The sequence below is a fragment of the Flavobacterium sp. ASV13 genome, from assembly GCF_000745775.1.
Classification (GTDB): Bacteria; Bacteroidota; Bacteroidia; order Flavobacteriales; family Flavobacteriaceae; genus Flavobacterium.
Genome location: NZ_JQJY01000004.1, coordinates 1 through 230,686, shown reverse-complemented (window position 1 = coordinate 230,686; position 230,686 = coordinate 1). Strand labels below are relative to the sequence as shown.

215 protein-coding genes and 3 pseudogenes (1 of these 218 cut by a window edge) are annotated in these 230,686 nt (G+C 32.9%); 91 read left to right on the top strand and 127 right to left on the bottom strand.

Going from position 1 to position 230,686, the window contains the following annotated elements; genetic code table 11:
- From GQ47_RS11685 to GQ47_RS11650, 8 genes are all read left to right on the top strand, one after another.
- On the top strand, positions 1–321 hold the 3' portion of the coding sequence (locus GQ47_RS11685) for a TIGR02117 family protein (protein WP_035648666.1). Its footprint begins 357 nt before the window's first position; only the last 321 of its 678 coding nucleotides appear in the window; the start codon falls outside the window, past its left edge; it ends in the stop codon at positions 319–321.
- Between the two features lie 253 nt (positions 322–574).
- Positions 575–1,534: a YihY/virulence factor BrkB family protein gene (locus GQ47_RS11680; protein WP_035648665.1), complete on the top strand. Its 960-nt coding sequence runs from the start codon at positions 575–577 to the stop codon at positions 1,532–1,534.
- Positions 1,531–2,055 (top strand): NADPH-dependent FMN reductase, encoded by a 525-nt coding sequence (locus GQ47_RS11675; protein ID WP_035648663.1) that lies wholly within the window; start codon positions 1,531–1,533, stop codon positions 2,053–2,055. The genes GQ47_RS11680 and GQ47_RS11675 overlap by 4 nt, the downstream gene beginning before the upstream one ends.
- Positions 2,056–3,030 (top strand): transglutaminase domain-containing protein, encoded by a 975-nt coding sequence (locus tag GQ47_RS11670; protein WP_035648660.1) that lies wholly within the window; start codon positions 2,056–2,058, stop codon positions 3,028–3,030.
- A gap of 92 nt (positions 3,031–3,122) precedes the next feature.
- The gene (gene pncB, locus GQ47_RS11665) at positions 3,123–4,298 is read left to right on the top strand and encodes a nicotinate phosphoribosyltransferase (protein WP_035648658.1); all 1,176 of its coding nucleotides are present in this window, start codon (positions 3,123–3,125) and stop codon (positions 4,296–4,298) included.
- A 163-nt stretch (positions 4,299–4,461) separates the two neighbouring features.
- Positions 4,462–6,330, top strand: coding sequence for a DNA topoisomerase IV subunit B (locus GQ47_RS11660; RefSeq protein WP_035649373.1), 1,869 nt, complete (start codon positions 4,462–4,464; stop codon positions 6,328–6,330).
- 22 nt (positions 6,331–6,352) lie between these two features.
- Complete coding sequence (locus GQ47_RS11655) at positions 6,353–6,961, top strand: hypothetical protein (RefSeq protein WP_035648656.1); 609 nt, start codon at positions 6,353–6,355, stop codon at positions 6,959–6,961.
- A gap of 25 nt (positions 6,962–6,986) precedes the next feature.
- Positions 6,987–9,710 (top strand): DNA gyrase/topoisomerase IV subunit A, encoded by a 2,724-nt coding sequence (locus GQ47_RS11650; RefSeq protein WP_035648654.1) that lies wholly within the window; start codon positions 6,987–6,989, stop codon positions 9,708–9,710.
- Between the two features lie 57 nt (positions 9,711–9,767).
- On the opposite strand, the pseudogene GQ47_RS11645 reads toward GQ47_RS11650, so the two are convergent.
- From GQ47_RS11645 to murQ, 10 genes and pseudogenes are all read right to left on the bottom strand, one after another.
- A pseudogene (locus GQ47_RS11645) lies at positions 9,768–10,430 on the bottom strand (AAA family ATPase); the annotation flags it as partial.
- Positions 10,431–10,556: 126 nt separating this feature from the next.
- On the bottom strand, positions 10,557–11,183 hold the full coding sequence (locus GQ47_RS11640) for a 3'-5' exonuclease (RefSeq protein ID WP_035648649.1): 627 nt from the start codon (positions 11,181–11,183) through the stop codon (positions 10,557–10,559).
- Positions 11,184–11,185: 2 nt separating this feature from the next.
- The gene (locus GQ47_RS11635; protein WP_035648645.1) at positions 11,186–13,108 is read right to left on the bottom strand and encodes a DUF294 nucleotidyltransferase-like domain-containing protein; all 1,923 of its coding nucleotides are present in this window, start codon (positions 13,106–13,108) and stop codon (positions 11,186–11,188) included.
- 178 nt (positions 13,109–13,286) lie between these two features.
- Positions 13,287–13,658, bottom strand: coding sequence for a hypothetical protein (locus GQ47_RS11630; RefSeq protein WP_035648642.1), 372 nt, complete (start codon positions 13,656–13,658; stop codon positions 13,287–13,289).
- A gap of 285 nt (positions 13,659–13,943) precedes the next feature.
- Positions 13,944–14,519: a DUF1572 family protein gene (locus GQ47_RS11625; RefSeq protein ID WP_035648640.1), complete on the bottom strand. Its 576-nt coding sequence runs from the start codon at positions 14,517–14,519 to the stop codon at positions 13,944–13,946.
- Between the two features lie 2 nt (positions 14,520–14,521).
- On the bottom strand, positions 14,522–15,094 hold the full coding sequence (locus tag GQ47_RS11620; RefSeq protein WP_035648638.1) for a pentapeptide repeat-containing protein: 573 nt from the start codon (positions 15,092–15,094) through the stop codon (positions 14,522–14,524).
- Positions 15,082–15,396 (bottom strand): type II toxin-antitoxin system RelE/ParE family toxin, encoded by a 315-nt coding sequence (locus tag GQ47_RS11615; protein ID WP_035648637.1) that lies wholly within the window; start codon positions 15,394–15,396, stop codon positions 15,082–15,084. Before GQ47_RS11615 ends, GQ47_RS11620 begins: the two co-directional genes overlap by 13 nt.
- Positions 15,381–15,611, bottom strand: a complete 231-nt coding sequence (locus GQ47_RS11610) for a hypothetical protein (RefSeq protein WP_035648636.1) — start codon at positions 15,609–15,611, stop codon at positions 15,381–15,383. Before GQ47_RS11610 ends, GQ47_RS11615 begins: the two co-directional genes overlap by 16 nt.
- Before the next feature lie 27 nt (positions 15,612–15,638).
- Positions 15,639–15,860, bottom strand: a complete 222-nt coding sequence (locus tag GQ47_RS11605; RefSeq protein ID WP_035648635.1) for a DUF6095 family protein — start codon at positions 15,858–15,860, stop codon at positions 15,639–15,641.
- Positions 15,861–15,918: 58 nt separating this feature from the next.
- Positions 15,919–16,731 (bottom strand): N-acetylmuramic acid 6-phosphate etherase, encoded by an 813-nt coding sequence (gene murQ, locus GQ47_RS11600; protein WP_035648631.1) that lies wholly within the window; start codon positions 16,729–16,731, stop codon positions 15,919–15,921.
- Positions 16,732–17,062: 331 nt separating this feature from the next.
- Here murQ and GQ47_RS11595 point away from each other — a divergent pair, with 331 nt between their 5' ends.
- The 3 genes from GQ47_RS11595 (at position 17,063) to GQ47_RS11585 (ending at position 21,780) form a co-directional block, all read left to right on the top strand.
- Positions 17,063–18,037: a helix-turn-helix domain-containing protein gene (locus GQ47_RS11595; protein WP_238567979.1), complete on the top strand. Its 975-nt coding sequence runs from the start codon at positions 17,063–17,065 to the stop codon at positions 18,035–18,037.
- Positions 18,038–18,095: 58 nt separating this feature from the next.
- Positions 18,096–19,244, top strand: a complete 1,149-nt coding sequence (locus GQ47_RS11590) for a helix-turn-helix domain-containing protein (RefSeq protein WP_035648626.1) — start codon at positions 18,096–18,098, stop codon at positions 19,242–19,244.
- 154 nt (positions 19,245–19,398) lie between these two features.
- Positions 19,399–21,780: an outer membrane beta-barrel family protein gene (locus GQ47_RS11585; RefSeq protein ID WP_035649370.1), complete on the top strand. Its 2,382-nt coding sequence runs from the start codon at positions 19,399–19,401 to the stop codon at positions 21,778–21,780.
- A 77-nt stretch (positions 21,781–21,857) separates the two neighbouring features.
- On the opposite strand, the gene GQ47_RS11580 is transcribed toward GQ47_RS11585, so the two are convergent.
- Positions 21,858–22,526 (bottom strand): ZIP family metal transporter, encoded by a 669-nt coding sequence (locus tag GQ47_RS11580; RefSeq protein WP_035648623.1) that lies wholly within the window; start codon positions 22,524–22,526, stop codon positions 21,858–21,860.
- Positions 22,527–22,620: 94 nt separating this feature from the next.
- Positions 22,621–23,385, bottom strand: coding sequence for a class I SAM-dependent methyltransferase (locus tag GQ47_RS11575; RefSeq protein WP_035648621.1), 765 nt, complete (start codon positions 23,383–23,385; stop codon positions 22,621–22,623).
- Between the two features lie 135 nt (positions 23,386–23,520).
- Between GQ47_RS11575 and GQ47_RS11570 the strand changes: the two genes are divergently transcribed.
- From GQ47_RS11570 to GQ47_RS11560, 3 genes are all read left to right on the top strand, one after another.
- Positions 23,521–24,678, top strand: coding sequence for a THUMP domain-containing class I SAM-dependent RNA methyltransferase (locus GQ47_RS11570; protein WP_035648619.1), 1,158 nt, complete (start codon positions 23,521–23,523; stop codon positions 24,676–24,678).
- Positions 24,679–24,819: 141 nt separating this feature from the next.
- Complete coding sequence (locus tag GQ47_RS11565; protein WP_035648618.1) at positions 24,820–25,056, top strand: hypothetical protein; 237 nt, start codon at positions 24,820–24,822, stop codon at positions 25,054–25,056.
- A 16-nt stretch (positions 25,057–25,072) separates the two neighbouring features.
- Positions 25,073–25,765, top strand: coding sequence for an aspartate/glutamate racemase family protein (locus GQ47_RS11560; protein ID WP_035648616.1), 693 nt, complete (start codon positions 25,073–25,075; stop codon positions 25,763–25,765).
- Positions 25,766–25,837: 72 nt separating this feature from the next.
- On the opposite strand, the gene GQ47_RS11555 is transcribed toward GQ47_RS11560, so the two are convergent.
- From GQ47_RS11555 to rlmD, 3 genes are read right to left on the bottom strand one after another with little or no spacing between them, the layout of a single operon-like run.
- Complete coding sequence (locus GQ47_RS11555; RefSeq protein WP_035649368.1) at positions 25,838–26,653, bottom strand: DUF6048 family protein; 816 nt, start codon at positions 26,651–26,653, stop codon at positions 25,838–25,840.
- On the bottom strand, positions 26,625–27,182 hold the full coding sequence (locus GQ47_RS11550; protein ID WP_035648613.1) for a DUF6452 family protein: 558 nt from the start codon (positions 27,180–27,182) through the stop codon (positions 26,625–26,627). The genes GQ47_RS11555 and GQ47_RS11550 overlap by 29 nt, the downstream gene beginning before the upstream one ends.
- Positions 27,183–27,193: 11 nt before the next feature.
- Positions 27,194–28,606 carry a 23S rRNA (uracil(1939)-C(5))-methyltransferase RlmD gene (gene rlmD, locus GQ47_RS11545; protein ID WP_035648611.1) on the bottom strand — a complete coding sequence of 471 codons (1,413 nt, stop codon included), beginning with the start codon at positions 28,604–28,606 and terminating at the stop codon, positions 27,194–27,196.
- A gap of 159 nt (positions 28,607–28,765) precedes the next feature.
- Between rlmD and GQ47_RS11540 the strand changes: the two genes are divergently transcribed.
- Complete coding sequence (locus GQ47_RS11540) at positions 28,766–29,815, top strand: sensor histidine kinase (RefSeq protein ID WP_035648609.1); 1,050 nt, start codon at positions 28,766–28,768, stop codon at positions 29,813–29,815.
- Positions 29,816–29,826: 11 nt separating this feature from the next.
- Here the strand turns inward: GQ47_RS11540 and GQ47_RS11535 are convergent, their stop codons facing one another.
- The 4 genes from GQ47_RS11535 to GQ47_RS11520 all read right to left on the bottom strand — a co-directional run bounded on the left by GQ47_RS11535 (position 29,827) and on the right by GQ47_RS11520 (position 33,183).
- A complete protein-coding gene (locus GQ47_RS11535) occupies positions 29,827–30,234 on the bottom strand; it encodes a hypothetical protein (RefSeq protein WP_035649365.1) in 408 nt (135 codons plus the stop codon).
- 156 nt (positions 30,235–30,390) lie between these two features.
- Complete coding sequence (locus GQ47_RS11530; RefSeq protein ID WP_035648607.1) at positions 30,391–31,377, bottom strand: aldo/keto reductase; 987 nt, start codon at positions 31,375–31,377, stop codon at positions 30,391–30,393.
- A 124-nt stretch (positions 31,378–31,501) separates the two neighbouring features.
- Complete coding sequence (gene cysM, locus GQ47_RS11525) at positions 31,502–32,389, bottom strand: cysteine synthase CysM (RefSeq protein ID WP_035648606.1); 888 nt, start codon at positions 32,387–32,389, stop codon at positions 31,502–31,504.
- A 2-nt stretch (positions 32,390–32,391) separates the two neighbouring features.
- A complete protein-coding gene (locus GQ47_RS11520; protein WP_035648603.1) occupies positions 32,392–33,183 on the bottom strand; it encodes a serine O-acetyltransferase in 792 nt (263 codons plus the stop codon).
- A 182-nt stretch (positions 33,184–33,365) separates the two neighbouring features.
- Here GQ47_RS11520 and GQ47_RS11515 point away from each other — a divergent pair, with 182 nt between their 5' ends.
- Complete coding sequence (locus GQ47_RS11515; RefSeq protein ID WP_035648602.1) at positions 33,366–34,067, top strand: DUF1003 domain-containing protein; 702 nt, start codon at positions 33,366–33,368, stop codon at positions 34,065–34,067.
- A gap of 11 nt (positions 34,068–34,078) precedes the next feature.
- Here the strand turns inward: GQ47_RS11515 and GQ47_RS11510 are convergent, their stop codons facing one another.
- Positions 34,079–34,345 (bottom strand): DUF2752 domain-containing protein, encoded by a 267-nt coding sequence (locus GQ47_RS11510; RefSeq protein ID WP_238567985.1) that lies wholly within the window; start codon positions 34,343–34,345, stop codon positions 34,079–34,081.
- Positions 34,346–34,469: 124 nt separating this feature from the next.
- Between GQ47_RS11510 and GQ47_RS11505 the strand changes: the two genes are divergently transcribed.
- A complete protein-coding gene (locus GQ47_RS11505) occupies positions 34,470–34,655 on the top strand; it encodes a hypothetical protein (RefSeq protein WP_035648599.1) in 186 nt (61 codons plus the stop codon).
- On the top strand, positions 34,645–35,196 hold the full coding sequence (locus tag GQ47_RS11500) for a Smr/MutS family protein (RefSeq protein WP_035648597.1): 552 nt from the start codon (positions 34,645–34,647) through the stop codon (positions 35,194–35,196). The genes GQ47_RS11505 and GQ47_RS11500 overlap by 11 nt, the downstream gene beginning before the upstream one ends.
- Before the next feature lie 148 nt (positions 35,197–35,344).
- Here GQ47_RS11500 and GQ47_RS22885 read toward each other — a convergent pair whose 3' ends face one another.
- On the bottom strand, positions 35,345–36,340 hold the full coding sequence (locus tag GQ47_RS22885) for a hypothetical protein (protein WP_051951498.1): 996 nt from the start codon (positions 36,338–36,340) through the stop codon (positions 35,345–35,347).
- Between the two features lie 86 nt (positions 36,341–36,426).
- On the opposite strand from GQ47_RS22885, the gene GQ47_RS11490 reads away from it, so the two are divergent.
- Positions 36,427–37,551 carry a cysteine desulfurase family protein gene (locus GQ47_RS11490; RefSeq protein WP_035648594.1) on the top strand — a complete coding sequence of 375 codons (1,125 nt, stop codon included), beginning with the start codon at positions 36,427–36,429 and terminating at the stop codon, positions 37,549–37,551.
- Positions 37,552–37,614: 63 nt separating this feature from the next.
- On the opposite strand, the gene GQ47_RS11485 is transcribed toward GQ47_RS11490, so the two are convergent.
- Entirely contained in the window at positions 37,615–38,175 is a 561-nt protein-coding gene (locus tag GQ47_RS11485; protein ID WP_035648591.1) for an L-threonylcarbamoyladenylate synthase, read from the bottom strand.
- 189 nt (positions 38,176–38,364) lie between these two features.
- On the opposite strand from GQ47_RS11485, the gene GQ47_RS11480 reads away from it, so the two are divergent.
- Together GQ47_RS11480 and GQ47_RS11475 are read left to right on the top strand one after the other, a co-directional pair.
- Entirely contained in the window at positions 38,365–39,138 is a 774-nt protein-coding gene (locus GQ47_RS11480; protein ID WP_035649359.1) for a DUF5672 family protein, read from the top strand.
- 15 nt (positions 39,139–39,153) lie between these two features.
- Positions 39,154–39,921: a protein kinase family protein gene (locus GQ47_RS11475; protein WP_035648588.1), complete on the top strand. Its 768-nt coding sequence runs from the start codon at positions 39,154–39,156 to the stop codon at positions 39,919–39,921.
- Here the strand turns inward: GQ47_RS11475 and GQ47_RS11470 are convergent.
- Positions 39,902–40,669 (bottom strand): glycosyltransferase family 2 protein, encoded by a 768-nt coding sequence (locus GQ47_RS11470; RefSeq protein WP_035649356.1) that lies wholly within the window; start codon positions 40,667–40,669, stop codon positions 39,902–39,904. The two genes, GQ47_RS11475 and GQ47_RS11470, sit on opposite strands and share 20 nt — an antisense overlap.
- Positions 40,670–40,680: 11 nt before the next feature.
- Positions 40,681–41,745 carry a glycosyltransferase family 9 protein gene (locus tag GQ47_RS11465; protein ID WP_035648586.1) on the bottom strand — a complete coding sequence of 355 codons (1,065 nt, stop codon included), beginning with the start codon at positions 41,743–41,745 and terminating at the stop codon, positions 40,681–40,683.
- Positions 41,746–41,872: 127 nt separating this feature from the next.
- Here GQ47_RS11465 and GQ47_RS11460 point away from each other — a divergent pair, with 127 nt between their 5' ends.
- From GQ47_RS11460 to GQ47_RS11450, 3 genes are all read left to right on the top strand, one after another.
- Positions 41,873–42,622, top strand: a complete 750-nt coding sequence (locus GQ47_RS11460) for a glycosyltransferase family 2 protein (protein ID WP_035648584.1) — start codon at positions 41,873–41,875, stop codon at positions 42,620–42,622.
- A gap of 295 nt (positions 42,623–42,917) precedes the next feature.
- Entirely contained in the window at positions 42,918–43,631 is a 714-nt protein-coding gene (locus tag GQ47_RS11455) for a polysaccharide deacetylase family protein (protein WP_035648581.1), read from the top strand.
- 8 nt (positions 43,632–43,639) lie between these two features.
- Positions 43,640–44,389, top strand: coding sequence for a glycosyltransferase family 2 protein (locus GQ47_RS11450; protein ID WP_035648578.1), 750 nt, complete (start codon positions 43,640–43,642; stop codon positions 44,387–44,389).
- Between the two features lie 54 nt (positions 44,390–44,443).
- Here the strand turns inward: GQ47_RS11450 and GQ47_RS11445 are convergent, their stop codons facing one another.
- Positions 44,444–45,259, bottom strand: a complete 816-nt coding sequence (locus tag GQ47_RS11445) for a 2,3,4,5-tetrahydropyridine-2,6-dicarboxylate N-succinyltransferase (protein ID WP_035648576.1) — start codon at positions 45,257–45,259, stop codon at positions 44,444–44,446.
- A 281-nt stretch (positions 45,260–45,540) separates the two neighbouring features.
- Here GQ47_RS11445 and GQ47_RS11440 point away from each other — a divergent pair, with 281 nt between their 5' ends.
- The 3 genes from GQ47_RS11440 (at position 45,541) to GQ47_RS11430 (ending at position 48,368) form a co-directional block, all read left to right on the top strand.
- On the top strand, positions 45,541–46,173 hold the full coding sequence (locus GQ47_RS11440; protein ID WP_035648575.1) for a PAS domain-containing protein: 633 nt from the start codon (positions 45,541–45,543) through the stop codon (positions 46,171–46,173).
- A gap of 155 nt (positions 46,174–46,328) precedes the next feature.
- Positions 46,329–46,745 carry a Holliday junction resolvase RuvX gene (ruvX, locus tag GQ47_RS11435; protein WP_035648572.1) on the top strand — a complete coding sequence of 139 codons (417 nt, stop codon included), beginning with the start codon at positions 46,329–46,331 and terminating at the stop codon, positions 46,743–46,745.
- A 126-nt stretch (positions 46,746–46,871) separates the two neighbouring features.
- Positions 46,872–48,368, top strand: coding sequence for a malate:quinone oxidoreductase (locus GQ47_RS11430; protein ID WP_035648569.1), 1,497 nt, complete (start codon positions 46,872–46,874; stop codon positions 48,366–48,368).
- A gap of 39 nt (positions 48,369–48,407) precedes the next feature.
- Here the strand turns inward: GQ47_RS11430 and GQ47_RS11425 are convergent, their stop codons facing one another.
- A complete protein-coding gene (locus GQ47_RS11425) occupies positions 48,408–50,630 on the bottom strand; it encodes an FUSC family protein (protein ID WP_035648565.1) in 2,223 nt (740 codons plus the stop codon).
- A gap of 203 nt (positions 50,631–50,833) precedes the next feature.
- On the opposite strand from GQ47_RS11425, the gene def reads away from it, so the two are divergent.
- The 3 genes from def (at position 50,834) to mazG (ending at position 52,838) form a co-directional block, all read left to right on the top strand.
- The gene (def, locus tag GQ47_RS11420) at positions 50,834–51,424 is read left to right on the top strand and encodes a peptide deformylase (RefSeq protein WP_035648563.1); all 591 of its coding nucleotides are present in this window, start codon (positions 50,834–50,836) and stop codon (positions 51,422–51,424) included.
- 61 nt (positions 51,425–51,485) lie between these two features.
- Positions 51,486–51,968 carry a DUF5606 family protein gene (locus GQ47_RS11415; protein ID WP_035648560.1) on the top strand — a complete coding sequence of 161 codons (483 nt, stop codon included), beginning with the start codon at positions 51,486–51,488 and terminating at the stop codon, positions 51,966–51,968.
- Between the two features lie 99 nt (positions 51,969–52,067).
- Positions 52,068–52,838, top strand: a complete 771-nt coding sequence (gene mazG / locus GQ47_RS11410; protein ID WP_035648557.1) for a nucleoside triphosphate pyrophosphohydrolase — start codon at positions 52,068–52,070, stop codon at positions 52,836–52,838.
- Here the strand turns inward: mazG and GQ47_RS11405 are convergent, their stop codons facing one another.
- Positions 52,839–53,519 (bottom strand): Crp/Fnr family transcriptional regulator, encoded by a 681-nt coding sequence (locus GQ47_RS11405; RefSeq protein WP_035648555.1) that lies wholly within the window; start codon positions 53,517–53,519, stop codon positions 52,839–52,841.
- A gap of 205 nt (positions 53,520–53,724) precedes the next feature.
- Here GQ47_RS11405 and GQ47_RS11400 point away from each other — a divergent pair, with 205 nt between their 5' ends.
- The 8 genes from GQ47_RS11400 to GQ47_RS11365 all read left to right on the top strand — a co-directional run bounded on the left by GQ47_RS11400 (position 53,725) and on the right by GQ47_RS11365 (position 62,361).
- Complete coding sequence (locus GQ47_RS11400; protein ID WP_035648552.1) at positions 53,725–56,112, top strand: heavy metal translocating P-type ATPase; 2,388 nt, start codon at positions 53,725–53,727, stop codon at positions 56,110–56,112.
- Positions 56,113–56,229: 117 nt separating this feature from the next.
- Positions 56,230–56,421, top strand: a complete 192-nt coding sequence (gene ccoS / locus GQ47_RS11395; RefSeq protein WP_035648550.1) for a cbb3-type cytochrome oxidase assembly protein CcoS — start codon at positions 56,230–56,232, stop codon at positions 56,419–56,421.
- Between the two features lie 2 nt (positions 56,422–56,423).
- On the top strand, positions 56,424–58,613 hold the full coding sequence (ccoN, locus tag GQ47_RS11390; RefSeq protein ID WP_035648549.1) for a cytochrome-c oxidase, cbb3-type subunit I: 2,190 nt from the start codon (positions 56,424–56,426) through the stop codon (positions 58,611–58,613).
- Between the two features lie 4 nt (positions 58,614–58,617).
- Positions 58,618–58,794, top strand: a complete 177-nt coding sequence (locus tag GQ47_RS11385; RefSeq protein WP_035648546.1) for a CcoQ/FixQ family Cbb3-type cytochrome c oxidase assembly chaperone — start codon at positions 58,618–58,620, stop codon at positions 58,792–58,794.
- A gap of 18 nt (positions 58,795–58,812) precedes the next feature.
- Positions 58,813–59,766, top strand: a complete 954-nt coding sequence (locus GQ47_RS11380) for a cbb3-type cytochrome c oxidase N-terminal domain-containing protein (RefSeq protein ID WP_035648543.1) — start codon at positions 58,813–58,815, stop codon at positions 59,764–59,766.
- 5 nt (positions 59,767–59,771) lie between these two features.
- Positions 59,772–61,190, top strand: a complete 1,419-nt coding sequence (ccoG, locus tag GQ47_RS11375) for a cytochrome c oxidase accessory protein CcoG (protein ID WP_035648540.1) — start codon at positions 59,772–59,774, stop codon at positions 61,188–61,190.
- Positions 61,191–61,202: 12 nt separating this feature from the next.
- Positions 61,203–61,652 (top strand): FixH family protein, encoded by a 450-nt coding sequence (locus GQ47_RS11370; RefSeq protein ID WP_035648538.1) that lies wholly within the window; start codon positions 61,203–61,205, stop codon positions 61,650–61,652.
- Positions 61,653–61,659: 7 nt separating this feature from the next.
- A complete protein-coding gene (locus tag GQ47_RS11365) occupies positions 61,660–62,361 on the top strand; it encodes a sulfite exporter TauE/SafE family protein (RefSeq protein WP_035648537.1) in 702 nt (233 codons plus the stop codon).
- Between the two features lie 18 nt (positions 62,362–62,379).
- Here the strand turns inward: GQ47_RS11365 and hemN are convergent, their stop codons facing one another.
- The 5 genes from hemN to GQ47_RS11340 all read right to left on the bottom strand — a co-directional run bounded on the left by hemN (position 62,380) and on the right by GQ47_RS11340 (position 67,100).
- A complete protein-coding gene (hemN, locus tag GQ47_RS11360) occupies positions 62,380–63,744 on the bottom strand; it encodes an oxygen-independent coproporphyrinogen III oxidase (RefSeq protein WP_035648535.1) in 1,365 nt (454 codons plus the stop codon).
- Between the two features lie 122 nt (positions 63,745–63,866).
- A complete protein-coding gene (locus GQ47_RS11355) occupies positions 63,867–64,343 on the bottom strand; it encodes a hypothetical protein (RefSeq protein WP_035648527.1) in 477 nt (158 codons plus the stop codon).
- A gap of 116 nt (positions 64,344–64,459) precedes the next feature.
- On the bottom strand, positions 64,460–64,807 hold the full coding sequence (locus GQ47_RS11350) for a hypothetical protein (protein WP_035648525.1): 348 nt from the start codon (positions 64,805–64,807) through the stop codon (positions 64,460–64,462).
- 118 nt (positions 64,808–64,925) lie between these two features.
- Positions 64,926–65,348 (bottom strand): DoxX family protein, encoded by a 423-nt coding sequence (locus tag GQ47_RS11345; RefSeq protein WP_035648523.1) that lies wholly within the window; start codon positions 65,346–65,348, stop codon positions 64,926–64,928.
- 123 nt (positions 65,349–65,471) lie between these two features.
- Complete coding sequence (locus GQ47_RS11340; protein WP_035648522.1) at positions 65,472–67,100, bottom strand: acyl-CoA carboxylase subunit beta; 1,629 nt, start codon at positions 67,098–67,100, stop codon at positions 65,472–65,474.
- A 184-nt stretch (positions 67,101–67,284) separates the two neighbouring features.
- Between GQ47_RS11340 and GQ47_RS11335 the strand changes: the two genes are divergently transcribed.
- From GQ47_RS11335 to GQ47_RS11320, 4 genes are all read left to right on the top strand, one after another.
- Positions 67,285–67,875, top strand: a complete 591-nt coding sequence (locus tag GQ47_RS11335) for a TetR/AcrR family transcriptional regulator (protein WP_035648521.1) — start codon at positions 67,285–67,287, stop codon at positions 67,873–67,875.
- A gap of 69 nt (positions 67,876–67,944) precedes the next feature.
- Complete coding sequence (locus GQ47_RS11330) at positions 67,945–68,403, top strand: hypothetical protein (protein ID WP_035648519.1); 459 nt, start codon at positions 67,945–67,947, stop codon at positions 68,401–68,403.
- A gap of 2 nt (positions 68,404–68,405) precedes the next feature.
- Positions 68,406–68,717 carry a DUF3817 domain-containing protein gene (locus tag GQ47_RS11325; protein ID WP_035648516.1) on the top strand — a complete coding sequence of 104 codons (312 nt, stop codon included), beginning with the start codon at positions 68,406–68,408 and terminating at the stop codon, positions 68,715–68,717.
- Between the two features lie 5 nt (positions 68,718–68,722).
- Complete coding sequence (locus tag GQ47_RS11320; protein WP_035648515.1) at positions 68,723–68,929, top strand: hypothetical protein; 207 nt, start codon at positions 68,723–68,725, stop codon at positions 68,927–68,929.
- Between the two features lie 53 nt (positions 68,930–68,982).
- On the opposite strand, the gene lpxD is transcribed toward GQ47_RS11320, so the two are convergent.
- The 3 genes from lpxD to prfB form a co-directional block, all read right to left on the bottom strand.
- Positions 68,983–69,981 carry a UDP-3-O-(3-hydroxymyristoyl)glucosamine N-acyltransferase gene (lpxD, locus tag GQ47_RS11315; protein WP_035648513.1) on the bottom strand — a complete coding sequence of 333 codons (999 nt, stop codon included), beginning with the start codon at positions 69,979–69,981 and terminating at the stop codon, positions 68,983–68,985.
- Between the two features lie 345 nt (positions 69,982–70,326).
- Positions 70,327–70,770 (bottom strand): peptide-methionine (R)-S-oxide reductase MsrB, encoded by a 444-nt coding sequence (msrB, locus tag GQ47_RS11310; RefSeq protein WP_035648510.1) that lies wholly within the window; start codon positions 70,768–70,770, stop codon positions 70,327–70,329.
- Between the two features lie 73 nt (positions 70,771–70,843).
- Positions 70,844–71,942, bottom strand: a protein-coding gene (prfB, locus tag GQ47_RS11305; protein ID WP_142449453.1) for a peptide chain release factor 2 whose coding sequence is annotated in 2 segments (ribosomal slippage) — positions 70,844–71,878 and positions 71,880–71,942 — 1,098 coding nt in all. Because the reading frame shifts where the segments join, the coding sequence is not laid out codon by codon here.
- Positions 71,943–72,320: 378 nt separating this feature from the next.
- Here prfB and GQ47_RS11300 point away from each other — a divergent pair.
- Positions 72,321–73,340 carry a threonine aldolase family protein gene (locus GQ47_RS11300; protein ID WP_035648506.1) on the top strand — a complete coding sequence of 340 codons (1,020 nt, stop codon included), beginning with the start codon at positions 72,321–72,323 and terminating at the stop codon, positions 73,338–73,340.
- Between the two features lie 139 nt (positions 73,341–73,479).
- Here the strand turns inward: GQ47_RS11300 and GQ47_RS11295 are convergent, their stop codons facing one another.
- Positions 73,480–73,800: a YbaB/EbfC family nucleoid-associated protein gene (locus GQ47_RS11295; protein WP_035648504.1), complete on the bottom strand. Its 321-nt coding sequence runs from the start codon at positions 73,798–73,800 to the stop codon at positions 73,480–73,482.
- 144 nt (positions 73,801–73,944) lie between these two features.
- On the opposite strand from GQ47_RS11295, the gene GQ47_RS11290 reads away from it, so the two are divergent.
- From GQ47_RS11290 to GQ47_RS11275, 4 genes are all read left to right on the top strand, one after another.
- A complete protein-coding gene (locus GQ47_RS11290) occupies positions 73,945–76,005 on the top strand; it encodes a S9 family peptidase (RefSeq protein ID WP_035648503.1) in 2,061 nt (686 codons plus the stop codon).
- Positions 76,006–76,075: 70 nt separating this feature from the next.
- Positions 76,076–77,116 carry a PLP-dependent cysteine synthase family protein gene (locus GQ47_RS11285; RefSeq protein WP_035648501.1) on the top strand — a complete coding sequence of 347 codons (1,041 nt, stop codon included), beginning with the start codon at positions 76,076–76,078 and terminating at the stop codon, positions 77,114–77,116.
- 389 nt (positions 77,117–77,505) lie between these two features.
- Positions 77,506–78,426 (top strand): LamG domain-containing protein, encoded by a 921-nt coding sequence (locus tag GQ47_RS11280; RefSeq protein ID WP_035648499.1) that lies wholly within the window; start codon positions 77,506–77,508, stop codon positions 78,424–78,426.
- 327 nt (positions 78,427–78,753) lie between these two features.
- Positions 78,754–79,659 carry a LamG domain-containing protein gene (locus tag GQ47_RS11275; protein WP_035648496.1) on the top strand — a complete coding sequence of 302 codons (906 nt, stop codon included), beginning with the start codon at positions 78,754–78,756 and terminating at the stop codon, positions 79,657–79,659.
- Positions 79,660–79,721: 62 nt separating this feature from the next.
- Here the strand turns inward: GQ47_RS11275 and GQ47_RS11270 are convergent, their stop codons facing one another.
- The 4 genes from GQ47_RS11270 to gcvT form a co-directional block, all read right to left on the bottom strand.
- Positions 79,722–79,928, bottom strand: coding sequence for a hypothetical protein (locus GQ47_RS11270; protein WP_035648493.1), 207 nt, complete (start codon positions 79,926–79,928; stop codon positions 79,722–79,724).
- Between the two features lie 141 nt (positions 79,929–80,069).
- The gene (locus GQ47_RS11265) at positions 80,070–80,783 is read right to left on the bottom strand and encodes a YebC/PmpR family DNA-binding transcriptional regulator (RefSeq protein WP_026729302.1); all 714 of its coding nucleotides are present in this window, start codon (positions 80,781–80,783) and stop codon (positions 80,070–80,072) included.
- A gap of 162 nt (positions 80,784–80,945) precedes the next feature.
- A complete protein-coding gene (locus GQ47_RS11260) occupies positions 80,946–82,976 on the bottom strand; it encodes a carboxy terminal-processing peptidase (RefSeq protein WP_035648490.1) in 2,031 nt (676 codons plus the stop codon).
- A gap of 184 nt (positions 82,977–83,160) precedes the next feature.
- Complete coding sequence (gcvT, locus tag GQ47_RS11255) at positions 83,161–84,243, bottom strand: glycine cleavage system aminomethyltransferase GcvT (RefSeq protein WP_035648488.1); 1,083 nt, start codon at positions 84,241–84,243, stop codon at positions 83,161–83,163.
- Between the two features lie 301 nt (positions 84,244–84,544).
- Between gcvT and GQ47_RS11250 the strand changes: the two genes are divergently transcribed.
- The 3 genes from GQ47_RS11250 to GQ47_RS11240 all read left to right on the top strand — a co-directional run bounded on the left by GQ47_RS11250 (position 84,545) and on the right by GQ47_RS11240 (position 86,728).
- Entirely contained in the window at positions 84,545–85,390 is an 846-nt protein-coding gene (locus GQ47_RS11250; protein ID WP_035648486.1) for an NAD(P)H-hydrate dehydratase, read from the top strand.
- Positions 85,391–85,572: 182 nt separating this feature from the next.
- Positions 85,573–86,355 carry a HipA family kinase gene (locus GQ47_RS11245; protein ID WP_035648484.1) on the top strand — a complete coding sequence of 261 codons (783 nt, stop codon included), beginning with the start codon at positions 85,573–85,575 and terminating at the stop codon, positions 86,353–86,355.
- Entirely contained in the window at positions 86,345–86,728 is a 384-nt protein-coding gene (locus tag GQ47_RS11240) for a DUF3037 domain-containing protein (protein ID WP_035648481.1), read from the top strand. Before GQ47_RS11245 ends, GQ47_RS11240 begins: the two co-directional genes overlap by 11 nt.
- Positions 86,729–86,850: 122 nt before the next feature.
- Here the strand turns inward: GQ47_RS11240 and GQ47_RS11235 are convergent, their stop codons facing one another.
- The 13 genes from GQ47_RS11235 to thrA all read right to left on the bottom strand — a co-directional run bounded on the left by GQ47_RS11235 (position 86,851) and on the right by thrA (position 102,683).
- The gene (locus GQ47_RS11235; protein ID WP_051951490.1) at positions 86,851–87,399 is read right to left on the bottom strand and encodes a HutD family protein; all 549 of its coding nucleotides are present in this window, start codon (positions 87,397–87,399) and stop codon (positions 86,851–86,853) included.
- Between the two features lie 15 nt (positions 87,400–87,414).
- Positions 87,415–87,921, bottom strand: coding sequence for a GNAT family N-acetyltransferase (locus tag GQ47_RS11230; RefSeq protein ID WP_035648478.1), 507 nt, complete (start codon positions 87,919–87,921; stop codon positions 87,415–87,417).
- 190 nt (positions 87,922–88,111) lie between these two features.
- Positions 88,112–89,644 carry a S10 family peptidase gene (locus GQ47_RS11225; protein WP_035648475.1) on the bottom strand — a complete coding sequence of 511 codons (1,533 nt, stop codon included), beginning with the start codon at positions 89,642–89,644 and terminating at the stop codon, positions 88,112–88,114.
- Between the two features lie 50 nt (positions 89,645–89,694).
- Positions 89,695–90,222 carry a hypothetical protein gene (locus GQ47_RS11220; RefSeq protein WP_035648472.1) on the bottom strand — a complete coding sequence of 176 codons (528 nt, stop codon included), beginning with the start codon at positions 90,220–90,222 and terminating at the stop codon, positions 89,695–89,697.
- Between the two features lie 76 nt (positions 90,223–90,298).
- Positions 90,299–92,815: an FAD-binding protein gene (locus tag GQ47_RS23180; protein ID WP_081909345.1), complete on the bottom strand. Its 2,517-nt coding sequence runs from the start codon at positions 92,813–92,815 to the stop codon at positions 90,299–90,301.
- A 17-nt stretch (positions 92,816–92,832) separates the two neighbouring features.
- Complete coding sequence (locus GQ47_RS11210; RefSeq protein WP_035648469.1) at positions 92,833–93,774, bottom strand: class I SAM-dependent methyltransferase; 942 nt, start codon at positions 93,772–93,774, stop codon at positions 92,833–92,835.
- Between the two features lie 73 nt (positions 93,775–93,847).
- Complete coding sequence (locus GQ47_RS11205) at positions 93,848–94,219, bottom strand: hypothetical protein (protein ID WP_035648467.1); 372 nt, start codon at positions 94,217–94,219, stop codon at positions 93,848–93,850.
- Between the two features lie 194 nt (positions 94,220–94,413).
- Positions 94,414–95,235: a hypothetical protein gene (locus GQ47_RS11200; RefSeq protein ID WP_035648465.1), complete on the bottom strand. Its 822-nt coding sequence runs from the start codon at positions 95,233–95,235 to the stop codon at positions 94,414–94,416.
- 263 nt (positions 95,236–95,498) lie between these two features.
- Positions 95,499–96,959 (bottom strand): FRG domain-containing protein, encoded by a 1,461-nt coding sequence (locus GQ47_RS11195; RefSeq protein ID WP_035648463.1) that lies wholly within the window; start codon positions 96,957–96,959, stop codon positions 95,499–95,501.
- Between the two features lie 168 nt (positions 96,960–97,127).
- Positions 97,128–97,514, bottom strand: coding sequence for a hypothetical protein (locus GQ47_RS11190; RefSeq protein ID WP_035648461.1), 387 nt, complete (start codon positions 97,512–97,514; stop codon positions 97,128–97,130).
- Between the two features lie 275 nt (positions 97,515–97,789).
- A complete protein-coding gene (gene thrC / locus GQ47_RS11185; protein ID WP_035648459.1) occupies positions 97,790–99,079 on the bottom strand; it encodes a threonine synthase in 1,290 nt (429 codons plus the stop codon).
- An 85-nt stretch (positions 99,080–99,164) separates the two neighbouring features.
- Positions 99,165–100,085, bottom strand: a complete 921-nt coding sequence (locus GQ47_RS11180) for a homoserine kinase (protein WP_035648457.1) — start codon at positions 100,083–100,085, stop codon at positions 99,165–99,167.
- Between the two features lie 150 nt (positions 100,086–100,235).
- Complete coding sequence (gene thrA, locus GQ47_RS11175) at positions 100,236–102,683, bottom strand: bifunctional aspartate kinase/homoserine dehydrogenase I (protein WP_035648456.1); 2,448 nt, start codon at positions 102,681–102,683, stop codon at positions 100,236–100,238.
- A gap of 639 nt (positions 102,684–103,322) precedes the next feature.
- On the opposite strand from thrA, the gene GQ47_RS11170 reads away from it, so the two are divergent.
- The 4 genes from GQ47_RS11170 to GQ47_RS11155 all read left to right on the top strand — a co-directional run bounded on the left by GQ47_RS11170 (position 103,323) and on the right by GQ47_RS11155 (position 108,151).
- Positions 103,323–104,384, top strand: a complete 1,062-nt coding sequence (locus GQ47_RS11170; protein ID WP_035648454.1) for a hypothetical protein — start codon at positions 103,323–103,325, stop codon at positions 104,382–104,384.
- 182 nt (positions 104,385–104,566) lie between these two features.
- Complete coding sequence (gene hutH / locus GQ47_RS11165; RefSeq protein ID WP_035648451.1) at positions 104,567–106,081, top strand: histidine ammonia-lyase; 1,515 nt, start codon at positions 104,567–104,569, stop codon at positions 106,079–106,081.
- Between the two features lie 48 nt (positions 106,082–106,129).
- Entirely contained in the window at positions 106,130–106,774 is a 645-nt protein-coding gene (locus GQ47_RS11160; RefSeq protein WP_035648449.1) for a DUF47 domain-containing protein, read from the top strand.
- Between the two features lie 30 nt (positions 106,775–106,804).
- Positions 106,805–108,151, top strand: a complete 1,347-nt coding sequence (locus GQ47_RS11155) for an inorganic phosphate transporter (protein ID WP_035648446.1) — start codon at positions 106,805–106,807, stop codon at positions 108,149–108,151.
- 96 nt (positions 108,152–108,247) lie between these two features.
- Here GQ47_RS11155 and GQ47_RS11150 read toward each other — a convergent pair whose 3' ends face one another.
- From GQ47_RS11150 to GQ47_RS11140, 3 genes are all read right to left on the bottom strand, one after another.
- The gene (locus tag GQ47_RS11150) at positions 108,248–108,766 is read right to left on the bottom strand and encodes a DUF421 domain-containing protein (RefSeq protein ID WP_035648444.1); all 519 of its coding nucleotides are present in this window, start codon (positions 108,764–108,766) and stop codon (positions 108,248–108,250) included.
- A 99-nt stretch (positions 108,767–108,865) separates the two neighbouring features.
- Positions 108,866–110,233, bottom strand: coding sequence for a 30S ribosomal protein S6--L-glutamate ligase (gene rimK / locus GQ47_RS11145; RefSeq protein WP_035648442.1), 1,368 nt, complete (start codon positions 110,231–110,233; stop codon positions 108,866–108,868).
- A gap of 140 nt (positions 110,234–110,373) precedes the next feature.
- The gene (locus tag GQ47_RS11140; RefSeq protein ID WP_035648440.1) at positions 110,374–112,920 is read right to left on the bottom strand and encodes an ATP-dependent Clp protease ATP-binding subunit; all 2,547 of its coding nucleotides are present in this window, start codon (positions 112,918–112,920) and stop codon (positions 110,374–110,376) included.
- A 258-nt stretch (positions 112,921–113,178) separates the two neighbouring features.
- On the opposite strand from GQ47_RS11140, the gene gyrA reads away from it, so the two are divergent.
- Entirely contained in the window at positions 113,179–115,821 is a 2,643-nt protein-coding gene (gyrA, locus tag GQ47_RS11135) for a DNA gyrase subunit A (protein ID WP_035648439.1), read from the top strand.
- Between the two features lie 41 nt (positions 115,822–115,862).
- Positions 115,863–117,131, top strand: a complete 1,269-nt coding sequence (locus tag GQ47_RS11130; RefSeq protein WP_035648436.1) for a tetratricopeptide repeat protein — start codon at positions 115,863–115,865, stop codon at positions 117,129–117,131.
- Positions 117,132–117,201: 70 nt separating this feature from the next.
- Here the strand turns inward: GQ47_RS11130 and GQ47_RS11125 are convergent, their stop codons facing one another.
- From GQ47_RS11125 to GQ47_RS11095, 7 genes are all read right to left on the bottom strand, one after another.
- Positions 117,202–117,621 carry an OsmC family protein gene (locus GQ47_RS11125; protein WP_035648433.1) on the bottom strand — a complete coding sequence of 140 codons (420 nt, stop codon included), beginning with the start codon at positions 117,619–117,621 and terminating at the stop codon, positions 117,202–117,204.
- A 182-nt stretch (positions 117,622–117,803) separates the two neighbouring features.
- Positions 117,804–119,798, bottom strand: coding sequence for a DUF349 domain-containing protein (locus tag GQ47_RS11120; protein WP_035648430.1), 1,995 nt, complete (start codon positions 119,796–119,798; stop codon positions 117,804–117,806).
- Positions 119,799–120,044: 246 nt separating this feature from the next.
- Complete coding sequence (locus GQ47_RS11115; protein ID WP_035648427.1) at positions 120,045–120,797, bottom strand: hypothetical protein; 753 nt, start codon at positions 120,795–120,797, stop codon at positions 120,045–120,047.
- A gap of 66 nt (positions 120,798–120,863) precedes the next feature.
- Complete coding sequence (locus GQ47_RS11110; RefSeq protein ID WP_035648425.1) at positions 120,864–121,613, bottom strand: shikimate dehydrogenase family protein; 750 nt, start codon at positions 121,611–121,613, stop codon at positions 120,864–120,866.
- Between the two features lie 2 nt (positions 121,614–121,615).
- On the bottom strand, positions 121,616–123,010 hold the full coding sequence (locus GQ47_RS11105) for a tetratricopeptide repeat protein (RefSeq protein WP_035648422.1): 1,395 nt from the start codon (positions 123,008–123,010) through the stop codon (positions 121,616–121,618).
- 261 nt (positions 123,011–123,271) lie between these two features.
- Positions 123,272–124,465: an aspartate aminotransferase family protein gene (locus GQ47_RS11100; protein ID WP_035648420.1), complete on the bottom strand. Its 1,194-nt coding sequence runs from the start codon at positions 124,463–124,465 to the stop codon at positions 123,272–123,274.
- Positions 124,466–124,560: 95 nt separating this feature from the next.
- The gene (locus tag GQ47_RS11095; RefSeq protein ID WP_051951486.1) at positions 124,561–126,204 is read right to left on the bottom strand and encodes an OstA-like protein; all 1,644 of its coding nucleotides are present in this window, start codon (positions 126,202–126,204) and stop codon (positions 124,561–124,563) included.
- Positions 126,205–126,579: 375 nt separating this feature from the next.
- Between GQ47_RS11095 and GQ47_RS11090 the strand changes: the two genes are divergently transcribed.
- Positions 126,580–128,448 carry an alpha-amylase family glycosyl hydrolase gene (locus GQ47_RS11090; RefSeq protein WP_035649346.1) on the top strand — a complete coding sequence of 623 codons (1,869 nt, stop codon included), beginning with the start codon at positions 126,580–126,582 and terminating at the stop codon, positions 128,446–128,448.
- A 56-nt stretch (positions 128,449–128,504) separates the two neighbouring features.
- Here GQ47_RS11090 and GQ47_RS11085 read toward each other — a convergent pair whose 3' ends face one another.
- The 8 genes from GQ47_RS11085 to rsfS all read right to left on the bottom strand — a co-directional run bounded on the left by GQ47_RS11085 (position 128,505) and on the right by rsfS (position 135,255).
- On the bottom strand, positions 128,505–129,563 hold the full coding sequence (locus tag GQ47_RS11085) for a glycoside hydrolase family 130 protein (protein WP_035648418.1): 1,059 nt from the start codon (positions 129,561–129,563) through the stop codon (positions 128,505–128,507).
- Between the two features lie 65 nt (positions 129,564–129,628).
- Positions 129,629–130,411, bottom strand: a complete 783-nt coding sequence (locus GQ47_RS11080; RefSeq protein WP_035648416.1) for a superoxide dismutase — start codon at positions 130,409–130,411, stop codon at positions 129,629–129,631.
- A gap of 7 nt (positions 130,412–130,418) precedes the next feature.
- A complete protein-coding gene (locus GQ47_RS11075) occupies positions 130,419–130,688 on the bottom strand; it encodes an acyl-CoA-binding protein (RefSeq protein WP_035648415.1) in 270 nt (89 codons plus the stop codon).
- On the bottom strand, positions 130,688–131,341 hold the full coding sequence (locus tag GQ47_RS11070; RefSeq protein WP_035648413.1) for a phosphatidylserine decarboxylase family protein: 654 nt from the start codon (positions 131,339–131,341) through the stop codon (positions 130,688–130,690). Before GQ47_RS11070 ends, GQ47_RS11075 begins: the two co-directional genes overlap by 1 nt.
- On the bottom strand, positions 131,331–132,221 hold the full coding sequence (locus GQ47_RS11065; RefSeq protein ID WP_035648411.1) for a phosphatidate cytidylyltransferase: 891 nt from the start codon (positions 132,219–132,221) through the stop codon (positions 131,331–131,333). The genes GQ47_RS11070 and GQ47_RS11065 overlap by 11 nt, the downstream gene beginning before the upstream one ends.
- Before the next feature lies 1 nt (position 132,222).
- The gene (locus tag GQ47_RS11060) at positions 132,223–132,828 is read right to left on the bottom strand and encodes a lactate utilization protein B/C (protein ID WP_035648408.1); all 606 of its coding nucleotides are present in this window, start codon (positions 132,826–132,828) and stop codon (positions 132,223–132,225) included.
- Positions 132,829–132,942: 114 nt separating this feature from the next.
- Positions 132,943–134,868 (bottom strand): ATP-dependent zinc metalloprotease FtsH, encoded by a 1,926-nt coding sequence (ftsH, locus tag GQ47_RS11055; protein ID WP_035648406.1) that lies wholly within the window; start codon positions 134,866–134,868, stop codon positions 132,943–132,945.
- Between the two features lie 15 nt (positions 134,869–134,883).
- Positions 134,884–135,255, bottom strand: coding sequence for a ribosome silencing factor (gene rsfS, locus GQ47_RS11050; RefSeq protein ID WP_007809313.1), 372 nt, complete (start codon positions 135,253–135,255; stop codon positions 134,884–134,886).
- Positions 135,256–135,348: 93 nt separating this feature from the next.
- Between rsfS and GQ47_RS11045 the strand changes: the two genes are divergently transcribed.
- A complete protein-coding gene (locus GQ47_RS11045) occupies positions 135,349–136,089 on the top strand; it encodes a biotin--[acetyl-CoA-carboxylase] ligase (RefSeq protein ID WP_035648404.1) in 741 nt (246 codons plus the stop codon).
- Between the two features lie 55 nt (positions 136,090–136,144).
- On the opposite strand, the gene GQ47_RS11040 is transcribed toward GQ47_RS11045, so the two are convergent.
- The 3 genes from GQ47_RS11040 to pyrE all read right to left on the bottom strand — a co-directional run bounded on the left by GQ47_RS11040 (position 136,145) and on the right by pyrE (position 138,209).
- Positions 136,145–136,804 (bottom strand): hypothetical protein, encoded by a 660-nt coding sequence (locus tag GQ47_RS11040; RefSeq protein ID WP_035648402.1) that lies wholly within the window; start codon positions 136,802–136,804, stop codon positions 136,145–136,147.
- A 261-nt stretch (positions 136,805–137,065) separates the two neighbouring features.
- Entirely contained in the window at positions 137,066–137,458 is a 393-nt protein-coding gene (locus tag GQ47_RS11035; RefSeq protein WP_035648399.1) for a hypothetical protein, read from the bottom strand.
- Positions 137,459–137,564: 106 nt separating this feature from the next.
- Positions 137,565–138,209, bottom strand: a complete 645-nt coding sequence (pyrE, locus tag GQ47_RS11030) for an orotate phosphoribosyltransferase (RefSeq protein WP_035648398.1) — start codon at positions 138,207–138,209, stop codon at positions 137,565–137,567.
- Between the two features lie 7 nt (positions 138,210–138,216).
- Between pyrE and GQ47_RS11025 the strand changes: the two genes are divergently transcribed.
- Complete coding sequence (locus tag GQ47_RS11025; RefSeq protein WP_035648397.1) at positions 138,217–138,819, top strand: NUDIX hydrolase; 603 nt, start codon at positions 138,217–138,219, stop codon at positions 138,817–138,819.
- A 50-nt stretch (positions 138,820–138,869) separates the two neighbouring features.
- On the opposite strand, the gene GQ47_RS11020 is transcribed toward GQ47_RS11025, so the two are convergent.
- From GQ47_RS11020 to GQ47_RS10980, 8 genes are all read right to left on the bottom strand, one after another.
- A complete protein-coding gene (locus tag GQ47_RS11020; RefSeq protein WP_035648396.1) occupies positions 138,870–139,772 on the bottom strand; it encodes a hypothetical protein in 903 nt (300 codons plus the stop codon).
- A gap of 231 nt (positions 139,773–140,003) precedes the next feature.
- Positions 140,004–140,507 carry a hypothetical protein gene (locus tag GQ47_RS11015; protein ID WP_035648395.1) on the bottom strand — a complete coding sequence of 168 codons (504 nt, stop codon included), beginning with the start codon at positions 140,505–140,507 and terminating at the stop codon, positions 140,004–140,006.
- A gap of 43 nt (positions 140,508–140,550) precedes the next feature.
- Complete coding sequence (locus GQ47_RS22875) at positions 140,551–141,546, bottom strand: energy transducer TonB (RefSeq protein WP_051951485.1); 996 nt, start codon at positions 141,544–141,546, stop codon at positions 140,551–140,553.
- Positions 141,543–141,944 (bottom strand): hypothetical protein, encoded by a 402-nt coding sequence (locus GQ47_RS11005; RefSeq protein WP_035648392.1) that lies wholly within the window; start codon positions 141,942–141,944, stop codon positions 141,543–141,545. The genes GQ47_RS22875 and GQ47_RS11005 overlap by 4 nt, the downstream gene beginning before the upstream one ends.
- Before the next feature lie 375 nt (positions 141,945–142,319).
- Entirely contained in the window at positions 142,320–142,793 is a 474-nt protein-coding gene (locus GQ47_RS10995; RefSeq protein ID WP_035648387.1) for a hypothetical protein, read from the bottom strand.
- A 3-nt stretch (positions 142,794–142,796) separates the two neighbouring features.
- Positions 142,797–143,036, bottom strand: coding sequence for a hypothetical protein (locus GQ47_RS10990; RefSeq protein WP_035648384.1), 240 nt, complete (start codon positions 143,034–143,036; stop codon positions 142,797–142,799).
- Between the two features lie 235 nt (positions 143,037–143,271).
- On the bottom strand, positions 143,272–143,766 hold the full coding sequence (locus tag GQ47_RS10985; RefSeq protein ID WP_035648381.1) for a hypothetical protein: 495 nt from the start codon (positions 143,764–143,766) through the stop codon (positions 143,272–143,274).
- Positions 143,767–143,894: 128 nt separating this feature from the next.
- Positions 143,895–145,622 carry a M14 family metallopeptidase gene (locus GQ47_RS10980; RefSeq protein ID WP_035649340.1) on the bottom strand — a complete coding sequence of 576 codons (1,728 nt, stop codon included), beginning with the start codon at positions 145,620–145,622 and terminating at the stop codon, positions 143,895–143,897.
- Between the two features lie 259 nt (positions 145,623–145,881).
- On the opposite strand from GQ47_RS10980, the gene GQ47_RS10970 reads away from it, so the two are divergent.
- Together GQ47_RS10970 and GQ47_RS10965 are read left to right on the top strand one after the other, a co-directional pair.
- Positions 145,882–147,243: a DEAD/DEAH box helicase gene (locus tag GQ47_RS10970; RefSeq protein ID WP_035648375.1), complete on the top strand. Its 1,362-nt coding sequence runs from the start codon at positions 145,882–145,884 to the stop codon at positions 147,241–147,243.
- 177 nt (positions 147,244–147,420) lie between these two features.
- Entirely contained in the window at positions 147,421–147,867 is a 447-nt protein-coding gene (locus GQ47_RS10965) for a hypothetical protein (RefSeq protein ID WP_035648373.1), read from the top strand.
- A 128-nt stretch (positions 147,868–147,995) separates the two neighbouring features.
- On the opposite strand, the gene GQ47_RS10960 is transcribed toward GQ47_RS10965, so the two are convergent.
- From GQ47_RS10960 to GQ47_RS10945, 4 genes are all read right to left on the bottom strand, one after another.
- Entirely contained in the window at positions 147,996–148,574 is a 579-nt protein-coding gene (locus GQ47_RS10960; protein ID WP_035648371.1) for a PhnA domain-containing protein, read from the bottom strand.
- Between the two features lie 72 nt (positions 148,575–148,646).
- Positions 148,647–149,249, bottom strand: a complete 603-nt coding sequence (locus tag GQ47_RS10955) for a zinc ribbon domain-containing protein (RefSeq protein WP_035648370.1) — start codon at positions 149,247–149,249, stop codon at positions 148,647–148,649.
- Between the two features lie 74 nt (positions 149,250–149,323).
- Positions 149,324–149,782 (bottom strand): pantetheine-phosphate adenylyltransferase, encoded by a 459-nt coding sequence (gene coaD / locus GQ47_RS10950; protein WP_035648368.1) that lies wholly within the window; start codon positions 149,780–149,782, stop codon positions 149,324–149,326.
- Positions 149,783–149,924: 142 nt separating this feature from the next.
- On the bottom strand, positions 149,925–150,896 hold the full coding sequence (locus GQ47_RS10945) for a D-alanine--D-alanine ligase (protein WP_035648366.1): 972 nt from the start codon (positions 150,894–150,896) through the stop codon (positions 149,925–149,927).
- Between the two features lie 301 nt (positions 150,897–151,197).
- Here GQ47_RS10945 and GQ47_RS10940 point away from each other — a divergent pair, with 301 nt between their 5' ends.
- Complete coding sequence (locus GQ47_RS10940; protein WP_035648362.1) at positions 151,198–151,815, top strand: PASTA domain-containing protein; 618 nt, start codon at positions 151,198–151,200, stop codon at positions 151,813–151,815.
- Entirely contained in the window at positions 151,805–152,848 is a 1,044-nt protein-coding gene (locus GQ47_RS10935; RefSeq protein WP_035648359.1) for an RluA family pseudouridine synthase, read from the top strand. The genes GQ47_RS10940 and GQ47_RS10935 overlap by 11 nt, the downstream gene beginning before the upstream one ends.
- 119 nt (positions 152,849–152,967) lie before the next feature.
- On the opposite strand, the gene GQ47_RS10930 is transcribed toward GQ47_RS10935, so the two are convergent.
- From GQ47_RS10930 to GQ47_RS10905, 6 genes are all read right to left on the bottom strand, one after another.
- Entirely contained in the window at positions 152,968–154,209 is a 1,242-nt protein-coding gene (locus GQ47_RS10930; protein ID WP_035648356.1) for an ATP-binding cassette domain-containing protein, read from the bottom strand.
- A 22-nt stretch (positions 154,210–154,231) separates the two neighbouring features.
- A complete protein-coding gene (locus GQ47_RS10925) occupies positions 154,232–155,080 on the bottom strand; it encodes a sulfurtransferase (RefSeq protein WP_035648353.1) in 849 nt (282 codons plus the stop codon).
- Between the two features lie 37 nt (positions 155,081–155,117).
- Complete coding sequence (locus GQ47_RS10920; protein WP_035648350.1) at positions 155,118–155,924, bottom strand: hypothetical protein; 807 nt, start codon at positions 155,922–155,924, stop codon at positions 155,118–155,120.
- 74 nt (positions 155,925–155,998) lie between these two features.
- Positions 155,999–156,841: a ThuA domain-containing protein gene (locus tag GQ47_RS10915; RefSeq protein ID WP_035648348.1), complete on the bottom strand. Its 843-nt coding sequence runs from the start codon at positions 156,839–156,841 to the stop codon at positions 155,999–156,001.
- Positions 156,842–156,852: 11 nt separating this feature from the next.
- Positions 156,853–157,242, bottom strand: coding sequence for a DUF1398 domain-containing protein (locus GQ47_RS10910; RefSeq protein ID WP_035648346.1), 390 nt, complete (start codon positions 157,240–157,242; stop codon positions 156,853–156,855).
- 20 nt (positions 157,243–157,262) lie between these two features.
- Entirely contained in the window at positions 157,263–158,255 is a 993-nt protein-coding gene (locus GQ47_RS10905) for an alpha/beta fold hydrolase (protein WP_035648344.1), read from the bottom strand.
- A gap of 282 nt (positions 158,256–158,537) precedes the next feature.
- Here GQ47_RS10905 and GQ47_RS10900 point away from each other — a divergent pair, with 282 nt between their 5' ends.
- Positions 158,538–159,230: a hypothetical protein gene (locus GQ47_RS10900; protein ID WP_035648342.1), complete on the top strand. Its 693-nt coding sequence runs from the start codon at positions 158,538–158,540 to the stop codon at positions 159,228–159,230.
- Between the two features lie 74 nt (positions 159,231–159,304).
- Here GQ47_RS10900 and GQ47_RS10895 read toward each other — a convergent pair whose 3' ends face one another.
- The 12 genes from GQ47_RS10895 to GQ47_RS10840 all read right to left on the bottom strand — a co-directional run bounded on the left by GQ47_RS10895 (position 159,305) and on the right by GQ47_RS10840 (position 169,139).
- Positions 159,305–160,153 carry a mechanosensitive ion channel family protein gene (locus GQ47_RS10895; RefSeq protein ID WP_035648340.1) on the bottom strand — a complete coding sequence of 283 codons (849 nt, stop codon included), beginning with the start codon at positions 160,151–160,153 and terminating at the stop codon, positions 159,305–159,307.
- 88 nt (positions 160,154–160,241) lie between these two features.
- Entirely contained in the window at positions 160,242–160,679 is a 438-nt protein-coding gene (locus tag GQ47_RS10890; protein ID WP_026982233.1) for an acyl-CoA thioesterase, read from the bottom strand.
- Between the two features lie 140 nt (positions 160,680–160,819).
- Complete coding sequence (locus tag GQ47_RS10885) at positions 160,820–161,239, bottom strand: hypothetical protein (RefSeq protein ID WP_035649337.1); 420 nt, start codon at positions 161,237–161,239, stop codon at positions 160,820–160,822.
- Positions 161,240–161,243: 4 nt separating this feature from the next.
- Positions 161,244–162,026: a peroxiredoxin family protein gene (locus tag GQ47_RS22870; protein WP_051951483.1), complete on the bottom strand. Its 783-nt coding sequence runs from the start codon at positions 162,024–162,026 to the stop codon at positions 161,244–161,246.
- 91 nt (positions 162,027–162,117) lie between these two features.
- Positions 162,118–163,221: a nuclease-related domain-containing protein gene (locus tag GQ47_RS10875; protein WP_035648338.1), complete on the bottom strand. Its 1,104-nt coding sequence runs from the start codon at positions 163,219–163,221 to the stop codon at positions 162,118–162,120.
- Positions 163,222–163,264: 43 nt separating this feature from the next.
- Positions 163,265–163,726 (bottom strand): SRPBCC family protein, encoded by a 462-nt coding sequence (locus GQ47_RS10870; protein ID WP_035648335.1) that lies wholly within the window; start codon positions 163,724–163,726, stop codon positions 163,265–163,267.
- 34 nt (positions 163,727–163,760) lie between these two features.
- Positions 163,761–164,228, bottom strand: coding sequence for a hypothetical protein (locus GQ47_RS10865; RefSeq protein ID WP_035648332.1), 468 nt, complete (start codon positions 164,226–164,228; stop codon positions 163,761–163,763).
- A gap of 82 nt (positions 164,229–164,310) precedes the next feature.
- Positions 164,311–165,591, bottom strand: coding sequence for a Na+/H+ antiporter (locus tag GQ47_RS10860; RefSeq protein ID WP_035648331.1), 1,281 nt, complete (start codon positions 165,589–165,591; stop codon positions 164,311–164,313).
- 40 nt (positions 165,592–165,631) lie between these two features.
- Positions 165,632–166,387 (bottom strand): hypothetical protein, encoded by a 756-nt coding sequence (locus GQ47_RS10855; RefSeq protein ID WP_035648330.1) that lies wholly within the window; start codon positions 166,385–166,387, stop codon positions 165,632–165,634.
- Between the two features lie 46 nt (positions 166,388–166,433).
- Entirely contained in the window at positions 166,434–167,057 is a 624-nt protein-coding gene (locus GQ47_RS10850; RefSeq protein WP_035648328.1) for a hypothetical protein, read from the bottom strand.
- Positions 167,058–167,168: 111 nt separating this feature from the next.
- Positions 167,169–167,528, bottom strand: coding sequence for a hypothetical protein (locus GQ47_RS10845; RefSeq protein ID WP_035648326.1), 360 nt, complete (start codon positions 167,526–167,528; stop codon positions 167,169–167,171).
- 120 nt (positions 167,529–167,648) lie between these two features.
- Positions 167,649–169,139 carry a TlpA family protein disulfide reductase gene (locus tag GQ47_RS10840; RefSeq protein WP_035648324.1) on the bottom strand — a complete coding sequence of 497 codons (1,491 nt, stop codon included), beginning with the start codon at positions 169,137–169,139 and terminating at the stop codon, positions 167,649–167,651.
- Between the two features lie 301 nt (positions 169,140–169,440).
- Between GQ47_RS10840 and dnaK the strand changes: the two genes are divergently transcribed.
- The 14 genes and pseudogenes from dnaK to GQ47_RS10770 all read left to right on the top strand — a co-directional run bounded on the left by dnaK (position 169,441) and on the right by GQ47_RS10770 (position 193,344).
- On the top strand, positions 169,441–171,324 hold the full coding sequence (dnaK, locus tag GQ47_RS10835) for a molecular chaperone DnaK (RefSeq protein ID WP_035648321.1): 1,884 nt from the start codon (positions 169,441–169,443) through the stop codon (positions 171,322–171,324).
- A gap of 180 nt (positions 171,325–171,504) precedes the next feature.
- Positions 171,505–172,578 carry a magnesium/cobalt transporter CorA gene (gene corA, locus GQ47_RS10830; RefSeq protein WP_035648318.1) on the top strand — a complete coding sequence of 358 codons (1,074 nt, stop codon included), beginning with the start codon at positions 171,505–171,507 and terminating at the stop codon, positions 172,576–172,578.
- Between the two features lie 53 nt (positions 172,579–172,631).
- A complete protein-coding gene (gene pta / locus GQ47_RS10825) occupies positions 172,632–174,725 on the top strand; it encodes a phosphate acetyltransferase (RefSeq protein WP_035648315.1) in 2,094 nt (697 codons plus the stop codon).
- Positions 174,726–174,801: 76 nt separating this feature from the next.
- Complete coding sequence (locus GQ47_RS10820; RefSeq protein WP_035648313.1) at positions 174,802–175,986, top strand: acetate/propionate family kinase; 1,185 nt, start codon at positions 174,802–174,804, stop codon at positions 175,984–175,986.
- 102 nt (positions 175,987–176,088) lie between these two features.
- Positions 176,089–178,833, top strand: a complete 2,745-nt coding sequence (locus GQ47_RS10815; protein ID WP_035648311.1) for a helix-turn-helix and ligand-binding sensor domain-containing protein — start codon at positions 176,089–176,091, stop codon at positions 178,831–178,833.
- 244 nt (positions 178,834–179,077) lie between these two features.
- Positions 179,078–182,110, top strand: coding sequence for a SusC/RagA family TonB-linked outer membrane protein (locus GQ47_RS10810; RefSeq protein ID WP_035648310.1), 3,033 nt, complete (start codon positions 179,078–179,080; stop codon positions 182,108–182,110).
- A 4-nt stretch (positions 182,111–182,114) separates the two neighbouring features.
- Positions 182,115–183,569 (top strand): RagB/SusD family nutrient uptake outer membrane protein, encoded by a 1,455-nt coding sequence (locus tag GQ47_RS10805; RefSeq protein WP_051951481.1) that lies wholly within the window; start codon positions 182,115–182,117, stop codon positions 183,567–183,569.
- A gap of 19 nt (positions 183,570–183,588) precedes the next feature.
- A complete protein-coding gene (locus GQ47_RS10800) occupies positions 183,589–184,488 on the top strand; it encodes a LamG-like jellyroll fold domain-containing protein (RefSeq protein WP_035648308.1) in 900 nt (299 codons plus the stop codon).
- A 68-nt stretch (positions 184,489–184,556) separates the two neighbouring features.
- Positions 184,557–185,942, top strand: coding sequence for a glucoamylase family protein (locus GQ47_RS10795; RefSeq protein WP_035648306.1), 1,386 nt, complete (start codon positions 184,557–184,559; stop codon positions 185,940–185,942).
- A gap of 9 nt (positions 185,943–185,951) precedes the next feature.
- The gene (locus GQ47_RS10790) at positions 185,952–186,665 is read left to right on the top strand and encodes a carboxylesterase family protein (protein WP_035648305.1); all 714 of its coding nucleotides are present in this window, start codon (positions 185,952–185,954) and stop codon (positions 186,663–186,665) included.
- A gap of 10 nt (positions 186,666–186,675) precedes the next feature.
- Positions 186,676–188,976, top strand: coding sequence for a beta-glucosidase BglX (gene bglX / locus GQ47_RS10785; RefSeq protein ID WP_035648303.1), 2,301 nt, complete (start codon positions 186,676–186,678; stop codon positions 188,974–188,976).
- A gap of 81 nt (positions 188,977–189,057) precedes the next feature.
- Positions 189,058–189,843, top strand: a pseudogene (locus tag GQ47_RS10780) (glycerophosphodiester phosphodiesterase family protein).
- A 32-nt stretch (positions 189,844–189,875) separates the two neighbouring features.
- Positions 189,876–191,801, top strand: coding sequence for a discoidin domain-containing protein (locus GQ47_RS10775; protein WP_035648300.1), 1,926 nt, complete (start codon positions 189,876–189,878; stop codon positions 191,799–191,801).
- Positions 191,802–191,952: 151 nt separating this feature from the next.
- Positions 191,953–193,344 carry a M20/M25/M40 family metallo-hydrolase gene (locus tag GQ47_RS10770; RefSeq protein WP_035648297.1) on the top strand — a complete coding sequence of 464 codons (1,392 nt, stop codon included), beginning with the start codon at positions 191,953–191,955 and terminating at the stop codon, positions 193,342–193,344.
- A gap of 74 nt (positions 193,345–193,418) precedes the next feature.
- On the opposite strand, the gene GQ47_RS10765 is transcribed toward GQ47_RS10770, so the two are convergent.
- The 15 genes from GQ47_RS10765 to GQ47_RS10695 all read right to left on the bottom strand — a co-directional run bounded on the left by GQ47_RS10765 (position 193,419) and on the right by GQ47_RS10695 (position 206,310).
- Positions 193,419–194,096, bottom strand: coding sequence for a YiiX family permuted papain-like enzyme (locus tag GQ47_RS10765; protein ID WP_035648294.1), 678 nt, complete (start codon positions 194,094–194,096; stop codon positions 193,419–193,421).
- A gap of 125 nt (positions 194,097–194,221) precedes the next feature.
- Complete coding sequence (locus tag GQ47_RS10760; protein ID WP_035648293.1) at positions 194,222–195,127, bottom strand: hypothetical protein; 906 nt, start codon at positions 195,125–195,127, stop codon at positions 194,222–194,224.
- 20 nt (positions 195,128–195,147) lie between these two features.
- Positions 195,148–195,966: a 3-deoxy-8-phosphooctulonate synthase gene (gene kdsA, locus GQ47_RS10755; RefSeq protein ID WP_035648291.1), complete on the bottom strand. Its 819-nt coding sequence runs from the start codon at positions 195,964–195,966 to the stop codon at positions 195,148–195,150.
- Between the two features lie 338 nt (positions 195,967–196,304).
- Positions 196,305–196,673: a hypothetical protein gene (locus GQ47_RS10750; protein ID WP_035648290.1), complete on the bottom strand. Its 369-nt coding sequence runs from the start codon at positions 196,671–196,673 to the stop codon at positions 196,305–196,307.
- An 18-nt stretch (positions 196,674–196,691) separates the two neighbouring features.
- Positions 196,692–197,144, bottom strand: a complete 453-nt coding sequence (locus tag GQ47_RS10745) for a hypothetical protein (protein WP_035648289.1) — start codon at positions 197,142–197,144, stop codon at positions 196,692–196,694.
- Positions 197,145–197,248: 104 nt separating this feature from the next.
- Positions 197,249–197,926, bottom strand: coding sequence for a lysoplasmalogenase (locus GQ47_RS10740; RefSeq protein ID WP_035648287.1), 678 nt, complete (start codon positions 197,924–197,926; stop codon positions 197,249–197,251).
- Complete coding sequence (locus tag GQ47_RS10735) at positions 197,923–199,206, bottom strand: sterol desaturase family protein (protein WP_035648285.1); 1,284 nt, start codon at positions 199,204–199,206, stop codon at positions 197,923–197,925. Before GQ47_RS10735 ends, GQ47_RS10740 begins: the two co-directional genes overlap by 4 nt.
- A 64-nt stretch (positions 199,207–199,270) precedes the next feature.
- A complete protein-coding gene (locus GQ47_RS10730; protein ID WP_035649330.1) occupies positions 199,271–199,546 on the bottom strand; it encodes an ATP-dependent Clp protease adaptor ClpS in 276 nt (91 codons plus the stop codon).
- Positions 199,547–199,578: 32 nt separating this feature from the next.
- Entirely contained in the window at positions 199,579–200,412 is an 834-nt protein-coding gene (gene prmA, locus GQ47_RS10725) for a 50S ribosomal protein L11 methyltransferase (RefSeq protein WP_035648282.1), read from the bottom strand.
- Between the two features lie 220 nt (positions 200,413–200,632).
- The gene (gene tpiA / locus GQ47_RS10720) at positions 200,633–201,385 is read right to left on the bottom strand and encodes a triose-phosphate isomerase (protein ID WP_035648280.1); all 753 of its coding nucleotides are present in this window, start codon (positions 201,383–201,385) and stop codon (positions 200,633–200,635) included.
- 49 nt (positions 201,386–201,434) lie between these two features.
- Positions 201,435–201,935 (bottom strand): TlpA family protein disulfide reductase, encoded by a 501-nt coding sequence (locus GQ47_RS10715; RefSeq protein ID WP_035648277.1) that lies wholly within the window; start codon positions 201,933–201,935, stop codon positions 201,435–201,437.
- Positions 201,936–202,242: 307 nt separating this feature from the next.
- Positions 202,243–202,911, bottom strand: a complete 669-nt coding sequence (locus tag GQ47_RS10710; protein ID WP_035648275.1) for a hypothetical protein — start codon at positions 202,909–202,911, stop codon at positions 202,243–202,245.
- 68 nt (positions 202,912–202,979) lie between these two features.
- Positions 202,980–204,464, bottom strand: a complete 1,485-nt coding sequence (locus GQ47_RS10705; protein ID WP_035648273.1) for a hypothetical protein — start codon at positions 204,462–204,464, stop codon at positions 202,980–202,982.
- 108 nt (positions 204,465–204,572) lie between these two features.
- Positions 204,573–205,694, bottom strand: coding sequence for a BT_3928 family protein (locus tag GQ47_RS10700; protein ID WP_035648270.1), 1,122 nt, complete (start codon positions 205,692–205,694; stop codon positions 204,573–204,575).
- A 76-nt stretch (positions 205,695–205,770) separates the two neighbouring features.
- On the bottom strand, positions 205,771–206,310 hold the full coding sequence (locus GQ47_RS10695) for a DUF1599 domain-containing protein (RefSeq protein ID WP_035648267.1): 540 nt from the start codon (positions 206,308–206,310) through the stop codon (positions 205,771–205,773).
- A 225-nt stretch (positions 206,311–206,535) separates the two neighbouring features.
- On the opposite strand from GQ47_RS10695, the gene folP reads away from it, so the two are divergent.
- From folP to GQ47_RS10680, 3 genes are read left to right on the top strand one after another with little or no spacing between them, the layout of a single operon-like run.
- The gene (gene folP, locus GQ47_RS10690; RefSeq protein ID WP_035648264.1) at positions 206,536–207,360 is read left to right on the top strand and encodes a dihydropteroate synthase; all 825 of its coding nucleotides are present in this window, start codon (positions 206,536–206,538) and stop codon (positions 207,358–207,360) included.
- 25 nt (positions 207,361–207,385) lie between these two features.
- Positions 207,386–208,327: a hypothetical protein gene (locus GQ47_RS10685; RefSeq protein WP_035648261.1), complete on the top strand. Its 942-nt coding sequence runs from the start codon at positions 207,386–207,388 to the stop codon at positions 208,325–208,327.
- A 16-nt stretch (positions 208,328–208,343) separates the two neighbouring features.
- Positions 208,344–208,991, top strand: a complete 648-nt coding sequence (locus tag GQ47_RS10680) for a hypothetical protein (protein ID WP_035649328.1) — start codon at positions 208,344–208,346, stop codon at positions 208,989–208,991.
- Between the two features lie 40 nt (positions 208,992–209,031).
- On the opposite strand, the gene rlmH is transcribed toward GQ47_RS10680, so the two are convergent.
- From rlmH to GQ47_RS10645, 7 genes are all read right to left on the bottom strand, one after another.
- A complete protein-coding gene (gene rlmH, locus GQ47_RS10675) occupies positions 209,032–209,505 on the bottom strand; it encodes a 23S rRNA (pseudouridine(1915)-N(3))-methyltransferase RlmH (RefSeq protein WP_035648259.1) in 474 nt (157 codons plus the stop codon).
- 2 nt (positions 209,506–209,507) lie between these two features.
- Positions 209,508–209,810 (bottom strand): antibiotic biosynthesis monooxygenase family protein, encoded by a 303-nt coding sequence (locus GQ47_RS10670; protein ID WP_035648257.1) that lies wholly within the window; start codon positions 209,808–209,810, stop codon positions 209,508–209,510.
- Between the two features lie 126 nt (positions 209,811–209,936).
- Positions 209,937–211,352 carry an amidohydrolase family protein gene (locus tag GQ47_RS10665; RefSeq protein ID WP_035648255.1) on the bottom strand — a complete coding sequence of 472 codons (1,416 nt, stop codon included), beginning with the start codon at positions 211,350–211,352 and terminating at the stop codon, positions 209,937–209,939.
- Positions 211,353–211,579: 227 nt separating this feature from the next.
- Complete coding sequence (locus tag GQ47_RS10660) at positions 211,580–211,864, bottom strand: GNAT family N-acetyltransferase (RefSeq protein WP_035648252.1); 285 nt, start codon at positions 211,862–211,864, stop codon at positions 211,580–211,582.
- Between the two features lie 4 nt (positions 211,865–211,868).
- Positions 211,869–212,264, bottom strand: a complete 396-nt coding sequence (locus GQ47_RS10655) for an OsmC family protein (RefSeq protein WP_035648250.1) — start codon at positions 212,262–212,264, stop codon at positions 211,869–211,871.
- 2 nt (positions 212,265–212,266) lie between these two features.
- Entirely contained in the window at positions 212,267–213,148 is an 882-nt protein-coding gene (locus GQ47_RS10650) for a pirin family protein (protein WP_035648248.1), read from the bottom strand.
- Positions 213,149–213,349: 201 nt separating this feature from the next.
- Positions 213,350–214,450 (bottom strand): DNA alkylation repair protein, encoded by a 1,101-nt coding sequence (locus GQ47_RS10645; RefSeq protein WP_035648246.1) that lies wholly within the window; start codon positions 214,448–214,450, stop codon positions 213,350–213,352.
- Positions 214,451–214,652: 202 nt separating this feature from the next.
- On the opposite strand from GQ47_RS10645, the gene nadC reads away from it, so the two are divergent.
- The 5 genes from nadC to priA all read left to right on the top strand — a co-directional run bounded on the left by nadC (position 214,653) and on the right by priA (position 220,185).
- Positions 214,653–215,510 (top strand): carboxylating nicotinate-nucleotide diphosphorylase, encoded by an 858-nt coding sequence (nadC, locus tag GQ47_RS10640; protein WP_035648245.1) that lies wholly within the window; start codon positions 214,653–214,655, stop codon positions 215,508–215,510.
- An 84-nt stretch (positions 215,511–215,594) separates the two neighbouring features.
- Positions 215,595–216,518 (top strand): YihY/virulence factor BrkB family protein, encoded by a 924-nt coding sequence (locus GQ47_RS10635; protein ID WP_035648244.1) that lies wholly within the window; start codon positions 215,595–215,597, stop codon positions 216,516–216,518.
- Between the two features lies 1 nt (position 216,519).
- Entirely contained in the window at positions 216,520–216,945 is a 426-nt protein-coding gene (locus GQ47_RS10630) for a DUF2147 domain-containing protein (RefSeq protein ID WP_035648243.1), read from the top strand.
- Positions 216,946–216,961: 16 nt separating this feature from the next.
- The gene (gene bla-B1-FLAV, locus GQ47_RS10625) at positions 216,962–217,708 is read left to right on the top strand and encodes a subclass B1 metallo-beta-lactamase (RefSeq protein ID WP_035648240.1); all 747 of its coding nucleotides are present in this window, start codon (positions 216,962–216,964) and stop codon (positions 217,706–217,708) included.
- 26 nt (positions 217,709–217,734) lie between these two features.
- Complete coding sequence (priA, locus tag GQ47_RS10620) at positions 217,735–220,185, top strand: replication restart helicase PriA (RefSeq protein WP_035648238.1); 2,451 nt, start codon at positions 217,735–217,737, stop codon at positions 220,183–220,185.
- Here priA and GQ47_RS10615 read toward each other — a convergent pair.
- Positions 220,182–220,880: a LytR/AlgR family response regulator transcription factor gene (locus tag GQ47_RS10615; protein ID WP_035648235.1), complete on the bottom strand. Its 699-nt coding sequence runs from the start codon at positions 220,878–220,880 to the stop codon at positions 220,182–220,184. The two genes, priA and GQ47_RS10615, sit on opposite strands and share 4 nt — an antisense overlap.
- 178 nt (positions 220,881–221,058) lie before the next feature.
- Between GQ47_RS10615 and rpsF the strand changes: the two genes are divergently transcribed.
- From rpsF to GQ47_RS10585, 5 genes and pseudogenes are all read left to right on the top strand, one after another.
- Positions 221,059–221,400 carry a 30S ribosomal protein S6 gene (gene rpsF, locus GQ47_RS10610; RefSeq protein ID WP_026729424.1) on the top strand — a complete coding sequence of 114 codons (342 nt, stop codon included), beginning with the start codon at positions 221,059–221,061 and terminating at the stop codon, positions 221,398–221,400.
- Positions 221,401–221,405: 5 nt separating this feature from the next.
- Positions 221,406–221,702, top strand: a complete 297-nt coding sequence (gene rpsR, locus GQ47_RS10605) for a 30S ribosomal protein S18 (protein WP_002987043.1) — start codon at positions 221,406–221,408, stop codon at positions 221,700–221,702.
- Between the two features lie 68 nt (positions 221,703–221,770).
- Entirely contained in the window at positions 221,771–222,211 is a 441-nt protein-coding gene (gene rplI / locus GQ47_RS10600; protein ID WP_035648232.1) for a 50S ribosomal protein L9, read from the top strand.
- Between the two features lie 139 nt (positions 222,212–222,350).
- Positions 222,351–222,824 (top strand): DUF6495 family protein, encoded by a 474-nt coding sequence (locus GQ47_RS10595; protein ID WP_035648229.1) that lies wholly within the window; start codon positions 222,351–222,353, stop codon positions 222,822–222,824.
- A 1,206-nt stretch (positions 222,825–224,030) separates the two neighbouring features.
- Positions 224,031–230,686: pseudogene (locus GQ47_RS10585) on the top strand (hypothetical protein); the annotation flags it as partial.

The window sequence follows — 230,686 nt, the reverse complement described above, 5'->3', positions numbered from 1 at the left end:
TTTGGAGTGAGCTCATCAGCTATGCATACCACATTTTTTAAACAATTGAGAGAAGGAGACGACTGCAAACGCATTTTAGTTTCAAAAGAAAATTATCAAAATTTAGTCAATTACATTTCTAACAGTTTCACAGATCCAATTCATCCACAATGGATTGAAGGTCATAGCTACGGAAAAAAAGATGCTTTTTATGAAGCAAAAGGAAGTTACAGTCTTTTTAATACTTGCAATACTTGGGCAAATAGTGCTTTAAAAGCCGCTAATCAAAAGGCGAGTTTGTGGACGGTTTATGATAAAGGGATTTTTTGTCATTATAAATAAATTTATAGTGTAGTCCCTACGGGACAATTATTACAAACAGATTTTTCGGGTTACCAATATTTAATCTCTACGAGATTATTCCGCTAGGAATTCAATATTGGTAGCTTTAAAATTATGTGCTACCTCGAAAGATTATTCCGTTAGGAATTTCATATTGATAGACATGGAAAAAATATAAAATTAGCCTAAAAATCAAGAATTCAAAATTTTTCAAGTTTGCGTAAATTTGAGAGATTGTCAAAAAAATCAGCTAATGAAAATCAAAAATATATTCTTCAAAACCTGGTTTCTTTTAAAGAATACCTTCTTAGAATTTAACGATGATAATGCTATTAAGCTTAGTGCTGCACTCGCATATTATACCATATTTGCATTACCACCTTTATTAATTATTATCATTACAATTTGCGGTTTCTTTTTTGGAGAAGAAGCGGTGACAGGAGAATTGTACGGACAGATTAATGGTTTGGTTGGTAACGGCGCAGCAAGTCAAATTCAGGAAGCTATTAAGAATGTACAATTGTCTGGCGATAATGTTTTTGCAACCGTATTCGGAATTGTTATGCTTTTAATTGGTGCCTCTGGAGTTTTTGCCGAAATACAAAGTTCTATTAATTTTATTTGGGGACTACGAGCAAAACCGGATAAAGGGATTAAGAAATTTATTCAAAACCGCTTGATGTCATTCTCAATGATTGCGTCGGTTGGTTTTTTAATGTTGGTCAGTCTTTTTATAAGTACAACTTTAGATTTACTGAGTACACGTTTAAAAGTATCTTTTCCGGAAAGTACAGTTTATTTGTTTTATGTAATCAATATCTTTATTGTGTTGGCGAGTATAAGCACTCTTTTTGCTATTATTTTCAGAACATTACCAGACGGGAAAATAAGATGGAAAGATGCTTTTATAGGATCAGGCGTTACCGCTGTACTTTTTATGATTGGTAAATTTGCTATTGGTTTTTATTTAGGAAGCTCAACCGTTGCCTCAGTTTATGGCGCAGCCGGTTCTGTGATAATAATTCTGGTTTGGGTTTATTATTCGGCAATTATTCTGTATTTTGGAGCAGAATTTACTAAAGTCTATGCTAAATCATATGGAGGAAAAATTTATCCTAACGAATATTCAGTAGAAATAGCAAAAGAGATTTATGAAATCGACGGACCAAAAAAAGAACCAATAGAAGAAACATTACAAAAAGAGAAACCATGAAAATAATAGCCTTTGGAGGAAGCAACAGTACACAGTCAATCAATAAACGTCTGGCAACTTATGCAGCAAGTTTATTTGAGAATGCCGATGTTGAAGTTTTAGATTTGAATGATTTTGCAATGCCGGTTTTTAGTGTTGATCTTGAAAAAGAACTAGGACAACACAAAGTCGCGCAAGCATTTTTAAATAAACTTAAAGAAGCTGATATTCTGGTCGTTTCAATGGCAGAAAATAACGGGAATTATTCAGTTGCTTTCAAAAATGTTTTTGATTGGAGTTCCCGAATCGAAAAAGATGTTTTTCAGCACAAACCAATGTTGTTATTAGCGACTTCTCCAGGAGGAAGAGGAGGTGCATCGGTTTTAGGAATTGCCCAAAATCTTTTTCCACGTTATGGCGCAGAAATTAAAGGAAGTTTCTCATTACCAGCATTTGGCTCGAATTTTGATTTACAGGAAAATAAAATATCTAATGTTGAGTTAGATAATGAACTGAAAAACATTATTAAATCAAATTTCTAAATGCCACCAAAAAAGATTGCTTTTATTTTCCTTTTTCTCAATGTTATTTTATTGAATTCCACTTTTGCACAAAAAATTACTGAAGTGGATAAAATTGTTGCAAAGTATCCAAAAAGCTTTGCCAGTACCGAGAAGTTAGCAGATAAAATCGAAGGAGATTTTTCGTCTGATTACGATCGCGCACGAGCAATTTACAGCTGGATAGCTTTCAATATAAAATACGATTTCAATGCTTTTTTGAATCCACCTAGAACACAAGGTTTCAGTTATTCTTCTGAAGCAGAAAAACAAAGAAAAATAAAACAGATTAATGATAATCTGATTCAAAAAACTTTTACTTCAAAAAAAGCCGTTTGCGAAGGATTTACAGCATTGTATCAGCATTTGGCTTCATTAATGGGGATAAAATGTGAAATCATTCGCGGAGATTCTAAAATTTCCGTAAGAGATATTGGTCGAAAAACAACTTCATCAAATCATGCATGGAATATGGTTTTAATTGATAAAAAATGGCGTTTGGTTGATGTTACTTGGGGACAAGGTTATTACGACAGCAGCAAAGGCCGAATGGTAAATGATTTTTCTCCAATTTATTTCGACACAGATCCTGATTATTTCTTTGCAAAACATTTCCCTGATTCAGGAACTTTTTTAGGAAACAGACTAAGTAAAGATGATTTCCTTAACGGACCTTTGATTTATAATAAAACAATTCAAAATGATTATAAAATTAAATTGCCTGATTCTGGAATAATCGAAGCTAGAAATGGTGATAAGATTACTGTTGAAATTAAAAATGTTTCAAAATCCAATCAGGTTTTTTATTTGAATAAATTCAATAGGCCAGTTAAAGTTCAAAATCCAAAAGAAAAAAGAGGCAGTTTAGAATTTCAAATTCTTATTGATAAAAATGTAGGCGAGTACATAACTATTTTTATCGATACCAACAGCATCGTGTCTTTTAAAATTATTTAGGAGCAAAAAGTTGCATATATCTTAGTTGCTGACATTTTCTTCTTTTATTGAATTGGCGTATCTTAGCAATTCAGGATTTGAATTACTATGCTATGGAAACAACTTTTTTGAAATCAATCTTAGATAATGATTTCTATAAATTCACAATGCAGCATGCTGTTATCAAACTTTTTCCAAAAGCAAAAGTTCGTTATGGATTTATAAATCGTGGAAAGCATGTTTTTCCTGATGGCTTCGCAGATTTGCTTAGAAAGTCTGTAGATGCCATGGCAGACCTTCGTTTAACAAAAGAAGAAAAAAATTATCTATCGCATTATTGTCCTTATCTTGATCCAACTTATTTGGATTTTTTGCAAGGTTACAGTTATGATCCATCTGAAGTACAGATTAGTCAGGAAGGTTCAGAAATAAAAGTTACCGTTGAAGGTTTTTGGTACAGAACTATTTTATGGGAAGTACCGTTAATGGCTTTAATTTCGGAACTTTTTTATAAATCAAATCATTTAATTCGATTAAATGATGAAGCGATAAAGAATCTTACTAAAGAGAAAATTGACAATTATAACAAACTAGGAGTTTCGATTTTAGAATTTGGAACCAGACGCCGTCATTCTTATGATGTACATGTTTTAGTTAATGAAACTTTGCAGGAAAATGGCGGTCAGAGTTTTATAGGAACCAGTAATGTGCATTTTGCAATGGTCAATAATAGAAGACCTTTAGGTACGCACGCACACGAATGGTTTATGTTTCATGCGGCGCAATATGGTTTTAAAATGGCAAATTTGATAAGTCTCGAACATTGGACACAAGTTTACGGTGGCGACCTCGGAATTGCACTTACGGATACTTACACAACAGAAGTTTTCTTCAATCAATTTGATAAAAAATATTCCAAACTTTTTGACGGGGTTCGACATGACAGTGGCGACCCGATAGAATTTGCTCAAAAAGTGATTTCGCATTATACTAAAATGGGAATTGATCCAAAATCGAAAGCGATTGTTTTTTCAGATTCTCTTAATTACGATAAAGTAAAAACGATTGTAGATTTCTGTCATGATAAAATCAAAATGTCTTTCGGAATTGGAACAAATTTCACCAATGATGTTGGGCTTCCTGCCATGAATATGGTGATAAAATTAACCGATACAAAACCTGATAATACACATTGGCAAGGTGTTGTAAAACTTTCTGATGAAAAAAATAAAAACACGGGAACGCCCGAAATGATTGCGCTCGCAAAAGAAGTACTCGGAATCAAATAGTATTTTTTTGTTTCATAGCTGTTTTTTTATATTTTTAACGGTCGTATTTTTTTAAAATCAATTTAAATAGATTGAAAAACTGTTATTATTCGTAACAAAAGAAAAAATACGCTTTCATTTTTTGCCGATAAATGGTACATTAGCCAAAAATCCAATTCACCTTATGCTAGAGCAAAATCAATATACCGAAGATAATATCCGATCACTCGACTGGAAAGAACATATCCGTATGCGTCCGGGAATGTACATCGGAAAACTTGGAGACGGTTCTTCTCCAGATGATGGTATTTATATTCTATTAAAAGAGGTTTTAGATAACTGTATCGATGAGTTCGTAATGGGCTCGGGAAAAACTATTGAAGTGACTATCAAGGATAAAACGGTTTCAGTTCGTGATTACGGACGTGGAATTCCTTTAGGAAAAGTTGTCGACGTAGTTTCAAAAATGAATACGGGTGGAAAGTACGATTCTAAAGCTTTTCAAAAATCGGTTGGTTTGAATGGTGTCGGAACAAAAGCAGTAAATGCGCTTTCCAATTATTTCAGAGTAGAATCGGTTCGTGATGATAAACAAAAAGGAGCAGAGTTTTCTGCTGGAAATCTTGTTTTAGAAGAAGATATTGTTGATACGACAAAACGTAAAGGAACAAAAGTAACTTTTACGCCAGATGAAACGATTTTCAAAAACTATAAATTCCGTTTAGAATATGTAATTAAAATGGTTAAAAACTATTGTTATTTGAACAATGGTTTGACTATTATTTTCAACGGAGAAAAATATTATTCAGAAAACGGACTTCGTGATTTATTAGAAGAAACAATCAGTGAAGATGATTTAGAATATCCAATTATTCACTTAAAAGATCATGATATCGAGGTTGCGTTAACGCACAGTAAAACGCAATATAGTGAAGAATATCACTCTTTTGTGAATGGTCAGAATACAACGCAGGGAGGAACACACTTGGCAGCGTATCGTGAAGCCGTTGTAAAAACAATCCGTGAGTTTTACAATAAGAATTTCGAAGCATCAGACGTTCGAAAATCGATTGTAAGTGCGATTAGTATTAAAGTGATGGAACCGGTTTTTGAGTCTCAAACCAAAACAAAATTAGGTTCTACAGACATGGGTTCTGATGACGGAACACCAGCGGTTTCTGTTCGTACTTTCGTAAACGATTTTATCAAAACCAAGTTAGATAATTACCTGCATAAAAATCCAACAACTGCTGAGGCTTTACTGCGTAAAATTCTTCAGGCAGAACGCGAGCGTAAGGAATTATCCGGAATTAGAAAACTGGCGACAGATCGAGCTAAGAAAGCCAATCTTCACAATAAAAAATTAAGAGATTGCAGAGCGCATCTTCCTGATACCAAAAACCCAAGAAACTTAGAAAGTACGCTTTTTATTACCGAGGGAGATTCGGCTTCCGGATCGATTACAAAGTCGCGAGACGTAAATACACAAGCGGTTTTCAGTTTGCGTGGTAAGCCTTTGAATTCATATGGAATGACGAAGAAAATCGTGTATGAAAACGAAGAATTCAATTTATTGCAGGCTGCGCTTGATATCGAAGATGGTTTAGAAAAACTGCGTTACAACAACATCGTAATCGCAACCGATGCCGATGTCGATGGAATGCACATTCGTTTACTTTTAATTACTTTCTTTTTGCAGTTTTTCCCTGAATTAATTAAAGAAGGACATTTGTACATTTTACAAACGCCACTTTTCAGGGTTAGAAACAAAAAAGAAACGATTTACTGTTATTCTGAAGATGAAAGAAAAGATGCGATTGAAAAACTAAAACCAAAACCAGAAATCACCCGATTTAAAGGTTTAGGAGAGATTTCGCCAGACGAGTTTAAAAACTTTATTGGAGATACGATCCGTCTTGATCCGGTTATGATGGATAAACATACTTCAATCGAACAATTATTATCTTTCTATATGGGGAAAAATACGCCAGATAGACAAGAGTTTATTATCAAGAATTTGAAGGTGGAGATTGATGAGCTTGAGGAAGCTTAAGATTTTTCAAAACTTTAATTTGATGAAGAAACTTTTAGTCCTAATAATTATTTCAAGCATAGTTTCATGTAATAGAAGTAAAGGTTTTGAAGATGAAACTAATGGCAAAAAAGAATTAGATTATTCGGATGCTTTTGAATTTAAATTAGAAGCAATTAAAAGAGTTGAAATATTTTCTTATCCAGATCGATTAGCTTGGGACACATTAAGGCATAAAGGAATTATTAGAAATAATAAGATTGATTTTGATGCTTCAATGATTAATGAAAAAGTTACATTATTGAAGGAGAATCAAATAAGAGAATTATTTAATTTGATTAAAATTCATTGTAAGGTTGAAGGTGATGTTGCTCCTTATTCAAGCTGTTATATGCCAAGAAATTTAATTCTTTTTTACAATGATAAAAATAAAATTATAGGACATATTGAGCTTTGTTTTGAATGTGGAACTTCTGAATCGTCTAATAATCTTAAGGAAAATTGGGATTATTGTAAAGATGATGTAAAAGACTTTTTCAAAAAAGCAGGAATCAAATATTTTGTTGATTCAGAAGAAAAGGAAGAAAAAGAAAGATTGTTTTTGGATAGTTTGAAAACAACAAAAATAGTTAACAATAAAGTTTTAAAATAAAATACTGAAATAATTCAGCATAAAAATGAAAGACGAAGAAGACGATAACATAATTCCAAACGACGACGAGAATAATCAAGATGAAAACCTGATGGATGACAATCAGGATGGAGATGACGATGAGATTATCGACGTAGATGCTAAACATTTTGAAGGACAGCATTTTTACGAAAATCAGGAAGAAGAAGGAGAGGACGTTATTACCAAAGTAACGGGCATGTACAAAGACTGGTTTCTGGATTATGCATCTTACGTAATTCTGGAGCGTGCAGTTCCTGCTATCGAGGACGGATTTAAACCTGTTCAGCGTCGTATTATGCACTCTTTAAAAGAGTTGGATGATGGTCGTTATAACAAAGTTGCCAATGTTGTTGGTCACACCATGCAGTATCACCCACACGGAGATGCGAGTATTGGTGATGCAATGGTGCAAATTGGTCAAAAAGATTTATTGATTGACTGTCAAGGAAACTGGGGAAATATTTTAACAGGTGATGGAGCAGCAGCTTCGCGTTATATTGAGGCACGTTTATCTAAGTTTGCTTTGGAGGTTCTATATTCTCCAAAAATTACAGATTGGGGTGTTTCGTATGACGGACGTCGTGCAGAACCAAACAATCTTCCTGTAAAATTTCCATTGCTTTTAGCACAAGGAGCAGAAGGTATTGCGGTTGGACTTTCTACAAAAGTATTGCCTCATAACTTTAATGAATTAATTGATGCTTCGATTAAAATTTTAAAAGGAAAAGCTTTTACATTATATCCTGATTTCATGACACAAGGTATTGCCGATGTGTCAAATTATAATGATGGACTTCGTGGTGGACGTGTGCGTGTGCGTGCTAAAATTTCGCAATTAGACAAAAATACATTGGTGATTACGCAGATTCCGTTTTCGACCAATACTTCGAGTTTAATTGATAGTATTTTGAAAGCAAATGATAAAGGTAAAATCAAAATCAAGAAAATTGAAGACAATACCGCTGCCGATGTTGAGATTTTAATTCATCTTTTCCCTGGCGTTTCACCAGATAAAACAATTGATGCATTATTTGCTTTTACAGCCTGCGAAACATCTGTAGCACCTTTAGGATGTGTTATTGAAGATAATAAACCTTTGTTTATTGGAGTTTCTGAAATGTTGAAAATCTCAACACACAGAACGGTTGATTTGCTTCGCCAGGAATTAGAAATTCAATTAGAAGAATTAAAAAATAAGTGGCATTTCTCTACTTTAGAAAAAATCTTCATTCGTGAAGAAATGTATATTGATTTCAAATTATACGGAGACAGAGAATCACTTTATAAATATTTATACGATCGTTTTGAGCCTTTCAAGAAATCATTCGTCAGAGATATAACTGATGATGATTTACAACGTTTGACTCAAATCCCGATGATTCGTATTACCCGTTTCGATTCTGATAAAGCCGATGAATTGATTTCAAGGTTAGAAGAGGAAATGAAAGAAGTAGAGCATAATCTGGAACATTTAACAGATTTTGCAATCGCTTATTTTACGAAATTAAAAGAGAAATATGGAAAAGGCCGCGAACGTCAGACTGAACTTCGTGTTTTTGATAATGTTGAGGCTACAAAAGTAGTTTTACGTAATACAAAATTATATGTAAACCGTGAAGAAGGTTTCGTAGGAACAAGTTTAAAGAAAGACGAATATGTAGGTGATTGTTCTGATATTGATGATGTTATCGTGTTTTTACGAGACGGAACATTGATGATAACAAAAGTCGATGCCAAAACTTTTATTGGAAAAGACATTATTCACGCCGCAGTTTTTGATAAAAATGACAAACGTACTATTTATAACATGATGTACCGTGATGGTAAATCTGGGCCGTCTTATATAAAACGTTTTAATGTTACAGGTGTGACACGTGATAAAGCTTACGATTTAACAAATGGTACAAATGGTTCTCAGGTGGTTTATTTTTCACATAATCCAAATGGAGAAGCTGAGGTTGTAACTATTTTACTGCGCCAGGTTGGAACGATTAAGAAACTGAAATTCGATATTGATTTTGCTAAATTAGCGATCAAAGGACGTGCTTCAAAAGGGAATTTGGTTACCAAATATCCAATCAAAAAAATCGAATTAAAAGAAAAGGGAATTTCAACTTTATTGCCAAGAAAAGTTTGGTTTGATGATACCGTAAAACGTCTAAATGTTGATGCGAGAGGTGAGTTGTTAGGTGAATTTAAACCAAGCGATAAAATCTTAGTAATTAGCCAAAGTGGAAAACTAAAAGTCATTATTCCAGAATTATCAACTCACTTTGAGGAAGATATGATTGTTTTGGAAAAATGGAAACCGAAGAAACCAATTTCTGCCATTTATTATGATGGTGAAAAAGAGCGTTATTTCCTAAAACGTTTCTTAGTTGAAAATGAAGGAAAAGAAGAAAGCTTTATTACGGATCATCCAAATTCGCAATTAGAAATAGTATCTACAGATTATCGTCCTGTTGCGCAATTGGTTTTTGCCAAAGTAAAAGGTGTTCAAAAAGAAGATCTTCATATTGATGTAGAAGACTTTATAGCCGTAAAAGGTTTTAAAGCTTTAGGGAATCAATTAACATCTGATAAATTAAAACAAGTGAATTTATTAGACCCGCTTCCTTACGAAGAACCAGTCGAAGAAATTCCTGAAAAGCCAGAAGTATTAGAAGATGATGATTCAGTAGAAACTGAATTAGATGATGATGGCCAAATAGGTTTGGTTTTAGAATAAAAAGAAAACGCTAAGATTAATTTCTTAGCGTTTTTTTTGTATAAGTGATTTAGAGAATTAATTTTCAATGATTGAAATGATTTCTTTCTTAATCCATTTAACTTCATTGTTTTCAATACTAACAGAAATGATATCTCCGTCTTTTACTTCTCCAGAAATTATTTTTTTAGCTAAAGGTCTTCTCAAATGCGTTCTAATAATACTTTTAATGGGTCTTGCTCCATATTTGGCATTGTAACCATTTTCGGCAAGATAAAGTTTCACTTTCATTGGAATTTCAACTTGGATATTAATGTTTTTCAATAAATCAGTGAACTCTTTTTTAAGATGGATCTCGAAGATCTTCAATGCATTCTCTTTACTGATAGGGGCAAAAGGCACTATTTCAGTCAAACGTCCCAAAAATTCAGGTCGGAAATAATTTCCCATAATCTCCATTAAAGAATTTGAAGTCGGAATTTTGCCTTTATTGAAAGTATTAACAATATGATCTGCACCAATATTCGAGGTAAAAAGTATGATTGCGTTTGAGAAATCGCCTTCTTTTCCTAAGCGGTCGTGTAGTTTTCCTTCATCCATGATTTGAAGAAATATATCAAAAACAGAAGGGTGAGCTTTTTCTATTTCATCGAATAAAACAATCGAGTAAGGTTTTTCGCGAATTTTATTAATTAATAGGCCACCAGCGTCACTTTGAACATATCCCGGAGGTGAACCAAAGAATGGGAATATTTGTGTGATAGCTTCATGAGAAATTTGAAAAATAGATCGTCAAACGTATTTCCGTATAGATTATTTATAGACAATTAAAATTGAGGGAAACCTGACTTTTTAAAGTCAGGTTTCCTATTTAAAAAGGGAATTCAAATTGATCTCTTTTTTCTCTTTCAGCTTTTTTACAATTTTCAGAAAAGCTATTGCTGTAATATATGCATCGCCCAATGCCGTGTGACGATCTTTTTTAGAAATATCAAATTTATCTGCAAGATCATCTAAAGTATAATGGTCTTTTCTTTCGAATAAATGAGACTTGATTAATGTCTTTTTGTATAAAATTGCGGTATCTAATCTTTTGTTTGTTAGTTCTGGTAAACCATTTCTTTCTAGCGCTTTATTAATCATTGTAACATCAAAAATAGTGTGATGCGCTATAATAACGGAATCGCCTAAAAAAGATAAAAACTGCTGTAAAGCTTCTAATTCAGTTGGGCGCTGAATAACAAATGCTTTTAAAATTCCATGAATTTGAGCCGTCGATTTATCATAATGGTCTTGTTCGATATAAATTTCAAAACTATCTTGAACAGAAATGATTCCGTTTTGTAAAACTAGAGCTCCAATGCATAAAATTCGGTCATTTTCATAGTCAAAACCAGTCGTTTCAGTATCTAAAACTATAAATCTTGTTTCTTCAATCGTAATATTTTCATCAAATATATTTTCTTCTTTTTTCCAAAAATTAAATAAACTCATAATTATACCAGATTTGAGATATTAAAACGAACCGAAATAAGCTCTTGAAGTTCTTTAATAGTTTTGAAAGTACGTTTCAGCTTAATTTTTTCCATTTTAGTTAAAGACTCCAATTCGATAAATTGTCCAGAATCATGATGTAGAAGTCCTTGTTTCGTTCTAAATTTTAATAACGCTTTAAATGAATAAGAACATGATAAATACAATTCTCGGTTATTAGGTTCAAGTTCAGCCAGTTTTTCAAAACGTTCCGCTGTATTACTGATCGATTTTACTGAATGTGATAAAATCAAAACTCTTGCAGCATCTGTCAAAGGCATTAAAGCTCTTCTCTTAATATCAAAATTATCTTTATTGGCACCATCTTGTTCAACCAAAAATTGTCTGAAGAATCCTGTAGGAGAAGGACTTTGTAAGGCTCCACTCACCAAATGCATATAAAAAATCGGATTGGCTTTTACATTTTCAAAAATGGAATCTGATAACTGATTTACAATTTCAGAATCACCATAAGTTTTACTATAATCAAAGAAAATGAATGAAAGTAAAACTTCATTTTTGCCCGGATTAGTTATCCAGTGATGTACTTGGTTTTTCCATTCATCAAGACTCATGCACCATTTTGGACTTGAAGCCATCATATCGGCCGGACAATAATCATAACCGATATCAAAAAGCCCTTTGTTAACGAGAGAAGCAAATTTCAAAAAATAAATTTTTGTTTCATCTTTAAAAACTTCTGAAACATTTTCATAAACAATAGCATTATCCTGATCGGTATGAAGCATTTGTTCTCCACGACCTTGACTTCCCAACGCAAGCCAGGCAAATTTTACCGGCGGCGGACTGCTCATTTTTTCTAAGCAAATTTCAATTACACGAGTGGTACAGGCTTCATTCAATTCAGTTATGATTTTAGAAATCAAAGTCATCGGAATATTTTGGTCCAGATATCCCTGAAGCAGTTGCATGATTCGGTTTCTAATTGGTTTTATTTCCTTCGTTTTTTTAGCTCTTTTTAATGCTTTTATTAAAACGGCTGGATTATTTCCTAACGCTACCATTACATCATGTTTGGATAAAATCCCAACAGCTTTTGTGTTAACCGTACCATCTTTAGTCAGACATAAATGACTGATATTACTTTTCATCATCGCCATTTGAGCCTCTGTAACCGTCATTTTTTTTGGATATGTAATAACGGGTTTTGTCATTATGGTTTCGGCGGTTGTCATAATAGAATATTCGCCAGTAACTATTTTGTTTCGAAGATCTTTATCAGTTAAAATACCAATTGGAAGCATTTCATCAACAATTAAAATGGCTCCGACTTTCTTTTTATTCATAATCTTAGCAACTTCCTTAACCGTTGTTGACGGACTGCAGGTAACAATTTTTTTTGAATACTTTATTGGAGTTAAATCAAATGAATCGTTATTAGAATGTCTGTTTTCATTCAATAAATCATCATCGCCATACAATTTATCTTTGTGAATATCGGAATACGGATTTCTCGTATTCGAAGCATAACTTTCGATTAAGAAATTTCCAACATTTCTGTTTTCAAGTGCATAAGGCTTAAAAACCGCAATCGGAATGGCATATAAAATGGTTTCTTCATGCGCTACAGCTTCCATGATATAATTTTCCTGCGCCAAAAGCGGACGAAGTCCAAAAATATCGCCTTCATCACACATGTCCAGAACAGTATTTTTAGTGCTTTTTTTCAAAGCAATAGCTCCTTTGTGAACCACGTAAAATGAATCGTGAGTTTTATCATTTTCCGCAAAAATCACCGCATCTTTCTCTTTATAAATAATAGAAATCTGTTCCGATAATTTTTCTAAATCCATTTGATGAAGGAAATTAAACGGCGGATAATTCTTTAAAAAGTCGGCAACTCTTTGCGAAATGGTATTTTTCATTGTACTAGATTTAGGTTCTAATGTACTATTTAAAATAGAAATGTAAAAGAAACATTTTTTATTTTTTGAGGAACAAAGAAACAAAGTGACAAAGGGTCAAAGGTTTTTAGTTCCTTCGATCACTAAGTGACAAAAAAAAAGCTCCTTGAAGGAGCTTTTGTATATTTTAAATATAGTTTTAATCCACTTTAAAAACTTTTCCGCGCTGTTTTTCTTCAGAACCAACCAATCCAAACTCAAAAGTATACGAATCTTTCGAAGTCGTTAAAATTTTCATGCTGATTGCTTTTTCTTCAGCCATATTTTTTGGGTGTTTTTTTTGTAGAATATATTCGCAGTCGCTAACCCAGCGTACGGTTGCTGTATCTGTTTTTCCTTCAAAAGTTTCGATTTCAATGCTGTCTTTTCGTTCAAAAAAAGTTGTTTTTTTTACGCCATTTACTTCAGTCTCAAACTTGAATTTTCCGTTTTTAAAATCTTTGCAATTATGTTCAGCATTATAACAAGATGCTAATGCAATTAACGGAAGAAGAAATAGTATTTTTTTCATTTTAAATAAGTTGTTTTTTTAGGAGCTTATTCCTGCTTTCCATTACAATCTTTTTGTTTTTAAAGAAAAAACAAAAAGGATTTCCATTTCAATCAGGGCTAGGGCTTTAGTTTTCAAGAGTTCTTTTTTAATTAAAGAATAAAAAGAAAATTACAAGAGTTATAAAAGTTAGAAAAAGTAAATTCCTTTTTTTGTTTTTAGAACTCTGCTCTTCGGTTAAATTTGTTTTGCAGAATTTAATTAAGATCCACCAACATGTACCACCAAAATTTGCATAATATTCTATCATTTCAATCTTTTTAATTCATCATCTGTAAAGTTCTTGATTTCTTTTTCTTTGGCAAACTTTTCAGCATTATAATTTCCCGATTTATTCTTCGGAATCGATAAACTTTCCCAAGAACTATTTTTTAGTTGTTTAGCATAAAAAACAATTTGACCAACATGATAAGGATAATGTGCTAATTGACGATTTATGGCTTCGATAACCGTGTGACCTTCATTTCTGATATAAATAATATCCGAAAGTTGTTCTGGTTTTAAACTTTTCAAAGCATTCTCTAAGCAATCCCAACCTTTTTTCCAGATTTCTAAAACTTCTTTTTTCGATTGCAAATCATTTTCAAATTCTGCATCGCGGTTTCGCCATTCTTTTTCGCCATCAGAGGTCAGAAAATCAGTCCAACGCGAAAGCATATTTCCTGAAATATGCTTTATAATTGTAGCAATGCTATTTGTATCTTCGTTTAAAGTAATAAAAAGCTGTTGAGGTTCTAATTGATCGATCGCTTTTTCACCCAGCATTTTATAGTATAAAAACTGTTTTTTTGCACTTTCTAAATAGAAGGAATCGGCACTCATAATTATACAATTTTAATGTCATATTTATCTAAAAGTCCTTCAATTCCCTGAGTCGAAAATTGTGCTTTTTTCATCGGGTTGAATTCGGGATCGATTTTGTAATTGTAAGCCGTTTTAAAATTTACTCCGGCTAATTGTGTTTCGTTAAAAATCGCACCGTCAAGATCACAATTGTCAAAAAGTGAGCTTGTTAAATTAGTTCCAATGAAAGTTACTTCGCGAACTGAAGAATTGATAAACTTGGTTTTAGGCATTTTTTTGTTCGAAAACAAAGCATAATCCAAAACGCATTCTTCAAAGTGAACCTGAAATAAAAAATCGTCACATTCATTAAAAGCAATTCCAAGAAGTTTACAGTTTCTAAAAGTGACGTTTTTTAAACTCGTTCCTGCTAAACCTGTCATTGATAAATTGCAGTCAATGAATTCGCAGTCAAGAAAAGTGTTAGAATTAAAATTACTATTCGAAAAATCGCAGTTTTTAAAAACACAATCTTCAAATTCACGATTGTTGATTTTTTTGTTGATGTAAACAACCTTTTCGAATGTTTTTTGAATATGGATTATATCTTCCATGAATGTTTTTTTGGTTTTCGTGCACTATGTCGCACTCGAAGTATATGAATAAAATCTTCTGTTATTTGATACGAAATTGTATAATCATAAACTGAATAAACTCTAAAACTGCCATCATTGTTGGTTTTTTGTTTGTCAGTTTTATAGACTTCGGGTTGTGTTTTCAATATAGCTGTGCTTTCAAAAATAGTATTAACTACTTTATCAGCAATTGTAATTGATTTACTTTCAAAGAAAATATAAAAATGAATGTCTTCTAATTGACTCAAAGCATCGCTTGACCAAATTATTTTCTTCCCCATTTTTTTGCAATTTCTTTGGCTTCATCTTCAGTATAAAAATTACCTTTTTTAATATTTTCTAAGGCATTTTCAATATCTAAATTGTAAGCAGCATCTGAATCAATTGCGGTATTATTAATCGACTGTAAAAGATGTTTTAGTTTTTCTACAAAAGAAGGATCTTTTACTTTATCAATTTCTTGATGAATCCAGTTTATTTCAGCTTGTATATCCATAATGAAGAATTTTAGTAAAGATACAAATTAGTCATTAAATAAACCTTTCATGATGGTTTTCAATCCGTAAAAAATCAAAAACATCGAACTTAAACAAGCTACAATTCCAATTCCCAACACTAAATAATGCCAATTTGTATGCTGATTCTGAAAAGCATTATAAATCAGTGTTGGGCCAATAAACATTAAAGGCAATGCGCCTGTTAAATATTTAATTCCTTTTCCTAGTAATTGTTTATTTGTTGCCATCTTTTTTGTTTCAAGTTTAAGGTTTCAAGTTTTTAAATTATCTGAAACAAAACTTTTTTTATTTATTATAATTGTCAACAGCATTTCTCACGCTGCCATATTTTTTTAATAATTCTGAAGCTTCGTCATACGAAACAGGAATTTCTTCCATAATCATTTTTACGCCGCGATCAACCAGTTTTACATTGCTCAATTGCATGTCGACCATTTTATTTCCTCTAACTTTTCCAAGTTGAATCATTGCTGCTGTCGAAATCATGTTTAAAACTAGTTTCTGAGCAGTTCCGGCTTTCATTCTGGAGCTTCCTGTAATAAATTCTGGGCCCACTACTACTTCAATAGGGAATTGAGCGGTCAATGCCAGCGGACTTCCTGCATTACACGTAATGCAACCTGTCACAATATTATTTTGATTGCACATTTCTAAACCACTGATGACATATGGAGTTGTTCCAGATGCTGCAATACCAATTACAACGTCATTAGAGTCAATTTTATATTTTTGAAGATCAATCCATGCATTTGTTGTACTATCTTCAGCATTTTCTACTGCACGTCTTATGGCTGTATCACCTCCAGCAATAATTCCGTTTACTAAATCAAAAGGAACACCAAATGTTGGTGGACATTCTGAAGCATCAACAACGCCAAGTCGGCCTGAAGTTCCTGCTCCAATATAAAACAATCTGCCGCCTAATTTTAATTTAGCAACTATTTGCGGAATCAAAGCTTCTATTTGGGGAAGCGCTTTTTCAACTGCATAGGGCACAGTTTTGTCTTCTTGATTAATATTGGATAACAATTCATGAACAGACATTTTTTCTAAATGTTCATACTTTGATGCTTGTTCAGTAGTTTTTGTAAATGTCATTTTATCGTTATTTAGACTCGTCAAAATTAATCTTTTTTCTCTCAATCGCGAAATTTGCAACACAAACTCACAAAGATTTGAAGTTTTGTTTATGATGTTGTGAAACCTTTCGTACTTCTTTATTAAAAGAACTAAAATATTATATTTGTTTAAATTTTTAGCTAAATAAATGGACAAATTGGATTTATTACAGGGAATTGCTCGAATATCAGTTTTTGTGTCTCTATTACTTGCCTTTTTCTTGTTAACTGTTAAAACCGAAAATAAGCTGGCAAATCGCATTTTTGCTTTCTTTTTTATTTTCTCAGCAATCGATCTCAGTGGTTTTTTTATGTATTTATATACAGAAGATTACAGGAACCTGGAGATTTTTAGAGCGACAGTTTGTTTGTTAGGAATGCCCTTGTTTTATCTTTATGTACAGGCTGTTTGTTATTCTGATTTTAGGTTAAAGTGGAAACATTTAGTGCATGCGCTTCCTTTTATAATTGTCAATCTTATTTTTATTCCGAGAATTTACATGCGTATTAGCGATGGAAGTTTTATCGGCGTTCTCAATGATATGTCGGAGATTTATTTTATTCAGATTGTAATCGAATTTCAGTACGCATTTTACATTATCAGTGTGTTTTTAATTTTGAAAAAATACAAAGAAATTTATTTGGAAAATTACACGAATACGGGTGTTTCGACTTATAAATGGCTTTTTCAGATGACTTGTGTTTTTCTTGCAACGCATTCTGTTGTGGCATTAAAAAATATAATTCGCTATAGTGGTTTTAGGGAAATATTTCTTTGGTCCAATGTACTTGTCGGAAGTATTGCTTTACTTATAACGTGTTGGTTTATTATGAAAGCGCTTAATCATCCGGAACTTTTTAGAGGAATTAATTCTAAATTGAAGCTGACAAAAGATATTCTCCCGGAAGTCGAAGAAAAATTAGAATTAGTAAACGTGCAAAATGATTTGATTAACAATCAGATTACAACTTTAAAACAATATATGGTCGAAAAAGAACCTTTTTTAGACCCGTCACTTACCATACAGGAATTAGGAAATCAAATCAATATGCCAGTTCGTGATTTATCGATTTTGATTAATCACCATATGAAGCAGCATTTTTTTGATTTTGTAAATGAATATCGCATTCAAAAAGCCATGCATATTTTAAAAGATGAATCTAAAAGTCAGCTTACGGTTTTGGAAATTTTATACGAAGTGGGTTTTAATTCTAAATCCTCGTTTAATTCTTCTTTTAAAAAATACACCAATTTAACGCCAACAGCCTATCGAAATGCTTCGTAATAAATGAAACGTGCTAAAAAACTAAAATAGTATATTTGTTTAATAACCGAAAAAAATAATGAATATAGCCAGTCTTTTAAGTGTTTTGAGCGGAATGTCAGTTTTTGTTTCCTTTTTGCTGGCATTTTTTCTATTCACAGTAAAAACCGAAAATAAATTAGCAAATCGTCTGTTTGCGTGCTATTTGATATTTTTTGCAATTGATAATATCGGAATTTTTATTAATGAAGATTTTATCAGACGTCATTTTAATTTTGAATTTTTCAGATGGAGCACATGTGCTTTGATTATTCCTACTTTCTACCTGTATATTTTATCTGTTTGTTTTACCGATTTTCGATTGAAGCCTAAACATTTGCTTCATGCTATTCCATTTTTAATTACAAATGCAGTTTATCTGCTCAGATTATACTTTTTAAATGATGCAGAAAAAATACAATTCTATGAGCACCGCAGTCAACTGCCTGAATTGTACGGTTTCCAGCTCATGTTGGGTGTTCAAATTGTAGTTTATAGTATAGCTGTGTTTTCGATTTTAAAAAAATATAAAGCACTTTATCAGGAAAATTATGCCAATCCTAAAACTTCTATTTTTAAATGGTTATTTCAAATAGCAACTGTACTTTTTGTTTTGTATTATTTGTCAATAGCCAAGAATGCTTTACGATTTATTGATCTTGAAGTATTGTGGATTTGGGCCAATGTAATAATGCAGGTTTTCGTTTTAACAATAACCTGTTGGTTTGTTTTAAAAGCGCTGAATCATCCTGAACTTTTTAGAGGAATTGATTCAAAATTGCAATTAGCAAGAGATATTATTCACACGCATAATGAAAACAGTGCCGAAGAAAAAGAGGGGAAAAACGATGTGATTACGGCTCAAATTGCTTCATTGAAACAGTATATGACAGAGAAAGAACCTTTTCTGGACCCGTCGCTTACGATTCAGGAGCTTTCTAACCAGATCGATATTCCAGTTCGCGATTTGTCAATTTTGATTAATCATCATATCGATCAGCATTTTTTTGATTTTGTGAATGAATATCGGATTCAAAAAGCCATGAGTATTTTAAAAAATCCATTAAAAAGTGATTTGACCGTTTTAGAAATTTTATACGAAGTAGGTTTTAATTCAAAATCATCTTTTAATACTTATTTTAAAAAGTACACTAATTTGACACCAACAGCGTACCGAAATGCTTCATAATTAAAGCTTTGTAAAAAGTCGTACTTTGTAGTGAATAAAGTCGAACCAATTTCTTTAGGAGAAAATGGTTCGACTTTTTTTGTCGGTCGCACAGGAAGATTTTCTAAGGCAACTTTGCTTCAAATTAATCGAAACAAGTTTAAAATTAGAAATCATGAAAAAAGCAAACCTCCTTATCTTTTTAGTATTGCCATTATTTTGTTTAGCACAATCATTTCAATTAAAAGGAAAAATTTCAAGCGAAAAATCACCATTAGAATGGGCAGACATTTCAATCTCAAATGCAGAAGGAAAAATAATTGATGGGACAACGAGCAAACAAGACGGTAGTTTTGAAATCAATGTTAAGAAAGGAAATTATAAAATTGGAATAAGTCTTTTGGGATTTACGGATTTCGAAAAAGAAATCTCAGTAGAAAAAGATACCGATTTGGGAATTATTATTATGAAAGAAAGTGAAACACAATTGGTAGAAGTTGTTGTTCAATCAAAAAAGAAAACAATCGAACAGAAACCAGATCGTTTGGTTTATAATCTAGAAAATAATGTTACAAATGTTGGTGGCGATGCTTTGAGTGCCATAAATACCGCTCCTGGCGTTGTAGTGCAGAATAATGCGATCAATATATTAGGAAAAGGAACTTCTCGCGTTATGATTGACGGAAGAATGATTGAATTAACAGGTGAAGAACTGAATAATTTCTTGAAATCTATTTCGGCAAGCGATATTAAAAACATTGAAATTATAAGTAATCCATCTTCAAAATATGAAGCCGAAGGAACTGGCGGATTGATTAATGTTGTGATGAAAAAAGGAGCTCGTGATTCTTGGAAAAATACAACCACAGCTTCTTATGATCAAAATAAATATGGAATTTTTGCTTTAAGAAATAATTTCTTTTACAATAAAAATAAGTTTAGGTTTTCGGCTAGTATTAATGGAAAAACGGGTTATAGAAATATTGAGGAAAATCTGGATATGTATTTCGTTGAAGGCCCATCAAAAATGAAGGCAGTAACAAAATTAGATGAAGATAATGTGTCGGGAAAAATAGCCTTAGATTATGATTTTTCGGAGAAAACGACAATCGGGTTTCAAATTTTAAAAGATAAAAGCAATCCTAATTTTAATACCGATATTAGAATTGACAACTACAATGCGGAAAATGAATTAAATAACTATATACTTAATGAAAGTTTCTTAGATAGGGAATCGGGCAATGAAACCTATAATTTGCATTTGATTACTAAACTTGATCCATTAAACCGTAAATTATCTTTTGATGTGGATTACTTTAATTACAATTCAAAATTCGATAGAGAATTTATAGCGAACAATTATTCATCTGATGGAACTTTTGTTGATGTCAATCAATCAGGAAGAAATATTTCGAATCAGGATATTGATAATTTGAGTTTCAAGGCTGATATGGAACATCCTCTTAAATCATTAAATTTATCGTACGGAGCAAAGGTAAGTTTTACAAACAGTAAAAGTGATGCACTTTTTTATAATACCATTACTGGAACTCCAGTATTAGACACAAATCAGTCCAACCAATTTGAATACACAGAAAATAATCAGGCGATTTATATTAGTGGAGATAAAAAAATCAATGAGAAATGGAATTTTCAATTAGGATTGCGATTAGAAAATACCCAGACAAACGGTTTTTCGAAAACTTTAAATCAGGAAACCATAAATAATTATTTTAAATTGTTTCCAACTGTTTTTGCTTCTTATCAGAAAAATGAAAACAATAGTTTTAGTTTAAATTATGGAAAGAGAATCCGAAGACCAAGTTTTTCGTTGCTAAATCCGTTTCGAGTTTACATCAGTAGTAATAGTTATTCAGAAGGAAATCCGTTTTTGAAACCTTCTTTTAGTGACAATTTTGAATTTGCATATTCGTATAAAAAGATATTGAGAACCAGTGTTTTTGCAAATTATATTACAGATGGTTATGGCGTAATATTTACTTCGAATCCAGAAACTTTGACGCAAATTGTAACGAGAGAAAATTATTTTAAAGGTCTTAATTATGGAATTGGAGAAACGTATTCTGCGACTTTTACAGAGTGGTGGGAGAGTGAAAATTCATTGTATTTTTCAGGTTCAGATATTAAATTCATAAAAGATATAAATGCAACACCGGTAAATGGTCTTCAAGTTGATTTTTCGACAAACAATACATTTTCATTGGGAAAATCAAGTAAATTACAAGTTGATTTTAATTACACGGCACCTTATAAAAGCGGTTTGTATGAAACGGGTTATACGTCTAGTTTGAATATTGGTTTTAAACAAGATTTGTTAAACAAAGCAATGCAGGTTTCCTTTTTGATAAATGACATTTTTAATACATCTTATTTAAAAAATGATGTTTCGGTTGTAAATGGCGTAAAACAAGTTTATAGTCAAAACGAAAGCAACAGATTTGCTCGTTTGACGGTTGTTTATAATTTCGGAAATAAAAAAATCAATGTGAAGGAACGCGCTTTCGGAAATCAGGAGGAGAAAAAGAGAGCGAACTAGGTAAATTAGATAATATGTCAATGAGTCAATTAGAAAATTATTTTATTATCTAATTGACTCATTTTCTAATTAATTCATTATAAAAAGAATGCCAATAGAATTCCGAGAACGATCATCGAAACTTTGGCAACATTAAATTTATGTCCTTCGCTGCTTTCAAAGATAATTGTGGATGAAATATGGAATAGAATTCCGATAACAATGGCAGTTATTTCGGTGTAATAATTATTTAGTACTGCTAAATATTCTGATGTGATTGTTCCAAGTGGCGTCATGATTGCGAAAGTAAGCATGAAAGCAAAAATGGCTTTTTTGTTTAAATCGGCATTGATGAAAAAAGTGGTTAGAATCACGGCAATTGGCAAATGATGAATCGCAATTCCGACTGCTAAACCATGATGATGACTCACCGGAAAACCTTCTAAAAAGGCGTGAATACACAAACTGATAAATAATAACCATGGAATTTGTGACATTTTTGCGTGGCCGTGTACGTGGCCATGTTCAGCACCTTTCGAGAAAAATTCCAATACAATCTGGAATAAAATCCCGATCATTATGAAAATTCCAATATTGTGATTATGCGATTCGTAAACTTCAGGAAGCAAATGCATTACGGTTAACGATAGTAAAAATGAACCGCTAAAAGCAAGCAATAACTTTAAATTGGTTTTGTTATTGGGTTTAATAAACAAAGCCATGCTATATCCTAAAAGTACAGAAAATAAAGGTAATAGATAATTCATCTTTTGTTTAATCGTTAATTTGTTTAATTGTTTAATCGGTCTTTTGTCAATTTGCTTAAGCGATTAAACAAATTAACGGTTAAACGATTAAACGCTATTTAAAAATCATGATTAATCGTTCGCTTTCGGTTTTATGGAATTTTTTGAGTTTGTAATCTCCAAAAATATCTAAAAGATAAATTCCTGCTTCATCCATTAAATCCTGAAAATCTTTTAAAGTTAAAGCTTTTACTTTTTCAGTAAAATGAAATTTTCTGCCTTGATCTTCAAAATCAATTTCCTTAAAAATATGCCCATCTTCTACATATCTTTTGATATGAAAATCGATTCCTTCAACTGTTTTTACTTCTTGCGGAACCAAAGTTTCAATAACCTGAGCCACGTTCATAAAATCAATTACGGCAAAACCGTATTCAGATAAACTTTCTTTAATTGCTTTTAAAGTCGTTAAATTGTCGTCATCGCTTTCAAAATAGCCAAAACTGGTAAACAAATTAAAGATCGCATCGAACTTTTCTTCAAAAGGTTCGCGCATGTCATGTACTTTAAAATGCAGGGTTTCGTTGCTATTTTTGCTGGCTTCGGCAATGCTGTTTTCAGACAAATCAGCGCCTAAAACATCAAAACCAAGTTGGTTTAGATAAATAGAATGACGTCCTTTTCCGCAAGCTAAATCTAAAACTTTTGCTTTTTCAGGAAGATTTAGATAATGAGTAAGATTATCCATAAAAATCTGAGCTTCTCTGTAATTTCTGTCTTTATAAAGAATGTGATAATACGGAGTGTCAAACCATGAAGAGAACCAGTTTTCGGTGTTACGCTCCTGATTTGGTGTTGATGAGTTTGGTGCTTCAGACATTTATTCTATTTCAATTAATTCAAAGTACCGCAAATTTAGTGTATTTTTGCCGAAAAATAACTATTTCGCGATGATACCTAAATAAACGTTTGGATACAGCTGTGATTGGGGTTGTTTTTTAATACAAAAATAAAGATGGAAGAAAATTTTAGAATGATAGCCAAATGTTTTTTTGGCTTCGAAGAAATATTGGAGAAGGAATTGCGTGCTCTAGGCGCTCAGGATGTTGAAAAGGGAGTGAGAATGGTAAGCTTTAAAGGCGATAAAGGTTTTATGTATAAAGCCAATTTATCGCTTAGAACGGCGCTTAAAGTTTTAAAACCTATTTATTCTTTCAGAGCCAATAATGAGCAGGCATTATATAAAGGAATTTCGGGTGTAAACTGGTCTAAATTGCTAAATGCGAATCAAACTTTTGTGATTGATGCGACTGTGCATTCGACTTATTTTAATCATTCTGAGTTTGTTTCTCAAAAATGTAAAGATGCTATTGTTGACCAATTTAGAGAAAGAACGGGTCAACGTCCAAGCATCGATAAGCAATATCCAGATTTGAGAATCAATGTTCACATTGATAAAGATCAGGTTTCGGTTGCTTTGGATACTTCTGGAAATTCACTTCATCAGCGTGGTTACAGAACAGCAACTAATATTGCGCCTATAAACGAGGTTTTGGCGGCAGGAATTCTGTTATTATCAGGTTGGGACGGACAAAGCCATTTTCTTGATCCAATGTGTGGTTCAGGAACTTTTCTGGCCGAAGCTGCAATGATTGCCTGCAATATTCCGGCAAATATCAACAGAAAAGAATTTGCTTTCGAGAAATGGAAAGATTGGGACAATGATTTGTTTGATACCATTATCGAAAGTCTGATGAAAAAAACAAGAGAATTTCATTATACCATCAAAGGTTTTGATAAGGCGCCAAGTGCAGTCAGTAAAGCCAAAGATAATATCAGAAATGCCAATTTAGAAGATTATGTAACGGTTTCTGAAGATAATTTTTTTGACACTGAAAAAGAAGTAGAAGGAAAACTTCATATTGTTTTCAACCCGCCGTATGATGAGCGTTTAGATATTCATATGGAGAAATTCTACGCTAATATTGGCGATACTTTAAAGAAAAATTATCCAGGAACAAACGCTTGGTTTATAACCGCAAACCTTGAAGCTTTGAAGTTTGTTGGACTAAAACCTTCAAGAAAAATCAAACTTTTCAACGGAAGTTTAGAAGCACGTTTGGTTAAATACGAAATGTACGAAGGAAGCAAGAGAACGAAATTTCAGCAATAAGATTCTAAGGGACTAAGTTTCTAAGATACTAAGAAATTTAGTTTTTAAGTATAAATGATAATTCAGGTTTTAAGAAAATAAGTTCAAAGAAGAGAAACCTTAGAACCTTAGTGTCTCAGAACCTCAGCAACTTAAAAAAAAATGACAAAACTACAAGTAAGAGCTTTTTTATATCAATTAGGAACATTTGCAATTCTGTTTATTGCAGGGAGATTCATTATTGCGCAATATACTGGTTTAACAGGATTTTGGATTCCAATGACTTCATTTGTTATTGCAACGCTAATCGGACCTAAATTTCAGGCTGTAAAAACAAAAGATGGCGAGAAGCTTTTTATGAAATGGATTTTTATAAAAGGAATTAGAGAAATCGGATAATTTTTAAATTGGCAATATGAGGAAAATTGGTCTTATTGGCGGAATCAGTTGGGTTTCAACAGCAGATTATTATAAACTTATTAACGAAGGAATAAATGAAAAATTAGGAGGACTGAACTTCTCCGAATGTTTGATTTATTCGTTCAATTATGCCGATATTAAAAAAAATAACGAAAACAACGATTGGGAATCTACTTTTAATATGCTCTTTAAAGGATGTGAATCCTTAAAATCGGGCGGGGCAGAAGCAATTGTTTTATGTGCCAATACCATGCATTTTATTGCTGACCGATTAGAGAAAGCAATTGATCTTCCAATTATTCATATTGCTAGCGAAACTGCAGTTGAAATTCAAAAACAAAAAATTAAAAAAGTTGGTTTATTAGGAACGAAGTTTACAATGGAATTGGATTTCTTTAAAGATAAATTGACACAAAAAGGAATAGAAGCTATAATTCCTGAAAAACAAGAGGATAAAGATTTTATTCACTACACTATTTTTGAAGAATTAGGCCGCGGACTTGTAACTGATGAAACAAAAAAACGTTATTTAGAAATTGCAGAAGAATTAATAAAAAAAGGCGCTGAAGGAATCATTTTAGGTTGTACCGAAATTCCATTAGTGATAAAACCTGAAGATCTTTCGGTTCCGGTTTTTGATACTGCTCTAATTCATTCAAAAGCGGCTGTCGATTTTCAGCTTTCATAATTTTCATAATAAAATAAAAAAGCGACGAATTCTAATTGAGAATTCGTCGCTTTTTTATTTTTATGAATGATTTTATTTTTTAGGTGCCGTTTTAGCAGGTACAGGAATTACTGTTTTTTTCTTGTAAATTGGTATGAAATAAGAAACAGTATAGTTAAAACCAATTCCGAAACTACCATCATAAGTTCGGTTAAAACCAGGAATATATAAATTGTCAAAACCAGCAGGTTTTGAATTGGCAACCAACATTTTCAGCTGAACACCAAAACCTACAAATATGTTATTGAATACTTTTGCTTTGATGCCTGTTGCAACTTCAATCCAGCCAGCTGTAAGTCCGTTGTATTTTTGATGATCAACAATTGCAGGTTGTTCCCCCCAATAAGGATTCGGATTGTAAATTTTATAACTGTTTAATTCCTGACTAAAAGTACTAAAACCTCCACGTAAACCTATTGTAATTAAGTTTTCCATATCAAGCCAGTTTTGATACAAGTTGTAATCAAAACCACCTTTAATATAAGTTCCTGTTGCTGTTGAATTTAGTCGGTCGTCATCAGTGGTTTTGTCTTCAAAACCAAGTTCTGCCGCTAGATAGTATTTTTTTGTTAAACGCCAGTCAGCAACAAATTCAATTCCTTTGTAATCCTTGTCGTAAAAACCACGAGTCAATTTATACAAATCAACTCCAACACGAAGTCCATAGCGATCAGTTTTGATACTATCTGCTTTTACTTCTTGTACTGCAGGTTTTGCTACAACAGTTGTTTTAGGTTTTTCGGGAACAATTTCTTTGGTTACTGTAGTTGTTGGTGTTTCCTGAGCTTGCGCCAAGAACATTGAAAACAATAAGCAAAAACTAGAAATATACTTCAATGTGTGTTTCATTTTCTGTTTCAATGTTATATTCATTTACATAAATTTGTTTCATCCAAAAGCCTTTAGAATCAGTGTCGACCTTAATAAATGGGGATGAAATTGGCGGTCCATCTGAAAGCGGATCAAGTGCGAAAATAGTTTTAAAACCGCACGCTCTTGAAACATAAAGATCTTGATGCGTATAGTTGAACCTTACTTCATCTGAATTTATAGCTGCTGCATTTTCATTACCAGAATCTAGAGTAAAAGTAAATGTCGAAAAATTTTCATTTATTCTTAATGGAATAGAAATAGAGCTACCATTTGTCAAATATTTTGCTTCACCAGTTGCAGTTTCATTAAAAATAATCGCTTCAGGCATATCCTTTCCGGTTATTTTTAAATTAGTAACGTTTTTAGGTGTTGACGGACTATCAGCATTAAAAAATTTAATGACTAATCGAGGTGTTGTCGGAGTAGCTGGATCACAAATGTCATCTTTTTCACAACTTGATAAGCCAAAAGTAAAAAGCAATAAAATTGAAATTATTTTTCTCATTTATATTTTTATTATCGAAGTTCTAAAAGTACAACATTTTCAACATGATGCGTTTGCGGAAACATATCGACCGGACGTACTCGGGTAACCTTATATTTTTCGTCCATTAAAGCTAAATCACGCGCTTGCGTAGCCGAATTACAGCTTACATAAACTACTTTTTTTGGAGCGATTTTCAAAATTTGGTCGATTACTAATGCATGCATTCCGTCTCTTGGCGGATCTGTAATAATAACATCTGGTTTTCCGTGCTGCGCAATAAAACTTTCATTGAATACCACTTTCATGTCTCCAACAAAAAACTCGCAATTTGTAATATTATTGCGTTCTGCATTTGCTTTAGCATCTAAAATAGCTTCAGGAACACTTTCTACACCAATTACTTTTTTTGCTTTTTTAGAAACAAACTGAGCAATTGTTCCCGTTCCGGTATATAAATCGTAAACGGTTTCGTTTCCGGTTAATCCTGCAAAATCACGTGTAATTTTGTATAATTCGTAAGCCTGATCTGAGTTTGTCTGGTAAAATGATTTAGCATTAATGCTGAATTTCAAACCTTCCATTTCTTCCAAGATATAATCTCTTCCTTTGTAAAGTTTAATATCCTGATCGTAAATCGTATCGTTTTGCTTGGCATTCACAACATACTGCAATGAAGTAATTTGAGGAAACTTCTCGTATAAATTATCTAAAACCAACTCGCGATTTGCTTTGTCATCTTCAAAAAACTGAATCAAAACCATGATTTCACCAGTTGAAGCAGTACGAATCATCAAAGTTCTCAATAATCCAGAATGTTCTCTCGGATTAAAGAAAGCCAGATTATGTTCATTGGCAAAAGCCCTAATTTCATTTCTGATGGCATTTGAAGGATCTTCCTGTAAATGACATTTTTGGATGTCCAGAATTTTATCCCACATTTTTGGAATATGGAATCCTAAAGCATTTCTATTTCCTAAGTCTTCTGTGCTTCCAATTTCTTTTTCAGTTAACCAACGGCTGTTAGAAAACGAAAATTCCATTTTATTTCTATAGAAAAATTGTTTTTCTGAACCTAGAATATCTTCAAATTCAGGAAGTTCAACTTTTCCTATTCGTTGTAAATGATTTTTTACTTCATTTTGTTTGTAATACAGCTGTTGGCTGTATTTCATATTTTGCCATTTACATCCGCCGCAAACGCCAAAATGATCACAGATTGGTTCGATACGGTGTTTTGATAATTCATGAAACTTTACGGCTTTTCCTTCGTAATATGCTTTTCTTTTTTTGAATGTTTGTACATCCACTACGTCTCCAGGAACAACATTTGGAATAAAGATAACTTTTCCATCTGGTGCTTTTGCTACTGATACACCTTTTGCTCCTGCGTCTAAAACTTCAATTTGATGAAAGACAACTTTGTCTGTATTTTTTCTTCCCATAGCGCAAAAATAAGGGTTTGTAAACTTTTATAAATTTAATTTTCAAAATATTTTATCAAATTGTGTAATTTAACACATAAATCAAGTTTAAAAGTTACCTTTGTTTTTTGGTAAATACCCCAGTTACCAGATTTTTAACCTATAGATTGTTATTTTTTTATGAAATTATATCATAATCTGTCACAAATAAGCTTTCTTAAAAAAAGCTATTCTTTTAAATTCTTATTTGTTGCATTTATTGGAATCCACATCCCTTTAATAGGTATTTTATTTTTTGTACTTTTTTCATCTCACGATATTTCTTCTGTTTCTATTTTGATTTTTGCATTAATAATGACATTATTGGCAACTCTGGTTACGTTGTTGGTTTTGAAGCAATTAATAAAACCGATTTCTCTCGCTTCAAAATCTTTGGATGATTATAGAAACAACCGAAAACTTTCTGTTTTACCTACTGAATATACTGACGAAGCTGGTTTATTGATGTGCAATATTCAGGAGTCAATTTATGAATCTGAGAGTTTTATTAACGAAAAGCAAGATTTGATTTATATGCTTTCGCATGATTTGAAAAATTTTGCCGGAAATCCACAAGGGTTGGCAAGATTAATTTTAAGCGAAAACCCGTCAGAATCGGTTAAACATTTAGCCGAATTAATTTGTGAATCGACTAATTTGCAGTTTCGCTATATTGAAAATTTTATAAAACTTCTGAAGGAACAAGATCAGGTAGTGAAAATAAATCCCGAAGCAAAAACTATAAATTTCCCGAGTATTGTGCCGTTTATCAATGAACAGGTTGAACAGCGTTTGTTGGACAAAAATATTACGTTAGATTTAAATTTAGAGACTTCTGAAGCCGACCTTAGAATTGATGAAGGTTTACTGGTTCAGGTTTTGGTGAATTTAATCAGTAATGCAATAAAATTCTCTTATTTCGACAGCGAGGTTAAAGTTCGTATTTATAAAGATGATGCTAAATTAGCAATCGTCGTAGCGGATAAAGGTGTTGGTTTTGATAAAAATCAAATCGAAGAATTATTCAAAAAATTCACTAAAATGAGCCGATTAGGAACAGCCAATGAGCTGTCAACCGGAATAGGTCTTTATTTATGTAAAAAAATTATTGAACGTCATAAAGGTACCTTGAGCGCTGCCAGCGAAGGAAAAAATAAAGGAGCTGAGTTCAAAATTGAATTTGAGCTTTAGCTTTATTGCGCTTAAAAAGCGGTATTTTTTAAGATTACTGGTTTCCCATCAACGCAACCAATTCCATCTGGTGGAATGGGAACATCACAGGTTGAAGAAATATTCCATTTTACATTAAATGCTGCTTTTGCGTCAGTATAGGTTTTTACTTTAGCCAGAAATTCGGCTGTATTTATTTTTTTAGAATAAATAATAAATTGTTCTGGTCCTCCACAAGCTTTTGCACCAATAGCAGTAAAATCCCAATCTTTAGAATCTGTACAGGTTTGTGTATTCACTTGAGAGAGCGTTACAATTTCCTGATACATTTTTTCTAATTTTTGATGGTCTTCTTCTTGATGATTGTCGTTATTTTCATCATTATTACACGACACAAACAGTACACAAAGAGTAGCTAGTATAAAACTTAATTTTTTCATGGTTAGTGATTGAATGTTAGTTATATACATAGATGTGCGGATTCAAAAAAGGTTGCGTGGATTTAAAAAAAGGGGCTAAGTTGCTAAGATTCTAAGGTACTAAGATTAAAAAAAACTTAGAACCTTAGCACCTTAGAACCTCAGTGCCTCAAAAAATTACCATAAATGGTGAACCGATGGTTTTATATACTTTTCATAAATCGCATTCATTGCAATGATTTTTTCCGGGCTTATTTTAGGAAGATCATAAACAGATAAATTCGATAGTACATGATCTGCTTTTGAAGCGCCAGGAATAATGCAGCTGATTTCTTCAAAATTCAAAATCCATTGCAATGCAATTGGTGCAAGGTTTGGATTTTCTGGAAATAAAGCTTTTAATTCTTCAACGGCTTTTAATCCTAATTCATAATCAATTCCTGAAAATGTTTCGCCTTTATCAAAAGCATCTCCGTTACGATTAAAATTACGATGATCCTGAGGTTCAAAAGTGGTTTTTGAATCAAATTTGCCCGTTAAAAGACCACTTGCTAATGGAACACGTGCAATGATTCCGATATCTTTTTTCTTTGCTTCAGACAAAAATAATTGAGATGGACGTTGACGAAACAAATTGAAAATAATCTGAACCGTAGTTACATTTGAATATTCGATTGCTTTTAAAGCTTCCTCAACTTTTTCAACACTTACACCAAGATTTAAAATTTTCCCCTGATCTTTTAATCGGTCAAAAAGTTCAAAAATTTCCGGACGATAATAAACTTCGGTAGGAGGACAGTGCAGTTGAATCAAATCGAGAGTTTCTAATCCCGTTCTTTTTAAACTGTCTTCAACAAATTTTTGAAGCACTTTTGGCTGATAACCGTCATTTATATGCGGATTAATTTGGCGTCCGCATTTTGTAGCAACATAAATGCGTTCTGATCTTGAGCGTACAACACGCCCAACAGCAGTTTCACTTAATCCATTTTCATAAACATCAGCAGTGTCAATAAAATTAACGCCATTGTCAATTGCAGTATTTATAAGCGCATCGGCTATTTTATCATCAAATCCTGATCCCCATTTTCCTCCAACTTGCCAAGTTCCAAGTGAGATTTCTGAGATATTAAAGTTCGTTTTTCCTAGTTTTCTGTAGTTCATTTTTTTAAGTTGCTAAGGTTCTGAGTTGCTAAGATTTTTTATTTTAAATTGCTGAGATGCTTAAATTGTAGATAAAGTAAGGAAACCTTAGAATCTTAGCAACTTAGAACCTTAGCGTCTTTTTTTAATCAAATAAATCCGAAGACAAATAGCGATCGCCGCGATCGCAGATAACAGCAACCACAACACCAGATTCTAATTGTTCGGCGAGTTTAAGGGCAACAGCAACAGAACCACCACTGCTCATTCCGGCAAAAACACCTTCTTCAAGTGCTAGTCTTTTTGTCATTATTCTGGCTTCTTCTTCGCTTACATCTATAACACTGTCTACTTTTGAAGCGTCAAAAATTTTCGGCAAATATTCCTGAGGCCATTTGCGGATTCCTGGAATTTGAGATCCATCGCTTGGTTGTGCACCAATAATCTGAATTGCTGGATTTTTTTCTTTTAAATAAGTTGAAGTTCCAATAATCGTTCCTGTAGTTCCCATTGCTGAAACAAAATGCGTTACTGTTCCTTCAGTATCATTCCAAATTTCAGGTCCGGTTGTTTTGTAATGTGCTTTCCAGTTGTCATCATTTGCAAACTGATTCAGCATCAAATAACCGCCTTCAGCAACTTTTTTGTCGGCATAATCTCTTGATCCAATAATTCCTTCATCGGCAGGTGTTAAAATTACTGTAGCGCCATAAGCACGCATGGTTTGAGTTCTTTCTTTTGTAGAATCTTCAGGCAAGACTAATTCGATTTCTATACCAAATAATTGTGCAATCATTGCTAAAGCAATTCCGGTATTGCCGCTGGTTGCTTCGATTAGTTTGTCACCTTTTTTAATTTCGCCTCTTTCTAAGGCAGATGCAATCATATTGTATGCAGCTCTGTCTTTTACACTTCCGCCAGGATTATTTCCTTCGAGTTTAAGCAAAAGCTTTACGTTTTTATTTTTAACCAAATTGACAGTTTCCATCAATGGAGTATTTCCAATTAGGTTAAGCAATTTCTGTGGACTCATTGTTATTTTTTTTCTTTTATTTTTACTTCAGTTGTAGTGGTATTTAAAACGATGGAATCTGCCGGAATTGATTTTGTAATCCAGGCATTTCCGCCTACAATACTATTTTTTCCAATAATAGTTTCTCCGCCCAAAATTGTGGCATTGGCATAAATGCAAACATTTTTTTCTACAGTTGGATGACGTTTTGCATTTTTCATGTCTTTGCTAACACTCAAAGCACCAAGAGTTACACCTTGATATATTTTTACATGTTTTTCGATAACAGTTGTCTCGCCAATAACGATTCCTGTAGCGTGATCGATAAAAAATGGCGATGCGATCTGAGCTCCGGCATGAATGTCAGTTCCGGTAATTCGGTGCGCGTATTCGCTCATTAATCTGGAGAATAATAACAAATCGAGCAAGTATAATTCGTGGCTTAATCTGTAAATTGCAATGGCATAAAAACCGGGATAACCCAAATAAACTTCGTCAATACTGTTTGATGCTGGGTCATTTTCTAAAATATAGGCTGCATCCTGATTTAGTTTTTCTAAAACTGTAGGAAGCTTTTCCAGAAACTTGTCCCAAATGGATTCGCATAAATTTTCAGGTTTTTGACAAGCCAAAACGGCGATCTCTTTAAAACGAATTTCAAGATCATTGATGCTTTCGTCTAAAGCGGCATTCGAATCAAAAAGGGTATAAAAAAGCTTCTCGGTAAAGTCTTCTGTTTTAGTTTTGATTCCGTAATTTATGTTTGAATGGCTTTTTAAAGCTTTGATATTTTGTATGATAGTGTCTTTTGTCACAATTGATTAAATTGATTGGATATTTTGAAACGTTAAAAGTAAGGCGTTTTTTGTAAATAAAGACAGGTTTTAACTAAAGAAATTTTGTGTTGATTGTCGTATTTGTGATAAATCAGCGAAAGATTATTTATTATAAAACTTAAATGCTTAAATGCTTAAATTAGCATGTAAAATTTATAAAAATGAAAAATAATTCAAGTTTTAAAAGCGCAATTTCTGGTATTGAATTTTCGGAAAACGAGAAAATCTGCGGAAAATCAATTCATGATCCGATTTTAGGCCTAATTATAAAAGATCATCCCACTTTTTGTGATGATGATTGTATATCGGTTCAGGAATTGAGTGAATATCGTCAAATGTATATTTCTAACTATTTATCCAGAGAAATCGGTGTGCTTTCAGATCTTGAGAAAAGTGTTATTTCATCTTTAAAAGAAGATAGATCAATTGTGAGTATTGTTGAAGATGAAGACGAATCTCGTAGTTTTGGGCAAAAAGTGGCTGATCAAGTGGCTGATTTTGGCGGAAGCTGGACCTTTATTATTTCGTTTGTTGTTTTTATCGCAATCTGGATTGGTGCAAATGTTTTTGTTTTGATGAACAAAGGTTTTGACCCGTACCCATTTATTTTGCTGAATTTGATTTTATCCTGTATCGCAGCATTGCAGGCACCGGTCATAATGATGAGTCAAAATCGCCAGGAAGAAAAAGACAGAAGCAGGGCGAAAAAAGATTTTATGATTAACCTAAAATCAGAATTAGAAATCAGAATGATTCATGATAAAATCGATCATTTGATAATGCATCAGCAACAGGAATTGATCGAAATTCAAAAAGTACAAATCGAAATGATGAACGATATTTTAAGCCAGATCAAAAAATAATTCTTACAAAATTACAGATAAAAGTGCTTGAGAAAATAGCCGGCAATTACAAAAACAAGATTTAGTAAAGCGAAATTCCAAACCAGTTTTTTATTCTTTTTTGATTTGTTGAAAAAATAAAAAACAACAAAACCCAAAAATAAAAGAGTAGAATAAAGTGCAGGATACATTTTGAAAGCGGCTAAAAACTCACCCTGAAAAAGTAAGAATAAAGCACGCTGAAAACCACAGCCGAGACAGTCAAATCCGAAGTAGGTTTTGAACAGGCAGGGGATCATATAATTTTCTAAATTCAAGGGGATGTTTTTTGCAATTTTACAAAAAAATATTGGATAACATTTTGGAAGAACCAAACTGCTATTTTAAAGTTTTATACTTTTGAATTCTTATAAGCTAAAAAAAATGAAAGGTTTAAAAATTTTAATAATGATTCTTGCGATTGGAGTAGCGTTGTATGAGCAAGTTTCAGAAGAAAAAAATATCTATATCATGATTATTGCAATTGTAGTTTTCATGTATGGAATGATGCAGTTGAGTGCGAAAACTCCAAGTAAAAATCAAGATAAAGAAGAAGACGATGTTGAGTAAAGGAGATAAGGTTTCGGTTTTAGACGAAGCTATAAACGGAACGGTTGTTTCTGTGAAAAATAAGGAAGTTTTGATTGAAACTGAGGATGGTTTTATGATGACATTTTTTGTCAACGAATTGCTTAAAATTCAAGATTCCAGTAATTTAATGAATTCTATTAAAAGAATTGATTTAGATTCGATTTCAAAAGAGAAAGCAGAGCCGAAACCAAGAAGTTTTGTGAAAGAAAAGAAAGATAAACGCGAAATTTCGGCTCCGGAATTTGATTTGCACATCGAAAAACTGGTTCCAAATAAACGCGGAATGTCAAATTATGATATTCTGACTTTACAAACAGAAACAGCAAGAAGGCACATTGAATTTGCGATCAAAAACAGAATTCCAAAAATCGTTTTTATTCACGGTGTTGGCGAAGGAATTTTAAAAGCCGAACTTGATTTTTTATTAGGCCGTTACGACGGAATAGATTTTCAGGATGCCAATTATCAAAAATATGGACTTGGTGCAACCGAAGTTTATTTTAGGCAAAACAATAAATAATTTATTTTTTATGCTTTAAAGTTGTTGTTTTAAAGGCATAAAAAAAACCCGTTTTTCATTCTGATTCGATTAGCGAAATCAGCTTGAAAAACGGATTTTTTTTGTAGGAATTTAAAAGTAATTTTTATTCTTCTTTTTAAATTCCTTTTTAAGGTTTAATGGTTGTCACTGTTCCTAGAACAAATTCGGTTGCCAGTTTAAAAGTACTGTTTCCTTGTTTCATACTTGCATTTCGTAATACAACTTTATGCTTATAAACTTGATTTGTATGTGTTGTAGTGACTTCAATAATACCACTTACATTTTCTTTACCTGTAACACCTATCCAAGTTTCTTTTACAGTTGGGCTTGTTGGCGTAGTATTGGTACAATAATAATCTCTTACAGGTTCAGGTAAATTGTTGTTGTATGTTCTGTAATAAACATTATTTGAAATAACTGCCGGGCTGCCACTACTAATATTGATCAAGCTTTTTCTTGGTTGTCCAATAGGTGTATCTTCATCTTTAATTAAGTCTTTATCTAAATTTTCAATTACTAATGAATTTGATAAATTGTTATTGTAAACTTTTTTCTGAACATCACAATACTTTGCTACTTCATCTGTAAAAGCAACTACAACTGGAGTAACGGTTGTTTTAAAGTCTCCAAAAACAAAATTATCTTCAACTTGAGTTGGTCCCGGTTTAGAAAAAGTTATTCCGTTGAAAGTAATATTATGATTATAACCTTCAATTTCTGTATGTCCGTCTGAAGGAGGAGGAGTTTTATAAATTGCTGAAGTAACAATTTCTATTTCTCCGCCAATTGCGTACCATTCCTGATTAATATTTGGAGTTGCAGGTGGTATTGCATCACAAATATTTGATTTTGTTATCGCGCCATCATAAGTTCTGTAAAAAAAGCGATAAGTACTATTGTTAAGATTGTAAGTTAAAGTATCAGGCTGCGTTGCAAGTGTACCTGTTGGTATTTGCAAAATGATAGCTTCCTGAGGCTTAAGTTTGTAGATCAAAGTATTGGTTGTAGGATCACAACTTGTTGCGGTCACATCTTTAAAATCAATCGTTTCTACAGTTAAATCACCATCATCACAACCGTTTAATAAAAACGCAAAGAATAGAAGGCTTACATATTTTTTCATCGTAATTTTATTTGGGTCAAAAATAGTGAAAATTTTGGCAAATGATATTGAAGATTGGACAATTGATATTTCATAACTTTGCAGTAATGAAAAAAGTATATCTCGACAACGCCTCTACAAGTGCTATGCGCCCTGAAGTAATTCAGGAAATGACAAAAGTTATGACGGAAGATTTTGGAAATCCATCTTCTACGCATAGTTTTGGGCGAAATGGAAAAACCATTTTGGAACTTTCAAGAAAAAGCATTGCAAAACATTTAAATTGTTCGGCTCAGGAAATTATTTTTACTTCTGGCGGAACTGAAGCTGATAACTGGATTTTGCGTTCAGCAGTTGAAGATTTGAAAGTGGAGCGAATTATTACTTCAAAAATTGAACATCACGCTGTTTTATATGCAGTTTTAGCGCTGGAATCAGATTACGGAATTCAGGTTGATTATGTGAATGTAAATCCGGATGGAAGCATCGATTTAACGCATTTATCTAATTTATTGTCTGAAAATAAAAAGACGATTGTTAGTTTGATGCATGTTAATAATGAAACCGGAACAATTTTAGATTTGGAAAGAGTTGGAGTAATCTGCAAACAATATAATGCTTTGTTTCATTCAGATACGGTACAATCTGTTGGAAAAACGGAGATTGATCTTCAAAAAATACCGGTTGATTTTATAGTGGCAAGTGCTCATAAATTTCATGGTCCAAAAGGAATTGGATTTGCTTTTGTTCGTAAAAATTCAGGTTTACAGCCTCTTATTTTTGGAGGTGAACAAGAAAAAGGACTTCGTGCCGGAACCGAAGCCGTTCATCAAATTGCCGGAATGGCAAAAGCATTAGCTATTTCTTATGAAAATTTAAATCAGGAAAGAGCTTATATTTCAGATTTAAAAACATACCTGATCGAGCAGTTAGAAATTCATTTTCCTGGTTTTAGAATTAATGGAAAAAAAGAAGATTTCTACAATATCATCAATATTATTTTACCTTTTTCTTCAGATAAAACTTCGATGTTGTTGTTTAGTCTCGATATGAAAGGAATTGCAGTTTCAAGAGGAAGTGCCTGTCAGTCAGGAAGTATCAAGCCATCGCATGTTTTAAAAGAAATGTTATCGGAGACGGATTTAAAATTACCAAATCTCCGAATTTCATTTAGTCATTATAACACTAAAGAAGATATCGATTGGCTTATTGAGAGTCTTAAAACTGTTTAAAAGTTTCAGGTTTCAAGTTTCAGGTTTTAAGCGAACTTGAAACTTGAAACCTGAAACAAAAGATTATTTACGAATCACTTTTACTTGTGAATCGTTTGTCAACTTGATAATTGTAGAAGATTTTCCGTTGATTTTATCTTGGTTTAGTTTTACAACATAATCAACACCATTAATAATTTCGGGACTAATATCTTTAAAACTTAGAGGTGTTGGTTGTCCTGAAATATTGGCTGAAGTTGAAACTAAAGGTTTTTTCATTCTTTCCATCAATTTGAAGCAGAAAGGTTCTTTTACCAAACGTACTCCCAAAGATTTGTCGGCAGCAATAATATTTGGAGCAACATTTCTGGCATCGTCAAGAATTAAAGTGGTTGGTTTTTCAGATAAATCCCAGATCTGCCAAGCAACTTCGGGAATATTTTTGAAAACATTGTATATCATTTTTTCTCCGTTCATCAAAACAATCATACTTTGAGTTTCGGCACGTTGTTTTAATTTATAGATTTTTGCAACAGCTTCAGCATTAGTTGCGTCACATCCAATTCCCCACACTGTATCAGTCGGATAAAGAATGATACCGCCTTCTTTGATAACTTCGTAAGCTTTGATTATTTCTTCGTTCATTGTAAAAAAAGAGTATTATTATAATGCAAAAATAATCTTTCTAGTTGGTAAAAAGTTGAAATTTAATTCAGAATAATGAAGTTTTTGTAATTTATAAGGTTATTTTTGTTGCTCGAGTTAGAATTCGCAAATAAGACGCTTGATGAAGCGACATTTGAGGTTCAATTTAATATCAATTTTAAACAAAATATGTCTAAAAATCTAGTAAAAGTTGTTATTCCTGTGTATAAGGAATATTTTGGTGAACTTGAAGAGAAATCATTTTTGCAATGTTGTAAGGTCTTAAAAGATTATGAAATTGTAATTGTGCATCCTGAAGGATTAAATCATTCTTATCTTTCGGAGAAACATCAAAATTTGACTTTTAAAAGCTTTTCTAAAGACTATTTTGCGACTATAGATGGTTATAATGAATTATTATTGCGACCACTATTTTATGAAAGCTTTTTGGATTCAGAATATATTTTAATTTATCAGCTAGATGCTTTTGTTTTTAAAAATGAATTGGCGGAATGGTGTAATAAAGGTTATGATTACATTGGCGCGCCCTGGATTGCAACTTCAGAAAATTCTTTATCAAATAAAATAGCAAGTTTGTTTTGGTCAAAAAAGAAAAAAGAGCGTCAGCAGATTTTCTTTAAAGTTGGTAATGGAGGTCTTTCTTTACGTAAAGTTGCTTCACATTTTGCTATTGCAAAAGAACAAGAACAATTTATTTCTGATTTTTTAACAGAAAAAGAGAAGAAATTACATGCAACCGAAGATGTTTTTTGGTCTTTGAAAGCAAAAGAATTTGATTCTGATTTCAGAATTCCAGATTATAAAGAAGCCGTTTATTTTGCAATAGACAGAAAGCCTGATTTAGCAATGAAATTAACAAACAATGAACTTCCGTTTGGTTGTCATGCTATAAATAAGCCAAAAGTGATTGATTTTTGGAAACCAATACTAAATCAATATTAATTTTTTTAATTAAGTATGATTACAAAATTTAAATTTTCTGATTCAATAGTAAGTTCAAAAGATGTTCTTTCGGCTATCAAAAATTTTGATTCTGCGGGTGAACTTTTTGGTTATGGCGTTCGAAATAAAATTAAATTGATTCCTGTAAATGGGAAAACAATTAATATCAAATCGTTCAAAATTCCGAATATCATCAATAAAATTGCTTACAAGTATTTCCGAAAATCAAAAGCAAGACGTTCGTTCGAATACGCTACAATTTTGCTGGAAAAAGGAATTGGAACACCTATGCCAATTGCTTTTCTTGAAAACTTCAATTTTATTGGTTTAAAAGACAGTTATTATGTAAGCGAGCATTTGGTTACAGAATTAACGTATAGAGAATTGGTCGAAATTCCTGATTATCCGGATCGTGAAAATATTTTAAGACAGTTTACAAAATTTAGTTTTGATTTGCACGAAAAGGGAATTGAATTTCTGGATCATTCGCCTGGAAATACGTTAATTAAAAAAAGAGATGAAGGTAAATATGATTTCTTTTTAGTGGATTTAAACCGAATGAATTTTCATGAATCCATGCCTTTTGAAATGCGCATGAAAAATCTTTGTCGCTTAACTCCTTTAAAGGAAATGGTTGCTGTTATGAGTAATGAATATGCCAAATATTATCCTGAATCTGAACAAAAGATTTTTGATACTTTATGGAAAATGACAGCCGATTTTCAGGAACAGTTTTATAGAAAAAAACGTCTAAAAAAGAAACTTAAATTCTGGAAGAAGTAATTCTGTCAAGTTCTTTATAACGCACAAAAATACTATAAGCATTTAGATAGCAAATCGTAATTCCTTTTGCGCCATCTAAAATGCCAAGCCGAATTAAATATTGATATAAAAAAGTATAAACAGGATGGAAAACCATTAAAAAAAGAGATGGTTTCTGTCCTTTTTTTAATTTTTCATTAGCCTTGAAAACCCCATATTTATACATTTTTTCTTTATAATCCTGAAAAGAAATATAGGAGAAATGAATAATTTTATTTTTTAAGACAGCAATTTTACCATTTACAATAAGCTTTTCGTGCACCATTCTTTCTTCATTGTATCTGCACTTTGATTTATTGAAAAGCCTAAAAATTTTATCAGTTTGCCAGCCGCTGAAATTCAGTTTTCTATTTTTGAACATAAAAGTTCTGTATATCAAATACGCACTTGCAGCATTTTGATTATTAATTGTAGAAAGAATTTCCGATTTCAATTCAGGCGTTAATTTTTCATCTGCATCAAGAAATAAAACCCATTCGTTTTTTGCCTGATCTAAGGCAAAATTACGTTGAGAAGTATAGTTGATAAATTGATTCTGAATCAGTCTGACATTTGAAAAAGACTCCACAATAGCGACAGTTTGATCAGTGCTGAAGGAATCTACAACAATTATTTCATCGGCAAAATCAATATCTTCTAAAAGAGATTTTATGCGATGTTCTTCATTTAGCGTAATAATCAGAACTGATAATTTTTGCTTTTCATTCATTTGAATGCTTTTCAATTTTTATATTCCTGAAAATAAGCTTCCAATTTTTTTAGCATAAGTTCTAAAGGATACTCTGCATAATATTCAAAAGTATGCTCTTTAATGTATTGTTCTGTGTGCTGCGCGTAGATTTCTGGTTTCAAATCCTTTAAATGGATTGATACATTTTTTGCTTCATTTTCAAATGTTTGCCAGGTTTCTTTCCGCACCGATGGTGTAAAAATGGAGAAAGTCGGGATTTCTAATGCTTTTGCCATATTTACGGCTCCCCCTTCGTTTCCTATTAACATTTCACATTGAGAAAGCAACGCTAAAAATGGACGAAGTTCAGTGCAATACAAATCAAAAATAATGTGCTTTTTAGTTTCTTCAGAACAATAATTATAAACTTCTAAAGCTTGTTCTTTTTGATCCGGAATATAATTGAAAATAATAGTAGCATTCGTTTTAGCAACAGTAAAGTCGATAATTTTAGCCATTCCGTCCAAAGGATAAGTTTTGTAGAACTCGCTTCCTAAAATACCAAACATAATTAATGGTTTTTCAGTATCGACATTATAGTTTTTCAGTAGATTTTTAGCTTCAGTAATTTCAGATTCTTTTAAAAAGATTTTTGGTTTTACATCTGTAATTTTTTCTGAAATGAATGGTTTTAGAAGCATTAATCTGTTTTCAATTGCCAATCCAAATTCTGATTTTACGGCATCTAATCTTTCGTAGCTATAATTATAAAATACATTAGAATACCATTTCGAATACGAAACTTTATACTTCGCACCAGAAAATAAGGTAATCAAATTCGTTTCTAATTTACTGTACACATCAATTACAGCATCGTATTTTTTTCTTCTAATTTGAAAAATAAATTTAAATAAAGAGGGAATTGCTTTTCGTACCGTATTTGTCAACGGAATAATGGTGTCAATATTCGGATTTTCCTTTAGTACATCCACAGAATTTGGATAACACATATAGTCTATCTTTGATTCTGGAAACTTGGCTTTTAAGTTGTTACAAATTATTGTACTTGTTAATACGTCTCCAATTCTTTTCTGCTGAATAACTAATATCCTCATTTATTTCTATGTTCAATTTGTAGGCTAAAGTACAAACAATTTTATCAAGTGTACAAATCGAATACTGAATAAGGATAGACAAGTTTAAAAAAAGACGTATTTTTGCTTTCACCAAATCAGATTTAGAATGAAAATTAGCGGCCTTGTCATTACATTTAATGAAGAAAAGAATATAGGAAAATGTATTGATGCTTTGTTTAAAGTATGCGATGAAGTTATTATTGTAGATTCTTTCAGTAAGGATCGTACCGTTGAAATTGCCAAAGAAAAAGGCGCAACAGTAATTGAGCAGGCTTTTTTGGGTGATGGACCACAACGTACTCATGGTTTGCCTTATTGCAAAAATGACTGGATTTTAAATCTCGATGCCGATGAGTTTCTGGATAAAGATGCCGAAGAATTTATTCTCAATGAAAAATATTTAGAAGGAAATTATGATGCTTTCAGTTTTAGGGTAAAAAACTTTTTAGCAGACAAATTAATTGATTTTTCGGGTTGGTATCCGGATAACAAAGTTCGTTTTTTCAACAAGCAAACGGCTCATCCTTCTGAATCTAAAGTGCATCAAAAAATCATCACTCAAAATGAAAAGAAAGTAGCCGTACATATTTTGCATTATGGCTGGGATTCTTTGGATCAGATTATTGCTAAGAAAAATCAATATTCGGGCTGGCACGCACAACAATTATTTGATCAGGGAAAAAGAATTAATGCTTTTAAACCTATAATTAATGGAGTAGTATCTTTTGTACGATGTTATTTTTTTAAGAGGGGAATTTTTAATGGCATAGACGGGTTATCCATCGCAATGATTCAGAGTTTTTTCTCTTATATGAAATATGCTAAGCTTTTAAAACTTCAAAAAAAGCTAAAATAAAAATACAGACAACGAATATTTTATTTTTTGCTTAAAATGTTTCTTTATTAGAGCAAAAAAAATTTAAGTGTATCTAAAACATTATTTAATTTCTCCTAAAATAAAGCTATTTAGTTTTATAATTGGGTATTTTTTATTGAGCATATATTTTTTAATTTACTGATTATTAGTGTTTTGGTAAAATAAAAAGGAGCTAACAAACGCGTATTTTACATCAATATTATTTTTTAACATAATTTTTTAATTTTTGTTATAAATAATGCTATTAATATATAGATTTGCAAAAAAAAAATACATGTCAAAGTTACCAATCTTAATGTACCACAACGTAGTTGAAGATGAAGCTAAATCTTTTGACTTAAGTATTTCTGTGTCAAAATTAGAATCGCAATTAAAATTTCTTCGCGATAATAATTATACAACATTTCATTTTAAAGATTTAGAGAATTTAAAAACACTGCCTTCAAAAAGCATTATAATCACTTTTGATGATGTTACAGAGTGTCAACTTTTGTACGCAGTGCCTTTACTTGAAAAATACCAAATAAAAGCATCTTTTTTTATACCATTTTCTTTCGTTGGAAATTTTGATTACTGGATTGAAGGAAAAGAGAAAATAATGAGTGTTGAGCAGTTGAAAGGTTTGGACGGTAATCTAATCGAATTAGGATATCATTCTTTTGAGCATAAAAGATATAGTTCATTATCAAAAGAGGAATTAGAAGCTGATTTTATAAAGTCAAATAATTTTATTAGAGAACATCAATTAGATATAAAACCTGTTTTGGCGTATCCATTTGGTAATTATGCAAAGAAAGAGGTTCAATTTGCTGTTTTTGAAAAAATTATGCGTGAAAATGGCATGAATTATGGTTTAAGAATTGGAAACAGAGTAAATAAATTTCCTTTTAAAAATAATTATTTGGTTAAAAGAATAGACATAAAAGGAGAAGACAGTCTGTTTAGATTTAGGTTAAAATTGAGGATTGGGAAACTTAAATTATTTTAAAGAAAAACATGGAAATCAGCGGATTGGTAATAACCTATAATGAAGAAAAAAATATTGGGAAATGTATAGACGCTCTGTTTAGAATTTGTGACGAAGTAATTGTTATAGATTCATTAAGTGCTGATAATACAGTAAAAATTGCAGAAGAAAAAGGAGCTAAAGTTATCTCTCAAATGTTTTTAGGAGATGGACCGCAAAGAATTCATGGACTTCAATATTGTAAAAATGACTGGATTTTAAATCTGGATGCTGATGAGATTTTGGCCCAAGACGCCGAAAACTTCATAATGTCGAGAAAATACGAAAATCAAGATTTTGATGTTTTTACTTTTAGATTGTATAATTATTTAGGAGGAAAGAAAATAGACTTTGCAGGCTGGTATCCTGACAAAACAGCACGTTTTTTTAATAAAAAAACTGCTTCTCCGTCAAAAGACAGAGTGCATCAAAAGGTTTCAGGAAATAATAAAGCACATTTAAAAGTGCATATCAATCACTATGCTTGGGAAAGTTTTGACCAATTTATAAATAAGAAAAATTTATATTCAACCTGGCATGCACAACAGCTTTACGAGCAAGGAAAAAGAGTAAATAGTTTTAAACCAATATTAAACGGAACGGTAGCTTTTGTAAGATGTTATTTTTTTAAAAAAGGTTTTGTAAACGGATTAGATGGACTAACATTTTCAATGATTCAAGCTTTTTTCTCCTATATGAAATATGCTAAGCTTTTAAAACTTCAGCGAAAAAATAAATGATAAAAAAAACGGAATGATTAATCATTCCGTTTTTTATTTATTTAAGACTGTAAATTAAACAGCAACATCGTATTCACGAAGTGCATTATTTAATGAAGTTTTCAAATCTGTAGATGGTTTACGAGTACCAATAATTAATGCGCATGGAACTTGGAATTCTCCAGCAGCAAATTTCTTAGTATAACTTCCCGGAATCACAACTGAACGAGCAGGAACAAAACCTTTCATTTCAACCGGCTCATCACCAGTAACATCAATAATTTTTGTTGAAGCAGTCAAACAAACGTTAGCGCCAAGAACAGCTTCTTTTCCAACGTGAACACCTTCTACAACAATACAACGTGAACCAATAAAAGCACCATCTTCAATAATTACTGGAGCAGCTTGCAATGGCTCTAAAACACCACCAATTCCAACACCACCACTCAAGTGAACGTTTTTACCAATTTGTGCACAGCTTCCAACAGTTGCCCAAGTGTCAACCATAGTTCCTTCGTCAACATAAGCACCAATATTTACATAACTTGGCATTAAGATCACACCACTTGAAATATAAGCTCCGTAACGTGCAACTGCGTTTGGTACTACACGAATTCCTTTTTCAGCATAATTTCTTTTTAGCAACATTTTGTCATGGTATTCAAAAATACCAGATTCCCATGTTTCCATTTTTTGAATTGGGAAATACATTACAACAGCTTTCTTCACCCATTCGTTTACCTGCCATCCGTCACCAACTGGTTCAGCAACACGTAATTTTCCCGCATCTACTAATTCGATAACTTCTCTGATAGCATCAGTTGTAGCAGTTTCTTGCAATAAAGCTCTGTTTTCCCAAGCTTGTTCAATTATAGTCTGTAAAGAATTCATATAGTTTTAATTTTTGGCAAAGATAGCGTATTTGTAGAAAAGCGGAAAAGTAAAACCTTTTTGAAAATGTTATATATGTAACATTTTGTTTTTAATTTGATAAATTAAAGAATTTGATCCGTGTTTTTATTTTCATATGAGCCACTAAAAGTTTTTTTTATATCAAAATATGACAAAAATCAGATTTTACCTTTTTTCTTCGGACTACTTTCGCGGCGTTAATTCTGAAAAAACAGAATTAATAAAAACCATTCCAAAACAAATTATATAAGCAGTAGATCATGAATCAGGAAAATCAGCTCCAGAATAAAGTTACAGTAATTGACAAAGAAGTTACTTGGGATAAAACGCAAGTTATAATGAGTAAAACAAATGCGTTTGGTATTATTGAATATGCCAATGAAGTATTTGTTGATGTTTCAGGTTATGAAGATTATGAATTGATGGGGCAGCCACATAATATTATTCGGCATCCTGATATGCCAAAAGTTATTTTTAAAGTGCTTTGGGAAAATCTTAAACAAGGAAAAAATTTTCATGCAATTGTGAAAAACTTAGCAAAATCAGGCAGATACTATTGGGTTATTACTGATTTTGAAATTGCAAAAGATGAAAATGGGGTAATTGTCAATTATTTTGGAAGAAGACAATCTGTTCCGCACGAAGTGGTTTCTTTACATATTGAACCTTTATATAAAAAGCTTTTACAGATTGAAGCAGCAAGCGGTGTTGAATTCAGTGAAAAGTATTTAATTGGATTTCTGGAAGAGAAAAAGAGAACGTATGTTGAATATATTAAGGAGTTAATTCTTGAACATGAAAAATCCCAATCTAAATTTTTACAGTACGAACAACAAACGGAGGAGGAAGAAGAGGAGGAAAGAGGTTTTTTTAGAAGACTATTTAATAGATAAATTGAATTTTTAGGGTTTTGAATATTTTGGAAAAGATCCGCTTTGAAGTTTTTAAAGCGGATTTTTTTATTTTCTTTTTGAAATAAATAGAAAGCTAGCTTTTGATATTCTTGAAAAGAAAATACTAAAATGATTACCTTTGAAAAAAATATAAAATGCCAAGAATCCTTTCCATAGATTACGGACAAAAACGTACCGGAATTGCTGTTACTGATGAAATGCAGATTATTGCATCGGGCCTAACTACAATCCCGACCAATACTGTAATTGACTTTTTAAAAGATTATTTTGCCAAAGAAAAAGTCGAAGTCGTTTTAATTGGCGAACCAAAACAAATGAATGGTCAGCCATCTGAAAGTGCTTCAATAATAAAAGGTTTTGTAACTCATTTTTCGAATATTTTTCCTGATATGAAAGTGGTTCGTGTCGATGAGCGTTTTACTTCAAAAATGGCTTTTCAGACCATGATCGACAGCGGACTGAGCAAAAAACAGCGTCAGAACAAAGGACTGATCGATGAAATTTCTGCAACGATTATGCTTCAAGACTATCTTTCTTCTAACCGATTTTAAGTTTACGGCTTAAAAATTTCACTTTATTTAGAAAAAAATATGATTTCCTAACTTTTATCATGCAAATTTTAGTTTTTTTTTGCGATTGAAAAAAGTACCTTTGCATTTTTAAAAACAATTACTGTTATGCCTGACAATACAATACGTTCTAATAGTGAAGTAGTGCTTATTGGAGCTGGAATTATGAGTGCAACTCTTGGATTAATTTTGAAAGAGCTGCAACCCGATATTAAAATTGAAATTTACGAAAGACTTGATGTTGCTGCAGCAGAAAGTTCTGATGCATGGAACAATGCGGGAACCGGGCACTCGGCTTTTTGTGAATTAAACTATACACCAGAAAAGGCGGATGGAAGTATCGATCCTAAAAAGGCAATCAGCATAGCAGAATCATTTGAAGTTTCACGCCAGTTTTGGTCTTATTTGGTGCAAGAAAAGAAAGTACCGTCTCCTGAAAATTTTATAAAAAGTGTTCCTCATATGAGTTTTGTATGGGGAGATAAAAATGTCGAATATCTAAAAACAAGATTTGAGGCATTGCAAAGCAATCCAATTTTTTCTGAAATGGAATTCAGTACTGATTTTGAGCAGTTGAAAAAATGGATGCCATTAGTGATGGAAGGCAGAGAAAATAACGAAGCATTAGCTGCAACTCATATGGAAATTGGTACCGATGTTAATTTCGGAGCTTTAACCAGAAGTATGTTTAATTATTTGGAGAAACTTGATGGTGTAAGTTTGTATTTTAATCATGAGGTTAAGAAATTAAAACAACGTGAGGATAAATCATGGAGAATTAAAATTACAGATCTTTCTACAGGACAAAAACGAAAAGCGTATACTAATTTTGTATTTATTGGAGCTGGTGGAGGTTCATTACCATTATTAGAGAAAGCTAACGTTCCTGAAGGAAAAGGTTACGGAGGGTTTCCAGTAAGTGGTCAATGGCTAAAATGTACAAATCCGGAAGTCATTGCGAAACATCAGGCAAAAGTTTACGGAAAAGCTAGCGTTGGAGCTCCTCCAATGTCTGTTCCGCATATTGATACTCGTGTAATTGACGGTGAAAAAGCATTGCTTTTTGGTCCATTTGCAGGTTTTTCAACTCGTTTCTTGAAAAATGGTTCTTATTTGGATTTGCCATTATCGATAAAATCAAATAATTTAATTCCGATGCTTGCTGCCGGATATCACAATATTCCGTTGACAAAATACTTAATCGAGCAAGTTCGTCAGTCGCCAAAAGACAGAATGAAAGCGCTTAGAGAATATTTGCCTTCTGCACGTTCAAAAGACTGGAAACTTGAAAAAGCGGGTCAACGTGTTCAGGTGATCAAGAAAGATGAAAAAGAAGGTGGTGTACTAGAATTTGGAACTGAAGTAATTAACACACATGACGGCTCTCTTGCTGTTTTATTAGGAGCTTCTCCAGGAGCATCAACTGCAGTGGCAATTATGGTAGATTTAGTAAGCAGATGTTTTACAAACCAGATTAAGACACCAGAATGGGAAGCGAAACTGAAAAAAATGATTCCTTCTTATGGTCAGACATTAAATGACAAACCAGAGCTTTTGGCTAAACTTAGAAAAGAAACTTCTGAAGTTTTGAAACTAAATAATTAAGCTTTAAAATTTATATAAAAAACAACAAATCCAGATGAATTAATCTGGATTTGCTGCTTTTAGTTCTTTCGTGATTTTCAAAATCTTTTCGGCCAGATTGCTCATCCAGATTAATTGTTCAATAACCAATTGAGCCTCTTGCATTTTCGCCTGACGCGTTTCTTTATCAAGTTCGTCATCTTCGGCTAGACGAGTAAAGTTTTTTCGTTTAAGCTCTTCAAATTGAAGTGTTACATCTTCTTTATCGAAAAAAGTATCTTTTAAAATTATTTCATTTTTCAAAATAGAAATCGACTGATCTAAATTAGATAAGATTGTTTTAATGATATAATTAAAAGAGTCTGAAGCTCGCGTTGTCTGATGTGACTGGATATAAGTTGATAAAGAGGCCAAAGCTGATAAAATAGAATGATTCAGCACAACTAATTTATTAACTAAAGGCAATGTTTTTTGCTTGGATTTTGGCTCCTGCATCATTCGCTGAAAAGAAGTCATTAAATTACCAATTTCTACAAAAGCATGTTTTCTGGCTAAACGGTATGAAGTTGGTATTTCTCCTTTTTTATTATAAAAATCTGCAATTTCTCTCAAATAATTTCGATTAGCACGAATCGAATTTTCAATGTGAATTGGCGTGTTGATAAATTCCCAGGCCGGCCATAAAAATTGATTGGCTAAAAATGCCAAAATTGCTCCTGCCAGTGAATCCAGAATCCTGAACTGAATTACCTCAACAACATCAGGTGTCAAAATTCCATAAATAAAAACGACATACATCGTTACAAAAGTCGCACTGATTTTGTAATTAATTTGCGTAAACGAAATCCCTAAAAGCATACAGACAATTGAAAATATACTCAGGGCAACATGATTTTGAACGACAGACACTATTCCGAAAGCGATTAATCCTCCTAAAATAGTTCCGAAGATTCTATTATAAGAACGTTCTTTTGTCAATCCATAACCCGGACGCATAATCACAACGATCGTCAATAAAATCCAATACACATTTTGGAACGGAAGAATTTTCCCGATCAGAAAACCAATTAAAATGGTAATTGTCAATCTAATTGAATGCCTGAAAATGGATGATGAAAAAGTTAAATTTTCAGTCAGAGTTCGCAACGGATAATATTGTGGTGTAAGGAATTTTTCCAGTTCTTTGTCCTTGTCTTTTAGTTTGTAAGACTGCATTGCCAATGAAAAAGCACGCTGAATAATTTTGATTTTTCCAACTTGGTTTTTAGCATAGTTCAGCATATTGGTCAGCATCAAAACACCTTCTGAAGCTTCTTCTTTTCCTAACGTTTTTTCATAATCAAAAATGGCAAATTCGAGTGCGTCTAACTCATTTTTCAAATCATTTTTGTCGACATAAACCGCAATGTGATGCACATTTTTAGAAAGTTTTTTCAAAGTTGAAGCCAGTTTGTAAGCTACATTTTGATACGTTCGAAGTACTTCTGGATGTTTGGCAAATTTTTCATGAAGTTTGCTGTGGTCAAAAGAAGTATATAAAGCAAGTTCCTGGATTTCGACTAAAGTGATGAAAACCAAAAGCATTTTACGATTTTGAGCCGTTGCTGCCGAAGTGTTTTGATTGCCAATAAGCATTTTTCGCAAATCTTCGTGAATCAAATTCAACTCAACCTGAACAGCCAATTGTTTTTCTATAATGGCATCTCTATTGGCTTCGGGATTCCATAAATCACCTCTCAATTTCAGGTATTTAGCGGTAAGTTTTATTCCTTCGGCAATTTCCAGTTCCACATATTTATAAGGCTGTATAAAGTGAAAAACAAGTGATACAATTAAGTATAAAATTCCTCCAATAAAAATGAATCCAGCATATTCAAATGCTTCCAAGCCTTGATGTAAATGCCCGAATGATAATGAAATCGAAAGTAAAGCAGAAAAAGATACTAATGTTGCACGCTGTCCGTAAACCGAAATCATCGAGCATAAAAACAATAAAAATCCTAAGAAAGGATAAAACAAAACCGGATATGGATATGTAAAGTTTACCAGCAAATTAACTCCCGAAACAATAAACGATGCAACAACAAGTCCTTTTATTTTATGACTTAATGAACTCGGAATATCGCTGGGATAGGTATAAAAAGCCCCGAGCGCAATGGTAAACCCTATTTCAAAATGCCCTAAGAAGTTTAAAATCAGCACAGGAACTACAGAAGCAATAGTCACTTTAGACGCGTTTAAGAAAGAAGTACTGTTCGTGAATTTCGTGATGCGGTCAAACATATATAGAGGTTTACTAACAAAGGTAAGAATTGTACGAATCAATTTGGCATAATTATAGATGAGATTTTAACATACTGTCAAAAAATAAGATATAATATGCGGTTTAGAATTATTCGTAGACTATTTTTTATTATTTTTGCCAGCTGAATTATAGGAAACTAAAATTCAGTTTTTACAATAGATAATGCAATAAAAAAATACAAATGATTTTACCAATTGTAGGATATGGTGATCCTGTTTTAAGAAAAGTGGGAGTGGATGTTACACCAGAATATCCAAACCTAAAAGAAACAATAGCAAACATGTATGAAACCATGTATAATGCATACGGTGTTGGGCTTGCTGCGCCACAGGTAGGTTTAGCAATTCGTTTGTTTGTTATTGATACAACTCCTTTTAGTGAAGATGATGATTTAGAATCTGATGAGGCGAAAGAATTAAAAGGATTCAAAAAAACTTTTATCAATGCTAAAATTGTTAAGGAAGAAGGAGAAGAGTGGAGCTTTAATGAAGGTTGTTTAAGTATTCCTGATGTTCGTGAAGATGTTTACAGAAAGCCAACCGTTACGATTGAATATTGCGAAGAAGATTTTGTAATGAAAACAGAGGTTTTTGACGGATTGATTGCAAGAGTTATTCAACATGAATATGATCACATAGAAGGTGTTTTGTTTACTGATAAAATATCTTCTTTGAAAAAGCGTTTAATTCAAAAGAAATTAAAAAATATTACAGAAGGCAAGACTTTTCAGGAGTACAGAATGAAATTTGCTGCCGCTAAAAAAGGGAGATAATTGTTCAGAAAAAGAACAAAAAAAGACAATAAAAAATTCTTAATACTAATATTAATACAACATGAATTTAGACAAAATTTTAGCCATTTCAGGGAAACCAGGTTTATATGTACTAAAAGTGCAAACTCGTACAGGTTTTGTGGCAGAATCATTAACAGACGGAAAAAAAATTACAGTAAACTTAAAAAGCAATGTAAGTTTATTGTCGGAAATCTCAATTTATACATACGAAGGAGAAAAGCCATTAACTGAAGTAATGCAAAAAATTGCGACTAAAGAAAATAAAGGTCAAGCTATTTCACATAAAGAAGATAATGCAACTTTAGCAGCTTATTTTAAAGAAATTTTGCCTGATTATGATGAAGAAAGAGTTTACCCTTCTGATATCAAAAAAGTATTAAACTGGTACAACACACTTCAAACAAAAGGATTAGTGACTGATTTAGCTCCTGCAGCAGTAGAAGCAACTGAAGAAGCTCCAGTAGCGGAAGAAAAACCAAAGAAAGCGGCAGCTAAAAAAGCAAAAGCTAAAAAAGAAGAATAGTAGTTCGTACTTTCAAATATATTAATCCTGTTGAGATGTTTTCTTGACAGGATTTTTTACTTTTACACTATATCGGTTACAATTCAAAATAAAATCAAAATGAGCAAAGAACTTCAGCTTAAAGCTTTCGAAAGATTATTAATAATTATGGATGAACTTCGCGAGCAATGTCCTTGGGATAAAAAACAGACGTTGCAGACTTTGCGTCATTTGACAATTGAAGAGACATATGAGCTTGGAGATGCTATTTTGGATAATGATTTAAATGAAGTTAAAAAAGAATTGGGTGATTTGTTGCTTCACATTGTTTTCTATGCCAAAATTGGCTCAGAAACCAATGATTTTGACATAGCTGATGTCTGCAATGAAATCTGCGATAAATTGATTCACCGTCATCCTCATATTTATAGCGATACTGTTGTAAAAGATGAAGAAGAAGTAAAACAAAACTGGGAAAAACTTAAACTTAAAGAAGGTAAAAAATCAGTTTTAGAAGGTGTTCCAAGAAGTTTGCCAGCATTAGTAAAAGCGAGCCGAATTCAGGACAAAGTAAAAGGCGTTGGTTTTGATTGGGAAGAACCGCATCAGGTTTGGGATAAAGTTCAGGAAGAACTAGAAGAACTTCAAGTTGAAGTAAAAACAGGAGATCAGGATAAAATTGAAGCCGAATTTGGAGATGTTTTATTCTCGATGATCAATTATGCTAGATTTTTAAATGTAAATCCCGAAGATGCATTGGAACGCACTAATAAAAAATTCATTAAGCGTTTTCAGTACTTAGAAAGCAAAGCAGGTGAATTAGGAAAACCTTTGGCAGAAATGACTTTGGCAGAAATGGATGTTTTTTGGAACGAAGCAAAAAAACTTTAATTATTCTGCTATTTTTTTTAATGCTTTTACGTTTTTCAACATAATTTTTTTTCCAACAAGTTCAATCAGCTCGAGCTTGTTAAAATCAGATAAAAGTCTAATACAGCTTTCAGTTGCAGTTCCAATTATTCCTGCAAGTTCTTCTCTTGTAAGTTGAACTTTTAAGGTTTTATCTGCATTTTCGCCAAATTCATCATGCAAATGCAGTAAGGTTTCTGCCAAACGTTGTTTTACTGTTTTTTGAACTAAAGCAATTTTATCGTTTTCTGATTCTTTCAAATCTTCACAAATTGATTGCATCAAGTTCAATGAAAATTGATTGTTGTTATTAAAAAAATGGATGATCTCAGATTTCGGAATAAAGCAAACTTCCATATCGGCGATTGCCTTTGCAGATAAATTGGCAGGTTCATTACTGATCATAGAACGCTGCCCTAAAAGTTCACCAGATTTCACCAATTTTACAATTTGGTCTTTTCCGTTTGCACTTAATTTTGATAATTTGCCTACACCATCTTTTATGCAAAAGACGCCATTCGTAACTTCTCCTTCTTCAAAAATAGCTTCTCCTTTTTTAATTGAATAACTCGTTTTGCTATTGGCTAACTTTACAACTTCTTCTTTATTAAGGGCTTTTAAAGACGACAACTGGCGTACAATACATTGATCACATTTATTCATCGCAATATAATTTAGGTGCAAAATTAACCAATATTCGTATTGAAAGGCATTGTTTTTTCTTAAAATATGCAGAAAAATTTTACGGATGTAATTCGCCCATTTTATTTTATTAAATTAGAATTTGATTTCATTTTCATATGATAAATGTCATATTTATAGTTAAATCTTATTTGGAATATTTGTTAGATTAAAAAAGAAACAAATTATGACTGAGCAGAGCTGTTTTCATTGCGGGATTGACATTCCTAAAAATGAAGAAATCAATTTTGATGAAAAAAAGTTTTGTTGTGCCGGCTGTAAAACGGTTTACGAGATTTTTAGCCTGCATGATTTAACCTGCTATTATGATTTCGAAAAATCGCCAGGCGCTACACCTCAGGACATTCAGGGGAAATATGATTTCTTAGACAATGAAGCTATTACGTCAAAAATAATCGATTTTCAGGAAGGAAATACTTCTATTGTTTCTTTAAATATTCCGCACATACATTGCAGTTCTTGTATTTGGATTCTGGAAAACTTAAACAGAATTCAGCCGGGAATTTCAATTTCACAAGTTAATTTTCCACAAAAAAGAGTCCGCATTACTTTTAACTCTGAGCTTGTATCTCTTAAATCAATTGCTTATTTATTGAGCTCAATTGGTTATGAACCCTATATAAGTCTTGAAAACTATGAAACCGGAAAAAACAATGTTGACCGAAGTCTTACTTATAAACTTGGTGTAGCTTTCTTTTGTTTTGGAAATATCATGTTGCTTTCATTTCCGGAATATTTTGAAATCAAAGAATTTTGGTTGGATAACTATAAACCGTTTTTCAGAATTTTGATTTTTCTTTTGGCTTTGCCGAGTTTTTTATATTCAGCAAGCGGTTATTATGTTTCGGCTTATAAAAGCATCAAATCAAAAATGCTGAATATTGATATTCCAATCGCATTGGGAATTATTGTTATGTTTATCAGAAGTACTTTTGATATTGTCATGAATTACGGAGGCGGTTTTTTTGACAGTTTAACTGGTTTGGTTTTCTTCATGCTTCTTGGAAAAATGTTTCAAACTAAAACCTATAGTTTTTTAAGTTTTGAAAGAGATTTTAAATCGTATTTCCCAATTGCAGTTACCAGAATTAATTCAGATACTTCCGAAGAAAGTGTGCCGATTTATGATGTTTTAAAAGGAAATAGATTATTGATCAGGAATCAGGAATTGATTCCGGTTGATGGAATTTTGATCAGTGAAAAAGCGGATGTTGATTACAGTTTTGTGACTGGTGAAGCAGTTCCGATTACGAAAAAATCAGGAGATAAAGTATTTGCCGGCGGAAAACAGATTGGAAAAGTTATTGAAATGGAAGTATTGCATTCGGTTTCCCAAAGTTATCTTACCCAACTGTGGAGCAATGAAATTTTCCAGAAAAAAGTAGATCAAAAACACAAAACAATTACCGATAAAATAAGCCGTTATTTTACTCCTATACTATTATTAATCGCTTTTGCAGGATTTGGCTATTGGATATTTATTGATGCTAATACTGCTTTTAATGTTTTTACAGCAGTTTTAATTGTCGCCTGTCCATGTGCGTTGGCACTTACTGCACCATTTACTTTTGGAAATATTCTAAGAATTATGGGCAAGCAAAAAATGTATCTTAAAAATGCTTTAGTAATCGAACAATTAGCTAAAGTTGATACAATAGTTTTTGATAAAACGGGGACAATTACGACAAACAAAAAATCGAATATTGTTTACGAAGGAATGACGATTTCTGATGAAAATATGATTTTATTGAAAAATGTTTTGCGAGCTTCAAATCATCCTTTGAGCAGAATGCTTTATGATTTCCTGCCAGAAACAAAACGAATCAAAATTGAAGAATTTGAGGAAATTACTGGAAAGGGATTATTAGCTAAAACAGAAAATAAAATAATAAAAATCGGTTCAGCCGTATTTGTTGAAAGCCCGGATTTGGATTCTTCTGAAATTGAAAAAACGGCGCTGCATATTAGAATTGGAGATGCTTATTTTGGCCGATTTAATTTCCAAAATCAATATAGAGATGGTCTTGCAACGTTATTTTTAACTTTAAGTAAAAAATATAAATTAAAAGTTCTGTCAGGAGACAATGACGGAGAAAGAGCTAATCTCGAAAAAATTCTGCCAGAAGGTACAGAACTTATCTTTAATCAAAAACCGGAACAAAAATTAGAATTCATTAAAAATCTGCAAGATAAAGGTCAGAATGTAATGATGGTTGGAGATGGTTTAAATGATGCCGGGGCATTAGCGCAAAGCAATGTTGGCGTATCAATATCAGAGAATGTAAATGTCTTTTCACCTGCCTGTGATGCAATTTTAGATGCAAATGAATTTTCACGCTTAAATTACTTTTTAAAGCTTTCTCATAAATCAATTTTGATCATCAAAATGAGTTTTGTTTTATCCTTGCTTTATAACGTGGTCGGGCTTGCTTTTGCAATAACTGGAAATCTTCTTCCATTAGTCGCCGCCATTATTATGCCATTGAGTACAATTACTATCGTAAGTTTTGTGACTTTAATGTCTAACTGCTTCAGTTCTAGTAATTTAAAATGATTTTAAATAATTCCGAAGTATTTTTTTACTAAATTTAACATAAGTCTTTTGACTATGATAATTATCATATTTTATGCCATGGTAACCTGTTAATTTTGTTAACATAATTTTAAAGGTATGAGTGTAATTTATCTATTAATTTCGGTTAGTATTTGCGTAGCAATTGGCTTCTTCATTGCTTTCATCATCGCTGTCAAATCTGGACAATACGATGATGATTATACACCATCTGTCCGAATGCTTTTTGATGACGAGACAAAAAACATCCCTCAAAAAAATAATCCACCAACCGAAGAAAAACAAGTTTAATTATGGAAATGGAACAGTTTTATTACGACAACAAAATTGTAAAAAAATTCATTTACGCCACTATTCTTTTTGGGGTAGTAGGTATGTTAGTAGGGCTGACCTTAGCGGTTATGTACCTTTTTCCCAACATGACAGATGGGATTTCGTGGCTAAGCTACGGCCGATTAAGACCTTTGCATACTAATGCAGTTATTTTTGCCTTTGTCGGAAATGCCTTTTTTGCGGGTTTGTATTACTCGCTCCAGCGTTTGCTGAAAGCCAGAATGTTCAGTGATTTTTTAAGTAATCTGCATTTCTGGGGTTGGCAGTTAATTATTGTTGCTGCGGCTATTACCTTGCCATTAGGCTATACCTCATCAAAAGAGTATGCCGAGTTAGAATGGCCTATTGATATCGCAATTGCCTTGATTTGGGTAGTGATGGGAATCAATATGATAGGTACAATGCTTCGCAGAAGAGAAAGGCATTTATATGTTGCTATTTGGTTTTATTTAGCCACTTTCGTAACTGTTGCTGTTTTACATATCTTTAATAATATTGAGTTGCCAGTTTCTGCTTTAAAAAGTTACTCCGTTTACGCAGGTGTTCAGGATGCGCTTGTACAATGGTGGTATGGGCACAATGCGGTTGCGTTTTTCTTGACAACTCCATTTTTAGGATTGATGTATTATTTTATTCCTAAAGTAGCAAATCGTCCTATTTATTCTTATAGATTATCTATTATTCACTTTTGGTCATTAATCTTTATCTATATCTGGGCTGGGCCTCACCACTTATTATATTCTGCTTTGCCAAACTGGGCTCAGAATTTAGGTGTAGTATTTTCAGTAATGCTTATTGCTCCGTCATGGGGAGGTATGATCAACGGACTTTTAACTTTAAGAGGTGCGTGGGATAAAGTTCGTGAAGAACCTGTTTTGAAATTCTTCGTTGTAGCTATTACAGGATACGGAATGGCAACTTTTGAAGGTCCAATGCTTTCTTTCAAAAATGTTAATGCTATTGCACACTATACAGACTGGATTATTGCACACGTACACGTTGGAGCTTTAGCATGGAACGGATTTATGTCATTTGGTATTATCTATTGGCTGATTCCACGAATGACAAAAAGCACTTTATTTTCTAAAAAACTAGCTAATTTCCATTTCTGGATTGGAACTTTAGGAATTATATTGTACGCATTGCCAATGTATGTGGCAGGTTTCCAACAAGCTTCTATGTGGAAACAATTTAATCCAGACGGAACTTTGACATACGGGAATTTCCTTGAAACAGTTACCGCGATTATGCCTTTATACTGGATGAGAGCAATTGGTGGAACTTTGTACTTAATCGGGATGCTGACTTTGGTTTATAATATCATAATGACAGTAAAAGCGGGAAATACAATTGAAGATGAATTAGCACAGGCTCCAGCATTAGAAAGAATCAGTAGCAACAGATTAAGTGGAGAAAAATTTCACACTTGGTTAGAAAGAAAACCTATTCAATTGACCATATTGGCTACGATTGCAATTTTAATTGGAGGTATCATTCAAATTGTACCAACAATTATGGTTAAATCAAATATCCCGACAATTTCAAGCGTAAAACCTTATACGCCTTTAGAACTTGAAGGACGTGATTTGTATATCAGAGAAGGTTGCGTAGGTTGTCATTCACAATCAGTTCGACCATTTAGAAGTGAAGTTGAAAGATATGGACCGCAATCAAAAGCAGGAGAATTTGTATATGATCATCCATTTTTATGGGGATCAAAACGTACAGGTCCGGATTTATTAAGAGTAGGAGGCAAGTATAATGATAATTGGCACTTCAATCACATGTGGAATCCGCAAAGTACTTCTGCCGGTTCAATTATGCCAGGTTACAAATGGTTGTTTGATAATAAAGCTTTAGATATTTCATTGACTCAAAAGAAAATGCAGGCAATGGTTTCACTTGGTGTTCCATATTCAGAAGCTGAAATTGCAAACGCTCAGAAAACATTGAGAGATCAAGCTGTTAAGATTGAGAAGAGCTTAGAAAATGATCCTGATTTTGTAAAAAGTTATGAGGATAGTAAAAAGAAAGCTGCTGCAAAAGGTGAGCAATTTGTTCCAATGAACGAAAGAGAAATTGTTGCTTTGATTGCATATATTCAAAGACTTGGTACTGATATAAAAGTAAAAGATACTGCTAAAAAATAAGGCTATGTTTGAACAGATAAAACACAATATGGAGACAATATCGGGTATAGAAATTTACCCGATTCTTTCTCTCTTGATCTTCTTTTTATTTTTTGTTGGATTAGCCTTTTGGGTGTTTTCATATAAAAAAGACAAGATTAAAGAAATGAGTGAAATTCCTTTAAATGAGGACTTGGTATAATTTCTAAAGATAAATAAAATGAAAAAATTTTTCCCAGTATATGTAAGAGTACCACTTATTTTCTTCATCGGTTTTGCTTTGATGGAGTATTTTATTGATTCAGGTGATAAGCCAGCTTTTATAAAATTTCCAATGGTTTCTGTCTTTTTGATTGTATTTCTATTTGTCTTGGTTGCGATTGAAATTACATTAAGTGCAGTTAATCGAGTGATGTACCATTTGATGTCGCCTGAAGAAAAAGCAAAATTGGATTACGAAAATAGTCTAAGTTTAAGCGAAAGCACTTGGTTCAAAGAGTTGATGCACAAGCTGACAAAAACTCCGCCAATGGAGAAAGAAGGCGAGTTGCTTATGGATCATGATTATGACGGAATCAAAGAGCTTGATAATAATTTACCGCCTTGGTGGGTGTATTTATTCTATATCTGTATCATTTTTGGTGCTGTTTATCTTGTTCATTATGAAATTTTAGGAGGAGATGATCAGGAAACAGAGCTTAAAAAAGAAATGGCTCAGGCTAAAATTGATGTTGATGAATACCTAAAAACAGCACCAGATTTAATGGATGAAAAAACAGTTGTTTTACTTACAGATGAACCAAGTTTAGCAGCTGGTAAAGAAATTTTCATGACAAATTGTGCAGCTTGCCATAGAGCAGATGCCGGAGGACAAATTGGTCCAAACTTGACTGATGATCACTGGATTTTAGGTGGTGGTATCAAAAATGTTTTCCACACCATTACAAATGGAGGACGTGACGGAAAAGGAATGGTTTCATGGAAAACAAACGGTATGAAACCAAAAGATATTCAAAAAGTAGCTAGTTATATTTTGTCTTTACAAGGAAGCAACCCTAAAGATCCAAAAGAAGCTGAAGGAGAGGTTTGGGTAGATGAAAGTGCTCCAAAAAAAGATGCCGCAGCTACAACAGCAACAACTAGCCCAAAAGATAGTACAGAAGTTAAAAAATAAAAATCATGTCAAATTTACCAGACGAAGCTTTTAGAGATACCATTGGAACAATCGATGACAGTGGTAATAGGAAATTTATTTTCCCTAAAAAACCGTCTGGTAGATTCTATGATTATAGAAAGATTGTCAGCTATGTTTTATTGGCTATTTTAGTTGCAAATCCATTTATAAAAATCAACGGTAACCAATTTATGATGTTCAATGTTATTGAACGTCGTTTTAATATTTTTGGTTTCCCATTTTGGCCTCAGGATTTCTATCTTTTTGTAATATCAATGCTTGTTGGGGTTGTTTTCGTAATTCTGTTTACAGTCGTTTTTGGAAGGATTTTTTGCGGATGGATTTGTCCGCAGACAATTTTTTTAGAAATGGTTTTTCGCCGAATTGAATATTGGATTGATGGCGATCGAGGTTCTCAATCACGCTTAGCCCGACAAGAATGGAATGCAGAAAAAATTAAAAAAAGGCTCTTAAAATGGACTGTTTTCTTTTTGATTTCTTTCGGTATTGCAAATGTATTTTTAGCCTATTTGGTTGGCAGCGATCAATTGTTTTTAATGATTGAGCAAGGTCCTTTAAAGCAGGCAAGCAATTTTATAGCATTGCTGATTTTTACAAGTGTTTTTTACTTTGTTTTTGTCTGGTTTCGTGAACAGGTTTGTATAATTGCCTGTCCGTACGGACGACTTCAAGGGGTTCTTCTCGATAATAAATCTATAAATGTTGCTTACGATTTTGTTCGTGGTGAAAAGGAAGAAGGACGCGCAAAATTCAATAAAAAAGAAGATCGAGCATTAACAGGAAAAGGAGATTGTATTGATTGTTTCCAATGTGTGCACGTTTGTCCAATGGGAATTGATATCAGAAACGGAACACAATTAGAATGTACAAACTGTACGGCTTGTATTGACGAATGTGATAATATAATGGAAAGCGTAGGTTTGCCAAAAGGCCTTATTCGTTACGCTTCAGAAGATGAAATAGTTAAAAAAGAACCTTTTAAATTCACAAATAGAATGAAAGGTTATACAGCCGTTTTATTCATTTTATTAAGTGTTTTTGTTGGAATGCTATTTTTAAGAACTAATGTAGAAGCGATTATTTTACGTTTACCAGGACAATTATTTCAGCATAAAGGCGATAAAATAAGTAATGTTTACACTTACAAAATCGTTAATAAAACAATGAATGATTACAACGATATTCATTTTGAGTTAATTGACCAGAAAGGTGAGATAAAAAATGTGGGAAATAAAAACTTCAAAATTAAAAGGGAAGAAACTGCACAGGGAACTCTTTTCATAGAAATCAATGAAGCAATCTTGGAAAGCGATAAAACCACAGTAAAAATTGGTGTTTACAACGGAAAAGAATTGCTTGAAACCACAAAAACAAACTTTTTAAGTCCGAGAAGTTTTAATTAAAATAGTACTGTCATGAAAATAAATTGGGGAACTGGAATTGTTATAGCTTTTGCTCTTTTTATGAGTTTTATATTGTATTTCGTTTTTGAAGTACAGTCTAATGCTAAATACGACAATGATTTGGTTGTAGAGGAATATTATAAACATGATTCCCATTTTCAGGAAGAAATGGCGCGTGTTCAAAACGCGCATGATTTACAGCAAAAACCTTCAATTACTTTTGGAGAAGAAGGTGTAAAAGTGGTGTTCCCATCAACTTTTGAGAGCGATAAAATCTCGGGAAATGTTTTATTATATCGCCCTTCAAATAAGAAATTTGATTTTAATACTAAAATTGCCTTGACAAACTCAGCTTTATTTATTCCGAAAGATAAATTGATTAAAGGACGTTGGGATGTTAACATGGAATGGCAGTATAACGGAACAAAATACTTGACCAAAGAAGTGATTTACGTAAATTAATTTACAAATGTTGTATTCTGCATTCATATTAGGTCTTATAAGTAGTCTGCATTGTGTGGGAATGTGTGGGCCAATTGCTGTAATGCTTCCGGTTGATCATCAGAATGAAGCCAAAAAAGTAACGCAAATTATCACTTATCATTTAGGGCGTTTGACCGCTTATGCTTCAATAGGTTTGATCTTTGGTTTATTAGGTCGTGGCTTTTTTATGGCAGGAATTCAGCAGAAAATATCAATTTTGATTGGTTTAGCAATGATCGCTGTGGTTTTGATTCCTGAAAAAACATTTGTCAAATACAACTTCTCAAAACCGGTTTATAAAGTAATCTCAAAAATTAAATCAAGTTTAGGAAGTCAATTTAAAAAGAAAAGCTACAAATCACTTTTTGTAATTGGCTTATTAAATGGTTTTCTTCCTTGCGGAATGGTATATGTAGCTTTATTTGGTGCAATTGCGATGCAAAGTGCCAGTTTAGGCATTCTCTACATGTTGCTTTACGGATTAGGGACTATTCCTTTAATGACTATTGTGGTTTATATTCATTCTCTATTAAAATTGCCGTTTCGAAATAAAATTCAGAAGGCAATTCCCTATGTTGCCGTTTTTATTGGTGTATTGTTTATTTTGAGAGGTTTGGGATTAGGAATTCCGTATTTGTCACCTTCAAATATGAGTTTGTTTGTTCAACAGACACCAAATTGTCATTAAACTTTTATCAAATGATGATTAAACTGTCATCGAAAACAAGTTCGTTTCAGGTGATTTCCTTTTTAAATGTAAATCAAAAGCCATACAAATATTGCGGACGAAAGGTCTTCCGGTTTCTGTAATTTTAATTTTGTTTTCTTCGATTATAATCAATCCATCATTTTCAATTTCTTTTAAAGCCAATAACACTTCTGGTAATTCTTTGAAGTATAAAGAATCTTTGCTCCAGGAAGTTTCAAGTTCGCAGGTTAGATTTAAAATGTGTTTTCGAATAATCAGATCTTCATCATTTAAAATATGACCTTTCACAACAGGTAATTGATTGCTTTCTAAAATTTGATAATATTCTTCCAGGGTTTTAGTGTTTTGGGCAAAACTATACCAGCTGTCGCTGATTGAAGAGACGCCCAAACCAATCATAAGTTGTGTTTTTGAAGCGCTATAACCCATGAAATTTCTATGCATTTTTTTGCTGTGTGCAGATTGAAACAAGCTGTCTGAAGGCAGAGCAAAATGATCCATTCCAACTTCATGATAACCATTTGCAGAAAGTAATGTTTTTCCGATCTCATAAAGCATTCTTTTTTCGGCATCTTTTGGCAAGTTTTCTTCGTTAAAACCGCGTTGTCCGTTTCCTTTGATCCATGGCACGTGTGCGTAACTGTAAAATGCTAATCGGTCTGGTTTTAACGAATTTGTTTTTTCAATTGTATCGACAATATTTTCTAAAGTTTGAAACGGAAGTCCGAAAATAATATCATGGCCAATTGATGTATAACCAATTTCTTTAGCCCAAAAAGTTACTTTCGCAACATTGTGAAATGGTTGAATACGATGAATGGCTTTTTGAACTTTTTCGGCATAATCCTGCACGCCAAAACTTACTCGGCGAAAGCCTAAATCATATAATTTTTTAAGTTGTTCGTAAGTAGTATTATTAGGATGTCCTTCAAAACTAAATTCATAGTTTTCAGCTTTATCAGCTAGTTTAAGAATACCATTTATAAGATTTTCTAAATTTGAAATTGAAAAGAAAGTTGGAGTTCCTCCGCCTAAATGAATCTCTTTTATAAGTGGTCTTTGAGGAAGAAGCTTGCAATACAAGCTCCATTCTTTTAAAACCGCATCGATATAAATTTCTTCAACAGAATGATTTTTTGTAATTCGTTTGTTGCATCCGCAAAAAGTGCACATGCTTTCACAAAATGGTAAATGGATATATAAACTGATTCCGTTTTGCGTATTACTTTCTAAAAATGATTTTTGAAAAGATGCTGTCCATTTTTCCAAAGTAAAATCGGTTTCTTTCCAATATGGAACGGTTGGATAACTTGTATATCTTGGACCTGGAACGTTGTATTTCTGAGTCAGTGAAATTTTCATAAATAAAACATTTAGAGAGATATCAAAATTACTTTACTGTCTCAAAAATTAAAATGATAAATATCATATTACTGACAAAAAAAAGAGACTCAAAAATTGAGCCTCTTTACTGAATTAAATAACTAACGTGAAATAGAATCTTGGATGATTTTAAGCCATTTTTTTGCAAAAACATGATCTTGATAAGCGCTAATTTGCTTGATGCGGTCATCATCAAAATCATAGAATGGTATGGTGATTTTTTGAGAAGTTTCGTTTTGCTGAAATTCAAAATCTATTTTTAGAATAGTATCAGAATTTCCGTCTGTTGTTAAAACTAATTTGCAGGAAGAAACACTTTTTAAGTCGACAAAAGTTGATTCTTGCTGATTTGGATTAAAATTCATTAAAATGAATCTTTTGTTTTTTTGATCCAGAGTAAGCGTTTTATTGCTTTGAGATTCAGTCAAATCAAAATCTTCAGGATGAGTTGAGTTGAATTTCTTTTTGATATTTAGGATTTTAGATTTATTTGCAGCGCTCGTTCGTGCTGAAAAATAGATTGGAATTGCGACTATAATTGCAATCACAGCACCAATTATGGTTACACTTGTTTCCATTTTTGATTTTTTAATTTGATAAATAATATGAAATTATAAACAGTTTTCAGATAGAAAACGGCCTTAAGACTTGTGAAAGAAAAGATTTCTTTCGAATAAAAATTTCAGAGATTTATTTACCAGAAAAAATGGAAAGCGTAGAGCATTAAAGAGATTTTCTTGCTCTGAGTCGAAAATTGACGAGTAAAATTAAATGCTGATTTAACAGCTTTATGTTGTGGAACGACTGACAGTAAAGAATCAAACCATTTTATTACTGCAGGATATTCTGTTTTAATGCTTGCTGCAAATTGGTAACTTGCCTGAGGCTGAATAAATGCAGAAGAATCAGGAGTATCTTTGGAGAAGTTAGTATCTGTTTTTTGACTCTCAATTTGTTGCATAGGAACATCACTTGCCTGTGTGGCAAAGAATGCTATAATCAAAAGTGATATAAACAAGACGGTCTTACGAATCCAATTCATGGTGGCGAATTTAGTTCATAAAACACAATAAATAAAATTTTGAAGTGCTAATTAAGTCTTAAAAATGCTTTTTTGTTTTATCCTCAACCTAAATAGATAAGTTGAGGATAAAAGTATATTATTGTTGCATTTTAAAATAATAATCGGCGGAATGCTTTCCCCCGCCATAAAATAGAAAGAAAATGCAAAGCAGTAAAACTGCAATTGCAAGAATTAGGCTTTCAGAATGCATTCGTCCCATGAAGTTTACTAAAACTGCTCCAAAAAGGATAGGCAGTTGTGCGGCAATAGCCCAACGGGTGAGCAGACCGAAAACGATCATTATTCCTCCAATCATATGTGCGGGCGCAATATAATGCAGAAGGAACATTCCGCCTCCAAACTGATCGATTGGAGAAATTAAATCATGCAGATATTGAACGTTAGTTACAAATGAAACTCCTTTCATAAATAAAAAAACACCCAATACGATACGTACTAAATCTACTGGTAAATAAGTGTGCGCATTTGCCCATTTATTCAAGCTTTTTACATTTTCCATGACATTGCGTGATTAAAAATTGTTTATTAAAATTACTAAATTTTAATAACATATTTAATAATAAGTCGTTGAAAATGAGTTTTTTGGTGTTTATTTAACTTAAAATGAGAATTTCGGAATGCTTTAAACCTGAATAACGCCTAAATTAAATGGTTTTTGAATAGGAGCGTGGTTTGCAGCCTCGATTCCCATTGAAATCCATTTGCGTGTATCAAGCGGATCAATGATTGCATCTGTCCATAATCTTGATGCGGCATAATAAGGCGAAGTCTGTTCGTCGTAACGTGCTTTTATTTTGTTGAATAGCTCTGTTTCTTTGGCTTCATCTACAACTTCTCCTTTTGCTTTGAGCGAAGAAGCTTCAATTTGTGCCAAAACCTTAGCAGCTTGCGTTCCACCCATCACGGCAAGTTCCGCGCTTGGCCAAGCAAATATTAATCGAGGATCATAAGCTTTTCCGCACATTGCGTAATTTCCTGCACCATAAGAATTTCCAACAATCACTGTAAATTTCGGTACAACAGAATTACTCACGGCATTTACCATTTTTGCACCATCTTTGATTATTCCTCCATGTTCAGATTTTGAGCCTACCATAAAACCAGTAACGTCCTGTAAAAAAACTAATGGAATTTTCTTTTGATTGCAATTGGCAATAAAACGGGTTGCTTTGTCGGCACTATCAGAGTAAATTACGCCTCCAAATTGCATTTCGCCTTTTTTAGTCTTAACCACTTTTCGCTGATTCGCAATAATTCCAACTGCCCAACCGTCAATTCTGGCGTAACCTGTAATGAGAGATTGTCCATAACCTTCTTTATAAGCTTCAAATTCTGAATTATCAACCAAACGATTGATGATTTCCATCATATCATATTGTTCTGTACGGGCTTTTGGTAGAATTCCGTAAATATCTTTTGGATCCAAAGCAGGTTTTTCAGCTTTGATTCGGCTATAGCCAGCTTTGTCGAAATCACCAATTTTATCTACAATATTTTTGATTTTGTCCAAAGCATCCTTGTCATCTTTAGCTTTATAATCAGTAACTCCGGAGATTTCGCAATGTGTTGTGGCACCTCCTAAAGTTTCATTGTCGATAGTTTCACCAATTGCGGCTTTTACCAAATAACTTCCCGCAAGGAAAATACTTCCGGTTTTGTCTACAATCAAGGCTTCATCGCTCATAATTGGCAAATAAGCGCCACCGGCAACACAGCTTCCCATAACGGCAGCGATTTGCGTAATTCCCATACTGCTCATTTGGGCATTATTTCTAAAGATGCGTCCAAAATGTTCTTTATCTGGAAAAATTTCATCCTGCATTGGCAGATAAACGCCTGCGCTGTCAACAAGATAAATTATTGGAAGTCTGTTTTCTATAGCGATTTCCTGCGCACGTAGGTTTTTCTTTCCTGTAATTGGAAACCATGCACCCGCTTTTACAGTAGCGTCATTAGCAACAACAATGCATTGTTTACCTTTGATGTAGCCAATTTTTACCACGACGCCACCAGAAGGGCAACCGCCATGTTCTTTGTACATTCCCTCGCCTGCGAAACCACCAATTTCAATATTTTCTGAATTTTCATCCAATAAATAAGCGATGCGTTCACGAGCTGTCATTTTTCCCTCGGAATGAAGTTTTGCAATTCGTTTTTCGCCTCCGCCCAGTTTTACTTTAGCAAATTTTTGTTTTAATTCTGAAAGTAGTAATTTATTGTGATCTTCGTTTTTATTGAAGTTTAAATCCATGATATAATATTGATTTTACAAAATAGTGTTGGCTAATTTACAAAATCAATTGAAATAAATGAGTTGCTTTACGAATTAAGAAAAAGTTTGTAAATGTTTTTTCAGATTTTTTCAAAACGACTTCAAGAATTATAAACCGATTATTTTTCTTTAATTTGTTTTTTCATACTAATTAGTATTTTTTATGTCTAAAGCTGCAAACACCCGATTAAACATTCTTCATAAAGCATTTGAATTGATCTATACAAAAGGCTATCAAACCACAAGTATAGATGAAATTATTGCGACAACTCAAGTTACAAAAGGTGCTTTTTATTACCATTTTAAAACCAAAGATGAAATGGGAGTTGCCATTATTGAAGAAATTCTAAAACCTACAATGCAGGAACATTTTATAAAGCCTACAGAAGCTTCTCAAAATCCTACAGAAGATTTTTATAATATGATTTCATATTTATTGCTCGAAGATCCTTTTTTGCAAGTAAAATACGGGTGTCCAGTTGGAAATCTTACGCAGGAAATGACGCCGTGGAATAATAAGTTTAGTGAAGCTTTGGCAGAATTGGTCGATTTATGGAAAGCAACGATTATAAATTCAATTGAAAAAGGGAAAGAATTCGGTTTGATTAGAAAAGATGTTGTGGGTGAACAAGTTGCTTTTTTCATCCTTTCGGGTTATTGGGGAATTCGAAATTTCGGAAAACTTCAAAACGATAATTCTTCTTATCTGGTTTATTTAAAGGAACTTAAAAGTTATTTAAATGGTTTGAAATAAAATTATTTTCCAAAAACATACTAATCAGTATGTTTTTGGATATATTTGCATTGTCTTAATCAAAAAACAATGTATCAAACTATTTTAGAAGGCCATTCTTTTATAAGATGGCTCGTATTGGTAAGCTTGTTATATTCTATTTATATCGCTTACAAAGGTTATTCTCAAAAACTTCCTTTTACTAAAAAGGATAACCTCATCCGTCACTGGACGGCTACAATTGCTCATATTCAGCTTATTTTTGGAATATTAGTTTATGTACAAAGTCCAATTGTGAAGTATTTCTGGAAAAATTTTAAAGAAGAGATTCAAAATTTAGATGCTTTATTTTTTGGAATTATTCATATTGTTTTGATGTTAGTTGCAATAGTTTTGATAACGATTGGTTCGGCTCTGGCTAAAAGAAAACTTTCTGATGAACAAAAGTTCAAAACTATGCTTATTTGGTTTTCTCTTGCCTTATTAATCATTTTTATTGCCATTCCGTGGCCATTTTCTCCTCTTGCAAACCGACCTTATTTTAGATAATTATGAAAAATTTACTGAAGACAAATACTGGAAGATTACGAATTATTGGATTCCTTGAAGGAACTTCACTTCTGATTTTGCTTTTTATAGCAATGCCTATGAAATATATTTTTGAAATGCCTTTTTTAACACGGCCAGTAGGAACAATTCATGGTATTTTATTTTTACTTTTTGTTTTTAATACATTGAGTGTTGGAATAGAGCAGAACTGGAAATTTGCCACGACAACCTGGAAAGTACTTTTGGCATGCATAATTCCGTTTGGTACTTTTTACATTGATTCTAAAATTTTAAGTAAAATTCAAAACCAGTAAAAATTATGATTTTTGTGTTCAAGACAAATGTTGACAGCATTTCGAAAGTGAAGAAAGTTACACCAAAACTAAATAGATTATTTCCTAATTCTAAATGGAATTTTGATCTCGAAGACTGCGATAATATTCTAAGATTTGAATGTAAAGATGATATTATCGAAAAAGTAATTTTTTTAATGAAAGCTATTGGCTTTGAATGTGAAGCTTTATAAAAACAAAAAACATCCGTTGCAGCGGATGTTTTTATATATAAAACAAAGTATAATTATTTTTTAGGAGCGCAAACCATTCGTTTTAGCATTGCCCATTGTTTAAGAGCATCTCTGGCTTCAACTGCAGGATAACCAAGCATTGTTTTTCCTGCAGGAACGTCTCCAGTAACACCAGATCCTGCGCCAATTACGGCTCCATCTCCAATAGTTGTATGATCTTTTATTGATGCGCTTCCGCCAATGATAACGCCGTTTCCTAAAGTTACAGAACCTGCCAAACCACTGTTTCCAGCCATAATACAGAATTTACCTAATTTACTATTATGTCCAATTTGAACTAAATTATCGATTTTACAACCGTCTCCTAAAACTGTTGAACTGAATTTTCCGCGGTCAACACAAGTATTTGCTCCAATTTCCACACCGTTTCCAATAATTACATTTCCAATTTGTGGAATTTTTACAAGTCCGTTTTCTTTGCAAGGACGAAATCCAAAACCATCAGCACCAATAGTTGCATTTGGATGAATAATGCAATCACTACCAATATGACAACGCTCTCGCACAACTGTTCCAGACCAGATAACTGTATTTTTTCCAATAGTACATTCGTCTAAAATCGTAACATTTGGGTATAAGGTAACATTTGCGCAAATTTCTACTTTTGGACCAATATAACAGCCAGCACCAATTTTTGCACCTTCAGCAATTACTGCGGTTTCATCGATGTTGGCTGTTTTGTGAATATTGCTACGAAATATGGGTGCAGGAGGAGCAAAAAGGGCAAGTATTTGAGACATAGCCAAATCAGCATTTTTTACTTTGATAAAAGCACGATTTTCACCAGGCTCGATCGAAATATCTTCATTTACAACTGCTATTGATGCGTTTGATGCGGGCCAATGTTTTTCATATTTTTTATTTCCAATAAATGAAATTTGCGAAGTAGTTGCCTTTTCCAGTTGCTCGGTTGCAGTAATGCTTTGAGAAGTTGAGCCGTATATCACGCCATTAATCACTTCGTTTATTTCTTGAATTGAATAAGATTTCATTTAATGTATTTAATAGTATTTGGGAATAATTTTTACCAAATAAAATAAATTACATTTTAATTACCTAATATTTTTAATGCGTTTGTTGAAAGATATTTAAAATAATAGTTTAAATATTACAAAATTAACACTTTAGGTATTAAAATTTTGATGGTTTTCTAATTTTAACAGAAGTACAAGTGTTAATTTATATTGCTTAAAACGAAGTGGTTAGTTTTTTGAACGAATAAAAGAAGTTATTTTTTATTGATAAGCAGTAACTTACATTTTTTTTGTTAATCGCGTGATTATCAAAAAAAAAAAACGATTCACTTTTTAAAAGGAATCGTTTCTTGATGTTTTACATTATTTAGTTTTAGAAAGAGAAACTGCATTTATGCAATAACGCAGACCAGTTGGTGGCGGGCCATCTGGGAAAACGTGTCCTAAATGTGCATCACAGACATTGCATACAACTTCAACCCGAATCATTCCGTATGATTTATCGGCATGATACCCAATTGCATTTTCTTTAATTGGCTGTGTAAAAGAAGGCCAGCCCGTTCCTGATTCAAATTTTTCGCTTGCGTCAAAAAGAACCGTTCCGCAGCATTTACATTCGTAAATTCCAGGATCAAATAAACTGCATAATTCTGAGCTGAAAGATCTTTCAGTTCCTTTTAAGCGAGTTACCTGAAATTCTTCTGGTGTCAGAATTTGTTTCCATTCTTCTTCCGTTTTTTCCACTCTTTTATCTGGAGCAGGATTTCCTTTGTTTGTAAAATGAATTACATCGGCCCATTTTATCATAACTTGTTTTTTTAGTTTAAAGCTGTTTCAAGTTTCAGGTTTCAACTTTACTGTGACTGAAAACTGTAACTGTTTACTCTTCTTCTTTCTGCCCCATCATCATTAAATATGCTTTAAGGAATGGGTCGATATTTCCGTTCATTACACCGTCAACATCGCTGGTTTCGTAGCCTGTACGAACGTCTTTTACTAATTTATAAGGTTGCATAACGTAGTTACGAATTTGCGAACCCCATTCAATTTTCATTTTTCCGGCTTCAATATCGGCACGCTGTGCTTGTTGTTTTTTCAATTCAATTTCGTACAATTGAGAACGAAGCATTTGCATGGCGCGCTGTCTGTTATCTTGTTGCGAACGTGTTTCAGAACACTGAATTTGAATTCCGGTTGGTTTATGAACCAACTGAACTTTTGTCTCAACTTTATTTACGTTCTGACCTCCGGCACCACTCGAACGAGAAGTCGTAATTTCGATATCAGCAGGATTAATGTCGATTTCAATACTATCATCAACAAGCGGATAAACATAAACCGATACGAATGAAGTATGACGTTTTGCGTTACTGTCAAAAGGTGAAATTCGAACCAAACGATGAACTCCATTTTCTCCTTTTAAGTATCCAAAAGAATAATCACCTTCAAACTCTAAAGTCACGGTTTTGATTCCGGCAACGTCGCCTTCCTGAAAGTTAAGTTCCTTGATTTTATAACCATAACTTTCACCCCACATCATGTACATACGCATCAGCATTCCAGCCCAGTCGCAACTTTCCGTTCCACCGGCTCCGGCAGTAATTTGAACAACTGCGCTCAAACTATCACCTTCATCAGAAAGCATGTTTTTGAATTCGATGTTTTCAATATGCGATTGTGCACCGCTGTATTGTTCGTCTAATTCCTCTACAGAAAGTTCACCTTCTTTATAAAAATCATAAGCAAGCTGAAGCTCATCTGTAAGTTCGACGGCTTTATCATAATCTTCAATCCATTTTTTCTTGTTTCGAAGATTTTTTACGATGTTTTCGGCTTCTTTCGGGTTGTTCCAAAAATCTGGCGCAAAAGTCTTTTCTTCTTCGTTTGCAATTTCGATTAGCTTGGCATCAACGTCAAAGATACCTCCTCAACGCACCAAGGCGCTCCACAATACCTTTTACTTGTTCGGCTGTTGTCATAAATTAATAAGTAGTTTTATATGTTTTTTGAAGAAATTACATTCATTTGTTAGTGTAATTTCGTTCTACAAAAATAAGATTTAGTTTTTAGAATACAGCAATAAATTTAACATACAACCATTTGCGTGTAAATGATTAAAGCTTAGTTGTTTCGCGTTGTTTTTTTGTTTTTTGAAAGATGCTATTTCTTGTTAAATAAGATAGTTTCTAAACTTAGGATTCAATTTTTGAATTATTAATACTAGTTTTATATGTTTTTTATAAATATTACGTTAATTTGGTTGTGTAATAATCGAAAGTTAAAATTTATGAAAACTTGCGATTGATAAATAACAGTAATACGTAATTTTGCTGTCCAAAAAAAGATATTAGTTTTATATGGAAATAAATTTAGTTAGTGATACCATTACTAAACCTACATACGAAATGCTGCAATATATGTTTAACGCACAAGTTGGCGACGACGTATATAAGCAGGATCCTACGGTTATCGAATTAGAAACAAGAGTAGCTGAATTTTTTGGTATGGAAGCTGGACTTTTTTTTCCGTCTGGAACTATGGCAAACCAAACGGCCATTAAACTACATACACAACCAGGCGAGCAATTAATTGCTGATAAATTTGCACACGTTTACAATTATGAAGGAGGCGGTGTCTCATTTAATAGTGGTGTTTCATGTTGTTTGTTAGATGGTGATCGAGGAATGATCAATGCATCTCAAGTCGTTGCAGCAATCAATGATCCAGAATTTTATCACAGTCCGTTAACGAGTTTGGTTTGTGTAGAAAATACAACAAACAAAGGTGGTGGAGCTTGTTATGAATTAGAAGACTTGAGAGAAATCAAAAAAGTATGCGATGCTAATAATTTGAAATTCCATTTAGATGGAGCGAGAATTTGGAATGCATTAGTTGCTAAAAGACAAAATCCGAAGGAATTTGGAGCAATTTTCGATACAATTTCGGTGTGTTTGTCAAAAGGATTAGGAGCGCCAATTGGTTCAGTACTTCTTGGAAGTAAAGCGGATATTCATAGAGCATTAAGAATAAGAAAGATATTAGGAGGCGGAATGCGCCAGGTAGGTTATTTGGCTGCTGCCGGATTATATGCTTTGGCAAACAATATTGAAAGATTGGCTGAGGATCACAGAAGAGCTAAAGAAATCGGCGCAATTTTAAGCACGAAATCCTGGATCGCTTCTGTTGAACCAGTAGAAACTAATATTCTGATTTTCTCATTGGCAGAAGGTTACAGCGATACACTTTTAATCGAAAAATTAAAACAGAAAAATATATTAATAAGTTCGTTAGGTCACAATAAACTAAGAATCGTTACTCATTTAGATTATAAAGAAGTCATGCATACGTATGTAATGGAAATCTTCTCGAAAATTTAGAAAAAAGATACTAAGGTTCTAAGTTACTAAGATTCTAAGGTTTTTGAATTGCTAAAAAAAAGACGCACAATTTGTGCGTCTTTTTTTTTAAATCTTGCTATGAAACTTAGCAACTTAGAACCTTAGTGTCTTAGAATCTTTACTTAAAAAGATTATCCATTCCAGGAATCATTGGCATATCCATTTTTGCTACAGCATCAAGTTCTCTTTCGTTTATGTTTGTAGCTTTTTCAATTGCTTTGTTTAATGTTACGATTAGATAATCTTCTAATTGTTCTTTATCTTCTAAAAGCGAATCATCAACAGAGATTGTTTTTATTTTTCTGCTTGCTGTAATCGTAATTTTCAATAATCCGTCAGCGCTTTGTTCGTCAATTAAAACAGTATCCAGGCGCTTTTTTGTATCTTCAATTTTTTGTTGGGTTTCTTTAAGTTTCCCCATCATTCCCATTAAATCCATTTTCTTGATTTTTTAAATTATTTCAGACAAAATTAGTATATTGCTATGGTAAATCAATAGAATATTTTATGAAAAAATTAATTTTCGTTCTCTTTTGATTGTAGTACTTTTGCCACTTCGTATTTAAAAATAAATGCTCAATCAATGCAAAACAATATAATGGCTCCAAAAGCCACAGAAATTCCAAAGAAACTTAAAAAACATAAAGAGACTAGAATTGATAATTACTTTTGGCTGAATGACCGTGAAAATCCAGAAGTTATCGATTATCTGAATAAAGAAAACGATTACTATCAAAATATGACCTCTCATACTAAAGGTTTGCAGGAATCTTTATATGAGGAAATGAAGAGCCGAATTAAAGAAGATGATTCTTCAGTGCCTTATTTTTATAATGGTTATTTCTACATTACACGTTTTGAAACTGGTCAGGATTATCCAATTTTTGCCAGAAAAAAAGCAAGCCTTTCGGCAGAGGAAGAAATTCTCTTCAATTGTAATGAAATGGCAAAAGGACATGCTTATTTCAAATTAGGAGGCTTGAGCATCAGTCCGGATAATAAGTTTGCCAGTTTTGGAGTAGATATAGTTGGAAGAAGAATTTACACAGTTCAAGTTAAGAATCTGGAAACAGGAGAAATTCTTTCAGACAAAATTGAAAACGCTACAGGAAGTTCAGTTTGGGCAAACGACAATAATACATTGTTTTATACCAGACAAGATGAAGTTACTTTAAGAGCAGATAAAATTTTCAGACATAAATTAAACACAGATTCTGCAGCTGATGTTTTAGTTTATAATGAAACAGATGATACATTTAATGTTTCTGTACACAAAGAAAAGTCTAAAAAATACATTGTAATCAGTTCTGGAAGTACTTTAACTACAGAATACAGAATTTTGAATTCGGATAATCCAGACGGAGAATTTGAAGTCTTTCAGACACGCGTTCGCGGATTAGAATATAGTATTTCACATTTTGAAGATTCGTTTTATGTTTTGACTAATAAAGATAAAGCGACTAATTTTAAACTGATGAAAACGCCTGAAAATAAAACAGGCAAGAGAAATTGGGTAGATGTTATTCCGCACAGAGAAGATGTTTTATTGGAAGATATCGAAATCTTTAAAAACTATTTAGTTGTAGAAGAGCGCTCAAACGGTTTAAATCATATTAGAATCATGCCTTGGAATGGTGAATCAGATTATTATTTGCCTTTTGGAAGCGAAACTTACAACGCTTACACGACAACAAATATTGATTTTGATACCGATATTTTACGTTACAGTTATCAATCGCTTGCAACGCCATCGTCTGTAATTGACTTTAATATGAAAACTAAAACCAAAGAAATCTTAAAAGAACAGCAGGTTTTAGGAGGAAAATTTGATAAAGAAAATTACATTGAAGAGCGTGTTTGGGCAACTGCAAGAGACGGTGTAAAAGTGCCAATTTCGATGATTTATAGAAAAGGATTAGAGAAAAATGGCAAAAATCCGCTTTTATTGTATGCTTATGGCTCCTACGGAATTACGATGGATACTTATTTCTCGTCAACAAGACTTTCGCTCTTAGACCGCGGATTTGTTTATGCTATCGCTCATATACGCGGTGGAGAAGACTTGGGAAGACAATGGTATGAAGACGGAAAACTGTTAAAAAAGAAAAATACCTTTACAGATTTCATCGATTGCTCTAAATTTGTAATAAACGAGAAATACACATCTTCTAAACATTTGTACGCAGAAGGCGGATCAGCAGGAGGACTTTTAATGGGAGTTATCACAAATGAAGCTCCTGAATTATATAATGGAGTAATTGCTCAGGTTCCTTTTGTAGATGTCATAACAACAATGTTAGATGATACCATTCCGTTAACAACAGGAGAATACGACGAATGGGGAAACCCAAACAATAAAAAGTATTATGATTATATGTTATCGTACTCACCGTATGATAATGTAAAAGCGCAAAATTATCCAAATATGTATGTATCTACAGGATTGCATGATTCGCAGGTACAATATTGGGAGCCTGCTAAATGGGTAGCCAAATTGAGAAATATGAAAACAAACGAAAACCTTTTGTTTCTAGATACCAATATGGATGCCGGACATGGCGGTGCTTCAGGACGTTTTGAGGCTTTGAAGGACTTAGCAAAAGAATTTAGTTTTTTATTAGATTTAGAGAAAATTAAAAGCTAATTAGAAAAATTTTGTTAAATTTGCAACCTATCGGGGGTTTTAAAAAAAACCTTTGATTAACTATTTTTTTATGAAAGAAGAAATAAATGCTTATAATAATGTTTTAGAATTAATAGGTAACACCCCACTTATTAAGCTAAATAAAATCACCGAAGAGTTAGAAGGAAATTTCTACGCAAAGGTAGAAGCTTTTAATCCAGGTCATTCCTCAAAAGATAGAATCGCGTTATATATTATTGAAGAAGCTGAGAGAAAAGGAATTTTGTCGCCAGGTGATACGATTATTGAAACTACGTCAGGAAATACAGGATTTAGTTTAGCAATGGTCAGCATTATTAAAGGATATAACTGTATTTTAGCTGTAAGTTCAAAATCATCAAAAGATAAGATTGACATGCTGAGAAGTTTAGGAGCAAAAGTTTATGTTTGCCCAGCACACGTTTCAGCAGATGATGAAAGATCTTATTACAACGTAGCCAAGCGCTTACACGAAGAAACAAAAGGTTCTGTTTATATTAATCAATATTTCAATCAACTAAATATTGATGCGCACTACAATACTACAGGTCCTGAAATCTGGGAACAGACAAAAGGAAAAATCACACACTTAATTGCTTGCAGCGGAACAGGAGGAACAATCTCCGGTACTGCAAAATTCTTAAAAGAGCAAAATCCTAATATTAGAATTCTGGGTGTTGATGCTTTCGGCTCGGTATTAAAGAAATATCACGAAACACGAGAATTTGACAGCAAAGAAATTTACCCTTATAGAATAGAAGGTTTAGGTAAGAACTTGATTCCATCAGCTACAGATTTTGATATCATTGATAAATTCATGAAAGTAACTGACGAAGAAAGTGCGCATTCAGCGAGAGAGATCACTCGTAAAGAAGGATTGTTTGTTGGGTATACTTCTGGAGCAGTAATGCAGGCGATTAAGCAATATGCTGAAGAAGGTGAGTTTACTAAAGATAGTAATATCATTGCTATTTTCCCAGATCACGGTTCTCGCTACATGAGTAAAGTATTTAGTGATGACTGGATGAACGAACAAGGATTCTTTGATAGTATCAATGAAGAAGAAGTTCAAAAAATTGAATTTGTAAAGTAGTTAAAATACTTTTCTAAATATAAAGCTCCATCGTATTGATGGAGTTTTTTTTTTGGGATTAATTCAAGTGTATAATTCCGATAAAGAGTAAATTATAAGTTCATAAGTCAAATTATGTCTTTCAGAATGAATGATTATAAGTGGTTGATTATTATAAATACCGTATTTATACGTAAGAAACTTTGTGTTTGATTGAAGTAAATTTAAAAATTTAATATTATTATTAAGAGTATAAATAAATACAATTAACCGTTTAAAATCATCAATTTTTGTTATTTAAACGATTATTTAGGTTAGTTATCGAAAAAATTTCTGCTGAAAAACATAAAAATATAGTTTAGCAGTGTTAAAATGACACAATGTTTTTTAATAACCCTAAATCTATCGCTATGAAAAAATTACTACTCTCTTTAATGTTTGTAAGTTATTTGAATGCTACTGCGCAGAATCCTATTCAGGAGTTTAACTTCAACGGAACCTTAAACAATACTCAAAATACAATTACTTTCATGGGAGCGAATAATTTCGTTTCTGATCGTATGGGAAATCTTAATGGCGCTCAGCGACTAAATAACAAAGCGATGGAAGCTGTTATTGATGATTTGCCTCAAAATAATTCAGCAAGAACAATTAGCGTTTGGGTAAAACTAAATGATATTTCTAAAGCAAATTATATTTTGGGATATGGTACAGCTTATAATGCACAATATTATGGACTATTGCAGCAAGGTACATCATCTTCAAATTCAGATCTAAGTATGGCAGGATGGGGAGCAAGCAATGATGTGATTGTTTCTACTCCATTGGCAAAAGCGACTTGGTACCATTATGTCATTTCATTTGATGGAAAAATATCTAAAATTTACCGTGACGGAGTAATGTTGAAATCGGTAACTGGAATTGAGCGTTCTACGAAAGGCAATATTTTTAGACTTGGAGAAATAAATACTACCGTAGGCATTAATGCTGATATAGATGATTTGAAAATCTACAATGTTGCAATGACAGATGAACAAGTTGCTGCGCTTTATGATGAATCTAAACCTATAGTTGCTATTGTTGCAGAAGTTACAGCGTCGAAAACTGTGTCAGCCAAAACGGCTACTGGAAAAACTAAAGTTGCTGTTAAAGCTGCGCCGTCAAATGTAATTATTGCAAATAGTGATGTAAATGGAGATAAAAATGTTGAAGTTTATTCACAAGGACAGAAAATCATTGGAAATAATTCCATGAGCATTAGTGATTTACCAGAAGGTACTTATTTGTTGAAAATTACAAATGCACCATCAAAAAAAATCACATCAAAGTAAAGAAATTTGGTTAATAGAAATAGTTAGTTAGTTTTTAGTTTTTTTATCATGTTGTTTAGTAAGCAATTTATTTTGGATAGTAGAAAAAAAGCCTTTTGATATTCAGAAGGCTTTTTTAAAGTTGTTTTGTAAAAATGTTTTTACAAATTCTGAAAAGAAATGCTGGCTAATTTATATTTTTATAATTTTAATAAGAATATCTTATTTTTTCATGTAGTGTTTTTGGTAACGTTGAATTAAAATTATATTTTTAACAAAATTTTTGAAATAACAGAATACTTTAAAGCAGTTAAGAGATATCCCTAAATCCCCCTTAAAATATTAAATATGAAAAGATTATTACTTACGTTAATGTTTGTAACTTTTTTAACTACTAATGCCCAAAATCCTGTTCAGGAATTCACATTTAATGGAAATTTAAGTAGCACTGACAATACTATTACATTGCTGGGTGCTCCAAATTTTGTTGCTGATAGAACAGGAACTCCCAAAGCAGCTCAACGACTTACAAATAAATTTTTACAAGGTGTAGTAGGGGATCTTCCTCAGGAAAATAAGCCGAGAACTATATCTTTTTGGGTAAAATTTAATACAGTTGCTTCAGCAAATTATATCTTGGGCTACGGAACTCCAACAAATTCTCAATTTTTCGGATTATTACAGCAACCTGCAGTTTCAGGAAATTCAGATGTAAGTATTGTTGGATGGGGCGATGCTAATAATGTTATTGTTTCTGTTCCTCTTCAAAAAGAAGTTTGGTACCAATATAGTGTGACGTATGATGGTACTAATTCTAAATTATATCGTAATGGAGAATTGTTAAAATCAGCAACGGGAATTACACGAGCAACGAAAGGTTATATTCTTAAATTAGGACAAATAAATGGAGCAACTACGATTAACGCTGACATCGATGATCTTAAAATATATAATGTTGCTATGACTGATGAGCAGGTAATGGAATCTTATAATAGTTCAAAACCAGTTGCAAATCGTGTATCTGAGCCTGCATCAGTTAAAAAAGTTGCAGTTGCTGCACCTGCAAAAACGGTAGCACCTGCAAAACCAACAACGTCTGTAGCGACGACTTCAACAGATGCTAATACAGCTACAACTACAACTAAAACTGTTGAAGTTTTTTCTCAAGGAAGAAAATTAACTGGAAGTAATGCTTCTAACATTGGTGATTTACCAGAAGGAACCTACTTATTGAAAATAACAAATAAAAAATAATACGTTTTACTTTAGTAAAGTCAAATAAAAAAGCCTTCTGAAATTTCAGAAGGCTTTCTTTTTTAATGTTTTTTCTGTTGTCCTGGAGCATAAGCTTTTGCGCTTTTGTCTCCATTCATTTTTTTTGCTTGTCCTGGTGGTAGTTTTTTAGCTTTTGGCGCTGGACCCGGACCTGTATGTACATGAGTGCTACAGCTTATTACGCTTAGGACTAAAAACAAAAGCACAAGTGTAATTACCGCTATTTTTGTGTATTTTGATGTTTGCATTTTTATATTATTTTTTTGTTTGAGGTGTTGCAAATATAATGGTTAAAATGTTTTTTGGAAATATTGGTTCTAGTTTAAAATCATTACAAACAAAAAAGCTCTGAAAAAATCCAGAGCTTTGATATTTTTTTGTGAAAAAAACTATTCTTCTTTCATTGTATGATAAACGTTCATAACGTCATCATCTTCTTCGATTTTTTCGATTAGTTTTTCAACGTCAGCGATTTGAGCTTCTGTCAATTCTTTAGTTATTTGCGGAATACGCTCAAAACCAGAAGATAAAATTTCTAAACCTCTGTTTTCTAATTCTTTTTGCAAAGCACCAAAACTTCCAAAAGGAGCATAAATTAAGATTCCGTCTTCGTCTTCAAAAACTTCTTCAGCACCAAAATCAATTAATTCTAATTCTAATTCTTCAGCATCAAGACCATTATTAGCAATTCTGAAATTGCAAGTGTGGTCAAACATAAATTCAACAGAACCCTGAGTTCCCATTGTTCCGTTGCATTTATTGAAATAACTACGGATGTTTGCTACTGTTCTGTTATTATTATCAGAAGCTGTTTCAATCAAGATTGCGATTCCGTGAGGTGCATATCCTTCAAAAAGAATTTCTTTATAGTTGGCAGTATCTTTATTACTTGCATTTTTAATCGCGCGCTCCACATTGTCTTTAGGCATGTTGGCAGCTTTCGCGTTTTGTATTACAGCTCTTAATCTAGAATTGGCATCTGGGTTTGGTCCGCCTTCTTTAACAGCCATAACGATATCTTTACCAATTCTGGTAAATGTTTTGGCCATCGCTGACCAACGTTTCATTTTTCTTCCTTTTCTAAATTCGAACGCTCTTCCCATTTCTAATTATTAGTTTTGTGATGCAAAAATACGGTTATTCCTTATTTTTCCAAAAACAATACTATTCTTTTTTTTAATGTTTTAAGTTTCACGTTTCAGGTTTCAGGTTTCAAGTTCAGATGAGAACGTGAAACCTGAAACGTGAAACCTGAAACAAAATAGTTATTTCGAAGCATTAAATTCATTGATAACATTTACAGCTTCATTCAAATACGGATTTGTTTTTAAATTGTCAATTTGATATTGATTTACGGTTTTGTCGTTAGGATAAACCCCAAGCAAAAATTGATTTACAGTTGAATTGTAAACATCCAGCGGATTGTTTTCGTCATTGAAAGTATTGATTTCTTTCCAAAGGGAATTGACTAGTTTTTTTTGCTTGAAAACCGCATCCAAAGTCATAGGAAGTTCAGCTTTTGGCGTATTTACAATTTGATCAATTTTTTGGTTTATTTTTTTGATGTCGTTAAAATAATAATTATCAGCCAGTCGGGCCGTTGAATTTTTAGCTAATTTATCAATCAACGGACGTTTTGCATAAGGTTTGTATTTTAAGAAAGGTTCAATGCTGTCGTTTTTAATCGCCGTCGGAAAATCACTTTCTTTTTGATAAACGTCTTCATAAAATTCAGGAAGAACCACATCAGGTTTTACACCAACATATTGGTGACTTTTTCCTGTAACACGATAAAATTTGTTAATCGTAATTTTTAAAAAGTCTGTATTTTTTTGCTCATCAAGAGAAAGAATAGTCTGCATAGTTGCTTTTCCAAGAGTAGTGCTTCCCATTAAAAGAGCGCGATTATAATCTTGCAGAATAGAAGCAAAAAATTCACTTGCCGATGCCGTATTGCTGTTTACAAGAATTACGATTGGGCCTTTGTAAATTAATCCTCTGTAAGGATCATTTATTACGGATTTCTCTTTTTTATTATCAATTACAATTGAAATCGGACCGTAATCGATAAACATTCCGGCTAATTTTATGGCTTCTTCCATCGAACCGCCACCATTGTCAATCAAGTCGATTACTAGACCTTGTATATTGTCTCTTTCAAGTTTCATTACCTCGCGGGCAACATCATCAGCGCAGCCTTTTCGGTTGTTTTCATCTAAATCGGCATAAAAACTAGGAATTTTGATGTAGCCAATTTTACTGTCTTTGCCAATAATAAAACTGTAAACCGAATTATCTTCATCTTTCATGACTTGTTTTTCAATATAAACATCAAAGCTCTTTCCTGAATTTCGTTTCAGCGTAAGCGTAATGCTTTTATTGGATTCCGATAAAATCATGGTCGAAATCGATTCTAATGATGAACAGGAAACCTTTAAAGTTTCTTTCTGGTTTGATATAGAAATAATCTGATCGCCTTTTTTGATAAGTCCGGTTTGATATGCAGGTCCGTTTGGATCGATTTCCGCAATAATAATTTCATTTTTTTCATTCAGATTTACGCTCATTCCCAATGAAAGATGTTCTTTAGATAATGAAGCCACAAAACTGGTTTTTGAATCATCACTGAAATAAGCCGTATGCGGATCAAAATAAGTACAGAAATAATTATAAAGGTTTTCTTCTTGTTTGATTTTGTTTTCTAACAACGTATTTATTCGGCAAATTTCATTAGATAAAATCATCTGTTTTGTTGCTGTTTCAATTGATTTGAAGTTGGCTTTTACAGAATCAAGATTTTCACTGCTTTCGGCCATTTCATCCAAAATCTGATAACGCAGTTTTTTAAGCCATACTTTTTCCAGATCATCTTTTTTTAAATAAAAAGGAAAAGCTTTTTTGTAAAATCGGATAGTGTCTTTAGTAGTATAATCAATATTTGTCGATTGAATTTTTTCTAAAACAGCTTTCGTTCTCAAAAGCCCGTTTTTATATTTTGAAGTAATATCGTCTAAAAAACTACAGTCGTTGTTCAGAATTAAATCGTCTAAATTAAAACGATATTTTTTAGACATTTCATCATATTCGGTTTTAAAAAAGATGTTTCGTGATGGATCTAATTCATTGATTAGGTTATCAAAAACAAAAACCGACAAGCTGTCGTTTACAGGTTTTGGGCGAATATGCTCACTCTGGACAAGCGCATTAATTTTATTTAAAATCTCGCATGTCTGAGTGCTATTTTGACTAAATAGAACAGTTGAAGTCAGCAGAAATACTAATAATAGGCTTTTCATAAATCTGTAAATCATCGGTTACATTAAAATTACGGTAATTTTTTGATAAAAGACAGTAATTTCTCAAGAATATCGATTACTAAAAGATTTTATCTATGAATGACATCTGATGAATAAAATTCGGCATAAAAAAAATGCATTGCAATTTATATCGCAATGCATTTCTGTATTATTTAGTCAAAAATTATTTTTTGTAAAAAGGTAATTTCACCACTTTAGCAGCAACATCATTTTTTCTGATTCTGATAAAAATATCGCTATCAATAGCACTGTTTGCCACAGTCACATATCCTAAACCAATTCCTTTATTCATAGAAGGCGACATAGTTCCAGAAGTTACAATTCCAATAACTTCACCAGAAGCATCGACAATTTCGTAGTCGTGTCTTGGCACTGCACGTTCCTGCATTTCAAAAGCAACTAATTTTCTTGTAACACCAGCTTCTTTTTGTTTTTTAAGCGCTTCAGAATTCGTGAAATCTTTAGTGAATTTCGTAATCCATCCTAAACCAGCTTCAAGTGGAGAAGTAGTATCATTAATATCGTTTCCGTAAAGACAGAATCCCATTTCCAAACGTAAAGTATCACGAGCAGCAAGACCAATTGGCTTAATTCCGAAAGCCGCTCCAGCTTCAAAAACTTTGTTCCAAATAGCTTCAGCATCTGCATTTTTGCAATAAATTTCAAAACCTCCAGAACCTGTATATCCTGTAGCAGAAATAATTACATCGCTGAATCCTGCAAAATCAGCCACTTCAAAATGATAATAAACAATAGAAGATAAATCAACAGAAGTTAAAGATTGCATTGCTTCAACCGCTTTTGGTCCTTGAATCGCCAATAAAGAATAATCATCAGAAAGATTCTTCATGTCAACTCCTAAATCATTATGAGAAGAAATCCAGTTCCAGTCTTTATCAATGTTCGAAGCATTTACCACAAGTAAATACTCTTCTTCTTTCATTTTATAAATAATCAAATCGTCAACAATTCCGCCTTCATTATTTGGAAGACAAGAATATTGTGCTCTTCCAACAGTCAAAGTTGATGCATCGTTAGAAGTTACTTTCTGAATCAAAGCCAATGCATTTGGACCTGTTAACAAAAATTCACCCATATGCGAAACGTCAAAAACGCCCACACCGTTACGAACTGTTTCATGTTCAGCATTAACTCCTTCATAAGTAATAGGCATGTTATAACCAGCAAAAGGAAGCATTTTTGCTCCTAAACCTTCATGTATGTGCGTAAGCGCAGTATTTTTCATTGTGTTGTTTTATAAAATTGTTTTGCAAATCTATTCAAAAAATATCTAATTTGAATGGCCTAAATTATAAATTTCGCAATAATTAGGAGCAATTCCAGCTTTTCGTTACAAGTCCTCATAAAAAAAGCAAAGTTTCTAATGTTCTAAAAAGAGCTTCCGTTGGTCGCTTTTTTAGAACAAGAAACTTTTGCTTTTTTTACTCCGGGCTTTCCACTGCAATCTGGGCTAGGGCTGACTGTTTCAAAAGATGAATTCGTGATTTCGATTTTTTGCGTAACTTTAATTCATTAAATAAAGTCAGATGAAATCACCGTATTTAATCACAAAAGAAGAAATTCTAAAAATATACAAACCTGTAGATTCCAAAGCGCATAAAGGAACACAAGGTCATGCCGTGATTATTGCCGGAAGTTATGGAAAAATTGGAGCAGCCGTTTTAGCATCAAAATCCTGTTTAAAATCAGGTTGCGGACTCGTAACGACTTTTATACCAAAATGCGGTTATCAAATTCTTCAAATCTCGATTCCCGAAGTGATGACTGTAACCGATGAAAATACAAATTTCGTTACCAATATTCATTTACCCTTAATTCCGCAAGCCATCGGAATTGGTCCCGGAATAGGAAAGGAGCTCGGAACACAAAAAGCTTTATTTGAATTTTTAAGAATCAATAAAATGCCTTTGGTTTTAGATGCGGGTGCGCTAAACATTATTTCCGAAAATTTATCCTGGTTAGAATTAGTTCCCGAAGACACCATTTTGACACCTCATCCTAAAGAATTAGAACGTTTAATTGGTAAATGGAATTCGGAATCAGAGAAATTTCAAAAAACAATAACATTTTCAGAAAAATACAAAGTCATTGTCGTCATGAAAGGTGCACCGACATTTATCATAAACAGAAATTCAATTTACGAAAACACTACTGGAAACGCAGCGCTAGCAACAGCGGGAAGTGGCGACACTTTAACGGGAATCCTGACAAGTTTGCTTGCACAAGGTTACGAACCTAAATATGCGTCTAAATTAGGAGTTTATCTTCATGGATTAACGGCTGATTTAGCTTTGTCAAAAACAGGTTATGAATCTTTTACAGCTTCAACAATTATTAAATATTTAGGAAAAGCTTTTTTGAGTTTAGCTTAACCGCAAAGAGCGCAAAGGTTCACGCAAAGGACGCTATGATTTTTATGATGTTGCTGAATTGCTCGCAAAGACGCAAAGTCGCAAAGAATATAAAAACTTTGCGTCTTTGCGAGATTAAAAAACTCTGCGAACCTTGCGTGAACCTTTGCGCTCTTTGCGGTTAAATCACTAAGTTTGTATCTATGAAAAACAATTTCGATCTCAGAACGGTAAACGTCATGCGATATATAACGCCACTGCGCGAAGGCGGATCATTACCCGCTTTAGCAGAGGCCGATGACGATTTTAAATATGTATTAAAATTTAGAGGTGCCGGACACGGCGTAAAAGCCCTTATAGCCGAATTAGTTGGCGGACAAATAGCAAAAGCCTTAAAACTACAATTACCAGAATTAGTATTCGCAAACTTAGATGAAGCTTTCGGAAGAACCGAAGCCGATGAAGAAATTCAGGATTTACTGCAAGGAAGTCAGGGATTAAATCTGGCGCTTCATTTCTTATCTGGCGCAATAACTTTTGATCCTGCAGTAACAACAGTTGATGCTAAACTAGCTTCGCAGATTGTTTGGCTGGATGCTTATATCACAAACGTAGACAGAACTTTTAAAAATACCAATATGCTGATCTGGCATAAAGAATTATGGCTAATTGATCACGGAGCTTGTTTGTATTTTCATCATTCCTGGAACAATTGGGAACAACATGCTAAAAGCCCGTTTGCGTTGATAAAAGATCACGTATTATTGCCTCAAGCTTCACTTTTGAAAGAAGTTGATACCGAATTTAAAGCGATTTTAACGCCACAAGTTTTAGAAGAAATTGTAAATACGATTCCGTTGGATTGGCTGCAATGGGAAGATGCAGACGAAACTCCGGAAGGATTGCGAAACGTTTACTTGCAGTTTTTAAAAACAAGATTAGAGAATTCAGAAATATTTGTAAATCAGGCTCAAAATGCAAGATAACCACTTATACGAATATGCTGTGATTCGTGTTGTGCCAAGGGTAGAGCGCGAAGAATTCCTGAATATCGGAATCATTTTGTTTTGCAAAAAAGCCAAGTTTATAAAAGTTCTTTTTCACTTAAATAAAGAAAAAATTCAAGCCCTTTCAAACGATTTTGATATTGAACAATTAGAGTGCAATTTAACTTCATTAGAAAAAATAGCAAACGGAGCCAAAGACGGCGGTCCAATCGCTGAATTTGAAATTCCGGAGCGTTTTAGATGGTTAACGGCTATAAGAAGTTCTGCTATACAAACGTCGAGACCTCATCCTGGTTTGTGTCAGGATTTGGAGAAAACGATTCAGCGTTTGTTTGAGGAGCTTGTACTTTAATCATATAAGTTATATAAGATAATTTAAAGTTTGGTTTAAAAAGAATCTCGCAAAGACGCGAAGTCGCAAAGTTTTATTTTTCTTTGCGACTTCGCGTCTTTGCGAGATTAAAAAAACTTAGATTAAAAATCCAATATTCCAGAGAGGCATTCATTAGAAAAATGAAGCATTACATTTTCCTTTTCTTGATTTTTAATAACTAATAAATCATAAGGTTCTAGATCGTATGACTCCTCATTAATTTTAATAACTGTCGTATCTAAAGAAAATAAAATGATTATTTGAGCATTATAATGCTGCTCACTTTTAGTTATTATCAGTTTGTGATGGCTTACTTTTTTAGAAACCATCCAATTAAAATCAATTCCTTTTGTATAAGAAGTAACTTCATCATCTGAATTAAATTCCATGATTTCAGATTTCTCATACGTTCTTTTTTCTTTGTTTATTTCAATATGCAAGCTGTTATCAAGCATAACCAAATATCGGTGATAGCCTTTAAATTTGGTAAACGCTGAAGGTACTTCCTCTATTGTAGCACTGCTTATTCTGAATACAAAATCTCTATCGGCATATCTCGCTGTTTTTGGATATATCATATATTCATATGTCAATCCGCCACTCCAAACAGAGGCTGTACAATTTTCTTTAGGTAAATGGTGTATGTTCATTTGTTTTCTAAATTCTCAAAGCTGTTTCTCCAAGAAAATAAACTCTAAAGGTTCTTCAGAAACCGTAACATGAATTCCGCTTTCAGGAAAAGCTTCTCTTTCTCCTGTATCCACATAACCATGACGTTTGTACCACGCAATAAGCTCTTCGCGAACCGAAATAACCGTCATAATAATACTCGATAATCCCAAAGATTTAGCATGATTTTCGGCTTCAGCCAAAAGCTTTTTCCCGATGCCGCTGTTTTGAAGTTCCGGTGAAACTGTCAGCATTCCTAGATACAATTGATGTCCTTTTTCAACCAATAAAACGGAACCAATAATCTTGTCATTTTCAGTGAATTTCAGAATTGTATTTTTTGGATTCTGGAAAATTTCTGTCATTTCTTGTTCGTCGGTTCTTTTTCCTTCTAATAAATGTGCTTCGGTTGTCCAGCCTTTTTTAGAAGTTTCTCCTCTGTAGGCTGAATTTATTAGGGTTGTTAATGCAGGAATGTCTTGTAATGTTGATTTTGTAATCATTATAATGCTGATGTAATTGTAAAATTTAAAAATGAATTGCTTCCAGCTTTAGCTGGAGGAACAAAATTACATTAGAAAATGGCTTTAGCCTAATCTTTAACTTTTTTTGGCTAAAGCCGAATTTAATTTTAAAAATAAACCCCAGCTAAAGCTGGAGGCAATTGATTTTGTTATAACAAAGAAATCAGATTTAATATTTTGCTGGTTCGCTAGCTTTAGGTAATGATTGTTTTATGAATGTTCTGATGTCTTCATTTGCAGTTTCTAAGTCAGCTTTTCTCAAATACATCATATGACCGCTTCTGTATCCTTTCCATGACATTCTATCTGTTAGTCTTCCACTTGGATCCATTTGCCATAAATCGTATTTAGCATTAAAGTAGTCACAGGCACCATCATAATATCCTGATTGTACCATTACGTGCAAATATGGATTTTGAGCCATGGCTTGTCTCAGGTTTTCCCCTGTTTTATCATTAGATCTGTCCCAAGGATGCACCGGACCAAACATATTGTATTTAAAGTCAGTTTTGTAGTTAAGATTATTACGTACATACATATTGATAGCAGGTGTAAACGAATGCAGCCAAGATGTAAGTTCGGCATTAAAATCAACGCTTTCCCCAGCGTCTTTACGGTCAATTCCTTTGTATCTTGAATCAAGTCTTCCTACTGTGTAGCCTTTATCTCTTAAAAGTTCTTTCCAAAAATAATCATAAGGAACGTCTAAATTGTTTTGCAGAATAACTTGTTCTGATATACCAGAATAACGTGCCATTTTAGCGGCAATTTCTTTTCTTTTTTGTTCTTCCAAAAATCCTCCTTTGCTCAATGCAGGAAGAAGTTCGTTGATGGTAAAATCTTCAACCTCGGGTAACATATCCGTTAAATCTTTGTTTTGAAGTTCAGGACTAAGTTTTTTATGATACCATGCTGTAGCAGCAAAATAAGGTAATTTAAGAGCAGCATCAGAAACAACTCCACGCGTTATTCCTAAATCAGTTGGAGATACCAAAATCACTCCGTTAAGATACATCCACTGATTGTTTTGTAATTGAAGTGCTAATCCGGAAACACGGGTTGTACCGTAACTTTCACCTATTAGATATTTAGGCGAAGCCCAACGATTCGTACGGGTTACAAAACCATTGATCCAATCAGCCAAGTATTTGATATCGGCATTTGTGCCGAAGAATTTTGCAGCAGGGATTTCTTTGCTTGTAGGTCTTGAATATGCTGTATTAACAGGGTTTACAAAAACGATATCAGCAACATCTAAAATAGAATAAGGGTTTTCTTTTATTCCGTAAGGCTGCAAAGGGTATCCTTCATCATCAATATTTAACAAACTTGGCCCCGTATAAGCAATCTGCATCCAAACTGAAGCAGATCCAGGACCGCCATTGAATGAAATAACTAAAGGACGTGAATCTCTATCTTTAACATCAGAACGCTCATAATACGTATAAAATAATCCGGCGATTGCTTTTCCATCTTCGTCCCAAACAGGCATAGTTCCGGTAGTTGCTTTATAAGAAATTTTTTGTCCTTTTATTGTAGTTGTATGATTTGTGACAACTTGAGAATCTGGATTAAAAGTAAGGTTAGCAGGCGAATTTTCTTCTTTTGCAGGAGGCGTTTTCGGTTTTGAATCCGGCTTTGATTCCTGAGCGTAGGCAGTTAAAAATCCAGCTAAAAGAAATAAGATTAATGTTTTTTTCATAGAATTTAGGATGTATAATTATAGCTTTTAAAGATATAAAAAAAGATTTTTTAACTAATAGGAATTATTTTGCGATCAAGGAATACGATTATTTCTTCAAATTTTTCCTTTCCAACTTCTTTTTCAGATAACATAAATCGAATTCCTAATTTTGAGTCGACAAATATTGTTTCATCAATTCTGGTATATTTCACTATTGCTGGCCATTTAAAATTTAAATCATGTTGATAATCTTTATAATGAAAGTAATCATCATGAAGTTCCCAAATAGGATAATCCGATGCAATTTCTCTGGATTTTATTTCATTAGAAATGGCTTCAAAATATTTTTTTTTATTCTGTTTATAGGATGTATTCGTACGATAAACCAAGTAGAAACCAAACCATCCAATCATGAATAAAATTCCCCCAACATTGTTTTTTCCAACTAAAATCAGAATTCCAAGCAATGTTGTAACTATTGAAATGATTTTATTTGTTCTGTTCGTCTTTAAATTTTTTGCCCAAGCGGTATCAAAATGTAATTTGGATTGTTCGGTGTAAATGTCCTTATTAAATGGAATTTCTATATTTATCACTATGTTTAATTTATTATTTCGATTTGGATAAAATTATATTATTGGAAAATTTTGCGAATGAAAGTAAAAATTATTTTCAATAATCATAAACATGTTCAATTATCATTTTGTTCTTTTTAGAATCCTTAATAAAAGGCAATAGTTTTTCAACTGATAAAAAATATACATTTCGTTTTAAACTGTCATCCGTCACAATTTCGGACTGATATAACAATTTTACCTCTTTTAAATTGGGTTTATTAACCGAGTTTTCAATTGTAGAAACTGCAATTTCATCATTCCCAGAAATCTCATAGATTTTCACATCCTGATTCGAAAGTTTTATCATTTCTTTTGTGAAAATCTCCCAACGTGTAACGGCAATAATCATTTTATCGCGATCTCGTTTAATGATTTTTAAGTTCAGATTTTCTTTAATGGAATCAACATTCGAAACAATTAAATAAATCAAATTAGAAGGTGTTTCGTAGCTTGATTTTGCGCCCCACTCAATAAGTTTCGAATAGAAAGCTTTAAATGAAAATTCTAATGTAAAAATAAAAGTTCGTTCCCATTTGCGAAGAATGCTGTGATCTGAATTTTCAGAAGCCGTCCAGACTTTTTTAACCCACGGTAAAAATTTAAATTCATACCAAGCCGTTTGATAAATGAAATCGCTGTACGCGCGCTGTGCTTCAATAATTGTCTTTTCTGCTTCGGAGTTTTTTTCTTCTGCAAATAAAGCAAAGAACCTTCCAATCGTATTTTCATAAAGGATTTTCGCGCCATATTCCATTGTCATGCTAACGCCAATAACTTGTAACATGGTTTTGTATTCGCCGTTTTCAGGATACGCTTCAGAAGTCAGTTTTATCGAACGGTCATACAATTTCCAATATTCATCAATCGATTTGTAAAAAGGAAAATCAGACGGATTTTTACCGCTTTCCAGATAATCCGCATATTCTTTCGGATTGTACACTAAATACCATTCCGGAACTGTCAAAACGGTTTGTTCTTCGGCTCTGAAATAGTCTTTTATTTTTTTCTTTTCTTCAGCAATTTTGCTTTTCGCATACGGATTGTATTTGTCTAAAAGCTTATTCGTAAAGCGCTGATCAGGATCTAATTTGTTTTTTAATGCGAAATATTTATCGCTGTCTGGATAGCCTTTTTTAAACTGTTCAATCGTTGCGTGAGGCTGATACGGAAGATACCAGGTTCCGTTTTCGCTCAAAATCGCATCCGTCATTTCAAGTGTCCATTTTTTTACCTGATCTTTTGCTTTCTGATCGGTATTTTGCTTGTAATAAACCACAAAGGCAAATACTTCTTTCCTTGCCCACGACAAATAACTTTCATGATCTGGAAGCGCATGACGCAAAGAAACATTAATAACATTTACTTTATTCTTCTGAAAAACTTCAGTCATTTTCGGAATAAAAGATTTTATATTTTCCACCGGAATAAAATATTCCTGCAAGACATAAGTATCTTTTTCGCGCGACGAAGGTTCTAATTCTTTTACATCATAACTCGCTTCTTTATTTCGCCAACGTACTGTTTTTGGAATAAAATACAAAGGGTCAATAGCATATTCGCGAATCCATTTTCCTGAATTTCCCCAAGAAACCACTCCGGTTAAATGTGATTCGACCCAATAATTTTCATCTTCAGGAATTAATCGATCGGTATCCGTTAATGGATTTGTCGTTTTTTGCCACGAAACACTCATTATTTTGTCATATTTCGGCGGATACAAATTGCCATTCTGAAAAACAACATCTTTATTATTTCTGATGTTTTTGTCGAAATACGCTTTGTATTCTTCAATTGGCATGACTTCATGAAATCGTTCTACTTTCTCATTATCAACCAATTGCAAAGTAACTTCGGCGATAACACCAATTCCGCCATAACCGCCAATTACAGCATCAAAAATATCTTTATTTACTTCGCGGTTCGCAGTGATAATTTCGCCGTTTGCCGTAATAATTTTGACTTCTAAAACCGATGAAATAATCGGGCCATGACCAATATATCTTCCGTGACAATTTACCGATATCGCGCCTCCAACCGTAAAATTAGAATACGTCTGCATGATTTTTATCGACAAATTCAAAGGGTCGATTACCTTTTGAATATCGCGCCAACGAATTCCGGCTTGTACCGTAATTTGCTTTTTCTCTTTATCAATATTGATGATTTTGTTGAAAGAACGCATATCGATATGCAAACTGTTTTCAAAAGCCGTTTGTCCGCCCATGCTATATTTTCCTCCGCCAATAGAAATAGGTCCGGTGGTATTTTTTATCGCAGAAACAATTTCGTTTGCCGTTGTAGGTTTGATAATCTGATTAACTTGAATCGGATTTAATTGCGTGACATCGTTTAAGGTTTTGTTTTCTAAAGTGGTTTCAAATGCTGAATCTCCCGAAAACTGAATCAATAAAAAGATATAAATCGCAAAGGCAATAAAACTGTAAAACGGAATGAATAAGCGTTTTTTGCTATTAATATATCGGATTGACTTTTTGATTCCGGCGTATATAAATTTTACGATTTTTAGAATATAGGCGAAGAGAAGCTTAACCAAACGGTAGATTTTTTTCATAGAAGAAAGTACAATGATTAGATTTTGGTAAAAAGCATTAAGGCATTTTTGGTTGGATCACCTTTTTGATACAAGGTTTTTTTATGAAACTTGAACCCGATATTTTCCACAAAAACAATAATAAAATCCAAAGAATAAAAATTTCGAACCTCTTTCGCATTGTATTCCCAGGTTTCGTTTACGCCCAAATTAAAAACGTCGTGCGCCAGTGCTACTAATACTTTCTGATCTTCAGTATCACAATTATGATCTCTTAAAATCATTTTTCCGCCCACTCGCAAAGTATCGCGAATTGAAGAAATATATTGCGTTCGCAATTCTAAAGGGCAATGATGAAAACCAATATAAATCGTAACCAAATCAACACTATTGTGCGGAACATGATCGCCAAATTTGGTTTTGTAATTCGTAAACGGAATATATTCTGCACCAACAGCAATTTGACCGCGATCGACCATTTCAGAGAAAGAATATTTGGGTTTTCTTCCATCAGCATAATATCTTTTTCCTTTGATGGAAACATTTTCTTCCAGATAATCTAAATATCTTCCCGAAGAACCAATTTCTAAATAACCGTTATATTTAGTGCCTTCGCCAAGTAAAGAAACCGTCTCCTCCGACATTTCATTTTTTTGATGCATCAAAGCCGGAAGCTGATACCGAAAACTCGAAAGCATAGGCGTAATGTCATCCAATTTGGATTGCGTTGCCAAATAAATCTCTTTATCGGTATTTTTCGAAATGGTATTTTGGTAAATTAAATCGTGGAATTCCTTTTCAGGGTATAAATTGAAAACATTTTTTAAAAACAAAAAGAACTGATTTTTAAGCTTCGCATTGGTATAAATGTATTTGAAGTTGTTTCGAACTTCTGTCGCGAAATTCAATACCGTATTTGGAAACATTTGCGCTGAGGCAACAAAAAGCAGTGTTGTTTTGAGGAAATTGCGTCTCTTCATAAGTAGGTTTTACTTTACCAAACATAATGATTTTGCTTACAAAATGCTAATTCAAAATAGATAAAGAAGAATGTTAGATTTTATTTCCATTTTCATCATATCCATAAGGATAAACGCCGTATTTGCTTTTGTATTCATTTAACGTGGTTGGTTCTCCCATGTTGCCATGAAAATCATTAGGACTTAAATTCTCGTACCATATTTTCCATTTTTCATCCTCTTTTTTCCTTTCTTCCTCTGTCATAGCGTTTAGCCGTTCTTGTTCTTTTCGATTGATTAACTCGCCTCGTTTGTAATGAACTTGAAATAATTGTGAATGGGTCAATTTCTTGTAACACTCACGACATTCTATAGATGTTGGTGTTTCACTCATCATTTCAGCTAAAATTTCTAACTGTTCTTCACTTAAATTCTCTGTTATTTCTTCCGGTTTAATTCGTTTCATGCAATTTTAATTTTATTAACATACTAACGTCGGTCACAGTTGTGCGAAGTCTCCTGACTTTGCACCCGTTGCTATATTCCGTTTGCATTGCTCATTGGAATGGATACGAAGTCGGGAGACTTCGCACAGCAATCGTAGCTATTAATTAAGTAGACTTCGTAGAGCAGGAGAACTGCTGAAAGCGTTATTTAGTCCTATCGCTTAGCCAACGGAGGACTTTTTTTTGCTCTCTTTCTTAATTGCTCATTAATGTTAATCACAGCATATTCGCTAATATTTATTGTAGCATATCTTAAAAAGCTTTTAGCCATTACAATTGCTGTTTTATCCGTTTTTTGAATATAGTTTTTGGGATTGTAATTGTTATTATTAGTTTGTACCGAAATTTCTTCAGGTATTTCCTCATTGAGATCATAGTCCCAGGTCTTTTCAATAAAGATATTACTTGCGCCAATTTTTTTGAATCCATAAAAAGAAGCCGTTAAATCTTCATCATAATAAGACGAATAGTCGCGATCATGATAAGACGTTTTGTAATTCCCGTTTTTGCTCACAGCGATAGAATCTAGAACTAAATTCAGTTTATTGGTATCTTGTAATTCCTTTTCAAATATTTTTTTGCAAATCAAGAAAGAATCAATTTTAACATAGGAATCAGCATGTATTTCCAGTGCCTCCATAGGATTCGCTTCTGTTCCATCCGATTGAAATTCCACGTTGAATAAGATGAATTCATTTTTAGAAGTATTTAAAATTCCGTCTTTATCAGAAACTCTAAATTTTAAAGGTTTTGAGCCGTTGATTGTAACTTCGTGATTACTATAAGAAGAAAGCCTGATTGTGTCTAAAACGCCATGCGTAATCAACGTGTCTTCGGAATTAAAAATTAACGTGTCCGATTTGCCATTCCCCACAATTGTGATTTTGGGGTTATCTCTTCTGCAGGAAACTAAAGAAATAAAAAAGATAATAATTAAGGAATTAAGAATGGTTTTTTTGAGTAATTTTTGTTGCATCTCTTTAAAGGGATTTATTAAATTTTAGTTTATTAGTAGTGTCAAACATAGCAATTTTACTTACAAAAAACTAATCTGTTTAAAAATAAAAAGCCACAAACAAAGAGCGTAAAAATCTCTTTATTTGTGGCTTAAAACTATTTTAAAAGGATGAAATATTATTCATTTGCTAGCGCGAGCGTCACTCTTTTGAACGTTTTCGATTGGCTTGTGAGTTTCTTTGTGTTCACGAGCGGGGGTGTTGTACGTAGTTGTTATATTTATTATGCATAACCACAAATTTTTATTTGAGTTGGAGTATAAAATATTACAGGATTTTCTAATTCGCTATTATATAAAACTTGATATATTACCAACTCATCTTTAAAAAAGGTTATTAATTTTTTGAAGTCAAACAATAAGTTTGGAATGTTTATGTGTAGTAATATTTCCGAACTTATGTTTTCTGTTAAGTCATCAATTAAGATTTCATTTAAATCATCTCTAAAAGTTGATACAATTTTGCTTGGAGATGCATGACATCTTGTTATACTTCCATATTCATTTGTCATTTCTAACACAATAAGTTCCTCTTTTGATATTGAATAAGTTTCATCATGTTTATGAAAATGTATTTCTAAACAAATATATTGACTTATAAAATTAATTATTTCTTCATAAGTATAAGGAAGATTTCTTGTTCCATCCCAAATTCGTGAGCAACTTTGATTTACAATGGCAGTAAGCTTTTTAGTAAGTTTAGGTTTTGTTAATATTTCAAACTTTAGTTTAGTTTTTCTATCAACATTCTTAAACTTAATTGTCAATTGATCTTTAATATTCTCTATTTGATTTTCGATTGAATTTATAAGAGAAAAATTGATTTCAATTGTAATTTCTAAACATTGCTTTATCCATTCTTCTTTAATAGGATATTGCCAATATTTAAATTCATTTGATTCCCAACTACTATGAATATGCTTGTTTTTTAATACTCTATTTGTATCAAGATTTGGTAAATGTACAGTTGGTATTTTTGTTTCGTTAGAAAAATTTGCAAATGTTTTTTGTCCCAATATTCTTTTCTCGGAATTAAAATATTGGTCTAATAAAATTTCTAATTCGCTTTTACGTTTTGGGTAAATTTCATTTTTTGTTATTTTATCAAATGCAACATCAAAAGGAAATATTATTTTGTCAAAATCGTAATATTGTTCAATTTCTGTGAAAGGCGTAAAAAGAAAACAGCCTTCTTGCGCTTGAAGTCTCCATAGATTATCAACGTTTATTCTTGCAATATATGGAGGAATTACTTTTTCTTTTTTGTAAATTATATCAGTTAATTTAATAAACCTCGTGAAATCGTCTTCATTTAAGCATATTATTACGCAATCTTCTCCAACTTTATTAGATTTGGAGTTTGTTGCAAAATATGTTGCAATTTCAACATTACTTGTGAAATCTAAATAACTAGTTGGAATTCCATAATGTTGTGCAACAGCAAAAAACCAATCAATATTTGTTTTATATTTTTGTAATGGCTTTTCTGTTTCAAAGAATCTATAAAGACGAATTAATTTATCGTTAGCTTCTTCGAAAGAATTTTCAGAAAGTCTTCCGATTGTAGATTGAACTTTCCAATTTTGGGCTTGTCCTCTAAATAGATTATATTTCCCTGATAATTTAAAATTTTCAGCAAGATTTATTGCTTGAGATAAATTTTCAACTCTAAATGTTTCGGCCATATTTTTTCGGTTCTGGACAATTACGCACAACGTTCTGGTACTACAGCGGGTTTGGGGCTAAATTAAGCCCATTGTTCGGGTTTGCCAAATCATTCCAAATACAAAACCAACTTCTCATTAAGCCCAATTGCCCAAATCCGTTGTAGTAGCTGTTATGAGCTGGTTTTCTTATTTATCCAAAATTCTATTTATTTTTTCCTTTCTCGATTCCTTCTGATTATTATCACTTAAAATTTCACCTATTTTTTTATTTCTTAAATCTCGTAGTAATTCTTCGGCTTGTTCTTCAGAAATTACGGTGTTTCTTAAATTTGAATTACCAAACACTATCATTTTAGACAAGCATGTTTTACAAAGTTTCATTTCTCTACGTGGAAGTAATGAAGCAAAAACAATTGCAGATTCTAATGAGTTAAAATGACCAAACCATCTATCATTTGGAGCTGTTAAATCTTGAAGTCTTTCATTCCCATCTTTCGCATGTCCACAATCACTTTTATGGACGACTGCTTTATTCTCGGCTCTCCAATTTTCATAAACTAAATATTTGTCCATAGATTTTTATTTTTAAAAGTTGTGTTAGATTATTGAATTTACGAAACTGCAATAAACTAGCTCATAACTCATTTTTATGCGAAATAAACTTTTGCATGTACTCCTAAAATCGGGTATATAAGCGAAGGTTTGTTTTGTTTTCTTGTTTTTCAAATATAAGTATTTTTCATTGCTAATTTTTACGGATTTCCGTAGTTGATATATTTATTAGGGGTTATGGAATAAAAAAAAACGAGTAAAAACTTTACTCGCTTTAATCATTTATTATATGTTTTTTACCCCAAGAAACTCTTCAACTCCTCATAACTCTTAATCTTCACACTAACTTTCTTCTCATTAATAACACTCTCAATTTGGGCAGGAATAGGAAGTGTAATGCCTAAAGCAGGTTCAACAACATCTAAGAATTTAATAGGATGTGCTGTCTCTAAGAAAATACCAATTGCGTTCGGGTGTTTTTCAAGCTCTTTTTTCAAACCTAAATAACCAACAGCGCCGTGTGGTTCTGCGATATAACCGTCTGTGTTATAAATTTTCTTTAGAGCGACTAGTGTTTCTTCATCAGTATAACTGTAAGAAGAAAAGTCTTTTTCGAAAGCTTTTAAGTCGTTATTGTATAATTCCTGAATCCTGATAAAGTTGCTTGGGTTTCCAACATCCATGGCGTTAGAGATTGTTGCTTTAGAAGGTTTCGGATCGTATTTTCCGTTTTCTAAGTATCTTGGCACCGTGTCGTTTATGTTTGTAGATGCAACAAAATGCTCAATTGGTAAACCTAATTTCTTTGCCATAATTCCGGCGCAGATATTCCCGAAGTTGCCGCTTGGGCAAGAGAAAACTAAAGGTTTGCTTTGGCTTTTCAACGCTTTATAAGCAAAGAAAAAATAAAACATTTGCGGTAACCAGCGCGCAATATTAATAGAATTCGCCGAAGTCAGGTTTTTATGCGCCAAAGTTTCATCTAAAAACGCTTTTTTCACCATATCCTGGCAATCGTCAAAAACGCCGTCAACTTCAAGCGCTTTAATGTTTTGTCCTAAAGTAGTCAATTGTTTTTCCTGAATATCGCTCACTTTTCCTGACGGATATAAAATGACAACATCAACGCCGTCAACGCCTAAAAATCCGCTCGCAACGGCTCCGCCTGTATCTCCGGAAGTAGCAACTAAAACCGTGTTTTTAGCGTCTTTTTTGTCTTTATTGAAATAACCCAAACAGCGTGACATAAAACGTGCTCCAACGTCTTTAAAAGCCATTGTAGGACCGTGAAATAACTCTAACGAATAGATTCCGTCTTCGACTTTCACCACTGGAAAATCAAAAACTAAAGTTTCGGCAATAATTTCTTTTAATTTATCTGCAGGTATTTCATCGCCAACGAATTGTTTGATCGCTTCAAAAGCAATTTCTTCGTGGCTTAAACTTTCGATTTTATCAAAAAAAGACGGATCTAAAGCGGTAATGTTTTCTGGGAAATATAATCCTTTGTCACTCGCTAATCCTTGTATTACGGCTTCTTTGAAAGAAACTTTTGGGGCATTATGGTTTAAACTGTAGTATTTCATTTATTTAGTGATTAGTGATTAGTTCCTAGTGATTAGTCTTTAGTTTTGAAGCTAAGAACTAATTACTAAGTACTAGTTACTTATTTTATATAATTCTTACGCCATCAGGATTAATCTTCGAAACGTGAATTTCATAGGGCAAATTCATTTTTTCGTAAACGTCGCTCATGGCTTTTGCGATTTTTTCGGCGGTTTCTTTTCCTCGGCTTAAAGCGAAAATCGACGGACCAGAACCTGAAATTCCAGAACCTAAAGCGCCGTTTTCGTATGCCGTTTGTTTGATTTGATCGAAACCTGGAATTAAAACACTTCTTAAAGGTTCTACGATTTCGTCATGAAGAGATCTTCCAATTAAATCGTAATCTTTAGTGTAAAGACCTGCAACCAATCCGCCCACATTTCCCCATTGCATGATAGCGCTTTTTAGGGAAACATTTTGTTTAAGAACTGAACGAGCATCAGATGTTTTTAATTCAATTTGAGGATGAACCACCGTTGCGTATAATTCTTCTGGACTGTCAATTCGGATAATATCAAGTGGCGCATAACTTCTTACCAAAGTAAATCCGCCTAAAAGGGCAGGAGCAACGTTGTCAGCATGCGCGTTTCCGCTGGCTAATTTCTCACCCTGCATCGCAAACTGAACCAAATCTTTACGGGAATAAGGTTTTCCCAATAATTCATTTATTCCGAAAACCGCTCCAGCAGAACTTGCAGCACTGCTTCCGATTCCGCTTCCGGCTTTGATATTTTTGTAAATTTCGATTTCGAATCCAAAATCTAGTTCGCCTAAAGTTTCAAGCATGGCCAAAGCAGCAACTCCAGAAACGTTTTTTTCGGTTTCCAAAGGCAAATCGGCACCGACAATTTTAGTGATTCGAACTCCTTTTTGATCGACTTTTCGAACAATCATTTCATCGCCCGCATTGTCTAAGCAAAGTCCAAGTACGTCAAATCCGCACGAGAGGTTGGCGATTGTAGCGGGACAAAAAAGTTTAATTTCCATTTTTAAGGTTCTGAGGTTCTAAGATGCTAAGATTCTAAGGTTTCTTTGCAACTTTTTATTTTTTAGTTTCTAAGGTTTTGAGATTCTAAGAGGCTAAGATTAGTTTTGAAAAAAAACTCAGAACCTTAGCATCTTAGAACCTTAGCACCTTTAAATATTACCTATTCGAATAACATCTGCAAAAATTCCTGATGCTGTAACTGCAGCTCCGGCACCGGCTCCTTTGATCAATAAAGGCTGATCTACGTAACGATCTGTGTAGAACAATACGATATTGTCTTTTCCTTCTAAATTGTAGAAAGGATGATCTTTTGGAATGAATTGCAGACCAACGCTTGCTTTGCCGTTTTCGAATTGCGCTACATATTTCAATCTTGAATCTTTCGCTAAAGCTTCGTTGTAAATACCTTCAAAATGAGCAGCATGTTTGATTAACGAAGCAAAAAAGTCTTCGTTGTTTGTTGTTGATAGACATTCAGCTGGTAAAAACGATTCGTTTGCGATGACGTCAATATCCATTTCGTAACCGCTTTCGCGAATAAGAATCAGGATTTTTCGAGCCACATCAACGCCACTTAAGTCGATTTTCGGATCTGGTTCTGTGAATCCCTGAACTCCGGCTTCTTTAACCACATCGTGGAAAGAATTGTTTTTATCAAAATTATTGAAAATAAAGTTCAAACTTCCAGATAAAACGGCCTGAATTTTATGGACTTTATCACCAGATGCAATAAGGTTTTTTACAGTATCAATAATTGGCAATCCCGCACCAACATTCGTTTCAAATAAAAACGGTGCGTTGTATTGGCGAGATAAGCTTTTTAGTTTTTTATAGTTGTCGTACGCAGATGAACAGGCAATTTTATTACAAGTTACAACGGCAATACTTTCTTTTAAAAACTTCTCATACATTTCAGAAACACTTGCATTTGCTGTAATATCCACGAAAATACTATTACGTAAATTCAGTTCTTTGGCGCGTGCGATGAATTCTGTCGGAATTGCAGCTTCACCTTTGTCTAAAGTCGATTGCCAGTCTTTTAAAGAAATTCCGTCTTCATCAAAAAGCATTTTTCTTGAATTTGACATAGCAATTACGCGAACGTTGATCTTTAAATTATCTTTTAAAAACTTTCTTTGATTGTGAATTTGCTCGATGAATTTTTCGCCCACATTTCCAACACCCATTACAAATAAGTTCAGCTGTTTTGTGTTTTCTTCAAAGAAATTTTCGTGTAAACTATTCAGTGCTTTTTTAACGTCTCTTTCGTTAATTACAGTCGAAATGTTTCTTTCGGAAGCACCTTGCGCAATCGCACGAATGTTTACGTTATTTTTTCCTAAAGTGCTGAACATTCTTCCGCTTAAACCTTGGTGATTTTTCATGTTTTCACCAACCAAAGCAATAATGCACAGGTCTTTTTCTACATAACAAGGATCGATTTTGTTCTGTGCAATTTCGATTTCAAAAGCTCTGTTAATTGCAGCTTCGGCATTATCAGCATCCGAATTTAAAATTCCAATACAAATTGAATGCTCAGAAGAAGCCTGAGTAATAAAAATTACGTTGATTTTTTCCTGAGACAATACTTCAAACAAACGTCTTGATGAACCCGCAACACCAATCATTCCTGAGCCTTCAAGAGTTAAAAGCGAAATATTATCAATATGGCTGATTCCTTTTACAACAGTATCTTTTGATAAAACGGTATCAGAAATTAAAGTGCCTACAGCTTCTGGTTCAAAAGTATTTTTGATCATAATTGGAATATTTTTTCTTAAAACAGGTTGAATTGTTGGCGGATATAAAACTTTGGCACCAAAATGCGATAATTCCATCGCTTCCTGATACGAAATGTTTGCAATTGGCTGTGCCTGTTTTACGATTTTTGGGTTTGCAGTAAACATTCCGTTTACGTCAGTCCAGATTTCAAGTTGTTCTGAATCGATTGCTCCGGCAATAATGGCTGCCGTATAATCAGATCCGCCGCGTCCTAAAGTAGAAGTGATTCCGTCTAAAGTCTGCGCAATAAAACCAGGTAAAATATTGATTTTTGATTCATTCGAAGCAAAATATTCCTGAATTAATTTGTTTGAAATTTCAAAATTCACAACCGCTTTTCCAAAATCAGCATTTGTTTTAATCAACTCACGGCTGTCTTTATAAACCGCATCATTGTTAATTTGTTCGTATGCCTTCGCAATTATAAATGAAGATAATAATTCTCCGAAACTTAAAATAGTATCAGCAGTTCTTGGAGATAATTCGCCAAGCAAGAAACAGCCGTCTAGCAAAGTTTCTAAGTGATTAATGATTCTTTTTACGTGGCTCAGCAAACTGCTTTGCTCGCTTACAGGAATCAATTCTTTTAATGTATCAAGGTGTTTTTTCTCGATTTCGGCAACAACTTCTCTAAAGCTTTCGTCATTTGCTGCCGCTTTAGCTGCCGCTGATTGAAGTAAATCGGTTACTTTACTAAGTGCAGAAACTACAACAACTAATTTGTCTTTTTCAGCTTTTTGTTTAACAATTTCGAGAACGAGTTTTATATTTTGAGCATTGGCAACCGAAGTTCCGCCAAATTTTAATACTTTCATTTTGATATTTTTTTCTTTTTATGCAAATATTTTTATGTATCCAATAACTCTCTTCTTTCATGAAAAAAGTATAGGTAACCTAGGATTATATGTGAAAATGTATACCCCTAAGGGGTAGTAGTAGTTGTAGTAGAAATAATGGTAGCAGCAATTGCAGTTCTAGTTTGAACTGTCATTGTAGATTGATATTTTGTGCTGTTACTTTTCATTTTTGATTTTTCAAAAGTACAGCTTTTAAGTAGGATTAAAAACTCTGAAAGGCTTTTTGCGAATATTTTAATAATTCAAATTTCAAAAAATCAATATTGAGTATTTGTTAAAATTAAATATGTTAAGTTGATGTTTTAACATATTTTACGCAGTTTAGATTTGCTTTTACTTATAAGAAAGTTTAATTTTTAAATAAAAATTAGAACCAAAACCGAGTTTAATAACTGATAATTTTGCTGAATAAGATTATTTCTGCGATTTTTTTCAGTAAGTTAAATTCAGTTAGTTTCCTATGTTGTTTATAATCAATGAAATTTGTAGATGTAAAATGAATTTGAAAAAAAATCAAATTTTAACAGGGAAGATTTCGTACAATCATTTTTGTTTTAATTATATTTCGCTCAAAATTTTAAAAAACCAAAACAAAAAATGAAAACTAAAATTGCCCTTTTATTTATTTCTTTATTTACGCTTATTTCTTGTAGTAGCGATGAAACCAGTCCTACAGCACCATCAGCTCCTTCTGCCGTTAATGCAGTATTAAATGCAGACACTGTTAATTTAACTTGGTCGCCAGTTGAAGGTACAGGAATTACATACAATGTTTATAAAAATGGCAGTGCTGTAAAGATTAATACAGTTCCGCTTACGGAAGCAAAATTTACCGATGTTCTTAAAGCTACTGGGGCTTTTACATATACAGTTACAGCTAGTTTAAACGGTTTAGAAGGTGCAAAATCTGTAGTTTCTGAAAAAATAATGCTGGAGCTTCCAAAAACACAAAATATAGAAAGAAGTGATAAGTACAATATTGTCAAATATGAATACTCTTATACTTATGATACGTCAAATATTACCAAATTGGCAACAGTGATAGTTAAATATAGTAATACGAACGTAAAAACTCAAACTACAACTGTTTTAAATACAATTACTAAATATACATATTCTGGAGATTTAATTACAAAATCTATGAATTATAGTGATGATAATGTTTTCAAAGGTTCTACGGAATATGCATATAATGAACAGAAAAAAATTATAAGTGGAACAAGAAAAAATCCTGACGGAAGTATTAGCTATAAAGTTGCTTATACTTATAATGTTGACGGAACAATAACTGAGAAATATGATTTGCCAGACTATGGAGTGGGAATTTATACATTTGATAAAGGTAATTTAGTAAAATATAGTATTACCACTCCAACTCCAGGAGAAGAATTTCTTGCCGTTTCAAATTACATTTATGATACTAAGAAGGATGCTTTAGCAGATATTTTAGGGTTTAATCGGTTTTTAATTAATACTGTAAATAATGCAATTAGTTCTTCAACTATTATAACTTCAACTCTAGGGAATAATAGTACTGAATCATCTAAAACTGATTGTACATATGATGAAAATGGTTATGTTTTGACAAAAATGAAAAGTGTTACAATGCCTCCAAACGGGGTAATGCAAACAGAAAAAACAGTTGTGACTTATTATTAATTTAAGAAGTTTTAAATAATAAAAGTAAAACAAAAGCAGCTCTCAATGAGTTGCTTTTTTTGTTTAACGACTTAATTGGTATTTTGAACGATTTTTTGATTAAAAAAATTAAATAATCTTTAGTAAATGTTGCTTTTTAATATTGATTTGTTGAATTTTGACGTCTTAAATTTAAAATAATCATGAGAGAGATTCATTATATAAGTACTGAAACGATAACTTTAGAAACATTACAAGAGATTTTAGTTAATGATAAAGCACTTGAATTATCTGAAGAAGCAAAAGTGAACGTTCAGAAATGCCGTGATTATCTAGATAAAAAAATGTCGACGCATTCTGCGCCTATTTACGGAATCAATACTGGTTTTGGATCACTTTACAGTGTAAAAATCTCAAATGAAAATCTTTCTAAACTTCAGGAAAATCTAGTAAAATCGCATGCTTGTGGTACTGGCGAAGAAGTTCCTGCAGAAATCGTAAAGATGATGTTGTTGCTGAAGATTCAATCTTTGAGCTATGGACATTCTGGAGTACAATTAATTACATTACAACGTTTAGTTGATTTTTATAATAATGATATTCTTCCTATTATTTATACACAAGGTTCGCTTGGTGCTTCTGGAGATTTAGCTCCACTTGCACATTTGTCTTTACCTCTATTAGGAGAAGGCGAAGTGCTTTTTGCAGGAAAGAAAATGGCTTCTGTCGAAGTTTTAAAACATTTCAACTGGGAACCAATCGTTTTGCAGTCAAAAGAAGGCTTGGCTTTGTTAAACGGAACTCAGTTTATGAGTGCTTACGGAGCTCATATTTTAATCAAAGGTTATAAGTTATCTTATTTAGCGGATTTAATCGGGACTATTTCACTTGAAGGTTTTGATGGAAGAATCGAACCTTTTAATGAATTGATACATTATATACGTCCGCACAAAGGGCAAATTGTAACGGCACAACGAATTGCAGAATTCTTAGACGGAAGTGAAATAATCACTCAAGAAAAGAAACACGTTCAGGATCCGTATTCTTTCCGTTGTATGCCGCAAGTTCACGGCGCTTCAAAAGATGCGATTGATTATGTTCGAAAAGTATTCAAAACCGAAATTAATTCGGTTACGGATAATCCAAATATATTTGTTGAAGCCGATCAGATTATTTCGGGAGGAAATTTCCATGGACAGCCATTGGCTTTAGCTTTAGATTTTATTGCAATTGCTTTGGCTGAATTAGGAAGCATTTCTGAAAGAAGAACGTATCAGTTAATTTCAGGATTGCGAAATCTTCCGGCATTTTTGGTTGATAATCCAGGATTAAATTCAGGATTTATGATTCCGCAATATACTGCGGCAAGTATTGCGAGCCAGAATAAACAACTTGCAACTCCGTCAAGTATTGACAGTATTGTTTCGAGCAATGGTCAGGAAGATCATGTAAGTATGGGAGCAAATGGAGCTACAAAAGCTTTACGTGTTTTAGATAATTTAGAGCGAATTTTGGCAATCGAATTAATGAATGCATCGCAGGCAATTGCTTATAGAGAGCCTTTGAAATCGAGCGATTTTATCGAAATGTTTTTAAGTAGTTATCGTGAAGTTGTGCCTTTGGTTAAAGAGGATAGAATCTTACATTATGATATTGAGAATACAATTTCATTCTTAGACAGTTTTCAAATTGAAAACGATTTGTTAACAATGGCTTAACATTATAGAATATTATTGAAGTAATTTTGCACTATCAAAAATATAAAAATGTCAATAAACAGTATTTTCCAATTTTTAGTGCCGAAAGACAAGAAATTCTTTCCACTTTTTGAAGAGGCTTCAAGCAATTTAATTGAATTAGCATCTAACTTACACGAAGCTGTAAACTTACCATTAAAAGAAAGAGAAGTTCTTTTTCAAAAAATTGATGAATTAGAGCAAAAAGGAGAAGATATTACACGTCAAACTAACTTGGAATTGAGTAGAAACTTTATTACTCCATTTGATAGAGAAGATATTCATACCTTAATTACTTCAATTGATAACGTTGCAGATTACCTTCACGGAGCTGCAAGCCGTATGAGATTGTATCAAGTTGACAAGATTACAAAATCGATCAGAAAAATGACAGAAATCAACCTTGAAGCTTGTCAAAATATTGATAGTGCTGTTAAGGAATTGAGCAACTTGAAAAACATGAAAGTTATTAAAGATTCATGTGCTAGAATTAACAAGCTAGAAAACAAATCTGATAACGTATATAACAAAGCAGTTTTTGAAATTTTTGAAAACGAAACAGACGCTAAAAATATTATTAAATATAAAGAAGTGTTATCTGTTTTAGAATCAGCAACAGATAAATGTAAGAGTGTTGCGAATATACTAGAATCTATTTCTGTAAAACATTCTTAATTCAATTTTTCATTCTGAAGTTATAATTTTATGACGCTACTTATATTAATTATAGTATTAGCCTTAATTTTTGATTACATCAATGGTTTTCATGATGCGGCAAATGCTATAGCGACAGTTGTTGCAACAAAGGTTTTGACGCCTTTTCAGGCGGTTCTTTGGGCAGCATTTTTTAACTTTTTAGCTTATTGGGTTTTCGGATTTGGTGTTGCAGATACTGTTGCTAAAACAGCGCACACAATGGAAATTAACCTGGTTGTTATTCTTGCCGGAGTTATTGCGGCAATCTGCTGGAATTTATTGACTTGGTGGCTTGGAATTCCTTCAAGTTCTTCACATACGCTTATTGGAGGTTTTGCCGGAGCAGCCGTTGCGCACGCTATCGCAGTTCACGGTTTTTCGGGATATGTTGGTGAAGATGGAGCTACTCATTACTGGTATGAAATTGTAAGCTGGTATAAAGCCGGAAAAGATGGCGGAATGCCTTCGGGAGTTCTTATTATTATTGCTTTTATTGTTCTAGCGCCTTTATTAGGAGCTTTGGCATCGTATTTAATTTCTATTTGGTTGTTGAATGCTTCTCGTAAAAGTATTTGGCCTAAATTATTTACTGTGGCTTTAATGATTGCAACTGTTTGGTTTGTATATGCACAAATGGTTCCTTATGAAGAAATTATAAAAGATGGTCATAAAGGAAGATTTGATTCTCATTTTTGGAGCGTAGCTTTTGATCCTCATAATATTAAATGGTTTTTAGTAGCCTTTATTATATTAACTGTAAGTGCATTTTGTTTGATATTTAGCAGTTTAAATCTTCATCAGGCTGATGCTGCTTTGAAAAAAATGCAATTATTATCTTCTGCGGCTTTTAGTTTGGGGCACGGAGGAAATGATTCTCAAAAAGTAATGGGTATTATCGCTGCTGCTGTAGCGGTTTATATCAACACAAATCCTGGGGTTCACATGGATTCTTGGTTAGATGTTGTTCTTCCAAATGATGATTTGGGAATTAAAGGAGTAATGCCGGGATGGATTCCGTTAGCTTGTTATTCTGCAATTGCAGCGGGAACTTTAAGTGGTGGATGGAAAATTGTAAAAACAATGGGATCTAAAATCACAAAAGTAAGTTCATTTGAAGGAGTTGCTGCTGAAACTGCTGGAGCATTGACGCTTTATTTTACAGAGCATTTAAAAATTCCGGTAAGTACAACGCATACTATTACAGGATCTATTATTGGTGTTGGATTAACAAAACGTGTTTCTGCAGTTCGCTGGGGTGTTACCGTAAGTTTAGTTTGGGCTTGGATTTTGACTATCCCAATTTCAGCGATCTTAGCAGGTTTGGTTTATTTTGTACTGAGCGTGTTTATTTCGTAAAACGATTATTTGAAATGTGTGATGTAAATTGCATTTTCTATAAAATATTAAAAGGCCGATTTCATTTGAAATCGGCTTTTTTTGTTTTTGAAATTATTAGAAGTTTTGAATGTTTTTACGATTATGTTTTCGTTTAAAATGTGTTTGCTTTAGATTTTTTTCATCTTCAGAAATAATGCTGATTGTTCCGTCAATTTCGAGCATTGCCAATTTTACATTTTTGAAGAATTCTATTCCGTGTTCTCTCATGGCTTCTTTTAATTCGTCATGCGAAATATCTAGTTTGCTAAGCGCTTTGAAATCTAATTTTCCGTCGTGAATTAAGATTTCAGGTTTGTCCAATAATAAATCTCCAAAAACTTTGTATTTGTGAGTCAGTTTTTTGATGATGAAGTTGATTATGAATAATACTAATGCTGCAATTAAACCGCCAGTCAAACTTGTATCAGGGCCAACCATGGCATTCTGAACAGAGTTGCTTATTAATAAAATCAGAATTACATCGGCGGTATTCAATTGCGAAAGTTCTTTTTTACCGAATATCCGTAAAGCAATCGTCATGAAAAAATAAACGGCGATACTACGTAAAACAATATCTAAATAAGGAAAAGCCATATTTTTTATTTTAAAGTTAAATAAAAAAGCTTTGTCAAAGTTAAAACTTCGACAAAGCTGCTAAATTATTTATACGGAATTAAGTTTAAATGAACTTAATTATAGTTTAAAATTCTTTTCAATTGCTTTAATCATTTCTCCAGCAACGTCTTTGTTTGTGGCACCTTCAATTCCTTCAAGACCTGGAGAAGAGTTTACTTCAAGCAATAATGGCCCTTTAGAAGAACGAATAATATCAACACCGGCAACTTTTAAATCCATTGCTTTTGCTGCTTTAATCGCGATTTTTTTCTCTTCAGCCGTTACTTTGATTACTGATGCTGTTCCGCCAAGATGAATATTTGCTCTAAATTCGCCTGGCATTGCTTCACGCTGAATCGCTGCAACTACTTTTCCGTCAATTACAAAACAGCGAATATCTTTTCCATTGGCTTCTTTAATGAATTCCTGAACCAGAATATTTGCATTTAAACTTTTGAAGGCATTAATAACACTTTCTGCAGCTTTTTTGGTTTCGGCCAAAACAACGCCTTTACCTTGTGTTCCTTCTAATAATTTTACAATTAGAGGTGAACCGCCAACCATCTTGATTAAGTTGTCTGTATCAAGCGGAGAATTAGCAAATCCGGTTGTTGGAATATCAATTCCGCTATTTAAAAGTAATTGTAACGAGTATAATTTATCTCGTGATTGTGTGATGGCTGTAGCCGAATTTAAAACAAATACCTTCAACGCTTCGAATTGGCGTGTTAATGCGCAGCCATAAAAAGTGATGCTTGGTCTTATTCTAGGAATGATTGCGTCGAACTGATTTAATATTTTTCCGCCTCTGTAATGAATTTCCGGAGTTTTGGCGTCCAGTTTCATATAACATTCTTTGATGTTCAAAAAATGCATTTCATGACCGCGCATTTCGCCGGCTTCCATGATTCTTTTATTGCTGTACAATTCGGGATTGCTGGCTAAAAGTCCAATTCGTAAACCAGAACTGGCTTTTTCGGAGTTTTGATATAATTCTTTAAGAGATTCTGGTGTAGGCTGTCCCAGTAGATATTTTTCTTCAGGATCTACTAATACGCGTCCGCTCATGGCTTCACGTCCCAAAAGCATGCGAAAACCCATCGAATCTCGATTTGTTAAAGTCATTTCGATTGGCCATTTTGAATCGCCAATTTTAATGCTTGTCTGAATTACATAACGATGTTCTCTAAAGCCGCTTGAGCTTTTTACAATTCTCTTATCCACCAGCGGCGCTTCGCAATGAATGATAGTTTTAATATTATTCTGAATTGGATTAATGTCAAATTTTACCCAATTGGCATCATTTTTTATAAAAGGAGCTATGTTGATAGCGTGCATTGCTGAAGTTTTGGCACCAGAATCGACACGAGCTTTAATCGTTGGGATTCCAAGTTCAGGAAATGAGCACCATTCTTCGCTGCCTAAAATGACTTTGTGTTGAAGCATACGTTAATTTTTATTATAGAATTTAAATTCAAAAGTAGCTATTTGCTTTTACTAAAGATAGTGATTTTTACAAAAAAAAATACCCGTTATGTTATGAAAACGTAACGGGTAAGTTATTTGTGTTATAAATTTTAACTAATTTATTGATTTGTTGGCTCTTCAGCTTTATGAATTTCTACTGATAATTCTTGTGAATCATCTTTTAAATCCATCATGATTTCATCACCAGAATGTATTTTTGAAGTGATGATTTCTTCAGCTAACAAATCTTCAACGTATTTCTGAATTGCTCTTTTCAATGGTCGTGCTCCAAATTGCTTATCGAAACCTTTTTCAGCAATAAATGCTTTTGCTTTGTCTGTTAAGCTTAATTTGTAACCTAACTCAGCAATACGAGAATAAAGTTTTTTCAATTCGATTTCGATAATCAAATCGATATCAGCTTTTTCTAATGCATTAAATACAATTACGTCATCAATTCTGTTTAAGAATTCAGGAGCAAAAGTTTTCTTCAATGCATTTTCGATAATGCTTTTTGAGTTTTCATCTGCTTGAGCTGTTCTTGCTGCAGTACCGAATCCAACACCTTGTCCAAAATCTTTCAATTGACGTGCACCAACGTTAGATGTCATGATGATGATCGTGTTTTTAAAGTCAATTTTGCGACCTAAACTATCTGTCAAATATCCGTCATCTAAAACCTGAAGCATCATGTTGAATACATCTGGATGCGCTTTTTCGATCTCATCTAAAAGAACAACACAATATGGTTTTCTACGAACTTTTTCAGTCAATTGACCACCTTCTTCGTATCCAACATATCCTGGAGGCGCTCCAACTAAACGAGAAATCGCGAATTTCTCCATGTATTCACTCATGTCGATACGAACTAACGCATCTTCAGAGTCAAATAATTCTTTTGCTAAAACTTTTGCTAATTGCGTTTTACCAACACCAGTCTGACCTAAGAAAATGAACGAACCAATTGGTTTGTTAGGGTCTTTAAGTCCAGCTCTGTTACGTTGGATAGAACGTGCAATTTTAAGAACAGCTTCATTTTGTCCAATCACTTTATTCTGAATCAATTCAGGCAATTTGGCTAATTTGTTACTTTCTGTTTGTGCAATTCGGTTAACAGGAATTCCGGTCATCATCGAAACAACATCAGCTACATTATCTTCTGTAACTTCAATTCTGTTGTTTTTAGAATCTTCTTCCCATTGTTCCTGAGCTAAAGCAAGGTCTTTTTCGATACGTTTTTCATCATCACGAAGTTTGGCAGCTTCTTCATATTTTTGTTTTTTAACTACCATGTTCTTCATTTCGCGAACTTCTTCCAATTGACGTTCTAAATCCAAAATTTGTTTTGGAACATCAATGTTTGTGATGTGTACGCGTGATCCGGCTTCATCCATAGCGTCAATCGCTTTGTCTGGTAAGAAACGCTCAGACATATATCTGTTTGTTAGCTTAACACAAGCTTCAATAGCTTCTGGAGTATACGTTACATTGTGGTGATCTTCATATTTGTCTTTAACATTGTTCAAAATTGCGATTGTTTCTTCAACAGAAGTTGGCTCCACAATTACTTTTTGAAAACGTCTTTCCAAGGCGCCGTCTTTTTCGATATATTGTCTGTACTCATCAAGAGTAGTAGCACCAATACATTGAATTTCGCCTCTTGCTAAAGCAGGTTTGAACATGTTTGAAGCATCAAGTGAACCTGTTGCTCCTCCAGCACCCACAATAGTGTGAATTTCGTCAATGAAAAGAATAATGTCATCATTTTTCTCAAGCTCGTTCATTACGGCTTTCATTCTTTCCTCAAATTGGCCTCTGTATTTTGTTCCGGCAACTAAGCTGGCCAAATCAAGAGTTACAACACGTTTGTTGAAAAGAATACGAGAAACTTTCTTTTGGATAATACGTAAAGCCAGTCCTTCTGCAATAGCAGATTTACCAACTCCAGGTTCTCCAATTAGAAGCGGGTTGTTCTTTTTTCTTCGGCTTAAAATTTGAGAAACGCGTTCAATTTCTTTTTCGCGTCCTACGACAGGATCCAGTTTTCCTTCCTCGGCCATTTCTGTTAAATCTCTCCCAAAATTATCTAACACCGGAGTCTTAGATTTTTTGTTTGACTTATTGGCGGGATTATTAAAACTGCTTTCTTTTAGACTGTCATCTTGTCCTGAATCGTCATTGTATGACTCGTTTCGTGGCAAGTTTTCTAAAAATTCTTCTTCGTTTGGCGTCATGTTTAGATATTGTTCTTTAGCTATGTCATAATCTATTTTTAGTTTATTCAATAGCTTGGTTGTTGGATCGTTTTCGTTTCGTAAGATGCATAGAAGCAGGTGTGCCGTGCTAATCGACGAGCTTTGAAATACTTTTGCTTCAAGAAATGTTGTCTTAAGGGCTCTTTCAGCCTGGCGTGTAAGATGAAGGTTTTTCTTTTCAGTGTTTATCTCAATGCTGTGATTGGCTGGACTCAGTATTTCTACTTTCCTGCGTAAATGATCTAAATCAACTGCTAGGTTATTAAGTATATGAATAGCTTTTCCGTTACCATCTCTTAAAATGCCTAGCATCAGATGTTCAGTACCAATAAAGTCGTGCCCTAGACGCAGAGCTTCTTCCTTACTGTATGTAATAACATCTTTTACTCTTGGTGAAAAATTATCATCCATAATATATAATTCGATATGTAAATTTAATTATTTACTGGTTGAAAAACAAAAATCATACCTATTGAGATCTGCTGTCAGCTAATTGACAAAAAAAATAACAATAAAAGAGTTAAAAAACGCTTAATTTATTAACTAAAAGGCAAAATAAAGTTGTTAATAAATCATTGAAATAAGTGTAAGGAAATAGCTGAAAAAATTTCAAAAAAACGTATCTTGGCACGCTTTGAAACTAATATAATTATTTAAACATAACAACTTATGTCTGAAGGAGAAAAGTTAATTCCTATTAACATTGAGGATGAAATGAAATCAGCTTACATCGATTATTCGATGTCAGTAATTGTATCGAGAGCACTTCCGGATGTTAGAGATGGCTTAAAACCAGTGCACCGAAGAGTTCTTTACGGAATGTATGATTTAGGTGTAACTTCAAGATCTGCCCACAAAAAATCTGCAAGAATCGTAGGAGAGGTTCTGGGTAAGTATCACCCACACGGAGATACTTCAGTTTATGATGCGATGGTTCGTATGGCTCAGGAATGGAGTATGCGTTATTTATTAGTTGATGGTCAGGGTAACTTTGGGTCTGTTGATGGTGACAGTCCGGCAGCAATGCGTTATACTGAGGCTAGAATGCGTAAGATATCTGAGGATATTATGGCAGATATCGAAAAAGAAACGGTTGATTTCCAATTAAACTTTGACGATACTTTATATGAGCCAAAAGTAATGCCAACAAGAGTTCCTACTTTATTAGTAAACGGAGCAACTGGTATTGCTGTTGGTATGGCAACAAATATGCCTCCACACAATTTAACAGAAGTTATCAATGGTACATTAGCTTATCTTGATAATAATGATATTGAAATAGATGAGTTAATTACACACGTTAAAGCTCCAGATTTTCCAACTGGAGGTGTAATTTATGGATACGAAGGTGTTCGTGAAGCTTTCAAAACAGGTAGAGGTCGTATCGTAATGCGTGCTAAAGTTGGTTTTGAGGAAGTTGACGGAAGAGAATGTATCATTGTTACTGAAATTCCATATCAAGTCAATAAAGCCGAAATGATCAAACGTACGGCTGATTTGGTTAACGAGAAAAAAATCGAAGGTATTGCCAATATCCGTGATGAATCGGATAGAAATGGTATGCGTATCGTTTATATCTTAAAACGTGATGCTACGCCAAACGTAGTTTTAAATACCTTATATAAATATACTTCATTACAATCTTCTTTCAGTGTAAATAACATTGCATTGGTTAAAGGACGTCCTCAATTGTTGAATCTAAAAGATATGATTCACTATTTTATTGAGCACCGTCATGAGGTAGTTGTGAGAAGAACGCAGTTTGAATTGCGTAAAGCTGAGGAAAGAGCGCATATTTTAGAAGGATTAATTATTGCTTCTGATAATATTGATGAAGTAATTGCGTTAATCAGGGGGTCTAAAAATACAGATGAAGCAAGAGAGAAATTAATCGAAAGATTTAAGTTGTCAGATATTCAGGCTCGTGCAATTGTTGAAATGCGTCTTCGTCAGTTAACTGGACTGGAGCAGGATAAACTAAGAGCTGAGTTTGAGGAATTAATGAAATTAATTGAGCATTTGAAAGCTTTATTAGCAGACGTTAATTTAAGAACAGATTTAATAAAAGAAGAATTAATTGAAATTCGAGATAAATACGGTGATGCTCGTCGTTCTCAGATTGAATATTCTGGTGGAGATGTAAGTATCGAAGATTTAATTGCCGATGAAAATGTTGTAATTACGATTTCGCACGCAGGTTATATCAAACGTACAAACCTTACTGAGTACAAAACGCAGAATAGAGGAGGAGTTGGGCAAAAAAGCGCAGGAACAAGAGATCAGGATTTCCTTGAGCATATGTTCGTTGCAACCAACCACCAATATATGATGTTCTTTACGCAAAAAGGAAAATGTTTCTGGATGCGTGTTTACGAAATTCCAGAAGGAAGTAAAACAGCTAAAGGAAGAGCAATTCAGAATTTAGTAAACATTGAAAGCGATGATAAAGTAAAAGCTTTCATTTGTACACAAGATTTAAAAGATAAAGATTATATCAATACACATAATCTTGTAATGGTAACTAAACAAGGACAGGTTAAGAAAACTTCTTTAGAGAAATATTCTAAACCTCGTGTGAATGGTGTAGCAGCTATTACCATTAAGGAAGGTGATGAGTTGCTTGGTGCTCAGTTAACAAATGGAGAAAGCCAAATTATCTTAGCTGTTAAATCTGGTAAATTAGTTCGTTTTGAAGAAACTAAAACACGTCCGATGGGAAGAACAGCTTCTGGAGTTCGTGGAATTACACTGAAAGACGAAACGGATGAAGTAATCGGAATGGTTACAGTTGATAAAAATGATATTTCTGAATCACAAATTTTAGTTGTAACTGAAAACGGTTACGGGAAACGTACAAAATTAGTTGACGACGATGGTGAAGATGTTTACAGAATTACAAACCGTGGTGGTAAAGGTGTTAAAACGCTTAATATTACAGAAAAAACAGGTAAGTTAATTTCTATTAGTGCTGTAACAGATGCTGATGATTTAATGATTATCAATAAATCAGGATTGACAATCAGAATGGCGATTGAGGATTTACGTGTTATGGGACGTGCAACTCAAGGGGTTAGATTGATCAATTTAAAAGGAAAAGATTCTATCGCAGCAGTTACAAAAGTAATGAAAGATGATGCCGAGGAGGTTATTGTTGATGAAGATGGAAATGTTGTTGAGTCTGGAATAGAAAGAGTTAAGCCGGATCTTGATGAAGTTCTTGAGGATGACGGAACAGCAGATGACGATGATGACGCTGATGATGTAGTTGAGGACGAAGAAGAAGAATCTGATGAGGAGGAATCTGAAGAATAATAAAAAAGAAAAATTAAAATTAAATATACAAATTGAATATTATGAAAAGTAAATATCTATTACTTGCTTCAGCATTATTGATTTCAGCAGCAACTTTTGCTCAGAAAGATCAAATCAAAAATGCTGAGAAAGCTTTAAAAAGCGGAGATGCTCAAGGAGCAATTGCAATATTAAAAGATGCTGAAAATTTAGTAACAAATGCTAAAGATGTTGAGCAGGCTCAATACTATTTTGTTAAAGGGAATGCTTATTTGGATTTAGCGAATAAAAAAGTAGAAGAAGGTAAAAATTTATCTGCTGCTGCTGAAAGCTACAAAACATTGATTGATGTTGAAAAAGCTTCTGGAAAACAAAAGTATTCAACTCAGGCTGCTTCTTCAATTACTGAGATTAAAGGAAAATTAATCAATTCAGCTATTGCTGATTCGCAAGCAAATAAGCATAAAGAAAGCGCTGCTAAATTGTATGATGCTTATCAATTAGATAAAAACGATACAATTAACTTGTACTACGCAGCTTCTACAGCAGTAAATGCTCAGGATTATGATACTGCTTTGCCAATGTATGAAGAATTGAAAAAACTAAACTACTCAGGAAAAGGAACTCTTTATACTGCAGTAAATAAGATTTCAGGAAGCGAAGATGGTTTTGCTAATGCAAAAGATAGAGATTTAGCTGTAAAAATAGGAACTCACGAAAAACCTAAAACGGAAGCAGTTCCTTCTAAAAGAGGAGAAATCTACAAAAACTTAGCTTTAATTTTAGTTCAAAAAGGAAAAATTGAAGAGGCTAAAAAAGCAATTGCTGATGCAAGAAAAACAAATCCAGAAGATACTTCTTTGATTCTTACAGAAGCTAACTTGTATCTTGAAACTAAAGATTTCGATACATACAAGAAATTGGTTAGCGAAGCTTTAGAGAAAGACCCTAACAATGCTGATTTGATTTTCAATTTAGGAGTAATCAGTGCTAATGCTAAAAATACAGCTGATGCTGAGAAATATTATGCTAAAGCAATTGAAATCAAACCTGATTATGTAAATGCTTATATTAATATCGCTGCTTTGAAATTAGAGGCTGAAAAACCAATCATTGACGAAATGAATAAATTAGGTACTTCAGCTAAAGATATGAAGCGTTATGATGTATTAAAAGCACAAAGAGAAGGTGTATTCAAAAGTGTAATACCTTATCTTAAAAAAGCGAATGAATTAGATCCTCAAAATGATGATGTTAAAAAGACATTATTAGGAGTTTATAGCGCTCTAGAAATGACAGCTGAAGCTAAAGCATTGAAAGCTAAAGGATAATAGATGTCCTGAATTTATAAAAAAAACCATCGACTTAAATCGATGGTTTTTTTATGCGTAAAAGTTTTATTTAACTTTCTAAAGTTGCATTCAAAGTTATTGTTGTGTTTAAAAGCTTTGAAATTGGACAAATTTCCTTTGCTTTTGCTGCTGTAGCATTAAATTCTTCAGCAGAAATCGAAGGAACTTTTCCTTTTAATTCCAAGTGGATTAGTGTTATGGTTCCATCTTCAAAAGTTACTGTCGCTTCTGTGGTTAAATCATCAGCGGTAAAACCTACTTCATTCAGCAAAAAGCTTAATTGCATCGTAAAACAGCCCGAATGAGCAGCAGCAACAAGTTCTTCTGGGTTTGTTCCAACACCATCAGCAAATCTTGTTTTAAATGATAATTGTGCATTATCTAAAGTTGTGCTTTGTGTACTTATTGTTCCTTTTCCTTCCATGCCAGTTCCTTGCCAGTTGGCGTGTGCTTTTCTTGTAAATTTCATTATTTGAGTATTTTGATTAATAAAACATGTTTAAAGTATTGATTGTCAGTTGTAATCAATCTATCAAATATAAGCATTATTTCGAAGTGTTGTTTTATCAATTTGTTATCAGAAAGTCAACTACAAAAAAAAGGTGTAATGAAATTTATCACTACACCCTTTATAATTAATTAAATCGAGTTTTATTCTTGATTTAAATTACGAAGCTGTTTCAATTTATCTTTCCATACGTCAAGGCTTTCTTTATGGATTGCAATGTTTTTACGCACTTCAAGAACAATTGAATTTTCTTTTTTAGCGTTTTTAGTATTCGTAAAGAACTGAATGTTGTTTTCTAATTGAAAAATTTCATTTTGAACTTCTTCGATTTTACGCATTATAAAAATCTTCTCATTATCTAATTTGCGTGTATCATTGCTGTCAGAAAGAGAATCTATACGATTAGAAAAACGCATCATCTCGCTTTCTTTTTTGCTTAGGCTTAATTTTTCAAAAAGCGCATCAAGGATTTTATTGAATTTTCCTTCGATATGACGTCTTGAAAAAGGTACTTTTCCGTAACCTTTCCAGATTTCAATATGTTGTTTAATGGCATCTAAATCTGTTTTGTGATCGCCAGTAAGTTGGTATGCTCTTAAAATGTCTAAATAAGCCTTTTTATTGTCAAAAGCCACAACTTCATCCTGATTTTCCTCAGATTTATGTTCTTTTAATTTGTCAAAATAATGGTTGCAGGCATCTTTAAATTCTTTCCAGATCTTATCTGAATATTTTTTAGGAACGTGACCTATTTGTTTCCACTCTTCCTGAATTTGTTTCATGATTGGAGTAGTGCTGCCAAAATCAGTACTTTCTTGTAATTCTTTGGCTTTTGCAACCAAAGCCATTTTTTTATTTAAATTATCGTTTTGATCTTTTTTAATGTCTTTGTAAAACGAATTTTTAAATGCATTGAAATTTCTAACAGCAGTTTTAAACGCTGCCCAGGTTTCTTCATTTACATCCGAAGGTACTTTTCCAGCTGCAAAAAAATCATTTCTAAGCGCTTCAACTTTTTGAATCTGCACAAGCCATTGCGAATGAGAATTGACTTTTTCAGTTCCTAAAACTTCAATTTTGCCTATTATTTCTTTTTTTACTTCAAGATTTTGTAGTTCGTTTGCTCTTTGGCTTTCAAACAATACTTCTCTCTTGTCATGTATTTTTTTAGTCAATTCGCTGAATTTGTTCCAAATAACATCGCGGTGTTCTTTTGAAACAGGACCAATATCTTCTTTCCAGATTCTGTGTAAATCCTGCAATTCACGAAATGCTTTGTTGATATCAGTTTCGTTGGCTAATTCTTCAACGCGTGTGATGATTTTTTGCTTTTGTTCCAAATTGTATTTGAAATCCAAATCTCTCGCTTCACGGTCTAAATGCAGATAATCATAGAAATTTTCTACGTGGAAATGATAATTATTCCAAACATGATTGTATTTATCTTTTGGAATTGCTCCGGCATTTTTCCATCTTTCCCTAAGTTCATTAAAGTGCTTAAGAGTATCTTTGATGTTTTCCTGCGGATTTATAAGTTCTTTGAGTTCTTCAACAATCGCAAGTCTGTTTTCTAAATTTGCTTTTAAATTAGTTTGTAAATGTTTAAAATGAGCATTTCTTTTTTCTCTAAAAACATTATAATATTCATCAAATTTAGATTTTAAAGGAGAATGATATTCAAATTCTTCATTCGGATCTTGTTTTGAAGCATTGAATTCCTCTTTTTTCTCTTCAATTAAATGATTGTATTGTAGTAAAAATGATTTTTTAATTTCTTCGATATGATCTTTAACAGACATTACTTTATCTGTCTGAATCAGTTTTTTTAGCTCATCAACAAGTGCATCTAATGAAAAAGTATCATAATCCTGCATAGGAATATCATGACGCTCTTTTAGCGTTTCATCTTCACTTTCTTCAGCATTAGAATTTGTGATAGCATCTAACGCATCTTGATGATCATCTTCGGTTGTTATTTCTTCTGCTGCAGCTTCAGCTTCTGTTTCAGAAACTGAATTTTCAGTAGCTTGTTCCGTACCCAATGTTTCTTCAATTGCGTTTTCTTGAATAGAATCAGTAGTGTCGATTCCTAATTTTCCGTCTGCTTCCTGCAGGTTATCATTCTTTTCTTCTAACATTTTAAATGTATAAGGTTTGTACTTTAAACAGTGCGAAAGATAGTAAAGGTGTTTCTAAATACAAAATAAATCGCTTGTTTATGCTTTATTTTACGATGAAATTCTTATTCTTTACTCTGTTTTATAAGTATGATATCTTAAATTTTGCTTTTTCTTTGAATGAAGTATAAATTTGAATTTGTTATAATTTTTAGAAAAAGAGATAAAAAAAGATGTTATAGGTCTAAAATTATTATAGATCTTAAACTAGAACAAAATTAATAATCCCATTTCTATACCAAAATTATAAGATTTCTCGCCTCCAAATGCTACACTTGGGTGTATATATGCAAGATTAGTAGGTGTGATTTTTCGCCCAAATTCAACAAAGGCATTATTTTGAAAACCGTCAAGAACGTAATTGTATCGAAAAGCTACATCTGTTGCAATCCAGTTTTTGCCAAAGAACCATAAAAAATTATTTTCGAGGACTGTTACGCTAACATCACTTCGGTTGCTTGAACCTGCAAAACTTTGGGAATGTTCTACGTCAGAAATCCATAAAAATTTTCTTTGTTTAAAATATCGGGCATAAAAAACAGCTGGTATAACAACCCATTTTCCACTTCCAAAACTTGGATCAGTAGCTGAGTTTGCTGTTACTCTTGTTCTAACAGCAAATCCTTCATTTTTTTTGAAATATGGAATGTAACTAATTCCGGCACCAACATCACCAAGTCCTGTTTGATTGATAGAATTCGAATTAGTTGAAATTAAAGGAAGGTCAAATCGAAGATTCCAAGATTTGTTTCCAATAGGGTGTAGGACACGTAAATTAGTAGTGTTGAAGGAACCGTTTTTTGTGTCTAAATATTCATTAAAAAGCAAAATAGTTTTTAAGAAATAATTAAAACGAGGTTCATTAAATGGACCATCCTTTCTGTTAATATCTTCATCTTGTGCTTTGACAGCAAATGAGAACAGAAAAAACAGGAAAATGTAAAGTAATTTTTTCTTCATAACTATCTACAAATGAGTAGACTAAGTTATAAAAATTACTTTAACATTTTGATAGTCAGCATTTTTTTATTTATTCCAGATTTTCCAGGCCTTTTCGGCTTGAAAAATTAACATATCATAACCATTTTTTATGATTGCGCCTTTTTCTTTAGCGTTTTTCATAAACTGAGTTTCAGCTGGATTATAAATCAAATCGTATGCAATATGCTTGTCAGTAAAAAATTCGTAAGGTAAATCAGGACAAGCTTCAATGTTTGGACTAGTTCCTACTGGTGTACAGTTGATTATGATTTGAAAATTATCAAAAGTGGTGGCATTGATTAAATCATAATCGATGATATTTTCTTTGGCTTCTCTGGAAACAAAAGTATAAGGAATATCAAGCTCATCAAGTGCAAAAGCTACACCTTTTGAAGCTCCTCCAGTCCCAAGAATTAATGCTTTTTTATGATGAGGCTCTAAGAGAGGCTTTAATGATTTTTTAAAACCATAATAATCTGTATTGTAGCCTTTTAATTTTCCGCTTTTGGTGAATTTAATTGTATTTACTGCACCAATCAGTTTTGCTTTTGTTGAAAGTTTGTCTAAAAAAGGAATAACTTGCTCTTTGTACGGAATCGTGACATTTAAACCTTTCAAATCAGGATTGTTTTTAAGCAAACCCTTGAAATGGCTGATTTCAGAAATGTCGAAATTTTCATAGGTATTTCCGGCAAAAACTTCATTATTAAATTTTTCGGTAAAATATCCTTTAGAGAAAGAGTAGCTTATATTACGGCCTAATAAACCGAAACGTCTTTTTAAAGTATCAATCATTCTTATTTCTTATGTTTTTCAATATAATTTTTAACCATTTTTTTCGACCATACAACCGGAAACAAATCTTCGATCAAAATGTAATTATCGAAGTTTAATCGCAAACCATTGCTTAAATGAAATTTTGCTTTTGTATTGTCCTGAATCATAAAATACAATCCTGCCAAACGGTATTCGATTTCGTTTTCTTCAGGAAAATATTCAGTTGCTTGCAATAAAGTCTGGATAGCGCTTTCAAATTCACCTAAAAACTGAAGTATATCAACCCAAAACAACCAAGTATCTAGAGCATAATCTCCAAATTCTACGGCTTTTCTGTATCCAAATTCAGCTTCTTCAAAAAAGTTCATTTGTTTGTTAATCGTTGCGTAACGTTTCCAATACAAACGATTTTGATTGTCGATTGCCAATGCTTTGTTTACAAAAAATAAGGCTTTTTGAAAGTTTTTCTGACGAACATAAAAATCGGTAATGGCAATCCAGCCTTTGTCTAAAAGCGGATCTTCATGAACGGTCTGATTATAATATTGAAGTGCTTTTATCGCATTTCCAAGTTTTTCATAACATTTACCTATACGCAATAAAGCGTATGAAGTCGCGTCATCTAACTCGATTGTACGATTGTAGCTTTCAATTGCTTCGTTGTATTTTTTAAGGCGTTCGTAAGCTTTTGCTTTTTCCATGAACGCACCCAAAAATTCGTCATCAATTAATGTGGCATAATCAAAAGCTCGAATAGCAGCTTCGTATTCTTTTATACCATAATGCAGACGTCCCAGCTGATGCCAGGCAATTTCGCTATACGGATTTCTGTTTATGTATTCGTTAAGATAAACGATAGCTTCCTGATTTTGATCTAAAAATTCAAAACAGTAAACTACGTTGTATAAAGCTGACTGATCTTCTAAGTCTTCTTCAAGACATTTGATGAAGCTATCTTTAGCCATCTCAAGATTATCCATAAAAAGATATTCCATTCCAATCAAGTTGTACACATCAGCGTAGTCATCTGTATATTGCAGGGCAATTTTAAGTAATTCTACAGCTTTTTCGTGTTGATCTCTTTTAGAACAAATATTTGCTTTCTGGATATAAATTTCCTCGTTGTTGGGTTCAATTGCATACAACTCGTTTAAAAGCTTCTCAGCGATGTCGAGTTTATCGTCGTAAACCAGCATTTCTACTTGTACTAATTTTAAGCCTGTAGATTTTGGATGCTGATCTAATGCAAGTTTCAAGGCCTTTTTTGCTAAATTAGCCTTACCTATGTCTAAATAATGAAGAATTATTTCTTCGAATTCTTCAGAATCAAAAAAGAGTACTTTGTTAGTTTTTAACATCGACTCAAATTTAGATAGGGATAGGTTATAATCTTCTTCTTCGTTGCTTAATTGCATACTTTCTCTATTTGAAATTAGCCTGTTATAAATTTAGGCAACCATATAATTGTTGTAAGGAAAGGGAATTAATTGTTTTGAACAATTTAATTAACAAAATATGATGTTTTTTATTCTGTTTTGGGAAGAAATCTCCTTTGTTCTTAAGGGATTAGCTTCGTTTTAATTATTTTTTAGATTGCATTCTAGATTTTAATAGATTGTAAATCTGTTGTTTAATATTCTGTGCCGATTAACGAAAGCAAAAAAATGAATAAAATTTTATTTGTTATTCTGTTTTAAAATTTCGTCCATAACTGCCAGTATTATTGAACAGCCTTCTCTGATTTCATCTTCTGAAATAGTTAAAGGAGGTGTAATTCTAATCGCACATCCTTCGAATAAAAGCCAAAATAAAATCAGTCCTTTGTCCTGACAATTTAAAATGACTTCGTTGGTAATTTCAGCCGATTCTGTCATAGCTGCCAACATTAATCCTTTTCCTCTTACTTCAGTAATCAAAGGATGTACCAAAAGTGATCTGAACAGTTTTTCCTTCTCCAGCGTTTCTGCCATTAAATTTGTTTCAGTTAATTCCTGCAAAGTGGCTAAACAGGCTGACGCAATGACAGGATGACCTCCAAAAGTAGTAATATGACCGAGTTTTGGATTTTCAGTTAAAAGATCCATTTTTTCTGCCGATGCTGTAAAAGCTCCTACAGGCATTCCTCCACCCATACCTTTTCCCATCACGACAATGTCCGGAACAACATCATAGTTTTGAAAACCAAAAAGTTTTCCTGTTCTTCCAAAACCAGGCTGAATTTCGTCCACAATCATTAATGCGCCAACTTCATCACAGCGTTTGCGGACTTTTTGCAGATAATTATCATGAGGCTGAATAAATCCAGCGCCTCCCTGAATGGTTTCTAACAGAATTGCTGCAGTTCTGGTGGTTATTTTTTGTAAATCTTCTTCATTGTTGAAGGTTACAAAATCAACATCTGGCAATAAAGGTCTAAAGGCTTGTTTGCGTTCTTCAAATCCCATAACGCTCATTGAGCCCATTGTGTTTCCGTGATAAGCATTATGACAAGAAATCAATTGACTGCGTCCTGTGGTTCTTTTTGCTAATTTTAAGGCGCCTTCGATAGCTTCTGTACCTGAATTTACCAAATACGTTTTGTTTAACGATTCAGGAAGGAGCGAAGCCATTAATTTACAATATTGTACAGCAGGACTTTGCGAATATTCGCCATAAACCATTACGTGCGAATATTTGTCCAACTGATCTTTTATCGCTTGATTTACACGCGGATGCTGATGTCCCAATGTACAGGCAGAAACGCCTGCAACAAAATCTAAATATTTTTTATCGTTTGTGTCGTAAATATAAGAGCCAATGGCGTGAGAAACTTCCATTCCTAAAGGGTAAGGAGAAGTTTGTGCCTGATATTTTATAAAATCTGGATTCATTTTTTTAAGGTGCTAAGTAGCAAAGATACTAAGGTTCTAAGGTTTTAATTTTAGGCTTAGGTTAAGTTTTGTAAATAGAAAACTACGACTGAAAATTATTTTTTCTTAGGTTTTGCCTCTGTCTTCACAGTCGGTTTTTTCTTGTCATAATTCAAAGTCTCTTTCCTGACTTTCATAGGTACATTTTTATCTTTTTCTTCCTGATCTTTTCCTTCCTGAATTAATTTTTCATTCAGTTCATTATCTTCGGCGGTAAAAATATCGTCTTTAGATTTAATACGTTCATCACCACGCCAACGCATTCCTCGCAGTTTACGAGCATTTTCGGGTAAGTCTGCTTCAGGATATAAATCACCGTCTACATTGTTAAATAGTGTTAGTGTTTCAATTTGATTATCTTCTAAAATCAGATTAATTTTACTGCTGACACTTTTATCAATTCCGACAAGCTCATTTTGCTCATTTCGACTATAATAAATAACTTCGGTATTTTTGACTATATCTACATCATGAAGCTTTCCGTCTTTAAATTTTCCAAATAAATTAAGTCCTTTTACTTGATTGTATCCGGTGCCCAAGGTATCTTTAGAAATCAGAAAAGTATTGTTGAGCACTTTCAAAGAATCTATTTTTTTAGTGTTATTATCGCCAATTAAATGCATGACATCGCCGGTTATTTGGCTTTCTCCACTCCATAAAATCGGATTTCCAATCAATTTTGTCAATGCCGTTTTTGAGTTCGAATGAATAGAATCACATTTACCGCTCATATCTGTTTTATAAAAACGAACATTTTTGAATGCTCTCAAAATTCTTTCGCCTTCTTTTCCGGTCACCATTAACTTTTGCCCATGAATGTAAACAGAATCATTTTCAACAAAATTCACAGCTACAGCTCTTTTGGTTATAAACATTGAATCTTTCAATTTGAAAATCTCAGCATAATGACCTTTAACAATACCACGATTTATCGAATCGGTTATTTTTACATTTCGAGTCGCCGATGCAAATTCGGTATTTCGGTTATAATATAAACTATCACCTTCAATGCGTCGGTCATCGTATTTTATGTATGATTTTCGGAGGAAGTGGGCGAGGTTCTTTTTGGTATCATAAAAACCTTTTTCAGTATAAATATAATTGGCCTTGCTTGTAATTGTCGAAGGGCCAAGTAAATAAGTATGTCCAGAGTTGCTGTAATAATCCAGATGATTGGATTTGATAACATATTTAGGGTTTGTAATTGTTACCTCAGTCAAAAATTGAAACTTTTTCTCTGCAACAAAATAACGCCCTGATTTGCTTACTAAAGTATTGTCTTTGTTGACGATTGTTCCTTTGGTGTTGTAAAAAACCTGCTGAACATTTCGGTCAAAATTAATCGTATCCGTTTGTAAAGTTGCATCTGGTGAAGTCATCACGGCATCTCCCGTCGCAAAAGCTTTTTTGAAATTTCCGTTGTATTCAGCGTATTTACTGTTTAAATATAAAGTGTCACCTTGGACCAATTGCACATTTCCAAAAGCTTTTAAATAATTTTCTTTCTGAAAAAAATAAGCCTTATTACAAGTTAAAACTACTCCGTCGTGATTTATTTTTACGTTTCCAGTTAATAAAACTGCATCTGGCGCTATTTCTTGGTTGACATCAGAAAAGTCAGCATTCTCTATAATGATTTTTTTAGCTCCCGGCTTATTTTTTGATGCCTGTGCAAAACCAAATTGCGCAGTTAAGAACATCAGACAAAAAGATATGAAAAAGAGTGATTTCTTCAATTGATTAAATTTTTGTCAAATTTATGAAAAAGGATACAACCTTAGATTGTTATTAGGATTAAATTATAGTTTTTAGGTACAAAGGTTCAGAGTGACAAAGGTTCAAAGTTTTTCTGATTTTAAAATCTATGTCACTTTGAACCTTTGTCACTTTGAACCTTATTTGAATTTATCAACAAAACATCAAACTCTCACGTTGTAGTAAACTATTTTTTCGTGATTTTAAAACAATTTGAAATCAGTTTTATTTCAGTTTTAAAAATTAGACTAAATTTAGTAAATGGTTTTAGAAGCCAAATTTATTCTGAAATCTCAAAAAAGACTGATTATATAAAGAATATGATAAATAAACGAATTTTTGTTGCAGGAATGGTAGCAAGTGTGCTTTTTTCGGCATGCAAAACAAAAGATTTAAAAATGAGTACGGCAAAAGAAGAAAATGCTCCAACGAATAAAGTTGTAGTTTATCAAGTTTTTACACGTTTGTTTGGAAATAAAAATACGACAAACAAACCATGGGGGACAATTGAAGAAAATGGCGTTGGAAAGTTTAATGATTTTACAGATAAAGCGCTTCATGAAATAAAGGATTTAGGAGTAACTTATATTTGGTACACAGGCGTTCCGCATCATGCATTGGTTCGTGATTACACTGTTTTCGGAATTTCAAATGATGATCCTGAAGTGGTTAAAGGCCGTGCTGGTTCTCCTTACGCAGTAAAAGATTATTATAATGTAAATCCAGATTTGGCAGAAAATCCAGCTAACAGATTACAGGAATTTGAAGCATTAGTTGATCGCACGCACAAAGCAGGCTTGAAATTGATTATTGATATTGTTCCGAATCATATTGCCAGAAAATATGAAGGGAAAAACAATCCGGAAGGCGTGCGTGATTTTGGTGCTAATGATGATGTTTCGGTTGAATATAAAAGAGATAATAACTTCTATTATATCCCAAATTCTCCTTTTGAAATTCCAGATAACGATGTTCCTTTAAACGGAGAAAAAAATCCGCTTATTGATGGAAAATTTGCAGAAAACCCAGCAAAATGGACAGGAAACGGCTCCCGAAAAGCAAAACCGGATCAAAACGACTGGTATGAAACAGTAAAAGTGAATTATGGTGTTCGCCCAGACGGTTCCAAAGATTTTCCTGAGCTTCCAGCAGGATATGATCAAAAATCATATAAAGAACATTTTGTTTTTTGGCAAGATAAAGATATTCCAAGCTCATGGAAAAAATTTAGGGATATTGCTTTGTATTGGACAGCAAAAGGTGTAGATGGTTTTCGTTATGATATGGCCGAAATGGTTCCGTATGAATTTTGGAGTTACATGAATTCTGCCATCAAAATGAAGAATCCAAATGCTTTTTTATTGGCAGAAGTTTATAACCCGAATGAATATCGAAATTATATTCGTTTAGGAAAAATGGATTATTTGTATGATAAAGTAGAAACATATGATAAATTAAAAGATGTAATTCGAGGAAAATCATCGCCAGATGGTTTGTCAGATATTCAAAATAGAATGTCAGATATTGAACATCATATGCTTCATTTTTTGGATAATCATGATGAGCAGCGTTTAGCAAGTTCTGAATTTGCAGGAACTCCGGAACGTGGAAAACCTTTAATGGTTGTTTCGGCAACGATTAGTACTTCACCAACAATGATTTATTTTGGACAAGAAGTAGGAGAGGCTGGAAATGAGGATGCTGGTTTTGGAAAGCGCTCCAGAACTTCAATTTTTGATTATATTGGAGTTCCAAATCATCAAAAATGGATGAATGACGGAAAATTTGATGGAGGAAAATTATCTGATTCAGAGAAAAGCTTGCGCGATTTTTATAAAAGACTTTTAAATTTTTCGATTAAGAGTTCGGCTTTGATGGGAAGTTTTCAGGAAATACAATCTGTAAATCGTCAAAATAATAGTTATGGCGAATTGATTTACTCGTATGTTCGTTGGTCTGAAAAACAAAAACTGATTATTATTACTAATTTTTCTTCAGAAAAAACAAGTGAATTTGAGTTAAAAGTTCCAGCTGATGTTATTTCAAAATGGAAATTGAAAGACGGTTCTTATGTACTGGTAGATAAATTATATTCAAAAAGCAAAACGTATTTTACCGTAAAAAATGGAGAAGGAACAGCGCTAGTAAAAATAGGGCCTTCGGAATCGTTTATTTATGAAGTAAATTAATTTGAAAATTTAAATGAAAAACTGGTTTAGGATAAGTTAATTTCTAAACCAGTTTTTTATATATCTACTAAAAGTGATAGTATTTCTTTAATTGAAAAAAGAGCGCCGCAAACAAATTCATCCGAAGCGCCATAATAAATTGTTAGAGTATCTCCATCTGGCGCGATAATATGGCCATTTGTAAAAACAACATTTCCAAAAAATCCGCTTAATTCGTAATCTGTTTTCGGATACATAATTGGATCTTCAGTTCTTGAAATTACTTTTGAAGGATTTTCAAGATCCATTAAAAAAGCGCCCAGACAATATTGATGATGTTCATTGGCTCCATGGTAAATTTCCAGCCAGCCTTTTTCTGTTTTTATAGGTGCAGCACCGGCACCAACACGCTGACTGTCCCAAAGTTCTTTTCTCGTCTTGATAATACATTTATGATTTCCCCAATGAATGCCATCAGGCGAGGAAGCGATCCAGATATAATTTCCGCCAATATCAACGCTGCTTGGACGGTGCAATGCATAAAATAATCCGTTTATTTTTTCTTCAAAAATGGCACAATCTTTATTATGCGGAGGCAAAATCATTCCATGTTTTTGAAAAACTTTCCAATCTGTAGTAGTTCTTAAACCAACTCCAACGCCGTTTCCCGACACTGAGGTAAAAGTTAGATAATATTTGCCTTCGATTAAAGAAACACGGCAATCTTCAATTCCGAAAGTTTCCAGAATTCCTTCTCCCACTAAATGTGGATAATCTTCCGGTTCATAGAAATGTTTTCCGTCATCACTACATAATAATCTAATATGCGACAATGTTGTCAGGTAATCAATTCCTTGGTAATTAATAACGCGGGCATCTGTAGCAATTAATTCGGGATGATCTTTTAAAATTTCTATAATTTGAATTGCGCCAGTTTCAGTTAAAATTGGAAACGATATAAGGGTTTCAATTTGTTTTGGCCTTTCTGCAACTCTTACTGCCAGCCATATTTTATTTTGAAATTGAAATACTCCGGGATTCAATAGGCAGGTAATTTCTAATCCTTCTCTGCTTGGAGGAATATCTGCAGGCGACAGCAGCGGATTTTCGATAAATCGATTAGCGATATCTTTCATGTTCTTTAAATCAGAACATTAAGTTATAAAAAAAGCTGATACTTATTTTAGTATCAGCTCTTTAATTATACTTTTTTAACTTTTTTCAAAGCTTCTTTGTAGTTTTCGTTTGCTTTTTCCCAATTTATATGTTTGTAAAAAGCATCAATATAACTTCCTTTTCTGTTTTGGTAATCAAGATAATAAGCGTGCTCCCATAAATCGATTCCTAAAATTGGAGTTCCGCGAATCACAGCGTTTTTCATTAATGGGTTATCTTGATTCTCTGTTGTTGTTACTTGTAGCTTTCCATATAGGTCAACTACCAGCCAAACCCAACCAGAACCAAATTGCTTTTCGGCCTGTCCTTTAAACTGATTTGTTAAATTGTTAAAAGAGCCAAATTCTTTATTTATAGATCCCGCGAGTGTATCTTTTGGAGTTTGTTCTTTTTGCGTCAGTAAGTTAAAATACATAGTGTGATTGTAATATCCACCAGCATTTTGACGAAGTTTAGCATTACTTAGATCCATCTTTTTTAAGATATCCTCAATCGGCATATTTTCATACTCGGTTGAAAGAATTTCTTTATTTAGATTATTCGTATAGGTAACATAATGTTTTGAATAATGTGTTTCTAAAGTAAGAGAACGGATATCGGGAGCTAATCCATCATAAGAAAATGGTAATTTTGTAAGCCCAAACGAGCCAGGCGCTACCGTTACTTCATCAGGAGATCCAATAGTAATTTTTTCTTCTTTAGTTGGTAAAGGAACCTCAACAACTTCAGTCAGTTTATTGCTATCGTTACAAGAAAATAATACAAAAAATGAAGCTAGAATGCCAAAACGAGTAATGTTTGTCTTCATAATTAATTTATTTTGATGTTAGTGAATTAATGATTTCGATATAATTTTCTTTCGCTTCATCAATTGAAATATGACTTATTTGCATCCATGCATTTGTTTTGAATGCGTCTCTTAAATCAAAATTTTGTGATTGATTATAAACTGCCGTTCCAAAAGTAGCTTGTTTATAATACGCATAAAGCCTTAACTGCACATCTTGTGGCAATGATGCCTGAGTCATATGCATTGCAGCTTCAACAGCTTCAGAAAAACGTGTATCTAAATCTTTTTCAGTCATTAAGCTTTTGTAGCTATGATTGTTTTTCCACCAATTGCTTTTTGGCCTAAAACCACATCAATTGGAGTACCTAAAGGTAAAAATAAATCTACTCTTGAACCAAATTTAATGAAACCGGCATCAGTTCCCTGAACAACCTGCATTCCTTCTTTAGCGTAATTTACAATTCTTCTTGCCAAAGCTCCTGCGATTTGTCTGTAAAGAACAGCTCCGAAAGTATCATTTTCGATTACAACTGTAGTTCTTTCATTTTCTTCACTTGCTTTTGGATGCCATGCAACCAAAAATTTCCCTGGATGATATTTGCTGAATTTGATAATTCCGTCCATAGCATAACGCGTTACGTGTACGTTTATTGGCGACATAAAGATTGAAACCTGTAAACGTTTATCTTTGAAAAATTCACCTTCGTAAACTTCTTCAATAACCACAACTTTTCCGTCAACAGGAGCAAGAATGTGGTCGCTGTTGCGAATTGCAATTCTTTTAGGATTTCTAAAGAATTGTAAAATAATAATCAAAACTACTACGCCAAAAATTTGAACTAGCATTCTAAGCCATGTAATATCAATGAACTTTTCAGCTATTAAAATCAAGGCTACTGCAAAAACGGTACCTAATAAAATGGATGGTCCTCCTTCTTTATGAAACATAATATAAAATTTGATAAAATAAAAATATAATTGGTGCTACAAATATAACACTATCTAAGCGATCTAGAATGCCTCCGTGTCCTGGCATTATTGAGCCACTGTCCTTTACGCCAGCAATTCTTTTGAATTTGGATTCAATTAAATCACCAATGGTGCCAAAAATACTCACAATTACAGCAATTATGGTCCAGATTAAAATGGATCTGCTGCTAAACTCGGGATTAGGCTGAATGTATAATTTTGATATCAAGTAACCGGCAAAAGCTGCAAAAACAGCACCGCCCAAAAATCCTTCGATCGTTTTTTTAGGAGAAACTCTTTCAAACAATTTGTGTTTTCCTATTGATTTTCCGACCAAATAAGCAAACGTATCATTTGTCCAAATCAAGATAAATAGTCCAAGTATAATTTTTGGATTGTAATCATTAGTTCCAAATGAGATTTTTACAATAAAAATAAATGGTAATGTAATGTATCCTAATAAATATAAATATTTTGAAGAAGTACTTATTTTTTGAACTGAATCATAAAACAAAAACAAAATACATTTTATAGAAACTACAATTGTTACAGCAAGTAAAACTAAATCTAACTGCTGAATATTGGTAGTTAAATCGAACTCTGAATTAAAGGTTTTGTTCAGAAATAAAGTAGTTTCTTTGTTGTAATGACTAATTAATAAAACTGTTGAATACAGCAGAATTCCAAAGACAATTGAAAATACTTTATTAAGACTTACAAGATTGCAAAATTCATAAATTGTAATAATTAAGAAGATTCCAAAAAGAATAATAAAGCTTTCAGTAGAAAACAGAATAGAGGTAAGCAGTAAAGCGATATAAACAGCACCAGAAATGGTTCTCTTCAATGTTTCGTTCATCTTAAAGATCTTCTAAAAGCAGTAAATAAAGATTTTTTGCGACACTTCCGTATTGAGTAAAATCTTCCTCTTTTGCCTTTTCGAAATATTTTATAGTGGTAATGTTGGTTGGGTAGTCTCTTTCGTATTTGCGTTTAATTGCGCTTAATCCGTCACTTTTCATTGGCAGAATCTGGCTTGTAGTAGCAATTATTACAATGTTTGCAGGAAGTTCGTTAGGTTTGTCCTGTCTGATTTGTTTTGATGAAAACAAAATAGAACCTTCATCGGCAATTAAGTTTTCGCAGGAAGCTAATAAAAATTTAGGGTTTCTAGGTGAAATATAAAGTAATTTATTTTCTTCTAATAAATGAAAAAGGGCAGGTTCATAACACAAAACTTCATTTTCAAACCAATCATTTTCTTCTAAAATATTTTCAAATTGTTCAGCAACTTCCTGTGTGTTTTCACAATACAAAAATTTACCGCCATTTTTTTTGAAATTAAAAATGAATTGTTCGTCTATAGATAAATGACTATTCTGAATAGGATTCCCTCCATATTCGCTTTCATTTTCTTCATCCGAAGCGGCATCACTTGAACCAAATATTTTTTTGAAAAAATTCATTTTTATATGAAATACTTTACATGTTAATTGAAAACGTTCAAAGATAAAAAAATCTTAATTCAAAAGGCTATTTTGAATTAAGATTTTAAAAAATATTACATATTTCTGAATAATTTACGAAACCACTTCTTCTAGATTTTTGTCAAAAGTGCGTTTTCCGAAAATTGTTTCTAAGTCATCTTTAAAAATAACTTCTTTTTCTATTAAGATATCAGCAAGCTGATTCAATTTGTCTTTGTTTTCCTCAAGAATTTGAATAGCTCTTTGATATTGGCCTTCAATTAATTCTGAGATTTCAGCATCAATAATTTTTGCAGTTTCATCAGAATATGGTTTTGAGAAATTGTATTCACTTTGTCCAGTTGAATCATAATAAGTAACATTTCCGATTTTATCATTTAAACCATAAATTGTTACCATAGCACGAGCCTGACGTGTTACTTTTTCCAAATCGCTTAATGCTCCAGTTGAAATTCGGTCAAAAGTTACTTTTTCAGCAGCTCTACCGCCCATTGTAGCACACATTTCGTCTAACATTTGATCAGTTCTTACGATTTGTCTTTCTTCTGGAAGGTACCATGCAGCTCCTAAACTTTGTCCACGAGGAACGATTGTTACTTTAATAAGTGGAGCAGCGTGCTCTAACATCCAGCTTACAGTTGCGTGACCCGCTTCGTGAATCGCAATTGCTCTTTTTTCGTCTGGAGTAATGATTTTATTTTTCTTTTCAAGACCACCAATGATTCTGTCAACTGCATCAAGGAAATCTTGTTTGTCAACAGCATCTTTATTATTACGAGCAGCAATTAATGCAGCTTCGTTACACACGTTTGCGATATCAGCACCAGAGAATCCCGGAGTTTGTTTTGCTAAGAAATCAAGATCTAAACCTTCAACTTTTTTAATTGGTTTTAAGTGAACTTGGAAAATCTCAGCTCTTTCGCGAATGTCTGGTAAGTCAACAAAAATTTGTCTGTCAAAACGTCCAGCACGCATTAATGCTTTATCAAGAACATCAGCTCTGTTTGTTGCAGCTAAAACAATTACGTTTGAGTTTGTACCAAAACCATCCATTTCTGTCAAAAGTTGGTTCAAAGTATTTTCTCTCTCGTCGTTTCCGCCAGACATATTACTTTTTCCTCTTGCTCTACCTACAGCATCAATTTCATCAATGAAAATGATAGCAGGAGATTTTTCTTTTGCTTGTTTGAATAAGTCACGTACACGAGATGCGCCAACTCCTACGAACATTTCAACGAAATCAGAACCTGATAAAGAGAAGAAAGGTACTTGAGCTTCTCCTGCAACTGCTTTTGCAAGCAAAGTTTTACCAGTTCCCGGAGGTCCTACAAGTAAAGCTCCTTTTGGGATTTTTCCTCCAAGGTTTGTATATTTTTCAGGATTTTTAAGGAATTCAACGATTTCCTGAATTTCTTCTTTTGCACCTTCTAAACCTGCAACATCTTTAAATGTTGTTTTGATATCTGTTTTTTCATCAAAAAGCTTTGCTTTAGATTTTCCGATATTGAAAATCTGTCCGCCTCCGCCAGCGCCTCCGCCAGACATTTTACGCATAATGAAAATCCATACACCAATAATGATGATGATAGGAAGTAGGCTGATTAAGATATCGCTCCAGTTATTTTTTTGAAGAAAATTGAAATCTTTTAACTTTCCTTCACCAACTGCTTTTTCAAGTTTGGTTTGGAAAATCTGATCGTTACCGATTTCTAAAGTATAATGCGGTCCTTTGTTTGGATTTTTGAAAATATCTTTTGAAACCTTTTCGTTTGCTTTGTCTTTTAATGCAGCAGCAGTAAGATATACTTCAGCTTCAGCTTTATTATAAACGATAACTTTTTCAATTTGTCCTTTTTCTAAAAGCGTATTGAATTTAGAAGAAGTCAATTGAGCAGGTTCGCTTAAGTTAGAGCCTCCGGTTGCAAAACTTATAAATAAAAAAACTAAAAGTATTGCGGTGTATATTAACCAAGGACTTATTTTAAATTTATTCGGATTTGGATTATTATCTTTAGCCATTAGAAAATTTTTTCTTTAGTATTTGTTTTCGATTGTAGTTATTTTGGCGTCACCCCAAAGGCTTTCGATATTATAGTATTCACGAATGTGTTTTTGGAAAACATGTACCACGATATGCACATAATCCATCAGAACCCATTCCGCGTTATCGGTTCCTTCTACGTGCCAGGGTTTATCTTTTAAGTCTTTAGATACTGTTTTTTGAATTGAGTTTACAATGGCGTTAACTTGGGTGTTTGAGCTACCGTTGCAAATAACAAAATAGTCGCATACAGCCGTGTCAATTTCTCTTAAGTCAAGAATATCGATATCATTTCCTTTTACTTCCTCAATCCCTTTAATTATGTTCGCCAATAGAACATCATTATTAATAGTCTTTTTCGCCATGAATTATTTTTATGAATTTGTAAAGTTACCAAAATTTGTGATTATTTTTGAACCTTAACAAAATATTAAATTAAGTTAATTTAAATTACCTGAATGAAACTAATCAAACTCGATGCCATAGATTCTACAAATGACTTTCTAAAAGCAATATCAAGCAAGGATGAATTGGATAATTTTACTGTGGTAACGGCTGAAAATCAGACAAAAGGCAAGGGGCAAATGGGCTCAAAGTGGCAGTCGGAATCAGGTAAAAACTTAATTATGAGTGCCTTGGTAAAGGATTTTGTGTTTGATAACGAACAGGTTTTTAATTTAAGTTTAATAGTGTCATTAAGTGTCATTGAAGTGCTAAAATCATTAAATATTCCTGATTTAAGTATAAAATGGCCAAACGACATTATGTCATATAATAAAAAAATCGGTGGCATACTAATTGAAAACACCATCAAAAGTGATGGCAGGATCGTGTCAGTTGTTGGCTTGGGATTGAATGTTAATCAGACTAATTTTGATGAACTACCAAATGCCTCTTCTTTGGCCGTAATTTTAGGAAAACCTTTTGATAAAATGATATTACCTGAATTGATTATCGAAAAAATCAAAGAAAAAATCAATTCCTGGGAAACCTCAGCATCTGTTTTTTGGAATGAATACTATAACACATTGTTCCGAAAGGGTATTCCAATGCCTTTTAAAAATCTTAATTCTGATAATTTTGGGCAAAATTTCATGGGAATTATCCAAGGTGTTTCATCAACAGGAAAATTGCAAGTTTTGCTTGAAGATGATTCGGTTTCAGAATTTGAGATTAAAGAAATTCAAATGCTTTATTAAAAAGGTTCTAAGTTTCTAAGATGCTAAGATTCTGAGTTTTTCTTAACTAAACTGTTTAACTCGGATTGATTATTGTTTTTGCTTTTGGCCCTATTTTTCTGTTCCAGTAAATGATGTAGAATGTGCCTAAAATGGATGGCATTATCCATGCAATTAAACTGCCAATTCCTAATCCGGCAACTATGTAAGCTGTAATTGAAGCGATTAAAGCGCCAACCATTTTTCCAATGTGTTTTGAAAGCCAATTTCTATTGGTTTCTGAAAAATTTCTGAAAAAGATAAAATCTTTAACGGTCATAAAAAGTCCGAATCCGCCGAAAAATGTGAATAATATTCCGTTTGAAATATTGTTTAGCTGACAGTATAAACCAATTGAAATCATTATTATAGAAAAGAAAAGCATAGTTCCCGAGATTATTCTGTCTAATAAATCAGCTTTCGTTTTTGTTTTAAAACTCAAAGCTCTGTTTCCGGAAATAACTAAATAGATTGTAAATAATCCGATAAGGAATAAAAAGATGTTTTGATGTTTTGGCATCCAGCAAATTGGTAGTGAAATTAAAGAACTGGTTATCATTCCGATGGAAAATAATTTCCCCATTCTTTTATGTAGTTTTCCGCCTTTTTTAACAACGATACTTCCAATTCCTGTAATTAGTCCAAGTCCGCCAAAAAAAGCGTGAATGTAAATTAAAATCTTAATAGCTGGTTCCATTTTGATATGTTTTAGTTTGATGATTCAAACTTCGATCAATATTTCAACGGAGAATAATTTTTGTTTCTGAACTGTAATTTTTTACGGATGAAATGTTTTTTTTTTAAGATGTTATCCCGATAGCTATCGGGACTAAGATGCTAAGTTGCTAAGCTTTTTTTCTTTTACAGTAGAGTAGGTCAGCAAAATTTGCGTAAAAAAAAAATGCCCGATTTTAGTCGGGCATTTCATTTATAATTCACAATTAATAATTTACCATTATTAAAGTTTATTCATATTGTTCGCTAGAGTTTCGATAAACTTGCTGATTGGTCCTTTGATCATCATCGCCATCATCGCGTTGAATTCGCCTTCAAAAAATAACTGAACAGCACTTTCTGAATCAGAAATACTGTCAATATTTGAAGTCAAAGTAAACGGAAGTTTATCACTCGCAGCACCTAAAACAATTTTGTTTGGAGCCACTTTGTCTTTCATTTTTAATTTGATTTCCGGCATACCTTTCAATCCAAAAATAAAAGCGTCTTCGCCAGTCACTTCAAATTTAGCAATGTTATCCGGCATTAATTTTTCAAAATTCTTTACGTCAGTCAGTTGGTCGAATAAATCCTGAGCTGATTTCTGAACTGTAACTTTTGGACTTTCTAAGTTCATATTGTTTTTTGTTTTTTATTTGTTTTAAAGAATGACAACAAATTAAATTCCAAAATTTTAAATCGTAAATTCTAAAAATCAGAAATCGACGATTTAAAACCTGAATTTATTCCTGTCCCCAAGTTGATGGACTTGCATTCCATTCAAGTAAGGTAGATTGTTGATCTTCTGTTATGTATTGTTTTTGAACGGCTAAATCAAGAAGATTTTCGTAGTTGCTTAATGTGAATAAATCAATATTAGCTTCTTTAAAATTTTCTTCGGCAACACCAAAACCGTATGTAAAAATTGCAGCCATACCTTTAATGTTAGCACCTTCGCTTCTTAAAGCTTCAACAGCCATCAAACTGCTTTTTCCAGTACTAATTAAATCTTCGACAACCACAACATTTTGTCCTTTTTGTAAAAAACCTTCCACTTGGTTTTGTCTTCCGTGTTTTTTTGGCTCCGGACGCACATATACGAAAGGAAGACCTAAACTTTCGGCAACCAAAATTCCAACACCAATCGCTCCAGTAGCAACACCAGCAATCACATCAGGTTTTCCAAATTGTTTTTCAATGTTTTTAGCAAATTCATCACGAACATAGTTTCTGATGCTCGGAAATGAAAGAATTAACCTATTATCACAGTAAATAGGAGATTTCCAACCAGAAGCCCACGTAAAAGGATTTTCGGGATTCAATTTAATTGCATTTATTTGCAAAAGCAATTCGGCTGTTTTTTCGGCAGTATCTTTATTAAAAATCATAATACAAATGTATAAAGTTTTTGTAAACGACAAACCACTTTTTTTGACAAATGAAATCTCGAAAGAAACAGATTTCCAATTGTTCTTGTTGGAGAGTATTGATATCGAACAGCTTATCATAAAAATTTTTCAAAATAAAATTCAAAAAGCTATTCTTTATCATCCAGATGAAAGTGAGATCATGAAGACCCTTAAAGCCAAAATTCCTGTAAATAAAGCGGGCGGAGGTTTTGTGTATAATAAGAAAGGAGAGGTTTTATTTATTTTCAGAAACGGAAAATGGGATCTTCCAAAAGGCGGAATCGAGAAAGGTGAAGACATAGAAGCCACAGCAATGCGCGAAGTCGAGGAGGAAACTGGCGTAGGTCAGCTCCGAATTATAAATAAACTCCAAAAAACCTATCACGTATTTAAACGCAACGGAAAATACAAACTCAAAATCACGCATTGGTTTGAAATGCAGTCTGATTTTGAAGGAACACCACACGGACAAATTGAAGAAGGAATTGAAAAAGTTGCCTGGCTAAACCCAGAGCAAATCAAAGAAGCGCTTAAAAACTCATACGAGAATATTAAATTGTTATTTGCAGAAGAAAATCAATATAAATAAAAAAATCGCAATAGTAAATTGCGATTTAAAACGATTTTTAGAACATAGTTTTAATCTCTATAACTAAAAATAAACTCCGAATTATAATTTGATATTTTTCCGCTAGCTTCCATACTAAAGACTTCGGTCATTTTTGTCATTCTGTCTTTATTATCAAAAGTGTAACCTGCTTTTGAGGTATAAACAACAGTCCAATTCGATTCTTTAAAAAACTGTGTTTCGCTGTATTCCGAAATTAAATTTTCAGAAAGGTCAATCATGATGGAAGAATTAAAATTTAAAAAACTGCTTAAATAGCTGTTGAGCTTCCATTCTTTGCCATATAGCAATTTTTTGTAACTGTAATTATTTTTCAGATTAGTATATTTATAATTCGTGAAACGTTCACTTAAGCTTCCGTTAGTTCCAACTTGAGTATACTTTTCCAAATTGCCATTCACAAAATCATATTTGTAAAATAAAGCTCCTGAAAATGTCGTTCGTTTTTCGATTTCATTATTCGAATTAAACAAAATCTCCAGAGATTCTGGCGGATTATTTTCGGTAGTTTTTGTCAAAACTATTTTTCCAGAAAGATGCGTAAAAACAAATTTTGCATTCAAATTTTCTTCATTTGCCGGACTTGACAGTTGTTTCATTTCTGTTATTTTTCCAGCATTATTGTACAAGAAAGTTGTAGTTACTAAAATTTCTCCTGAGGGATTGTAATCAATTATTTTCGAAACCAGATTTTGGTTGTTATAAGTATAGTCACTATGCGTATCGTCAAAATTTTTAACCGTTGTAAGTTTTTCATTTTCAAATAGCATTTCCTGAGAATTAATAAGTAAGTTTTTATGATAATCATTAAACCTTATAGAACTTAGATTAGTTTGAGTTCTGGAATCATCAATTTCTTCATTAGAGCAAGAAACAATTGCGAGTGCAGTAAATAATGCGATTAGCTTTTTCATTTTACTTTTTGTTTGCGTTATATTTTATAGTACAAAAAGTTTGAAAAGGTTGCGTTGTGATTGATGATTAAAATTTGAAGCTTAAATAGTTGGGCGTGCCACCATCCCGATAAAAGGGCTAATTCACTTTGCGCTTATTCGCCCTTTTATCGGGATGCTGTCGGGCTTTCGCCTCCGCGGCGGCGGATTAGCTCTATCCCTCACGCAAAGCTGCATTTTACGAGTAATTTTCTATTTCATTGATTTGAACTGAAGCAAAGTAGCATCAATTATATGCTCAATCTCCAAAAAGTTGCCGCAGATTTTTAAAATTTCTTCCTGATAATTCTCGAAATCTAAAGTAATCCAACCTTCCATTAAAGTCAGCGGACCGTAATTTGTGCTGACATTTGGCCATTTTTGGCTGTAATTTTCAAAAGGATTTCTAAATTTTTCAGCAAATTTTCGGCTTTCTATAGCATAATCTTTTAGTTTTCTCAACTTTAAGGCATGAATATTATACATGATTTTTTGTTTCTGAATGCTGGAATCATTGACCCAAACAGAAAAGAAAATTCTTGATTCAGCTGTTAAAGCTTCATGAGGATTATTTGCCCATGATTTTTTATATAATTTTATAAAAACAGAATCCAAATAAACACCTACAGAAACCTCAACTGATTTTTCATCAAGAATTTTACGATCAAGTTGATTTGCTATTTTTTGAAAGTTTTCCAGATAAAACGAAGTATCCATTTTTCTTTAAAATTAATGCCTAAAAATAACTTAAATCAAATGATTAATTGAATTTATTCAGTTTTATAATTTCATCTTTCAGTTCTTCAGGCGTTACCGGATTAAATTGAAGATCTTTTTCAGATTTTTCACTCGTGGTAGTTTCTTTAATCGCTAAAAATGGTTTGCCTTCAAAATATTTAATAGCAACGATTGTAATTTTTTCTTTTAAAAGCGAATTATAAAAAATAACTTTTTTAGGACTCAATTCACCTTTCATAATAGATTTAAAGCTATGGTAAATAATATTGATCGAAACATTGCTTTCATCTTCGACAATAACACCATAATTAATTACCATTGATGGAATATAGTATAAAAATCGGTCGCAATTTAGGTAACCAAGCTTTGTACTACTGAACATATAATAACTTATTTCATCTGCTTTTATATTTTCATCAGTTTTTGTGGAATAAGGTTCTTGAGGGCGGTTGTTGCTGTAATTTCTTGAATTGGAAATATCGGAGTCCTCTGATTTTATAGTAATTGGCAAAGTATACGTAAAGTTCACAGGAACGCCTTGCACTTTGCCTGGGGTAAATTTTCCAAGTTTTTTTAGAACTCTAAGATATTCGTCATCAGCTTTTCTACTCAAACCTTTTGTTATCTTAATATTAGTGACATTTCCTTCTCTGTTTACAACAAAAGAAGCATATATTTTGCCACTAATTTCTTCGTCAGAATTTCTGTAATTGCTGCCAATAAATTTGTACAAAGCTTCATTTCCACCTATATATACCGGTCTTTCATCAACATTAGTAAAAGTCTGTGCTAAATCAACTGAGTTTTTATTGACAGTCCAATTGATCTGGTCTTTTTTCCAATTTCCATTAAAAAGCTGCATTCCATCTTTATTGTTTTTTTTAGGAAAAGCAATTTCGATATTTTTTCCTTTTTTCAAATCGCATTTTTCGCCATTTGTTGTTGCAGAAATATAAAGCATACCGCCGGTTTCTAATAATTTTCCGTTAGAAGTGGTTGAAAGTCCTCCTAAAATCATATCAGAAATAGAATAATATTCTTTAATCGATATTTTGATTTTTCCTGTTGCTTCATTCCTGTTTTAACTGAAACAAAAGAATTTGCCTTAATTGTAATTTTGGTTTTCTCAGCGCATACAATCGTTGTGTCTTTCTGATTATTGATTAAAAAGAATTGTGGCTTTTTGTCATTTTTGATGAAAAAATCGGATAATAATTTTTTGTTTTCTGCCTCATTATTTTTTGACGAACCTGTAACTGCAGAATCAGTTTTTAAAGTATCGTTTAATGTAGTTTCCTTTTCAGGTTTTATTCCCGAATTATCTGGATTAGATTTAAGATTGTTTTCTTTTGCTTCATTTTTACATGAAGAAATTCCAATAACAAATACGATTATTAATACGAGTTTAAATTTCATCAGGCTGGTTTATTAAAAGAAAAAAATACAATATGTTATATCAATTCAGCATAAGCAAATCCAAATAGAAATATAGAAAGTGCGATATCAACATTTCTGATTAATGTGGGTTTTTCCGAAAAAAGCAAAATAAAACTAACCAACGGCCTTATAATTAATTGCGATAAAAAAGCAATAAACAATAGCAAGAATCCAAAATTCAAATCAGAAAAATCATTGTTTATGATTTTTCGAAATGAAGTCGTAAGTCCGCAGGTTTTGCATTTCATTCCAATTTCAGAATAAGGACATTTAATGCTAATGATATTTGTTTTTAAATAGAAAATCAAAAACAAGATTGCCACAAATATCAAAAGATTAAAAAAATGATATTCCTTATTTTTTTGAAATAGAATCTTTTTGGATAGAATCATTTTTGGCTTTTTGTATCGAATCTTTTCTTAGTTCTTCTTCCAATTTTTCTCCCACTTTTTCCAAAACCTTTTTTTGAATCGTATCAATAACATGTTTTTCAGTATTGTTAAGCGATTGTTCGATTTCGGCTTTAGTTTCAAAAACAGTTTGATATTCATAATATTGGTAAGCTCCAATTGAAATGGCAGCAGCTCCAACAATCAAACCTGCAAGTGAAACAGAAGTGTTTTCGTTTCTTTGTTTTAAGCCAGCGTATGAAATTCCGCTAAAAGCCAATGCAAATAAACTCGGTCCAACGGCATAAAATCCAATGCATGGAATCATGGAAAAAAGAAAAGCAATAATGGCAAATACTAAACCTATAATAGCAAAAGGTTTCGGGCTTCCTGAAGATGAGTTTCCTGAAGATGAATTTCTTGAAGGTTGTGGATTCATTTTTTAGTTTTGATTTAGGTATTTTTTGATTAGGTAAAGGATTAAATGTAAAACTTCATTTTTGAAGAAAAGAACAATCAAAACGAGGACAAGAACTCCAATAATTGAGTTTATAAAACCGCTTTCAAGCGCTTTTTGAAACGATTTTCTCCCAAAGAAAGCGAGCCAGTGAAAAAGTGCTCCCAAATAATTTAATCCGTAAAATATTCCCTCAACAATAGTGTCGCCGGTTTGGTTATTCATAGTTTTTGGTTAAGCAGGTTAGAATTGGGTAATTATATTTGAAATTCAAATATAGAATGTTGAAGTTGAATATAGTTACGGGAAGACGTAAAAAAGAATTATTTCTTAATTATTAAGTAACCATAACGTTAGCGCGGATTTGCAATCCGTGCCCACAAAGTATATCAGTTTTTTGCATTTTGATATTGTTTCACTTTGCGGGCACGGATTGCAAATCCGCGCTAACGGGATATTTTTATTTACTATTGGCTTCTTTAAGTAATTTATTATTTTCCTCAATTATTACTTGTATGTCTTTATATATTGTGTCTCCCATATTATCTTTCAAGTATATTAATTTATATGTGCTGTCAGCCTCAAAAGCATACTCTGCTAATATTTTAGCTCCGAATTTATTTTTAGCTCTAAATGAAAAAAATCCCGAATACTTATTCTTATTCGATAATTTTAAAAAATCCATTTTTGATTCTAAAAAGGATAATGTTTTTTGTGATTTTGAATCGGTTTTTTTGTTAAGATCTTGAATATCATTTAAAATTATTTTAATTTCCTCTTTATTTGTCATGTATACTAAAGAATCTAAATGTATATAATTAAACTCATAACTACTTGGATCATTTAAATTTGTTGTGATTTTATCTTCAATTTCATTTTTAAGATTTTCCTGTTTACTTTTTTTGCATGAAATTATTAGAAAGAAAATGCTTAAAATAAGTAATGTTTTTTTCATAATTACTATTGTTTATATTTTTAATTTTTCAAATTTAAAAACTAATAATAAAATGCTTTTACGGAAAACCATATTTCAAATTAAACAAATTTAGCTTTTAAGGATTAGCATTTATAAGATAAAAAAATCTACAAAACTCGATAAACAGGATACTGCAAATGCGCCTTCTCATAATAAACAGAATGCTTATAAATCCAATCCAATTGCGCTTCAGAACTTTTAGCAAATTCGCGATCGTTTTGTTTTTTGGTTTCTAATTCCGCTTTTAAAGCTGGATTATCTTTTAAAAGTTGTGCAGCAGTATCTTCAAAAATATATTCCGAATAATGTTCTTTTTGCTGTAAAATTGGATCAAAGAAATTCCAGTTAAAAAATGAATCAACACCTTCTGGTTCAAAAGCTTCAACTAAATATTTAACGCCTTTTTGGTTTGTTGGAACATAATAATCACCTTTGGCGAAGGCCATTTTGACTATTTTAGAAGTTACCGTTGTATTTCGGTGCGCATAATGTCCTTCGTAAGCTGACGGAACCGTTTTAAAATCAGCAATTTTGTAGCTTTCAACTTCTATAATTGTATCGTTTTTAAGCTGGCGAAACGTAATATTATTGTTTTTCAAAAGATCAATAATATTCCAATAACCTCGCGGAACTATATACGCCGTAGGAATCACAACTTCTTTAGCCGATTTAAATTCTTTGATATACGGAACATCTTTTTTATAAGGTTTGCTTCGGTCATAGTATAAACGATCTCCCGTTGTGGCTTCGCTTTTTTTGTAACCTGCTTCGTAGCCTAGAAAAGAGAATTTGGTCGTTTTAGTGCTATCCATTTCCCATTGTAAAGTGTATTTTTTCTTAGGCTGATATTGCTCTAAATTTTTTACACGAAGCTCTTTGATTTTCTGATAATTTGCATCGGTAAAATCCAAAGTCGATTTCATGTATTCGTAGGTCATTTTTACACGTTCGGCATATTTTTTCAGCATGTGCGTTTCTACAACAAAACCAATAGTATTAAATAGGGAAGTGTAACCCGTAGTATATCTCGGACTGTCAACAAATTGTCCAAAACCTTTGTCTGGTGTATCTTTAAACGAATCTACATAAGGCGTCGTTTCGATTTTCTTGTTCTGAAGATCTTTTACCAAGGCCGGCATCATTTCGTTATTCATAAAATCGCCTAAAATCGTTCCGAGTTTATTATGTTGTGTCATAATATACGTCAGTTTGTATTGATAATCAGAACCGTTGCTTACGTGATTATCGATAAAAACATCGGCATTTATTTTCTGGAAAATCTCCACAAAACTCTTCGTATTTCGAGTATCCGATTTCATTAAATCACGATTCAAATCGTAGTTCCTTGCATTTCCTCTAAAGCCATAAACTTCGGGTCCATCTTGATTCGCACGCGTTGTAGAATTACGGTTTAAAGCTCCGCCAATATTATAAACCGGAATTGTAACCAAAACGGTGTTTTTTGGTGCTTTCATCTTTCCGGTTGCTAAATCTCTGTAAAATTGCATTGTTGCGTCGATTCCGTCTGGTTCTCCAGCGTGAATTCCATTATTTACAAAAAGCACGGCTTTGGTTTTCTGAATTTTATCAAAGTCAAATTCTTTGTCCGGATTAAAAGTGATCATGTGCAATGGTTCACCAGAATCCGTCAATCCCATTTCTTTCATTTGAATGGTTGGAAAATCAGCAGCAAGCATTTTAAAATAAGCTATAGTTTCCTGATAAGAAGCCGATTGATTTCCGTTTCCTTTTTCGAAAAACGTATCGTATTTTTTGTTGTTTTGAGCGAAAATGGTAATGGTGAAAAGGGAGAGGAGAAGGGTAAAAAGTTTCATGAGTTTAATTTTAATAGGATTCAAATATAAGTTTTTTTTTGTTTCAGGTTTCAAGTTTCAGGTTGATATGCGTTGTGTTTTTAACCGCAAAGTGCGCAAGGTTTTTTATATAAAGCTTTAAAAAAAACGCAAAGTTCGCAAGGCTTTGAACATATACTTGGCGAACTTTGCGTAAACCTTTGTGTGCTTTGCGGTTAGATAACTTGAAACAAAGAAAACCTGAAACTTGAAACAAAACTTTTTTCCCTACTTTTGCAAAATGAATAAAAAACACCATTCCAACAACATACTTTCGAATTTAGGGATTCAGAGCCTAAACGAAATGCAAGAAATGGCGCAAGATGCTATTTTGAACGAAAACAATGTTTTATTACTTTCTCCAACAGGATCAGGAAAGACATTGGCTTTTTTGCTTCCGGTTTTAGAAATGCTGCAGCCTGAAATTCTTTCTGTTCAATGTTTAATTTTGGTTCCGTCGCGTGAACTTGGGCTTCAAATTGAGCAAGTTTGGAAAAAAATGGGAACGCAATACAAAGTAAATATCTGCTATGGCGGACATTCAATTGATACTGAAATCAAGAATTTAAGCAATCCGCCTGCAGTTTTAATTGGAACTCCTGGAAGAATTGCAGATCATATTGACAGAGAAACTTTCAGAACCGATAAAATTCAAACTTTGATTTTAGATGAGTTTGATAAATCGCTTCAGTTAGGGTTTCACGAACAAATGTCTTTTATTATTGGAAGATTGCCGAAAGTCAATAAAAGAGTTTTGGTTTCTGCAACTTCAGATATTGAAATTCCGAAATATACACGCGTTATAAATCCAACTGTTTTGGATTTTATTCCAGAAGAAGAGGAAAAAGCGAATCTGTCAATGAAAATGATTGTTTCGTCAGCCAAAGATAAATTAGGGAGTTTATTCAATTTGATTTGTTCTTTAAAATCAGAATCGGCTATTATTTTTTGCAACCATAGAGATGCGGCAGAACGTATCAGTGATACTTTGAATGAAAAAGGAATCTATTCGGTTTATTATCATGGCGGAATGGATCAGGACGAACGCGAGCGCGCTTTAATTCAGTTTAGAAACGGAAGTATTAGTTATTTGGTCACAACAGATTTAGCGGCGAGAGGTTTGGATATTCCAGAAATGAAACACGTTATTCATTATCATCTGCCGTTAAAAGAAGACGAATTCACGCATAGAAATGGTCGTACAGCGCGTATGCAAGCAAGCGGAACGGCTTATGTCATTATTCACGAAAGTGAAAAACAGCTGGATTATATTGATTATGAAATGGATGTTTTAGATGTCGAAGGAATTGTTTCGTTGCCAAAACCACCACAATTTCAAACCATTTACATAAGCGGCGGAAAGAAAACAAAACTGAACAAATTTGACATTGTTGGTTTCTTTTCTCAAAAAGGAAAATTAGAAAAAGAAGATTTAGGATTGATCGAAGTAAAAGATTTTGTTTCGTTTGCAGCTGTAAAATACAATAAAGTCAAAGATTTGCTGAAGCATATCAAAGATGAAAAAATGAAAGGCAAAAAGTTTAAAATTGAAGTGGCCCGTAATGTTGTAAAGAAAGAAGACGAAAAAAGTAAAAAATACTAGATTGAGGAAAAATAGAACAGTTGAGTAATTTTTGTTCTATTGTGTTGTTTGTCAGTATTTTATAAAATTCAAATTAAGTTTTACAATTTTGTGTTAAAAAAATAATGATTTGATAGCGATTTTTTCATTATTTCTATGTTTTTTTGCTACAGTAAAATTGTAAACCCCAAATACGTTATGAAAAACATTATTACCATTGCTACTTTGTTCTTAAGTTTCGTTTCATTTGCACAAATTAAAGTTCTTGAAACAGTTCCGGTTGAAAAATTAGGAAAAGTAAATAACAATTACATTCAGAAAATTGGAGACGAGTATACTGTGTATTACACTAGTATTCAGAATGATGACGATTCTTCAGCTTTGAGAAAATTTTCATTCAAAAATGTAAACAATGATTACGCAAGTCTTTACTCTATTATCATGAATGGTTTTTCTGCAAGCCCATTGTATGATATTAAATTAGAATTGCCTAACAACTATATCTGGTTGCATTACACAGGAAGTGTAATTCCAGAGAAAGCTACAGTTCAATTTATGGTTTCAAGCAAAGAAGCTACTTCAGCAACAAGCAGTGTTTCTGAGCCATTTGTAAAAGATCAAATCAATAAATTATTCCAAAAATAATTTACTTAAACATAAAAAAAAGCTGTTCAGTCGAACAGCTTTTTTTTATGTTTAAAAGTTATGAGTTATGAGTTATGAGTTTTAAAAAAAAAACTTAGAATCTTAGCAACTTAGAACCTTAGTATCTTTTAAATCTTCTTTACGTATTGCGTAATAATCACAATTTGCTGGCCATCGACTTTTCCTTCAATATATTCAGCGTTTTCGTGATCTAAACGAATGTTTCTAACAGCAGTTCCTTGTTTGGCAACCATGCTAGATCCTTTTACTTTAAGATCTTTGATCAAAACTACAGAATCTCCGTGTTGTAAAACTACTCCGTTGCTGTCGCGGTGAACGAGTTTGTTTTCGTCGTCTTCACCTTCTCCTGTTGCTTGTGCCCATGCCAACGTATCTTCGTCCAGATACATCATGTCAAGTAATTCCTGAGGCCAACCAGCAGCGCGCATACGGCTTAGCATTCTCCACGCCACAACCTGAACCGGAATGTTTTCATTCCACATGCTGTCGTTTAAACATCTCCAGTGATTTAAATCTACATTATCTGGGTTTTCAATTTGGTCAATACAGGTGTTACAAGCTAAAATGCTTTCGTCAAGTCCGCCTTTTTGAGTTGGTAAAACTTGATATACTTTTAGATTTTCCTCGGCGCCACAAAGTTCACATTTAGATCCGCTTCGCTTGTTTAATTCTCTCTCGATGCTCATTATTTCTTGTTTATTTTAAAAATGCGAAATTACTTATAATTTGCTTCGCTTACAAATTTATGGTTGGAAGTATTAATGTCTAACTACTTCGTAAATTTTATTTTCAGTTAAAAGTTTTTGCAGCTCTCTTTTGGCTATAGTTTTTTTGTTTACATAATTTTCTTTCAAATCAATTTTTCCAATTTCCTCTTTGTTGTCAATTTCCATATTATTGATTAACAATACCAAACTGTCTTTTGAAATTTCATCCAGTTTCATTGTTGAATAAAATCCAGTTGAGCTATTAATCAGGTAAACGTCACCAATTTTTGGGCTTTGAATAAAATTTTCAGTGTCTTTTGTTGTTTGGACTGAACTGTAAAAACCGTATAGAACAAAAGCTCCTATAATCATTAATCCTGAAAACATCCAAAACGGACTGTTTACTTTTCCTTTTGATCGGTCAATTTTTTGCTGAGTTGGCGTTGGAAGTTCGTGTCTTTCAAATGTCTTTTTACAGGAATTACATTCTGCAAAAATTAATTTTTTGATTGGAAAAAAAGGAATCCAATAAATATGAGCATATTTTTCGAATATGCTGTATCTCATGGTAACTTTCGAATCGCAATGTGAGCAATCTACGTTTAAAACTTGGTCATTTTTGATGTTTGCAGCTTTGGTTCCGTAAAAAATCATTATTTAGGTTTTAGGGGTTAGGTAAACAAAAATAACGATTTATCTTACCTGTGCAAATAAGTTTGTTTATTCCCTTATTTTGTAACTCTTACAGCATCTGGAACCAGCATTTCATATTCGCCTCCATTGCGCAAAACATCACGAACAATACTTGAACTGATAAAAGAAGTTTTTGCAGCGGTCAATAAAAATACTGTTTCGATTTTTGAAAGCTTTCTGTTGGTATGCGCAATGGCTTTTTCGAATTCGAAATCGGCGGGGTTGCGCAGACCTCTTAAAATGAAATTGGCTTTTTCTTTTTTTGCCAAATCAATCGTAAGTCCTTCATAAGTTATTACCGAAATTTTCGGTTCGTCTTTGAAGGTTTCTTCAATGAAACGTTTTCTTTCTTCTAATGAAAACATGTATTTTTTTTCAGCATTTACACCAATGGCAATTACAATTTCATCAAATAACGGAACTCCTCTTTTGATGATATCTTCGTGTCCTAACGTAATTGGGTCAAATGATCCTGGGAATATGGCTTTTCGCATTTCTTTTAAAGATTCTGAGGTGCTGAGATGCTAAGATTCTAAGTTTTTTTTAGAATCGGAGATTCAGAACGACAAGATTGTGTTATAATTAAAAAATAAGGTGCTGAAATCTTAGTATCTCAGCACCTTAGTATCTTAGTGACTAGGCTAAAGCCAGTTCAATTGCATTTGTAAATAAATCTTCCAGAGAAATTCCGGCTGCTTTTGCTTGTTGCGGAATCAAACTTTCTGTTGTCAATCCTGGAATAGTGTTCATTTCAAGCATATATGGTTCGTTGTCAACGATAATGAATTCGCTTCTTGAGAAACCTTTCATTTTTAAAACTTCGTAAGCGCGTTTTGCTGTTTCTCCAACTTTTTGTGTCAGTTCGTCAGAAATTCTTGCTGGAGTGATTTCTTGTGATTTTCCTTCGTATTTGGCTTCATAATCGAAGAAATCATTATCAGATACAATTTCTGTAATTGGCAAAACTTTGATTTCGCCTTTGTAATTGATTACGCCGACAGAAACTTCAGTTCCGTCAAGGAAACTTTCAATGATGATTTCGTTATCCTCTTTATATGCAACTTCAATTGCGATTGGAAGTTCAGCTTCAGATTTTACTTTTGAAATTCCGAAACTTGAACCTGCTTTATTTGGTTTTACGAAACAAGGAAGTCCTACTTTTTTAACGATTTCGGCAGTATTGATTTCGTCGCCTTTGTTTAAATAATATGAAATTGCCGTTTTGATTCCGTATGGTTTTAAAACCGATAATAAATCTCTTTTGTTGAAAGTCAAAGCCGATTGATAATAATCGCAAGATGATTGTGGAAGACCAATTAATTCAAAATAAGCCTGCATTAATCCGTCTTCGCCCGGAGTTCCGTGAATGGCATTGAAAACACAGTCAAAAGTGATTTTTTCTCCGTTTACGGTTACAGAAAAATCGTTTCTGTCAATTGGAAATTCGGCATCGTTTGCGTCTACATAAACCCATTTTTCTTTGAAAATATGAATTCGGAATCCGTTGTATTTTGTTTTGTCAAGATATTGGTACACAACGTTTCCGCTGATAAGCGAAATTTTGTATTCGCTTGAATATCCGCCCATTATTATGGCAATGTTTTTCATTGACTTTCTTATTTATTTAATCGTTAATTTATTTAATCGAGATTTTATCCTGAAACCGAGTGCCCTAGCCCCGATAGAGCCGGTATCCTTTTTGATCTCGTTTTTTTACGAGAGCAAAAAGATATAGGCGAAAGCGGGAAACAGCTCCTAAAAATTGAAATTTTAAATTCTAAAATACCAAATTCCAAAGATTTTAGTTTTTAATAGAAATAACAATCGCAGGGCATTTTTGTTTTAAACAAAATTATCATTTTTTTTGAAATGAAATACTTTATCTTTGCGTTCAACTAAAAATTAATTTATGAGTTTACGTAAGTATTTAACTAGCCGCGTATTTTTTTTACAATTGTTGAGTGCGGCAGCTATCATTGCAGTTTTGGGTTATTTGTTTATGCATTGGCTGACTTTTACAACTGATCATGGACATGAAATTGCGGTTCCAAATCTAGCGAGATTAACTGAAGAACAGGTTGAAGAGAAATTAGACGAACTGGACTTAGATTATGTGCTTTTGGATAGTGTTGATTACCGAAGTGAATTTCCGAAATTCAGTGTTGTTGAGCAAGATCCATTGCCGGGAACTAAGGTGAAAGTTGGAAGAAAAATATATATTAAAATTAACGCATCAGGTTTTTCATCTGTTAAAATTCCTGATTTAATTGAAAAAACATATCGTGAAGCGGTTCCTACTTTGAAAGCTTTGGGGCTTGAGCCGGGAACGATTACTTATATTCCGAATCTTGGAAAAGATATGGTTTTGGAAATGCGTTACAAAGGAAGAAACTTAAAAGTAGGAGACCGCGTGTTGAAAGCTTCTAAAATTGATTTGGTTTTAGGAGACGGAAAAGCGAGTTATGTAGATGACAGCCAGGCAGACAGTACGGCAGTGCCTGTAGAAACCCCACAAGATGAACAATAATATTGAAGAAAATTTAGATCTGGAAGACGAATTATTCGAGCATTACAGATTTGAAGTCCCTAAAGGTCAGGCGTTTTTGCGTATTGACAAATATTTAATGTATTTGATTCCGAATGCTACACGAAATAAAATTCAGAATGCAGCAACTAATGGAAATATCTTTGTAAACGATATTCCGGTAAAATCAAATTACAAAGTAAAACCTTTTGATGTGATAACGGTTATGTTATCGCATCCGCCATTTGAAAATCATATTCTTCCTGAAGATATTCCGTTGAATATTGTTTATGAAGATGATGCACTTTTGCTAATCAATAAAGAGCCTGGAATGGTTGTGCATCCAGGTCACGGAAATTACACGGGAACGCTGGTAAATGCTTTGGCGCATCATTTTGATAATTTGCCAATGAACAGCAGTGAACGTCCGGGATTGGTTCACCGAATAGATAAAGATACGTCAGGACTTTTGGTTGTTGCCAAAACTGAAGCAGCAATGACACATTTAGCGAAGCAGTTTGAAGCTAAAACTACCGAACGTGAGTATATTGCTCTTGTTTGGGGAAATGTGGCTGCAGAAAGCGGTACAATTGAAGGAAACTTAGCAAGACATTTGAAAGATCGTATGCAAATGGCTGTTTTTGCTGATCCTGAAATTGGAAAACCGGCTATTACGCATTATAAAGTTTTGGAGCGTTTTGGTTATGTGACTTTGATTTCATGTAAATTAGAAACTGGAAGAACACACCAGATTCGTGCACATATGAAACATATCGGGCACCCGTTATTCAATGATGAACGTTACGGCGGACATTTAATTTTAAAAGGTACGACGTTTACTAAATACAAACAGTTTATTGAGAATTGTTTTAAAGCATTGCCACGTCAGGCGCTTCATGCTAAAACGCTTGGTTTTGTTCATCCAAATACGGGAGAATTGATGCGTTTTGATACAGAATTGCCTCAGGATTTTCAGGATTGTATTGAAAAATGGCGTACTTACGTGAAGTCGCATAATACTGAAGATGAAGAATAATTAGAAAATGTGTCAATTAGAAAATTAGATAATTTCTTTAATAGAAATAATAAAAAAGCTCCTTATTGGAGCTTTTTTATTTTGGACATGAATAAGTAATTTTCTAATTGACACATTTTCTAATTAACTAATTTTTGAAATTTTATTTTTCCGATTGATCCTGTTTCTGATGGCAAAAGCTCGAAAATAGAAGTAGGAGCGAGGCCGGCTTCAATTCGGTGTGAAACATATAAAATAGCAACGTTTGTTTCTTGTTTTATCGTATTGATAAGCTGAATTACTAAATCTACATTTTCGTCGTCCAGGCCTTCTACAGGTTCGTCTAGAATTAATAATGGCGGATGTTTTAAAACGGCGCGAACAATCAAAGCAACTCTTTGCTGACCGATTGAAAGATCGATAAAGCGTTTTTTGCGTAAATGCGTCATTTCAATTACATCTAACCATTGATTTACAATTTGCAGTTGATGCGTCGTTGGTTCGTTATAAAGTCCGATGGAATCAAAAAAACCGGAAAGAATCATTTGTTCCAAAGTATGACCTTTCTGAAATAAATCGGTCATAGAAGTGGTGAAGATTCCGATTTGTTTTTTGATGTCCCAAACGCTTTCTCCACTTCCCTTTTTTCTTCCAAATAAATATAAATTCTGACCAAAACCTTTTGGATTATCGCCTGTAATCAAAGATAAAATGGTGCTTTTTCCAGAACCGTTTGGGCCAATTAACTGCCAAAATTCGCCTTGTTTTATTGTCCAGGAAATTTTGTCTATAATTTTGCGTTCTTCGTAACTTACCGAAACTTCTTCCATTTTAATCAACACACTTTCGTGGAAAGAATGTGGTTCAATTGCTTTTGGAATTGCAGCTGTATTTAAGGTTTTAAAATGATTTTCGGTTTTTAAAATCGGATGCAATTCAAATGAATTGTCTTTGATTTGCGCTTTATTCGGAACAAATTCTAAAACATCTGAAACGCGATTTACAATTTGGATTATGGCAATTTCGTTCGTCAGTTTTTTTAAAGATTCTGCCAGCACAACACGCGATGCCTGATCCAAATGATCAAATGGATTGTCAAAAATGATAAAATCAGGTTTTTGGCTGATGCAGTATTTTAAAAACTCTTTTTTGCGTTCTCCCGAAGAAAAAGTCCTTAATTGACGATGTGATTCCGGAGAAGCTTCTACGATATCATATTGATACTCTTTTTCAATGAATTTTTCAATTGCGATATCTGAGAACAGAATTCCTTTTTTATTGTTGAAAAAGGCTAATTCTCCTTTTGATTCGCTATTGAGTATGTTGTCAATAAAAGCTTTTTTGTTTACCTGGTTAGATAAAAGTATGTCCCAGTGTTGCATTATAAAATCTTAAATAATTATTCTAGTTTTTTGTTGCCATTTCGCGGTCATTTCTTGACCATTCGCTCCACGAACCAACATATAGTTTTGGAATCGGAATTCCTGCATAATCCATTGCAAGTAAGGTGTGGCATGCCGTTACGCCTGAACCACAGTGTACAATTACATTTTCTGAATTAATATCGCCTAAAATGGCATTGTATTTTTCCTTTAAAATTTCAGGAGATTTGTATAATCCATCTTCATTTAGATTTTCACTAAACGGAACATTAATTGCACTAGGAATATGTCCCGCAATTAAATCCAATGGTTCAGTTAAGCCGTCAAAACGATTTTTATCTCTAACATCAATCACTATATTTTCATTGGTTTTTCGGGCTTTTTCAACTTCTTCAATATCGGCTACAGCTAATTTCCAATTTGAAACTGGAAAATTGCTTTGTTCAAATTGTTCAATTTCTGAACTTATTGGAAAACCTGCTTTTATAGCTTCTTGTAAACCTCCATTTAAAACCTGAACTTTTTCGTGTCCAATTGCTTTCAGCATCCACCAAAATCGCGATGCTGCATTAGATCCGTTTTTGTCATCATAAATTATGACATGGCTTTCCGGTGAAATTCCTTTTTTAGAAAGTACATCAGCAAACTTTTCTAACGACGGAAGCGGATGTCTTCCACCATTTTTCGGATTACAATCAACTGTTGCTAAATCTTTGTTCAAATCAACATATCGAGCGCCTTTTAAATGTTCTTTTTGATAATTTTCTTGCGCATTTAGTCCGGCTCTGGCGTCGATTAAAACAATCGTTTTTGAATGTGACAATTGAATTAATGCTTCAGAATTTATAATTGGAGAAAGTTTGTCTGACATTTTAAATATATTTTTTAATGAATTATTTTTTAAATCATTAATCAGCGAAAGCCTGACCGAAAAAAATAAAAAAAGTATTGTTTGTTTTGTCGTATCGTAAGCATTCCCAATTGTTGTAAACAGCACTTGTGGCCAAACAAAGTGTATTTGCAAGATTCGTTTTTGACACATTTTTAGCAAAGCATCCATCTTTTAATGCAAAATCTTGAGCTTTTGATATGTCAGTAATTTTAACACTAGTATATTGTAAATAAGTTTCTATACTTTTTGTTAGATAATCTTCACTGTAAACTAAAAATTCATCTGCAAATTGATAATCTAATGTTCCAAAAGAATAGAAATCGCAATCTGCATCTTTTAAGCCATTTATGACTTTTATGTCTTTATATAATTCAGCATATGCAGCAGTTTTTTCATTATAGAATAAAAACGAAATTTTCACATTCTTTTTGTCATAAACTGTAAACACAAAATCATTACTTTTTTCCTGAAACAGACTTCCTTTGGCAACAGAAAGTAATTCATAATTGTTGTTTTTTTTGAAAAAAGATTGTTGCTCTTCGTTTATTTTTTCAATCAATTTGTTATGAATATTTAAAAAAACTTTTTTTTCTGAAAGTCGTTTCAAACTTTCCTTTTGTCTAGATATACGATCAGCATCTTCAGGATTATCAAACGTCGAAATTTGATAATCTACAGTATCAGATTCATTTTTTTTACTAATTATTTTTGATGCTGTTTCTTTTTGTAGGTTATCTGTTTTATTGATTTTATTTTCCTGTTGTTTTGAATTGCAAGAAATTAATAATAGTGTAAAAAGAATGATCGCGATTTTATTTTTCATTAAATTATATAGTAATTGTTTTAAAAATTTCTTCAGAATTTATGATTACAGACAGTTTGTCTACTATTTTGAAATTATTTACTTTTTTTATTTCCAAACAAAAGCAAAGCATTCAGGATTACTTTGTTTTGTGTTTCATTTTCAAATGTATACGAAAGCGTTTTGTTTGTTTTACCTTCATAATCAATATCATTATGTCCCATATTTACATAAAGCATTTTGTATTTTTTATTTGTCCAAACGACAGGATAATAGCCACTGTGCCAAATTTCATGTGCTTTTGGACCTGTTCCTAACGGAAAACTGCTTTCGTCAATTGCTAAGAGAATTTTAATGTCTGGATTTTTTGTCAAATCATTGCCCCATCGGTACCATTCGTTTGGTTGTGATTTGAAAGTTTTAGGAATACCTTTAGTTATCGGATCCTGATTTTCAACTCTCAAAATTGCCGATGTCGGTCTCCATGTATTACTTCCATATTCTCCAGAACCCAGAAAAGTATTGTGATACCAATCCCAGTTTTGTGGATAAGAGGAATTATTTAATGCAAAAGCCGAAAAATGAAATCCGATGAAACCTCCTCCATTTTCCATATATTTTTGAAAAGCTTCGCGCTGAGATGGAGTTTCTGGTCTTGTGTCTAAAAATAATACAACCTGATAATTAGCTAAAAACTTTGCATTCAGATTGTCCCAATTGCTTGTTGAATCGTATTCAAAATGATTTTCTTCGGCAATTTTTGGAAACCATTTATTGGCTTCATGGACAAAACTGATGTGTGCCTGATCATTTTTTCCTGTATAAAACGCAATTACTTTAAATTTTGTTTTGTCTTTTTTATGTTGTGAAAAACCGGTTAAACAAATTAGAAAAAGTGATGCTAAAACTAAATTTATTCTTTGATTAAAAATCTTCATATTTTTAAAAATTAACTAGGGATTTTTTCGATTAGGATTTCGTTCTCTGATTTATCAAAATAAGTACAGGTCATTTCGACAATATTAACACGCCATTTTGCGATTCCACATTGCGCACATTGCGCACAAAAAGTCATATAATCCGATTCACCATGTTGATGTTTTACTAAAAGTTCGATGAAAAGCTCTTTGTTAGGAAAATCAGCGACTTTTATTTCAGGATATTTTTCTTCCGCTGCAGCAGTATAATTATTTAATCCAAAATAAACAACACTTCCGTCATGCACAAAAGTGTCGTAACCTTTTACGCCAAGAATGATTAAATCTTGAATATAGTTTGGAAAATCAGCACCGCTTTTTACTTTAGAATGTGCTTCTTTGATTTGGTCGATAGTAAACATAATAGTGTGGTTTTAATTGATTATTCTTTCAAAAATACGATTAATGGTTTTATAAATTGATCAAAAGATTCAATATGTGGCAAATGCCCTGTATTTGGAATTTCAACCAATTTTGAATTCGGAATTGCCTTTTGAGTTCGTTTGCCTAATTCGGCATAATTTCCCATTGTTGCCTGAATATCTTCTGAAACTAAAGGCTTTCCTAAAGCTGTTTTATCTCTTGTGCCAATAATTAAAAGCGTTGAAACCTGAATGTTTTTAAATTCATACAAAACAGGTTGTGTAAAAATCATATCATACAAAAGTGCCGAATTCCACGCGACTTTTTCATATTCTGGGTCTGTTGTCCAACCAGCACTGAGTTCGGCCCATTTTTGATAATCGGCGTTCCATTTTCCGTTATAATAATTAGCCATTTGATAATTTTTAATGGTCTGAAAATTTTGTTTCAATTCTGATTCGTACCACCAATCTACAGGTTTATAAGGAACGACTAATTTCCAGTCTTCCAAACCAATTGGGTTTTCTAAAACTAATTTTTCAGTCATTTCCGGATACATCAAAGCGAAGCGAGTTGCCAGCATTCCGCCCATAGAATGTCCTAAAATAGTCGCTTTCCCGATTCCAAGATGATCTAATAATTTTTTGGTGTTTTCTGCCAATTGCTGAAAAGTATATTGAAAATTATCGGGTTTAGATGATTTTCCAAAGCCAATCTGATCTGGAACAATTACTCGGAAACCTGCTGCAGTTAATGCTTTTATAGTTGTTTCCCAATAGGCTCCGTTGAAGTTTTTTCCGTGAAGAAGTACCACATTTTTGTTGTTGTAATTTTCCGGAGTTATATCCATATAAAACATTTGCATGTACTGGCGCTGGCTGGTCAATTCTAAAAATTGAACGGGATAAGGATATTCGTAATTCGTCAAATTAATATCTAGAGGTTTAATATTGGCATCTTGCGCGAAAACCAAAAAAGGGAACAGGAATAATAAAAGCTTTGCAATTTTCATTTCAGGGCCAATTATGGGTTAAGAAGTATAAAATTACCGTTAACCATTTGGAAATGCAAAAATTAATGTCTTAAAGTTATCAGAAAAAGAGCATTCAGAATAATTTCATGATTTTTAATGTTAATAATCGATGATTTATTGAAATTTTATCGATTAAATGATGCTGATTTTGAAAATAATGCATTTTGACGAGTAATGTAGTATTTTAGGGAACTTCTTTATATTAATAGTAAAAATGTATGTAACTTAGTATCAGAATGTTGTAAGCTAAAAAATAGTATTATGAAAAAAACAATACTTTTATTCCTGCTCACAGTCCCCACATTTGCCCAAGAAATCAACACATTTGATTTCGCCGTTATAAACTCAACCTTAATTTCTGCAAATATCGATCTGGATAAAGGCCGAAGCGTTGTCGCGGCCAATGAAAATCAATATTCGGCTTATTTTCAGTATGCTTTTAGTATGTGTGATGATGACATTATTTTTGGCGCTGGAATTGACAAGTCGGAAATTGACCGGACTTACATTGGCTACATCGGAAAAATTTGCGGTAATTTCAGAGCCACGATTGGTGTGGGATATCTCGAATCACGGAGTGGTTACGACGGAACTTTTACGGGTTTTAGCGTTTCATGGCATTTTTCTGAAAACACTTATATTGGCGGAAATCTTGAAAATCTGCATTCAACAAGTGTGGATTATGAAACCGATGAAAGTTTTGATTATTACAAAAAACTGGTCCCGAAAGTTTTTGGAAGCTATGAAATTATACCCCATGTGATTGCTTTTGGGCAACTTAGCTCAAGAGTGAATGATATTGCTTTGAAGTATCAGGTTCATCGATTTTCAGCCGGCGGATTTTATTCAGGACATTCAGTTGGAGGGATTTTCGGTACATTAAATATTGGACGATTTGCACTTTCCTGTAGCACCACTTTTGAAAAAGTAAATTTTGGGTTGAAGTTTGAATAACTATGATTTGGGCCACAGATTTAAACGAATTGAACTGGTCTCCACAGATTTTTGATTTTTTGGAATTTAAAAATTTATAAAGGATTATTATTTTTAATTGTCACCACTCTTTGCGGATACGGAATATCAATTTTGGCTTCATCAAAACGTTTTTTAATGCTTTGCAGTAAATCGCAATACATTATGAAACCGTCTGTAGAGTTTTTTGCCCAGGCCCAAGCTTTTAAATTCACGCTTGAATCGGCGAGAGCTACAACTCGCGCCACAACAAGAGGTGCTTTTTGATTTTTGGCTTCTTTAGTGCGTGTATCAATAAAAAACGGGTGTTTGGCAATTTCATCTTTCATGATTTCCAATGCTTTTTCGAGATCAGAATCATAACCAATTCCAATTTCGATTATTTTGCAACATTTGGTATCGTGCATGTTTGTATTGACAATAATTTGGTTGCTGATAACGGAATTTGGAATTATAATTCGGTTGTTCTCAGCATCTTTTAAAACGACTTGTCTTAAATTGATATCTTCAACTGTTCCAACAAAATTGTTGATGGTGATTTTATCGTTGATTTTGAAAGGCTTAAAAATCACCAAAAAGATTCCGCTTACAATATTGCTTAAAGCTTGTTGCGAAGCTAAACCAGCGACGAGAGAAATAACGCCGGCACCAGCTAAAAAGGAATGTCCGATAATTTTAAACTCAGGAATTTGGATTAAAGCAAAAGCAAATCCAAGAATGTAGATTACGGTTATAACCAAATGTTTTAAGAATCTAAAACCAGTGGCATCATATTCTTTGTCGTTTAGTTTTCGGTATAAAAAATAACGAAGAATTTTATCTGTTAAAGCGCCCAAAACTATAGTTACAATGGCGATAATAACGATAAAAAATACAATTCTAAAGTCTTTTACGTAATCAATCATAGATTTTGATTTTGAGAAAAAAAATCCAAAAAACAATTGTCAATATTGTTTTTTGGATTTTATAAAGTTAAATAAATTTTGCTAGTTTTTATAGTCCAACAAAATCGTCGCTTTTTGGAAAAATGCTCAACGCTTCGATTGCAATTTCTGGTGTTGGAGAAGCCAGTTTTCTCAATTTTGTGTCCATCCATGCACCGTCAACAGTAATGGTTGCGCAAAGTGTATCGTCTTCTCTTCTAAATTCATGAATGATAGACCAGCGTGAAGCATCGGCTTTCATTTTTGAAGTTTTGGTATGAATGAAAATTTTATCCGAAAGTTTTAATTCTTTTCTAAAAACACATTCTTCTCTAAACAAAACTGGGCCAAAACCTTGCGTTTGCATTACTCTCAAAGTCAATCCAAGCTCTTCAAGGATTTCGATACGATGTTGTGCACCAAAATCGTAATAAGCACTATGACGAACGTGGAAATTTGGGTCTAAATCTGACCAGCGAAAAGAAATTTCTTTAATAAATGAAGCCATTTTGTAATTGTAATTTAAATTGTATTGCGATTGCCTGCCGAAATTGTTTTGTCTAAAACGACAATCTTTTTAAAAAATCGAAATTACGAATAAAAACAAATGGAATTTCCGACAGAATAAAATTTATCAAAATTGATACTTTATTTTTTATACAAATCTTCAATAGCATCATATTTTCCTTCTACAAAATAGGTAAGAAATTTTAAAGATTCATCAAGATTAAGCGACCAATAATCATCAACAATCATTTTTTCAGATTCTCCGAATAAGCCAAAGAAAGATTTGACTTTTTTAGGTCTATTGTACCACAAAGAAAATTCGAGATTTTTTTGTTTATCATATATTGCAGTCAAAGCAAAACTTTGTCCGTTATTAGTACAACTGAAATCGAGCGAAGGATTAAAATAAACTTTATTTTGGTCGAGCGTATCTGAGAAATCTAATTTTTCAGTCCATGGATAATTTTTAGCAATTTCTAAAACTTCTTCTTTGGAAATCAATTGATTTTTATATTCAATTTCTGGTTTGTCGGGATGGCAAATAGAATATTTAAATGTCATAGTTTTATTTTGAAAGCAGTTTTTTGATTTCAGCGGCAAGATTATCTAGATTTCCTTCGACATTTCCAGTGGTTGCAAATTTTATAACTCCATTTTGGTCAATAAGGAAGTTTTTCGGAATTGAATTTGTTGCATAATCATTCCATATTTTTTTATCTGGATCGATTCCATAATTAAAATCAAGACCATCTTTTTTTAGTTTTGTTGCTTTTTTCACAACAAGATTTTCAGCTTCGCCACTTGAGATGGCCAAAAATATAAAATTATCGTTTTTAAATGGTTCTGTAATTTTTGCCGGGACATCGTAAAATTCCTGAAGACAAGGTGCACACCAAGTGGCCCAAAAATTGACAAGAACTACTTTTCCTTTTAGATCGGAAAGTTTTATTGTTTTTCCATCAAGGAGTTTCAAAGTAAAATCTTTAGCAGTATCATTTATGTTTAAAAGATATTCCTCAGTTTTCTTTGGAATTTCTCTTTTTGGTGCATCAACAACGTTGCTTTTTTTTCCAAGGCTTTCTTGTTCAGTAAAAACCTCAACAACCGTTATAAATTCTCGGTCTCCAATTTTATCACCATATTTTTCGGCTAATTTATTTCTTTCTTCTTCTGTAACGCCTTTATTCATTGATTTAATTCTGCCTTCCTGAGCATATTTCTCCACTTGTGCCATTGTTACAATTTCATTGTTGATTATAATGACAGTTTCGGGCTTTTTGGCGACTTTATTTTGTGCGTAAAAAAATGGTGTAATTAAGAGAAGAGTAAAACAAATTAATTTTTTCATGTGGTTTGATTTGATAGTTTTTTGATAAATATACTATTTTTTTAAAAGAGAACTTTTAAATTTTATGGAGTAAAGCCAAATGGCATTTGCGTTAAGCACTTAATCTAGAGCGGTTTTTTCTTTGTTCAGAAAATTTAAGAAGAAAGTCAGCAACCATTTCAATTTCGTCATTTAAAAAGCTTGCGTCGAAGTATTTTATATAAGGAAGTAATTCGTCTAATGTGACAATTTTTACAAATTCAAATTGCTCTAAAGGTTTATTGTTGGTGAAAACAATTACATTTTTGATAGGAACTTTTCTGTTTCCCCAATATTGCCGGGCAAAATTTTTATTTAAGTTGCCTAATTCATTATTAAGCATTTTATACAATGCAAAATTAGTTCTGAGAATTTGCTGAACGGGAGATCGAAAATCTGGATTATTTATGGAATTGTTGTTCCAATTTTTTGTTTCAATTAAAAAGATACCAGCTGGCGATAGAAGCAGATGATCAATTTGAATTGAATGGATATGATCTTTATTGTTTTTATTGTAGATTGGAGGATTGAAAGAGCAACAAAAATCATTTATCAAAATATAATCGTTAGAGAGTTTTTTGAGTACAGTTTCTACTTTTTGCTCTCCAATTGCACCATAAATTGTATTGTTTAGATTTTCAACGATTTCTTTTTTCTTTTCTAGCGCTTGTAAATCAGGGAAACAGCTTTCATTTACAGCATCTTGAAAATTTGTCGAAAGATATTCTAACCGTTTATTTTTTTTGGAAAGTAGTTTTTTTGCCTGATAATTAAAATGTAAAATATCAAAATGGAATTGAAGTTGTACCAGCCAAAATTTTATGCAAATGACAAGGTTGAACCAATAATCTTTTATTGTTGGAATAATTCTGGAATGAGTTTCGGGGAGGTATTCAATTTCCAGATTTAAATCGTCAAGTTTTTGTTTTAATTGTTCTTCAAGATCGATTTTCTTTTGTGGAATAGCAAGGTTTAGTTCAGCAATATCTTTTTCGAGGCTTGTTTTTTCTTCTTCTATAAATAGTGAATGATCAGCAATAATCTGTGCTTCATTTGCTCGATAATTTTTCCGAAAATTAATCAGCTCATTTAATGTGTGAAAGTGATCAGCATTATATCTGACAAGTTGAATTTGTAAAGTATTCAGACATCCAATGGTATTATAAACTCTACACATAATCTTTCTCGATTAATTACCATATGATATATTTTATAGATGTTTATGACTTCATTTTCGATAATTCAACTTCGAGTTTGTCAAAGTTTTCTTCGTTTTTATCGACAACGTAAGGTTTCAGTTTTTGGCATTCTTCAATAGTTTCAAAAAGCATTTTAAAAACTACTTTCGTTTGATTTTCGGTAACGGTTTCAAATGTGGTCAGAATTTGGAACAGCGGTTTAGAATGGCGTTTCCATGCAATAAGATTCGGTTTGTCTATTTTTATGAATTCGCATTCATTGGCATAATTTCCAACTTCGGGACCGTGCATAATAAAGCTCCATTTTCCGCCTTCGCAAAAATTAAATTCATGAAAAGTATTAGTAAAACCTTTTGGTCCCCACCAATTTTTTAAATGGTCAGGATCACTCCAGGCTTTAAAAACCAATTCTTGCGGAAAATTCAGAATTCGTGTCGTAACAATTTCTGATTCTGGCGTTGTTATGATGATTTCTGATTTCATTTTTGTCTATTTATTGATTAAACATTACAAATCGCTATAAGCTTTCTGCGCTGTTCCATTCGTTTTCAATTTTGTTGATTTTAATAAAGTAAGGAATTAATAATAAAAGCTCTAAGCGTAAAGAGAAATGTCCATTTTCTGTAATATATGGAAGTACAAACATGGAACCAAGACAGATGATAACGCCAACAATCGCGTCAATTTTGGCAATTGAAATCGCATTTGCTTTTTCGAACCAAAGTGAATATCCTGCATAACCTTTTAAGGTCATAACCGCTATAAGAAAAATTCCGATACCAGAGTATGCAGTATTGGTTTCAAAGCCATATAACGAAAGTTGAACATTTGTAGAGAAAGCACTTCCTATCAAGGTCCCTAATCCGCAAACCGCTAAAATCATAAAAATCCAGCAGAATGTTTTGATCCACCAAGGAAGTAATTTTCTTCTGATTATTTCTGTTTTTTCAAATTCGTCAAAATTGCTTTGTAATTCTTCACTCATTTTTTTGTTTTTTGGGTGTTAGTAAATGGTTTATCGAAAGTACGTAAAATATTAAAATTCGTAAGCGTATTTACTTATAAAGTTACTTCTGAGCTAGCTCTTTGTCTTTATTGGTTGAGTTTATTTTTTTAACTACCCACGGTAATGTAAGTCCTTGACCAATTATAGTGATCAGTACAACTGCTACCGAAATGAAAATAATAGCATTTCGTTGAGGAAAAACAGTTCCGTCATCTAGAAATTTTGGTAAACCTAAAGCAATTGCCAGCGAAACAATGCCGCGCATTCCTGACCAGCTTATAATTAAACTATTACCAAAATCAAGCAACGCATTCTCACTCACTTTTCGTTTTCCTTTTTTGTTCTTTTGAAAAGCCTTTTGTAGATTCTTCTTTTGAAAAAACACCCTCACCATTCTGGTTAATAATGCCACAATGGTAATTATTGCAGCATAACCAATGTAAGGTAAAATCATACCGTCGTCAATATCTTTCAGAATATATCTAAAATTGAGTCCGATTAATATAAAAATCAAACCATTGAGCAGAAAAATAATAACATCCCAAAGACTTCGGGCATTGTTTTTTAAATTTTCAGGAAAGACTTTATTGCTTAAACGTGCCATTGCTAAACCTAAAATAACAACCGCAATTACGCCCGAAACATGCAAATGTTCTGCAATAAGGTAAGTGACAAAAGGCATAAGCAGCATAAAGCTAACCGTAACATTTATATTATTGCGGACTTTTTTTAGAATAAAAGCTAAAATTTTGCCCGTAACAAAACCAACTAAAAATCCGCCTCCGAGTAAGAGTACAAATTGAAATGTAGCTTTCCAAATAACAAAAGCCGAGCCCATCACCGCAGCAACAGCAAAACGATAGGCAACAAGGGCAGAAGCGTCATTAATAAGACTTTCGCCTTCGAGTATTGTAATCGTTTTTTCAGGAATGTCAAGACCTTTTGTAATATTTACCGCTGCAACAGCATCAGTAGCTGAAAGTATGGCGCCGAGAACAAAAGACAATGGCCAGCTCATTCCGGGAATCATATAATGCGAAACCACTGCAATCCAGAAAGTAGTCAGAAAAACCAAAGGAATGGCTAATGTGCTTATCGTGCTAAGATTTGTTTTGAAATGTTTGGGTGAAATATTAAATGAAGCATCATACAATAATGGCGGCAGAAATATCAAAAAAATGATTTCGGGATTAATTTCGATTTCATTCATAGTTGGAATAAATCCAATGGCAACTCCAACAATTACTAAAAGAATAGGGAAGGGTAGTTTTGATTTTTCGGCAAAAGCAGAAATACCAATTACAATGGCTAATATGAAAATGATTATGGTGTAGTTTTCCATTTTTTAAAGTTTAAAAAGACAGTAAACATATTGTAAAATTTTAAGATTCGTCACTATCTCCATTATAGAATTCCGTAAGGGCAGTATCTTCAAAAATATGAAGTTCTTTTTTTATTGGGAAAGTTTCAGATGTTGACGGCATATTTTCTTCCATTGTATTGGTTTCTTTTGTTGTGCTTTCACTTTTTTCAAAATCATAAGACATTTCGACGATACTTCCAGCACCACCAGAATATGCAGTTAAAGTGTTCAAAACGAGATTTTTTTCTATATATTTAAATGTACTGGAAATAGCATTATGCGGGCCACCAAAGAGATAGATACGAAGTTCTTCTTTTTCTATACTGATAGTTTCAGTGTACATTTTAAAATCATTTTCGTTATATTCAGGAGGCATCACAATATTGGATATTTTATCTAAACGGTATGATTTATCTCCATTTTGCAAAAGGATTAACATGGGTCTTTTTAACGTATAATTTTCCTTGTGTTTTAATACAACAGCAATATCAGGTAAATTGTCATTATTCAAATCGCCTTCAGCTTTATATTGCACTTCATAAACGTCGGGTTTAGGAAGAAAGTCTGCAATTTTATTTCCTGTTTCAGGATAAGTGACATTATCAGGTTCTCCGGAAGTGCTTTCCTCATATTCTTCTTCGCCTGTACAGTCATGCTCTGGAAGACTGTCGATTACAGAAGCATTTTTTTTGGGGCTTATTGTTTCTTTTTTAAGACAAGATTGAACTGTAAAAGCAAATGAAATTGCTATGATAGGTAAAATTAGTTTTTTCATTTTTATAATTTAGAAAAATGTTAATAAGCAATAATTCAACTGTTTATTAGCTGATTGGAAAGTACTCAATCAATAAACGATTTCCTTCTTTCCATTTTATCCAACCCGATTTTATTTCATTTTTTGATTCATCACATTCTGAAGTAAAAATTTCAATCCAGTCTCCTTTCGTTGATTTAACCTGAAAACAATCCTCTCCGGAGTATTTAATTGTTGCTGCATTTTTATTGGGTGATTTATAAATTTTGTCGGTTTTTGAGACTCTTTCAATTCTAAACATATCCTGAAGATACTTTTCCCAATTTTTAAATTCGGTTATTTTATTTTTTTTAATCCAAAGTGATTTTCCAGATTCGTTATCTACAATTATTTTAAACCAGTCATTTTCCTGTTTCTCGCAACGAAAGACAAAGAAATTGTAATCGATCCAAAGTACTTCTGGTTTCAACCATTTTTGCTCATTTTTAAGATCTTTAATATTCCAACTATTGATCGATTTATCATTAAAAAATCGAATAGTTTTTATAGGTTCTTTATCATTCATTGAAGAATAAAATGGCAAAACAGTTTTATCATTAAATTTAATGGAAATTAAACCAATGCCTAAGTTTGTTTGTGCAAATATCGAAATAGACAAAATCAGGAAAAATAAAGTTAGTTTTAGTCTCATTTTATGACGGATTGTTTTTTTGTTGATCTCAATTTAATGGATAGCATTATTTACACCGATTCATTAAGCTTGTTTTAAAAAAATCGTTTTGTTAGTTATCATGCGATATATTTATTCCTTTTTCCACAATAAAAATTCTTCATTATCTGTGCATGACATTGAAGAAATAAAATTGTCAAAGTTGAAATTATTATATTTTGAAATTATTTCATAAACTGTTTCAAATCCTTTAGCACCATGTGGAATAAGACACCCTGAATTTTCGCCAAGCAACGCTAACCAAACATCAGGTACAAAAGGTCCACCGTCTGTATTTATTATTTTTATTTCTTCAATATCATTCCATAAAATTTCTTCGGTTTTTCTCTCTGGATGCTCAACTCTAATAAATTCTTTATTAATTGTAACTAAAAAAAAATCTTCAGGATTTTTTGGTTTTGGCTTTCTAAATATTTTTTCTAGTATTCCCATTTTTAATTAGTTAATTTTATATTCTAAATTTGGTTATATGTGCTGCGTAGCGTTCCAACAATGTATTGGGTTTTGAACTAAATTATGCTCTATTTTCGGATTCGCCAAATCGGGTGTTTATTAATTATTATTTAGCTGTTTTTCTAAAATCTCAATTTCAGATGACCCGCTTAGTCTTTTATTAATGATATTTCCATTTTCATCCGCCAAAAAATGCCAAGGAATTCCCATTGACTGACTGCCATATAAATTTCTTAAATCAGCATCTAATTTTTCATTTGCTCTGATATGAAAACCTTCTAAATTGTAAAAATGAATCATTTCCTGCCATTGTTTTTCGCGATTATCTTTGTCGATTGAAACGTAAACCATTGTGATGTTTTTGGATTTTAGCAATTCATACAATTTTGCATTGCCTTTAAATTCTTCTTTGCATGGTCCGCACCAAGTTGCCCAAATATCAACATAATATTGTTTACCATTTAATGTTTTCAGTGCATCTTTTACCGAATTGAAAGTTGTTGTATTAGCAATAAATTTTATTTTTTCATTTAATGGTTCAGCCTGTTTTTTGTGAAAAGCAATAATGGGAATAATTACAGGTTCTAAGAAATGGGTGTACGAGCTTGATGGATATTCTTTTTTGAATTGCTCAAAAAGCGTTATCAGTTCTTTTTCATAATTATTATTAATGGCTTCGTAATAAATATAAGCTGCAAAGTAATATTCTAATTGGAGGCCTGATAAATGTTTATTAGCATAGTCAATATTGTGTGTATGAATAATTCCTTGTTTATTAAATTCAGTTAAAGTTGACCTGTCTGTCGCATCAATTATTAACTCGTTATAGCGTAAATAATTTTCGACATAAAAATAAAACCATGGCGAGCTTAAAAGCTCAGGATTTGTTACGGGATTAGTTTCGAAAATTCCCTTCCAAAGCTTTTTATATTCAGCAGGAGAAAGTGAATTGTTTTTTTGTTCCGAAATCAAATAATTTATAAAAGCAAGACTTCCTTGCATGCCTTTATAGAAATAATCTCGGTCTGATTTTACGAGATTATAAAAATCCTTAGAAATGGTTTTGTCTTTTAATAATTGTTGAAATCCGGCAATTTCGAGTTCTCTTTGGTGTTCAATTTTTTGTTTTACTTCAGAGGAAATACTGTCATTTTTATATTTTTTTGTTTCGGATTCAAAATGACCATCACCAGTAATCATGTTTCGGGTTGGGATTTGATTATATAAAGTTTGTCCTTTTTCATTTTTGGAAGCAACCCTAAATTTATTTTCAGGAGATTCAGTATTGATGGAAATGTTATAAGTCATTCCAGGTTCTGCAATTACAGTTCCGAATGATTTATAACTATTTGATAAATCTATGAAACAAGCTTTACTAGAATAAACATTAATTTCAAAATTTCCTGCCGAATCCGGCTGTATAGAATTGGTAAAACCAAAATATTCAATTCCGTTAATGGGTAAAGTATATTCAATTGTTTCAGGGATTTTACCGGCTATTTTTCCGATTATTTTAATATTGTCTTTTTGGGTTTGGCAAAATGCAAATGCAGGAAGAAGCATTATTACTATTAATTGAAACAACTTCATGATTTAAGGTTTTAATTAATTTTGATTATCTCAAATATAGATTTTTTATTTTGGAAAAAAGAGATTTTAAAAGAGATAACTGCCTTGTAATTATATCGTAACCGGAAAATTTGTCGAATATAATGACAGCTGAAATACTAATATGCCATACATGTCAGGTATTTAAAATGTCATGTTGTCAGATGATTTTTAAACTCCCGACAGTAAAACTGACAATTTTATTTAGTTTTTTATCTTGGCACAAAGATTGACTTATGCCACATGAGTTTAAAATTTAAATCAAAAATTAAATATATAAAAAATGGGTAAAATAATCGGAATTGACTTAGGTACGACGAACTCTTGTGTTTCTGTAATGGAAGGTAACGAAGCAGTTGTTATCCCTAACGCAGAAGGAAAAAGAACTACACCATCTATCATCGCTTTTGTTGAAGGTGGAGAAATTAAAGTAGGTGATCCTGCAAAAAGACAAGCAGTAACGAATCCTACAAAAACGATTGCTTCTATTAAACGTTTTATGGGACACACTTTTGCTGAAACTCAAGATGAGGCAAAAAGAGTTCCTTACAGTGTTGTAAAAGGTGACAACAATACGCCACGTGTGGATATTGACGGTCGTTTATACACTGCTCAAGAATTGTCTGCAATGACACTTCAAAAAATGAAAAAAACTGCTGAAGACTATTTAGGTCAAACAGTAACTGAAGCGGTTATTACGGTTCCTGCTTACTTTAACGATGCGCAACGTCAAGCTACAAAAGAAGCTGGAGAAATCGCTGGTCTTAAAGTTATGCGTATCATCAACGAGCCAACTGCTGCTGCACTTGCTTACGGATTAGATAAAAAAGGAAATGATCAAAAAATTGCTGTTTACGATTTAGGTGGAGGTACTTTTGATATCTCTGTTCTTGAATTAGGAGACGGTGTATTCGAAGTATTATCTACAAATGGTGATACTCACTTAGGTGGTGATGATTTTGACCAAGTTATTATTGACTGGTTAGCTGACGAATTCAAATCTGAAGAAGGAATTGATTTACGTTTAGACCCAATGTCATTACAGCGTTTGAAAGAAGCTGCTGAGAAAGCGAAGATTGAATTATCATCTTCTGCTGAAACAGAAATCAACTTACCTTACGTAACTGCTACTGCTTCTGGACCAAAACACTTAGTGAAAAAATTATCTAGAGCTAAATTTGAGCAATTATCTGATACTTTAGTAAAACGTTCTATGGAGCCAGTTGCTAAAGCATTAAAAGATGCAGGTTTATCTACATCTGATATCGACGAAGTAATCCTTGTAGGAGGTTCTACTCGTATGCCAAGAATCGCTGACGAAGTTGAAAAATTCTTCGGTAAAAAAGCATCTAAAGGTGTTAACCCTGATGAGGTTGTTGCTATTGGAGCTGCTATTCAAGGTGGAGTTTTATCTGGAGATGTAAAAGATGTATTGTTACTTGACGTAACGCCTCTTTCTTTAGGTATCGAAACTATGGGTGGTGTATTGACTAAATTAATCGAGTCTAACACAACTATCCCAACTAAAAAATCTCAAGTATTCTCTACTGCTGCTGATTCTCAACCATCTGTTGAAATCCACGTATTACAAGGAGAAAGAGCAATGGCTGCTGATAACAAAACTATCGGTCGTTTCCACTTAGATGGTATTCCACCAGCACCAAGAGGAGTTCCTCAAATCGAAGTAACTTTCGATATCGATGCTAATGGTATCATCAAAGTTTCTGCAACTGATAAAGGAACTGGAAAATCTCACGATATCCGTATCGAAGCTTCTTCTGGATTAACAGCTGAAGAAATCGAAAAAATGAAAAAAGATGCTGAAGCTAACGCTGATGCAGACAGAATTGCAAAAGAAAGAGCTGAGAAATTGAACGAAGCTGACAGTACTATTTTCCAAACTGAATCTCAATTGAAAGAGTTAGGAGATAAATTGACAGACGATCAAAAAACAGCTATCGAATTTGCTTTAACTGAATTAAGATTTGCTCACCAATCTCAAGATCTTGAAGCAATCCAAAAAGGATTAGACAATGTAAATGCAGCTTGGAAAACAGCTACAGAAGCAATGTACGCTCAAGGTGGTGATCAAGGTCAACAAGCTGCTCCACAACAAGAGCAATCTGGAGACAATGTTGAAGACGTTGAATTCGAAGAAGTAAAATAATTTACTCTTAAATTGAATATGAAAACCGAGTCAGAAATGACTCGGTTTTTTTTTATGCCAAATTTTTTATTAATGTAGAAAAGCATTGCGGTTTTTCTGCATTAAGGTTTCTACAAACTGACAATTGTCATTTCCCATTCCAAATCTTTTTCGTAATATTACTATTGTAAATTTTCATGAATGAGAAAGATTAAATACAAGAAAGGACGCAAAGTTCAGCATATAACATTAGAGTACACAGGTACACATAAGGAACATGAAACCGAAATGCAACTTTTTGTATATGATGATGCAGATGTTGTTGAATATGATAAGTTTACGGTTTTAGCATTAAATTCTTGTTTTGATTATACTAAAAACAATTGGTTAAATGTTCATGGCTTAAATGACATTGGCTTGCTTAAAACAATTGGGACACATTTTAAGCTTGACGACTTCCTTTTAGCAGACATTTTAAATACAACCAAAAGGACTAAATTAGAAGAACAGCCAAATATTTTATTTTTCAATATAAAATCACTTTTGCCTTCTGAATATTCTGATAATATTAGTGTTGAGCAGCTTAGTTTTATTTTAAAAGATGGAATCTTAATTTCATTTCAAGAAAAACGAAGTGATTTCTTTACGCATATTCGTGAGCGACTTCGCACACATGCAGGAATCGTAAGAACTAAAAAAGTAGATTATCTTCTTTATTTACTGCTTGATGCCGTTATGGAAAATTTCTACATTACGATTGAAGATGAAGAAGATAAAATTGAAGAATTAATTAATCAAGCTAAAAAAGGAGCGCATCCAGTTATTTTGGAAAAGATTGAAAATCACAGAGATAACTTTAATTTTTTAAAACGTTCCATTGTGCCGCTTCGAGATTCGTTGTATTATCTGAAAACAATTAAAGATGATGATGAAAATAACGGCTTGATTCAGAAGGAAACTTTTAATTTCTTTATCAGATTGCATCAAAAGAGTTTGGAACTTTTGGAACAAATTGAATCCGACATGAGTGCATTAGAAAGTGCATCCAATTTTTATTTTTCGGAACAAAGCCGAAAGATGAATGAGATTATGAAAACGCTGACTATTATTTCGGCGATATTTATTCCGCTTACATTCATAGTTGGAGTTTATGGAATGAACTTTGAAAATATGCCAGAACTCAAAACTCAAAATGGCTATTTTATAGTCATGGGAATCATGTTTTTATTAGTTGTTGCCTTGATTATATATTTCAAAAAAAGACGTTGGTTTTAATGCCAATTAATAGAACATCAGCAAATTAAAAATTTAGTTTAAAAATATAAATTATGAGCAAAGCAATTTATATTGCCACAAGTGATCACAATAGCGGAAAATCAATTATTACGCTGGGAGTGATGAGCATTTTGATTGGCAAAACGGCCAAAGTGGGATATTTTAGGCCAATAATTGAAGATTTTGTAGACGGAGAAAAAGATAATCATATTGAGACTGTTTTGTCTCATTTTAATCTTGATATTAAGTTTGAAGATGCTTATGCGATTACAAAAAGCAAACTGATCAAGAAGAAAAATAAAGGCAAAATAGGGGAGGTTTTAGACCTGATTATTGAAAAATATAAAAAACTCGAAGATCGCTTTGATTTTGTTTTGGTCGAAGGAACTAGTTTTACTGGCGAAGGAACATCAATTGAATTAGATTTAAATGTTTTAATTGCTAAAAATCTTGGAATTCCAACAATTATCATTGGCTCAGGAGTTGGAAAAACACTTGAAGAATTAGTAGACAGCTTATATCTGGTTTATGATTCTTTTAAAGTAAAAGAGGTAGAGGTTTTATCAGTTTTTGCTAATAAAGTACAGCCAGAAAACATCAAATTGGTAACAAAAAGTCTGCAAAAAAGCCTTCCTCCAAATGTTTTGGTTAATACAATTCCGCTAATATCGAGTCTAGATAATCCTACAATGCAGGAAATCGTAAATGAGCTAGGTGCCAAAGTTCTATTTGGAGAAAACTATCTAAATAATGAAATTGGGCATTACAGCGTTGGAGCGATGCAATTGCATAACTATTTGGTTCATTTGCATAACAATGCTTTAGTAATTACTCCAGGAGATAGATCAGATATTATTTTGGGTGCTTTACAGGCCAATGAATCAGCAAATTATCCAACTATTTCAGGAATTATTTTGACAGGAAATATTGTTCCGGAAGAAAGTATCTTAAAACTAATTGAAGGACTTTCGGCCATTGTTCCAATTATTGCGGTTGATGGCGGAACGTATAATATTACAAATAAAATCGGTTCGATAAAATCAGAAATTTATGCTAATAACACGCATAAAATTGAAACTTCGATAAGTACATTCGAAAAATACGTTCAAATAGAAGCTTTATCTGAACGTGTAATAACGTTTGAACCCGAAGGAATGACACCGAAAATGTTTCAGTACAACATGGTAAAAAGAGCTAAACAGCACAGAAAACATATTGTACTGCCAGAAGGAAATGATGACAGAATTATTACTGCTGCATCAAGATTATTGGATATGAATGTAGTTGATATTTCTATAATTGGTGACAAAAAACAAATTGAAAGCAAGGTTGCTGAACTCGGACTTACATTTGATTTCTCAAAAGTCAATATCATCAATCCAAAAGAATCTCCGTTGTATGAGGATTATGCCAATACGTATTATGAGCTTAGAAAAGCAAAAAACGTAAGCATTACAATGGCAAGAGATTTAATGGAAGATGTGTCGTATTTCGGAACTATGATGGTCTATAAAGGTCATGCAGATGGAATGGTTTCGGGAGCAGCGCATACCACACAACATACTATTTTGCCCGCTTTGCAGTTTATCAAAACAAAACCAAATTCATCTGTAGTTTCTTCTGTGTTTTTCATGTGTCTGGAAGATAGAGTTTCTGTTTTTGGTGATTGTGCCATTAATCCAAATCCAACTGCAGAACAGTTGGCAGAAATCGCAATTTCATCAGCAGAATCGAGCTCTGCTTTCGGAATCGAACCAAAAATTGCTATGCTTTCGTATTCTTCTGGAGCATCTGGAAAAGGGGATGAAGTGGACAAAGTAAGAACGGCTACAGAAATCGTAAAACAAAAACGCCCAGATTTAAAAATTGAAGGCCCAATTCAATATGATGCCGCAGTTGATCGCGCTGTCGGAAAAAGCAAAATGCCAGATTCAGAAGTTGCAGGACAAGCGAGCGTATTGATTTTCCCGGATTTAAATACAGGAAATAATACCTACAAAGCCGTTCAGAGAGAAACCGGAGCTTTGGCAATTGGACCGATGCTTCAAGGTTTAAACAAACCTGTAAACGACTTAAGCCGTGGTTGTACAGTTGACGATATTATTAATACAGTTGTAATTACAGCCATTCAGGCGCAGGGATTATAATACAAATTTAAAAATGAAATAACATACTAAGTGCCTTAGAATCTTAGCATCTTAGAACCTTAGCACCTTAAAAAAAATGAAAATACTAATTATAAACTCAGGAAGTTCATCAATCAAATATCAATTAATGGTTATGCCGGAAAATGAAGTAATTTGTTCTGGTATGATCGACAGAATTGGTTTAGAAACTTCAAATATTACTTTTAAAACTTCGGCTAATTCACATGAAGAAACATTGCCGATTCCGAATCATAAAGTAGGTCTGCAAAAAGTAGCCAATATGCTTTTAGATGCTGAAAAAGGTGTTATAAAATCAACTTCAGAAATTACTGCGGTTGGACATCGCGTAGTGCATGGCGGAAGCGATTTTAGCGATACTGTAAAAATCGACGAGAAAGTAAAAGCAAAGATCAAACAGCTTTTTGAATTGGCGCCTTTGCACAATCCGGCAAATTTAGAAGGAATTAATGTGGCAGAGGAAATTTTCAGTTCGGCAGAGCAAATTGCAGTTTTTGATACCGCTTTTCATCAAACAATGCCAGAAGTAGCTTATAAGTATGCCATTCCAAATTACCTTTTAACGGAAAACAAAGTTCGGGTTTATGGTTTTCACGGAACAAGCCACAAATATGTTTCTGAAAAAGCAATTAAATTTCTAGAAAATCATTCAAGAATAATTACCATTCATTTAGGAAATGGCTGTAGTATGGCCGCAATTAAGGATGGGAAATGTATTGAAACCTCAATGGGATTTTCGCCTTCAAATGGATTAATTATGGGAACGCGAGCGGGTGATATAGATCAGTCTGTGGTTTTTTATATGATAAAAAATTTAGGTTATACTCCAGATGAAGTAAATGCGGTTTTGCTAAAACAAAGCGGTATGCTCGGTCTGACAGGTTACAGTGATTTGAGAGATATTGAATCAGAAGCAGCAAAAGGAAATAAAGACTGCCAATTAGCTTTATTGATGAATGCTTATCGAATTAAGAAAACAATTGGAGCGTATGCAGCTGCTTTAAATGGATTAGATGCTATTGTTTTTACTGCTGGAATTGGAGAAAATTCATCTTATATGCGCAATCTAGTTTGTACTGATATGGATTATTTTGGAATTGAAATTGATTCTGAAAAAAATCAAATTCGTTCAAAAGAAGTCAGAGAAATCAATAAAGTCAATTCAAAAACTAAAGTTTTGGTTGTGCCAACAGATGAAGAGTATGAAATTGCAAATCAGGTTTATCAGTTATTGAACAGTTAAGATTTAAACCAATTTTACATAACAAAGCTTCTCATCAGAGAGGCTTTTTTTACGCCTAAAATTAAATATTTGTCAGTATCTTTGATTATAAAAACGAATATCTTGAAATCGATACTTTTTAAATTACTCTTCTTCTTTTTCATTGCTTCGAACTTACAAGCACAAGAATTACTTCCTTTTGTTGAAAATTACAATAAATCAGATTATCAGGGCGATAATCAAATCTGGAATATTGTTCAAGGACAGGACAAAGCCATGTATTTTGCTAATAATCACTATTTATTACGATATGATGGTGTTGTTTGGGAAAAATATTCATTGCCCAATAAAACAATCATTCGCTCCATTTTAATTGAAGGAGATCGAATTTATTCCGGTTCTTATAAAGAGTTTGGTTATTGGCAAAGAAAAGATGGAAAAATGCATTACGTTTCCATCACCAAAAATCTGCGTTTGTTTGATGAAAAAGACAATGAAGAAATCTGGAAAATTTTTAGATTCAATGGTTCATTGTATTTTCAATCTTTTAATGATGTTTTTATTTATGATGGAAAACATATTAAAAAAATCAAATTCCCTTTTTTAATTTCCTATTGTTTTGTTGTCGATCAAAATCTCTATGTAGCTTCTGTCGACAAAGGAATTTTTAGAATGAACGGATCAAAAATTGCAAATCCGAAAGGTTGGAATGTTTTAAAAAACACGGTTGTTCACGCTATCGAAAAGTACAAAGGCAAAACTTATATTTTCACTCATAAAAAAGGAATTTTTATTGTTGAAAAAAATGGATTATCAGCTTGGAATAATCCATTAAATGAAACGCTGAAAGGAACGGGAATTAATGTTGCAAAATTTATTAAAAACAATAAATTGGTCATTGGAACAGGAAATAAAGGCGTTTTTATTTATGATTTCAGTACTCAGACTTTTAAAAATATTGACCGAAACAATGTTTTGATGAACAATTCGGTTTTATGCATTGGTTTTGATAAAGAAGAAGATTTGTGGCTCGGACTTGATAACGGAATTGCACATGTTGAGGTAAATTCGCCAATTTCCTTTTTTTATGACAATTCGGGTATTTTAGGCTCTGTTTATTCGGTTGCCACAATCGATAAAGGATATTTAATTGCATCAAATCACGGTATTTTTGAATTTGATTCTGGTAATTTTAAAATGTTGCCTAATACACAAGGACAAGGCTGGAATATTACAAAAATTGGCAATAAATATGTTATAGGTCATAATGACGGAACTTTTGTTTATGAAAATGGTGCATTGACAAAAATCAATAATGTCAGCGGTGGATGGAATTTATCAAAAAGTATTATTAATGACACCTATTTTCAATCGACTTACAGCGGAATTTTAGTTTATAATAATGCTTCAAAACTAACAGAAAGTTCCAAGTTGAATGACCTTTCAAAACCAATAAAATATGTTGCCCAGAACAAAAGAAATGAAATTTGGGCAGCAGATAATTACCGCGGATTATATAGAGTTCTTTTTGATGATAATTTTAAAACGACAAAAGTCGAAAATATCACACAGCAAAGTAAAATTGAAAATGACTTTGGCGTTAAGATTTTTGAGTTTAGAGAAGAAATTCTTTTTCTGATTAATAATGTTTGGTACACTTTCAATTCGATTTCAAATAAATTAGAAGAGAATGAATTGTTCAATACAAACTTTAAAAATATTTCTGATGTTGTTGCTATCGATGAGAACCATTTTATAGTACTTCAGGAAGGAATCTTATATCATATTTATGCAAACGGAAATAAGTTTGTATGGAATATGATCCAGGAGAAATATTATAAAGGAAAATTAATTAATGAAAACCTGCGCATCTTCAAAAGCAAAAATCATTATTTAATGAATCTTGATGATGGTTTTATTTCGTTGCAGCTATCATATGAAAACAAGCAAAATAAAGGAGTAAAAGTTGAAGCATTCAACAATAATATTTTGTTGCCGAATGAAGGTAAAATAAAACACAATACTGAATTACGTATTAATGTGATTTCAGGAATTTATGGAGCAAGTAAACCAAATTTATTTTACCAGATAAATGGAAGCAAAAATTATATTCCAATTTCAAATGGGACAATTGTCTTAAATAATCTTAACAGTGGTTTTCATTCTGTCGAAATTTTTAAACACGACGGAGCAAATTATGATAATGTTGCAACATTCGAGTTCAAAGTAGCACAACCGTGGTATTTTTCATTTTGGATGATTCTGCTTTATTTATTGGTGATAGGAGCCGTATTGTTCTTTTATTACAAATGGAATAAACTTCGATATACTCAAAAATTAAAATTGCAGGCAGAAGAGTTGAAACACCAGCGTGAAATTCTTGAAATGGAATTGAAAAAAGAGAATGAATTGAATGTTCAGGAATATGAGAAACATATTTTAGAATTGGAATTGCAAACCAAATCCTCAGAAGTTGCGGGTAAATCATTATCTATTGCAAAGCAAAGTGAAATGATTGAGAATATTCAAAATATTCTGGACTCTGAAAAGGATTTCAATAAACTCAAAAGCGAAATCAAAAAAGCAATTAAAATTAATGAAGTAAATAAACACGAATGGGAGATTTTTGAAACCAATCTGAATCAAATCCACAATGAGTTTATTATTAATCTTTCCAAGAAATTCCCAAATCTGACTCCAAAGGATATAAAGCTCTGTGTTTATCTAAAAATGAACCTTTCTTCAAAGGAAATTGCGCCTATGATGAACATCTCTTTTAGAGGTGTAGAATTGCACAGATATCGCTTAAGAAAGAAACTAAACCTTACTCAGGACGAAAACCTGTCAAAATTTTTATTAACTGTGTAAGATTAGCATTTAAATTTTAAAGATATTCTATTTTTTCAGTTCTTTTTTTATATAATTCCAATACATCATTACTACATCATAAGGTTATGTTAAAGAAAATAAATTAACATTTATAGTATTGATTTTTAGTAGTATACATTAAGTTTTTAACATAATGATGTAGCTGTGTAGTAGTGCTATTTGATGTACTACAACGTTGTAATTGTTTAATTTGGCTCTACTAACTTAAACGATTACATACTGTATGAAAAATTTTATTTTTAGCTTTTTAGCGCTATTGCTTCTTCCAGCATATATGTCTGGACAGGCAATTAAAGGAAAAGTAGTAGACGGTAGCGGAATGGGGATTCCAGGGGCAGTTATCAGCGCTTCTAACTCCAGAACAACTGCTGATGCTGATTTCGATGGAAATTTTACAATCAATGCCAAAGCGGGAGAGACGTTAAAGGTCTCCATGTTAGGTTTCGACGCTGTCTCTGTTGCGGCAACTTCGACTCCTATGACAATTACCCTAAAAGAAGCAGGCGATACTGCTCTTAAAGAAGTAGTGGTAATTGGTTACGGAACAAGAAAGAAAGTAGATAACACTACTGCTATTTCATCTATAAAAGCAGAAGAAATTACAAAAACCAAAGTATTGAATGCTTCACAAGCTATTCAAGGTAAGGCGGCTGGTGTACAAGTAATTTCATCTGATTTGCCAGGAAGCACTCCTTCTGTTGTTATTAGAGGTTTGGGAACCGCATTAGGAGGAAGAAATCCTCTATATATTGTTGATGGTATGCAAACAGAAAATATCAACAATATCAATGCAAATGATATTACTTCTTATGAAATTTTAAAAGATGCTTCTGCGTTAGCAATTTACGGAACTCGTGCTGCAAACGGAGTTATTATTATTACAACTAAAAAAGGTACGGGAGATAAAGTTTCTGTAGAAATTGAAAGTTTTGGAGGTGTAAGACAGCCACTTAAAAAAGTTAAGATGGCAGGAAGTAATAATTATTCGTATTACTCAAATGCTGCATTACAATCTACAACTTTTTCTCAAGATCAGCCTGTAAATACAGACTGGTTTGATGAAATTACAAGAACCGGAAGTTATACTCAAAATAATATCTCAGTTTCTGGAGCTACAGAGAGCGTCAAATACTTCTTCAGTTTAGGAAACTATTCAGAGAAAGCTGTTTTAGATGGCTTGGATTACGGAAGAACTACGTTTAGAAATAATAATGAATATAAAATTTCTAAAAAACTTACTATAAGCCAAAATTTCAGCTTTACATCTGCTAACTCAACTCCAAAACCATTAAGCGCATTTACAAATGCTTACAAACAGTCTCCTATAGTACCGGTTTATTTTCCTGATGGTAAATATGGTGTTTCTCGTGTAGGCGATAATGGCTTTGCAAGTGAAACAGGTTCTTCATTTAACAACGTAGGAAACCCAGTTGCTCAATTAAATTTTTATGATGAACAGCAAAAAAGTGTTACGTTGCAAGGAGGATTGAAATTAGATTACGAAATTTTGAAAGGATTAAAATTCACTTCACAATTTAATGGTGAATATTATACTTGGAAACAGTATAATTATGATGATACTAAAAATATTTGGTTAGCTGCTAACCCTAATAAAGTTGATAGCGATTATGCTAAAGAATTTCCTAATAGCAATATAAATTTATTAACTCAAGGAAGATCAGATTATTTTAATTGGAATTTATCAAATTATTTAACTTATAACAAGGTATTTAATGAGATCCACGATGTTGAAGTGACAGGTGGTATCGAAACTTCGGTAAAAGGTCCTAGAGAAACGCTTACTATTGCAAGAAAAAATGTTAATGCGAATTCTAATTACTGGTCATTAAATGATCCTGTTGCTAATCATGGAGTAGAATATGCTCCAACTGTTACAAGTTTTTATGATGTTGTTTATAATGAAACGAAATTGGCATCTTATTTTGGACGTTTTCAATATAAATTAAAGGATAGATACTTAATTACCGGAACTGTTAGACGTGATGGTTCGTCAAATTTTGGTAAAGATTATCGTTGGGGAACTTTCCCTGCTTTTGGTTTAGGTTGGATTATTACCAAAGAAAATTTTATGGCTGATGTAAAAGCTATTAATTTATTGAAATTAAGAGGAGGCTGGGGAAGATTAGGAAATCAAAATGTTCCGCTTAATAATCAATCATATACTTCTGGAGGTAATGCTTACCTAGGAGGTTCCCTTCTATATAACGGTACTACAATTAGTTCTCAAATTGATCCTAGCTTATCGTGGGAAATTACAGAAGAGTCTTCTGTAGGTTTAGATTTCGAACTTTTAAATAACAGATTAAAAGGAACTTTTGATGTGTATGACAAGAAAACATCTAATGTAATTTTAAATACAAAACCTTATATGACATCTGGACTAACACTCCCATCACCTGCACATGTTGGAGAAGTATCTAATAGAGGTTATGAAATTTCATTGCGTTGGGATGATAAAATAGGAGAAAACGTTAGATATTGGGTTGGAGGAAATTTCTCTAACAATAAAAATGAACTTACAGGTTTAAAAAATGTTATTTTAACGGATCTTATTGGTGGAGGTTTAGGAAATGGACAGAATACTAAATTGCTTAATAATACTACAATTGGCCAACCTTTAGGAAGTTTTTATATTTATGATTATGCTGGTTTTGATGCTACAAATGGAAAAATGCTTTATTACAATGCTGCTGGAGATAAAGTTACTCAAGATGCATTAGATGCTAATAAAGATAGAAAATATGTTGGATCTAGTTTGCCAAAAACGAACTATGGTGTTACTTTAGGAATTACTTATAAAAACTTTGATTTTTCTGTTGACGGATACGGAACAGGCGGCGCTAAAGTTTACAATGGTAAAAAAGCACAACGTTTTTCAGGAGAAAATATTGAAAATTCACTTGCTACTGATTTCTGGACACCGAATAATTTAACAGCTTCAAACCCTGCACCTTTTAATCAAGTACCTGTTGCTTCTACTTACTATTTAGAATCAGGAGATTTCTTCAGAATCAATAATATTACATTAGGTTACAAATTGCCAATACAAGAAAATAATTTTATCAGCGCTTGCAGAGTGTATGTAAATGCTATTAACCCATTTATTACACAAAAATTCTCAGGATTTTCTCCAGAATTAAACGGAGATGGAAATCCTTATGGTTCTCAAGGAATTGAGCTTGATGCTTATCCAACAATGAGATCATTTGTAATTGGTGCTAATTTAAAATTTTAAAAAGATGAAAAAGATATATATTACCGCGTTTGTTCTTTCGACATTCTTTTTTACAGGATGCGCAGACGATTATTTAGATGTTCAGCAAACCGAGACTGTTTCTACAAAAGATATTGAGTTATATAATAACAACACAGGAGCAGAAACGTTTGTTACTTCGATTTATAACAAATTTTTAAATTGGGATATGACCTCTTTTGGTTGGATCGGTTTATCAAGTATTACATCTGATGATGCTGATAAGGGATCTTCTCCTGGTGATACTGGAACAGATAAAGACGTATTGGATGCTCTGACTTATAACGCTTCTAATCCTTCTTGCGAAAGTACTTTTATTGCCAACTATGATGGAATTAATAGATGTAACCAGGCTTTAAACATACTTCCAAAATTAGATAAAGCAGATGCTGCTTTGAGAAATAGATTAGCTGGTGAAGCTAAATTTTTAAGAGCTTTTATGTATTTTACTTTAGTAAAATGTTATGGAGGAGTACCAATTGTAGATCATTTACCAGTACCAGCTTTAGAAGCTGATAGAGTTATGCAGTTAACACGTAAAACATCTGCAGAAGTTTATGCTTTTATTGAAGCTGATTTAAATGATGCTATTGCGGCATTACCTGAAAAAACAGCTTATTCAGCAAATGAAAAATCAAGAGTTTCAAAGGGTGCTGCTTATGCTTTATTAGCGAAAGTAAGTTTATACCAAAAGAAATGGCAGCAAGTAATTGACAATTGTAATAAAGTTACAGGATATTCACTTGTAAGTGATTATGCATCGCAGTATAAAGCAACAGGAAAGTTTGACTCTGAATCTATTTTCGAAATCTATGCACAAGGAGCAGTACCTGCAAAAGGAATCGAAGGTTACTCTAATACACAAGGCGCTCGTGGTACTGGAGGCTGGGGTTGGGGCTTCAATACACCATCTCAAAGTTTAGTAAATGCTTATGAGGCCGGTGATGTTAGAAAAGCAGCAACAATCATTTTTAGAGGAACTACTTTGTATGATGGAAGAGTAATACCAAATACGGTTGAAAATGAAAGATACAACTACAAAGCATACTCATCTGCCTATACAGATGCTTGGGAAACAGATGTTGATATTAAATATTTAAGATATGCTGAAGTTTTATTAATGAAAGCGGAAGCATCAAATGAATTAGGTCAAACTTCTGCCGCTATTCCATTATTAAACCAAATCAGAAATAGAGCTGGATTAGGAAATACTACCGCAAGTTCTCAAGCTGATGTAAGAACTGCAATCTGGAAAGAAAGAAGAGTAGAAATGGCTTTTGAGCACGACAGATTCTTTGATTTAGTTCGTACAGGTCAGGCTAAAGCTGCTTTTGCAATTGATGGAAAAACTTTTACAGAAGGTAAAAATGAATTATTCCCAATTCCGGCATCATTCCTTAGTCAAGCAGGTGGGTTATCATCTCAAAACCCTGGTTACTAATCCTTAAATATTAAATAAAATGAAAAAAAATAAATCTATTTTATTACTTTCTTTTGCTTTGGCTTCACAAATTTTTGTGAGCTGTGAGGATAGTATAGATAAAGTTAACAGTCCAGTTCCATACGAGTCAATTGGCGGGTATGAGAATTCAGATGAAGTTGCTGCAAGTCATTTGCTTGCGAAATTCAGTTTTGATGGAAATATCAACGACTCAAAAGGCGGAATAACTGGTGGTACAGGAACAAACGTTTCTTATGACACAGGTGTAAAAGGTAGTGCTTACAAAGGTTCTGCAACTTCATTTATTGCTTATAACAATGTTGCAAGTTCTATAGTAAGTTTAAAAAGTATTACAGTTTCAATGTGGATCAAAACAGATCCACATACTGGCGGTGCTCAGTCTTTATTTATGCTTCCAAAGAAAACAGATTTCTGGGGTAATATTTTTACGCTTATTGAAGGAACTGGACCAGCAACAACAATGTTGATGAAAAACCATATTCAAAGAGATGTAACCCCAAGCATTCCTTGGGCTGGACAATTTATCGAGCATAATGGTGCAAATGTTTTGCCTAATATGTTTGGTGCATGGAAACAGGTAATTTGGTCATATAACGGAACAAGTTCTACTTACAGTCTTTATATTGACGGACAAAAAATAACTTTACCAGCATCGATTTCAAAAAGATACGCAAGTGATCCTGCAACGGGTGGTGGTCCTTTTGGAGAATTAGCTAGTTCTGAAGTTTCTAAATTTATCATTGGAGGGTATCAGCAGCATTTAGGTGCTCCATGGGGCGCTCCTGATAGCTGGATGCTTAATTATACAGGCTTAATGGACGAATTCAGAATATATGATGCTGCTCTTTCAGATAATGAAGTTACGGCTTTATATAAACTGGAAAAGGACAAGAGATAAGTATTTTTCAAATACACCTGGAGGAATTCTCCAGGTGTATTTATTTAGTTAATATTATTTAGAATAAAATGAAAATTTCAATATACATAGTTGCTTTTTTGAGCTTTTTTAATTCATGCTCATCATCGACACCAGACGGAAAAGGCGGAGGAACTCCATTACCAACAAATCCAACAACGCCGACTAAACCTTTGACTGATACCGAAGCAATGGATCAGGTTCAAAAAGATGCAATAAAATATTTTTGGGATTATGCTGATCCTAATTCAAAATTGGCAAGAGAAAGATACCTGACAGAAGATCCAAATTTTGAGTCAAACATTATAACTACAGGAGGTTCTGGATTTGGTTTGATGACAATTGTTGTAGGCGTAGAAAGAGGTTTTTTGCCAAGAGCTGAAGCTGTTTCTAGACTTACTACGGCATTAAATTTCTTAGAAAAAGCTGATCGTTTTCACGGTGCTTGGCCACATTGGATGGACAATAAAGCGGGAAAAGTTATACCATTTGGAACAAAAGATAATGGCGGAGATTTAGTGGAAACTTCTTTCGTTTGTCAAGCTTTAATTACGATTAGAGAATATTTTAAAGACGGAAGTACATCAGAAAAAGCATTAGCTGCAAAAGCAGATGAACTATGGAAAGGTGTAGAGTGGGATTGGTACACAAAAGGAGAAAATGCGTTATACTGGCATTGGTCACCAAATTATGGTTGGGAAATGAATTTCAAGCTTGAAGGTTATAACGAATGTTTGATTACGTATGTAATGGCAGCTTCATCTCCAACACATCCAATCTCTGCTGAAGCTTATCACCAAGCTTGGGCAAGAAATGGTGCTATAGTAGATGGCAGATCTCAATATGGAATTCCAGTAGTTTTAAATTATAATGGAGCTTCAGGAAATGTAGGACCAATGTTCTGGTCGCATTATTCGTATTTAGGTTTAGATCCAAATACATTAAAAGATAAATATGCGGATTATTGGCAATTGACACAAAACCATGCAAAAATCATGGTTCAATACAGTGTTACGAATCCAAAAGGTTTTAAAGATTATTCAGATAAGTGTTGGGGATTAACAGCAAGTTACACTCGTAATCCTGACGGAACAACTGGTTATACAGCACATCAGCCAAATAATGATAACGGTGTAATTTCGCCAACTGCGGCATTGTCATCTTTCCCATATACTCCAGTAGAATCTATGAAGTTTTTACATTATATATATGATGATAATAAGGCAAAACTTGTTGGAATTGCAGGGCCATACGATGCTTTTTCACCACAGTTTAATTGGGTAACAGCTCGTTATTTGGCAATCGATCAAGGAACTATTGCTCCTATGGTCGAAAACTATAGAACTGGCTTGTTATGGAAGCTGTTCATGAATGCATCTGACACGAAACAAGGTTTGAAAAAACTTGGATTTACATCAGGTAAATACGGAATTTAATTCAGAGAAATGAAACAAAAAATAACGCTTCTAGTCTTATTGTTTTCTGTATTTGGTTTTGCCCAAAGTGAAACAACGGGAAAAATAAATACAGTAATAATGACAAAGTATGAACTGGGTTATGCACTACATAAGCCTGCAAATACAAAAGAGAAGAAGCCTTTGATAGTTTTTATTTCTGGAGATGGAGAAAAAGGAACCGATATTGAAAAGGTAAAAATTCATGGACCTTTTAAGTATTTAAAAACGCATCAATTAGATGCTTACGTTTTGGCTCCACAATGTAAGGAAGATGAAAATTGGGATATAGAATCGATTTATGAGCTGATTTTAAAAATTCAGAAAGAAAATAAAATTGATTCAGAAAGAATATATGTTACTGGTTTGAGCTCAGGAGGCTGGGCTTCGTGGAATTTGGCTTTTGCACATCCGGATCTATTTGCCGCAAACGTACCTGTCGCTGGTTTTGTAGATTTAATTCAATTAGAAAAAGCTTGTGAAATAGCCAATATTCCAACCAGAATTTTTCACGGATTGCTGGATGATGTCGTAAACGTGAATTATGCAATCACGATTTACAAAGAATTGAAAAAGTGCAATGCAAAAGATGTAAAGCTTACCATCTTTGATGATGCAAATCACGACAGCTGGACAAGAGTTTATGATAATGCAGCTATCTACGACTGGATGTTGCAGCAGAAAAAAACGAATACAAACAAATAAATAAATTATAATGAAAAACAAATTAGTCTTGCTTTTTTTAGGATGCGCTGTTTTGGGTTACGCTCAAAAAAAGCCTGCTAAAAATACAGTAAAAATTAAACCAAAGTCTGAATTTGTAGCAGAGTTAATGTCAAAAATGACTTTAGACGAGAAATTGGGTCAGTTAAACTTGCCAACATCTGGTGATATTACCACAGGGCAGGCAAACAGCTCAAATGTGGCAAAAAATATTGCTGAAGGTAAAGTGGGTGGTTTGTTCAACATTAAATCAGTTCAAAAAATTAAAGAAGTACAAAAAATTGCTGTTGAAAAAAGCCGTTTAAAAATTCCGTTGCTTTTTGGAATGGACGTTATTCACGGTTACGAAACAACATTTCCAATTCCGTTAGGATTATCTTGTACTTGGGATATGGGCTTAATCGAAAGAAGTGCTCAAATCGCAGCAAAAGAAGCAAGTGCTGATGGAATCAACTGGACGTTCTCTCCAATGGTAGATATTTCTCGTGACCCACGTTGGGGAAGAGTTTCTGAAGGTTCAGGAGAAGATTCTTATTTAGGAAGCCAAATTGCAAAAGCAATGGTTAATGGTTACCAACAACATGATCTTTCTAAAAACAACTCCATTTTAGCATGTGTTAAACACTTCGCATTATATGGAGCGCCAGAAGCTGGACGTGATTACAATACAGTTGATATGAGTCATATCAGAATGTTCAACGATTATTTTCCGCCTTACAAAGCAGCAGTTGACGCTGGAGTAGGATCAGTTATGGCATCTTTCAATGAAATTGACGGAATTCCGGCAACTGGAAATAAATGGTTAATGACAGATGTTTTAAGAAAACAATGGGGATTCAAAGGTTTTGTGGTAACAGATTTTACTGGAATTCCAGAAATGATCGAACACGGAATGGGGAATCTTCAGGATGTTTCGGCTTTAGCTTTAAATGCTGGTGTTGAAATGGATATGGTTGGAGAAGGTTTCTTAGGAACTTTGAAAAAATCTCTAGATGAGAAAAGAGTTTCTATGGAAACAATCGACAATGCTGTAAAACTTATTTTAGAAGCAAAATACGATTTAGGATTATTCCAGGATCCATATAAATATTGTGATGAGAAAAGAGCTAAAACTGAAATCTTTACAATGGATAGCAGAAAAGAAGCACGTCAAATTGCAGCTCAATCATTGGTTTTATTAAAAAACCAAAACCAATTATTACCGCTTAAAAAATCGGGAACTATTGGTTTAATTGGGCCATTGGCTGATGCTAAAGAAAACATGCCAGGAACTTGGAGTGTTGCCACTAAAATGGAAAACGCAGTTTCATTATTAGCTGGAATTAAAGAAGTTGCCGGAGCAGGAACGAAAGTTTTATATGCAAAAGGAAGCAATTTAGATTATGACGAAACTTTTGAAACAAATGCGACAATGTTTGGAAAAACATTACACCGTGATAGCCGTTCAAAAGAAGAATTATTAGCAGAGGCTTTAAAAGTAGCTAATCAGTCGGATGTAATTGTTGCCGCTTTAGGAGAATCTGCAGAAATGAGCGGAGAATCAAGCAGCCGCACAAATTTACAAATTCCACAAGCGCAAAAAGATTTATTGAATGCTTTATTGAAAACAGGAAAACCAGTTGTTTTAGTTTTATTTGATGGTCGTCCGTTAGTAATTACTGACGAAGAAAAAACAGTTCCTGCAATCTTAAACGCTTGGTTTGCTGGTACAGAAGCGGGATATGCAATTGCTGATGTATTATTTGGAGATGTTAATCCTTCAGGAAAATTGACTTCAACTTTCCCAAGAAGTGTTGGTCAATTGCCAATTTACTATGCACATAAAAATACTGGAAGACCACTTTCTAACACAGAAGGGAAATTCGAGAAATTCAGATCAAACTATATTGACGAAAGAAATGAGCCTTTATTCCCATTCGGATTTGGTTTAAGCTATACCACTTTTGATTATTCAAACTTGAAAATTTCTTCTGATAAAATGGATTCAAACGGAAAATTGAAAGTAACTGTTGATGTAGCAAACACTGGAAATTTTGACGGAAAAGAAACGGTTCAGTTATACATCAGAGATTTAGTTGGTTCTGTAACAAGACCAGTTAGAGAATTAAAAGGTTTCCAAAAAATAGCACTTAAAAAAGGTGAAAAACAAACCGTAAGTTTTGATATTACTGTTGAAGATTTAAAATTTTATAACTCTGATTTACAATTCGTAGCAGAGCCTGGACAGTTTGATATTTTCGTTGGAGGAAATTCAACTGCCGACAAGAAAGTTAGTTTCGAGTTAACTAAATAGTTGGTTTATTGGTTAGTTAAAAGCCCTTCATTTGGAGGGCTTTTTTTCTAAAAGACGGAATCTTTTTAATCTTTAAATGTTATGAATGTTTTCAAAAAAAACCATGCTTTCTTTTTTTTAAGTTTATTATTCGCGTTTTCTTCTTGTTATGCACAGAAGAATGCAATTGTAGCGCATAGAGGTGCATGGAAAAAAAATAATCTTCCGGAAAATTCGATTGCTTCTTTAAGACATGCAATTGATTTAAAATTGCCGGGATCAGAATTTGATGTTTGGCGCACTGCCGATGATTCTCTTGTGATTAATCATGATGCTCATTTTAATAAATTACTGATCGAACAAACCAATTACGCTGATTTAATTAAGTTTAATTTATCGAATGGTGAAAAGTTGCCAACACTTTACGAGTATATTTCAGAAGGAATAAAAAACAACAAACACACGCTGTTGGTTTGCGAAATAAAACCTTCAGAAATTAGCAAAGAGCGCGGAAAAGAAACGGCTATAAAAACAGTAGAAACAATCAAAAAACTTAAAGCGAATAAAAAAACATGCTACATAAGTTTTGATTACGATATTCTAAAATAAATTAGAGCTATAGATTCTAAAACTTCTCTTCAATATTTAGAAGGAAATAAATCTCCGAAAGAAGTTAAAGCGGACAATATCAATGGTGTTGATTATCACTATTCGGTATTTAAAAAACATCCAGAATGGATACAGGAAGCCAAAGAAAACAAAATTATTTTGAACGCCTGGACTGTAAATGAAGCTGCTGATATGGATTGGATTATCAATCAAAAATTCAATTATATCACGACGAATGAACCTGAACTTTTAAAGGAAAGAGTAAACGCGAAAAAATAATCTTTTTAGCCTTTATAAAAACAAATCAAATCATGAAAAAAATATATAAACAACTGAGATTGCCAATTTTATTGTTTTTGATCGTTTTCAATAACAGTATTTTGGCTCAAAATGCAACTGGCAAAACAGAATGGTTTGACCCTAATAAACCTGCAACGACTTATTGTAACCCGATTAATATTGGCTACAATTATACGACTTATAATCATAACGGAATTCCGTATTCACGCCGTTCAAGTGCTGATCCTGTTATTATTACATACAAAGGAGAATATTATTTATTTGCAACGAATCAGGCAGGATTCTTTTGGAGTAAAGATATGTCAGACTGGAATTTTGTTTACGGAAGTTTTCAGAGACAGCCTGGCGATGATGATCAATGTGCGCCAGCGGCCTGGGTTGTAAATGATACATTATTCTACGTAGGTTCAACTTGGAAAAGAGATCACCCAATCTGGAAAACAGCAAATCCAAAATCTGGTAAATGGACACGTCACGTAAACAAAGCAATGCTACCAACTTGGGATCCTGCGATTTTTCAAGACGATGATAAAAAAGTATATATGTACTACGGTTCAAGCGGAAAACTACCTCTTGTAGGAACAGAAGTAGATTATAATACTTGGCTTCCAAAAGGAAATCAGGCTGATTATGCACAGTTATACAAAGCAACTGAAGTAGAAGATATTCAGCGTCCGTATGGGCAAATTAAAGAAGTTGCAATTCTAGATCCTTCAGCTCATGGATGGGAGCGTTTTGGTCCAAATAATGACATGGAGCCAGCACCTTGGGGAAATTTTATTGAAGGTGCTTGGATGACCAAACACAACGGAAAATATTATATGCAATACGGAGCACCAGCGACTGAATTTAAAGGTTATGCAAATGGCGTTCACGTAGGTGATAATCCGTTAGGGCCTTTTACGTATCAAAAACACAATCCGATGTCATATAAACCAGGCGGATTTGTAATTGGTGCCGGTCACGGAAATACATTCGCAGACAATTACGGAAATTATTGGAATACAGGAACGTGTAAAATTTCAATTAAAGACCGTTTTGAGCGTCGCATTGATATGTTTCCTGCCGGATTTGATAAAGATGACGTAATGTATTCTATTACAGCTTATGGAGATTTCCCGATTGTGCTTCCAACAAGTCAGCGTGATCAGACAAAAGGCGCTTCATCTGGTTGGATGTTGCTTTCATACAAAAAGCCTGTAACCGTTTCTTCTTCTGAAGAATGTATGGAAGTAGAAACGCACAGAATGGATAACGGTGGTAAAAAAGTATATGAAAAGTTCTGTTACGGACCTGAAAATTTAACAGACGAAAACATTCAAACATATTGGTCGGCTAAAACAAGTAATACGGGAGAATGGCTTCAAATGGATTTAGGCAGAAAAATGGAAATAAATGCCTTGCAAATTAATTACGCAGATCATAAAGCAACACAGTACAATAAGGCAATGGATATTTATTATCAATATAAAATATTCATGTCTGATGATGCCATAAACTGGACTTTGGTTGTAGATAAATCCAAAAATGATAAAGATGTGCCGCATGATTATGTAGAGCTTTCAAAATCGATAAAAGCGCGTTATATCAAAATGGAAAATATTCATAATGCATCTGGTTTATTTGCGATTTCTGATTTTAGAGTTTTTGGAAATGGTTTGTCAGAAAAACCAAAAGCAGTTTCCGGATTTAAAGTTGACAGAAACAAAACTGATTCTCGCAACGCTATGATATCATGGAAAAAGCAGTCAGATGCAATTGGCTATAATATTTTTTATGGTATAACTCCTGATAAACTGTACAACAGTATTATGGTTTACGGAGAGAACTCGTATGATTTTAGAGGTCTTGATAAAGGCACAAAATATTATTTCACGATTGAGCCTTTTAATGAAAATGGAATTGGTACAAGAAATAAACTTATTGAAGTAAAATAAATTTTATTTAGTACAATATAAAAGCTCTGATTTGCAAATCGAAAGATAATTGCAATCAGAGTTTTTTTTTTGACAAAAGTCTGCAAAAAAACTCTGACAGTTCTAAAGATTTTTGTTCCTTTGTAAAACAACCCAAAATGCTATAAAAAACATGAAAAAAACCATTCTTTTAACTGCTTTAGTTTTAAATGGATTGACCGCATCGTTTGCACAATCGAATGATGAAAAAAACATTAAATTATTTTACAAAAAAGCTTTAACCGAAGCTAAATGTTATTCTTGGTTAGAATATTTATCAAATGATATCGGAAGCCGTTTATCTGGATCAAAAGGTGCTGCGGAAGGTGTAGAATACACAAAAAGACAATTAGAAAGTCTTGGTCTTGATAAAGTTTATTTACAAGAAGTTATGGTCCCTCACTGGGTTCGTGGCGAAAAAGAAACTGCTTTTATCGTAGACGGAAAAGTAAAAACTGCTGTGCCAATCTGTGCATTGGGAGGTTCTGTTGCAACTCCAAAAACCGGAATTACAGCAGAGGTAATCGAAGTACAAAGTTTGGATGAATTAAAAGGACTTGGTGATAAAGTAAAAGGCAAAATTGTATTTTTTAACAGACCAATGAATCCTGAAAATATCGGAACTTTTAATTCTTATTCTGAAGCGGGAGATCAAAGAAGAAGTGGAGCAAAAGAAGCTGCTAAACTTGGTGCAGTTGGAGCGATTGTACGTTCTTTAAACTTACGTTTAGATGATTTTCCACATGCAGGGGCTCAAAGCTATGGTGATTTGCCAAAAGAACAATATATTCCGGCAGCGGCAATTAGTACAAACGGAGCTGAATTATTAAGTAAAACTTTGAAAGCCAATCCGGGGATTAAATTATATTTCAAACAATCTTGCGAGACTTTGCCAGATGTATTATCTTATAATGTAATTGGAGAATTAAAAGGAACAGTAACTCCAGAGAACATTCTTGTTGTTGGAGGGCACTTAGATTCTTGGGATTTAGCCGATGGTTCTCACGACGATGGAGCAGGAGTGGTACAAAGTATGGAAGTAGTTCGTATCTTGAAAAACTTAAACTACAAACCTAAAAATACGATTCGTGTTGTATTGTTTATGAATGAAGAAAACGGTGGAAAAGGTGGAGCAAAATATGAAGAAGTTGCAAAACAAAAGAACGAGAATCATATTTTTGCTTTAGAAAGTGATTCAGGCGGATTTACACCAAGAGGATTTTCAATCGAAGCTGACGATGCTAACTTCAAAAAATTACAGGAATACAAAAACCTTTTTGAACCTTATTTAATTCACAGTTTTGTAAAAGGACACGCAGGATCAGATATTGAGCATTTAACTTCAAAAACAATTGTAAAAGCTGGTTTACAGCCAGATTCACAACGTTATTTTGATTATCACCACGCAGCAAACGATAAATTTGACGCAATCAATAAAAGAGAATTAGAACTTGGTGCGGCAACTATGACTTCATTAATCTATCTAGTAGATCAAAACGGAATCGTTCTTCCTGCTTCAAATTAATTTTTGATAATTCTAAAAAACAAAAAAGCTATGAGTTTTGCTCATAGCTTTTTTGTTTTAAGATCTACATAAGTTTAATAAGTGTCGATAATTGTTTTCAATAAATCAGAATCTGCAAGGTCAGAAGGCGCAACTACTTTTTCTTCCAGTGGAATTTCATTTCCATATCTTTCCTTTAATATTTTCTGAACTTTTTCATCAGTTAAATTAAAATCTTTCAGCTGTTTGAGTTTTGATAATTCAATGCTGGCGGCGTTTTTGTATATTTTCCAGATTAATTCAGAACAATAAATTCTAGTATCCGTCCATTCAAAATAAGCGTCATATTCTTTTCCGTTAAATTGCTGACTGTAATCTTTCATTTTTTGCAAAGTTGAAGGAGTTAAAACTTTTTCTGCATTTTTTAGTCTTTTTACGAGATATTTATTGTCTTTCCCGTGCTGGATCCAATCTTCCAAACGAGTTAATTTTACAGGCTGAACGGCTTCAAAAACAAATAGATTTCCGTTTATTTTGTAGATAATGCCACAATGGGAAAATTTAGAATTTGTGGCAATTCGGACTGCTTCGCATTGTGGAGATTCTGAAGTTTGAAAAATAATATCTCCATCCTGAATTTTGTCTGAAACTGTATTTTGAGCTTTGTTTCCTGAAAATGGATTGTTCGGAAAAACTTTCATCGCGACAAATAACGCGCAACCAAAACTCAGTAAAAAGGTAATTATCAGAAAGAGGTATTTTGATTTTTTCATATTCAAATTTTAAAAATTTAAAAGTATAATTTATTCTTCAGTTTTCATTCGGAATTAACACAAACAAAAAAGCAGAATTTCAAATGAATGAAATTCTGCTTTTATTATTTTATAAAGTAATCTTTTTAGATTCTGAAAATTCCTCCAACAGCAATAATTCGTTGAAAATAAGTAAAGTGCTGAGAAGCCTTATCATCATTGCTCATTGTAGTTTTAATATCTGGCATATTGATATAACCGCCTTTTAACTCTCCCTGAACATAGAAATGTTTAAAAAAGGTAATGTTTAAACCAGCTTTTGCAGAAACACCATAACCAGAAACGTGAAAATCATCGTGACGTTCTTTACCTAAAATTGTAGTATTGGTTTTAGGATATAAAACTCCAGCACCAATACCTTCGGTTAAGTTAATCTGAACTTTATCAATATTTGGTAATCCAAACCATTTTGAAACATCATCAAATCTCGCCACCTCAGTATTAATGTAGTTTAAACCATCTGTATGTTCATACATTAAAAAAGCAGGACCGTTTGGATTTATTTCACCTTTGTTATAACCGCCTTCAATAGCTCCTCCCTGAGACATATCTACAGGTGTGTTATTGTAATTTCCATTGTAAATTGATGCAGGATCATCTGCAGGTAAATTGATGTTTCCGTTCACGTTAGCAATTTGATTTTGTGACATTACATATTTCATGTGGTCAACACCAATTGTAACACTATAATGATCGCTGAAAAAATAACCTAATCTCAAATTCGTTTGAGGAATTGTCATATTTGCAGGATTGATATAATCTACATGCCATCCTTTTGGTTTATCATGAGCTTGCATGTTATCAACAGTAAAGTTGTAATCTTTACCTCTGAAATTTACATCAGATTTAGAGTAACTTTCTCTGTTACCACCCCACATCACAAAGAATTTTCCTTTATTGTGTGCAGCGTATTTTTGTACCGGAATTTCTTCCTGAGCAAAAGCGCTTAGTGAAACGCAAGCCAGAAGGAAAAATAAAATTTTTGTTTTCAAAGAACTTAAGTATTATAAATTTAGAATGAGTTAACTGTTTTTCTAATAGCAACTAATTTTGTCATCAAACCTTCAAAATAGTCCAAATGAAGCATATTAGCACCATCGCTTTTTGCATTAGCAGGATCAAAATGTGTTTCGATAAAAATACCATCAACACCAACTGCAATACCAGCTTTTGCAACTGTTTCAATCATATCAGGTCTTCCGCCTGTAACACCTGCAGTTTGATTTGGTTGTTGTAAAGAATGCGTTACATCCAAAACTGTAGAAGCATATTGCTGCATAGTAGGAATACCTCTAAAATCAACAATCATGTCCTGGTAACCAAACATAGTACCACGATCAGTAACCATTACGTTTTCATTATTACAGTCTAATACTTTTTGAACAGCATGTTTCATGCTTTCCGGACTCATAAATTGTCCTTTTTTCAAGTTTACTACTTTTCCTGTATTTGCCGCAGCAACAACAAGATCAGTCTGACGAACTAAGAAAGCTGGTATTTGCAATACATCAACGTATTGGGCTGCCATATCAGCATCTTCGTTGGTGTGAATATCAGTTACAGTTGGAACGTGAAAAGTTTCAGAAACTTTTCTTAAAATTTTCAAAGCTTTTTCGTCACCAATTCCAGAGAAACTGTCAATTCTAGAACGGTTTGCTTTTTTAAAAGATCCTTTAAACACATAAGGGATCTGAAGATTGTCGGTAATACCAACTAATTTTTCAGCAATTCTCAGCGCCATTTCTTCTCCTTCGATAGCACAAGGCCCCGCCAATAAAAAGAAATTTCCGCTGTCAGTATGCTTAATTTGTGGAATATGTTGTAAGTTCATAAAATTATTTTTTTGCACTGCAAAGGTAGTTATGATTTATGAGTTTAGGATTAAGATTTAAGATTATTTTATGAAGCTAATCCTGCTATTCGTTTCAATATTTTTCTGTAAAAACTTTTTTTTCCAAAGTCTGTTCAGGAGCTTCCTCCGGTCGCTCTGCCCAGCCAGGAAAAAATAAGTTTTAGAGAAAAATGATTTCCACTTCTATCAGGGCTAGATTTAGTGGAATTATGAGAAATTAAGTTAAATTTAGTTCTGTGTCAAATTTCAAAAAATGATAAATCGATTCCGGCACATTCAACAATTAATTCATTACCAATAAAATTGTACATTCGATGTTAATTATGAAGAACAGATTCTATTGTTTTTTTGCTTTTTAAACGTATTATTTTGTCAAAGTCTAATTTATTCAAAATAAGATTTTCATCACTTCTAAAAACTTCATATTTATCTTCATTAATAAAAGTATACAAATCTAAAGTATCATGTTGCTTTGTAATAATGTTTGCTCTTTTCCAACTTTTCGAAATTATGCCAAAATTTTTAGTCTGTTTATTTATGATTAAATCGCCACTTTTAGATTCAAAATAGATTTCTTGCAAATCGCCATAATGATCTTCAATTTCTGTTAGATATAATCCCCAAGCAATAAAAACGAAAAAAAGAAATAACAGAATTGCAAGGGAGATAATAACTTTCTTAAGCATAAAATTGAATAGTAATATTTAATTCTGCTTCAAACTCAATCCCATCGGAACCATTAAAATTCCTTTTTCATAAATGTTTAAATAAAGTATCACAGGCTTTTTCTGTCCTTCCCAAGTTAATTCATAAACATTTAAAAATCCTGCACCCATATCGCTTCTTTTTGTTGGAAACGGACAACATGTCTCTAATCGTTTATAAGTGATTTTTTCACCACTTGGGCCAGCAAGCGCATTTAGAAAACGAGTTTCATTCAAAGCTTCGTCTTTAGTATTTCGGTAGAAAATATTTACGGGATAATCGGGATCGTAGCCATATTTTTTGTCTTTGGCAAAAAGTGTAATGGCAAACGTATTGTCTTTCTTTAAAATTAAATCAGGAGCATTATCATCTACATTTTTTAATGTCGATTTTGTACTAATACAAGAAGTTGCACTGATTAATAAAATTAAAAAGATGAATATTTTTTTCATGGTTATGCTTTTTTGGTCATGCAAATTTAAAAGGTTTTTCCGTCACTGCTAACAGCTATCAGATAAATCATTTTTAAGATTTAAAATATAGAAATCTATAAATGTTATTCTGCCTTTTTTGGATTCAGTTTTAATATTCCAATTACAATCAGATATTGTGCCATAAGATAAGTAAGCATAATAAAAAAAGAACTTTTTTCAATTGGTGTGTGGAATTTGTTTACGGCCAAAATACTATCAGAAATGACAAATATTGTTGCTCCTGCGAAAACATATAGGCTTCCTCGTTTTTCCCAAATTAAATAGCCATTAAAAGCAAATAAAAGCATAATTGAAATGACACTTGCATACACAATTACCGGAATTTGCAAATCGCCTAAAGTGGGTAATAAAAACGAAAGCATTCCAATTAAATAAAGGGCAATTACAACACTTCCAATTCCAAAAAATACTAAGTTTCTCTTGATTTGTCTTCTAGTTTGTTTGTTGAACAAAACACAATAAGTAATATGTGAAATAAGAAAAGCAACCAATCCTAAAATAAAGTAAATTTCGCCTAAATCAGTAAAAAGTAAAATCACATCACCTATCCATGAAAAAAGCAGCGCAAGCAGCAGAATATTTTTTGTTGGGAATGTCCTGTAAAAATAAATTCCGAAACTCAATAACGGAATTAAAATTGGTTTTAAAAACAAATCCAAGTTTTCATACCCCAAAAGTAAAACAATGAGGTATACGAGGCAAAATGCGAGGTAAATTTTAAAATAGGTAGCGTTTCTCATAAGGGGTTGAGTGAGTTTATGGTTTGGTTTTGGTTATTTTTAAAATCAACGGTTACAAAATATATTGTGGTTAAAAATGATAAACCCAAATAGATTAAAATGACAAAATTACCTAATGAAAAAACAGTATTTAAGCCAAACCAGTCACCATTGTAAATTATAATTGCTGCAGCAATACTAAAACGAAATCCTTCCCAAAAAACGGCATATTTGCTTTTGTCCATTAACTCGCTGTAGCTATAAATTGTTATAAAAATAAAAAATCCGTAAATGAAGATGTTTGGCAAACCAATTTTGGCAATATTGTCAAAAAGATAACTCACAAACAAAAGCGTAATCAAGACTTGTGCAACCGACCAATAAATGAGTTTTTGAGAGTTTTGAGTTCCATATTTTTCAAAATCAAAAACATTTTCGATTTTATTTACGGGATATTTTTCTTCAAAATTTTCTGGTCTCCAGCCAGTTGGTTTAAACCAAATTGTGAATTTGTCTTTCCAGTTTTCGGCACGCCACGCATCTTTGATAAGTAGCGTTAAATGCTGAAAGTTGATTTTAATTGGATTCCAGGTATTTGCCGGTCTTGTAATTCCGAAAACCGGTGGAACCTCGTCTAATTCAGCTTGGAAAGTACCAAACAGTTTATCCCAAAAAATAAAAATCTGCGAATGGTTTTTATCTAAATATTCCGGATTTATAGCGTGATGGACGCGATGATGTGATGGCGTCACGATAATATGTTCCAAAAATCCCATTTTGTTAATGTGTTTGGTGTGATACCAAAACTGCAAAAATAAATGCAAAGGAAGCGTAATAGCAATTACAGAAGCCGGAACTCCCAAAAGAGCTGCGGGAATCAGCAAAAAAGTAAACAGATTTACTAAACTTGCAATTGGCTGGCGAAGTGCACAGGCTAAATTGAATTCTTCACTGCTATGATGAATAGCATGTTTGTTCCAAAGAAAATTGATTTGATGTGCTAAACGATGGCTCCAGTAACCATAAAAATCAATTACAAAAAAGGCAATAAAATAGGAGAGAAAACTTGGTTCTAAATGTTGTAAAGCGATTTTAGAAACCAGCCATTCATAGGAAAGAAAAGTAATGCTAAGTCCCAAAACATCTTTTACCGAATTAGTGATTCCGGAACTGATGCTCGATACACTGTCGATTAAAGGGGCAGTGTCATTTTTTTTATAAATGCCGTAAATTTTTTCAATAATAATTAAGGCCAAAAAAATAGGCATCGCAATGATTAATATTTTTCCGTATTCTTCCATAAAAAAAGCATTCTATTTTATCCAAATATAGAATAAAATAGAATGCTTTTTAAATTATTTGCGATTAAACAATCTCGGCGCTCAATCCAGCTTCTAAAAGTTGTGTGCATTGCGGTTTTAACTTGTCAAGCGGACCCGTTTTTACAGTGCATTTTCCGTTGTAATGTACAATTAAGGAACATTGTTCTGCTTGTTCTGCGGTATGGCTGCAAACACGCATTAAAGTATCAATTACATGATCAAAAGTGTTTACATCGTCATTATAAACAATAATTTCGTTATTAAAAACTGTTGCTTCCTTCTCGCGAACTCTTTCTTTTACTTTTTCTTTAGTACTCATCTCATTTGGTTTTTGTACTTCGTAACTTGTGACTAATTTACGTATTTTAATGAAACCCAATTATTTCTTTGAAATTTTTTAACATACGTTAATCGTTTTTCAACGCAGGATGCATCGATAAATGGAATGTCTTCTTCATAGAAACCGCTGAATAATATAATTCCTTTTGGGTTTAAAGAATCAACATAAGCTTGCATATCATTCAATAAAATATTTCTGTTGATATTGGCAATAATCAAATCGTATTTTTTACCTGCCAATAAAGCTGCATCGCCCTCATAAACGCTGATATGTTTGCAATTATTGCGCTCAGCATTTTCTATAGAGTTTAAATAACACCAATTATCAATATCAATTGCATCAATTGGTTCAGCGCCTTTCATTTCGGCTAAAATGGCCAATATAGCAGTTCCGCAACCCATATCAAGAGTTTTCAGGCCTTTAACATCCATTTCTAATAAATGCTGAATCATCATGTGAGTTGTCTCGTGATGACCAGTTCCAAAACTCATTTTTGGTTCAATTAAAATATCAAATTCGGCGTCTGTTTTTGGATGAAAAGGAGCACGAACATGACATTTTCCGTCTACATCAATTGGTTCAAAATTCTTTTCCCATTCTTCGTTCCAGTTTACCTGATCGATTTCTTCAATGGTATATTCAATTTTAAATTCTTCAGACTGTAAAATATAAATATCATCCAGAATATTTTCGTCCCATAAATCTTTCTTCACAAAAGCCGAAATTCCGTTTTCTGTTTCTGTAAAACTTTCAAACGCTTTTTCGCCTAATTCTGCCACTAAAATTTCTGATCCTAGTTCTTTTGGCTCAATCGTAAAATGATATCCTAAATATATATTTGACATAAAAAAAATTTTTGCAAAGGTAAGAATAGAAAGCAGAAGTTGTCTAAAAAACTAAAAGAACATTCTTAATTTAAGAATAATTTAAAACATAAAAAAAAAGCGACACATAATGTATCGCTTTGTATTTTGGTTTGCCACAGATTAAAAAGATTAAAATGATTTTTAATATTGAACTAAAAAAATCTGTGAAAATCCTTTTAATCTGTGGCAAAAAATAAATTTAGATAGCAGTTACAATTGCTAAGAAATCGTCTGCTTTTAAAGCAGCACCACCAATTAAACCTCCGTCAACATCTGGTTTAGAGAAAATTTCTTTAGCGTTGTCTGGTTTAACTGAACCACCGTATAAAATAGAAACTTCATCAGCGATTTCAGCTCCAAAAGCTTTACGGATAACTTCTCTGATAAATTCGTGCATTTCCTGAGCTTGTTCTGGTGAAGCAGTTTCTCCAGTTCCAATAGCCCAAACTGGTTCGTAAGCCAAAACAATTTTCGACCAAGATTCTTTTGCAATATGGAAAACACCATCACGTAATTGGTTTTCAACAATATTGAAATGATTTCCAGATTGGCGATCTTTTAATTCTTCACCAAAACAGAAAATTACTGTCATGTCATGTTTTAAAGCAGTATCAACTTTGTTTGCGATTAATGCATCAGTTTCGTGGAAAATAGCTCTGCGCTCTGAGTGACCTAAAATTACTGTATTAACACCAATGCTTGTCAACATATCTGCAGAAATTTCTCCTGTAAAAGCGCCACCTTCAGCTTGGTGAACATTTTGAGCAGAAACTCCGATAGTTGTATTTTTTAATTTTGTAGCAGCAGCTTGTAAGTTTACAAAAGTTGGCGCTACAATTACTTGTGCATTAGTTTTTGCTGGAATTTTAGCAATTAATTCGTTCAATAATTCTTCAGTCTGTGCAGCATTTTTATGCATTTTCCAATTTCCTGCAACAATCGATTTTCTCATTTTGGTAGTTTTTATTATTCTTTTAATTTTTTGTTTTTTAAAGTAATTTTTAAGCTTGTTTTAAGCCTTTCAAAGCTTCATTGATTTTATCAAAATCAGTTTCAATAGCACGGTAAAGCACTATATTTCCTTTTTTATCAACGATGATGTAACGTGGAATCCAATCTAAGTCGATCGCTTTTCCGAATAAGCCTTTCATACCGTCATTCATCATGTAATGATCGCCTTTTAATTCATGTTTTTCGATTCCGGCTTTCCATTTATCAGCTGTTTTATCAGCAGAAATGAATAGATAAGATACATCTGGATTATTGGCTTGCAATTCTTTTACTTTTGGCATTGCTTTTACGCAATCTCCACACCATGAAGCCCAAACTTCAATAACTAAAGTTTTACCTTTGTATTTTTTCAAAATGCTTTTGAAGGCAACCTGGCTTCCATCTGAAGCTAATAATTTTTCAGACAAGGCTTCTTTTGAAAATTCTTTTTTCTGAGCCTGAGAGCATGAAAATGTAATAAACGCAATAACGACTAGGGCTAATTGTTTCATATTATATTAAAATTATTTTTAATTAGTACTGAATTCACAAAGTTAAACAAACAAATTGAATGCCAATTGTACATTAACAAAATTTGAAGAATCGTTTATTTTGTAACAAAATGTGAAATTTGGGTTACAAAAAATAGAATGAAATCGTAATAGTTAAGGCTAAAATCCGGTAAATTTTTAATTGGATTTTATAACGGATGAAAAAACAAGTAAAAATTTGATTTTAAGCAGGAGTTTTGAAGCAAAAAAACGTCAGCTTTTCAATAAAAAAAGCTTTCAATAATTCAATTTACTGAAAGCTTTATTTTTAATTCAAATCATAATTTCCATTTGCCCATTTTTTGCTTGGCGCAATCCAGTTATCGGCAGCTTTATATAGAAATCCGTGTTTTAGTCCTGTATTGAGTTCAATTTCTTTAAAGTGATTTATTTTCAGTTTGGAAGTTTCTTTCCTTTTGATTGCTGAAACACCATAAACATCTGATTTTTCATAAATCGTCAAAATATTTCCACAGAAATTAATCTCTGGGAATTCTTGAATATCTACATCTCTGAAACAGCCAATAAAAACAAAATTTACGTTGGGATTGGCTAAATAAGTAGAAACAAATTGCGCGATATAACCGCCTTTTGAAGTTCCTATTACAGTTATTTTATCTGGTGAAACGCCTTTTTTTAATAGTGTTTTTATTTGTTTTACAATCTTTTCAGCGTATTTAGAGGCATTTGTATTTTTCTTTCTGATTTCGCTGTAAACAATAAAATTATCTTTTCTGAAAGAAGCCAAAATTTCGTTGTATTCAGCTTTTCCATATTCAGGATGTGGAACATTTAATGGATTTTGCTCTACATATGCATTGTGTAAAAAGAAGATATAACGTTGATCTTTGTTTGATGTTTGAGTTTGGCTGAAACTTACTTGGTTGAATAGAAAAGCCGCTAAAAAAGTAAATAAAAACTTTGAGATTTGTTTCATAGAAATGTTTGGTTTCTTACAGTTGGTTTAAACAAATGTAAGAAAGAAAACCGTTCTGGAAATACTTTTTATTTAGCTGATTGTTTTACAATTAATGGCTGCGGAGTATCATTGTAAAAACTCAAAACTTCTTCTGCCTCTTTTTTAGAAAGGTATTCTAAATTGGTGTTTTCTAAAGTTTCTTGAGAACTCATCATAGAACGAGATAAAATCAGTTTAAAAACTTCTTTCTTTTCATCTAGATTCTTTTTGTTTTTACTAAGATAGCCTTTGTATGCGTCTGCCATCTGCATCCAGATTTCGATTTCATTTTCGGGGTGTAAATCTCTTTTAAAATCAGTTATAGTTTGCTCTAAACTGCTTTTGTCAACTTCCGCAAAAATGGTATGAATAGTTTTGATTTTTTCAATTTGTTCTGGAGTTAAATCTGAAACAACTTCATTTAGGTTAATATTCTCGGGATTGATTTTTATAGTTTTTTCCTCTTTATTCTGGCAAGAAATAAACAGAACTAAAAATAGGAGATAAGCAAATCTTTTCTTTCCTGTAACACGATTAAAAAGATTTAGAATCACAGGAAAAATTACAAAGCTTATCCAAATTATAAATTGTCTGGAAACAAACTCATAGTAATAGTTTAAATAGAAAACAGAACCTATAAGAACAATGCAGAAGATAGAATCTAAATAATTTACCTGTTCTTCAGAATATCGATCAATATGTTCGTCTTTGAGTTCTCGTAGTTCTTTAAAATATCTTGAATTGAAAAACCTTTTCCATCTTGGCAGAAAACCAATAAGCATCATAAAATTCTGAATCATATAAATACTTGAAATTCCTAAAAGAAAATATTGAATTGCAATGTATATTGCCTGCAAAATATCATTTGAATTGATAATGTTTTGATTATAAATTGAATTTAAATTATCTACGGCAAAAAACATCATGATTATTGAGCTCCAAATACTTAGGATAAGTTTGTTTCTGTCTGATAAATAAGTTCTTGTAAAGGCATGAAAAAAAGAAAATAATGAAAATAAAATACCAATAACCATTATGGTTTGGGAGATTATGTTGTCAAAGTTGATTAATCCGTTATCAGCTACCCAGTATATCATGGCAATCGAGAGAAATAATGTTATGCCCTCGGTTAATTTTGGTGTTATATTTCGTTCATTAAATATGCGTGAATACATAACGTAAAAGACAAAAAAAATAAAAGGCCAAAACGTAAGACTTCTATCCAAAATGAATGAAAGATTACAATCTGATTCACCAACTATGGTGCATAAAAAAACACCAAAGAAAAATATAAAAACAAAAGAAATGATTCCTATAAGAACTGATGTTGTCCATTTATTTGATATTCTTTTACTTTCAAAAATTACACCAGCAATTAACGCCAAAACCTGAAGAGAAACTAAGTGTGTACCAGAAGATTTGTGAACAGAATAATCATAACCGGCATAAATAAGTAAAAATACTATAAATGAAAAAAGGAAAGGATTTTCATAAAACGTTTTGGTCAAATTTTTTCTTATCGCAGTTATCATTCTATTTTGTTTTTAATTGGAATTGGTTTAGTTTGATTTTCAAAAAATAACGCCAATATATCTAAAAAAAAATAGAAATATTGGCGTTATTTATATTGTTAAGATTTTTTAAATCCCATAAGCAACATCAGATAACTTTAAATCATCAACATCGTTGTAATGTACTTTTTGAACTATAGTTCCTTTGTGTAAAACCACAATGCTCGGATTTGCTCTTTCAACTGTTTTTAAAGCTGTTGCATCACAGAAATAAAAATCAACATTCAAGCCATATTGTTTTTTAGCTTTTGCAATTTCTTCAGTTCCAGAAGCCGTCATTCCAATAACTTTATAACCTTTAGCTTTTGCATCCGCAGCAACTTTTGCTAATTTTTTCATTCCTTCCGGATTTGATAAAGCTAAATCGTAAGTAACAAAAATGACTAATTTTGGTTCTTTCAATAATTCTTCTTTATAATCAGAATCGTCTTTTGTCATCGTGAAATCGTGAATTGGCGGTACAAAACCTTCAGTGATTACTTTGTCTTTTCTATCCACGAAAGTGGCACCTTCGGGAATATTCATTAAATCTTTTTCGGTAAATTCTTTGTCAACGCCGTTTACTTTGTAAATGAAAATCATTTCTACAACCGATTTTGGTGCGCCTTCCGGAATTTCCATTCCTTTTTCGATATTCGTTCCCACTTTATACGGACGGAAATCTTTGATCGGATTATGGTTTAAAACCCAAACTGCCATGAAAACGCATAAAACAATGCTTAACAAAGTAAGAATGTTGGTCACCATTTTTGAAAATAATGGTTTTACTAATTTTTTATTGATGAATAAAATCAGGATAAAGAATAGCAAAACAACATCTTTTGTAAAGGATTGCCAAGGTGTTAAGTGTAAAGCATCTCCAAAACATCCGCAATCTTTTACTACATCAAAATAAGCAGAATAGAAGGTAAGAAACGTGAAGAAAACAATTAAAAGCAATAATGCCCAAATGGTCAATTTTGATTTATAGCCAACTAACAACATTACGCCTAAAACTACTTCCAGAATAACTAAAAAGATAGCTAATCCTAAAGCCAATGGCTCTAAAAATGGCATATTGAAAACCGGCTCGCTGAAATATTCTGCTAATTTATAAGAGAAACCAACAGGATCGTTTAGTTTGATTAATCCGGAAATGATAAATAATACACCGACAAATAAGCGGGAGAATTGGGTAAGGATGTTTTTCATAACAAATATTTAAGTATTAAAATTCTAAACTCCAAGTTTAGCATTGGAATCTGAAATTTCTTTTTTGGAATTTGATTTATTTTATCGGATTTAGAATTAATGCAAAAACAGAATAATTAATCATATCCTGATAATTAGCATCAATGCCTTCAGAAACTAAAGTTTTTCCTTTATTATCTTCAATTTGCTTAACGCGAAGGAGTTTTTGCAGAATCAAATCGGTTAAAGAACTCACACGCATATCACGCCATGCTTCTCCGTAATCGTGATTTTTTGCTTCCATTAAGTCTTTTGTCAGCTTTACTTTAGCGTCATATAATTCAGTTGCTTTTTCAACGTCAAGATCCGGCTGATCAACAACACCTAATTCAAGCTGAATTAAAGCCATGATTGAATAATTGATTATTCCGATAAATTCTCCTTTTTCATCTTCATCCACTTTACGGATATCGTTTTCTTGTAAACTTCTGATTCGTTGCGCTTTTATGAAAATTTGATCAGTTAGAGAAGGAAGTCTTAAAATTCTCCATGCACTGCCGTAATCTTTCATTTTATTGATGAATAAGGTTCGGCAAACCGCGATAACATTATCAAATTCTTGGGAAGTATTCTTCATTTATATGCTGTATATTTGCTTAAATTTTTCCAAAAATAAGGATAATTTTTTAAGAGTTTCAAGTTTCAGGTTTTCTTTGTTCCAAGTTTTTTCTAAACAAAGTGTTAACGGTTATAACTTGAAACTCGAAAGTAGTTTAAAAAGTTTCAGGTTTCAGGTTTCAAGTTCCAGAACTTGCGCAATCTGCATCAACTTGAAACTTGAAACCTGAAACAAAATAAACAAATGACAATTAACTGCAAAGGCGAACTTATAGATTTATCGATTCCTAAAGTAATGGGGATTTTAAATGTTACGCCAAATTCTTTCTTTGATGGAGGAAAATATAAAAACGAAGACGAAATTATTTCGCAAGTTGATAAAATGCTTTCCGAAGGTGCGACTTTTATTGATATTGGTGCTTACTCAAGCAAACCAAGTGCCGAATTTGTTTCGGAACAAGAAGAAATTGACAGAATTGTTCCAGCCATAGAATTGATTTTAAAGCATTTTCCGAAAGCTTTATTGTCAATTGATACTTTCAGAGCCGAAGTTGCAAAAGCGAGTATAGAAAGCGGCGCAGCCATTATAAATGACATTGCGGCGGGAGAACTTGACAATAAAATGTTTGAGGTTATAGCAAAATATAACGTTCCGTATATTATGATGCACATGCGCGGTAATCCGCAAACGATGCAGAGTTTGACCCAGTACGATGATATTTTAAAAGAGATTCTTTTTTATTTTTCGGAAAAAGTAAAAAAGGCAAGAGCTTTAGGAATCAACGATTTGATTCTCGATCCAGGTTTCGGTTTTGCCAAAACAACCGATCAGAATTATGAAGTCATGCAAAAAATGGAACTTTTTAATTTGTTGGAATTGCCAGTTTTAGCTGGAATTTCAAGAAAATCAATGATTTATAAAACGCTTGATATTACAGCGCAGGAAGCTTTAAACGGAACTACGTTTTTGAATACAATTGCTTTGACAAAAGGTGCAAAAATTTTGCGTGTTCATGATGTGAAGGAAGCTGTGGAATGTGTTACCTTGTTTAATAAAATCTACGTTTAATAATACTAAAATTAAAATATAAACAATGAGCTATACCAGTTATTCGATAATAATACGAGAAAAAAAAGATAAATTATCAGATTTAAAAAGCATTGTCACTGCTAATTTTGAATTGTATAATGTTAGAGAGATTTACACTCCTTTTTCGGGAATTGTCTGTCAGGCTGATACAAGTTTTGAGAGTGATTTAGTGCAGTTCTCAGAAAAAATTATAGAAAAAGAAATAGCTTATATCGAAGTAGATTGTTTTGGTGGAAAATGTTCTTCGGAAGGCTTTATCATAAAAAATGGTGTTAAAGTTTTTGAGCAGGATTTCCATCATTCAGCTCATAAATTTTTGCTTCAAAAGTTAGATCCTAATTTTGATTCTTGGTTTTATTATCCTTTTAGAAGGGACTTTTTTATAGATAAAGGAGGGATAAATGGAGATATTCTGAATTTTACATTTACAGTATTATGTTTTACTCTTTTTAGTGATTTTGATGGTAATAAAGATTATATATTTCGTTTTGCAGATAATGAGGCTCTTCTAATAAAAGAAAATTGTTTTGAGCTTTATTTCATGAAGGTTAACGATCAATGGACTAAAGTTTTAGGAAGGATTTTTAATGACAGTGAAGAAACTATTAATGATATTAAAGACTTGCTAGAAGATACTTTTTTAGGCATAGAATATAATTTTAATATTGACAATTTTGAGACTGGTGAAAATTTAAATCTCGCATCGATTGGTGAAGATCTTAAAAAGGAATGTACATCAAAGAGTTATAGAGCAGATGCATTTAATGTTAGACCATTTGAATATAGTCAGCCAATTGAAAATGATAAGAAAGCATTAGAAATAGATAATAAACAAAATATTGGTTTGAAAAGAATTTATGAAGGGGAAGAAGATTATAAAGATGAAAAAGAGGATACGCCAAAGTCGTTTTGGAAAAGTATTATTGATTTTTTAAATGGAAAATAAACATGATTTCACTTTTATGAAATATTTCACTCTAATCATTGCTTTTATTCTTTTCTCCTGCGGAGAAAAAAAAGACGTTTTACTTCCAAAATCAAGCGTTACAATTGTAAAAGACGTTCAGGATCATTCGCCAATTTACATCTTTTTTAAAACCGAAGGGAAAGACACAATTGCAGATGTAAATCGAAAAAACAGCATCATTTCCACCAATTGGATTTTCAATATCGACAAACGTTTGCCTTTAAAATTACTAATTCCGGAAGTAATAAAATTACAGAAAAAAAAGCGTGGCGACAGCGCGCATAAAAATGAAAATGCACAAAATTATTATTCTTACGCTGATTCAATCGGAAAGAATTTAGCTTTTTTGCCTTTCACGAAAGTGTATTATAAAATGGAAATTGCGAATAACAGAAGCCAGCTGTATTTTAAAAAGAACGGAATGGTAAAATACAGTGGAAGAAAAACCTATGATTTTCCAAAAAGTAATTTAAAACCATTTTTAGATAGTTTAGTTATCAATCCAAAAGCTCAAATTACATTTTCATATGATAAAAACATGAATTATGAAGAATATATTCAATGCAAGATTTTAGTAAAAACTATAATTGATAAAAAGATTCCATTCGTTTTTATAAATGAAGACGAAGAATTCATTTTTTAAAAACTGCGATTAAACAATTAAACAAATCAACGATTAACCATTATTGATGATGATAAGGTTCATTTCGTAAAATCGTAAATCCGCGGTACAATTGTTCGATAAAAAACAAACGAACCATTTGATGTGAAAACGTCATCAGCGAAAGCGAAACTTTTCCTTGCGCTTTTTTATAAACCGTTTCAGAAAAACCATAAGGACCTCCAATAACAAAAACTAACGTTTTTACACCAGAATTCATTTTCTTTTGCAATTCTTCAGAAAAACCAACGCTAGAGAAAGTTTTTCCGTTTTCATCCAACAAAATCAACTGATCTGTTGCAGAAAGTTTTGATAGAATCAGTTCGCCTTCTTTTTCCTTTTGCTGACTTTCAGACAAGTTTTTTACATTTTTGATATCAGGAATAATCTCCAAATCAAATTTGATGTAAAAAGACAAACGTTTGGTATAATCGTCAATCAAAGTTTGAAGCGATTTATTATCTGTTTTGCCGATGGCGATGAGTTTGATGTTCATGTCTATTTTTTATTTTGAAAAACCGTTTCAAAATGTTCTACAATTGGAAACGGTTCATAATAATGATGCAAAATCTTTTTCCATTCTAAATATGCCTCAGAAGTTCTAAAAACGATTGTATGATCTTCTAGTGTATTCCAATCAACTAATAAAAGATATTTATTTTCGACTTCAAGACATTTTTCTAAACGATGTCCTAAATAACCTTCGATTGATGAAATATATTGACTTGCTTTTGTAAAATCAGCTTCAAATGTTGATGCTAATTCTGGTTTTATAAAAAGATATACGGCTTCTATAATCATAATTGTAAATGTTTTTTCACGCAGATTTAAACAGATTTAAGCAGATGTTATTTTTGATATTTTATTAATAAAATCTGTGTTTATCAGCTTAAATCTGTTTAAATCTGCGTGCAATTTTCGCAAAGATTAGTTTTTAGAAAACTTCGCTTCAAAAGTTTTAAAACGATTATCTAAATCTTTAATCAATTGTTTTTTAACCGATTCATCTTGGATAAAACTATAATTAATACTATTGTAAACATATTGTTTTATAGTCGCATACGAAACGTCCTGATATCTTTTGGCCAATAAAACATATTGCTCCGTCATATTACTTCTTAAAATTCCTGCATCGTCTGTACTGATTACAATTGGCACATTAAATTCTTTGTAAAGCGTAAACGGATGTCTGTTCTCTTTTACTTTTAAAATGAATTCGTTACTCGCTAAATTAATCTCAATCGGAATATTGTTTTTCGACATATATTTTAATAAATCATACGAATTCGCTTCGTAAGCGATATCAACGCCATGACCAATTCTGTTGGCTCCGGCAACATAAATGGCATCGTTAATATGCCAAGTCAATTCTTCTGGCTGAACCAAACCTAAAGTCAATTCGCCCGCGTGAAGCGTGTATTTTACATTCGGAAATTTATCGTGGCAGTATTTAAACATGACCATGTGAAGCCAATAATCTTTCATAGAAGTCTGTCCGTGCTCCGGAGAAACAATATTTACTCCTGCAGTCAATTTGCTTTCGTTAGAAGAAATAAAAGCGATAACCAGATTTTTGAATAAATCTACAGGTTCCATAAAACGAAGCACAAAGTTTTGATAACGCATTGTGAATTTTTCGTCATCAATTTTTAAGTCTTTGTGAAGTTTTGCTAAGAAATTTGTATTGAAATCTTCGGCGTATTTTTTGGCATCTTTTTTCTGAAGCGATTTGTATAAATCGTCTAAAAGTTTTAGAACTGCTTTTTCATCTTTTTGAGAAGATGCCTGACGCAATTTTGAATTAAAATCCGATAAATCTGAAACATTCATATCGCACGGAATTGTAGATAATTGTGTTTCAATATAACTTACATTTTCGGCAACGGCACGCTTTTTCAATTCGAGCATTCCTTCAGCAAAATGTCCTGGAATTGTCGGCTCAAATTTCATAAATGAATCAAAAAACTGATCGTCAGAAGGAACTGAACCATTATAATCTTTAATCGACCAAGTTTGCATGATTTGTTGCTCGTAATAATCCAGTTTTTCGAGTTTTTTTATACTATCGAAATTTATCCAGTTTCCTTTTTCAGGTTTTGTTTTTGAAACTGCCAAAGTTTCTAAATTAACATAAAAGTTCTCAGAAATGGCTCTTTCTAAAAGCGGTTCGGCATAAATTGATCCTGAAAAATGGTGGTGTAAATCGCCTCCTTTTGGCATTTGTTGAAAAAAAGCTGTTAAGAGAGCTTCATTATTTCTGATTTTTTCTAAATAACTTTCAGCAGTTTGAGAAAAGCCGATTTGTGCTATAAAAATACAGAAAAGCGTAATTATCCTTGTCATACTCTAAGTTTAAATTACGCGCAAATATACGAGTTTTCGGAGAAATTTGAAAATTGAATTTTGTTACGTTGATTTTAACCGCAAAGAACGCAAGGTTTTTTATATACTAAAACTTAATATAAACGCAAAGTTCGCAAAGCTTTATCTAAAAAAAAACTTTGCGAACTTTGCGCAATCCTTTTGCTCCCGATAGCTATCGGGATTGCGGTTAAAAAAGCTTAGCCCCTTTAAGAAAAAAGTACATCATGTATTTCAGGAACCTTATCAAAAACACTTTTAGCAAAAGGACAAAGCGGAATAATTTTTAAATTATTAGCTCTCGCATATTCTACAGCGGCCATAACAAGTTTTTTACCAACACCTTTTCCATTAAAATCGGGACTTACTTCCGTGTGATCAATTATAAATTTTGAGTCTCCGGCCCATGTATAAGTCATTTTTCCAGCTTCTTTTCCGTCTTCTATTGCTTCAAAATAACCTCTTCTTGTATCGTTTATTTGTTGAATTTCCATGTTTTTAAATTAATGTGGTTTTGATTTCGATTGAATTTGTCAGTGTTTTGTGAATTGGACAGCTGTTTGCAATCGTTTCCAATCTTTGTCTTTGCGTTTCGTCAACTTCGCCGATTACTTCAATTCTTCTGGTAAATGAGGTACAATTTCGCTCTGAATCTCTTTCAAAATCAATTTTGATATTGATTTCTTCAACATTCCATTGCTTGCGATTAATGTACATTCTTAAAGTAATTAATGTGCAAGATGCTAATGATGAAGCCAAAAGTTCAGTAGGATTTAACCCTAAATTTTTTCCTCCAAGTTGTTGTGGCTCGTCTGAAATTAAGACATTTCCACTTGCCGATGTAATTTCCGTGCGATACAAACGTGTATCTATTTTTGCTGAAATTGTATCCATAATTATTTGATTCTTGGTTCAGGTAATGGAACAAATTCGGTTTCGCCCGGAACTTTCGGGAAAGTCTGTTCTGTCCAGTCTTTTTTTGCTTTTTCAAGTAATTCTTTATCCGAAGAAACGAAGTTCCAAAAGATAAAATGTTCTTCAGGAAATGGTTGTCCGCCAAAGATATAAACGGTAGAGTTTTCAGAAATTTCAAACTCACAAAGAGAAGCTTCAGTTGTAATTAAAATTTGTCTCGGATCATAAACATGTTCGCCGTTTTTGATACTTCCTTCTAAAATATACAAACCGCTTTCTCCGAATAAATGGCTTCCAATATTGATTTTCTTAGCTTCTTTGCTTTTAATTTCAATAAAATAAAGCGGACTATAAACCGGAACTGGTGATTTTTTTCCAAAAGCTTCTCCAGCGATTAATTTGTACGAAACGCCATCTTCTTCCCAAGTCGGAATATCATCTGCTTCAACATGTGTAAAATTCGGATCCATTTGCTCCAATTCTTTTGGAAGCGCCACCCAAATCTGTAATCCGTGAAGCATTTTGTCTGAATGTCTTAAGTATTCTGGAGTTCTTTCAGAATGTACGATGCCTTTTCCGGCTGTCATCCAGTTTACAGCGCCGGGTTTTATTTCTAATTCGGTTCCTAAACTATCGCGGTGCATAATGCTTCCTTCAAACAAAAAGGTCAAAGTAGAAAGTCCGATATGCGGATGCGGAGGAACATCCATATTTTCATGATCACTTAAATGTGCAGGTCCCATATGATCGATAAATACAAAGGGTCCAACAGCTCTTTTTTCACGGAAAGGCAATAAACGACCTACCATAAAATTGCCAATATTGGCAGAGCGTTCTTCGATAATTAAACTGATATTTGACATGTGGTATTTTGATTTGATTTGAAAACAAAATTACAGTTGTGATAGAAATCTGTAACTTAATTTAGATTAAGAAAACTTGTTTTTAGTATTAACTATAAAAGTAAGGAAAATGTGGAATAATTCAAATGCTTCTTTTTATGCAGTTCTGTTTGTCATTCTGAGGAACGAGGAATCACAAAAAAATGCGAGAATTCATTGCATTTAATCAATCAATTTAAATTCCAAAACTTCACTTTCAGTTCCATTAATAATAATCGACAACTGATGAATTCCAGTATGAAAAACTCTCGTTGTAATTAACTTAAAAGACTGATTTCTTTCAATCTTAGTCAATTGATTCGGATGATAAACTTTTTCACTGATTTTAAAGACTTTTTTAGCCAAATGTCCTTTTGCTTTTTTATAATGAACAGCATATTCTAAACGAATCGTTTTAGCTTCTTCATTTTTATTATTTAAGTGAAATTGAAATTGTAAATAATCGCCAATTTTTACAATTGGTGTTTTGATTTCAAAAGACGAAAGTTCAATATTTGTACTTTCTAAACCGTAATGGCTTAAAATTTCGGGATGACCTTGTTTTAATAAAGTTCTGCAACCGTGTTTTATAATTCCGTCGGTTTCTTTGCTGTGGCCTTTCCATTTATTTGCAATTTCTAATACAATTTGTGGATTATCTTTTGCAATATCATTTAAAATATTTGCAACGCTTCGGCGAACATATTCTGAAGGATCATTTTTTAGATTCTCTAAAATAGGAAGAATAGAAGTAGGGTCTTTTTTAAGAAACGGAATCGCCATTGCCCACGGTAATCTCGGGCGGGAACCTTCGCTGGCTAATCTTCGAACATGATGATTTTCATGTAAAGACCATTTTACCATTTCGTCGATCATTTGTTCTTTATACTTTAAAATAAATGGACGAACGGCAAATTCACAACTTATAAACTGTGTGATTGAAACAAAGGCTTTCGCCGAAGTTTTAAAATCTTCTAAACCATATATTTCGATATAATCAGCAAAAAAGATGAAAGCCAGATTGCTGTCTGCAAAGTTATTTTTCTTTAAATTTTTAATGATTTTATCGATTAAAGAAACGGCTTCTTGGAAATTTTGAGGCATAAATTGGTGAAACACAACCGTTGTATGTTTCATTCTTTCTTTCCACTCTTTTTGCGCAAAATCGCCTTCATAAATGGCTTCAATAAATTTTTGTTTGTTGAATGCAGGATGCACTTCGGCGACAGCCTGACCAAATTTTTCGTAAAAAGAAATCGAATAAATATCTTTAATTAATCCCATGATTTTGTTTGAATGAACCTCAAAGGTATTTAATTCAACGCTTATTAAGGGAGTAAGTTTTGTTAAGAATTGTAACTTTTTTTTCTGAATATCTTAATGGTTAAAAAAGAAAACTTTAATGTTTTGAAAAATTTTTCATGTTAAGTAAACTTTCAAATCCATAAAATATATCCTAATTTAGCATATTATTAAAAACAGAAAAATGATAAGCGAAGCGCAATTTCAGACAGAATTACAACTTTTGATAAGCAATGCCATAAGAGAAGATGTTGGCCCGGGCGATTACAGTTCGTTGGCTTGTATTCCAGATACGGCTCACGGTCAGGCGAAATTATTAGTAAAAGATCAGGGAATTATTGCAGGTGTTGCCTTGGCGAAAATGATTTTTGAATTTGTTGATCCAAAATTAAAAATAAAGACTTTTATCGAAGACGGAACACATGTAGAATATGGTGATGTTGTTTTTGAAGTTTCAGGAAGTTCGCAGTCTATTTTAAAATCTGAAAGAGTGGTTTTGAATACCATGCAACGTATGTCGGCTATTGCTACAAAAACAAATCATTTGATGCAACTTTTAGACGGAACTGGCGCTAAAATTTTAGATACCCGTAAAACAACTCCAAATTTTAGAGTAGCCGAAAAATGGGCGGTAAAAATTGGCGGAGGCGAAAATCATCGTTATGCTTTGTATGATATGATTATGCTGAAAGACAATCATATTGATTTTGCTGGCGGAATTACACTTGCAATAAAGAAAACAAAAGAGTTTTTAAAAGCAAATAATTTAGATTTAAAGATTATTGTTGAAGCTAGAAACCTTGACGAAATTCGTGAGATTTTGCTAAGCGATGGCGTTCACAGAATTTTGATTGATAACTTTAATTATGAAGATACTAAAAAGGCTGTGGATTTAATTGGTAAAAAATGCCAGACAGAATCTTCAGGAAATATCAACGAAAAAACAATTCGCGAATATGGTCTTTGCGGTGTAAATTACATATCTTCAGGAGCTTTGACGCATTCTGTTTATAATATGGATTTGAGCTTGAAAGCGTTTTAGTTAAGTTATGAGTTTTGAGTTATAAGTTATGAGTTGAATTTTGTGATCTAAAATTTAAACTCAGAAATCTAAAATCAAATAAATATGTCGCAAGAGATAGAAGCTCGGATTGAGAAATTGCCTGTGGTGCGTTCTTTCGCCCGACTTTTAAAGAAAATAAAATTGCCTTGGCTGGAAGGTTTTTCGCTGTATGATTTGATCGAAATGTACGTTATCGGAATTATTGATGGCGCATTTTCGTATCATGCGAGTGCGGTTTCTTTTAGCTTTTTTATGGCTTTATTTCCGTTTGCGTTATTTATTTTAAATTTAATTCCCTTTATCCCGATTGATAATTTTCAGGAGGATTTTCTTCAGTTTGTACAGCAAGGAGTTCCTCCCAATACATATGATGCCATTAGCAAAATTATCAGCGATATCTTAAATAATAGTCACTCGGGATTATTGTCAACCGGTTTTTTTCTTTCGATTTTTTTGATGGCAAATGGCATTAACGGAATCTTGAGCGGTTTTGAATCCTCTAAACATGTTTTTGATAAACGGGGATTTTTGCATCAATATTTAGTGGCGCTGGCAATTTCGCTTGTAATGACCATAATTTTGTTTGTAACGGTGGCAACGATTGTCGTTTTTGAGGTATTTATTCAAAAAACAATCATTCAGGATGTATTAAGTGATAGAATTCCGTTGATTATTTTGGGTCGATATTTGTTTGTTCTTTTGATGATTTTGATAACATCCTCAATATTATTGCGTTATGGTACTAAGCAGTACAATAAAGTGCCTTTTATAAGCATTGGATCTGTTTTTACAACGGTATTAATTGTTATATCTTCGTTCTTTTTTGGGATTTGGGTTATAAAATTCTCAAAATATAACGAACTTTATGGCTCAATTGGGACATTATTAATTCTAATGTTTTACATTTGGATAAACTGTATGATTCTGCTTTTAGGGTTCGAATTGAACGCTACTATCAGAAAATTAAAACAAAAAAAAAATAAATAGTATGAAAAATTGGATGTTAGCAATTGGTGTTTTTTTCTTCGCAATGAGTGTTCAGGCTCAAAGTGTTATTGGAAAATGGAAAACAATTGACGATGAAACTGGAGAAGCAAAATCAATCGTAGAAGTTTACGAAAAATCAGGAAAAATTTACGGTAAAGTAGTAGAAATACTTCGTGAGAATCATAAAAAAGATGTTTGTTCTAAGTGTGACGGTGCTGAAAAAAACAAACCAATTTTAGGAATGGTGATTATTAACGGTCTTAAAAAAGACGGTTCAGAATATAATGACGGAACTATTTTGGATCCTACAAACGGTAAAAAATACAAATGTTATATTACACTTGAATCTGCTGATAAATTAAAACTTCGCGGTTACGTTGGAATCTCTTTAATGGGAAGAACACAATACTGGACACGAGTGAAATAATTAATTCAAAAAATACATGCGAAAATTAGCTTCGATAATTTTATTCTTAGTTTTAGTTTCAAATAGCTTTGGACAATCTAAGAATTCGCCATTACAAATAAGTCATCTTACAGGTGACTTTTATGTTTATAAAACGTTTCATGATTATAAAGGAACGATGATTTCTGCCAATGCCATGTATCTGGTTACAGATAAAGGTGTTGTTCTTTTTGATGCGCCTTGGGACGAAGCGCAATTCCAGCCTTTGTTAGATAGTATAAAGACAAAACATAACAAAGAAGTTGTAATGCTTTTTGCTACGCATTCTCATGATGATCGCGCAGGAGGATTTGATTTTTATAGAAAAAAAGGAATTAAAACGTATTCTATTAAGTTGACGGATGATATTCTGAAAAAAGAAAAGAAACCGAGAGCTGAATTTATAACTCCCAACGATAAAACCTTTACAGTCGGACAGCATACTTTTGAGGTTTACTATCCAGGAAAAGGGCACGCGCCAGATAATATTGTGGTTTGGTTTAATAAAGAAAAAGTACTTTATGGAGCTTGTTTTATAAAAAGTGCCGATGCGCAGGATCTTGGTTATTTAGGCGACTCCGATGTTAAAGAATGGAAAACATCTATTAAAAAAGTACAAACGAAATTTAAAAGTCCAAAGTATATTATTCCGGGTCATGAAGATTGGACAAATATTCAATCTTTAAATCATACTCAGAAATTAGTTGATGAGTATTTGGCTCAAAAATCTTCAGGAAAAAAATAATTTTCCAAATCATATAAAATTGTTGCATGTTTTTTATCGAAGTTATTTTACCGCTTTCCTTAGCAAAAACGTTTACTTATCGAATTTCTGAGGCCGAATATCATTTCATTAAAAAAGGAATGCGAGTGGCGGTACCTTTTGGTAAAAATAAAATTTACACAGCGCTAGTTTTAGACATTCATGAAAATTCGCCAACATTATATGATGCCAAAGAAATTCACCAGATTTTAGATGAAAAACCAATTGCAACCGAAACTCAGATAAAACACTGGCTTTGGGTGGCTAATTATTATATGTGCGGAATTGGCGATGTTTATCGCGGTGCCTTTCCAAGCGGATTATTGTTGGAAAGTGAAACAATAGTTTCGCATAAACCAGAAGTAGTTGTAAATGACAGTGAACTTTCAGATGATGAATTTTTGGTTTATGAAGCTTTACAGCATCAGAGTTCATTGAAGGTTCAGGAAATTGCTTCAATTTTAAATAAGAAAAACATACTTCCGGTTCTTCAAAAATTGATAAGCAAAGATATTATTGTTTTAGAAGAAGAAATAAAAGAAAACTACAAGCCTAAATTGGTTCGGTATGTAAAACTACATTCCAAATATGATTCAGATAACGGTTTAGCAGAATTGCTTGAAGTATTAAAAAGTGCCAATAAGCAAAAAGAAATTGTTTTGGCCTATTTTCAGCTTAATGCCTCAGAAAAAAAGCCAATCACAGTAAAAAAACTTACTGAAGTCGCGAATGTGACATCAGCAGTTGTTAAGGCTTTAATCGAAAAAGAAATCTTCGAAGAATATTATTTGCAACATGATCGAGTTTCATTTAATGGAGAAAAATCAGAAAAAGAACTTCATTTAAGCGAAGCGCAGGAAAATGCTTTTCTTGCAATAAAAGAGAGTTTTTCTGAAAAAGAAGTTTGTCTGCTTCATGGAGTTACTTCAAGTGGGAAAACAGAAATCTACATTAAATTAATTGAAGAATATTTGCAGACAGGAAAACAGATTTTGTATTTACTTCCTGAAATTGCATTGACGACTCAATTGGTTTCTCGTTTACGTTTACATTTTGGCGATAAAGTGGCTGTTTTTCATTCCAAATACAGCAATAATGAAAGAGTTGAGGTTTGGAAACAAACGCTCGAAAATTCTGAAAAAGCACAAATTGTAATAGGAGCAAGGTCGGCTTTGTTTTTGCCTTTCAATGATTTAGGATTGTTAATTGTTGATGAAGAGCATGAACAAACTTTTAAACAAACAGATCCTGCGCCAAGATATCATGCAAGAGATGCTGCAATTGTTTTGGCAAATTTTCATAAAGCTAAAGTTTTATTAGGTTCAGCAACGCCAAGTATTGAAACGTATTTTAATACACAAAATGATAAATACGGTTTAGTAACGCTTACAGAACGTTATAAAAATGTTCGTATGCCTGAAGTTGTTTTGGTCGATTTGAAAGACAAACATTTCAGAAAAAGAATGACTGGGCATTTTAGTGATCTTTTAATCGAAGAAATTGCAGAAGCTTTGTCTTTGGGTGAACAAGTGATTTTATTCCAAAACAGAAGAGGATATTCTCCTATAATAGAATGTTTGACTTGCGGGCACGTTCCGCATTGCCAGCAATGCGATGTAAGTTTGACTTTTCATAAATTTAAAAATCAATTGCGTTGTCATTATTGTGGATATTCAATTGCGAAACCAACGAATTGCCATAGTTGTTCAAGTATTGATTTAACGACAAAAGGTTTTGGAACCGAACAAATAGAGCAGGAGTTACTATCGCTTTTCTCAAAAGCTAAAACGGCGCGAATGGATCAAGATACAACGCGAGGAAAATTTGGTTTTGAGAAAATCATCGATACTTTTAAAAATAGAGAAATTGATATTTTAGTAGGAACACAAATGTTGGCCAAAGGTTTGGATTTTGATAATGTAAGTCTGGTTGGAATTATGAATGCCGATAATATGTTGCATCATCCAGATTTTAGAGCTTTTGAACGCAGTTTCCAAATGATGACTCAAGTTGCGGGAAGAGCGGGAAGATCAGAAAAACAAGGCAAAGTTGTGATTCAGACCTATAATCCAAATCATAATACAATTCAGCAGGTTACAAACCATAATTATATAGGTATGTATAAGGAACAATTATACGACCGCCAAATCTATAAATACCCACCCTATTTCAGAATTATAAAACTTACTATAAAACATAAAGATTTTGATAAATTGAAAGAAGGATCAATGTGGCTGTATCAGGTTTTGAGCCAAAATTTGAATATACCAGTTTTAGGCCCGGAAGAACCAGCAATAAGTCGAATCAGAAATGAATATATCAGAACTATATTAATTAAGATTCCGCAAAACTTGCATTTAGGAAACACAAAAAAAACTATTCAGAAAATGCTGAATAGTTTTGAGGCTGTTGCTCAATACAGAGCTATAAAAGTTGTTGTGAATGTCGATTTCTATTAAGACGAAGTAGATAATGCTTTAACTAAGTCTTCTTTTTTATTTCGGCTTAATGGGATTTTTGTAATTCCAATCTCTGCAAATTTGCTGTTGAAGCGTTCTACCTTATCAATATTAATAATATAGGATTTGTGTACACGAATAAATTTGTCTTTTGATAAATCGTTTTCAAATGATTTCATAGTAGAAAGAACCAAATTGCTGTCATCCTCAGTAACTACTCTAACATAATCTCCAAATGCTTCAATCCATTTAATTTTAGCAGTAAAGATTTTTAGTTTTTTAAGATTACTTTTAATGAATATATGTTCGCCTTCTTCTTCTTTTACTTCTTTTCTAAGTAAGTGCATATCGATTGCCCTTTTCACAGAAGCGTTGAATCGATCAACAGCAATTGGTTTCTGCAGATAATCGGTAGCATCATAGTCAAAGGCTTTTAAAGCATACTCTGCTTTAGAAGTGATAAATATAATTTGAGGTTTTGATTTTAGTCCGTCAAGAAAGTCAAAACCATTGATAACAGGCATTTCGATATCAAGAAATATTAAATCGATATTATTTAAAGAGATACAGCTTTTTGCTTCTATTGCATTAGAAAAGTCCCCGATTAAGTGCAAACCTGGGTGATTATTAACTAATTTTGCAATAATGGTCCTCTGTATAGAACTATCATCTACAACAACACAGTTTAGTTTCATAACATTTAAATTTAGAATAAATTCAGGATAGCATTAGTAAAAGTATTATTTTTTTTGTAAAAAAAACTAAACTGAGCATATATTTTTTGCAGTATGACGAATAAAAGCAAAAATGTGTTGTTTATTTAAATTTTATGATTACTTTTGCACCCAATTTTAACAAATAAATATTGTATTTATGAATCATTATGAAACTGTTTTCATTTTAAATCCCGTTTTATCTGAGGTTCAGGTGAAGGAAACAGTAACGAAATTTGAAGAATTTCTTACTAGTAGAGGAGCTGAAATGGTATCGAAAGAGGATTGGGGTCTGAAAAAAATGGCTTACGAAATCCAAAACAAAAAAAGTGGTTTTTACCATTTATTCGAATTCAAAGTAGCTGGAGAAGTTCTTGTAGCTTTTGAAACTGAATTTAGACGTGACGAAAGAGTTATGCGTTTCTTAACTGTAAGTTTAGATAAACATGCTATTTCATGGGCGGAGAGAAGAAGAGCTAAATTAAAATCTACTAAAGCGTAATTATTATGTCTACAATCGAACAATCTGCAAAAGGAAAAAAAGACGGAGATATCAGATATTTAACGCCTTTAAACATTGAAACTAACAAAACTAAAAAGTATTGCCGTTTCAAAAAATCAGGAATCAAATATATCGATTATAAAGATGCTGATTTCTTATTGAAATTCGTAAATGAGCAAGGAAAAATTCTTCCTCGTCGTTTAACTGGAACTTCATTAAAATACCAAAGAAAAGTTTCTGTAGCTGTAAAAAGAGCTCGTCACTTAGCTTTAATGCCATACGTGGCCGATTTATTAAAATAGTATAAAAAAATCTAGTCGCTGGTTTCTGCTCGATCAGAACCTAACTTCTAAAATATAAGGACAACAACATGGAAATTATTTTAAAACAAGACGTACAAAACCTAGGGTTTAAAGATGATGTAGTATCTGTAAAACCTGGTTACGGTCGTAACTTTTTAATTCCTCAAGGTTTTGCTACTTTAGCAACTCCTTCTGCTAAAAAAGTTTTAGCTGAAAACCTAAAACAAAGAGCACACAAAGAAGCTAAAGTTGTTGCTGATGCTAAAGCATTAGCTGAAACTTTAAAAGCTCTTGAAATTAAACTTACTGCAAAAGCTGGTGGAGAGAAACTTTTTGGTTCTATCACTAACATCGATATTGCTGAAGCTTTAGAGAAATCTGGTAATGCTATCGATAGAAAATTCATCACTAGCGGTGTTGTAAAACGTTTAGGAAAATACAATGCTACAGTTCGTTTACACAGAGATGTAATCGTTGAATTAGCTTACGAAATTGTTGCTGAAAAGTAATAGTTTTAAAAACTATATAAAAATCCCGATGAAAATCGGGATTTTTTTGTTTGGTGAAATATTGATTAATAAACTTAAGGTTATTTGTGTAAGTATTTAGCTTATTACTTATGGCGTAAGGTATAAAGTCTAAAATAAAATGAAATACGCAAGATTAACAAAAGAGCAATTTGATGAATTGCATGCGGAATTTGCCAGTTTTTTGGCGACACAAGCAATTGATAAAGGAGAATGGGATTCTCTTAAAGAAAACAAACCTGAAGTTGCCGAACAGGAATTAGATGTTTTTTCAGATTTGATCTGGGAAGGTGTTTTGTCCAGAGCTGAATTCCTGGAGCATTTTTCTAAAAATCATATTTTCTTATTTCAATGTTTTGAAACCCATGTTCAATCTATAGTATTGAAGTCGTTAGTACCGGAAACTGATTTTTTGACTCAGGAAGGTTTGCAGTGGCTGAGTGATAATATGTTTACGGAAACAATTGAAATGAAAGTGGGTAAAAAAGTATTTACTGAAGATCGAAACGTTTCTATTTTTGAATTGATTCAGCAAGGTGCTTTTTTAAGTGATGGACAATTATTTAAACAGATTAATTCGATTATAGAATCGTAGATAGTAAAATCCATTAAAAAAAGGAATTAAAAGGTTAAACAGTTTGTCTTGAATTGTTTAACCTTTTTTTAATTTTTTAACATTTGTCTAATGTTTAAAATTTTTACGCGCACGTACTTTTACGCATTTATTTAAGATTTCTCAATATTTTAAGATTTTAGCTTTTAAATATTTAGTTTAGTAGATTTTTTTGTCTTTATTGTTAAAACTATATCGTTTGAAGTGTAATTAATATAGGTTTTTTCCTTCAATTTTTAAATTTAACATTAATTAAACGTATTTTTTACACACTTCATAAAGTACGTTTTTTGTAGTAAAAACAAGGTTTTTTCTTATATTATTGGCTTTTTTTGTTTTTTAAACTGCTTCTTGCATGAAAAAAAATAAGAATATTAGGTTGCTTTTTGTTTTTATTTTATTTATTTTTGAAAGAGAAATGTTAAACAAAATGATTTGGCCCTGTTTTGATAATTCTATTTTTGCAGTGTTTTGTTTAATTTTTTGTTTTAAAAGAAAATGTTTTATTAAAATGTTTTTCTTTTTTAGTAACTTAATTATATGCGTATGGAATTGACAATTACTCTCATTATCAAGTTTGCATTAGGTGTTCAAGTTATTTTTGCATTATTTAATGTTGCGAAATTTGCTCGTAAAATTTCTTTCTATTCAAATCTAAGTTTATTTCAAAACCACAATCAATATATTAATTCATTATCATTGCCCAGTTGGCAACTAGGGTAGTAAATGATGATTTATCGTGTTTTATTATTAGTGAATGCGATATATGATTATTTATCAAACACTGTTTCAAGTTTTAAAATCTTATTAAAACCTTGAGAGTCTAATCAGCTTTCTTGCGATATTGAATCAGTATTTTTTTTATTCCCCCACAACATAACGTTTAAATTTTCTTAATTGAAAATTATGTAGCAAACAAATCACTTCATCAGGAAGATTGGTCTAGATCAGTATTTCCTAAAAGTTTTGAGGGATTTTTTATTCAGGATGAATAAAAGTATTCTTTGGTATACATAAAAATGTATACTCTAATTTAATTTTTTTTAATGAAATAAGATTTTAAAGTTCAGCCCCAAATACTTTAGATTTTGTTTTAACTAGTTGAATATTAGTGTTTTTTATAATTGCCTAAGCATTCGTGCTTTTCGCAACAGGTATTTTATTGTCCATTTTCTAATCTTCCAAATTATGAAAAAAATCTTTACTTTTTGTAATCTCATTATTCAGAAGAGATTATTGGGGCTATTATTTTTATTCCTATTATGTAGTAATGCTTTTGCTCAGACTGTTTGTAGACCAGTGTCACAAACAAACAGTCAGGGAGGCTTATTGTGTGTAGGTTTAGATGTAAGCAATCCCACGTTGGCCTATGACAACGATCCGGGGCTAACGACATTTGCGACTCTGCAAAATGCGGTCGGACTTCTATGTGTGGTTGAAGAGACCATGACGCTGAATCAGACCGTGAAAGCTGGAGACGAAATTGTACTTTATTTAGGTACAGGAAATGGTTTGCTTGATGTTGGATTATTATCCAATGTATCAATTCAAACAAAGCTTTCAGGAACAAATGTAGGTCCAAGAGTGGCGCTTAACAGCCCAGTTTTGAACCTTAGTTTGTTATCCGGAAATGCTATTGGTGAAGTCCGATATACAGTTCCTGGCGACGCCAATCAAGTACAAATTCAGGTAGGTGGTCTTTTAAGCCTACTTGTTAACTTAAGAGTTTATGATGTTCGTCTTGATTTTGCAAAACCAACAGTAACAGGTGGTTTAAATCAGACGATTTGTTCAGGAACTTCAACGACTCTAACTGCTACACCAGTAGCAGGAACAAATTTAGCATGGTATAGCTCTGCTTCTTCTACTACGGCACTTGCAACTGGAAATACTTTGGTTACTCCAACTTTAACTGCGAATACTACCTATTATATAGGAGTAGCCCGAGCAGGTGGCTGTGAAGGAAATAATCGAGTGCCAGTGGTTGTTAATGTGTCTAATTCTGTTGCTCCCGCAATTAGTTCTTCTGGGACTGCTGTGTGTTCTTCAGGAGCAACACAACAAACTACTTTATCATTAATTAATGCAATTCCGGGAACAACTTATAATTGGTATTCAGTACCAACTGCCGGAACAATATTGGCTTCGGGAACTTCGTATTCTCCAACAGTTCCTATTGGAACAACTACTTTTTATGTAGAAGCTGTTATTGGAAGTTGCATAAGTCCAACTCGAGCTCAGGTAGATGTAGTTTCGGTTGCGGTTCCGGCAGCGGCTAGTGCTTTGACGCAAAATGTAACAATTCAATCTGGACAAAATGCCACTTTGAATGCCACAACATCTGAAGCTGGAGTGACGCTGAATTGGTATGATGTAGCGACAGGCGGAACAGCTCTTGCAACAAATACCTCAACTTTCACAACTCCGATTTTAACTGCTACAAAAACCTATTATGTAGAAACTCAAAGTGCAACTGGTGGTTGTGTAAGTGCTTCCAGAACTCCAATTACAGTGAACGTAGTGAGTACTCCGCTTGGAGGATGTTTACAAGCAAATAGTCAACAAACTAATATTAATGGTCTTTGTTTGTTATGTAGCAGTACAAATCCAGATTTGTCTGTTGACGGAGATATTAATACTGCGGCACGTTTGACCGTGCCAGTTGGTTTGATAAATGGATGGATTCAGCAAACATTGCAATTTAATAATCCAGGAAAAGCGGGTGATATTATAGATGTTGAATTAGAATTACCGGGTGGTGTTCTAGATTTAAGTTTATTGAATTATATAAGTTTAGCAACATATAATGGAGCCACTTTTAATAATGACAGAGTTTCGATAAATAACTTAGTAAGTGTTCAACTATTAGGAGGAAATCGTTTTAGAGCTAGTATAACTGCGGGAGCAAATTTCGACAGAGTTGAAGTTCGCTTAGGTGGTTTAGTATCAGCATTGACGAGCTTGGATATTTATCAGGCAAGCTACCATTATGGTGAAACAAATGTTACTGGAAATAAAAATATCTGTAGTGGACAAAATACAGTATTAACTGCAGGCCTTGCTGTTGGAGAAACCGTTAATTGGTATTCTGCAGCCACCGGCGGTGCTTCATTGGCAAGTACTGCAGCTTTTACCACACCAAATTTAACTGTTGATACAACATACTGGACAGAAGTAACTCGAAATGGTTGTGTTAATAGTGTGCGTTATGCTGTGCCAATTACAGTAAATAATCCTGTAGTGGCAACTGTGGCGGCAGCTTCTTCAAGTATTTGTGAAGGACAATCTACGACAATAACAGTTCAGTCTCCGGTTGCAGGAACCACTTATAATTGGTACGATGCAGCAACAGCTGGAAATTTATTGTTTACAGGAACTACTTTTACAACTCCAGCTTTAACTTCTTCAACAAGCTATTATGTTGAATCAGTAATTGGAAGTTGTACTACTTCAAGCAGAGCGCAAGCCAGTATAACTGTTAATCCACTGCCAGCATCGCCAACAGTGGCATCTTCAACGGTAATTATTCCTTCAGGACAAGTTGTTACATTACAAGTTTCAAATCCTGTGGCAGGTATCGCTTATGATTGGTACGATGTAGCTACGGGAGGAACAGCGTTAGTGACGGATAATCCAAGTTATACTCCAAGTCCAGCTTTGACAGCAGACAAAACTTATTATATTGAAGCAAGAAACGCTTCAAATTGCGTGAGTGCAACAAGAACGATAATCAACGTTGTTGTAACGCCACCAGCACCAGTAACTACATGTTTACAGGCAAATGCACAAACTATTTCAACAAGCGGTATTGCTTGTGTAGGTTGTGGTGCTGTTTTAGGAACAGCTAATTTATCTGTTGATGGTGACAATAGTACTGCAACTACTCTTCAAAATCCTGTTGGAGTAGCTGGCTATGTACAACAAAGATTAGATTTTGCGAGCTCTGGCTTTGCAGGTGATATAATAGAAGTTGAGCTTGGATTACCAACCGGACTTTTAGACGTAAGTGCCCTTTCTTATATTACTTTAGAAAGTTATAATGGAGGAACTGATAATGGAGATGGTGCAGCTATTAATTCATTACTAAATGTACAGTTATTAGGTGGAAACCGTTTCCGAGCTACTTTTGCAGCAGGCGCAAATTTTACAGGTGTGCAAGTTAGACTAGGAGGAGTGCTTTCGGTATTAAGTGAATTAGATATTTATGGGGCTTCATTTAGATATAAAGAAGCTGCAATCACTGGAGCATCTTCACCAATTTGTTCAGGAGCATCTGCAACATTGACAGCTTCAACTACAGGAGGAGATGTACTTAGCTGGTATGACGTTCCTAGCGGAGGTTTAGCTTTGGCTTCAAACACAAATACTTATACAACAGGACCTTTAACAGGTTCTAAAACCTATTATATTGAAGCTGTTCGAGGCGGTACTTGTATAAATAGTGTTCGTCAGCCAGTAACAGTAACAGTGTTGCCTTTATCAGTTGCAGCAGATATTACTATTGCAAGTCCAGTAACATCTTCATGTGATGGAATAGCTATTTTGAATCCAACTTCTGGTTTAACCGGAGCACAATTTAAATATTACACTGATCAGGTTAAAACGCAAGAAATTATTACAGGATCAACAGTTGTTGCTCAGCCTGGAATAACTTTTTCTAAAGATGCATCAACTGGAGCACTTACCATAAACGGACTTGCTTCAGGCGTATCTTATACTTATTATATTGCTGTCGGAAATACAGCAAGCTGTGATAATGCAATAAATACTTTAAAACCAGTCGTGGTTAATTTCCCTGCAACTACTACAACTTTGGCAGTAACATCTCCATTAGTTGCTTGTGGAAGTGCTAATCTAAAAAATGCGATTGCAGCACTTGATACTAGCGGAAATACAACTTATACTTTTTTCGATCCTTCAAATACAATTATTACAGATGAAGCAGCATCGAATATAACGATTAGTGGTGTTTACTCAATTCAGGCTCAAGGTAGCGGATTCGATTGTCCATCTGCAAAACAAGCAGTAACAGTGACAATTAATACGCTGCCAAGCTTGACTGTCGATCCTGCACAGTCTGTAGCTCAAGGCACCAATGTTACGCTGAATGCAACTTCAACAGGTACATTAGCCTGGTATGATCCACAAGGAAATGCAATCGCGGGACCTCCGTTTAACACAGGAGCGCTTAATGTTCCAGGAATTTATACTTATACAGTTGTAGCGACATTAGGAACATGTTCAGTTACAGGAACACTTTCTATAAATGTTAAAGATCCAGATAATTGTCAATTATTAACTGAAAGAGTATATGCAACTGGACAAAGTTCAGGATCAATTATTACTGGAGGTGTAGCAAATGGGCCAAATGCTATTGATGGAAATCCACAAACATTTTCAACGATTACTACTGGAGTAGGACTTTTAGGAATCGGTACAACCTGGCAAAATTTAACTTGGCCTTCAAATATTGCAAAAGGAACGCCAGTAACTATTAAATTGGGTTCTGAATATAGTTTATTAGGAGTAGCACAAGGAGTTTCAGTAATTGGAACTAAAGCTGGAGCTGATATCGGTACATTGCAATCTATTTCAGGAGCGTTATTGAATGTGCTTCCGGGAGATAATGCTTACGAATATACTTTTGTTCCTTCAAACGCTGCAGGTCCACAGGATTACGACGGAATCCGAATTGTGTCAGGTGCAGTTTTAAGTGTTGCTCAAAACACTAAAGTTTATGAAGCGTACTATAATAAATCTGTTTCTACAGTAACCTGTACACCAGGAGATATTCAGGATATTTTTTATGGAACAACTGATTTAGGGCTTCCTGTTGGAGCATTAACTGCAACAGTTGGAGTAAGCGATGCCTGGAATATAGCTGATAATGATGTTACGACTTATGCTACAATGTATAGCGGTGTTGGTGCTCTTGCAGCTGCAGATATGACAGTGCAATTCAAAACGCCTTCAGTAGTAAGTGATACATTAAGAATAGTGATTTCAAAACCAGGCACATTATTGAATGTTAATTTGTTAACTGGTTTTAGCATTCAGCGTTATCTAGGAAACGTTGCGGTTGGAGCTCCTATTCAAAATAATAGTACATTATTAAGTTTGAAATTATTATCTGCCAATACTATGGCAATGGTGTTGGTATCTTCTCCAACAGAATCGTATGATAGAGTAAGAATCCGTTTTGGCGGGGTAGCAGGTGTTTTAGAATTCTTAAGAGTTCACACAGTAGAGCGCGTTGCTAATACTTCGGTTATAGGCGGAGGAACTGATAATAAGGTTACAGTTTGTCCGGGAAGCACCGTTACCCTTCAAATACCAGAAGAAGCTTGTTCAACCTATGTTTGGTATGATTCACCTACGGGAGGAGCAATTGTAGCGAGTGGTATTACTTATACTGTTCCGGCAACTTTAGCGGCAGGTATCTATAAATATTATGTTCAGCCAGTGCGTTACGGTTGTGAGGCAATGACCCGAGGCGAAGTTACTGTTGAAGTTAGAGCAACAAGTCCAGAACCTACTTTGACAGATATTACTCTAAATGGTGCTGCAACAACTGCGATTTGCTCTCCTTCGGGAACTGTAACTTTAGCAACAAGTTTAGTTGGTACATTTACAAATCCAGTTTATCATTGGTATAAATTTGATGGAAGTGTGAGCCAGCCAGTAGCTAGCGCGACAGGACCTTCATTAGTAGTGAATGGTTTAACTCCAGGAACTTATACTTATTTTGTTGGTGTTAGTTCTGATGAATTTTGTGAAACGGCTGAAGCGGATAGAAAACAAATAACGTTTACTATTCTGCCTCCTTCAGTAGCAACAGATATTGTAGTTGATGATTTAACAGTGTGTAATGGTGTTGCTGCATCATTAACGCCAACTGCGCCAACATTGACAAATCCTATTTTCACTTGGTATGCAGATGCTAACAAAACTCCTCTTGTAAATGGAACACCAGCAGGTGCAACTTATACAGTAAGTTCAACAGGAGTCTTGACAGTTACTGGTTTAACACGTGCAGTGAGTCCAATAACTTATTATGTTGCTGTTTCGAGTGATACAACTTGTGAAAATCTTGCAGGAACATTACAAGATGCTGTAATTATTATAAGTGATCCGAATACACCAACGACAACAAATTCTACTCAGAATTTCTGTTTAATTAATAATCCAACAGTTGCCAATATTCAGGTAAATGAATCAAATGTGGTTTGGTATAGTACAGATACTTCTACAACGCCTTTGTTATCTACAGATGCTTTAGTTACGGGTACCTATTATGCCACAGCAAAAGATCCAGTTACTAATTGTGAGAGCAGTGTTCGCTTGGCAGTTGCAGTTAATGTGAATGATCCAGGAACACCAACATTGGTAACAGCAGGAACACAAAACTTCTGCTTGGTTAATGCACCGACTTTTGCAAGTGTTCAATTCAACGAAACAAATATTGTTTGGTATGATGCTTTGACAGGAGGAAACTTGATTCCATCAACTCAGGCCTTGACAAACGGAACTTATTTTGCTACAATAAGTGATCCTGCAACAGGTTGTGAAAGCGCAACAAGATTAAGTGTAACCATAAATGTAAACGATCCGGGTACACCAACATTAGTAACAGCAGGAACACAAAACTTCTGTCTGATTAATGCACCGACTTTTGCAAGTGTTCAGTTCAATGAGACAAACATTGTTTGGTACACAGCTTTGACAGGAGGAAACTTGATTCCATCAACTCAGGCATTGACTAACGGAACGTATTTCGCTTCAATCAGCGATCCTGCAACAGGATGCGAGAGCGCAACAAGATTAAGCGTAACAATCAATGTAAA

Bases quoted from the DNA above. Each gene is read 5' to 3' on its own strand.
- GQ47_RS11265 (WP_026729302.1), bottom strand. From the start codon at position 80,783: ATGGGAAGAGCGTTCGAATTTAGAAAAGGAAGAAAAATGAAACGTTGG.
- GQ47_RS11635 (WP_035648645.1), bottom strand. From the start codon at position 13,108: ATGAAAAATACCATTTCGCAAAGAGTTGCCGACTTTTTAAAGAATTAT.
- GQ47_RS11440 (WP_035648575.1), top strand. From the start codon at position 45,541: ATGAATCAGGAAAATCAGCTCCAGAATAAAGTTACAGTAATTGACAAA.
- GQ47_RS11490 (WP_035648594.1), top strand. From the start codon at position 36,427: ATGAAAAAAGTATATCTCGACAACGCCTCTACAAGTGCTATGCGCCCT.
- GQ47_RS10910 (WP_035648346.1), bottom strand. From the start codon at position 157,242: ATGTTTACTATCGACCAAATCAAAGAAGCACATTCTAAAGTAAAAAGC.
- ccoG (WP_035648540.1), top strand. From the start codon at position 59,772: ATGTCAAATTTACCAGACGAAGCTTTTAGAGATACCATTGGAACAATC.
- GQ47_RS11540 (WP_035648609.1), top strand. From the start codon at position 28,766: ATGAAATTATATCATAATCTGTCACAAATAAGCTTTCTTAAAAAAAGC.
- nadC (WP_035648245.1), top strand. From the start codon at position 214,653: ATGATAAGCGAAGCGCAATTTCAGACAGAATTACAACTTTTGATAAGC.
- rsfS (WP_007809313.1), bottom strand. From the start codon at position 135,255: ATGGCGAAAAAGACTATTAATAATGATGTTCTATTGGCGAACATAATT.
- GQ47_RS11385 (WP_035648546.1), top strand. From the start codon at position 58,618: ATGTTTGAACAGATAAAACACAATATGGAGACAATATCGGGTATAGAA.
- prmA (WP_035648282.1), bottom strand. From the start codon at position 200,412: ATGTCAAATATATATTTAGGATATCATTTTACGATTGAGCCAAAAGAA.
- GQ47_RS11040 (WP_035648402.1), bottom strand. From the start codon at position 136,804: ATGGAACCAGCTATTAAGATTTTAATTTACATTCACGCTTTTTTTGGC.
- GQ47_RS11280 (WP_035648499.1), top strand. From the start codon at position 77,506: ATGAAAAAATTACTACTCTCTTTAATGTTTGTAAGTTATTTGAATGCT.
- GQ47_RS11275 (WP_035648496.1), top strand. From the start codon at position 78,754: ATGAAAAGATTATTACTTACGTTAATGTTTGTAACTTTTTTAACTACT.
- GQ47_RS11405 (WP_035648555.1), bottom strand. From the start codon at position 53,519: ATGAATAAATGTGATCAATGTATTGTACGCCAGTTGTCGTCTTTAAAA.
- GQ47_RS10990 (WP_035648384.1), bottom strand. From the start codon at position 143,036: ATGAATAACCAAACCGGCGACACTATTGTTGAGGGAATATTTTACGGA.
- GQ47_RS11100 (WP_035648420.1), bottom strand. From the start codon at position 124,465: ATGAATCCAGATTTTATAAAATATCAGGCACAAACTTCTCCTTACCCT.
- bglX (WP_035648303.1), top strand. From the start codon at position 186,676: ATGAAAAACAAATTAGTCTTGCTTTTTTTAGGATGCGCTGTTTTGGGT.
- GQ47_RS10820 (WP_035648313.1), top strand. From the start codon at position 174,802: ATGAAAATACTAATTATAAACTCAGGAAGTTCATCAATCAAATATCAA.
- rpsR (WP_002987043.1), top strand. From the start codon at position 221,406: ATGTCTACAATCGAACAATCTGCAAAAGGAAAAAAAGACGGAGATATC.
- GQ47_RS10845 (WP_035648326.1), bottom strand. From the start codon at position 167,528: ATGGGAATACTAGAAAAAATATTTAGAAAGCCAAAACCAAAAAATCCT.
- GQ47_RS10775 (WP_035648300.1), top strand. From the start codon at position 189,876: ATGAAAAAAATATATAAACAACTGAGATTGCCAATTTTATTGTTTTTG.
- GQ47_RS11155 (WP_035648446.1), top strand. From the start codon at position 106,805: ATGACGCTACTTATATTAATTATAGTATTAGCCTTAATTTTTGATTAC.
- GQ47_RS11260 (WP_035648490.1), bottom strand. From the start codon at position 82,976: ATGAAAAGCCTATTATTAGTATTTCTGCTGACTTCAACTGTTCTATTT.
- GQ47_RS10855 (WP_035648330.1), bottom strand. From the start codon at position 166,387: ATGAAAAAACTAATTTTACCTATCATAGCAATTTCATTTGCTTTTACA.
- GQ47_RS11465 (WP_035648586.1), bottom strand. From the start codon at position 41,745: ATGAGGATATTAGTTATTCAGCAGAAAAGAATTGGAGACGTATTAACA.
- ccoN (WP_035648549.1), top strand. From the start codon at position 56,424: ATGGAAATGGAACAGTTTTATTACGACAACAAAATTGTAAAAAAATTC.
- GQ47_RS10770 (WP_035648297.1), top strand. From the start codon at position 191,953: ATGAAAAAAACCATTCTTTTAACTGCTTTAGTTTTAAATGGATTGACC.
- GQ47_RS10655 (WP_035648250.1), bottom strand. From the start codon at position 212,264: ATGGATACAATTTCAGCAAAAATAGATACACGTTTGTATCGCACGGAA.
- GQ47_RS10705 (WP_035648273.1), bottom strand. From the start codon at position 204,464: ATGATAACTGCGATAAGAAAAAATTTGACCAAAACGTTTTATGAAAAT.
- GQ47_RS10985 (WP_035648381.1), bottom strand. From the start codon at position 143,766: ATGAAAAAAACATTACTTATTTTAAGCATTTTCTTTCTAATAATTTCA.
- GQ47_RS10905 (WP_035648344.1), bottom strand. From the start codon at position 158,255: ATGAAAATTGCAAAGCTTTTATTATTCCTGTTCCCTTTTTTGGTTTTC.
- GQ47_RS11680 (WP_035648665.1), top strand. From the start codon at position 575: ATGAAAATCAAAAATATATTCTTCAAAACCTGGTTTCTTTTAAAGAAT.
- GQ47_RS11285 (WP_035648501.1), top strand. From the start codon at position 76,076: ATGAAAGAAGAAATAAATGCTTATAATAATGTTTTAGAATTAATAGGT.
- kdsA (WP_035648291.1), bottom strand. From the start codon at position 195,966: ATGAACTTACAACATATTCCACAAATTAAGCATACTGACAGCGGAAAT.
- GQ47_RS10930 (WP_035648356.1), bottom strand. From the start codon at position 154,209: ATGCAACACTGGGACATACTTTTATCTAACCAGGTAAACAAAAAAGCT.
- GQ47_RS10895 (WP_035648340.1), bottom strand. From the start codon at position 160,153: ATGATTGATTACGTAAAAGACTTTAGAATTGTATTTTTTATCGTTATT.
- GQ47_RS11270 (WP_035648493.1), bottom strand. From the start codon at position 79,928: ATGCAAACATCAAAATACACAAAAATAGCGGTAATTACACTTGTGCTT.
- GQ47_RS10745 (WP_035648289.1), bottom strand. From the start codon at position 197,144: ATGAAAAAAATATTCATCTTTTTAATTTTATTAATCAGTGCAACTTCT.
- GQ47_RS11445 (WP_035648576.1), bottom strand. From the start codon at position 45,259: ATGAATTCTTTACAGACTATAATTGAACAAGCTTGGGAAAACAGAGCT.
- GQ47_RS11085 (WP_035648418.1), bottom strand. From the start codon at position 129,563: ATGAAAGATATCGCTAATCGATTTATCGAAAATCCGCTGCTGTCGCCT.
- GQ47_RS11350 (WP_035648525.1), bottom strand. From the start codon at position 64,807: ATGAATTGGATTCGTAAGACCGTCTTGTTTATATCACTTTTGATTATA.
- GQ47_RS10850 (WP_035648328.1), bottom strand. From the start codon at position 167,057: ATGAGACTAAAACTAACTTTATTTTTCCTGATTTTGTCTATTTCGATA.
- GQ47_RS11120 (WP_035648430.1), bottom strand. From the start codon at position 119,798: ATGTTAGAAGAAAAGAATGATAACCTGCAGGAAGCAGACGGAAAATTA.
- ruvX (WP_035648572.1), top strand. From the start codon at position 46,329: ATGCCAAGAATCCTTTCCATAGATTACGGACAAAAACGTACCGGAATT.
- GQ47_RS11580 (WP_035648623.1), bottom strand. From the start codon at position 22,526: ATGAATTATCTATTACCTTTATTTTCTGTACTTTTAGGATATAGCATG.
- GQ47_RS11320 (WP_035648515.1), top strand. From the start codon at position 68,723: ATGATTTTTGTGTTCAAGACAAATGTTGACAGCATTTCGAAAGTGAAG.
- GQ47_RS10945 (WP_035648366.1), bottom strand. From the start codon at position 150,896: ATGAAAAACATTGCCATAATAATGGGCGGATATTCAAGCGAATACAAA.
- rlmD (WP_035648611.1), bottom strand. From the start codon at position 28,606: ATGGGAAGAAAAAATACAGACAAAGTTGTCTTTCATCAAATTGAAGTT.
- GQ47_RS11300 (WP_035648506.1), top strand. From the start codon at position 72,321: ATGGAAATAAATTTAGTTAGTGATACCATTACTAAACCTACATACGAA.
- GQ47_RS11125 (WP_035648433.1), bottom strand. From the start codon at position 117,621: ATGAAATTTACAAGAAAAGCACACGCCAACTGGCAAGGAACTGGCATG.
- GQ47_RS10615 (WP_035648235.1), bottom strand. From the start codon at position 220,880: ATGAAACTAAACTGTGTTGTTGTAGATGATAGTTCTATACAGAGGACC.
- pncB (WP_035648658.1), top strand. From the start codon at position 3,123: ATGGAAACAACTTTTTTGAAATCAATCTTAGATAATGATTTCTATAAA.
- GQ47_RS11355 (WP_035648527.1), bottom strand. From the start codon at position 64,343: ATGGAAACAAGTGTAACCATAATTGGTGCTGTGATTGCAATTATAGTC.
- GQ47_RS10630 (WP_035648243.1), top strand. From the start codon at position 216,520: ATGAAAAATTGGATGTTAGCAATTGGTGTTTTTTTCTTCGCAATGAGT.
- GQ47_RS10970 (WP_035648375.1), top strand. From the start codon at position 145,882: ATGAATAAAAAACACCATTCCAACAACATACTTTCGAATTTAGGGATT.
- GQ47_RS22870 (WP_051951483.1), bottom strand. From the start codon at position 162,026: ATGAAAAAATTAATTTGTTTTACTCTTCTCTTAATTACACCATTTTTT.
- GQ47_RS11530 (WP_035648607.1), bottom strand. From the start codon at position 31,377: ATGAACTACAGAAAACTAGGAAAAACGAACTTTAATATCTCAGAAATC.
- GQ47_RS10730 (WP_035649330.1), bottom strand. From the start codon at position 199,546: ATGAGTACTAAAGAAAAAGTAAAAGAAAGAGTTCGCGAGAAGGAAGCA.
- GQ47_RS10795 (WP_035648306.1), top strand. From the start codon at position 184,557: ATGAAAATTTCAATATACATAGTTGCTTTTTTGAGCTTTTTTAATTCA.
- GQ47_RS10715 (WP_035648277.1), bottom strand. From the start codon at position 201,935: ATGAAACAATTAGCCCTAGTCGTTATTGCGTTTATTACATTTTCATGC.
- GQ47_RS11065 (WP_035648411.1), bottom strand. From the start codon at position 132,221: ATGAACGAAACATTGAAGAGAACCATTTCTGGTGCTGTTTATATCGCT.
- GQ47_RS11595 (WP_238567979.1), top strand. From the start codon at position 17,063: ATGTATTTATATACAGAAGATTACAGGAACCTGGAGATTTTTAGAGCG.
- GQ47_RS11640 (WP_035648649.1), bottom strand. From the start codon at position 11,183: ATGAGTTTATTTAATTTTTGGAAAAAAGAAGAAAATATATTTGATGAA.
- GQ47_RS10840 (WP_035648324.1), bottom strand. From the start codon at position 169,139: ATGAAGTTGTTTCAATTAATAGTAATAATGCTTCTTCCTGCATTTGCA.
- ftsH (WP_035648406.1), bottom strand. From the start codon at position 134,868: ATGGCTAAAGATAATAATCCAAATCCGAATAAATTTAAAATAAGTCCT.
- GQ47_RS11560 (WP_035648616.1), top strand. From the start codon at position 25,073: ATGAGGAAAATTGGTCTTATTGGCGGAATCAGTTGGGTTTCAACAGCA.
- GQ47_RS11290 (WP_035648503.1), top strand. From the start codon at position 73,945: ATGCAAAACAATATAATGGCTCCAAAAGCCACAGAAATTCCAAAGAAA.
- rlmH (WP_035648259.1), bottom strand. From the start codon at position 209,505: ATGAACATCAAACTCATCGCCATCGGCAAAACAGATAATAAATCGCTT.
- thrC (WP_035648459.1), bottom strand. From the start codon at position 99,079: ATGAAATACTACAGTTTAAACCATAATGCCCCAAAAGTTTCTTTCAAA.
- GQ47_RS11555 (WP_035649368.1), bottom strand. From the start codon at position 26,653: ATGAAACACACATTGAAGTATATTTCTAGTTTTTGCTTATTGTTTTCA.
- GQ47_RS10685 (WP_035648261.1), top strand. From the start codon at position 207,386: ATGAGCTATACCAGTTATTCGATAATAATACGAGAAAAAAAAGATAAA.
- folP (WP_035648264.1), top strand. From the start codon at position 206,536: ATGACAATTAACTGCAAAGGCGAACTTATAGATTTATCGATTCCTAAA.
- hemN (WP_035648535.1), bottom strand. From the start codon at position 63,744: ATGAAAATTTCACTGACTCAGAAATACAACGTTCCAGGTCCAAGATAT.
- msrB (WP_035648510.1), bottom strand. From the start codon at position 70,770: ATGATAAAATGGGCCGATGTAATTCATTTTACAAACAAAGGAAATCCT.
- GQ47_RS11460 (WP_035648584.1), top strand. From the start codon at position 41,873: ATGAAAATTAGCGGCCTTGTCATTACATTTAATGAAGAAAAGAATATA.
- GQ47_RS10890 (WP_026982233.1), bottom strand. From the start codon at position 160,679: ATGGCTTCATTTATTAAAGAAATTTCTTTTCGCTGGTCAGATTTAGAC.
- GQ47_RS23180 (WP_081909345.1), bottom strand. From the start codon at position 92,815: ATGAAAAAAATCTACCGTTTGGTTAAGCTTCTCTTCGCCTATATTCTA.
- GQ47_RS11210 (WP_035648469.1), bottom strand. From the start codon at position 93,774: ATGAAGAGACGCAATTTCCTCAAAACAACACTGCTTTTTGTTGCCTCA.
- GQ47_RS10595 (WP_035648229.1), top strand. From the start codon at position 222,351: ATGAAATACGCAAGATTAACAAAAGAGCAATTTGATGAATTGCATGCG.
- GQ47_RS10735 (WP_035648285.1), bottom strand. From the start codon at position 199,206: ATGGAAGAATACGGAAAAATATTAATCATTGCGATGCCTATTTTTTTG.
- GQ47_RS11610 (WP_035648636.1), bottom strand. From the start codon at position 15,611: ATGGATATACAAGCTGAAATAAACTGGATTCATCAAGAAATTGATAAA.
- GQ47_RS10955 (WP_035648370.1), bottom strand. From the start codon at position 149,249: ATGATTTTTTACGGAACCAAAGCTGCAAACATCAAAAATGACCAAGTT.
- GQ47_RS11090 (WP_035649346.1), top strand. From the start codon at position 126,580: ATGATAAATAAACGAATTTTTGTTGCAGGAATGGTAGCAAGTGTGCTT.
- GQ47_RS11295 (WP_035648504.1), bottom strand. From the start codon at position 73,800: ATGGATTTAATGGGAATGATGGGGAAACTTAAAGAAACCCAACAAAAA.
- GQ47_RS11480 (WP_035649359.1), top strand. From the start codon at position 38,365: ATGTCTAAAAATCTAGTAAAAGTTGTTATTCCTGTGTATAAGGAATAT.
- GQ47_RS10810 (WP_035648310.1), top strand. From the start codon at position 179,078: ATGAAAAATTTTATTTTTAGCTTTTTAGCGCTATTGCTTCTTCCAGCA.
- GQ47_RS11245 (WP_035648484.1), top strand. From the start codon at position 85,573: ATGAAAAACAATTTCGATCTCAGAACGGTAAACGTCATGCGATATATA.
- rpsF (WP_026729424.1), top strand. From the start codon at position 221,059: ATGAATCATTATGAAACTGTTTTCATTTTAAATCCCGTTTTATCTGAG.
- GQ47_RS10790 (WP_035648305.1), top strand. From the start codon at position 185,952: ATGAAACAAAAAATAACGCTTCTAGTCTTATTGTTTTCTGTATTTGGT.
- GQ47_RS11380 (WP_035648543.1), top strand. From the start codon at position 58,813: ATGAAAAAATTTTTCCCAGTATATGTAAGAGTACCACTTATTTTCTTC.
- GQ47_RS11585 (WP_035649370.1), top strand. From the start codon at position 19,399: ATGAAAAAAGCAAACCTCCTTATCTTTTTAGTATTGCCATTATTTTGT.
- GQ47_RS10980 (WP_035649340.1), bottom strand. From the start codon at position 145,622: ATGAAACTTTTTACCCTTCTCCTCTCCCTTTTCACCATTACCATTTTC.
- GQ47_RS10965 (WP_035648373.1), top strand. From the start codon at position 147,421: ATGAAAAACATTATTACCATTGCTACTTTGTTCTTAAGTTTCGTTTCA.
- GQ47_RS10925 (WP_035648353.1), bottom strand. From the start codon at position 155,080: ATGTCAGACAAACTTTCTCCAATTATAAATTCTGAAGCATTAATTCAA.
- GQ47_RS11425 (WP_035648565.1), bottom strand. From the start codon at position 50,630: ATGTTTGACCGCATCACGAAATTCACGAACAGTACTTCTTTCTTAAAC.
- GQ47_RS10805 (WP_051951481.1), top strand. From the start codon at position 182,115: ATGAAAAAGATATATATTACCGCGTTTGTTCTTTCGACATTCTTTTTT.
- priA (WP_035648238.1), top strand. From the start codon at position 217,735: ATGTTTTTTATCGAAGTTATTTTACCGCTTTCCTTAGCAAAAACGTTT.
- GQ47_RS10740 (WP_035648287.1), bottom strand. From the start codon at position 197,926: ATGAGAAACGCTACCTATTTTAAAATTTACCTCGCATTTTGCCTCGTA.
- GQ47_RS10995 (WP_035648387.1), bottom strand. From the start codon at position 142,793: ATGAATCCACAACCTTCAAGAAATTCATCTTCAGGAAACTCATCTTCA.
- GQ47_RS11080 (WP_035648416.1), bottom strand. From the start codon at position 130,411: ATGAAGACAAACATTACTCGTTTTGGCATTCTAGCTTCATTTTTTGTA.
- GQ47_RS11150 (WP_035648444.1), bottom strand. From the start codon at position 108,766: ATGGCTTTTCCTTATTTAGATATTGTTTTACGTAGTATCGCCGTTTAT.
- GQ47_RS11045 (WP_035648404.1), top strand. From the start codon at position 135,349: ATGAAACTAATCAAACTCGATGCCATAGATTCTACAAATGACTTTCTA.
- GQ47_RS11415 (WP_035648560.1), top strand. From the start codon at position 51,486: ATGAATTTAGACAAAATTTTAGCCATTTCAGGGAAACCAGGTTTATAT.
- GQ47_RS11095 (WP_051951486.1), bottom strand. From the start codon at position 126,204: ATGTTCTTAACTGCGCAATTTGGTTTTGCACAGGCATCAAAAAATAAG.
- GQ47_RS10700 (WP_035648270.1), bottom strand. From the start codon at position 205,694: ATGAAAAACATCCTTACCCAATTCTCCCGCTTATTTGTCGGTGTATTA.
- GQ47_RS11250 (WP_035648486.1), top strand. From the start codon at position 84,545: ATGAAATCACCGTATTTAATCACAAAAGAAGAAATTCTAAAAATATAC.
- GQ47_RS11190 (WP_035648461.1), bottom strand. From the start codon at position 97,514: ATGGACAAATATTTAGTTTATGAAAATTGGAGAGCCGAGAATAAAGCA.
- GQ47_RS11020 (WP_035648396.1), bottom strand. From the start codon at position 139,772: ATGAAAAAGCTAATCGCATTATTTACTGCACTCGCAATTGTTTCTTGC.
- GQ47_RS11660 (WP_035649373.1), top strand. From the start codon at position 4,462: ATGCTAGAGCAAAATCAATATACCGAAGATAATATCCGATCACTCGAC.
- GQ47_RS11340 (WP_035648522.1), bottom strand. From the start codon at position 67,100: ATGGATTTAAACTTCAATAAAAACGAAGATCACAATAAATTACTACTT.
- GQ47_RS10960 (WP_035648371.1), bottom strand. From the start codon at position 148,574: ATGAGCATCGAGAGAGAATTAAACAAGCGAAGCGGATCTAAATGTGAA.
- mazG (WP_035648557.1), top strand. From the start codon at position 52,068: ATGAGCAAAGAACTTCAGCTTAAAGCTTTCGAAAGATTATTAATAATT.
- GQ47_RS11365 (WP_035648537.1), top strand. From the start codon at position 61,660: ATGTTGTATTCTGCATTCATATTAGGTCTTATAAGTAGTCTGCATTGT.
- GQ47_RS11475 (WP_035648588.1), top strand. From the start codon at position 39,154: ATGATTACAAAATTTAAATTTTCTGATTCAATAGTAAGTTCAAAAGAT.
- def (WP_035648563.1), top strand. From the start codon at position 50,834: ATGATTTTACCAATTGTAGGATATGGTGATCCTGTTTTAAGAAAAGTG.
- GQ47_RS11005 (WP_035648392.1), bottom strand. From the start codon at position 141,944: ATGAAATTTAAACTCGTATTAATAATCGTATTTGTTATTGGAATTTCT.
- GQ47_RS11500 (WP_035648597.1), top strand. From the start codon at position 34,645: ATGTTGAGTAAAGGAGATAAGGTTTCGGTTTTAGACGAAGCTATAAAC.
- GQ47_RS11605 (WP_035648635.1), bottom strand. From the start codon at position 15,860: ATGGCAACAAATAAACAATTACTAGGAAAAGGAATTAAATATTTAACA.
- GQ47_RS11370 (WP_035648538.1), top strand. From the start codon at position 61,203: ATGAAAATAAATTGGGGAACTGGAATTGTTATAGCTTTTGCTCTTTTT.
- GQ47_RS10865 (WP_035648332.1), bottom strand. From the start codon at position 164,228: ATGAGTGAAGAATTACAAAGCAATTTTGACGAATTTGAAAAAACAGAA.
- hutH (WP_035648451.1), top strand. From the start codon at position 104,567: ATGAGAGAGATTCATTATATAAGTACTGAAACGATAACTTTAGAAACA.
- GQ47_RS11655 (WP_035648656.1), top strand. From the start codon at position 6,353: ATGAAGAAACTTTTAGTCCTAATAATTATTTCAAGCATAGTTTCATGT.
- rimK (WP_035648442.1), bottom strand. From the start codon at position 110,233: ATGCTTCAACACAAAGTCATTTTAGGCAGCGAAGAATGGTGCTCATTT.
- GQ47_RS10875 (WP_035648338.1), bottom strand. From the start codon at position 163,221: ATGTGTAGAGTTTATAATACCATTGGATGTCTGAATACTTTACAAATT.
- corA (WP_035648318.1), top strand. From the start codon at position 171,505: ATGAGAAAGATTAAATACAAGAAAGGACGCAAAGTTCAGCATATAACA.
- GQ47_RS10940 (WP_035648362.1), top strand. From the start codon at position 151,198: ATGAGTTTACGTAAGTATTTAACTAGCCGCGTATTTTTTTTACAATTG.
- GQ47_RS10670 (WP_035648257.1), bottom strand. From the start codon at position 209,810: ATGATTATAGAAGCCGTATATCTTTTTATAAAACCAGAATTAGCATCA.
- GQ47_RS10635 (WP_035648244.1), top strand. From the start codon at position 215,595: ATGTCGCAAGAGATAGAAGCTCGGATTGAGAAATTGCCTGTGGTGCGT.
- GQ47_RS11035 (WP_035648399.1), bottom strand. From the start codon at position 137,458: ATGAACTTAGAAAGTCCAAAAGTTACAGTTCAGAAATCAGCTCAGGAT.
- GQ47_RS10695 (WP_035648267.1), bottom strand. From the start codon at position 206,310: ATGAAGAATACTTCCCAAGAATTTGATAATGTTATCGCGGTTTGCCGA.
- GQ47_RS11230 (WP_035648478.1), bottom strand. From the start codon at position 87,921: ATGATTACAAAATCAACATTACAAGACATTCCTGCATTAACAACCCTA.
- GQ47_RS11455 (WP_035648581.1), top strand. From the start codon at position 42,918: ATGTCAAAGTTACCAATCTTAATGTACCACAACGTAGTTGAAGATGAA.
- GQ47_RS11505 (WP_035648599.1), top strand. From the start codon at position 34,470: ATGAAAGGTTTAAAAATTTTAATAATGATTCTTGCGATTGGAGTAGCG.
- tpiA (WP_035648280.1), bottom strand. From the start codon at position 201,385: ATGAGAAAATCGATTGTTGCAGGAAATTGGAAAATGCATAAAAATGCT.
- pyrE (WP_035648398.1), bottom strand. From the start codon at position 138,209: ATGATTTTTAATAAAGATACTGCCGAAAAAACAGCCGAATTGCTTTTG.
- GQ47_RS11115 (WP_035648427.1), bottom strand. From the start codon at position 120,797: ATGAAGAAAAAATTACTTTACATTTTCCTGTTTTTTCTGTTCTCATTT.
- GQ47_RS11075 (WP_035648415.1), bottom strand. From the start codon at position 130,688: ATGACTGAAAAAGATTTAGATACACGTTTTTCTGAAGCTGTTGAAGCT.
- GQ47_RS10765 (WP_035648294.1), bottom strand. From the start codon at position 194,096: ATGAAAAAATCAAAATACCTCTTTCTGATAATTACCTTTTTACTGAGT.
- dnaK (WP_035648321.1), top strand. From the start codon at position 169,441: ATGGGTAAAATAATCGGAATTGACTTAGGTACGACGAACTCTTGTGTT.
- GQ47_RS11240 (WP_035648481.1), top strand. From the start codon at position 86,345: ATGCAAGATAACCACTTATACGAATATGCTGTGATTCGTGTTGTGCCA.
- GQ47_RS10680 (WP_035649328.1), top strand. From the start codon at position 208,344: ATGAAATATTTCACTCTAATCATTGCTTTTATTCTTTTCTCCTGCGGA.
- GQ47_RS11535 (WP_035649365.1), bottom strand. From the start codon at position 30,234: ATGAAAAAATTAAGTTTTATACTAGCTACTCTTTGTGTACTGTTTGTG.
- GQ47_RS11590 (WP_035648626.1), top strand. From the start codon at position 18,096: ATGAATATAGCCAGTCTTTTAAGTGTTTTGAGCGGAATGTCAGTTTTT.
- GQ47_RS11450 (WP_035648578.1), top strand. From the start codon at position 43,640: ATGGAAATCAGCGGATTGGTAATAACCTATAATGAAGAAAAAAATATT.
- thrA (WP_035648456.1), bottom strand. From the start codon at position 102,683: ATGAAAGTATTAAAATTTGGCGGAACTTCGGTTGCCAATGCTCAAAAT.
- GQ47_RS11630 (WP_035648642.1), bottom strand. From the start codon at position 13,658: ATGAAAAAAATACTATTTCTTCTTCCGTTAATTGCATTAGCATCTTGT.
- GQ47_RS11195 (WP_035648463.1), bottom strand. From the start codon at position 96,959: ATGGCCGAAACATTTAGAGTTGAAAATTTATCTCAAGCAATAAATCTT.
- GQ47_RS10660 (WP_035648252.1), bottom strand. From the start codon at position 211,864: ATGGAAATTCAACAAATAAACGATACAAGAAGAGGTTATTTTGAAGCA.
- GQ47_RS10915 (WP_035648348.1), bottom strand. From the start codon at position 156,841: ATGAAGATTTTTAATCAAAGAATAAATTTAGTTTTAGCATCACTTTTT.
- ccoS (WP_035648550.1), top strand. From the start codon at position 56,230: ATGAGTGTAATTTATCTATTAATTTCGGTTAGTATTTGCGTAGCAATT.
- GQ47_RS11235 (WP_051951490.1), bottom strand. From the start codon at position 87,399: ATGAACATACACCATTTACCTAAAGAAAATTGTACAGCCTCTGTTTGG.
- GQ47_RS11485 (WP_035648591.1), bottom strand. From the start codon at position 38,175: ATGAACGAAGAAATAATCAAAGCTTACGAAGTTATCAAAGAAGGCGGT.
- coaD (WP_035648368.1), bottom strand. From the start codon at position 149,782: ATGCGAAAAGCCATATTCCCAGGATCATTTGACCCAATTACGTTAGGA.
- GQ47_RS10710 (WP_035648275.1), bottom strand. From the start codon at position 202,911: ATGAAACAAATCTCAAAGTTTTTATTTACTTTTTTAGCGGCTTTTCTA.
- rplI (WP_035648232.1), top strand. From the start codon at position 221,771: ATGGAAATTATTTTAAAACAAGACGTACAAAACCTAGGGTTTAAAGAT.
- GQ47_RS11470 (WP_035649356.1), bottom strand. From the start codon at position 40,669: ATGAATGAAAAGCAAAAATTATCAGTTCTGATTATTACGCTAAATGAA.
- GQ47_RS10860 (WP_035648331.1), bottom strand. From the start codon at position 165,591: ATGGAAAACTACACCATAATCATTTTCATATTAGCCATTGTAATTGGT.
- bla-B1-FLAV (WP_035648240.1), top strand. From the start codon at position 216,962: ATGCGAAAATTAGCTTCGATAATTTTATTCTTAGTTTTAGTTTCAAAT.
- GQ47_RS11200 (WP_035648465.1), bottom strand. From the start codon at position 95,235: ATGCAACAAAAATTACTCAAAAAAACCATTCTTAATTCCTTAATTATT.
- cysM (WP_035648606.1), bottom strand. From the start codon at position 32,389: ATGAGTCCACAGAAATTGCTTAACCTAATTGGAAATACTCCATTGATG.
- GQ47_RS10645 (WP_035648246.1), bottom strand. From the start codon at position 214,450: ATGGGATTAATTAAAGATATTTATTCGATTTCTTTTTACGAAAAATTT.
- GQ47_RS11330 (WP_035648519.1), top strand. From the start codon at position 67,945: ATGTATCAAACTATTTTAGAAGGCCATTCTTTTATAAGATGGCTCGTA.
- GQ47_RS11345 (WP_035648523.1), bottom strand. From the start codon at position 65,348: ATGGAAAATGTAAAAAGCTTGAATAAATGGGCAAATGCGCACACTTAT.
- GQ47_RS11670 (WP_035648660.1), top strand. From the start codon at position 2,056: ATGCCACCAAAAAAGATTGCTTTTATTTTCCTTTTTCTCAATGTTATT.
- GQ47_RS22885 (WP_051951498.1), bottom strand. From the start codon at position 36,340: ATGAAAAAATATGTAAGCCTTCTATTCTTTGCGTTTTTATTAAACGGT.
- GQ47_RS10800 (WP_035648308.1), top strand. From the start codon at position 183,589: ATGAAAAAAAATAAATCTATTTTATTACTTTCTTTTGCTTTGGCTTCA.
- GQ47_RS11160 (WP_035648449.1), top strand. From the start codon at position 106,130: ATGTCAATAAACAGTATTTTCCAATTTTTAGTGCCGAAAGACAAGAAA.
- GQ47_RS10920 (WP_035648350.1), bottom strand. From the start codon at position 155,924: ATGAAAAATAAAATCGCGATCATTCTTTTTACACTATTATTAATTTCT.
- GQ47_RS11335 (WP_035648521.1), top strand. From the start codon at position 67,285: ATGTCTAAAGCTGCAAACACCCGATTAAACATTCTTCATAAAGCATTT.
- GQ47_RS10665 (WP_035648255.1), bottom strand. From the start codon at position 211,352: ATGACAAGGATAATTACGCTTTTCTGTATTTTTATAGCACAAATCGGC.
- GQ47_RS11510 (WP_238567985.1), bottom strand. From the start codon at position 34,345: ATGATCCCCTGCCTGTTCAAAACCTACTTCGGATTTGACTGTCTCGGC.
- GQ47_RS11430 (WP_035648569.1), top strand. From the start codon at position 46,872: ATGCCTGACAATACAATACGTTCTAATAGTGAAGTAGTGCTTATTGGA.
- GQ47_RS11565 (WP_035648618.1), top strand. From the start codon at position 24,820: ATGACAAAACTACAAGTAAGAGCTTTTTTATATCAATTAGGAACATTT.
- GQ47_RS11060 (WP_035648408.1), bottom strand. From the start codon at position 132,828: ATGAATTTTTTCAAAAAAATATTTGGTTCAAGTGATGCCGCTTCGGAT.
- GQ47_RS11225 (WP_035648475.1), bottom strand. From the start codon at position 89,644: ATGAAAAAAACATTAATCTTATTTCTTTTAGCTGGATTTTTAACTGCC.
- GQ47_RS11180 (WP_035648457.1), bottom strand. From the start codon at position 100,085: ATGGAAATTAAACTTTTTTGTCCCGCTACAATCGCCAACCTCTCGTGC.
- GQ47_RS22875 (WP_051951485.1), bottom strand. From the start codon at position 141,546: ATGATTTTAGGAGGACTTTCAACCACTTCTAACGGAAAATTATTAGAA.
- GQ47_RS11170 (WP_035648454.1), top strand. From the start codon at position 103,323: ATGAAAACTAAAATTGCCCTTTTATTTATTTCTTTATTTACGCTTATT.
- GQ47_RS11620 (WP_035648638.1), bottom strand. From the start codon at position 15,094: ATGGAAGATATAATCCATATTCAAAAAACATTCGAAAAGGTTGTTTAC.
- GQ47_RS10900 (WP_035648342.1), top strand. From the start codon at position 158,538: ATGAAAAAAACAATACTTTTATTCCTGCTCACAGTCCCCACATTTGCC.
- GQ47_RS11650 (WP_035648654.1), top strand. From the start codon at position 6,987: ATGAAAGACGAAGAAGACGATAACATAATTCCAAACGACGACGAGAAT.
- GQ47_RS11070 (WP_035648413.1), bottom strand. From the start codon at position 131,341: ATGTTTCATAAAGAAGGAGGACCATCCATTTTATTAGGTACCGTTTTT.
- GQ47_RS11025 (WP_035648397.1), top strand. From the start codon at position 138,217: ATGTATAAAGTTTTTGTAAACGACAAACCACTTTTTTTGACAAATGAA.
- GQ47_RS10870 (WP_035648335.1), bottom strand. From the start codon at position 163,726: ATGAAATCAGAAATCATCATAACAACGCCAGAATCAGAAATTGTTACG.
- GQ47_RS10650 (WP_035648248.1), bottom strand. From the start codon at position 213,148: ATGTCAAATATCAGTTTAATTATCGAAGAACGCTCTGCCAATATTGGC.
- GQ47_RS11675 (WP_035648663.1), top strand. From the start codon at position 1,531: ATGAAAATAATAGCCTTTGGAGGAAGCAACAGTACACAGTCAATCAAT.
- GQ47_RS11015 (WP_035648395.1), bottom strand. From the start codon at position 140,507: ATGGATACTTCGTTTTATCTGGAAAACTTTCAAAAAATAGCAAATCAA.
- GQ47_RS11515 (WP_035648602.1), top strand. From the start codon at position 33,366: ATGAAAAATAATTCAAGTTTTAAAAGCGCAATTTCTGGTATTGAATTT.
- lpxD (WP_035648513.1), bottom strand. From the start codon at position 69,981: ATGAAATCTTATTCAATTCAAGAAATAAACGAAGTGATTAATGGCGTG.
- GQ47_RS11105 (WP_035648422.1), bottom strand. From the start codon at position 123,010: ATGCAATTAAGCAACGAAGAAGAAGATTATAACCTATCCCTATCTAAA.
- GQ47_RS11550 (WP_035648613.1), bottom strand. From the start codon at position 27,182: ATGAGAAAAATAATTTCAATTTTATTGCTTTTTACTTTTGGCTTATCA.
- murQ (WP_035648631.1), bottom strand. From the start codon at position 16,731: ATGACATTTACAAAAACTACTGAACAAGCATCAAAGTATGAACATTTA.
- gyrA (WP_035648439.1), top strand. From the start codon at position 113,179: ATGTCTGAAGGAGAAAAGTTAATTCCTATTAACATTGAGGATGAAATG.
- GQ47_RS11325 (WP_035648516.1), top strand. From the start codon at position 68,406: ATGAAAAATTTACTGAAGACAAATACTGGAAGATTACGAATTATTGGA.
- GQ47_RS11110 (WP_035648425.1), bottom strand. From the start codon at position 121,613: ATGATTGATACTTTAAAAAGACGTTTCGGTTTATTAGGCCGTAATATA.
- GQ47_RS10750 (WP_035648290.1), bottom strand. From the start codon at position 196,673: ATGCTTAAGAAAGTTATTATCTCCCTTGCAATTCTGTTATTTCTTTTT.
- GQ47_RS11575 (WP_035648621.1), bottom strand. From the start codon at position 23,385: ATGTCTGAAGCACCAAACTCATCAACACCAAATCAGGAGCGTAACACC.
- GQ47_RS10935 (WP_035648359.1), top strand. From the start codon at position 151,805: ATGAACAATAATATTGAAGAAAATTTAGATCTGGAAGACGAATTATTC.
- GQ47_RS11205 (WP_035648467.1), bottom strand. From the start codon at position 94,219: ATGAAACGAATTAAACCGGAAGAAATAACAGAGAATTTAAGTGAAGAA.
- GQ47_RS11625 (WP_035648640.1), bottom strand. From the start codon at position 14,519: ATGAGTGCCGATTCCTTCTATTTAGAAAGTGCAAAAAAACAGTTTTTA.
- GQ47_RS11140 (WP_035648440.1), bottom strand. From the start codon at position 112,920: ATGGATGATAATTTTTCACCAAGAGTAAAAGATGTTATTACATACAGT.
- GQ47_RS11615 (WP_035648637.1), bottom strand. From the start codon at position 15,396: ATGGGGAAGAAAATAATTTGGTCAAGCGATGCTTTGAGTCAATTAGAA.
- GQ47_RS11130 (WP_035648436.1), top strand. From the start codon at position 115,863: ATGAAAAGTAAATATCTATTACTTGCTTCAGCATTATTGATTTCAGCA.
- gcvT (WP_035648488.1), bottom strand. From the start codon at position 84,243: ATGAAAAATACTGCGCTTACGCACATACATGAAGGTTTAGGAGCAAAA.
- GQ47_RS11570 (WP_035648619.1), top strand. From the start codon at position 23,521: ATGGAAGAAAATTTTAGAATGATAGCCAAATGTTTTTTTGGCTTCGAA.
- GQ47_RS11400 (WP_035648552.1), top strand. From the start codon at position 53,725: ATGACTGAGCAGAGCTGTTTTCATTGCGGGATTGACATTCCTAAAAAT.
- pta (WP_035648315.1), top strand. From the start codon at position 172,632: ATGAGCAAAGCAATTTATATTGCCACAAGTGATCACAATAGCGGAAAA.
- GQ47_RS10885 (WP_035649337.1), bottom strand. From the start codon at position 161,239: ATGACATTTAAATATTCTATTTGCCATCCCGACAAACCAGAAATTGAA.